The following is a 230,686-nucleotide window of genomic DNA, read 5'->3' on the forward strand; positions in this document are numbered from 1 at the left end:
ACTGTCTCGCCTCCGCCATGAAGGCCTACACTGGCCCCGGCAAGGATATTCACTCCGTTGTTGGAGCCGAAAATGTAGGCTTGAGAATTGGTATCCACCAGAATGCCGGTCGCTTCCCCGTCTGCGGCCTTGGCGCCATACTGATCACCGTTCGCATAAACCGCATCAAAGACGCCATTCGTGCCAGTCAGATACGCCAGCGCTCCCGCAGCCGAGTTGACTGTCTCGCCTCCGCCATGAAGGCCTACACTGGCCCCGGCAAGGATATTCACTCCGTTGTTGGAGCCGAAAATGTAGGCTTGAGAATTGGTATCTACGAGGATGCCGGTTGCTTCCCCGTCTGCGGCCTTAGCGCCGTACTGGTCGCCGGTCGCATAAACCGCATCGAAGACGCCATTCGTACCAGTCAGATAAGCTAGCGCGCCGGCGGTTGCATTGACTGTATTGCCACCGCCGTGCACGCCTACGCTGGCACCCGCGGCAACATTCACGCCGTCGTTAGAGCCAAAGATGCTGGCCTGCGCGTTGGTTTGCACATCGATACCGGTCCCTTCGCCATCAGCAGCCTTGCCTCCGAACTGCGCACCGGTTGCGTAGACCGTGTCGAAAATCCCACCTGTACCGTACAGCGCAGTCAGCGAACCGGCAGCTGCATTGACTGAGTTGCCACCGCCGTGGATACCAACGCTGTCGCCCGACGTGACGTTCACACCATCGGCAGTGCCGTAAATCTGAGCTTGTGTGTTTGCACCGAAGCTGATTTGGCCTTCCGCTGCATTCACAACGTCGCTACCAGTCAAACTGTATTGTCCACCAGTCGCGTTGAGCGTGACGTTGGTACCCAGAATGTTCAGATTGTCGCCAGTCGCTCCGTTTATGGTGCCGCCACCGCTAAGGCTTTTAATTGTAGCCGTCGTAGATACAAATGCAGCCTCGGTCGTAGCATCACCAAGGAGTACGGTTATATCCGTTGCGCCCGCAAGATTCGCTGTATCAGCATTCGCGCCCGTGCCTTCGAGCGTGAACGTACTACCGGACGCATTGCCATTAGCCGTAATGCTATTTCCGCCGCCATTCAGCGATGCGGCAACGGCACCTGTTTGAAGCGTTACCGCATTATTGTTCCCTGCAATGTTCGCTTGATCGGCTGCTCCGGAATCACCCGCGCCAATAACGACATTTGCGCTAGACGTACTAACAACTCCGTTAGCCGAAACCGTCGTGTTTGCGCTAGCGCTGGCGTTGACTAAAAGGCCATCTTTGAGCGCTGTAACAGTTACCGTAGGCGATGTAACAGGTAATGCCCAAATATCCTCCGTGACTGTATATTGTGGTACACCGTAAATATCTGAAAATGTATTGATATATTGGGTTAATGTTGTTCCGCTCGAATCTGTGTATTGGATGCCACCATCAATGGGCTGCCCAATTTGATTCTGTGGAGTAGCGCCCTTAACAAAAGATGCGATATCCGCCCCAACATTAAAAACATTTTGATTTACCCAGCTTTGGGCCTGTTGCGCAAGCTGAGGGTCGGGGTTGTGTATAGCCGCCCATTCCATAGCCGCCGTTAATTGAGCTTCACTAGCTACCGGCCCCGTTACCGGCGTGCTCAATTGTCCGAGCATTGATTGCCAGCTTGACTCCATATCGCTCGCACTAAGAACTTTTCCCGGAGTTGATAATGTCCACGTCTGCGGCCCCAAGTTAAAATCAGCGAAGACCTGAGTGTGAAATGCCAGTGTCTGAGAATAGGTTAGGTCCGCATCTACTGTTCCTGTCGAACTAGCGGCTGCCGCCGATTCCAAGGCTGAAACCCACTGAGTAGCCATGTCTTTTTCAATGGCCGAAAGTGTAGTCGGAGTAATCGTCACTCCTTGGGACTTAGCGCTGGCAATGAGGTAATTGACAGCAGCCGCGCCTGAAAAACTACTTCCAGAGACAAGGTCACCCGCCAAAATAGCGTAGTTATAACCTTGGTCAGCCATAAAACCATAAAAACCGGAAAGATTGCCGGCGGCAATCATAGCGCCAGCTTGCTGAAGCTCTGAAACGGTCATTGATGCAGCCATGCGACCCCCTCTATAAAAATTTGATTAGTTATTTATTGATAAATGAATGCACGGTTTTCTTTATTTGCGACTCGATTTCATTCCATCGTGGCAGATCTGCTTTCGTATAGAACGCTTCCGCCATTACATTGAGATCTGGAACAAAAAAATAATGTTGGCATTCGTCATAAGTATCGAACGGAGCAACATGGACGCGATGCGTCTTGCACAATATTGTTGTTCGCGATGACTTCTGATAGAAGTATTCAACATGTCCAACTGGGTTGTCATCGACAGATTGAACCGACTCATAGTGTATCAAGCCGTTTTCGAGATTTTTGTCGCGAACGAAAGGGCCCCAGTGTGCATCATCCTCATGAAGTTTCTCTGGCATATCCAATTGTGCCAGATCGACACGGTGTCGATTATCAAAGTCGGCCATCATCCAAGATTTCATAAAGGAGGGGTGAGCCTTGGTGCTTGCAGCACTCCAATCCTTCCAGTCTTGAGGGGACACTCTCGGCGAAAAATTAGAAAGTCGGACGAGAATTCCAAAATCAGAAATATTTTTATATTGAGAATTTCCAGAAGACTTCTGTTTTTTTCTTAACGGTATTTCGTTTTCATATGTAACATCAGATACAAGATAGTTCTTTAATATTGAAAGATGGACGCCGTTCATCATTCCAGTCACGTAAGACTTCGACGCGTTACTTTCATTGTCTTGAAAGCCAGTCTCACCTATGTTGCTCGCAATAGCCTGATCTGGAAATCGCTCGCTGGCCTTGGATGTATCCCCCATAAAAATAAGAAACATCACAGCGAGAAAATTTAAGTTTCGAATTAATCCGCGCATTTTTATTTTCACTCTGTTCTTAGGCTGCAGAAAACTAAACAAAAAATCTACGCCAAACGATTATTTATTTGACGAAATGTTAAAACAGTGGAATACCGCGATAGCTCATAGTCCACGCTCTGCCTGCCGTTGACGTGATTAGCAGCGCGCTGATGCCGCTGTTATCGGTCTACCGCTTAATCCTTGATGGTCTAGGGCTGTACAGAAATCAATTTCATTTTGCCTTCAAAATTATTTCATTACAATTTCTTACTTGACTTTTCATGGCTATCTGATCACGTGGCTTACCTGTATGTCAAGTTTCCTCGGACAAATCTTTCGAGAAGGCTTTTAGGAGTCGATACGGGACGAACAGATGGCTCGTCTCAGCTACGCTTAACACTTTTGTTGTGCATAAAACTTTGTCGCTTTCAGTGCGTGGTGAATAGCAACTCATCCGTTGCCGCGCGCAGGGGCAATTTCATAAGTCGCTCTCTGGCGCACATATGCCTATTCGCCCCTAGCCAGCCAATCCGCTGCCTGAGCCTTAAGTTGGGTTAGTTGTATCTGGATCTTCTTGTCGCCAACCTTCAGTGACTGGGTCAGCTGCGTGAGATAAGCTCGCTGCTCCTTTTGGTACGCACTAGGGTGGTCTGGATCTGCTTCAACCATTATGCGTACCGTATCGCTTAGCTTATGCAGAACGCGGAACGCATGTAAAAGACTCTCAGCCTGTGCATAAACGTCCACGATCAGCCGTCGCAGGTTCGCATCGTCGACTTTCCCCAGCCGTGCGCTGTTGTTCGGGTAGATTACGAATACACGTTTGCGAGGTGGAGCGGGCAGCGAAAGTATTTCGTCATCGCCGGTTTCTCTGAGTCTCTTACCTAGCGTCGGAGCGTAGTCGTCCCAAACTACCGTAAGCTCGTCGATTACGGCTTGCACGAACGCCCGGGTCTCTCCAGCGTCGTCGGCACGTGCTTAACGGATCTGGCCTTGTGCTACCCACGCTGCTCCGCCTATGGCGGCGATCGCACCGATTGCTTGCGCCCAAGCCGCGGTCGTCTGTCCATATTGACCATTTAAAATAAGTGCAAGCAGCATCGCAACAAAGAGCACGTACGCTCCTCTTTTTAACCACGGCCACCAATCCATTCGATGCACTGCGTTCTCCTTCTTTTATTTACTTTAGAGCACACATTACAGCACACGAAAATGGGACAGGCCCATTGTCGATCTGCGGGCGTGACCTCGCTTACGAAAACGTCTTCTCGATTGGAACAAGGGCGTTGATCGTAGGCATTGCCGCCCCGCATCGATACAATTGCCGTGCCTTTCCTTCCACGCCAAGGTCATTCGCAAGAATCGGACGCGATTGATCTTGCATTGGAAGGCGTGGTTTGCATGCCGAGCCAGCGCGAAAGTTTTTATGTTCGGGCGCGCCAAGCCAGATAGCCTCGGCGCCAATGATGACGGTCAGAAGTGTTGCGCCAGGATAGACGCGGGCTACAAAACGTTCGCACTCCGGACGACTGCTACGAAGGCCGATGCTCAACTTCTGGCGCTTGCCGTTAAGAAGGATCGTGACAGTCGCTGGCTTCATGGTTGCCCACTTTACCGGCTTGTCTCCCTTGCTGTTCAAACCATGCTCAACCTCCTTGCCGCGGTTGAAGCAGGAAACACAAACGGAATGGTTTTGGACCAGACGAAAGCGGCCGATCAACGCTGCGACTTCGAGCGACGACATGACGTGATCGGCAGGGCTCGGCTCTACGGGGAGACGACGCTCGCACTCGATGAAGTATTTGCGCGCTTCGCGGCCCTTGTCGTTGCGCTCTACCATAGCGAGCTCTTTCGTCATGTCCAGAGACAGGTGATAGTGCGTCCTGCCGTCGCCACCCTCCTCGAGCCTGAGAAAAAGGGTAGTAAAATCAACGTTGTACGTGAACCCGAAATCAACGATGCGCTTCTTGATCCAGTCGGTGAAGTCCGTTCCAACAAGCAGGAACTTATGAAGGTCGCGCCCACTAACCGTTTTGATGCGGTCCAGGCCGACTTGATGCTCGGATAGCGGAATCAGTTGGTTCATGGTTCGCCGAAGGGGAAGGCCCTCCAGGACGTAGTCAAGCGGCGCGCGGTGCGGGCGGCTGGCAACTCGCGAACCATGCGTGCCGGCATTGCTTCGGCCGCGTACTTCAGCGCGCGGTTGGTGGGGTGGTAGTCGAAGTGCAGTGCGCCGAGTGTGGCGCGCACGAGCATGGTCCCGTCGACACGATCTGCGCATGCGGCACCGAGTGCGGCGATATCGGATACGCCCTCAAGTGCGTTCGCAACGCGCACGTGACCCGCGAGAATCCGCACGAATTCTGATTAAAGAAGTGCCGCGCGTCACGCGAGAGCGCGAGCGCAGCGCGCAAAAGACAGTGCGCTTAGGCGACTTCTAAAATTGTTTTTAAGGGAAGAACAGTTGCGCTAGATTCTGCGCAAATCGCAACTTTTGAAGTGAAAATGGAAAAAGTACCGAGCTTGAGCGGGGTTCAGAAGATGAGCAGCCGCGAGATTGCCGAATTGACCGGCAAGCGCCACGACCACGTGATGCGCGACATCCGCATCATGTTGGTCGATTTGTACGGGCCCGGGCGTGTCCCCAGTTTTGGGGATACCCACCGCAACGAACAGAACGGCCAGGCGTACACGATTTTCTTGCTGCCGAAGCGCGAGAGCCTGATCCTCGTTTCGGGCTATAGCATCGTTATGCGTGCGCGCATTATCGACCGCTGGCAGGAACTCGAAGCTTCCTTCTGCCGAGCGGTTCGAAGAGTGGGTTGTTGGCGAGGTTCTCCCAGCGATTCGCAAAACGGGCTCTTACAGCACTGCGCCCGTGCTTCCGAACTTCGCTGACCCGATTGCCGCCGCCCGCGCATAGGCCGATGCGAAAGAGGCTGAGCAGCACGCCGTCGCGCAACTTGAGGCAGCGAAGCCCGCTGTCGCGTTCGTCGAGCGCTACGTCGCTGCCGACGGAGATAAGGGGTTTCGCCAAGTGTGGCGGCTTCTCAACGTGCCGAACGAGCGCGGCTTTGCTCAGTTCCTCGTCGACGAGGGAATCATGTACCGGCTCGATGGGAAACTCGTGCCGCTGGCAAACCAGCGCCACACCGGCCGCTTCGTTATCAAGGCGGGCGTGACGCGCGGCGAGAACGAGCACGCATTCAATCAGACGAAATTCACGCCGCAGCTTCGTTGGTGACGCCGTGCTCGCGCGCGTAGTCGGTGACAAGGACCGTGCGTCCGTCCATGGTGGTGCAGCAGCCAGCCCACTCAGATTCGTCCTGCTCGTCTTCGGCGATGGGCCTAGGCGAACTGAGTTCATCGGCGACCGGGTCAACGGGCTCGCTGACGAACTCGGCGACCGCTGCCGGTGCGGCGGTGACGGGAATGGGCGCGGACGGCTCTGCGGGGCCGCTCCCCGGAATCGGGGTAGTGGGCTTAGCCGCCATTTCTGCGGGGTAGGTCTCGCTAGAGATCTGCTCAAGCTTGCGCGCCCCGGTCTTGCGTTGCTTCGCTTCATACGCCAGCACGTCGTCTATCCAAATCTTGACGAGTTCGAACTTGCGGCGCTCAGCGTGTCGGCGCGCTTCCGATACCCCGGTAGTGAGGCCGATGTCGATTCTTTTGAGCTTGGCATTCTTGCGAATCAGGATGGTTGTCGGCTTCAGGCCACCCCACTTCTTCGGCGTCGAGCCCTTAGAGTTTTCGCCCTTGATAACCTCGCGCTCTCTGTTAAAGCACGATACGCAAATGGTTGCGTGCTTTACTAGGCGCATCGCACCCTGTAGGCGCGTGTTCGTATGGCTGGTCTTTTCGCATCGCGTGCATGACAGCGAATTTTTCGCCATGGCGCGTTCGTGGCGATTCAGGGTTTCGTCGTTCAGAGCGTCGATTGCCGTGCGCGATTTCACAGCCGCGTGCATCATGCCGACGGCGCAACCACGGCACGACACGCCTTTGTGAGCCAGAAAGTTTGTCTTGCACGTCGCCGCGCTGATGTCTGCGAGCAACGGTCGGCAGTGGAACGCGGGAGGGAGATCGGTGTACGCGTCGTTCGGGTGCATGACCACGTCCTCAACGCGCATCGGTGCAGCCAGTTGAATCGTGCGCCCGATTGGTTCGTGTCGCGCTGCTGCCCCGTATCTCATGCTTCGCCCCAGTGTCTGTACAGGGCTCAGAGTTTCATCACGACCGGGTATCTGAGAAGGGGGCTGCGAGATGAAAAAACAGCGGCTCGATAAGGCTTTTTGCGCAACGAGCGGCAATGAAAAAGCCCGACGAATCGGGTTCGAAACACCGTGAAATCTGCAAAGTTATTTTCCTGCGGTCGCTCTCTGCAATCGCATGAGACTGCCCGCGTCGGATAGCGCCAAACGCTCGCCGTTAGTGTTCAGGCTGGCCTCAACCGCGGCAACATCGCGCATGTCGGCGCGGCCGGATGCGATAGCGCGCTGCGTGACCTCGCGGACTTGTTCGCGCGGAGGAGCGGCAACGCGGCAGATCATTACGCTCTTGCGTGTCATGGCTGGGCCCCGCGATGGGTGTCGGCGATTTTCTTCATCAACTCGTCCGGGATGCGGCGGTCCATACTGAGCGCAGTGCTGACGTAGGCCGCTTCCGCCCCGGTGATCGCGCCTGAGTTCAAGCCCTTCATGCAGGCCGCCTCGACCTGCGATTTCGTGAGGAGCTTCGGCTTCGCGGGAACCGGATCGCCGCCGACGGTAATGCTCGCAACGCGCTTCGAAAGAGACTGCCTGCGCAGCGCTGATCCGCCCGCGAGCGTCGTGCTATCCGAGTTATAGCCCGCTTCCAGTGACTTCAGCAGGTTCGGTGCCTTCATTCCAAGATTCTTTGCGGCCTTGTCCAGGCCCGGCTGTAGTGACTTCGCCAGCGCGCCTTTCGCAGGTGCCTTCGGAACTGCTTTGAGTTCGCGGATGAGTGCCGCTTGGTCCAGACCGTCGTCCGTCGGCACTGCCTTCGCCAAGTGCTCTGCGCCGCCGTTCTCGCGAACATATTCGCGAAGGCCAGTCCTGAGTTTGGCGAACGCCCCGTGATTCTTGCCGCGCTTGCCCTCTGTGCGGTGCAAATGGTCGATCAGGTCGGCTGCCGAGCGGTGGGGCTTGCCGTCTTCGCGAAGTGACGTGCGGCGGACGGGTTCAAGCGTTTCGTCGCGCGTGCTACGGCGGATATTCACGGCGACATTCTGGCCGGGACTCTTCACGTCCGCGCTGCCGTCGAGGTTCCGCGTGAGCGCGGAATGATGCTGATTACCCTTGAAAAACGTGTCCACGTCATTGCTCCTGCGGCCGAGCCGCGTCTGTGTGATCAATGGATAGATGGTTGCGTCACTACCGTGTTGGGAGGGCCAGTGATTGCAAGTGATAACAAGTGCGCCGCCAGCATCACAAGTAATCGCAAGGCACCACACAAAAAGATTCGTGACGACAAAGTAGAGCCATCGAAGCAACTGACATCAACTCGGAGGTATGCAGTGTGAGCGATACCGTAGCCGGGCAGGGTGCCGACCTGATCAGCATTGCAGATGTGGCCGTGATTCTGTCCGTATCAAAGCAAGCCGCCGCGCGCATTGCGGAGGGTTACGATTTTCCGAAGCCATTCCGCCTGAACGCGAGGACGATGAAGTACAGCAAGACAGCCGTGCTCGCATGGCTCCAATCGAAACAGAGCTGAAGTTATGACAAACAAACCGAACACCAAACGCGCCGCGGAGGCCGATATGTCAAAGGAAGATCTTTCCAAGCGCATCGCCACGGCGAAGCTTGACCTGAACACGGCACTGTTGACCGGCGACCCGACCGCAGCCCCGCGTGCAGCATTGCGTGCACTCGAAGCACAGCACGCCGCTATCGAGCAGCAGGAAGCCGCTCAGGTCGCGGCACAGCAGGCCGCGAAGCAGCGCGCCGAGCAGGCGCACGCCCAAAGCATTGACGATGCCGCAGCGGAGATTCTGGCAGCCCGCAATGCGCGCTTGGCCGCCATGAACAAGCGCTTTTCCGTGCGCCCGATTTTTGATGCGCGCGGTTCGTCCCACGCGTAAGACAACCGACCGAACCCATACAGGAGTATTGACCATGTCCGCTGTCCATAAACTCGCCACCGCACGCGCTGCACTCGTAAGCGCATCCGAAAGGGCAGAAGCCGCGCATGACGCTCACTCGAAGCTGCTCGTTCGTAAGTCGGAATGCGACTCGAAGGCCTCCGAAGCAATCCGCGATGCGCACGACGGAAAGATCGACGAAGCAACTGCCGCGCTGCGCATGTCGATTGCCAGCCATGATTCGAAGGACATTCAAGCCTTGCTGGATCAGTCGGCCCCAGTGCTCTCCGGTCTGAATCAAGAAGTGGCCCACGCGCAGGCCGTCTGCGCAGAGGCAGAAAAGGCCATGAAACGCGAGGAATGGCAGATGGCCGCGAACGACCTAGACCGCAGCCTCAAGGAAATTGAAGAGACCTTCCTTGCCGCTCTTGCCGAGCGCGCACATCTGGCGTACCTGCTGACGGGCAAGGTGAGCGCGGCCTCCTCAATGTTCTCGTACTGGCAGCCGACCGCTGAATTGTCCCAATCCGTGACCCGTTTCATTGCGCCTGCTCAACGTAAAGTTTAACCATTCACGCGGGCCGCTTCGCGCGGCTCAACCTATACCCAATCTTTGGAGTTTTGCTATGAACCAGTCATTTTCGGAGAGCGCTTTCGCTTCCCTCGAAGCCCGTGACGCAGCCCTCGAAGCGACGCGCCGGTACGTTGAACGCCATCATGACGAGCGCTATGTAGGCTTGGTATAGACCACGCTTACGGAATCGCAGATACACGAACTGATTGGCTACCGCATGCAGCATCGCGACCTCGAAAAAGCGCTAGACTTTCCGAATGTCGGTCTGCGCTGTAGCGCCGATGTTCTTCGTGGACGCTCATGCGATCGAAGAGCATTTCAAGCAACAGGACGCTCTTCTCGCATCGCCGAAAGCGTAACACTTTGCGCGGGCCGCCGCGCGCGGATCTACCGATGAAGCGGCCCATCTTTTTAGGATTTTTTCGTTGATCTGCGCCCCGTGTAGTGACGACACGATAGAGCCATATAAAAGCATACGGAGCGGCAAAAATGGCTGACGTGAAGATTGGAGTTGGAGCAAACGTAGGTGGCGTGGACGCCGCCATTCAAAAGATCACTGCGTCCATGAACAAGCTGGGTGCAGCGGTCGCGGCGAATCAGAAACAACGCTTCGAACCTGTCGATATGAAGCTGATGTCGCGCGATCTCGCGCTCATCAATAAGCAGTTTCAGCAGACCCTTGCGCTCTCCTCGCAGCTTCGCAACGCGCTGAAGGCGACCGGCCAGTCTAACGCGCATATCTCTCAGATCGACTTTTCCACGCTATCCACGGACCCGCGTATTGCGCAACGCATGCGCGATCGCGCTTTCCTGCATGCGGTGCGCGGCACAGCGCTCGATCCGACGCTATCGAATGACGTCGACGACAAGGGCAACGTCGTCCCGCCTGCGCCACCGCCAAAGTCTCCCGGCGGCTTTGGAGGGGGTGGCGGTGGAGGCGGCCGTGGCCCCGGTGGAGGCAATGGCGGCTCGGGTGGTGGCGGTGGTAACGGCGGGAACGGTGGCTCGTGGTGGCGCCGTCGTCCGCGCAGCCTAGGCACCGCGACCGCGCTCGCTGTAGGAAATGGGATCGGTGGGCCGATCGGGAACGTGATCACGGCGGGGATGGAGGGTGGCCCGCTGGGTGCAGGGCTTGCCGCGCTTACTTCTGGCATCGGCGCGGCTATCTCGTTCGCATCGCAGGGCGTTGACAAAGCCAAAGAGCGCAATCTTGGGCTCGATACGTTGAAACGTTCAATGGGCGATGTCGGTGTCGCGTTTGAAGACCTGAGCGAAGCGTCGTGGAAGGCCGCTCAGGGCCTCACCATGGCGAACACTGATTTCGTCAAGATGGAGCAGGTCGCGAATGATGCGAGTGGTGGCAGTTATCGCACGCCTTCAGAGGTCGCTGCCGTGACACGCTCGGGCGTGGAGCTGTCTCGCGCTTACGGCCTCGACCCTAGCCAAGGCGTTGGCTTCGTGGGCGGGATGCAACGAATCAACCCGCGCCAGAGCAATAAGGAGCTCGCGACGGCGATCGCCGAAGCGATTGAGAGTAGTCGCGGCAATGCGACACCGAGCCAGGTCATGCTGGCAATGCAGTCATTTGCTGCTCAGCAGAATCGTTTCAACGCCGGCGCGACTGACCTGAATCGTTTCGGCAATGCATTCGCGTCTTTGCTCAGCGGCGATGGCATGACCGCTGATCACTCCTCTTCGATTATTGGGCAAGCCAACTCCGCGATGCAGCAGCAAGGCGGAACTGAGGAATCGAAGAACTTCACCTTGCAAGCGTTCGGCGCTCTTGATCCTATCCGCGCAGCAATGCGCGCAGAGGGCGGCCTCTTCGGTAATGGACTCGACAACAAGGAAATCGGCGCCTACATGCGTTCGCATGGCGTGGGCGGCTGGGATGACCTCAACCGTGGGCCGAGTGGGACCAACTTTAGCGTAATCCGTGACTCGTTCGACAGGGCTTATAGCGGGCGCGGCCAGTACGGCGCGGAAATGGAGCTCGACGCCGAGAAGAACTATTTTGGTCTGAAGTCTTATGCCGATACCGCGTCGTTCATGAAGATGAGCGACTCGGATCACAACGGCATTACGAGCACTCTGAAGAACGCTGGCGTCGACTTTAAGGACCTCCGAGAGGGATCGCTCCAATCCATCGCGGGAATCTCGCGCGCGGGCGACTTCAGCGATCTCAAGACCCTGATCGACCGCGAAATTCTGAGCCGCACCGACCTGAGCGATTCCGACCGGGACACGATCTCGCGCGCGTCAAAGACGGGAGATTTCCAAACCCTCGCCAACGCCGCGACGCGCGTGGCGGCAGGGAAGGGCCAAGCCGACGACGAGGCGACGGTTCAGCGCAGCATTGATTCGAACATCGAAGATATCAAGACGAATATCGGTTCGAAGCTGATTCCGCTGACGCAGATCGCGGCACAGGGGCTAGTGGCCATGGCGAACAAGGTCGGCGCGGGCTTACAGGACCCGATGCGCGACGGCGGCTCGATGTTCACGGGGCCTGTGCGGCCGAACGCCTCTGATGCCGCCGTAGCTTCTGGCCCTGCAGGGCCGGGCGGCAGTGTCTCTGAGTCGCCAGCGTTCGGCCCCGACGAAACCGGGAAAGAGTGGATCAATAAGAGCTACGGCGCAGTCATCGGAAAGGGTTTCAGCTACAACGGCGCAGTGCGTAACGCAATGAAGGAGCTGGCCGATCTTGGCGTCGACGGAGACCACGCGACGGCCATCCTCGCGAGCGCGGTGCGTGAAAGCTCGATGAGCCCGTCGACCTCTGCTCAGGGTGGCCACATGTACGGCCTTTTCCAGTTTGACCCTACGCGTCAAGCCGACTTCAAAAAGGTCATGGGCAAGGATATCCACGGCTCGACCGCAGAGGAGCAAATCCGTTACATGGTTCAGTCCATGCAGCCGGGCGGTGAGGAGGCTGGGCCAGGCAAAGAATTTTGGGGAGCGAAAAAGGACCTCGCCGGACTCTTCACGAGGAAGATCGAACGCCCCGCCGAGCCCGGTAAGGAAAGCGACATTCGCACTGGCATTGCAAGTCAGCTTCAGGGCGACATTGTGATCCACCTGAATCAGAGCGTCACCACGCCGAGCGGCCAGACGAAGCAAAAGACCCTGTCTACGAAAGTTCAGAAGCCATCTCCTTATGGCAGCTTGAGCACCCCGACAATCATTGAGCTTCCGAAGGGCAACTAAGTCATGGACGTAAATCTCCAGAAGCCCGACATGTTGGTGCTGCAGGACGACGTTAGTGCTCTGACCTTGCAGGCTGGCATGGGCAGGCAGGCCGGAACTTGCGAAGGCCCGACGATTTAGATGGCGGGCGACGCCGGCTTTCTTGGTACGGTGGCCTCTGCAACTGCCTTTATCGCGATTGCTATCGTGGACCAAGAACGCGCTCGCAGCATTATCTCGTCGTTGAACTGCTAACGCACCAAAGACCGGCATCTGATCTGGCGGCATCAATGCGCTCGGAGATATCTTGGCACCTGCTGCGCGATCGGTCCTACTTAATCAGCGCGGAACTTCCTGCCCGGCTCGATAATTGGGTCGGCCTCCGCAGGCATCGCCGAGTCACATGGGACGCCGGGGCGCGTCCTGTCACGGATTTTAGCGTTGAGTTTGGAGCGGATTCTCGCCATTGCTTCGTCATGCGGAATCGACGGTCGCGGATCTGCGAGCGACCGCGCGATCTTGGCGCGAAACCAGCGGTCATAAGCCTCGGCTTCTTCAGCCGTGGCGAATTCCGAAACGATGGGATTAATAGGGATAGCCATTCGATTAGTATAGTCTTGGTCCGTTTCGCTGTGTTCGTCAGAAAACACCTCAAAGCAGACGCGAAACTGAGAGGTCTAGTACTTCTGCCCGGTGAGTCGGTCCACGACATCGGTGAGCATAGCCTCAATCTTTGACTTGATCGCGTCCTCCGACTCACCGCCCTCAATTGCCTGCATCATTTGCACGGTCTGCGAGGCGATCCACATAAATAATCCCACGCCTGGGTCGCCGAATGCTTTGACCTCGTCAGGCAGCAGATACATACACAGCGCCCGGCCATGCGGCGTAAGTGCGGCGGCTGCGCTCGCGGCCCGCGCTTCACGCTCAAACGCCTGCAGTGGATCCTGAGCGCCCTCGTCGCCACAGTGCCACGCGGCACGCAGAGACAGGACGTGCGCAGCGAAATGTCTAACGAGGCGTTCGATTTCGGCATGGGGTATGAGCGACGGAGTGCGCTTCGCTATTGTCATACTCTCATTCATTCGGAATTTTCCAAACAATGCGTCGCGCCCGCGCCCGGCACCCAGCTTCGATGGGCGGATGAGGTCTGTCCGACGCGGGTCGACGACGATCCAACTGCAATTGGATTGTAAGCGTCGAGAATCTGCTCTTGTGACCAAATTGGTTTTTCGTGTATCCGATCGACTCGCATGTCCTAATCAACCAGTGCCGCCTATGCTTCGTGCATCCCGGCTGGTCATTTTTTTAGCGTCGATGACCCTTGGCGTCCAAGTCTCTTCCTGAATATCACCAATTGCTGTATTTTACCGCCCAAACTCGAACAGATATGAGAGGGCGCTAAGGAATGAATGCGAGAGACCAAAAGGCGACAGAACAAGAACTGAAGCAAGATATTTTGGACGTCTTGGCAGCACTGCGGGCGAGGCAGGAATGCTATCCGTTTAGCATGGTGCGAAACCAGTTAAAGGCGGCTAAGATGCCGACCTCCAATGGATGGCCCCCATTAATTGAGAAATTCGTTGAGATGGTTGCCTCTCGTGAGCGCTTGTTGGAATGTCGAGAGGAACTGCGCCGAATCTATTTGCAGTCCCTCGTGGTAGGCACTCGGGCCATTTCGATCTTCGAAGTTGACAAGCGAGAGGCTAATGTCGCAGCCGCCAATATCGACGCGCTCCTCGATGTCACGAGTGATTTTGCGCAGGCTTTCCCGCTACCAGTTTCCGATGAGAAATTGCGAAAAGCAGGTTTCAACGGTGTTTTCTGCGCAATTCGAAAGTATGAGGACGGCGCAGTACGACTGATCGCGTGCTGCCGGCGAGCATTCAGGACCCGAGAAGCGATCGACGTTGCAGGTCTGGACGGCGATGCCAAAAACGCGCTTGAGGGCTTTGACGAGGTAATTGGAGTAAAAAACGGTTGGGTACAGGCGTTTGATTCAATCGTTGTGCGTCCCGTCGAAGGTACGATCGAGATCCAGATTGATATCCCGTGCCGTCTCACTCGCGAAGACTTCGGCAAGGCACGAAACTTTTATACCGACCGCCTTAATGGGTTGTTTGGCGAACGGTTCAGGAACGAAAAGTGGTTGATGCTACCGAGGAATCTTTACCCGTTGATCTCTAAGCTTTATGCACGTAACGACGGGTACGTGAATAGCTTGGGACATGCCACCACAACAAAATCGATCAAAGAAGAGCGCATGCGTGGAAGGCAGTCCGATCTGCGTAAAGAGACTTTCCATGAGGAAGGTATGGCGGCTATTAATGGTGCCACTGACGAGTATTCCATCCGCAAAGGCTGGGACACTGCCGACGGGCAACGTACACCGACAGTGCTCATATCGGGCCATTTTGGCGCAGCGGGCGGCGCGAATCCGCAAGTCGGGTACGCTTTCATCGATGGTTGCGCGGACGAGGATGACTTTGCAATGGTTATGAGCAAGCTGGTCCTGTAGGAGGAGAGGGTGGAAAAGGCAACGATGGTGGCGCGTATCGACGAGGACCTTGGGCGGATTCCCGAGGTTCGACGCGCGTGCCTTGCAATCGTTGAATACCTGTCGGTCAACCAAGAGGTGCTCGACAGGGTTACGTTTGGCATGTTGAGCAAAATTGCGGGTACACCTGAGGTGACCGGCGTTCTCCCTGCTGTTCAATATCTGTCAGGTTCTCGGCTCCACCTGTTCGATCCTAGATTCGAATTTATTGATGTGGACAGAGGCTCGGCAGATGAGGTGCCACTTGATGCGGTGGCGCGCGCACGTTCCGAACAAAAGTTCTATCACCCTCGAACCGGAGAGCCAGTCGAGAATTTCGAAGAATGGCTGATGATGTTCTTCGTGCTCAGTGAGGAAGCTCGTTCCCTTAGGGAGCATCGGCGATGAACGAGTCGATGTCGTTAGCGGACTTGAAAAAGGCAGCGGTTTTTCGGCCTGAGCTCGGCCTTTTTGTAGATCGATTGCTTGTACGAGACTATGCCGATTTCGTCCGAGTGCTATATCTCGATCTGGATCAGTGCATTGCGAAGCTCGAAGAAGATCCGGGCGTTCGTCAAGGCGACGGAGAGGACCGGCTGACGGCTGAATTGATCAGCATGCTGCATTCGCGTACCTATGATGCTTCGCATGACGAGAAGATTGGCGGACACTCGGACATTGTGGTGAGGCACCACAATGGTTATTTATGGGTCGGCGAAGCCAAAATTCACAGCGACTACGATTATCTTCAGAAAGGATTCAATCAGCTGACGACTCGCTATAGTCCGGGCACACCCAACGCAGACCAAGGCGCTTTTATCGTCTACGTTCGAAACAAAGACTGCGCGACCGTCGTAACGAGGTGGAAGGAAAGGTTGCGAAGCGTCAAACTCGCGGAGTATGCGGAGGCAGAATGTGCCGTGAGACAGGAACTTGGGTTTTATTCCACGCATAAGCACGAAGGATCCGGCCGCCCGATGCGCGTCCGACACATCGCCATAAAGCAGCACTTTGATCCGCAAGATCGTTAGCTGCATGCGGATAAAGTCCTGAGAAATGTTGGTAAGTGCGTTTTCGTGTTGGTATAGGTTCCGGTATGACTGAGGCTAAAAATCAATACCCAGTAACGTTGTGGTACTGCTGCATCATCGGCGTATGTTGTGCGACGTCGCTGGCCGCTGCGGTTTGAATGCCCATCCTCGGTGTCTTCTTGCGTTAGCTGTTCAGGGCGAGAGTTTAACCCGTCAACGTGGCGCGCGGACCCTGACCGAACGGCCAGGCGAACAGACCCGCTTTTCCGCGCCGCGCAACACGTATTTGGGCCGGTCCGGCGAGGCGACGTCCTGCTTATTCCTCGACCAGTTCGCGCATGTTGACCGTGCGTTCGTTGACGGCGCTGCGCCGTTTGGCGAGCCACATCATGAACGTGATGAAGCTGCCGAACACCACGATGATCCATTGCGCCGGCATCTTCGCGGTCAGCAGCAAGGCGTAGACGCCGAGCATGAGCAGCACGGCCAGGTTCTGGTTGAAATTCTGCACGGCGATGGAGTGTCCGGCCGAGAGCAGCGTTGCGCCGCGATGTTGCAGTATCGCGTTCATCGGCACGATGAAAAACCCAGACAGCGCGCCGAGCAGGATCATCAGCGGATAGGCGAGCAGGATGTAGAGAGGCAGCACGTAGCTGCCGATGCGAATGCCCGCGCCCGCCGGGAACAGATCTTTGTTGTAGAACGCCATGGCGATCGCCACGAGGCCGGTGAGAATGCCGATCGGCAGCACGCGCAGCGATTTTCGCAGGGGAATCAGTGCGGCTGCGGCGGAAGCGCCGACTGCGATACCGAGGCCGGTCACACCCTGCATCACGGCGGCTTTCGAAAGCGTGAGCCCGAGGTTCACGTTGGCCCATTTGAGCACCAGCAGTTGCAGCGTGACGGCGCCGCCCCACATCAGCGTGGTGACCCACAGCGCGATCTGCGCGAGCTTGTCGGCCCACAGCACGTTGAAGCAGTGGTAGAAGTCGCCGACCAGTTTCTTCGGTTCGGTCAGGCGATTCGGATAGCGTGCGCCGGTATCGGGAATGAAGATGTTGATTGCCGCGGCGATCGCGTAGGTGATCATCACGGCGAACATCGCGAGATCGGCCGACGAGCGGATCAGCGGCCATTGCGCATGGGCGACGAAGCGGTCGGCCACCGTGCTGATCAATGCGCCGCCCATCATCGTGCCGACGATCGTCGACAGCACCGTGGCCGATTCCAGCCATGCGTTCGCCTTGACCAGTTTTTCCGGCGGCAGCAACTCGGTGAGAATGCCGTACTTCGCGGGCGAATACGCGGCCGCGCCGAAGCCGACCACACCGTACGCAATCATCGGATGAACGCCCGCGATCATCATCAGGCAGCCGCTCGCCTTGAGCGCGTTGGAGACGAACATGACGTGGCGCTTTTGCATCGCGTCTGCGAAAGCGCCGACGAACGGCGCGAGCAGCACGTACGAAACGGTGAAGAAGATCTGCAGGAGCGGCGTGACCCAGGCGGCCGAGCGGATGACCGAGAGCAGCGCGATGGCGGCGATCAACAGGGCGTTGTCTGCCAGCGACGAAATGAACTGCGCCGCGATGATTGTGTAGAAGCCTTTTTTCATGAAGCGGATCGGAAGCTGCGCGAACGGCTGGCGCGAAGGGGCGCGATCAGGAACGCGCAAAACACCCGGCGAGACGATGCGTGAGCCGGCGCGGCATCTCGCTTTGTAGCACGAACGCCGCACGCATGCAGACGCTGCGGCAACGAAAAAGCGGCCGAAGCCGCCTGTTTTCGATTCCGCGGAGCAGCCCCGGCGGCGCGCTGTGCAGCGCCGCTTCGACCGCTCATGCTGCAACCGCCGTTACGTGACTCGTGCCGGCGTTGCAGCGTGACCGCCTTACGCCGATTGCTGACGCGTGCGGCTATAGCGCGACAGGATGGGGATCATCTGCGCGTAGATCTTCGGGTTGCCCGCGACGATTTCGCCGATGTGCAGGAAGTCCGAATCACCCGTGTAGTTGCCCACCAGGCCGCCGGCTTCCGTGATCAGCAGGCTGCCCGCGGCGACGTCCCACGGATTCAGGCCTTGCTCGAAGAAGCCGTCCATGCGGCCGGCGGCGACGTTCGCCAGATCCAGCGCGGCGGCGCCCGGGCGGCGCAGGCCGGCGCAGGCTTCGGTCATTTCGGCGAACTGGCGGCCGTAGGCTTCGAGGCCGTCGGTTTCGCGGAACGGGAAGCCGGTGCCGATCAGGCCGTCGGCCAGACGGTCGCGCTTGGCCACGCGGATACGGCGGTCGTTGAGGAACGCACCGCGGCCGCGCGAAGCCGTGAACAGGTCATTGCGAGTCGGATCGTAGACGACTGCCTGCGTCACGATGCCCTTGTGGGCAAGCGCGATGGAGATGCAGTAGTACGGGAAGCCGTGGATGAAGTTGGTGGTGCCGTCGAGCGGATCGATGATCCACTGATATTCGGACTCGTTGTCCGACTTGCCCGATTCCTCGGCGAGAATCGCGTGATCGGGATAGGCGGTCTTCAGCGTGTCGATAATGGCCGCTTCAGATGCTTTGTCGACCTCCGTGACGAAATCGTTGTGCTGTTTCTTGCTGACCTGGATGAGATCGAGGTCGAGCGATGCGCGGGTGATGATCTGTGATGCGCGGCGTGCGGCCTTCACAGCGATATTGAGCATGGGATGCATGAGACTGGATCCTTGTGCCGGGGCAGCACGGCTGCTTGCCGGAAAATGAGCTGAACGCCATCGGACAGCAGGCGCGAAAACAGCACGGAACGCACGCCCGCTGAAAAACACGGTGGGCATTCCGTCGACGGAGACGAATTGAATAAGAACGGGGCGACCATGCAAAGCCGGACGCGAATATTGGTATTTTACCTGAGTCCGGGCGCGGCGGCAGTAAAGTGCTGACGCTGCCACGACGGCGCCGTGCGTGTGCCGTGTATGGTCTGACCGGGCGCGAGTTGGTCCGCTGTGCGCCTGACGTGGCGCGATTTTTCAGGCCGACGCGCGCGAGGCGCTACCATACGCGTTCTTTCAACGCCTCATCGAGCCTGCCGAATTTCATCGTGGACCATACCCACCATTCATCCGATCCGACCGTAGCCGACCTGCGCGGCGGTTTCACGTCGACGCGTTTCGTGCTCGTCGAACCGAGTCATCCGGGCAATGTCGGCGCTGCCGCGCGTGCGTTGAAAACCATGGGCTTCTCGCGCCTCGTGCTGGTGTCGCCGCGTGTGCCGCACGTGCAGAGCGACCCCGAGGCGATCGCGATGGCGAGCGGCGCCGATGACGTGCTGGCGTCCGCGCATGTCGTGCCGACGCTCGCCGACGCCCTGAATGGCGTGCATTGGTCGATCGCGTTGACCGCGCGTCTGCGCGAATACGGTCCGCCGCAATGGACGCCGCGTGCCGCGGGAAGTCTTGCGCGCGACGAGGCCTTGCACGGCGAAATCGCGCTGGTGTTCGGCAACGAGCGCACCGGTTTGTCGAACGAAGATGTCGAGCGTTGCAGCGCAATCGCCCATATTCCGGCCAATCCGGCCTACAGTTCGCTCAATCTCGCGCAGGCGGTGCAGGTGCTTGCCTACGAATTGCGCACGGCCTATCTGTACGGCCCCGAAGCGGCCGCCACGGCCGCCACGGCCGCCGCCCGTACGCCGGCGCCGGCGGAGCAGGGCGAGCCCGTGGCGGCGCGTGCCGCGAGCGACGAGATCGAAAGCATGTACGCGCATCTGGAAAGCGCGCTGATCGCGCTCGAATTTCTCGATCCCGCCAATCCGAAGAAACTGATGTCGCGCCTGCGCCGTCTGTTCGCGCGCTCCGGCCTGGAGCGCGAAGAGGTCAACATCGTGCGCGGCATTGCCAAACACATTCTGCTGAAGACCCGGCGCCCGGACGGCGACGCCTCCTGAGCCGCGCGGCGCGGCCACCGCCGCCGCGCCGACGACCTTGCCGCCAGAGTGGGCTTGCGGCAGGTTTGCCGCGTTCGCCCTACAATCGCTCGAAACGTTCTAAGCAAAGCTGTCGATCTGCTATGCGGATGCGCCGGCTGTGCGCCGCGTGCCGCCTTGTCGCGCCGGCGGCTTTCATCCCACTACTACGTCCCGTCCCTGCCATGTTCACGAGACTTCGCGAAGACATCGCCACGATCCGCGAGCGCGACCCCGCCGCCCGCAGCGCCTGGGAAGTGCTCACGTGCTATCCAGGCCTTCACGCGCTCGTGCTGCACCGCTTCGCGCACGCGTGCTGGCGGATGAAACGCCGCTGGCTCGCGCGTTTCGTTTCGCAGATGGCGCGCTTCATGACGGGCATCGAAATCCATCCGGGCGCGACCGTCGGCCGGCGCGTGTTCATCGATCACGGCATGGGCGTCGTGATCGGCGAAACGGCGCAGATCGGCGACGACTGCACGATCTATCAGGGCGTGACGCTCGGCGGCACGTCGCTCACGCGCGGCGCCAAGCGCCATCCGACACTCGAACGCGGCGTCATCGTCGGCGCGGGGGCGAAGGTGCTGGGCGGCTTTACGGTCGGCGCCGACGCGAAGATCGGCTCGAACGCGGTCGTCACGAAACCCGTGCCGGCGCGTGGCACGGCGGTGGGTAATCCGGCGCGGATTATTGTGCCGGCTGCGGCTGCGGCTGCGGCTGCGGCTGCTCCGGTATCTGTTTCTGCCGGTGCGTCGGCGGCGGTCGAGGCGGCTTCCGGACAGGCGCGCGTGACGCAAGAACCTGCGTTGAACGGCGTGTCGGGCCGCGCGGCAAACGGTGCGGCCAGGCGCGCCGGAGAGGCCGCTGCATGTAACGAAAAACCCGCTTCGGAGCGCAGCGCGTTTTGCGCTTACGGCATCACACCGAATGCCGACGATCCCGTGTCGCTCGCCATCCACGGACTGATCGACCACGCGGCCGCGCAATCGCAACGCATCGACGAAATCGTGGTGGCGCTCGAAAGGCTGGGTACGAGTCTCGAAGGACTCCAGGGCGCGGACCGGGCGTTGCTCGATTTGCGGCGTCTGTCGGCGGCAATCGCCGGCAAGGTGGATGGCCTGCCGGCCGAGCGTTGATTGGTCGGGTGCGGTTTTGAGCCGGCGCTAATGCGACTGGCGCGTCTGTTCGATTTGACGGTGTGAGAGTGGCGTTCGTTGCGCTGATCAAAGGGCAATGAGCAACGAGTCACACAGCAAGGCGCTGGTTTGTGCGGCCATTGCGCCGCGGCGTGCTTTGCAGCACAAAGATGAGCGCCGGGTTCGCGCATGCCGCGTGCAAGCGTTGCATCGTGCATCGCGTCGTAGAGCACGGCGCCGACGTCCTGCCTCATGCGCGGTCGCTCGAACTCAATCGAGCGGTAGCGCGCGGATGCCTTCGGCGTCGATTCGCAAATAACCGCCACGGCGCTCGCCGTGGTCGAGATCCCAGTCCGGCAGCACCCAGCGCGTGCCGTCCGGTTCACGATGCCGCGCCGGACGATGCGTGTGTCCGTGAATCATCGTCGCGGTTTTCGACGACCTGAACAACGACGCCACGCCTTTTCCCGTCACATCGTATTTCGGCGACACCGGCCGCGAGCGGCCATGCTCGCTCTTGGAGCGCATGCGCTCGGCCAGCGCCTGACGCCAGCGAAACGGCCAGGCGAGAAACAGCATCTGCGCGAAACGGCTACGGGCGAAGCGGCGAAACCGCTGGTAGCCGCGATCTTCGGTGCACAGGCCGTCACCGTGTGCGAGCACCACGCGGGTGCCGAAGGCCGTGATCACGAACGGATCGGGCAGCCAGATCGCGCCGGCCGCTTTCATGAAGCGTTTGCCCAGCAGAAAATCGCGGTTGCCATGCATGATGTACAGCGCGATGCCGCGCTCGCTCAGCGTGTGCAGCAAAGCCGCCATGCGCGCGACAAAGGGCTCGACGAGCATGTCGTCGCCGATCCAGTACTCGAACAGGTCGCCGAGAATGAAAACGGAATCCGCCTGCTCGGCGGTGATGCGGATGAAGTGTTCGAACGCGGCGACCGTGTGCGGAATCGCCTCGCTCAAATGAATGTCGGAGAGGAAAAAAAACGGGCGTGCGGCGTGCGGGCGTTTGCCCTCGCCAGGCACGCCCGCAGCGACGCTTCGCAGCGGCGTTTCTTGCAGCATTGAAGGTGCCTGATTCTCGGTTCGAGCGGATCGACGCTTAGTCGACGATCACGGCTTTTTCGATCACGACGTCGTCGACCGGCACGTCCTGATGGAAGCCCTTCGAGCCCGTCTTGACCTTCTTGATCTTTTCGACGATGTCGAGACCTTCGACCACCTTGCCGAACACGGCGTAGCCCCAGCCCTGCGGCGTCGGCGACGAGTGGTTCAGGAAGTCGTTGTCGTTCACGTTGATGAAGAATTGCGCCGTGGCCGAGTGCGGGTCGTTCGTGCGAGCCATCGCGACCGAGCCGTTGACGTTCTTCAGGCCGTTGTTCGCTTCGTTGGTGATGGCTTCCGCCGTCGGCTTCTGCTTCATGCCCGGTTCGAAGCCGCCGCCCTGAATCATGAAGCCGTCGATCACGCGGTGGAACACCGTGTTGTCGTAGTGGCCGGCCTTCACGTAGTTGAGGAAGTTCTCAACCGACTTCGGCGCTTTTTCGGCGTTGAGTTCGAGTTTGATGACGCCGTGGTTCGTATGCAGTTCAACCATGATGGAATCCTTTGATGAACGGGGTGGGTAAATGGCGCGGCGAGTCGTCCAGTTGCATGACGACGGGCTGCGCCGGGGCGTTGATTCGAGGCCTGCGGTTGCGCGGCAGCGAGCCTTCGCTGCCGTCTTTTTCCAGCGTTACTTGCCGACTACCGTGGCCGACTCGATCACGACGGCCTTCTGCGGCACGTCGCTCATCGGGCCGCGCGTGGTGGTGGGCGTGCCTTCGATCTTCTTCACGACGTCCATGCCGCTCGTGACCTTGCCGAACACCGCATAGCCGTTGCCGTCCGGGTTCGGATAGTCGAGGCCGGCGTTGTCGACCGTGTTGATGAAGAACTGCGCGGTGGCCGAATTCGGGTCGCTGGTGCGCGCCATGGCGAGCGTGCCGACGCTGTTCTTCAGACCGTTGCGGCTCTCGAGCGGAATCGGCGCGCGCGTGGGCTTCTCGGCGAAGCTCTGCGTGTAGCCGCCGCCCTGAATCATGAAGCCACGAATCACGCGATGGAAAATCGTGCCACTGTACTGGCCGGACTTCACGTAGTCGAGGAAATTGGCGACCGTTTTCGGCGCCTTCTCCGGGTACAACTCGACGCGGATGTCACCTTCCGTAGTCTTGAAGAGGACGGACGGATGCGCGGCTTGCGAACCGTTCTGGGCAAATGCGGGTGCGTTTGCGATCAGGGCGGCGCTGCCGAGCGCCAACATCAACCATTTCATGAAGATCCTCAGGGTTGGAGAAAACGTATTGGCAAAATTCGTGACGGCTTACTTCGACGGCGCCATGTAGGGCGGCATGGCGAGCGAGCCGTTCGGGCCGCCGTACTGGAAGCCCGGCGTTTCGACCATGGGCATGGTGGTGCGCGACGTGGAATCTTCGGTGGCCGCGGCCTTCCTGACGGGCGCCGGCGTTTTCGACGGCGTGACGATCTTCTGGATGTCGGCGAGGCGCTGTGCGGCGGTGGGGCTCGCCTTGCCGAGGCTCTGCGCGCGGCGATACGACTCGGCCGCGAGACGCAGGTAGAGGTCGCCGAGGTTTTCGTAAGCGAGACCGTAGCCGGGGTTCACCTTGGTGGCGGTTTCCAGCGCGGCGCGCGCTTCCGCGTACTGACCGTGCTTGGCGTAGAGCGCCGCGAGGTTGTTGTACGGCTCGGGCAACTCGGGATACAGCTGCGTGAGTTCGGTGAAGGCGGCGATCGCTTCGTCGTCGCGGTTCAGGTGGGCGAGAACCGTGGCGCGCTTGAATTTGGCTTGCGCGTCGTGCGGATTGGTGGCGATGCGCGCGTCGAGCTGGGTGAGCGAAGCCTGCCAGTTTTTCTGCGAAATCGACGCGTCGATTTCTGGCGTGTTGTCGCGCACGGCCGGTCCGGTCGGCATGGTGGCGGATTTCTGCGCGTACGCGGAAGCGCCCGGCAAGACCGTGAGGGCAACGGCGCAGAATGCCGTCGCGGCGAGGGTCGCAGCGCTGCGCGCGCGGCCGCTGGAAGGTTTCATAGGCTCAGGTCTGGATGTTATACTCCGACCCATTCTAACAAAAGGTCTGCGCGTTCCGTCGAACCGCAAACTGTCTTTTCGCCACTCGTGGTCGTCTCCGCCATGATCGCAGTCTGACCGCCGTACCAGGTGCGCCGGTTTGCTGCTGTGCATGTTGCAGTAAAGGTCGTGCCGCGGTCAGTTCGCGGGGCGCCTCGCGCACGAAACACATTGCGGATTTCTTTCGACCCACGCACCGTTCTCTATGGAATCACTGCGCATCTACAACACGCTCGCGCGTGACAAGCAAACTTTCGTGCCGCTGCAAGCAGGCGTCGTGCGGATGTACGTCTGCGGGATGACCGTGTACGACTATTGTCACGTCGGTCACGCGCGTGTGATGGTCGTGTTCGACATCGTGCAGCGCTGGTTGCGCACGCTCGGCTACGACGTGACCTACGTGCGCAACATCACGGACATCGACGACAAGATCATCCGGCGCGCGGTGGAGAACGGCGAGACCATCAAGTCGCTCACGGACCGTTTCATCGACGCGCTGCACGAAGACGCGGACGCGCTCGGCATCGAGCGTCCGAACCTCGAGCCGCGCGCCACGGATTTCATTCCGCAGATGCTCGGCATGATCGAGAAGCTCGAAGCGAACGGCTACGCGTATCAGGCGGCCGACGGCGACGTGAACTACGCGGTGCGCAAATTCCAGGGCTACGGCAAGCTCTCCGGCAAGTCGCTGGAAGATCTGCGCGCGGGCGAACGCGTCGCGGCGAACGACGCGAAGCAGGACCCGCTCGACTTCGTCCTGTGGAAGCAGGCGAAGCCGGACGAACCGGCGGACACCGGCTGGGATTCGAAGTACGGCCGCGGTCGTCCGGGCTGGCACATCGAGTGCTCGGCCATGGGCTGCACTTTGCTCGGCGAACATTTCGACATTCACGGCGGCGGTCAGGACCTGCAGTTCCCGCACCACGAAAACGAAATTGCGCAAAGTGAAGCTGCTACCGGTCAAACGTTCGTCAATTACTGGATGCACAACGGCTACGTACAGATCGACAATGAGAAGATGTCGAAGTCGTTGAATAATTTCTTTACGATCCGCGAAGTATTGGCGCAGTACGATGCCGAAGTCGTGCGCTTTTTCATTGCGCGCGCGCATTACCGTTCGCCGCTGAACTATAGCGACGTACATATCGACGACGCCCGCAGCGCGCTGACCCGTCTTTACACGTCGTTGAAAGACGTCACGCCCGACAGCGAGGCGCTCGACTGGAACGAAGCGCATGCGCAGCGTTTCCAGGCGGCAATGAACGACGACTTCAACACGCCGGTCGCGGTGTCGGTGTTGTTCGAATTGGCAACCGTAGTGAACCGCACGCGCGACCCCGCGCTCGCCCGTCAGTTGCGCCAGCTCGCGCAAGTGATCGGCCTGCTCGGACGTGAGCCGCGTGCGTACCTGCAGCAGGCTGCGGGCGCATCTGTGGAAGGCGCGCTCGACACCGCCGCGATCGAAGCAAAGATCGCCGCGCGCGTGGCCGCCAAGCAGGCGAAGGACTATGCGGCAGCAGACCGGATCCGGGCCGAATTGCTCGAGGCCGGCGTTGCACTCGAAGACAAACCCGGCGGGGCGACAGAGTGGCGGCGCGTGTGAGCGCACCTCGTACTTCCCTTTGATCGACTCGTCAGGCAGGAGGCAGGATGGCAACGGCCACGAAGACGCCGGCTAAACGAGCCACGTCTCAAACAAACGCAGCAGCCACGGGAAAGACCTCGCGCACGTCGGCGCGCGGCGGCAGCGGTGCGGTGAAGAAAGCGTCGTCGAAGGTCGCCGGGGTGGCGGCCAAGACGGGCGGCTCGGCCGCAGCGGGTGCGGCGGCAGCGGCGAAAAAGGCCGCCGCCAAACGCGCGCTGAACGGCGCGTCGGCTTATGCGCCTGCCGTCAAGCGCGCGAAGGCTTCGCGTGCGAAGAGCAACGGCAGCGGGACTGCGTCCGCCGCGGAACTTGCCGGCGACGTGCAGGAAATCGCGCGCGTCACCACGCAAGGCCACGAAGGCGAAGTCGTGCGCAAAACGCGCGCGTCCGCGACGGCGGGCGGCGAAGCGGCGGTCGACAGCGAAGTCGCGGTGCCCGTGCAGATCGGCGGCCTCACGCCTGAAGTCACGCGCCCGGCTTACTGGGACAAAGCGTGCGCCGACCTCGTCAAGCGCGACCGCATTCTGAAGAAGCTGATTCCGAAATTCGGCCCCGTGCATCTGTTGAGTCGTGGCGATCCCTTCGTCACGCTCGCGCGTTCGGTGGTGGGGCAGCAGATTTCGGTGGCGTCCGCGCAGGCGGTCTGGGCAAAAGTCGAGGCAGCCTGTCCGAAGCTCGTGCCGCAGCAGTTCATCAAGCTCGGCCTGGAAAAGCTGACCGCATGCGGACTGTCCAAGCGCAAAGCGGAATACGTGCTCGATCTCGCGCAGCATTTCGTGTCGGGCGCGCTGCACGTCGGCAAGTGGACGTCGATGGAAGACGAGGCGGTGATCGCCGAACTCACGCAGATTCGCGGCATCGGCCGCTGGACCGCGGAGATGTTCCTGATCTTCAATCTGTCGCGTCCGGACGTCCTGCCGCTCGACGACCTCGGTCTGATCCGCGCGATCAGCGTCAATTACTTTAGCGGCGAGCCGGTCACACGCAGCGAAGCGCGTGAAGTCGCGGCAAACTGGGAACCATGGCGCACCGTCGCCACCTGGTATATGTGGCGTAGTCTCGACCCGTTGCCGGTCGACTACTGAAGAACAAGAACGACGCCATCTCAAAAACTATCGAAAATAACAAATCGATAGTTGCGAGAGGGTTTTGACAGCGGCGCGCGCGGTTAGAATACGCGCTGCCGGTAAGTCCAAGGATTACAACCAATGAAGACCACCTTTCTGGATTTCGAACAGCCGATCGCTGAACTCGAAGCAAAGATCGAAGAATTGCGCTTCGTGCAGGACGATTCGGCCGTCGATATTTCGGAAGAGATCGAGCGGCTGTCCAAGAAGAGTCAACAGCTCACCAAAGATCTGTACGCGAACCTGACTCCGTGGCAGGTTTCGCAAATTGCCCGACATCCCCAACGCCCGTACACGTTCGATTACGTGAGCGAGCTGTTCACCGATTTCCACGAACTGCACGGCGATCGCAACTACGCGGACGACCTGTCGATCGTCGGCGGCCTCGCGCGCTTCAACGGCCAGGCTTGCATGGTGATCGGCCATCAGAAGGGACGCGACACGAAAGAGCGCGCGCTGCGCAATTTCGGCATGCCGCGTCCGGAAGGCTATCGCAAGGCCGAGCGCCTGATGCGTCTGGCCGAGAAGTTCGGCTTGCCCATTTTCACGTTTATCGACACGCCGGGCGCCTACCCCGGCATCGGCGCGGAAGAGCGCGGACAGTCGGAAGCGATCGGCCGCAATCTGTATGTCATGGCCGAACTGAAGACGCCACTGATCGCCACGATCATCGGCGAAGGCGGTTCGGGCGGCGCGCTGGCTATCGCCGTCGGCGACAGCGTATTGATGCTGCAATTCTCGACCTATTCTGTGATTTCGCCGGAAGGTTGCGCGTCGATCCTGTGGAAGAGCGCCGCGAAGGCGCCGGAAGCAGCGGAAGCGCTCGGCCTCACCGCGCATCGCCTGAAGGCGCTCGGCCTGATCGACAAGATCGTGAACGAGCCGCTCGGCGGCGCGCATCGCGATCCGAAGGGCATGGCTGCCATGCTGCGCCGCGCGCTCGCCGATTCGCTGCGCCAGTTCCAGGGCATGAGCATCAACGACCTGCGTCAGCGCCGCTTCGAGCGGTTGATGTCGTACGGCAAGTTCAAGGAAACGACGCCGGGCGCCTGAGCCCGCGCGCGTTCTCTTTCGTCCATCAGCGCCCCGCGCGCGAGCGACGTGACCTCCGCGACCGATTCGCCCGCTGACCGCCTCGTTCTCGAGGCGGTCAGCGTGGCGCTGTGCGCGTTGCCATCGGACGCGCGCTTTGCCGTTGCTTTTAGCGGCGGCGTCGACTCGAGCGTGTTGCTCGACGCGGCCGTGCGTGTCGCGGGGGCGTCGCGTTGCATCGCGCTGCACGTGCATCACGGTCTGAGCCGCCACGCCGACGCCTGGCTCGCCCACTGCGAAGCGTTCGCGCAAGCGCGCGGCGTGGTTTTCGCGGCACAGCGCGTCGAGGTGCCGCGCGCACCGGGCGTGAGCGTTGAAGCCGCGGCGCGCGAGGCGCGCTATCGGGCGCTGGAAGCACTTTGCGGGACCCACGGCGCGCACGCGCTCTGGCTGGCGCAACATGCCGACGACCAGGCCGAAACGGTGCTTCTGCAACTGCTGCGCGGCGCGGGCCTCGCCGGGCTTGCGGCCATGGCGGCGGAGCATCTGCCGGCAGGGGCGTCCGTCGTGCGGATGCGGCCGTTGCTGCATCTGTTGCGCGCGCAACTTGAGCAGTACGCCAACGCGCGCCAATTGCAGTGGGTCGACGACGAATCGAACGCGGATACGCGCTATGCGCGCAACGCGTTGCGTCACGAGGTTACGCCGGCGCTCGCCGTGCATTTTCCCGGCTTTCGCGACGCGCTGGCCCGCACGGCCGCGCATGCCGCTTCGGCGCAGCGTCTGCTCGACGAGCTCGCGCGGATCGACCTCGACCTGGCGGCGCGCGACGAAGGCCGCGCGCTATCGCACGATGCGCTGCTCTCGCTCGACGACGACCGCGCGCTGAATCTGTTGCGCTACTGGATGCGCGCGCAGGGTCTCGCGGCGGCGTCGACGGCGCGCCTGACCGATGCGTTGCGGCAACTGCGCGCGGTACGCGAGACAGGCGACGGCCACGGCTTGCGCGTCGATCATGCAGGGCAGGCCTTGCGCAGTTATCGCGGCCTCGTCTATTGGGAAGCGGGCGACAGCGGCGATCCCGCCGACGAAACCGCGCTGACACCGCGCGCCGTCAGCGAACTGGCGTGGCGCGGCGAGTCGGTCTGGCGTGTACCGCAATGGCGCGGCAGCTTCGTATTCGCCGAGGTCGATCCGGCGGAGACATGCGAAGCGGAAGTGTCCTCGGCAGCGGACGATTGCGTGCCTCTGGCCGTACTCGGCCGCGCGCTGTTGAGCGCGCGTTCGCGCAGTGGCGGCGAGCGCATGCGCGTGGGTCTCGCGGCGAACGCGCCGAGTCGTACGCTGAAAAACCTTTTCCAGGAGCGCGGCATTCCGGCATGGAAACGCGACGTGCCGTTGCTTTATGTCGGCGACACGTTGCTGTTCGTGCCGCAGCTCGGCGTCAATCGCGCGGCGCTGCCGGAGCAAGCGGAGCAGGCGGGCAGGGTGAACGAGCCGCGTGTCCGCATCGCCTGGCGTGAGGATTTGCTGATTGCCTGAGCGCCGGTTCACAGGCGGTCAAAGGCCGCGTCAGGCGCATCACAAGGCTGTAACAAAGCCGCAATACAGCGCTCGCAAAACCGCACGCAAAGCCGCAAAATAGGGCGCAAAAGCCGAGCCCATAAGCCTTTGCGATTGGCCAGCCGACTCGCGCGACGGGCATTTTGGCTTGTCTTTTTACGTCCAATCGGGTAATTTAACTTGTTTGCCCGACCCGATTTCGCCCTCGCTGTCGTCGCCGCTGCCGGTTCCCGAGCGTGATCCGTCGTTTCCGGTAAGCCACTAGCGATCATTCCCGGGCAAATCCGCGCGTGTTACACGCGCGCTGCTTTTACGCCGCCACACACTTTGCCGTCGTTCACAAGACGTTGCGCTCCTGTGCTTTTGTGCGGTCGTCTCCAGCGCGCCAGCGCGGCTTATCCTCCAGTTCAGAACGACAATGGCACTCATCGTACATAAATACGGCGGCACCTCGATGGGCTCGGTCGAGCGCATCAAGAACGTCGCCAAGCGCGTCGCGAAATGGCACAAGGCTGGCCACAAGATGGTCGTCGTGCCGTCGGCGATGTCCGGCGAAACCAACCGCCTGCTCGGTCTCGCGAAAGAGATCACGGCCCAGCCGAGCCCGCGTGAACTCGACATGATCGCCGCCACCGGCGAACAGGCCAGTTCGGGCCTGCTGGCCATCGCGCTGCAGGACGCAGGCGTCGACGCGGTCAGCTATGCCGGCTGGCAAGTGCCGATCAAAACGGATAGCGCGTTCACGAAAGCGCGTATCAGCGAAATCGACGGCGAGCGCGTGCTGCGCGATCTCGAGGCCGGTAAAGTGGTCGTGATCACGGGCTTCCAGGGCATCGACCCGGAAGGCAACATCACCACACTCGGCCGCGGCGGTTCGGATACGTCCGCCGTTGCTGTTGCGGCCGCGCTGAAAGCCGACGAGTGCCTGATCTACACCGATGTCGACGGCGTCTACACGACCGACCCGCGCGTGGTGGAAGAAGCGCGCCGGCTCGACCGCGTGACGTTCGAAGAAATGCTGGAAATGGCAAGCCTGGGTTCCAAGGTGCTGCAGATCCGCTCGGTGGAATTCGCCGGCAAATATCAGGTCAAGACGCGCGTGCTGTCGAGCCTGACCGATCCGCTCATCCCGCTCGACGCCGAAATGAAGTCGGGCACCCTGATTACTTTTGAAGAAGACGAGACCATGGAAAAAGCAGTCATCTCGGGCATCGCGTTCCAGCGCGACGAGGCTCGTATCGCCGTGATGGGTGTGCCCGACAAGCCGGGCATCGCGTATCAGATTCTCGGCCCGGTGGCGGACGCGAATATCGACGTCGACATGATCATCCAGAATCAGAGCGTCGAAGGCAAAACTGCGTTCACGTTCACGGTCGGTCGCGGCGACTATCAGCGCGCCATGGACATCCTCACGGGCCAGGTGAAGGGTCACGTGCAGGCCGAGCAGGTGCTGGGCGATCCGAAGGTGTCGAAGGTGTCCGTGGTCGGCGTCGGCATGCGTTCGCACGTCGGTATCGCGAGCACGATGTTCCGCACCTTGTCGGAAGAGGGCATCAACATCCAGATGATCTCCACGTCCGAAATCAAGATTTCGGTGCTGATCGACGAAAAGTACATGGAGCTCGCGGTACGCGCGCTGCATAAAGCGTTCGAACTGGATCAGGCTTAATAGCTGGCGGCAGGGTCGTAGCAGCCCGTCGCGGCGGGCAAGAGCGGGGCGCACGTGTGCGCCCCGTTTGTTTTTTCGCGGCGGTTTGCGGCATTGCGCGCGTAGAAAGTTCGGGTCACAAAACTGGCACAAAAAATGTGTCGAAGAGATTGACCTGCGCGGTTCGGCCCGCTATTATCTTGGCTTCGTTGCGCTGACTCCCTGCGCAACCGAAAGTTTGGGAGACGTGGCCGAGAGGTCGAAGGCACTCCCCTGCTAAGGGAGCATCTGGGCCAAAACCTGGATCGAGGGTTCGAATCCCTCCGTCTCCGCCAGAAATGGTAGAGAGAACCCCGCAGAGTCTAGGCTCTGCGGGGTTTTTGTTTTTTAGCGCTCGCAAATTGTCTGCATTTGGACTGGGGCTCGCGTTTGCACGCAACAAGCGAGTTGCAAGATTTTGCGTAAAACCGTCCACGCAGTAGCAAACGTGAAACACCTGGGGCTTTCGCAAAGCGCATCAACGTCTCAGCTAAAAGCCAAGTCGAATAATCAGGATGGCTATATAAAATTTGCAGATCCGTTCTGCTATTCCAGAAGCCTTTTGCGATTCGTTCCTGAGCGGTCCGGCGTACGCCAGCAGATTCATTTATGTAGGCATGCGAAATATATGATTCGCTGAATCCCATGGCGAGGGCGGTGTCGGACATTCAGCAGAAGCGGCAACGCTCCGCGTACCATGTGGGCGCTTCTAGCAAGCGCGATGCAGTTGGGGCGAGCGAGCAAGGACGCGCGGCAACATTTGCCATGCCTGCAGACTTAAGGCGGCCGCAATTACGCGCCGCACACGCACCAACCAAAGCCGCGCGAGTCAGGAACCAATTACAAGCCGGTGATCTTTTCACCGAGTCTCTATCCAATGTAACGAGACGTAACCCAGAGGCTGATTGCGCGATCTTATGCATCAGTTATTACAAAGTTGAAATACGCGAGACGCTTCCTTGCGCTATATTTCGGCCACAACACATTCTTCAAAAGGGTGATCAATGAAGTCCGCTCGTCTTGTTCCACTTCTGATCGGGGTTCTCGCGTTGGGTGCGTCAGGTGCTGCGATGGCTGGCGGACTCAATGTCGGCGTCAACATCGGCATTCCCGCGCCGGTCTACGTTGCGCCGGCACCGGTTTATGCACCGCCGCCGCCGCCTCCGCCGCCGGTCGTTTATCAGCCGGCTCCGGTCTATTACGGCGGCCCGGCTATCGTGGTCGGCTGGCATGGCGACCGCTACTGGGATGGCCGTCGCTACTGGGCGCGTGACGACTGGTATCGTCGTCATCCCCCGGGCCGTTACGACTACGGTCGCGACCACTACGACAATCATCGCGGCTGGCACTGAGTTCCTCGCGCCAGTTCTGACTTTGTCGTCGAACAAAAAACCGCCTCTTGAAGGCGGTTTTTTTATTGGCGCTACGTCGAGACAGTGCGCATATGCGGTTCAATGAACTCCCGCGTCCTGTCGAAGCCCGTCGCGTCGCTTATTGGGTAGAATTCCGTGACACCGATTCCGCCCTCTGACCGACAAGGCCCCTATGACAACTGGCTCGCGACGGGTTCCAACGCCACATGTACTTCGATGCAGCGTGCTTCAAAGACTCTCGCGTGTCGGTCTGTCGTTTATGCGGTTATCGCGGCGCGCGTCGCGCGTCGGCGTAATGTGCGGGGCAGGCGGGATCGCTGCACTGCTGGCTGCACCGCAAGCGCAAGCGGTCTATGCGATCGCGCAATACGGCGAGCCGAAATATCCCGCCGATTTCAAGCATTTCGATTACGTCAATCCCGACGCTCCGAAGGGCGGCACGCTGGTGCTGGCCAATCCGAGCCGGCTCACGAGCTTCGATAAATTCAATCCGTTCACGCTGCGCGGTAATGCCGCGCCGGGTGTGGGCGAACTGTTCGAGAGCCTGACCACCGGCAGCAGCGACGAAGTGGCCTCGGCCTACGGTCTGCTCGCCGACGACATCGCCATCGCGCCCGACGGTCTGTCGACGACCTTCCACATCAATCCGCGCGCGCGTTTTTCGAACGGCGACGCTGTCACGGCCGAGGACGTCAAATACTCGCTCGACACCCTCAAGAGCCCGCAGGCGGCGCCGCAGTACGCGTCGATCTTCGGCGAGATCAAAGGCGCGGTCGTCGTCGATCCGCACACGATCCGCTTCGAGTTTCGTCAGCGTAACCGCGAGTTGCCGCTGCTGGCCGGCAGCATGCCGGTGTTCTCGCACAAGTGGGGCGTGAAACCGGATGGCAGCCGCATCCCGTTCGACCAGCTCGCCTTCGAAAAACCGATCGGCAGCGGGCCGTATCTCATCGAGCAGTACGACAACGGCCGCACGATCAGCTACCGGCGCGACCCGAATTATTGGGGCGCCGCCTTGCCGGTACGCGTGGGCACGAACAACTTCGACCGTATCGTCTACAAGCTGTATTCCGATAGCGTGGCGCGTCTCGAAGCCTTCAAGGCGGGCGAGTACGACGCGATGGTCGAATACGTGGCGCGCAACTGGGTGCGCCGCGACGTCGGCAAAAAGTTCGATAGCGGCGAGTTGATCAAGCGCGAGTTTCCGCAGCACAACGGCACCGGCATGCAGGGCTTCATGCTCAATCTGCGCCGTCCGGTGTTTCAGGACGTGCGGGTGCGCAAGGCGCTCGATCTTGCGCTGGATTTCCAGTGGCTCAACCGGCAACTGTTCTTCAATCAATACACGCGCATCGACAGTTTCTTCGCCAACACGGAATTGCAGGCGAAGGGATTGCCGTCGGCGGGCGAACTTGCGTTGCTCGATCCGTGGCGCGCGCAACTCGACCCAGCGGTGTTCGGGCCGCCGCCGAAACAGCCCGACACCGATCCGCCCGGCTCGTTGCGCGCCAATCTGTTGCAGGCGCGCGCATTGTTGCAAGAGGCCGGCTGGACTTATCGCGACGGCGCGTTGCGCAATGCCAAAGGCGAGCCGTTCCAGTTCGAGATACTCGACGACTCCGGTTCGGAAGCCACGATGGCGCCGATCGTCGCAACGCTCACGCGTAATCTGCAGAAGCTCGGCATCACGGCGAACTTTCGCGTGGCCGATTTCGCGGTGTATCAGAAGCGCCTCGACAGCTTCGATTTCGATACCACCACGATCCGCATGGCCGACGTGCAGGTGCCCGGCACGGAGCAGATCGACCGCTTCGGCAGCAAGGCCGCGGACACGCCGGGCTCGGACAACGTGATCGGGCTGAAGTCGGCCGCCGTCGATGCGGTGCTGCGTGCGCTCGTCCAGGCGCAGACGCGCGAGCAACTGGTGGACGCCACCCACGCGCTCGACCGTCTGCTGATGCATGGCTACTATGTGATTCCGCACTGGTACAGCGCGTCCCACCGCATCGCGTTCAAGCGCGGGCTCGCATGGCCGGCAAAGCTGCCCCTGTACTATTCGGCGGAAGGCTGGATCACGTCGACCTGGTGGTTCGGGCAGACGCCGGCAGCGTCGCCCAGTCAGCCGCAGCCGTGATGCGCTGAAGCATCCGTTCATTCACTGCCTTCGCACCGGAACGCCGCACATGTGGAGCTACATCCTCAAACGTCTGCTGTTGATGATTCCGACCTTGCTCGGCGTCCTGACGCTGACCTTCGTCGTGATCCAGTTCGTGCCGGGTGGTCCGGTCGAACAGATGCAGCACGAACTGCGCAAGGGCGCGGAGAATGGCGCGCCTTTCGGTCTGCGCGCGCATAGCGGTGTCGACGCACAGCAGATCGCGCAGTTGAAAGCGCTCTACGGCTTCGACAAGCCGCCGCTCGAACGCTACGTGCTCATGCTCAAGCGCTTCGCCACCTTCGATCTCGGTCAGAGCTATTTTCGCCATCAAAGCGTGTGGGCGCTGATCGTTTCCAAGCTGCCGGTGTCGATCAGCATCGGCCTGTGGACCTTCTTTCTCACGTATCTGATATCGGTACCGCTCGGCATCGCGAAAGCCGTGCGTAACGGCTCGCGTTTCGACGTGGCGACGAGTCTCGTCGTGCTGGTGGGTTACGCGATTCCCGGCTTCGTGCTGGGTGTGTTGTTGCTGGTGCTGTTCGGCGGCGGCACGTTCCTTCAGCTTTTCCCGCTGCGCAATCTCACCTCGGACAATTGGGCGCAGTTGAGCATTGCCGGCAAGATTCTGGATTACCTGTGGCACATCGCATTGCCGATCACGGCCTCGGTGGTGGGTAGTTTCGCGGTGGTCACCATGCTCACCAAAAACGCTTTCCTCGACGAGATCCGCAAGCAGTACGTCCTGACCGCGCGCGCCAAGGGTCTGTCGGAAAAACGCGTGCTGTGGAAGCACGTGTTTCGCAATGCGCTCCTGCCGCTGATCGTCGGTTTTCCGGCCGCGTTCATCGGCGCGTTTTTTACCGGCAGTCTGCTGATCGAGACGCTGTTTTCGCTCGACGGACTTGGCTTGCTGTCGTACGAGTCGGTGGTGCGGCGCGACTATCCGGTGGTGCTCGGCACGCTGTATCTGTTCACGCTGATCGGTCTGGCCACCAAGCTGATTTCCGACCTCTGCTATGTGTGGGTCGATCCCCGCATCCAATTCGAACAACTGGACCGTTGATGAATCGAGCCCGCCTTCCCGCCGATGCGACACCGCGCACCGAAACGGTCCGCGCGTTCGTCTCGCCTTCGCCCGCGCGCCGCGTATGGCAGCGTTTTCGCCAGCAGCGTCTGGGCTACTGGAGTCTGATTATTTTCGTGGTGGCGTTCGCGGCGAGTCTCGCGGGTCCGCTCTGGTCGAACGACAAACCGCTGGTGGTGCGCTACGAAGGGCATACCTATTTTCCGCTCTTCAAGACCTACGCCGAGACCACCTTCGGCGGCGACTTTCCCACGCCGGCCGATTACCTCGATCCGTACATCAAGCAGCGTTTCAGCGCACCCGGCAATTTCGCGGTGTATCCGCCGAACCGCTACTACTACGACACGCTGAACTACTTTTCGAAGGCGCCGAATCCGGCGCCGCCGTCGCGCGAAAACTGGCTCGGCACCGACGACCGCGGCCGCGATCTGCTCGCGCGATTGCTCTACGGATTCCGCGTGTCGGTGGAGTTCTCGCTCGTGCTGACGCTGATTGGCACCGTGCTCGGCATCGCTGCTGGCGCGGTGCAAGGCTTCTTCGGCGGACGTATCGACATCGTCGGGCAACGTCTGATCGAAATCTGGAGCGCGCTGCCCGAGCTTTACCTGCTGATCATTTTTTCGTCGATCTTCGAGCCCGGATTCATTCTGCTGATCGTGCTGTTGTCGCTATTCGGATGGATCGGTCTGTCCGATTACGTGCGCGCCGAGTTCCTGCGCAATCGCAATCAGGATTACGTGCGGGCGGCGCGGGCAATGGGTTTGTCGAACTGGCAGATCATGTGGCGGCACGTGTTGCCGAACAGCCTGACGCCGGTCATCACGTTTCTGCCGTTTCGCATGAGCGGGGCGATCCTCGCGTTGACGAGCCTCGATTTTCTCGGGCTGGGCGTGCCGCCGCCGACGCCGAGTCTCGGCGAACTGCTTGCGCAGGGCAAAGCGAATCTCGACGCGTGGTGGATCTCGCTGTCGACGTTCGGTGTGCTCGTCGCCATGCTGCTGCTGTTGACCTTCATGGGCGACGCGCTGCGGAACGCGCTCGACACCCGCATCTCGGATGCCATGCGTGCCGGGGGCAATCAGTGAGCGGCGGCCTGAGGAACAACGAACGCGCGGACACGACGCAGCCGCTCCTGGAACTGGACCGCTTGCACGTGACCTTCGGCGACACGATCGCGGTGAACGACGTCACGCTCGCGATTCAACGCGGCGAGCGGGTGGCGCTGGTCGGCGAATCGGGATCGGGCAAGAGCGTGACCGCGCTGTCCGTCCTGCGTCTTCTGAGCGATGCACGCGTGAGCGGCGCAATCCGTTTCGACGGCCAAGATCTGCTGGCCAAAAGCGAGCGCGAGATGCGCGGCATGCGCGGCTCGGATATCGCGATGATCTTCCAGGAGCCGATGACGGCGCTCAACCCGCTCTATACGATCGGCGACCAGATCGCGGAGACCATCGTCGTGCACGACGGCGTGCCGGCGAGTGAAGCGCGCAAGCGGGCCGTGGCGCTGCTCGGGCGCACCGGCATTCCGGAGCCCGGCAAGCGCGTCAACAGCTATCCGCATCAACTCTCGGGCGGCCAGCGGCAGCGCGCCATGATTGCCATGGCGCTGGCATGCCGTCCGCGTCTGCTTCTCGCCGACGAACCCACCACGGCGCTCGACGTCACGATCCGCGCACAGATCGTCGATCTGTTGCTGGAATTGCAGCGAGACGAGGCGCAGAAGCGCGGCATGGCGGTGCTGCTGATCACGCACGACCTCAACCTCGTGCGACGCTTCGCGCAACGCATTGCGGTGATGGAGAAGGGCGTGCTGGTGGAGAGCGGCACGGTCGAGCAGGTTTTCGATTCGCCGCAGCATCCGTACACGCAACGACTGCTGGCGAGCCGGCCGCAGCGCACAGTGGTGCCTGTGCTGCCGATTTCGCCGGTGCTGCTCGAGGCGCGCGATGTGTCCGTCGACTTCAAGACGCGCTTGCCGGGTTTCAGCGGCTGGTTTCGCGCTGGACAGTTTCGCGCGGTCAACGACGCGAACGTGTCGGTGCGGCAGGGCGAGACGCTTGGGATCGTCGGCGAGTCGGGTTCGGGCAAATCGACGCTGGCGATGGCGCTACTTGGCCTGCAACGCACGGCGCACGGTGAAATCGACTTTCAGGGCAGGGCGCTCGGCAGCTATCGCGGCGCCGAACAGACTGCCTTACGGTCGAATATGCAAGTTGTCTTTCAGGACCCGTTCAGTTCGCTTTCGCCTCGCCAGACCATCGAGCAGATTGTCGGCGAAGGGCTCGCGCTGCATCGGCCACAAATGACGCCGCAGGCACGGCGCGACAAGGTGGTGTCGGTGTTGCGCGAAGTCGGACTCGACCGCACGGTGCTGCACCGTTATCCGCACGAGTTTTCCGGCGGGCAGCGTCAGCGGATCGCCATTGCCCGCGCGCTCGTGCTGGAGCCGCGCATCCTGATCCTCGACGAACCGACCAGCGCGCTCGACGTGTCGATCCAGCAGCAAGTGCTGAAACTGCTCGCCGGGTTGCAACAGAAGTACAACCTCGGCTTCGTTTTCATCAGTCACGATCTGGCCGTGATCGGGGCAATGGCACACCGTGTCGCGGTGATGCAAAACGGTTCTATTGTCGAAAGCGGCGACGTCGAGCAGATTTTTGCGACGCCGTCCCACCCTTACACTCGAAAGCTGCTGAAAGCGGCTCTGGACCGTTGATTTTTCACCCTTTCACCAATTGGGTGCGTGTCTCGATTGTATTTTTCTATTTACTTTGACACGTGAATACTTACTGGCTAGTATCGACCAAACTTTTTTCCGTATCCCACTGATTTTTAGGCAAAAACTACCGACCAATGCAGCACAGAAACCTAACCCAGGCTTGTACGCGCGTCGTCGCCGGGATGTTCATTGGCGTCTTGATGGCAGCAGCTCCCGGCGCTTTCGCCGACGAAGTAAGCAGTTTTAATCAGAATGCCTCATATTCGACCTCTAGCGGGTCGAATTCGTTGTCCTCCCTGAATACGCAAAACGCAACGCCCGATAGCGACGGCAGCGCCAAATCGTTCCTGTCCGGCATGGCCGGCAAAGCGGGCGACGTGGTGGTTGGTGCGTTGAACATGATCGGCGTTCGTTACCGTTGGGGCGGCAACACGCCGGACTCCGGACTCGACTGTAGCGGCTTTGTCCGCTACGTTTTCCAGGACACGCTCGGTATGGCGCTGCCGCGTCGTGCTGAAGAAATGAGCCGTGTCGGCGAGAAAGTTCGCGTGAGCGACCTCAAGCCGGGCGATCTGGTGTTCTTCAACACCATGCGCCGCACTTTCTCGCACGTCGGCATCTATATCGGCGACAACAAGTTCGTGCATTCGCCGTCCACCGGCAGTACGATCCGTGTCGACGACATGGATAGCGGCTACTGGGAAAAGCGCTTCACCGGCGCGCGACGGATCGAAACTTCGTATCAGGAAGGCGAAGATCTGCGCAAACGCGTGAATGCAACGATCGGCGGCAACCAATAACCGGCTGAGCCTGACGCGCTGCAAGACTGACGCACAACAAAAAGCCTGCTTCGTTCGAAGCAGGCTTTTTGCTTTTCACCACCTACATTGGGACGCTCAGGTCGCGACGCGGCTCGCTGCCAGCTTGCGCTGCAACTCCGGCATCATCTTCGCCACCGCTTCCTCGCCCGCCAGAATCGCCGCGTTGCGCTGCGAAAAATCGCTGCCGCTCATCGCAGCCAGATTCGGTCGAATCACGATGTCGGCGTATTTGTCGAGTTCGTAAGCCTTGATGGTTTGACCCATGATCGTGAACGTCTGCATGAGCACGTCGAAGGAACTCGCCGTGAGGCCACTCTCCGGCCGCTGGGAGATGTCGACGGCGATCACGAAATCCGCGCCCATCTTGCGTGCAAACGAAGCGGGCACGGGGCTCACCAGTCCACCGTCGACGTACTCGTGACCGCCGATCTTCACCGGTTCGAAGATCGACGGCACGCTGCACGACGCGCGCACCGCCACGCCGGTATTGCCGCGCTGGAACAGGATCGGCTGGCCGGTCTTGAGATCGGTCGCGACCACGCCGAGCGGCTTGACCATCTTTTCGATCGGCCGGTTGTTGAGCGTCGTGTTCAGGTAGTTCTGCAGCGCGATGCCTTGCAGGAAGCCGCGCGTACGGAACGGCATCGCCCAGTCGCTGATCGAGGCTTCGTCCATGGTCAGGGCGAGTTTGTTCAGCGCAAAGCCATTCATGCCCGACGCGTACAGCGCACCGACGACCGAGCCGGCGCTGGTGCCCGCCACCAGATCGATCTGGATGTTGCGAGCCTCCAGCGCCTTGATCACGCCGATGTGCGCGAAGCCGCGCGCCGCGCCGCCGCCCAGCGCAAGCGCCACGCGGATCGGCCGCTGGGTTCGGTCGACCGGCGGCGCAACGGGCGTGGCCGGCGAGTTGGGTGTCGTGACGACGGAAGCGCTATCGGTTCTGCCGCCCGTCGTGGTGCAGGCGGCCAGCATCGCGGAAGCTGCGGCCAGTGAGAAGTTGCGGCGGGCGAGGCGAGGGGGTGACGATTTCAACGGGTTCTCCAGCAACGGCACGCAAGCCACACGGGGCGCGGTGCCGAAATCGGGCGGATAGTCAAACAGGTGGAACGGCCTTCTATCAGGCGCGCTGCGGTTCTATCCGAGCCGCAGCGCGCACATCATAAATCAAAGATTCGCGCGTTCGGCGGCCCGGTAATGAAACGTTGCAGTGCTCGCATCCGAATGCCGTTCGGGATCGCGCGCCGGTCGATCAGCCATTCGGACGAGGCGGGCGGAAGGCCGCTGGAAGGTATAATTCGGGTCTCGTATCCATTTCCTTCGCGTCCGTGCACGCGCAACGTTTTGCCGCACGGGCGCGTTCCGCTGCCGCGCCGAATTGGCATGAAACGCCACGGCGCCGGCGCCTGTCTTCCGAGTAATCGCTAATGACCACCTCCGTTCGTACCCGTTTCGCACCGAGTCCCACCGGCTTCATCCACCTCGGCAACATTCGCTCCGCGCTTTATCCGTGGGCGTTCGCGCGCAAGATGAAAGGGACCTTCGTGCTGCGGATCGAGGACACCGATCTCGAGCGCTCCACGTCCGAGTCCGTGGATGCGATCCTGGAAGGCATGAACTGGCTCGGTCTGGACTTCGACGAAGGCCCGTTCTATCAGATGCAGCGCATGGACCGGTACCGTGAAGTTCTCAAGCAGATGCAGGACGCCGGCCTCGTGTACCCGTGCTACATGTCGACCGAAGAACTGGACGCGTTGCGCGAGCGTCAGCGCGAAGCGGGCGAAAAGCCGCGCTACGACGGCACGTGGCGCCCGGAGCCTGGCAAGGTTCTGCCGGAGCCGCCGGCCGGCGTGCAGCCCGTGCTGCGCTTTCGCAACCCGCTGACGGGCGTGGTGGCATGGGACGACGCAGTGAAAGGCCGCATCGAAATCTCAAATGAAGAACTCGACGACCTCGTTATCGCGCGACCGGACGGCACGCCGACCTATAACTTCTGCGTCGTAGTCGATGATCTCGATATGCGCATCACGCACGTGATTCGCGGCGACGACCACGTGAACAATACGCCTCGCCAGATCAACATTCTGCGGGCGCTCGGCGGCGAGCCGCCGGTCTATGCGCACTTGCCGACCGTGCTGAACGAGCAGGGCGAGAAGATGAGCAAGCGTCACGGCGCAATGAGCGTGATGGGTTATCGCGACGCGGGCTACCTGCCGGAAGCCGTGGTCAACTATCTCGCGCGGCTGGGTTGGTCGCACGGCGACGCCGAAGTCTTCACGCGCGAGCAGTTCGTGGACTGGTTCGATCTGGAGCACCTGGGCAAGTCCCCGGCTCAGTACGACCACGACAAGCTGAACTGGCTCAACGCGCACTACATCAAGGAAGCTGACAACGCGCGCCTTGCGGAACTTGCCAAGCCGTTTTTCGCAGACCTCGGCATCGACGAAGCTGCGATCGCGCAAGGCGCCGATTTGACGGCGGTGGTCGGGCTGCTCAAGGACCGTGCGTCCACGGTCAAGGAAATCGCCGAAAACGCGGCCATGTTCTACCGTACGCCCGCGCCTGAAGCGGAGGCGCTCACGCAGCACGTCACAGATGCAGTCCGTCCGGCGCTGGGCGATCTCGCTGCAGCGCTCAAGACGGCCGAGTGGACCAAGGAAGCCATCGCGGCTACGCTCAAAGCCACACTCGGCGCTCATAAGCTGAAGATGCCCCAGCTCGCCATGCCGGTGCGTCTGCTGGTGGCGGGCACTACGCATACGCCGTCCATCGACAGCGTGTTGATGCTGTTTGGTCGCGAAGTCGTGGTCGGCCGTATCGAAAAAGCTTTAGGCTGAGCGCGTTAGCGCAAGCCTTGAGAGGGTTTGCATGCGACTAGCAAAAAAAGTCGCATGCAATTGCTCAAAGGGTATTTACAAAGCGCAATTTGGCCTCTAGAATCTCGTTTCTGTTCTGCAAGGGGGGGTATAGCTCAGCTGGGAGAGCGCTTGCATGGCATGCAAGAGGTCAGCGGTTCGATCCCGCTTACCTCCACCATCAGAGCAGAGTGAAGTAGTTCCGAAGTCTGGAACTTGTAGCAAAAAAAACTTCACAAATTGATATAACGTAGTTAGAATATCGGTCTTTGCTGCTGACGAAACAAAAGTTAGCGTCAGTTAGCAGCAAGATAAAGACAGATCTGAAAAGATTATGTCCCCTTCGTCTAGAGGCCTAGGACATCACCCTTTCACGGTGAGTACAGGGGTTCGAATCCCCTAGGGGACGCCAAACATCAGCGTCACTTTAGTGTTCCGAGCAAAGCTTGGGTGGCAGTAAAGAAGCGCAGTTTGCAGAGAAAAAACCAACGCTCGCAAGCTAGGGTGTTAAGACTGGAGTGGTAGTTCAGTTGGTTAGAATACCGGCCTGTCACGCCGGGGGTCGCGGGTTCGAGTCCCGTCCACTCCGCCAGACAAAGCCCGTTCATCAGAACTTGAACGGGCTTTTTCATTAAAGGTGTAAGCAGTACGTTGTCCCCTTCGTCTAGAGGCCTAGGACATCACCCTTTCACGGTGAGTACAGGGGTTCGAATCCCCTAGGGGACGCCAAGACATCGGCGTCGTTCGGTAAGCGGTTGAATGATGCAGTTGGCAAATGAGCGAAGCTCGTTTGTCGCGGTGCGAAAATCTGGAGCGGTAGTTCAGTTGGTTAGAATACCGGCCTGTCACGCCGGGGGTCGCGGGTTCGAGTCCCGTCCGCTCCGCCAGATTGGGAAAAGCCCACTTCGAAAGAAGTGGGCTTTTTTTATTTCCGCGCCGTACTTCACCTGGGTATGCTCGGGACAAACAGCCATTGCCAGTTGCCGCGGCCTGTTTTACCGTAGTTCCGACTCATCTTCGCCGTCCTGCCATGTTCGATCCAACCGAAGCTCCGTCGCCGTTTCATTTGCGCAAAGCCAGCATGGACGATTTCGAGTTCGCCGAGGAGCTGACTCGCAACAACATGGGCGGCTACTATCGGCGGCATCATCTTGTATGGCGCGGCGATCTGTTTCTCGGTAGCTGGCGCGAGTCGGAGAATTTCATCCTCGAAGTGGACGGCGCACCGATCGGCGTACTGCGCATCACGCAAGAGGGCGATTCGCTGCATATTCGCGACGTGCAGATCGCCGAGGGACATCGGCGGCTCGGCGCGGGCACTTATCTGCTCGACATTTCGCACCAATGGGCGCGCGAGCGCGGACTGCACGAACTGCAGTTGCGCGTCTTCGTCGATAACCCCGCCGCGCGTCTCTATCAGCGCAAAGGCTACAAGCTGGCTGGTCCGCGTCTCGCGCAGCTTGGCGCGATCAGGCATCTCGCGCGGCGCGTCTGAATTTTGCGGCGCCGATTCATGCGCACGTTGCGACGCATGCTCATCTGAGCAGCTTCAGTCACAAGCTCGCACTCTTCGAACGTCAGCAGCAGCTAGCGGCGCTGCGCGGTCTCGTCGTCCGCGTCGGCGTGATCCTGGCCGTTGGTCACGGCGCCATGCTCCGGGCCACGCTCCATGAACGCACGCGGGCTTTCGCCGAACGCACGCCGGAACATCGCGGAAAACGCACTCTGGCTTTGATAGCCCAATTCCTGCGCAACATGCGACAGCGGTCGTCCCTGGCTCAGCAGCGGAATCGCGCGAGCCAGAATGGCCTGCTGACGCCATTGCGAAAAACTCACGCCCAACTCCTGACGAAACAGCCGGGCGATGGTCCGCGTGCTGGCGCCGACGCTCGACGCCCATTGTTCGAGCGACTCGCCATGCGTCGGATCGGCGATGACGGCTTCGCACAGCGCGCGCAGACGCTTTTCGCTGGGCATCGGCACCGAAAGCGGCAGTGGTTCCGAGCGCGTCAATTCGTCGAGTGCGAGTTCGCCTAGCAGGCGTTCGCGCGTCGCCGAGAGGCCGGGTGTATCGAGTGCGGCGATGACCTCGCGCAGCAGATTCGAAACCTCCACCACTCGCGGCGTGTCGAGCCCGGACGGCACCGTGCTTTCCGTGATGTAGAGCGTGCGCAGGAAGGCATCTTCGACGGCCACCACTTCGTGCGTCACGTGCGGCGGGACCCAGATGGCGCGCGAGGGCGGCACCATCCACGTCGTGCCGGTCGTGGCGACGCGCAGCACGCCGCGCGACGCATACGCCACCTGCGCCCACGCATGCGTGTGGCGCGCGATGCGCCAGCCGGACGGCATCGGCCGCGAGCGTACGCGAATCGGATGGGTGAGCGTAGGCTGGAATTCCGGCGGGATGTCGGCAAAGCGAACGAGGCTCGCCGGGTCGGCGTCGGCGGACGAATTCATGGCGATGATCGATTCTCCCGAAGCAGTCCGAAAGTCCAATGAGCTTGTCATTGTAGGTGTTGTGCGCGCAGCCTCGTTGCATAATGGCCCATTGCGGCGAACCCGAGGAGACTTCCATGAGCTTTGCCACCGCGGACCTGTGCGACGCGCACGAGGATCAACTGACGCTCGGCACGCTGCGCGTGCTGGAGCCGGTCTTTCATCTGTTCAGCCGTACGGAATGTTTCAGCGGCGCGGCAGTCACGCTGCAAGTGTTCGAAGACAATGGCCTGGTGCGTTCCACGCTGGAGGAGTCGGGCGCAGGCCGCGTGCTGGTGGTCGACGGCGGCGGCAGTCTGCGTTACGCGCTGGTGGGCGGAAATCTCGCCGAGATCGCCGAGCAGAACGGCTGGGCCGGCATCGTCATCAACGGCTGCGTGCGCGATGCGCTCGAACTCAACGAAGCGAACGTCGGCGTGGCGGCGCTCACGACGTGCCCGCGCCGCTGCCGCAAACTCGGCGTCGGCCAGCGCGACGTACCGGTGCAATTGCCGGGCGCGCTGGTGCGTCCAGGCGAATGGATCTACGCCGATATCGACGGCGTACTCGTCGCCGCTGCGCCGCTCGACTGAGCCATCCTGAATCGATCTTCGAACCCGCTTCGCACTGAAGCTGAAACGAAGCTCAACTGCAAGGAGAGCAAACCACAATGCAAACTGTTTTTGTGTACGGCACGTTGCGCGCCGGCGAAGTGAACGACATCAGCGAGGCGGCGGCGCGTAATGAGATTGCGGCACCGAGCCTGCTCGGCACGGCGACCGTGCGCGGCCATCTTTTTGATTTTGGCTCCTATCCGGGCCTCGTCGTCGACGAAGGCGGTGTCGACGTGATCGGCGATGTCTACGAAATCGAAGACGAACTGGTTGCGGTGCTCGACGAGATCGAAGCTGTGTATCCCGGTGTCGAAGACCGCTTTCTGGCCCGCGACGTCATGGTGAAAGTGGACGGCAATGTCGTGAATTGCCGCTTCTATCCCGTCACGCCGAATGCCGTCAAAGGTCTGCCGGAAATCCGCTCGGGCGACTGGGTGTCGCACCGCAGTACACGTTAGTCGGCGTATAAAAAAACGGCCCGGCAGGCATACGCCTGTCGGGCCGCCGGTCGGTCAGCCTGGCGACACTCAAACCGCTTTCGCTCCCTTCCGGGTGCGGAGGGTTTGCCGCGAAAGCGGGCTTGCTACTGCGTCATTCGTGATCGACGGTCCGGCTCGAACACGTCGAGTCGAAACGCCCTTGCGGGTCAGCGGTTTCAGATTTCCTCGTAAAGCGGCAAGGTCAGGAAGTCCGTGAACTGCTCCGAGGTCGACATTTCCTCGAAGATTTGTGCGGCGCGATCGTAGGGCGCGGTATCGCCGCCTACGGCCGTTTTCACTTTGTCGAGTTCCTGCGTGGACAATTCGCGCACCAGTTCGGCAGTGACCTTACGGCCGTCTTCGAGCTTGCCCTTCGGCGAACGAATCCATTGCCAGACTTGCGAGCGTGAGATTTCCGCGGTCGCGGCGTCTTCCATCAGGTTGTGGATGGGCACGCAGCCATTGCCCGCGAGCCACGAACCCAGGTAGTGAATCCCCACGTTGATGTTGTTACGCAAACCGGCTTCGGTGATCGGCGCTTCGGGGCGGAAGTCCGTCAGATCGGTAGCGGTGACCAGCACGTCGTCGCGTTGCTTGCCGATCTGGTTCGGCTTGTCGCCGAGTACCTTGACGAACTCTTCCATCGCGATCGGCACGAGTCCCGGATGCGCGACCCAGCCGCCGTCATAACCGTCGCCTGCATCGCGCGCCTTGTCCGAGCGCACGCCGCCCATGGCCTTGTCGTTTGCAGCCGGATCGTTCTTGATCGGGATCAACGCGCTCATGCCGCCGATCGCCGGCGCATGGCGACGATGGCACGTCTTCAGCAACAGCAGGGCGTACGCGCGCATGAACGGCGACGTCATGGTGATCTGCGAGCGGTCCGCCAGGCAGAAATCGCGGTCGGCCTTGAACTTCTTGATGGCCGAGAAGATGTAGTCCCAACGTCCTGCATTCAGCCCCGAGCTATGTTCGCGCAGCTCGTACAGAATCTCGTCCATCTCGAAAGCGGCGACGATCGTTTCGATCAGCACGGTGGCGCGGATCGTGCCGCGCGGCACGCCGACGGCCTCCTGTGCGGCGACGAAGATGTCGTTCCAAAGACGCGCTTCCAGATGACTTTCCATCTTCGGCAGATAGAAGTACGGGCCCGAACCGCGCGCGACCAGTTCCTTCGCGTTATGGACCATGAACAGCGCGAAATCGAAGATACCGCCGGACACGCGCTTGCCGTCCACCTTCACGTGCTTTTCGTCCAGATGCCAGCCACGCGGACGCACGATCAACGTCGCGACCTTGTCGTTCAGCCGATACGATTTGCCGTTCTGTTCGAGCGAAATCGTGCGGCGCACCGCGTCTTTCAGATTGATGTGCCCGGTGATCTGGTTGTCCCAGCTCGGCGCATTCGAATCCTCGAAATCGGTCATGTACGAATCCGCGCCCGAGTTCAGCGCGTTGATGATCATCTTGCGCTCGACCGGTCCGGTGATTTCCACGCGGCGGCATTGCAGGTCTTGCGGCAGCGGCGCAATGGTCCAGTCGGCTTCGCGCACGCTTTTCGTTTCGGCGAGAAAGTCGGGGCGTTCGCCGGCGTCGAGCCGCTTCGTGCGTTCCACGCGCGCCTGCAACAACTGCTGACGGCGCGGCTCGAAGGTGCGATGCAGCGCGGCGACGAGTTCGAGTGCTTCACGCGTAAGGATCGCTTCGTAACCGGCTTTGATCCCGGCGGTGATTTCCATGCCTTGCGGCAACTGCAACGATGACTGCGGGTGCGCCATGTTTTCTCCTTGGTCGGTCAGATTGCAAAGATGCAAATGTTCAGATGCACTTCGTTATGCGTCGTACCGTCGTGCGGCGGGTTGCAGCGGTCATGCGCCAGGGCTGTGGCGCGTTCGGCTGCCGCCCGAGCCGCCGGAGCGGCCCGACGACGCGAGGGTCTTCAAAAATGCGAGCAGATCGTGCATGCCTCCGCCCGCGCCATGCGGCGTCACGCCCAGTTCTTCGACGGGTGCGTTTTGCCGGTTGAGCCAGAAAGTGGTGAAGCCGAACCAGCTTGCGCCGGCGATATCCCAGCCGTTCGACGACACGAACACGATCTCGCGCGGCTCGGCGCCGAAGGCTCGTGTGCCGAGCGCGTAGGCGGCGGGCGAGGGTTTGTAGGCGCGTACCGTGTCGACGGACAGAACGTGATCGAACAGCCCCGTCATGCCGGCGCTCTTGATGGCGATGTCGAGCATCTGCGGATTGCCGTTCGAAAGGATGGCGAGGCCGGGTTCCGTGCGCGCTGTCTGAAGTGGTGCGCGCGATGACGTGGTGGCGCCGGGCGTAGTCGCCGTTCGCGGCGCGTGCAACTCGCGCAGGGCGGGAATGGCGTCGGGGAAGGCGGACAGGCACGCGTATTCGTCCATCAGACGTTTCTCGCCGGCGGCGTTCAGCGTGAGCTGGAGTTTTTTTGCGGCGAAACGCAGGGCGTCGAGCGTGATATCCCAGAACGGCCGGTACTGCGCGCCGGGTGCATCCGGCGGCGCGGCGAGCGTGCGCAACTGGGTGTATTCGATCTGCTTGAGGCGCCACAACTGCGAGAGCGAGTCGCCGTGGCCCGGGAACATCTGCTCTGCGGCAGCGATCACCGAATGGACGTCGAAGAGCGTGCCGTACGCGTCGAATATCACTGCTTTGGGGATAAGTGTCGTTGTGGCCGACATTGCCGTGCACTCCTGTCAGAGGTCAGGACGGATTGTATTAGTGCTGCTGTACGCTAAAAAAGAGGCTAAAGATCACTTGATCTTTTACTTTCATGCACCTAATCTGACGCGCACCGACCACTTTCCGCGCCTGCGGCCACGCTCTCCATGGACCGTTTCAAGCAGATCGAAACTTTCGTCACTGTCGCGGCGAAGGGCAGCCTGTCCGCGGCGGCGCTCGCCGAGGGCGTCGCGCCCGCGATCATCGGCCGCCGCATCGACGCACTCGAAGAGCGCCTCGGCGTCAAACTGCTGGTCCGAACCACGCGCCGGATCACGCTGACCTTCGAAGGCTCGGCGTTTCTCGAAGACTGTCAGCGGGTCATTCACGACATGCAGAACGCCGAGGCGAGCGTCTCGGCGGGCGGCGTCAAGGCAAGCGGCCATCTGCGGCTTTCCGCGCCGGCGGGTTTCGGGCGTCGCCATGTCGCGCCGCTGGTGCCGGCGTTCACCGTCGCGCATCCGGACGTTTCGATCACGCTCGATCTGTCGGACCGGCTCGTCGATCTGGTCAACGAGGGTTTCGATTGCGCCGTGCGTCTGGGTGAATTGCCGGACTCGTCGTTGGTGTCGTTGAAACTCGGGGAAAACCGGCGTGTGTGCGTGGCGTCGCCGGACTATCTGAGCCGGCGCGGCGCGCCGCATACGCTCGCCGATCTCGCGCATCACAACTGCCTTGCGCTCGGCGCGAGCGCCAACCAGCAGCGTGGCTGGGTGTTCCAGCAGGGCGACAAGGTCGTGTCGATCAAGGTCTCCGGCACGATGGAATGCTCGGACGGCGCGGTGCTCCACGAATGGTGTCTCGAAGGCCATGGCCTCGCGTGGCGCTCGTGGTGGGAGGTCGGCTCGGACATCGCCGCCGGCCGACTGGTCAGCGTGCTGGACGATTTCGCCGCGCCGCCGATCGGCATCCATGCCGTGTTCCCGCAGCGCCGCCATCTGCCGCTGCGGGTTCGGCTGTTCCTCGATTTCCTCAAACATACCTACGGTCATCCCGGTTACTGGGGTTGATGTTCCCCGGCCGCTCGGACCTGGCGGCAAGTCCGCGCCTTCGCTGCCTCGCACGCTTCTCTTGCGCGACGCTTTCGCGCACTACAATCAGAAGCAGTGGCTTGCACGCCGAGTCTCGTTGGACGCTGACGCCGCATCGCGCAGGCGGCGACGGAGGGCATCATGTTCAGGCACATTCTGGTTCCGACCGACGGTTCCGATCTTTCACGCAAGGCCATGGACGGCGCCATCGATCTGGCGCAGGCCGTCGGCGCGCGTGTCACCGCTTACGCGTGTCTGCCGCAATATCCGTACTCGCCGTTCTCGGACGTGGTGGTCGAGCCGCCCTCCGAGTTCCTGCAGCGCAGCGAGCGCGAGGCGCGCGTGCATCTGCGTGAAGTGGAGCGGGCGGCGCGTCGTTTCGGTGTCGCGTTCGACAGCCGCACCAGCGTGCATCCGGCGCCTTACCTCGGCATCATCGAAGCGGCGGAGCAGGGCGGCTGCGACGTCATCTTCATGGCGTCGCACGGTCGACGCGGTCTCGGCAGCCTTCTGATCGGCAGCGAAACGCAGCGCGTGCTCACCCACACCAAGATTCCGGTCATCGTTTATCGCTGAACGTGCGGGGTATTCCGTTCAACCACTTTGCGAGTAAAAAACGCGCCGGCGATGAAGCCGGCGCGTCCGATGTTCGCCGCACAATGCGTTGTGCTGGCTTTCTCACTGCTGCGATCCCGCTCCCAGATTCCCGCCCTCGAAGCCAGCCTTCGGCTCCGGCGCGGCTTCTCCTCCCTGTGACGGCGGCCTTCTGACGAGGCCGCTTGGTCGTCTGCTTTGTCGTTGTTTGTCCTACGACTCGTCTGGCGGCGAACCGGCCCTGAGGCCGGTTCCGCTCAGGCGACCTTCTTGTCGAAGAACTGTTCGTCTTCCGTCGAACCGTGCAGCGCGGTCGTCGATGCTTCGCGTTCGACCGTTTGCGTCACGGCGTCGAAGTAGCCCGTGCCGACTTCGCGCTGATGCTTGACCGCGGTGAAGCCCTTCTCGGCCGCGGCGAATTCGGCCTGCTGCATCTCGACGAACGCCGTCATCTGGTTGCGGGCGTAGCCGTGCGCCAGGTTGAACATCGAGTAGTTCAGCGCATGGAAACCGGCCAGCGTGATGAACTGGAACTTGTAGCCCATCGCGCCGAGTTCGCGCTGGAACTTGGCGATCGTGGCGTCGTCCAGATTCTTCTTCCAGTTGAACGACGGCGAGCAGTTGTACGACAGCAGTTGATCCGGAAATTCCTTGTGGATCGCGTCGGCGAATTTCTTCGCGAACTCGAGGTCCGGCTTGCCGGTTTCGCACCAGATCATGTCGGCGTAGGGCGCATAAGCGAGACCACGCGAGATGGCTTGCTCGAGACCCGGCTTCGTGCGGTAGAAACCTTCCACCGTGCGCTCGCCCGTCAGGAACGGCTTGTCGTTGTCGTCGACGTCCGAAGTGATCAGGTCGGCGGCTTCGGCGTCGGTACGTGCCAGCAGCACGGTCGGCGTGCCGCAGACGTCGGCGGCGAGACGCGCGGCCGTCAGCTTGGCGACGTTTTCGCGTGTCGGCACCAGCACCTTGCCGCCCATGTGGCCGCACTTCTTCACCGAAGCGAGCTGGTCTTCGAAGTGCACGCCTGCCGCGCCGGCTTCGATCATGGCCTTCATCAGTTCGAACGCGTTCAGCACGCCGCCGAAACCGGCTTCCGCGTCGGCCACGATCGGCTGGAAGTAGTCGATATAGCCCTCGTCGCCCGGATTCTTGCCTTCCGACCACTGGATCTGGTCAGCGCGCGTCAGCGTGTTGTTGATGCGCTTCACGACGAGCGGCACCGAGTTCGCCGGATACAGCGACTGGTCCGGGTACATTTCGCCGGCAACGTTCGCGTCGCCCGCAACCTGCCAGCCCGACAGATAGATTGCCTTGAGGCCGGCCTTGACCTGTTGCATGGCCTGATTGCCGGTCAGCGCGCCGAGCGAGTTCACGAACGGCTCGTTGTTGACGCTTTCCCAGAGTTTTTCCGCGCCACGCTTGGCAAGGGTGTGCTCGACCTGAACCGAACCGCGCAGACGGACCACGTCTTCCGCCGTGTAGCTGCGCTTCACGCCTTTCCAGCGCGGATCGGTTTCCCATTGCTGTTGGAGTTGCTTCGCTTGTTCTTGACGGGACATGGTGTGCTCCTTGATTGCCTGTAATGGATGGGGTGACTCTCTGTCTTCATCGTCGCGATCGGCCTGAAGGCGTTTCGTTTCGTGAAGTCTTGTATAAGAGTCTAGGCAAATCGATGGCGCCGCAATAGTCGCCCGTCGTTCTTTTTGATGTATTTATTTTTGTTAAAAATCATTGGCTTATAGACGTCGTTTCATATTGAGAAACGTTTTTTTCCATCTTGCAATGGCCGTCGTTGTGCCGTGCAGCACGATTTTTTACGACGCAAAAAAATTTTCCACATCGTGAAATTTCGGATATCACTGATCTGACGCCCACGTCTTGCAAAAAATGCAGACGAAAAAAAACCGGCGCCTGAGCACCGGTTTTTCGATTGAAGCTGTTGTCCGACAGGGTTTGCCGAAGAAAAGCCTCTTATGAAGCCTGTCTGACTGGCTTAGCTGCCGCGACGCGCCGTACGCGGACCGTCGCTGCGGCGTGCGCCGTAGCCGCCGTCACGCGAGCCGCCGAAGCCTTCGCGCGAACCGCCGCCCGACGACTTGCCGGCCCAACCGCCGCCATTGCCGCTGCCGCTGCGCGCGCCGCCGCTGCCGTTACCGGCCGGCTTGCCTGCGCCGCTACCGAATCGACGGCCACCGCCGTTGCCGCCACCCGGACGACCACGGCCGCCGAAGCCCGGACGACCATTGCCCGACGGTGCCGACTTGCGCGGCTCGAAGCCTTCGACGACGTTGACCGGCAGCGGAGTGCGCACGAAACGTTCGATGCGCTTGAGTGCGCCTTGTTCTGCGTGATGCACGAGGCTCACAGCGATGCCCGAGCGGCCAGCACGACCGGTACGGCCGATGCGGTGCACGTAGTCTTCGGCGAACTTCGGCAGATCGTAGTTGAACACGTGCGTGATGCCCGGGATGTCGATACCGCGAGCCGCGACGTCCGTTGCGACCAGCACGCGAACGCGACGCTCGCGCAGTGCGCGGATCGTGCGGTTACGCGCGCCTTGCGGCAGATCGCCGTGCAGGGCAGCCGATTCGAAACCAGCGTCGGCAAGACGGCCGGCCAGTTGGTCCGCGTCCATCTTGGTTGCCGTGAAGACGATTGCCTGGTCGAGGCCTTCGTCACGCAGCAGATGGTCGAGCAGACGATCCTTGTGATCGCGGTCGTCGACGTAATGGACGGTTTGCGCGATGTTGGTGCGTTGTTCGAGGCGTTGAACGATCTCGATACGTTCCGGATCCTTCAGCAGACGGCCGGTCAGCGAGCCGATCTTGCCGTCGAGCGTAGCCGAGAACAGCATGGTTTGACGCGTAGCCGGCGTAGCCGCAACGATCGTTTCGATGTCTTCGATGAAGCCCATGTCCAGCATGCGGTCGGCTTCGTCGAGCACGAGGATCTGCAGTTGCGACAGATCGATACGGCCGCGTTCCAGGTGGTCGATCAGACGGCCCGGCGTAGCAACCAGGATTTCCGGGTTCTTCGCGAGCAGCATCAATTGCTGGCCGTAAGCGACGCCGCCCAGAATGCTGACGGTGCGCAGGCGCTTGAGGTGCTTGCCGTACGTGGCGGCGGCGGTGGTGACCTGCATTGCGAGTTCGCGCGTCGGCGTCAGAACCAGCATGGTCGGACGGGCCACCGGTTGCGGGCGGCGCGTACGTGCGCCGTCGGCCGGACGCGGCTCACGCGGCTGGCTGGCTTGCGCCTTCTGCAATTGCGAGAAACGTTCGATGGCGGGCAGCATGAACGCGGCGGTCTTGCCCGAACCGGTCGGGCTCGAGACCAGCAGATCGCGACCGGCGATGCCGGCGGGGATCGCGCGTTGCTGAACCGGCGTGGGGTTCTGGTAGCCGGCGGCCGTCAACGCGGAGACGACATCCGCGGACAGGCCGAGCGACGCGAACGTCGGGCCGGTCGGCGCTGCGGCAGCAGCTGCGACGGCTTCCGGCGCGGCAGCAACGGCTGCGGCTTGCACGGATGCGTCTGCGTCTGCGAGACCGAGGGCTTGATCGGCGATGGCGTTCAGCGGGCTATTGGTATTGCTCGAAGTCATGAGAATCCTTGAAACACAGGGAATTAAAACGTCGGCGCCAATCGGCATACCCAAGTCGTCGGATTCAGCGAGCAAAGAAGCAGCGAGCAAATCGAAAAACGGGGGCAGCTCGCAACAATGAAGGCGAGCTTTTCGTTAGAAGCTGTATCGGATGCGACATGCCAACACGGCGTGCCGCCAGCCTGGGACATGATCGCCCGTAGGGGGCTAGGCAGGAGGGGACAGGTTCTAAACTGGATTGGAGCTAAACGCTACGAGGCGCTGCGCCGCAAAGGCCGCTAGGGAAGAGCCGGGCAAAGCAGTGAAGCGCAGGCAGCATTGTATAGGCTTTTGTTGCACTGCGCCACTTTTAGGACCTTTCCTGGCGAAATATCCTGGTTACGGCTTCGACCGATTTTTCGCCCGAAACCGTTTTGCCGTCGGTAGGGTGGACGGCCGGTCAGCCCGACCTCAGGCCGACGCGCCGCTCTTGAGCGACTCGACGAGTTCCACGTATTGCTGCTTCGCCGCGTCCTGGTCCGTGCCCTTGAGCGCGGCCCACGCGTCGTATTTGTATTTGCCGACGATGTCGGTGAAACCCGGCTTGTCGCCGTTCACGTCGCCTTCGCTTGCCTGCTTGAACAGGGCGTAGAGACGCAGCAGCGTCAGATTGCCCGGACGCTCGGGCAGTTGCTTCACGTCTTCCTGAGCCTGGGTGAATTGCGCGTTGATGTCGGTCATGCTGTTTGCCCTCCAGGCAAGTCGGGGATTGCGATTCGTCTCGGGCGTTGATCATAACAATGCCGGGCGGACGTGTGGCCGAGGGCTTATTCCAAACATGCCGGGCGGCAGCAGCGGTCGCGCACGTTTGACGGATCACGGCGACGGCGCCGATCGCGGGTTCAGGCGGCGGGGGCGCGCCAAAACCACATCCGCACGAGCCGTGCCGATTACAATACGGTCCATGACTCAAACAGTGCTACTCGCCCTCGATACCTCGACCGAATTCTGTTCGGTGGCGCTTCTGTCCGCCGCCGGCACATCGCCGCACGCCGCAGAGCAGCCGCGCATCTGGCTACGCCACGAAGCCACCGGCGCGGTCTCCAGCACGCGTCTTCTGCCCGCCATTCGCGAACTTTTCGAAGAAGCCGGTTTGCCGATGTCGGCGTGCCACGCAATCGCCTTCGGTTCCGGCCCAGGCTCGTTCACCGGCTTGCGCACTGCCACGGGCGTCGCGCAGGGCCTCGCGTTCGGGCTGAATCTGCCGGTCGTGCCGGTCAGCACCTTGCTCACGTGCGCGGAAAGCGCCCGTCTGCGAGATCCGTCCGCGACGCGCGTGCTTGCCGCGCTCGACGCGCGCATGGACGAGGTCTACTGGGCCGATTACGCGTGGGACGACGCCGAAGGCGAATGGCGCACGCTGCAGAGCGCGTCGCTTGACGCGCCCGCGAACATCGCGCTGCCGGACGCGCCGTTCACGCTGGCGGGTAATGCGGCCGCCGCGTTCGGCGAACGTCTGCCCGCGCTGGCCGCCGCGCGTACGGTGGACGGCGAAGCGTTGCCGCATGCGGTGCCGCTCGCGCATGCCGCGTTGCGGGCGTTTCGCGCCGGCCGTACCGTGCCCGCCGACCAGGCTGCGCCGGAGTACATTCGTGACAAGGTGGCGCAGACAACGGCGGAGCGCATCGCGGAAAAAGCCGCCAAAGCCGCTGCAAGCATGGACCCGGCTGACGCCGCTCCGGCGCCCGGCTTGGCCGGTACGAACGCCACGAACGCCACGAACGGCGCGCATCACCGCGAGGGCCGGCAATGAGCGGCGTGTTGCTGGCAGACCGCTACATGTCGCCCATGACCGAAGGCGATCTGGATGAAGTCGCCGCCGTCGAGAAAATCGCTTACGAATTTCCCTGGAGCCGCGGCAATTTTGGCGACTCGCTGCGCAACGGCTATTTCGGCGTGTGTCTGCGGCACGTCACGGGCACCTTGATCGGCTATTGCGTGTTGATGCCGGTGGTGGACGAAATGCATCTGCTCAATCTTTGCGTGACGCCCGCCGCGCAGGGCGCCGGTGCCGGACTGGCGCTGCTGCGCGAAGCCGTGCGCATCACGCGCGCCGAAAAACTCGACGGATTGCTGCTCGAAGTGCGGCCGTCGAATCATCGTGCTATCCGGCTCTATGAGCGCTTCGGGTTCGCGTCGATCGGTCGACGCAAAAATTATTATCCGGCGCGGCATCGCAGCCGGGAGGACGCCATCGTGATGCGTTTCTCGTTTGCCTCGGAGGGCGTAGATGGCGCTGCATGATTCGGTACTGGAAGAATTCGGACTCGCGCCGATGTGGGTACGCCGCGGCCTGGCGGCCGTGCCGGAAACCACGCCCGCAGTTGACGCCGTGCAGGCGCAAACGAGCACGCAGACGAGCGCGAAGTCGGGCGAAGCGTCGGTAACGAATCAGGCCCCCGTCCGGCAGGATCGGCCACCTGTTTCGCCGGCGAACGATGCGCTGCCGAATTCGACGCGAACGTCGGAACAGCCGCATGCGCCGCTTCAAAGTCGCGAGCAGGCGGTTGGTGTCGAACGCCAGATTGCGCCGCGCGCCAGCGACGCATCGCGTGACGCGCCGACTGACGATCCGGCCACACAACGCACTCCGCCGATGCGCGGGCAGACGCAGCCATCCGCGCAATCGCCGCGCGCGGCTGACCCTTCGATGTCCGAGGCGCCGTCCGACGACTTCGCGTGGTTCGACGACCTGCCGTCTACACCGCCGACGCAGTCGCGCACCGACGCGCCGCAACCGCCGTCGATCCAGACGCTCGATTGGGACGCGTTGAGCGAGCGCGTAGCCGGCTGCCAGCTTTGCCGGCTGTGCGAGAAGCGCACCAACACGGTGTTCGGCGTCGGCGATCGCCATGCCGACTGGATGCTGATCGGCGAAGCGCCGGGCGAGAACGAAGATCGTCAGGGCGAGCCCTTCGTCGGCCAGGCGGGCAAGCTGCTCGACAACATGCTGCGTTCGCTCACGCTGGCGCGCGACGCGAATGTCTACATCGCCAACGTCATCAAATGCCGGCCGCCGGGCAATCGCAATCCGGAGCCGGAAGAAGTCGCGCGCTGCGAACCTTATTTGCAGCGCCAGGTGGCGCTGGTCAAGCCGAAGCTGATCGTCGCGCTCGGCCGCTTTGCCGCGCAAAGTCTGCTGAAGACCGAAGCCAGCATTTCCTCGCTGCGAGGCCGCGTGCACGAATACGAAGGCGTGCCGGTCATCGTCACGTATCACCCCGCGTATCTGCTGCGCAGCCTGCCCGACAAGGCGAAGGCGTGGGCCGATTTGTGCCTTGCGCGCGATACGTGGCGCAAGCTCGAAGGCGGCGACGGTGCGGCGGCCAACGTGGCAAAGCAGTGAGCGGGGCGGTTGGAGCAACTGACGACTCGGGCAGCGCGTCCGGTCGAACCGACCCGTCGAGCCCATTGCATTCCGCATTCCTCGACAGCTTGCGCGATCCGTCCGTGCGGGACCTCGCGTGGCTGCTGCTCAGCGCCGATCTGTTGCGGCCGCAACCACCGGCGGGCACGCTTGCGCGTCCTTTCGACACGCCCGCCGAAGCCCGCGCGACGCTCGACTGGCTGCGTCAACTCGACGCCGTCCCCGCAGACCTGCACCACGATCTCGCGGCAACGCGCATCACGCGTCTCGGGCGTTACGCCGAGCGCCTGCTCGGCTACTTCCTGCAACACGGTCCGGCGGCGCAACTCGTCGCGGCCGGCGTGCAGGTGCGGCGTGAAGGCGTGACGCTGGGCGAGTGCGATTTTCTCCTGCGCACGCAGTCGGGAACGCCGCTGCATTGGGAACTCGCGGTGAAGTGCTATCTGCACGCAGGCGAGAGCCGCGGCCAGCTGGCCGATTACGTCGGTCCGAATCTCAAGGACCGTTTCGATCTGAAGCTTGCCCATCTGCTCGATCATCAACTGCCGCTGAGCACGCGCGACGAGTTTGCCGCGATGGGTTATGCCGGCTCGTGGGCGGCGCAGATGTTCGTCAAAGGCTGGCTGTTTTATCGGCAGGGCGAAGCGACGCTCGCGCCGGCCACTCTCGACGCTTCGCACAATCGCGGCTGGTGGGTGGCGCGCGGCGACTGGCCGGCTTTTTCGGCGTCACGGGCGCAGTCCTGGCGCGTGCTGGCGAGGCTGGAGTGGCTCGCGCCGAGGCGTCACGAGCAAGGGCAGGTGCAAAGCGGGGAATTCGTGTTAAGCGACGCGCAAACGCTCGCAGCGCAACTCGAGCCCTTGCGTGGTCCGACGATGGTTGCGGCTTTCGCGCAAGCGGCCGACGGCGCCTGGCTAGAACAGTCGCGTGGCTTCATCGTGCCGGACGACTGGCCGCAGCAGGCCGAGGCCTACGCGCGCCAGTAACGCGAAAGCGCCGGGCGCCCTACATCGCCGCCCAGCCGGGTCCGCGCTGAGCCGCTATCACCACCAGCGGTAGAAATGATGCACCGGTCCGACGCCGCTGCCGACGTCGAGCAGATCGCTCGCCTGCAACGCGCCGGTCAGATAGGTCTTCGCATCCGCCACCGCACCGGCGACGTCGTCGCGCTGCGGAATCAACGCCGCAATCGCGGACGACAGCGTACAACCCGTGCCGTGTGTGTTCTTGACCGGCACGCGCGGGCCGCCCAGACGCAGCGTGCCGCTTTCCTGCACGAGCCAGTCGGGACTGTCGGCGGCGCTCAGATGGCCGCCTTTCATCAGCACGGCTTTCGCGCCCAGCGCGCGCAGCGCTTCGCCTTGCGCGATCATGCCGGCTTCGTCGGTTGCGGGCGCAACGTCGAGCAGGGCGGCGGCTTCGGGGAGATTCGGCGTGAGCAGATCGGCGAGCGGCAGCAGTTCCTCGCGGACCGCCGCGACCGCATCGGGCAACAGCAGCGCGTGGTTGCTCTTCGAGATCATCACCGTGTCGAGCACGACGTATTTCGGCCGATAACGGCGCAAGGCCTCGGCGACCGCGCGCGCAATGGGCGCGTTAGCCAGCATGCCGATCTTCACGGCGTCGATGCGGATATCGTCGAACACGGCGTCGAGTTGCGCCGTGATGAAGCCGGCGTCCGGCGCGTGGATGGCGGTGACGCCGCGCGTGTTCTGCGCGGTCAACGCGGTGATGACGCTCGCGCCGTAGGCGCCGAGCGCCGAGAACGCCTTGAGATCGGCCTGAATGCCGGCGCCGCCGCCGGAATCGGAACCGGCGATCGTCAGCACGTTGGGAATCGGTTGGGTCATGGCAAAGCAGAAGTGAGAGAGGAGGCAGGCGGCGCGATGCGACGCCCGCGCCGTCGCGGATCAGTGCTTGACTTCGCCGATCAGCGCGACCGAGTCGAACGCGCGCTGGTTCGCCTGATGGCGGCGCATCACGAACCACATCATCACGCAGACGAAGGTGCCGAACAGCACGATCACCGCGGTGACCGGCACGTCGAGCCAGACCAGCACGGCGTACAGGCACAGCATCACGAGCACGGAGAGATTTTCGTTGAAGTTCTGCACGGCGATGGAATGGCCGGCCGACAGCAGGACGTGGCCGCGGTGCTGGAGCAGCGCGTTCATCGGCACGACGAAGAAGCCCGACAGGCCGCCGACGATCATCAGGAAGATGTACGCGACGATCAGGTAACCCGGCACATGCAGACGCCCGAAGTACAGGCCCCAATGCGCGGGGAACAGATCGCGGGTGTAGAAGGCCATCAACATGACGGCGATCCCCATCATGATGCCGACCGGCAGCACCGACAGCGACTTCTTCAGAGGCACGCGCGAGGCCGCGAAGATCGCGCCCGCGGCCACGCCCACGGCAACCACCGCCTGCAGGATCGCGGCCTCCGAGAGCGACATGTTCAGCGACACTTCGGCCCACTTCAGCACGATGAACTGCAGCGTTGCGCCCGCGCCCCAGAACAGCGTGGTGACGGCGAGCGAGATCTGGCCGAGCTTGTCGCGCCACAGCACGAGGAAGCAGTCGGCGAAATCGGTGACGAGCTTGATCGGGCCGCGTTCCTGTTTCGGATAGCGCGCGCCGGTGTCGGGAATGCGAAGATTGAAGAGCGCCGCCACCACGTAGATCGCCATGATGACGAGCATGGCTGCTTCGGCCGGCGTGTTGACCGTGGGAATGTGGTGCCGCAGGATCGGCGCGGCGATGTGCGGGCTGATGAGCGCGCCGCCGAGCACCGTACCGAGAATGATGGAGCCGACCGTGGTGCCTTCGATCCAGCCGTTCGCCGCAACGAGCCGGTCAGGCGGCAGGAGTTCCGTGAGAATGCCGTACTTGGCGGGCGAATAGGCCGCCGCGCCGAAACCCACGATGCCATAGGCGATCAGCGGATGCGCGCCCACCAGCATCGTGATGCAACCCACTACCTTGATGGTGTTCGTGACGAACATGACGCGTCCTTTCGGACGGGAGTCGGCGAAGGCGCCGACGAAAGCAGCCAGAACCACGTAGGACAGGACGAAGAACAGCTTGAGCAGCGGCGTCATCCAGTTCGGGGCGTGAAGATCTTTGAGCAGTGCGATAGCAGCGATCAGGAGCGCATTGTCGGCCAGCGACGAAAAAAACTGCGCGGCCATGATGGTGTAAAAACCTTTTTTCATCTGATGCGATGCTGTCCTCGCTGCGGTCTATCCGCCCCGGCCGCTCTGGTCGAGCATCCGGGCTTATGCCGTTCGAAATGGGTTGTGCGCACGGCTTTATATCACGAAAATAGCTGGATTCGGACTAGCAGAATCCTTGATCGCACCGCCCAGCGGACTGCACAGCGCTGAAAACGCTCTGTAAGCCGCTGATTCGCAAGCGTCTTTACGAAAATCTCCCATGCCGCGCCCCCTTTCCGCCACGATCCATACCTCCGCTCTTGCCAATAATCTCGCCGTCGCCCGGCGCTACGCGCCAAAATCCAAAATCTGGGCCGTGGTCAAGGCAAACGCTTACGGCCACGGGCTTGCGCGCGCTTTTCCCGGCCTGCGGGCAACCGACGGCTTCGGTCTGCTTGACCTCGAAGAAGCGGTGAAGTTGCGTGAATTGGGCTGGGCCGGCCCGATCCTGTTGCTCGAAGGCTTTTTCCGCCCGACCGATATCGACGTGATCGACCGCTACAGTCTGACCACCGCGCTGCATTCCGACGAGCAGTTGCGCATGCTGGAAATGGCGCGCCTGTCCAAGCCGGTCAATATTCAGCTCAAAATGAACACGGGCATGAACCGGCTGGGTTACACGCCGGAAAAATTCCGCGCGGCCTGGGAGCGTGCGCGGGCCTGTCAGGGTGTCGGCCAGATCACCCTCATGACTCACTTTTCCGACGCCGACGGCGAGCGCGGCATCGCTCATCAGATCGAGGCTTTCGAGCGCGGCGCGCAAGGCATTGCCGGCGCGCGCAGCCTGTCGAACTCGGCGGCCACGCTCTGGCATCCATCGGCCCACTTCGACTGGGTGCGTCCCGGCATCATCATGTACGGCGCGTCGCCGTCGGGCGTGCATGCGGCAATCGAAGGCACCGGACTGCAACCGGCCATGACGCTCGCCTCCGAACTGATCGCCGTGCAGATGCTCGCCGAGGGCCACACGGTCGGCTACGGCTCGTCGTTCAAGGCGCGCGGCGCGATGCGCATCGGCGTGGTGGCGTGCGGCTACGCGGACGGTTACCCGCGCGTCGCGCCCGAGGGCACGCCGGTCATCGTCGACGGCGTGCGCACGCGGATCGTCGGGCGCGTGTCGATGGACATGCTCACGGTCGATCTCACGCCGGTGCCGACCGCCAACGTCGGTTCGCGCGTCGAGTTGTGGGGCGCGGCGCTGCCCATCGACGACGTCGCTCAGTCGTGCGGCACCATCGGCTACGAGCTGATGTGCGCGGTGGCGCCGCGCGTGCCGGTGCGCGCCGAATAACGCCGCCGGGGGCGGCACGGCCTCACCGAAGCACCGAAGCACCGAAGCATCGATCCATCGAACAGCAACAACAGCAACACAGGCAAGGTCGCGTGGCTAAACAGAAGACGTTGTACATCTGCAGTGAATGCGGCGGGCAATCGCCGAAATGGGCCGGGCAATGCCCGTCGTGCAACGCGTGGAACACGCTGGTGGAGTCGGTGGCGGAAGCGCCGTCCACGCACCGCTTCCAGTCGCTCGCGAAGAGCGCGCCGGTACGCCGTCTCGCCGACATCGAAGCGTCCGACGTGCCGCGTTTTTCCACCGGTGTCAGCGAGTTCGACCGCGTGCTGGGCGGCGGCCTGGTGCCGGGCGGCGTGGTGCTGATCGGCGGTGATCCGGGCATCGGCAAATCGACGCTGCTGCTGCAATCGCTCGCGGAAATCGCGGCGCACAAAACCGCGCTCTATATCAGCGGCGAGGAATCCGCCGCGCAGATCGCCTTGCGGGCGCAGCGTCTTTCGCTGCTCGAACCCGGCTCGAAAGCGAGCGAGCTGCAATTGCTCGCGGAAATCCAGCTCGAAAAAATCCAGGCGACGATCGCCGATCAACGGCCTGACGTCGCCGTCATCGACTCCATCCAGACGGTCTATTCCGACGCCCTGACTTCCGCGCCGGGTTCGGTCGCGCAGGTGCGCGAGTGCGCGGCGCAACTCACGCGCATCGCCAAGCAGTCCGGCACCACCATCATCATGGTCGGTCACGTGACGAAAGAGGGCGCGCTCGCCGGGCCGCGCGTGCTGGAACACATCGTGGATACCGTGCTGTATTTCGAGGGTGACACGCATTCGTCGTACCGGCTGGTGCGCGCGATCAAGAACCGCTTCGGCGCGGTCAACGAACTCGGCGTGTTCGCGATGACGGAGCGCGGTTTGCGAGGCGTCGCCAATCCCTCGGCGCTGTTTCTGTCGCAGCACGAGCAGTCGGTGCCGGGTTCGTGCGTGCTGGTCACGCAGGAAGGCACGCGTCCGTTGCTGGTCGAAGTGCAGGCGCTGGTGGATGCGGCGAACGCGCCGAATCCGCGGCGTCTTGCGGTGGGCCTGGAGCAGAACCGGCTGGCCATGCTGCTGGCCGTGCTGCACCGGCACGCCGGCATCGCCTGCTTCGATCAGGACGTGTTCCTGAACGCGGTGGGCGGCGTGAAGATTACCGAACCCGCCGCCGACCTCGCCGTGCTGCTCGCCATCCATTCGTCGATGCGCAACAAGCCGCTGCCCAAGGGGCTGGTGGTATTCGGGGAAGTGGGGCTGGCGGGCGAGATCCGGCCGTCGCCGCGTGGTCAGGAGCGTCTGAAGGAAGCCGCCAAGCTGGGCTTCTCGGTGGCCGTGATTCCGAAGGCCAACGCCCCGAAACAGCCGATCGAAGGCTTACAGGTCGTTGCGGTCGAGCGGATCGAACAGGCCATCGACCGGGTCCGCACGCTCGAATAGACGGGGCTCTCGCGCGAGCGGCCGGTGCGTCGGCCGTAATGCGCGGTAAATATCTCCATATTGGCTGTAACCTGGCCGCCATTCCTTTTTTCTAAGCTGCAAGGGTATTGCATCCCTTCTGATGCCGAAAAAAGGATCGCGCCTTGAAACAGTCATACGAAACCGTTGCCGAGCGACCCATGCAGGTGCGCGGCTGCCGCGTGTCCGCACCGATTCGCCAGCCTTGGGGCGGTGCCTGCCGGATTGTCGAATGGATCGACACGACCGGCCAGATTTCGCGCCGCGTGGTTGCCGAAGACGCTACCGCCGCGGACGTGCGCGCCACTATCAATCGCCACGTGGAAGGCCGCAAACACGTTCTCTACGACGACGAAAAAACCCCGCGCCAGGTCTTGCCGCGGCAAACCGCGCCGCGTCGCTGAGGTCAGTCGCTAAGGTCGGCTTCTGGCCTGAATTTTTGACAGATCGACACCGCTGACCGGCTCGTCTTCGTCCGCGGAAGCCGGCAATTCCCACATCTGCGGGTTGAAAAGCGGATGCCGGGCAGCTTCCGCCGGCGTCAGCACCGGCGAGACGCAACAGTCGAGCGGCTCCAGTGCCATCACCCAGTCTTCCAGCGGACGCTTGCCGATCACGTCAGCCAGTTCCTGCGTGAGCGCGACGGCGTCCGGGCCGCCGATCGCCTGGCCGAGACTCCAGTGGCGCGTTGCCCATTCGGGCCGGTCCAGCGCCATGCAAAGCGTTTCCCAGAACTTCAGTTCGAGCGCGCCGACCGCGAGCCAGCGTTCATCTAGCGTGCGATACAGGTTGTAGCAGGGCACGCCGCCGTTCAGCAGCCCTTCGCCCGGACGCGGCGCCTCGCCGCCGTTGGCCAGCGCAACTTGCGCGACGACGTTATGCGCCTGCGTGGCGTGGGTCATGGAGACGTCGACGAAGCGGCCCTCGCCGCCGCGCGAGACCTGCCAGAGCGCCGCGAGAATCTGCGTGACCGCGCTCAGGGCGCCGCCGAGCAGATCGGCGATCTGGAAGTTCGGCAGGATCGGCGCGCCGTTGCGGTCGGCCAGTTGATCGAGCACACCCGCGTAGCCGATGTAGTTCAGGTCGTGACCGGCATGATCGACGAACGGGCCGCTCGCGCCATATCCGCTGATCGCGCAATACACCAGCCGCGGATTGACCGCGCGCAGCGCTTCGTAGCCCACGCCGAGGCGATCCATCACGCCGGGGCGAAAACTTTCGATCAGCACGTCTGCTTCGGCCGCGAGCGCGCGCAGAACATTGCATCCCGCCGCGGACTTCAGATCGAGCCGCGTTTCGCGCTTGCCGCGATTGACCAGCCGATAAAACGCACCGGGCCGGCCCGCCACGCGATCGCTCGACGATTGCATCATCACGCGGGTGGGATCGCCCGCGCCGGGCGCTTCGATCTTCAGCACGTCGGCGCCGAGTTCGGCGAGTCGCAACGCGGCGACGGGACCCGGCAGCAGGCGCGTCAGGTCGAGCACGCGCAATCCTTGCAGCGCGGGCGGCGCCGAAGCGGACAATGACACGGATGATGTCGAAGTTGACAAAGCGCTACCCCTTGCCGATCCGGCGCGGCCCCGATGCCGGGCGCCGTTAGCCGATTTGTTCGAGTTCCTCGTGAGTCTCGAGCCATTCGGCTTCGAGCGTTTCGAGGCGCGCGTTCACATCTGCCTGACGGCGGATCGCCTCCGTCAGTCTGCTTTTCTGCTCCGGCTCGTAACTCGCCGGATCGACGACGAACGCGTCGAGCGTCGCCTTTTCCGCGTTGAGCGCTTCCATTTCCTTTTCGATCTTCGTGATGCGGCTTTGCAGCGGCTTCTTCAGATGCGCGAGCTTCTGGCGCGTCTCGGCTTCGAGGCGGCGTTGCTCCTTGCGGTTGACGCCGCTGTCGGCGCCGCTATCGGTCGTGCCTGCCGCCGTGCCGGCCTTGAGCGCGGCGCGCTGTTCGGCGGCGTGCTGCAGCAGCCAGTCGCGGTAGTCGTCGAGGTCGCCGTCGAATTCCTGCAGCCGGTGTTTCGCCACCAGCATGAACTGGTCGGTCGTGGCGCGCAGCAGATGGCGGTCGTGCGAAACGAGAATCAGCGTGCCTTCGAACTGCGCGAGCGCCATGGTCAGCGCGTGACGGGTTTCGAGGTCGAGGTGATTGGTCGGTTCGTCGAGCAGCAGAAGATTCGGCTTCTGCCAGATGATCAACGCCAGCGCGAGGCGGGCTTTTTCGCCGCCGGAGAAAGGCGCAATTTTCGACGTGGCCATCTCGCCGGAAAAATTGAAGCTGCCGAGGAAGTCGCGCAATTCCTGTTCGCGCGTGTCCGGTGCGAGGCGCGCGAGATGCTGCAAAGGCGTGTCGTCGGCGCGCAGGGTTTCGAGTTGATGCTGCGCGAAATAGCCGATCCGCAGGCCCTTGCCTTCGCGCACGTGGCCGCCGAGCGCCTCGAGCGTGCCGGCTAGGGTTTTGATGAGCGTGGACTTGCCCTGGCCGTTCGCGCCGAGCAGGCCGATGCGCTGACCATTCTGGATCGACAGCATGACGTGCTCGACGATCGGAATCTCGGCGCCGTCGCTTTCGCTGTGATAACCGCAGCGCACATTTTCCATCACCATCATCGGATTCGGCGCGGAATCGGGTGTGCGGAACTCGAACGTGAACGGCGACGCCGCATGTGCCGGCGCGATCAGTTCCATCTTTTCGAGCGCCTTCACGCGGCTTTGCGCCTGGCGAGCCTTGGTGGCCTGCGCCTTGAACCGGTTGATGTAGCTCTGCAAATGCTCGACGGTGCGCTGCTGCTTCTCGTACGCGCTCTGCTGCAATGCGATCTGCTGCGCGCGCAGTACTTCGAATTGCGAGTAGTTGCCGCCGTAGCGCTTGATCTGCTGATGCTCCAGATGCAGCGTGACGTTGCACACGGAGTCGAGAAACTCGCGATCGTGCGAGATCACGATCAGGGTGCCGGGATAGCGATGCAGCCAGTCTTCGAGCCAGACGATCGCGTCGAGGTCCAGGTGGTTGGTCGGTTCGTCGAGCAGCAGCAGGTCGGAGCGGCACATCAGCGCCTGCGCCAGATTCAGACGCATGCGCCAGCCGCCGGAAAAACTGCTGACCGGCTCGCGGGTTTGCTCCAGCGTGAAGCCGAGGCCGAGCAGCAGGGCTTCGGCACGGGCGGGCGCGGTGTAGCCGTCGGCGTCCGCGAAGGCGGCGTGCGCTTCGCCTTCGGCGGCGCCGTCGTGCGCGGCCGAGGCTGCGGCAATGCGCGCTTCGATCGAGCGCAGGGCGGCGTCGCCGTCTAGCGTATAGGCGAGGGCGGTTTTGTCGGCCGCGGGGGTTTCCTGGGCGACGTGCGCGACCTGCCACGTGGGCGGCATCGAGAAATCGCCGCCGTCCGCGTGCAGTTCGCCGAGCAGCACGGCGAACAAAGTCGACTTGCCCGCGCCGTTCGCCCCCACGAGACCGGCCTTTTCGCCAGGATTGAGGGTGAACGTGGTGTTGTCGAAGAGCGGCTTGGTGCCGCGCGCGAGGCTGAACTGGTTAAAGCGGATCACGAAGAGGCCAGCTGAAGAAAAACGCTATTTTAGACTGCCGGGCATGACACCGTGCGCTCAAGCGGGGTCGGCCATTCGGCCGACTGTTTTGGGCAGGCTTTTGGCATAGACTGACGGCTTTCCCGGGGGAGCACCTATGACATCGATTTATTCGTTCTCGGCACGTACGCTGGGTGGCGAGGAAGTGAGTCTCGAACACTATCGCGGCAAGGTTCTGCTGATCGTCAACACGGCGAGCGAATGCGGTTTCACGCCGCAATACGCGGGCTTGCAGAAGGTCTACGACGCCTATGCGGCGCGTGGCCTGACCGTGCTCGGCTTTCCGTGCAACCAGTTCGGCAAGCAGGAGCCGGGCGACGCCGCGCAGATCGGCAGCTTCTGCGAAAAAAACTACGGCGTGACTTTCCCGATGTTCGACAAGATCGACGTGAACGGCGCCAACGCGCATCCGCTGTTCCGTTATCTGACGGGCGAAGCGCCGGGGCTGCTCGGGCTCGAAGCGATCAAGTGGAATTTCACCAAATTCCTGATCGGCCGCGATGGCGAAGTGGTGAAGCGCTACGCGCCGCTCACCAAGCCGGAATCGATTACCGAGGACATCGAAAAATTGCTGTGACGTTGCAGCAGACCCGGACGCAGACCCTGGCGCCGCTCGCGCGATTGCGCGCGGCGCCATGCCGGATGCGCGGCCGCTAGAGAATCGGCGCGAACAGCCGCGCCACGTGCATCGCCACGCGCCGTAACGCGCTGGCCTGCCGGTATTCGTTGCGGTCGATTTCGAGCGCCTGCGCGAAGTCGTCGAGCAGCATCGACTCGACTTCGAGCGCGAAGCCGCGATCCACGGTCAGCACCATGATCTCGAAGTTCAGGCGGAACGAGCGGTTGTCGAGATTGGCGCTGCCGATAGCAGCCGCCACGCTGTCGATCAGCACGACCTTCTGATGCAGAAAGCCCGGTTGATAGCGAAAAATCCGGATGCCCGCGCGCAGCGAATCGTACGCGTACAGCTTCGACGCCTGAAACACCACGACGTGATCGCGCCGGCTCGGGATCAGGATACGCACGTCCACGCCGCGCAACACGGCGAGCCGTAATGCGGAAAACACGGCTTCGTCGGGAACGAGGTAGGGCGTGGTGATCCAGATGCGCTCGCGCGCCGCATTGATCGCTTCGACGAAAAAGAGCGAGCAGGTTTCCTGTTTGTCGGCCGGGCCGCTCGGCACCACGAGGCAATGCATGCCTTGCGCGTCGGGCTGGAACGGCGGCATGTCGAACTCGGGCAATTGCTGGGTCGCCCAGTGCCAGTCTTCGGTGAAGACGAACTGGATGCTCGCGACCGCCGGCCCGCGCACTTCGATATGCGTGTCGCGCCACGGCGAAAGCGGCGGCTTGCTGCCGAGATATTCCACGCCGACGTTGTGCCCGCCCACGAACGCGCGTTCGCCGTCCACGCAAACGATCTTGCGGTGATTGCGGAAGTTCAGTTGCAGACGGTTGACGAAGCGGCGGTTGGTCGCGAACGGATGCGTCTCCACACCCGCCGCGCGCAGTGCCGCGACATAGCGGTGCGGCAGATCGAAACTGCCGATGCTGTCATACAGGAAGTAGACGCGCACGCCTTGCTGGGCTTTCGCGATCAGCGCGTTTTTGAGCATTTCGCCGAGCGCGTCGTCGCGCACGATGAAGAACTGCACGATCACGTAACGGCGCGCGCTCTCGATCGCTTCGAAAATCGCCTTGAAGGTCGCTTCGCCGTTCACCAGCGTGCGCACCGAGTTGCCCGGCAGAAACGGCATGCCGCCCAGGCGTGTGAGCGAGTGGACGAGTCGCGGTCCGAGTTGCTGGGTCGGCACACCAGCGGATGACGCCTGCGTGTCCCATTCATGCGGATGCGCGCGCGTGCGCAGCAATTCGTTTTCGACGCGGCGAGCGTCCGCGTAACCGGCGAACTTGCTGCGGCCGAGAAACAGGTACGGCACCAGCGTCAGATACGGCATGGCGACCAGCGACACGGCCCATGCAATCGCGCCTTGCGATGTGCGCGTGTTCAGGATCGCATGGCACGCCGCGACCACGCCGAGAATGTGCGCGAGGCCGACCAGCGTGCCGATGTGAAGCAGGTCGAATTGCATAGGCAGAGGGTGGGTGAGCGAGGCGTGTTCGCGATGACCGGACAATCAGTCATGCGAACGGCGCCTCGCCGTGCGCGCTCAGTTCGGCAGGTCGCGCGCCTGAATGAGGAACACGTTGTCGTCGCCGGCGCTGGTCGAAAGCCATACCAGGTCCAGGCCGCCGAACGCCGCTTCGACGTTCGCACGTTCGTTGCCGATCTCGACCACCAGCACGCCTTCGTCGGTCAGCCAGTTGCGTGCGTCGGCGATGATGCGGCGCACGATATCCATGCCGTCCGCACCGCCCGCGAGCGCCATGTCGGGCTCGTGCTTGTACTCGGCGGGCAGTTCCTGCATCGAGGTCGCGTTCACGTACGGCGGGTTCGTGATGATGACGTCGTAACGTCGCTCGGCGAGCGGCGCGTACAGATCGCCTTCGAACAGCGCGATGCGGTCGTCTAGCTTGTAGTCCATCACGTTGCGCGTGGCGACTTCGAGCGCGGGCGCCGAGAGATCGACGGCGTCGATATCCGCGTTCGGGAATGCGTGCGCCGCGAGAATCGCAAGGCAGCCGGAGCCGGTGCACAACTCCAGCACGGCGCCGACCTGTTCCGGATCTTCCACGTACGGCTGCAGACCGTCCTGCAGCAATTCGCCGATGAACGAGCGCGGCACGATCACGCGTTCGTCGACATAGAAATGGAAGCCGTGCATCCAGGCTTCCTGAGTGATGTACGCGGCCGGCACGCGTTCGGTGGCGCGGCGCTCGATCACGTTCAGCACGGCGTCGATTTCGGCCGTGGTCAGTTTGGCGTCGAGGAACGGGTCGAGCAGGTCGAGCGGCAGATGCAGCGTATGCAGGACCAGGTAGGCCGCTTCGTCATAGGCGTTGGCCGAGCCGTGGCCGAACGAGAGTTCGGCCTGGTTGAAGCGCGACACCGCGAAACGCAGCAGGTCGCGGACAGTGGAAAACGGGAGCGTCATCGCGATTAGTCCTTGGTCAGGCGATCAGTTGTTCGAGCACGCGGCGATACACGTTTTTCAGCGGCTCGATGTGTGCGACTTCGATATGTTCGTCGATCTTGTGGATGCTGGCATTCAGCGGGCCGAATTCGACTACCTGCGGGCAGATGCGCGCGATGAAGCGTCCGTCCGAGGTGCCGCCCGTGGTGGACAGTTCGGTGCTGACGCCGGTTTCGTCCTTGATGGCCTTCGCCAGCGCGTTCGACAGTTCGCCATGCGGCGTGAGGAACGGCAGGCCGCTCACGGTCCATTGCAGATCGTATTCGAGACCGTGTTTGTCGAGAAGCGCGTGGACGCGCGCCTGCAGTCCTTCCACCGTGCTCGCCGTGGAGAAGCGGAAGTTGAACAGCACGTCGGCGTGGCCCGGAATCACGTTGCTCGCGCCGGTGCCGCTGTGAATGTTCGACACTTGCCACGTGGTGGGCGGGAAATACTCGTTGCCTTCGTCCCAGCGTTCGGCCACCAGTTCGGCCAGCGCGGGTGCAAGCAGATGCACCGGATTCTTGGCCAGATGCGGATAGGCGATATGGCCTTGCACACCCTTGACGATCAGCTTGCCCGACATCGAACCGCGTCGGCCGTTTTTCACCATGTCGCCGAACTGCACGCTCGAGGTCGGCTCGCCCACCACGCAGTAGTCCATGCGCTCGCCGCGCGCCTGCAGCGCTTCGACCACCTTCACGGTGCCGTCGGTGGCGGGGCCTTCTTCGTCGCTGGTGATGAGAAACGCGATCGAGCCGCGGTGCGCCGGATGCGCCGCGACGAACTCTTCGCTCGCCACCACGAAGCCGGCGATCGACGACTTCATGTCGGCGGCGCCGCGGCCGTACAGTTTGCCGTCGCGATGAGTCGGCTCGAACGGCGCCGAGTTCCATTGTTCGAGCGGGCCGGTCGGCACCACGTCGGTGTGGCCCGCGAAGGCCAGCAGTTTGCCTTGTGTGCCTTCGGTGCCGCGTTTGACGGCCCACAGGTTGGTCACGCCGTTCGATTCGATGGTCTCGTGCTCGAAACCGAGCGCGGACAGACGTTCGATCAGAAGGCGCTGGCAATGCTGGTCGTCGGGCGTGACGGACGCGCGCGCGATCAGTTGTTCGGTAAGGGCGAGGGTGCCGGACATGGATTCAGTACAAGCCACTTTGAAATGAAAAAATGCCGGCTGACGGTTGGACACCGCCGCCGGCAACAGCTTCGAGCAACGCGGCGAGCCGCGCGCGTCGCTTCTTTACAGCACGATCTACAGCAGTTCAGGCGAACAGCGTTTCGTATTCGTCCGCGGAGAAACCGAGCGATTTGACGCGCCCGTTGACCACCAGCACCGGCCGCTTGATGACCGACGGCTTGTGGATCATCAGCGCGATCGCGCCGGGTTGCGTTTCCGCGGCCGCTTTCATGTCGTCGGACAGGCCGCGCCACGTCGTGCCGCGCCGGTTCAGCAAGGCGTCGAGCTTGACGTCTTTCAGCCAGTCCTGCACGAGCGGCTCGGTCACGCCGTGTTTCTTGAAGTCGTGGAATTCGAACTCGACGCCGTGTTCTTCCAGCCACACGCGGGCTTTCTTCACGGTGTCGCAGTTCGGAATGCCGTAGACGACGGTTTTGGTGCCGCGCGCCATCAATCGCCTCGCAGCAGCTCGTTCAGACCGACCTTGGCGCGCGTCTTCGCGTCGACCTTCTTGACGATCACGGCGCAGTACAGGCTGTGCGAGCCGTCTTTCGACGGCAGGTTGCCCGCCACCACCACCGAGCCCGCCGGAATGCGGCCGTACGAGACTTCGCCGGTTTCGCGGTCGTAAATCTTAGTGCTCTGACCAAGGTACACGCCCATCGAGATCACCGAGTTTTCCTCGACGATCACGCCTTCCACGACTTCCGAGCGCGCGCCGATGAAGCAGTTGTCTTCGATGATGACCGGGTTCGCCTGCAGCGGCTCCAGCACGCCGCCGATGCCCACGCCACCCGACAGGTGGACGTTCTTGCCGATCTGCGCGCACGAGCCGACAGTGGCCCACGTGTCGACCATCGTGCCTTCGTCGACGTAGGCGCCGATGTTGGTGTACGACGGCATCAGCACGACGTTCTTCGCGATGAACGAGCCGCGGCGCGCGATGGCGGGCGGCACCACGCGGAAGCCGCCGGCGGCGAAGTCTTCAGCCGTGTAGTTGGCGAACTTCGACGGCACCTTGTCGTAAAACTGGGAGTAACCGCCGGCCGGCATCGGCGCGTTGTCTTCGAGACGGAACGACAGCAGCACGGCTTTCTTCAGCCACTGATTGACGACCCAGTCGCCGTCTTTCTTTTCGGCCACGCGCAGCGCGCCTTTGTCCAGTTGCTCGATGGCATGTGCGACGGCTTCGCGCACGTCGGCCGGTGCGGCTTTCGGCGACAGCTCGGCGCGGTTTTCCCAGGCGGTGTCGATGATCTGCTGAAGTTGTTGCGACATATGCGTGCTTTTCTGAAGAGTTGAAGTCTGAAGAAGGGAGTGCGGTGCGCGGTGCGGCCGGCTGTGAAATCCAGCCGGCTCAGCCCGCCAGCGCGCGGCAAAAATCGACGATGCGTTGCGCGCCTTGCGTGCATTCGTCGACGTCGGCAACGAGCGCGAGGCGCACGAAATTGCGGCCGGGGTTCACGCCGTGCGCAGTGCGCGCGAGAAACGAGCCCGGCAGAACCGTCACATTATAGTCGGCGTAGAGGCGCTGGGCGAACTCGGTATCCGACAGGCCGGTGCGCGAGACGTCCGCCCACAGGTAGAACGCGGCGTCGGGCAGGCGCACGTCGAGCACCTCGGCGAGCATCGGCGTGACGGTGGAGAACTTCTGCACGTATTTCGCGCGGTTTTCGCGCACGTGCGTTTCGTCGTTCCAGGCCGCGATGCTGGCACTCTGGAAAACCGTCGACAAGGCCGCGCCGTGATATGTCCGGTATAGCAGGAAATCCTTCAGGATCGCGGCGTCGCCCGCCACGAAGCCCGAACGCATGCCCGGCACGTTCGAGCGCTTGGACAGACTCGACAGCATGACGAGCCGCTCGAAGCCGCGGCCGAGTTTGTGCGCGGCTTCGAGGCCGCCGAGCGGCGGGTTGGCTTCGTCGAAATAGATTTCGGAGTAGCACTCGTCCGAGGCGATCACGAAACCGTAACGGTCCGACAGGGCGAATAGCTCGCGCCAGTCGTCGAGCGTGAGCACGGCGCCGGTCGGATTGCCCGGCGAACAGACGTACAGCAGTTGCGTGCGCGCCCAGATGTCGGCGGGCACGGCGGAGTAGTCGCATGCGAAGTTGCGCGCCGGGTCGCTGTTGACGAAGTACGGCTCGGTGCCGGCGAGAATCGCGGCGCCTTCGTAGATTTGGTAGAACGGGTTCGGACAGAGTACGATCGCAGGCTCGTCTGCGCCGTTGCTGGTGCCGTTGCCTGAGCCGCGCTTCGGGTCGAGCACGGTTTGCGCCAGCGCGAACAGCGCTTCACGCGAACCGGAAACCGGCAGAACCTGCGTAGCCGGATCGACGGGCGGCAGGTTGTAGCGTTGCGTGACCCATTTCGCGATCGACTCGCGCAGCGCGGGCGTGCCGATGGTGGCCGGATAGCTGGCGAGGCCGCCGAGCGAAGCCACTACGGCGTCGCGAATCAGCGCAGGCGTGGGATGTTTGGGCTCACCGATGCCGAAGCTGATGTGCGCGAGACCGGCGGGCGGCGTGACGTCCTTGAAAAGCGCACGCAGCTTTTCGAAGGGATAGGGCTGAAGGGAGTCGAGTAGCGGGTTCACTGGCGGATCGAGCCTGATCGAAGATGGGTGCGGCGGGACGCTGGAGGCAGCTGGGCACGCGCGCCGACGGCAAAGGGCAGAATCTGCGCAAAGACATGCGCGGCAACGGCGCCGAGCCCGAGCGGGCGGCAAGCGAATGATTATAGCGTGGCACGCGGGGCGTCGCGGCTGCTTCGGCGGCGCGGCATGGATGGGCGGCGCGACGGAGTCGGGGTCCAGCAGAACGCACCGACGGCGCGCACAGGCAACAGACTGACAGCACATGCAGGCAGGCAAGGACCACGGTTCGCCGGTCGTCCGCCGGTCATTCGCCGTGTCCCGCCTGCAACCCGCCAGGCCGAGCAGTCGATGCGACGCAGCGGGAACGACGCGAACCGCCGACGGTCCGCGCAAAAAAGAAGCAGGAGCAGCAATGTACGTTGTATCGACACAGATGTCCGCGCCACGCGCGCGCCGCGACGGCGCGCTGGAACGGCCGGCGTGCGCCGTTGCGGGCCATGAAGCCCGTCGCAATGCCGGCCGCCATGCCCGCCGCCACGCCGGCTGCGCTCGCTGCGGGAGCCCGGCACCATGACCAACTGGATTCGCCATGGCTGGCCGACGCTCGCGATCATGCTGGGCGCGTCGGTGTGGGGCATGATCTGGTATCCGCTGCGCATGCTCGCGGCGCTCGGTGTCACCGGTACGGCGGCCAGCGCGCTGACCAGTGCCGCCGGCTGTCTGTTCGTGCTGCTGGTGCGCCGCAGCGCGCTTCGCACCGTGCGCTGGCACTGGCTGCTGCCGGCGCTCGCGCTGGCGGCCGGCATCACCAATCTCGGTTTCGTGTGGGGTTCGATCCACGGCCAGGTGATGCGCGTGCTGCTGCTGTTCTATCTCACCCCGGCGTGGACCGCGCTGTTCGCGCACTTCATCCTGCACGAGCGGCTCACGTGGTCGGGCGCGGCGCTCGCGGCGCTGTCGCTGGCCGGCGCGATGACCATGCTGTGGTCGCCGCAGCTCGGCCTTCCGGTGCCCGGCAATCTGGCCGAATGGGCGGGCCTCGCGGGCGGCATGGGCTTCGCGATGAGCAACGTGCTGATTCTCAAGACGAGCCGCGTGTTGCCCGACATGAAACCGGAAATGCGCACGGCGACCATCTTCGGCGGCGCGGCCATGTTCAGCGCGGTGGCGTCGCTCTTCGAAGCCATGCCGGCGCCGCCCACCGGCGCGCATCTCGGCACGGCCGTCTGGCTGGTGCTCGGCCTCGGTTTTCTGCTGGCGTCGAACAATATGCTGGTGCAGTACGGCCTCGCGCGCGTGCCGGCCAACCGGGCCTCGATCATCATGCTGTTCGAGATCGTCGTGACCGCTTTGTCCGCGTGGATTTTTGCCGGCGAAACGCCGGGTCCGCGCGAATGGGCGGGCGGCGTGTGCATCGTGCTGGCCTCCGCGCTGTCCAGCTGGGTGCATCGCACGAAGGCGCTGCCGCCCGATGCCACCAATCTGGATGCACCCGTGGAGACACCCGACGCGGCAAGCGGTGAGACAGACCGTAAGGACGGTAAGAACCGCTCGCGCGCGATGGTATGATTGCCCCTCATCAGCCGACGCGTGCCTGAGAGCGCGCGGATGGCGCCCGTGTCGTGAAGTGTTGCGGGCCGTTTCGCTGCTTTGTCGCAAACGGCTGGCGCGGCCTTCGCGAGCCACCTTTATTTTCCCTTTTCAAACAGCGAAATCGCCGTGCGTCTGACCTCGATCAAACTCGCTGGCTTCAAGTCATTCGTCGATCCCACGCATTTCCAGGTTCCGGGCCAGTTAGTCGGCGTGGTGGGACCGAACGGGTGCGGCAAGTCCAACATCATCGACGCCGTTCGCTGGGTGCTCGGCGAATCGCGCGCTTCCGAGCTGCGCGGCGAGTCGATGCAGGACGTGATCTTCAATGGCTCGACCGCGCGCAAGCCGGGCAGCCGCGCCAGCGTCGAACTCGTCTTCGACAACGCCGACGGCCGTGCCGCCGGCCAGTGGGGCCAGTATGCCGAAATCGCCGTGAAGCGCGTGCTCACGCGCGACGGCACTTCGAGCTACTACATCAACAATCTGCCGGCGCGTCGCCGCGACATCCAGGACATCTTCCTCGGCACGGGCCTCGGGCCGCGCGCCTACGCGATCATCGGGCAGGGCATGATCGCGCGCCTGATCGAGGCGAAGCCGGAAGAACTGCGCGTGTTCCTCGAAGAAGCCGCGGGCGTCTCGAAGTACAAGGAACGCCGTCGCGAGACGGAAAACCGTCTGCACGACACGCGCGAGAATCTGACGCGCGTCGAAGACATCGTGCGCGAACTCAGCACGAATCTGGAAAAGCTCGAAGCGCAGGCGGTGGTCGCCACGCGCTACAAGGAACTGCAAACGGACGGCGAAGAAAAGCAGCGTCTGTTGTGGCTGTTGCGCAAGAACGAGGCGGGTGGCGAGCAGGAACGCCAGAAGCGCGCCATCGAACAGGCGCAGATCGACCTCGAAGCGCAAACCGCGCGGCTGCGTGAAGTCGAAGCGCAGCTCGAAACGCTGCGCGTCGCGCATTACTCCGCGAGCGACGCCATGCAGGGCGCGCAAGGCGCGCTGTACGAGGCGAATGCCGAAGTGAGCCGGCTTGAAGCCGAGATCCGCTTCATCGTCGAATCGCGCAATCGCGTGCAGGCGCAGATCGCCGCGCTGAGCGCGCAGCGCGAACAGTGGCAGTCGCAGGCGCACAAGGCGCAGGACGATCTCGCGGACGCGGAAGAACAACTGGCCGTCGCCGAAGAAAAGGCGGCGCTTGCCGAAGACGAAGCCGCCGCGAAGCACGACGCGATGCCCGCGCTCGAAGCCCGCTGGCGCGACGCGCAAACCGAACTGAACGCCGAGCGCGGCGGTATCGCGCAGACCGAACAGGCCTTGAAGCTCGAAGCCGCGCATCAGCGCAACGCCGACCAGCAGTTGCAGCAGCTGCAGCAGCGTCACGAGCGTCTGAAGCTCGAAGCGGGCGGCCTCGATGCGCCGGACGAAGCGCAGCTCGAAGAGCTGCGCATGCAACTCGCCGAGCACGAAGAAATCCTGAACGACGCGCAAGCCCGTCTCGCCGACGCGCAGGAAACCCTGCCGCGCCTGGACGGCGAGCGTCGTGCGGCCCAGGAACGCGTGCAGTCGGAAAGCGCGCAGATTCACCAGCTCGACGCGCGCCTCGCTGCGCTCAAGCAGCTTCAGGAAAACGTCCAGACCGAAGGCAAGATCCAGCCGTGGCTCGAAAAGCACGAGTTGAGCGGTCTGCCGCGTCTGTGGAAGAAGCTGCATGTCGAAGCGGGCTGGGAAGCCGCGCTCGAAGCGGTTTTGCGAGAGCGGCTCGCCGCGCTGGAAGTGTCGAATCTCGACTGGGTCAAGGCCTTCGCCACCGACGCGCCGCCGGCCAAGCTGGCGTTCTACGCGCCGCCCGCCGCGGGACAACCGGTGGCCGCGCCGCCGTCGCTTCGTCCGTTGCTTTCGCTCGTGCGTATCGACGACGCCGGCATTCGCGCGGTGCTCAACGACTGGCTCGGTCTCGCCTTCGTGGCCGACGATCTGCAGCAGGCGCTGGCCATGCGCTCGCAGCTGCCCGAGGGCGGCTCGTTCGTCGTGAAGGCCGGGCATGTGGTCACGCGTGTCGGCGTGCAGTTGTACGCAGCCGACTCCGAACAGGCCGGCATGCTGGCGCGTCAGCAGGAAATCGAAAATCTCGGCCGTCAGGTACGCGCTCAGGCGCTCCTCGCCGACGAAGCCAAGGCCACGGCAATTCGCGCCGAAGCCGCGCACTCCCAGGCCGCACAGGCGCTGGGCGACGTGCGTCAGCAGTCGGAGCGCGCCACGCAACGCGTGCACGCCTTGCAGATGGACGTGCTCAAGCTGACGCAGGCGCACGAGCGCTACATGCAGCGCAGCACGCAGATTCGCGAAGAACTCGAAGAAATCACCGCGCAGATCGAAGAGCAGCGCGCGCTGCGCGCCGAGTCGGAAGCGAATTTCGAACGTCACGACAGCGAACTCGCCGAATTGCAGGCGCGTTTCGAAGACAACCAGCTGGCGTTCGAAGCGCTGGACGAAGAGCTCACCGGTGCGCGCGGCCAGTCGCGCGATCTCGATCGTGCCGCTACAGATGCGCGCTTCGCCGCGCGCAACATGGCGAACCGTATCGACGAGCTCAAGCGCAGCATCCAGGTTGCGCACGAACAGAGCGAACGCGTCGCCGCGTCGCTCGAAGACGCGCGTGCCGAACTCGAGACGATCAACGAGCAAACCGCGCACACGGGTCTGCAGGACGCGCTGGATATTCGCGCCGTCAAGGAAGAAGCGCTGCACGCCACGCGCCTCGAACTCGACGACCTGACCGCCAAGCTGCGTGCCGCCGACGAAAGCCGTCTGACCGCCGAGCGCGCTTTGCAGCCGCTGCGCGACCGGATCAACGAATTGCAGTTGAAGGAGCAGGCCGCGCGCCTGAACGCCGAGCAGTTCATCGAACAACTGGCCGCCGCCGGTGTGGACGAAGCCGAACTGCAGGCCAAGCTGACGCCGGACATGAAGCCCTCGTATCTGCAGGGCGAAGTCACGCGCATCAACAACGCGATCACGGCGCTCGGTCCGGTGAACATGGCTGCGCTGGACGAACTCAAGGCGGCCAGCGAGCGCAAGACGTTCCTCGATTCGCAGTCGGCCGACCTGACCAACGCGATCGAAACGCTCGAAGACGCGATCCGCAAGATCGACGGCGAAACGCGCACGCTGCTGCAAGGCACGTTCGATCAGGTGAACCATCACTTCGGCGAGCTGTTCCCGCGTCTGTTCGGCGGCGGTCAGGCCAAGCTGATCATGACCGGCGACGAGATTCTCGACGCCGGCGTGCAGGTGATGGCGCAACCGCCAGGCAAAAAGAATTCGACCATTCACCTGCTGTCGGGCGGCGAGAAAGCGCTCACCGCCACGGCGCTGGTGTTCGCGATGTTCCAGCTGAATCCCGCGCCGTTCTGTCTGCTCGACGAAGTGGACGCGCCGCTCGACGACGCCAACACGGAGCGCTTCGCGAACCTCGTGCGCGCGATGTCGGACAAGACACAGTTCCTGTTCATTTCGCACAACAAGATCGCAATGGAAATGGCGCAGCAACTGATCGGCGTGACCATGCAGGAGCAGGGCGTGTCGCGTATCGTCGCGGTCGACATGGAAACGGCGGCGGGTTTCGCCCAGAATATCGTTTAAGTTAAAAAGACTCGCGGGCGTGCTCACCGCGGCGGCCATCGGCCGCGCGAGACGTGAGCGGCGCATCACCGCGCAGACAGAAGAATTGCTGATGGAGCATGCATGGACGAGTTGACACTCGGTTTGATCGGCGCGGGTGCCGTGGTGGTCGGAGGCGTGGTTGTGTACAACGCATGGCAGGGCGCCAAGGTGCGCCGCAAGATGCCGCGCCCGATGCCGGCCGAAACCGCCGAAAGCTTCACGCGTGACGATCACGAAGAACAGAGCCCGTTCATCGAACCGGCCCGGCCCACCACGCGCCGCGAACCGGTAGTGGGCGCGGACGCGGGCAGCGAACCGGCCTCGGCGCGCGTCGAACCGACCTTCGGCGCCAGCGCCGCGCCGCTCGACACACCTGCCGACATTCAGGCCGAAACCACCACGCCAAACGGTTATCCGGAAGCGGAAGGCATCGAGCACGCGGAGTCCGCGGCCACGGGTAGTGCGGCTGAAGGCGAGACCCAGTCGGCGGACGAACCGCACGAGCCGATCGTGCCGGCCGCCACCACGATTTCGTCGGCGCCGCCGGCTATCGTCGATCGCCGTATCGATTGCATCGTGCCGATCCGTCTTGGCGGCCCGGTCGCGGGCGACAAGGTGATTCCGCTGGCGCAGCGCCTGCGCCGCGCCGGCAGCAAGCCGGTGCATATCGAAGGCAAGCTCGAAGACGGCACGTGGGAGCTGTTGCAGAACGGCGCGCGCTACGAAGAACTGCGTGCGGCGGCGCAACTCGCCAACCGTAGCGGCGCACTCAACGAACTGGAATTTTCGGAGTTCGTGACCGGCGTGCAGCAGTTCGCGGATGCGCTCGACGCGTCGCCGGAATTCCCCGACATGCTCGAAACGGTCGCCATGGCGCGCGAGCTCGACGGTTTCGCCGCCCAGTGCGACGCGCAACTGTCGATCAACGTGCTCTCGGACGGCGCGCCGTGGTCGGCCAACTACGTGCAGGCCGTGGCGTCGCAAGACGGCCTGCTGCTCTCGCGCGACGGCACGCGCTTCGTCAAGCTGGATGCGCGGCAGAGCCCGGTGTTCATGCTGCAGTTCGGCGACACCAATTTCCTGCGCGACGACCTGACCTACAAGGGCGGCCAGATGATTACGCTGGTGCTCGACGTGCCCGTTGCCGACGAAGACATTCTGCCGTTCCGTCTGATGTGCGATTACGCGAAATCGCTGGCCGAGCGGATCGGCGGCCGGGTGGTGGACGACGGGCGTCGTCCGTTGCCGGAAACGGCCTTGCTCGCCATCGAGAAACAGTTGATGACGCTTTACGCCAAGCTGGAGCAGGCCGGTATTCCGGCTGGCTCGCCGGCCACGCGGCGTCTGTTCAGCCAGTAAGTCCCACGCTGATTCGTAGTACACGACGGCCGCACGATGTGCGGCCGTCGGCGTTTACGGGTGCCGAGACCGCTGAGGCGACGGGTTTCGAGCGTCGAACCCGCGTACGCGTCGGGCCGTCCGGTGGCATTCTTTTCTGCGGCATTATCGACCCGCGTTATCCACTTCGAAACTGGCCATTCGGCCGATGTAAAGGGGCACGCTTCCTGCGATAATCCAATGTCCGAATTTCATTAAAGAAGCTTCCGACAGCATGGCCCGAACCCCCGTCTCCCATCCTTCAAACAACGCGCCGGCCGAGCGGGCCGCGTGGCTGCGCGCGGAACTCGAACGCGCCAACTACGCGTACTACGTGCTCGACCAGCCGGACCTGCCGGATGCGGAATACGACAAGCTGTTCAAGGAACTGGAGCAGATCGAGACGGAGCATCCGGACCTGATCGTGCCGGATTCGCCCACGCAGCGCGTGGGTGGCGAGGCGGCCAGCGGTTTCGAACCAGTGGTTCACGATCAGCCGATGCTGTCGCTGAACAATGGTTTCGCCGACGAAGACATCGTCGCGTTCGACAAACGCGTGGGCGACGCGCTCGGCAAGAACGCCGCCGAGCCGCCGGTGCCGGTCGACTATGCGGCGGAACTGAAGTTCGACGGCCTCGCCATTTCCTTGCGATACGTCGACGGCGTGTTCGTCCAGGCGGCCACGCGCGGCGACGGCACGACGGGCGAGAACGTCACGGAAAACGTTCGCACGATCCGCTCCATTCCGCTCAAGCTCAAAGGCAAGCGCGTGCCGCACATTCTGGACGTGCGTGGCGAAGTGCTGATGTTCAAGCGCGACTTCGAGCGCCTGAACGAGCGCCAGCGGGCCGCCGAACACAAGGAGTTCGCCAATCCGCGCAATGCGGCGGCGGGCAGTCTGCGGCAGCTCGATTCGAAGATCACCGCGCAGCGGCCGCTGTCGTTTTTCGCTTATGGCATCGGCGTGCTCGACGGCATGGACATGCCCGCCACGCATAGCGAACTGCTCGACTGGTACAAGGAACTGGGCTTGCCGGTCAACGGCGAGCGGGCGGTGGTGCAGGGTGCGGAAGGCTTGCTGAAGTTTTTCGGCTCGGTGGGCGAAAAGCGCGACACGCTGCCTTACGACATCGACGGCGTGGTCTACAAGGTCAATCGTCGCGATGAGCAGGACGCGCTCGGCTTTGTCTCGCGCGCGCCGCGTTTCGCGCTGGCGCACAAATTTCCCGCGCAGGAAGCGCTCACCAGGCTGGTCGCCATCGACGTGCAGGTGGGGCGTACCGGCGCGATCACGCCGGTGGCGCGCCTCGAACCGGTGTTCGTCGGCGGCGCCACGGTCACCAATGCCACGCTGCACAACGAAGACGAAGTGCGTCGCAAAGACATTCGTATCGGCGACACCGTGATCGTGCGGCGTGCCGGCGACGTGATTCCCGAAGTGGTGAGCGCGCTGCTCGATCGTCGCCCGGACGACGCCGCCGAATTCGTCATGCCGACGCACTGCCCGGTATGCGGTTCGGCCATCGAACGCTTGCCCGACGAAGCGATTGCGCGCTGCACGGGCGGCCTGTTCTGTCCGGCGCAGCGCAAGCAGGCGCTGTGGCATTTCGCACAACGGCGCGCGCTCGACATCGACGGTCTGGGCGAAAAGATCATCGACCAGCTGGTCGAGCAGAATCTGGTCCGCACGCCTGCCGATCTGTTCAATCTCGGTTTCGCCACGCTCGCCGAACTCGATCGCTTCGCGGAGAAGTCCGCGCAGAATCTGCTCGATTCGCTCGAAAAAGCCAAGCACACCACGTTGGCGCGCTTTATTTATGCGCTTGGCATTCGGCACGTGGGCGAATCGACGGCGAAAGATCTGGCCAAACATTTCGGTTCGCTCGACCCGATCATGGACGCGTCGGTCGAGGCCTTGCTCGAAGTGAACGACGTCGGGCCGGTGGTGGCCGAATCGCTGCACCAGTTTTTCGCGGAAGAGCACAACCGCACGGTGATCGAGCAATTGCGGGCGCCCGGCAAGGTTACGTGGCAGGAAGGTCCGCCCGCGCCCAAGGCACCGCAAGGCGTGCTGGCCGGCAAGACCGTCGTGCTGACCGGCACCTTGCCGTCGCTCGCTCGCGAAGAAGCGAAAGAAATGCTCGAAGCGGCCGGCGCCAAGGTTGCCGGTTCGGTGTCGAAGAAAACCGATTATGTGGTGGCGGGAGCCGACGCCGGCAGCAAGCTGGCGAAAGCTGAGGAACTCGGCGTCCCCGTACTCGACGAAGATGGTATGCGTAAGCTCCTGGAGGGGCAGTTATGATCCGCGAAATTCTTAAGATGGGCGATCCTCGCCTTTTGCGCATTGCCGATCCGGTCGATCACTTCGACACGCCCGAATTGCATGAACTCGTCAAAGACATGTTCGAGACCATGCACGACGCGAACGGCGCGGGGCTCGCCGCGCCGCAGATCGGCGTCAATCTGCAGGTGGTGATTTTCGGCTTCGGCCAGAACGAGCGTTATCCGGACGCGCCGCCCGTGCCGGAAACGGTGCTGATCAATCCCACCATTACGCCGGTGTCGCTCGACATGGAAGAGGGCTGGGAAGGCTGTCTCTCGGTGCCTGGTCTGCGTGGCGCAGTGAGCCGTTTTTCGATGATCAAGTATCACGGCTTCGATCAATACGGCAAACCGATCGATCGCGTCGCCGAGGGCTTTCACGCGCGGGTCGTGCAGCACGAGTGCGATCACCTGATCGGCAAGCTGTATCCGATGCGGATCAACGATTTCGCCAAGTTCGGATTCACCGAAATCCTGTTTCCGGACATGGACCCGAATAGCGACGACTGACGCTGGCCGGTTTCACGCCGGCTGGAAAGCTCGGGCGAGACCAGAATGCGAAAACCCCACGCCATGGCGTGGGGTTTTTCTTTTTGCGGCGTCGCCTGCGACTAACAACCTGGCAGACGAAGGAACGGCATCGTCAGAACGATTCGTCCGCCGACAGATAGCGCCATTGTCCCGGCGGCAGTGCGCCGAGCATCACGCGACCCATCCGGACGCGCTTCAGTCCGATCACTTCGAGACCGACCAGTTCGCACATCCGGCGAATCTGGCGTTTCTTGCCTTCGCGGAGCACGAAACGCAATTGCTCGCCGTTTTGCCAGCTGACTTGCGCGGGCTTGAGCGGCACGTCGTCGAGCGACAGGCCGTGACGCAGCAGCGCAAGGCTTTCCGGCGGGAAGTGACTTTCGACATCCGTGGTGTGCTCGCCGTAAGCAACGCGCACCAGGTATTCCTTGTCGATTTCCGAATGACCGCCGATCAGTTGCTTGGCGATGCGGCCGTCCTGCGTGAGCACGAGCAGACCCGTCGAGTCGATGTCCAGACGGCCGGCCGGTGCGAGCTGGCGCAGGTGCGCCACCGAGAAACGGATGTCGGAACGGTCGCCTTCCCAGCGGTTCTCCGGCGTCACGAGCGTGATGGCCGGCTGATAGCCGTCTTCCGCCTGACCCGAGACGAAACCAACCGTCTTGTGAATCAGCACGGTGACCTGGCTCGCCTGCGCGGCTTCGGCGGCGGGGTCGATCTCGATGCGCTGATCGGGGCGAACCTTGGTGCCGAGCGTGTCGATACGTTCGCCGTCCACCAGCACCCAGCCTTTCTCGATCCACTCGTCGGCTTCGCGGCGCGAGCACAGACCGAGTTCCGACATCAGCTTCGACAGACGCAACGTGCCGGGCGCGTCTTCGTAGTCGCGGCGCGGCGTGCGCGGCATGGCGTCGGCGTCGTGATCGGCGCGAGCGGCAGGCGCCGGGCCGCGTGCCGGCTTGTCGGCGCGGGCAGGGCGGTCGTTGTCGGCGAAACGGCGCGGTGCGCCGGGCAGTGTTTTGTCGAAGCTGCGTGCCGGACGTTCGCTACGGTCCGTTGCGCGCGCGGGACGGTCGCCGAACTCGCGTTTCGCGGGCGCACGGCTGTCGCGATCGTCGCGCGGCGCACGCGCCGGGCGATCTGAACGCTCGCCATAAGTACTTTTGACGGGTCTGGCGAAGCTGCGCTCGCCGCCGCTGCGCTCGGACGCGCCGCGTTCGCCTTCAAAACGACGCGGTGCGCCGTCGCTGCGCGGACCACGTTCGCCGCCACGGCGATCCGGCGGGGCGCCACGGTCGCCGCCGAAACGCGGACGGTCGGACGCTGCGCGCTCGCCGCGTGCGCCGCCTTCCGACGGACGGCCCGCGCCCGGACGCGCGCCGGTGAACGGACGGCGTTCGCCGTCTTCGCGCCGCGCGGGACGATCGCCGAAACTCCGTGCGGGACGTTCGCTGCTGCCTTCGAACTTGCGCGGTGCTCGCTCGCCGTCGTCACGACGCGGCGCGCGATCACCGCTGCCTTCGAACCGGCGCGGCGCGCGATCACCACGCTCGCCGCCTTCGAATTTGCGCGGCGGACGCTCGCTGTCACTACGACGCGGACCACGTTCGCTGCTGCCTTCGAACTTGCGCGGTGCTCGCTCGCCATCGTCACGACGCAGCGCGCGCTCACTGCTGCCTTCGAACCGGCGCGGCGCGCGATCACCACGCTCACCGCCTTCGAATTTGCGCGGCGGACGCTCGCTGTCACTGCGACGCGGACCACGTTCGCTGCTGCCTTCAAACTTGCGCGGTGTTCGCTCGCCATCGTCACGACGCGGCGCGCGGTCACCGCTGCCTTCGAACCGGCGCGGCGCGCGATCACCACGCTCTCCACTACCTTCGAACTTGCGCGGCGGACGCTCGCTGTCACTACGACGCGGACCACGTTCGCTGCTGCCTTCAGACCGGCGCGGCGCCCCGGCGGCGCCTTCGCGACGCGGCGGACGCTCCGATGGCGCCCGGCGCGCACCCGCACCACCGGCATCGCGGTCGCGTGAAAACGATCCTTCAGCCCGAGGCGCACGCGCACCGGTGCTGGGGCGCGTGCCACCGCCCGCAGCGCCTGCGCGTTCCCCACGGGGCCCACCGGAATCCGCCGGCGACGCAGACGGCTTCGGTCCGGCCGGACGCGTCGGCTTACGCGCCGAACTGCTTCCGGTACGGACAGGGGCGCGTTCGGACGAAGCCGGCCGCGGGTGCTTGGCTGTTAATTTAACTCGCATGAAATCTCACACTGCAATCGCGCGCAGCAGTTCGGTCTCGACCTGAATTTGCAGGCGGTTGTCCGACAGACCGTGTCCGTCCAGCAGGAACACGTCTTCAACGCGTTCGCCGAGCGTATTGATCCGCGCCGACGCGACGCCGACCCGGTGCTCGGCCAGCACGCGCGCGATCGAATAAAGAAGGCCCGGCCGGTCGTTGGCCGACACGGACAGGATGTAATACTGGCCGCGCTCGTCGGCCCGAAGATCGACGCGCGGCGTAACAGGGAAGGTCCGCGACAGCCGCGACAGGCGGCCCTTCGACGGTCCCGGAAGCAGGGTGCCGTCACCGGTGAGGCGGGCGGTCAGTTCCTGTTCGACCAGATTGGCTATATCGCGATAATGCACGTCTTCTTCGGTATGCGCGACGAGGAAATTATCGAGCGCGTAACCGTGACGGGTCGTGCTGACCCGTGCATCCAGCACCGACAGGCCGTTGCGGTCGAAATAGGCGCAAATGCCGGCGAACAGATCGGGCTGGTCTTTCACGTAGACCAGCACCTGCAGCGCCTCGCCGATCGGCGACGGACGCGCCCGCACGATCGGCGTAGGCGTTTCGACGTGGCGCGACAGCACGCGTGTTTGCCAGGCGATGTCGGCGGCGTCGTGGCGCAGGAAATAGCCGATGTCGAGCTTGTCCCACAGCGCCTTTTGCGCGCCGTCCGGCACGGTTTCGAGTCGCAGCAGGGCGAGTGCTTCTTCCTGGCGCGACTTCAGTTCCGAATGCGCGTCGGGCCGGGCGCCGCCGAGCACCGCGAGGGTGGCGCGGTACAGGTCTTCCAGCAGCTTGCCTTTCCAGGTGTTCCAGACTTTCGGGCTGGTGCCGCGAATGTCGGCCACCGTCAGCAGATACAGCGCGGTGAGGCGCCGCTCGTTGCCGACCAGTTCCGCGAAACGCTTGATGACCTCGGGGTCGCTCGTGTCCTGCTTTTGCGCGACCTGGCTCATGGTCAGATGCTGCTGCACCAGCCACACCACCAGTTCGCCGTCCTCGCCCTCGATGCCGTGATTGCGGCAAAAGCGCCGCGCGTCGGCCATGCCGAGTTGCGAGTGGTCGCCGCCGCGGCCCTTGGCGATGTCGTGAAACAGCGCCGCCACGTACAGCACCCACGGACGGTCGAAGTTGACGATCAGCTGGCTGCAGAACGGATATTCGTGCGCGTGCTCGGCCACGGCGAAGCGGCGCAGATTGCGCAGCACCATCAGGATGTGCTGATCCACCGTGTAGACGTGATACAGGTCGTGCTGCATCTGCCCGACGATGCGCCGGAAGTTCAGCAGATAACGCCCGAGCACGCTGGTCTGGTTCATCAGCCGCAGCGCGTGCGTGATGCCGGCCGGCTGCTTGAGGATTTCCATGAAGAGGCGCCGGTTTTCCGGATCGCGCCGCCAGTGCTGATCCATCACGTCGCGGGCGTTGTAGATGGCCCGCAGCGTGCGCGCCGAGAGTCCCTTGACGCCCGGCGTCTGCTCGTAAAGCAGGAAGGCTTCGAGAATCGCGTTCGGCTCGCGTTCGAAAACGTCGTCGTCGGCGATTTCGAGCATGCCCTGTTTTTCGACGAAGCGATCCGACAGGACGCGCGTGATGCCGCTCGTGTTTGGGAAAAGCTGCGCTTCGATGTTCTGGATCAGGATGGTCGCGAGCTGCGTGACCGCCTTGGCGGCCCAGTAGTAGCGGCGCATCAGCTGCTCGCTGGCGCGCTTGGTGGCCGTGGGTTTGTAGCCGAAGCTCTCCGCCACCGGCGTTTGCAGGTCGAACACCAGAATGTCCTGCCGACGTCCCGCAATGACGTGCAGCCGGGCGCGCAGCGCCTTCAGGAAACTCTCGTTGCGCCGCAATTCGCGCGCTTCGCGTTCCGTAATCAGGCCGCGCGCTTCGAGTTCGCGCCAGCTGCTGCCGAATCCCGCCGCCTGGGTGATCCACAGGATCAGTTGCAGATCGCGCAGACCGCCGGGGCTTTCCTTGACGTTCGGCTCGAGCGAATACGGCGTATCCTGAAACTTGGCGTGCCGCTGACGCATTTCCAGCACTTTGGCCTGGAAGAATGCGCGCGGGTCGAGCGCCTCGCGGTAACGGCGGGAGAAGTCGTCGAAAAGCGATTCGCTGCCGGTGATGCGGCGCGCTTCGAGAAGCGAGGTGCGCACGGTGACGTCGTTCGCCGCCTCTTCGAGGCACTGCGACACGCTGCGAACGCTGCTGCCGAGTTCGAGCCCGAGGTCCCAGGCGAGACTGATGAAGCGCTCGATGCGCGCTTCGAGGTGTTCGATCGGCGCATCCGGCAGCAGGACGAGAATGTCGATGTCCGAGTGCGGCGCCAGTTCGCCGCGCCCGTAGCCGCCCACCGCGAGTAGCGCCAGATCGTGCGGCAGCTCGCAGGTGTTCCAGGCGGCGCGCAGGGAATCGTCGGTGGCGCGCGCCAGCGCCGCCATCAATGCATCGACGTTGGTCGCAGTCTTGAAGCGTTCCAGCAACTGGGCTTTGGCCACTTTATAGTCCGCCTTGAGCGACGTGGCATGGGAATGGGCGACGGCTGGAACACTACTCATTGGCAGGCGGACGGTGAGGGCGAAAGTCGATCAGGCCGTGGCGGCCACGAGCGGCGGGCGCGCGGGCGTGCCGGCCGACACGGTCAGCACGTCGTAGCCGGATTCGGTGACGAGCACCGTATGTTCCCACTGCGCCGACAGGCTGCGGTCTTTGGTCTTGACCGTCCACTGATCGGGCATGGTGCGAATGTCACGGCGGCCGGCGTTGATCATGGGCTCGATCGTGAAGATCATGCCCGCCTGCAGTTCCAGACCCGTACCGGGGCGGCCGTAATGCAGAATTTGCGGATCTTCGTGGAATACCGTGCCGATGCCGTGGCCGCAGTATTCGCGCACCACGCTGTAACCCTGGCCTTCGGCGTGTTTCTGGATGGCGTGGCCGATGTCGCCGAGATGCGCGCCCGGGCGCACCTGGTCGATGCCGAGCCACATGCATTCGAAGGTGGTCTGCACCAGACGTTTGGCCATGATCGACCCTTCGCCGACGATGAACATACGGCTCGTGTCGCCGAAATAGCCTTCCTTGATGACCGTGACGTCGATGTTCAGCGCGTCGCCGTTTTTCAGGGTTTTGTCGCCCGGAATGCCGTGACAGATCACGTCGTTCACGGAAATGCAGGTGGCTTTCGGGTAGGGCGGATAGCCGGGCGGCTGATAATTCAGCGGTGCCGGAACCGTGCCCTGTTCCTTCAGCATGTATTCGTGACAGAGCCGGTCGAGTTCGCCGGTGGTGACGCCGGCCGTGACGAACGGCGTGATGTAGTCGAGCACTTCGCTCGCGAGTCGGCAAGCGACGCGCATTTGAGCGATATCGTGTTCGTTTTTGAGCGTAATAGCCATGAGTCGGGCCTGAATTGCGATTTATTTCGGGATTATCGCACCATATTCCCCCTGCCGCAGTCTTTTGAGCCAGGCGCAGCGCCCGGCGAGCATCCCGTGGCGGCCGGTTGCCGGGTTTTTGGGCGGATTATCGAAATGGGCTATTGGCGGTGAATCAGGAGACCCCGTGCGGCGTGTCGGCAGGGCGGATCGTCTATCTTCTCGCCAGGCGACTCGCGCCACGGGTGCAACCGTCTGCGGTAACCGGTAGCTACCGGGCGGGTTGAGTCGTGCAATAGTCGCGTGCTATAATCTTTGGCTAAGTCGGTCCCTGTCTTATTTTGTTGCAGCGCACTTTGGTGTATGAAAGTCGCGTTAATGCAAATTAGCGGCTGGATCGGCTCCTCGTGGCGATAGTTGCCTGCGTCACGAGCGAAAGTAGTAGAAGGCAGCAGACTCGCAAGCCGGCGCACCCAGGGTGTCGGTCGCGTCAGTCAGGAACCAGTGGTTCTGGCGGCGCGGCAGATACGGCAGCCGGCTTAAGACCCAACCCTCGCGGAGATTTTCATGGCAGTTACCATGCGTCAAATGCTGGAAGCCGGTGTCCACTTCGGTCACCAAACGCGCTTCTGGAACCCGAAGATGGCCCCCTTCATTTTCGGTCATCGCAACAAGATTCACATTATCAACCTCGAAAAGACGCTGCCGATGTACAACGACGCGCTGAAGTATGCGCGTCAACTGGCAGCGAATCGCGGCACGATCCTGTTCGTCGGCACGAAGCGTCAATCGCGCGACACGATCGCTGAAGAAGCACAGCGCGCTGGCATGCCTTTCGTCAACGCACGCTGGCTCGGCGGCATGCTGACCAACTTCAAGACGCTGAAGGTATCGATCAAGCGCCTGAAGGACATGGAAGCAGCGCTGGAAGCAGGCGAAACGGAACGCATGAGCAAGAAAGAAGCGCTCCTGTTCGAACGTGAAATGGCCAAGCTGCAAAAGTCGATCGGCGGCGTGAAGGATATGGGCGGCATTCCGGACGCGATCTTCGTGGTCGACGTCGGCTACCACAAGATTGCCGTGACCGAAGCGAACAAGCTCGGTATTCCGGTCATCGCCGTGGTCGATACGAACCACTCGCCGGAAGGCATCGACTACGTCATCCCGGGTAACGACGACGCCTCGAAGGCTGTCGCTCTGTACACGGCTGGCGTGGCTGACGCAATCGTCGAAGGCCGTGCAAACGCAGTCAACGAAGTGGCGCAAGCTGCTCGTGGCGGCGACGGCGACGAGTTCGTCGAGGTCAACGCGGAAGCGTAAAGCTGCCCCGTGTCCGGCAAAAAAGGGGGCTTTCTACAGGCCCCCTTTTTTTAAGTCGCGACGTTGTGGTGGGGTGCTGCAGCAGGTGTGAATAGTGGTGCCCGAAGCGTTGTCTGCGAAAATGTGCGCAACGCTGAAACGAATTCTTGCCGCCGGCATCGAAGTGCGGGCGGTGTGTGACAGACGGAACTCAAGGAGCAAATGATGGCGGCAATTACCGCAAGCATGGTTGCAGAACTGCGCGCAAAGACTGATGCGCCGATGATGGAATGCAAGAAGGCGCTGACCGAAGCCGACGGCGACATGGCGCGCGCTGAAGAGCTGCTGCGCGTGAAGCTGGGCAACAAGGCCAGCAAGGCAGCGTCGCGCGTGACGGCTGAAGGCGTGGTCGCTTCGTTCATCGGCGGCAATGCAGGTTCGCTGGTCGAGCTGAACTGCGAAACCGACTTCGTTTCGAAGAACGACGACTTCCTGGCTTTCTCGAAGACGATCGCCGAGCTGGTCGCTGCACAAAACCCGGCTGACGTCGCTGCCCTGTCGGCGCTGCCGCTGGACGGCTCGACCGTCGACGCGGTTCGCCTCGCACTGGTCGGCAAGATCGGTGAAAACCTGTCGATCCGCCGTTTCGTGCGTTTCGAAACCTCGAACAAGCTGGCAGCGTACCTGCACGGCACGCGTATCGGCGTGCTGGTCGAGTACACCGGCGCGGACGAGCAGGTCGGCAAGGACGTCGCCATGCACATCGCTGCAATGAAGCCGGTGTCGCTGTCGTCGGACGACGTGCCGGCAGACCTGATCGCCAAGGAACGCAGCATTGCTGAACAGAAGGCCGCCGAATCGGGCAAGCCGGCTGAAATCGTCGCCAAGATGGTCGACGGCAGCGTGCAGAAGTACCTGAAGGAAGTCTCGCTGCTGAACCAGACGTTCGTTAAGAACGACAAGCAGACGATCGAACAGATGCTGAAGGCAGGCAACGCGAGCGTGCAGAAGTTCGCGCTGTTCGTGGTCGGCGAAGGCATCGAGAAGAAGCAGGACGACTTCGCAGCTGAAGTGGCCGCTCAAGTCGCTGCTGCAAAGCAACAATAAGTCTCGCTTAAGCTTCAGTTAGTACCGTTGGACCCGCGGCAGGGCAAGACTCTGCCGCGGTCGGCAGCGCCGCAAGGCTGCGCGCGGGTTGACCCTCGCTGCGAAGCCGCCTCTGGTGGACCCCAGGGTTCGTCAATTTGGCGACGCTTGCCCGAATCAGCATTTCACCCCTACATTAGTCCCTTGTTGTTGCCCTGTTCTGCGCGATCTGGATACCTCTATGCCCACTGCCTACAAACGCGTCCTGCTCAAACTCTCCGGTGAAGCTCTGATGGGCGACGATGCCTTTGGCATCAATCGCGCAACCATCGAACGAATGGTGGCGGACGTGGCCGAAGTGGTTCGGCTCGGCACGCAACTGGCGGTGGTCATCGGCGGCGGCAATATTTTCCGCGGTGTCGCGGGCGGCGCGGCGGGTATGGATCGCGCCACGGCCGACTACATGGGCATGCTGGCCACCATGATGAACGCGCTGGCCCTGCAGGACGCCATGCGCCATGCCGGTATCGAGGCGCGCGTGCAATCCGCGCTGCGTATGGATCAGGTGGTCGAGCCGTACATCCGGCCCCGCGCGATCCGTCAACTCGAAGAAGGCAAGGTCGTGATTTTCGCGGCCGGCACCGGCAACCCGTTCTTCACGACCGACACCGCTGCGGCTTTGCGCGGTTCGGAAATCGGCGCGGAAGTCGTACTGAAGGCAACCAAGGTGGACGGCGTCTATTCGGCCGATCCCAAGAAAGACCCGAGCGCGACGCGTTACACCACGATCAGCTTCGACGAAGCCATCGGCCGCAATCTGCAGGTGATGGACGCCACGGCGTTCGCGCTGTGCCGCGACCAGAAGCTGCCGATCCGCGTGTTTTCGATCGTCAAGCCGGGCGCGCTCAAGCGCATCGTACAAGGCGAGGACGAAGGTACGCTCGTCCACGTGTAAACTCTCGTTCACATAACGTGGGCTTTGACGCGAGCCCGGGCCGCCGCATTTTGCGCGCGCTGGCCGGTTCGCACCGTTTTAAGGTTCGGAGGTTTAAAAATGTCTGTGGCTGATATCAGGAAGGGCGCTGAGCAGAAGATGCAGCGTTCCATCGACGCGTTCAAGAACGATCTGTCGAAGATCCGCACGGGCCGTGCGCACACTGGCTTGCTCGATCACATTCAGTGCGACTACTACGGTTCGCCGGTGCCGATTTCGCAGGTCGCGAACCTGACGCTGATCGACGCACGCACGATCGGCGTGCAGCCGTGGGAAAAGAAGATGGTTCAGGTCGTCGAAAAGGCGATCCGTGAATCCGACCTCGGCCTGAACCCGGCCACGCAAGGCGACGTGATCCGCGTGCCGATGCCCGCGCTGACCGAAGAGCGCCGCCGCGAACTGACCAAAGTGGTCAAGAGCGAAGCGGAAACCGCCAAGGTTGCCGTGCGCAATTTGCGCCGTGACGCCAACGAACAGCTCAAGAAGCTCGTTAAAGACAAGGAAATTTCGGAAGACGACGAGCGTCGTGCAGGTGACGACGTTCAGAAGCTGACGGACAAGTTCGTCGCCGAGATCGACAAGCTGGTCGTGACGAAAGAAGCCGAGATCATGACAGTCTGAGGCCTGTCGGGCACTCAGCACTTTCAGGATTTCCACTTCTTTACTTGCAGTCACTGTTCCAACGGCCATGACCTATACCAGCTCAACCGTGCGCGTGCCTGATGTCGCCGCGGTGCCGCGACATATCGCGATCATCATGGATGGCAACGGCCGTTGGGCGACCCAGCGCCGCCTGCCGCGCGTTGCCGGCCACACGCGCGGCGTCGATGCCGTGCGCGCGGCCGTCGAAGCGTGCGCCCGGCAGGGCGTCGAATATCTGACGCTGTTCGCTTTCAGTTCCGAAAACTGGCGCCGTCCAAACGACGAAGTGTCGTTCCTGATGCGCCTGTTCGTCACCGCGCTGGAGCGCGAGATCGGCAAACTGCACGCCAACGGCATCCGCCTGCGCGTAGTCGGCGATCTGTCGAAGTTCGATACGCGCATCCGCGACCTGATTCGCCGCGCGGAAACCAAAACCGCGCGCAATACCCGTCTCACGTTGACCATCGCCGCCAATTACGGCGGTCGCTGGGACATCATGCAGGCTACCCGCAAGCTCGCCGAGCAATCGGCGCTGGCGGGACAAGCCGTCGAGGTGACCGAGGAATCGTTCGCCGAGCACCTCTCGATGGCTTATGCGCCGGAGCCGGACCTGTTCATCCGCACCGGCGGCGAGCGCCGCGTCAGCAACTTCCTGCTGTGGCAACTCGCCTACACCGAGTTTTACTTCACCGACACCTATTGGCCGGATTTCGACGCAGACGCGCTCGGCCATGCCATCGCGTCGTATGCGGAGCGTGAGCGCCGCTTCGGCCGCACCAGTGCTCAACTCGAGCCGCAATCGCAGAACGTCGATTCGCTTCCATGCTAAAAACCCGTGTCATCACGGCGATCATCCTGCTGGCAGTGTTCCTGCCCGTCACGTTGTTCGCGCCGGTGGGCGCGTTCGGCGCGCTGATCGCTTTCGTCGTCGTGTTCGCTGCGTGGGAATGGGCGCGCCTGCTCAAGCTTGGCGGCGCCGGCCCGGTCATTTACGCGCTCGTCGCGGCCGCGGCGCTCGTCGTGAGTACGCGTCTGGGCACCGGCATCGAAGAGCCCCGGCCGCTGTTTCAGGCGGCCGCTGTTTTCTGGGTCATCGCCGGCCCTTACGTGTTGCTGCGCAAGCCCACGCTGGCTCAGGGCGCCTGGCGCACCTTTCTGTTTCTTGCGGGCATTGTGGTATTCGTCGCGTGCTGGCATGCTCTCGTCGCCGCGCGCATGAAGGGCGTGCCGTTCGTGTTGTCGCTGCTGCTGTTGGTCTGGCTGGCCGATATCGGCGCATACTTCTCCGGAAAAGCTTTCGGAAAGCACAAACTGGCGCCGGCCATCAGTCCGGGCAAAACCTGGGAAGGCGCGATCGGCGGTTGGGTGGCGGTCATGATCGTCGCCGCTGCCGCGGTCTTTTTGCATGCGTTCGAGCCGACCCTGTATTCTGCGCTTCTGGCGCAATTGGGCGCCGTCCGTGCGCTACTCGCGTTGACTCTGCTGGTGGCCTTCAGCGTGGTCGGCGACCTGTTCGAATCAATGATGAAACGCCAGGCCGGAGTGAAAGATTCAAGCGGCCTGTTGCCGGGGCACGGCGGCGTGCTCGACCGCATCGACGCCTTATTGCCGGTGCTGCCGCTTGCCATGCTGCTGCTCGGCTAGAGAAAGAGATATGCAAAAACGTCTGACATTGCTCGGTTCCACGGGCTCGATTGGAGACAGCACGCTCGACGTCGTCGCGCGTCATCCCGAGCGCTTCGCGGTTTACGCGCTCACCGCACATCGCAACGGCGACAAGCTCGTCGAACAATGCCTGCGCTTCCAGCCGGAAGTCGCGGTCGTGGGCGACGCGGACACGGCGGCTAACGTCGCTGCAAAGCTGCGCGAAGCGGGCAGCAAGACCGAAGTCACCTACGGGCCGCAGGCGCTCGTCGACGTGTCGAAAAGCGAAGGCTGCGACACCGTGGTGGCGGCGATCGTCGGCGCGGCGGGGCTTGCGCCCAGTCTGGCCGCGGCGCGCGCCGGCAAGCGCATCCTGCTGGCCAACAAGGAAGCGCTGGTGATGTCCGGCTCGATCTTTATGGACGCGGTGCGCGACAACGGCGCCATCCTGCTGCCGGTCGACAGCGAACACAACGCCATTTTCCAATGCCTGCCGCGCGAAGCCGCGCTGCACGGCGGTGTCTCCAAGATCATTCTGACTGCGTCCGGCGGCCCGTTCCGTACCCGCGAGCCGTCCAGCCTGGTCGACGTCACGCCCGACGAAGCCTGTAAGCATCCGAACTGGGTCATGGGTCGCAAGATTTCCGTCGACTCGGCCACGATGATGAACAAGGGCCTCGAAGTGATCGAGGCGCACTGGCTGTTCGACCTGCCGGGCGAGCGCATCGAAGTGCTCATCCATCCGCAAAGCGTGATTCACTCGATGGTCTCGTACGCAGACGGTTCGGTGCTCGCGCAACTCGGCAATCCCGACATGCGCACGCCGATCGCGCATGCGCTGGCATTTCCTGATCGCGTCGACTCCGGCGTCGCGCAACTCGATCTGCTGCAGGTCGCGTCGTTGTCGTTCGAAAAGCCGGATTACGCGCGTTTCCCGTGCCTCGCGCTCGCTGTCAAGGCGCTGGCCGAAGGCGGCCTCGCGAGCGCGGCGCTGAATGCCGCCAACGAAATCGCGGTCGAAGCGTTCCTGTCACGGCAGATCGGCTTCATGGCGATCGCTCAGGTGGTCGAGTCGGTGCTCAACGCGCTGCCGAACCAGAGCGCGCACGCCCTCGAAGACGTAATCGAGGCGGATGCCGCCGCGCGTCGCGCGGCCGCTGAGTTCATTGCGCGTCTGCCTGACAGCGCTCGCCGCACGGAACGCGCCGTCCAGTGAGGCGCTCATGAACCTGCTGATCGAACTGCTCGCCTTCGCCGTCGCGATTGGCGTACTCGTGGTCGTCCACGAATACGGCCATTACAGCGTCGCGCGCTGGTGCGGCGTCAAGGTGTTGCGCTTTTCGATCGGCTTCGGCAAACCGCTGTTCCAGTGGGTGAGCCCCAAAACCGGCACTGAATGGACCATCGCCGCGTTGCCGCTCGGCGGCTACGTGAAGATGCTCGACGAACGGGAAACCGGCGGCGCGCCGATTCCGGCCGAATCCTTGCCGCAGGCCTTCAACCGGAAGTCGGTGTGGCGTCGCTTCGCGATCGTCGCAGCAGGGCCCGTCGCGAATTTCCTGCTGGCCATCGTGCTGTTCGCGCTCGTGTTCGCTACCGGCGTGACCGAGCCCGCAGCCATCGTCGCCGCGCCGGCTTCGAATACGCTGGCGGCGAAAGCAGGGTTCGAAGGCGGCGAGACGGTCGTCGGCGTGCGCGCCGAGAACGAGGCCGAATCGGAATCCGTGCGCTCCTGGTCCGACTTGCGCTGGAAGCTGCTCGGTGCGGCGTTCGATCACAAACGCGTGGTGTTGAGCGCCAAAGACGCGCACGGCACTTCCGATTTCCAGTTCGATCTGCGCGGTCTCACCGAGAAAGACGTCGACGACGACTTCATGTCGCACCTCGGTCTGGAGCCGGGCGGCGGCAAGCTGATGGTTGCCGGCGTGCAGCCGGGCAGCGCGGCTCAGCAGGCTGGGCTCGTCGCGGGCGATCGTCTGCGTGCTGTCGACGGTATTCCCACCGAGAACGCTACGGCGTTCATCGCGTACGTGAAGTCGCATGCCGGTCAGCCGGTCACGTTGAAGGTGGAGCGTGGCGGGCAGTCGGCCGGCAAGCTCGAAGACGTGCGCATCGTGCCGCAATCGCAGCGCGACGAGGTCACCGGTCAGCAGATCGGGCGCATCGGCGCGGAACTGGCTACGCAGGTGCCGTCAATCGACGTGCGCTACGGGCCGCTCGAAAGTCTGCAATTGGGTGCGCGCCGCACGTGGGATCTTGCCGTTTATTCGGTGCGAATGTTCGGAAGGATGGTAATCGGCGAAGCTTCGCTGAAAAATCTTTCGGGCCCCGTAACGATCGCCGATTACGCAGGAAAGAGCGCACGTCTAGGTCCTTCTGCATTTCTGTCGTTCCTCGCCCTTGTCAGTATTAGCCTCGGCGTACTGAACCTGTTACCAATTCCGGTATTGGACGGGGGGCATCTGTTATATTATTTGGTTGAAGCTGTAACCGGCAAAGTTGTCTCCGATCGCTGGCAACTCGTTTTTCAGAGGGCGGGTCTCGCCTGCATCGTCGCCTTGTCGGCGATCGCGCTGTTCAACGATCTGGCTCGTTTAATCCATTTTTAAAGTGTCCGGCGGCGTTCACGATGGCGACCGCCCGACCTGATGCAGCTATACACACTGGGGAAGCACGTTGTTTAAACCTCATCGCTTTGTTCCAAAGACGGTTATAGCCGCGGCGTTTGCCGCGCATGGGCTGGTTGCTCACGCAACGACGCCCTTCGTGGTGCAAGACATCCGGATCGAGGGATTGCAACGCGTCGAACCCGGCACCGTGTTCGCGTATCTCCCCATCAAGCAAGGTGACACGTTCAGCGACGACAAGGCTTCTGAAGCCATTCGCGCGCTGTATGCCACCGGCTTCTTCAACGACGTCAAGATCGCAACCGAAGGCAACGTCGTCATCGTGCAGGTGCTCGAGCGTCCGGCCATCGGCACGATCGATTTCGCGGGCATTCACGAATTCGACAAGGAAAACCTGACCAAGGCGCTGCGCGCGGTCGGTTTGTCGCAAGGTCGTTACTACGACAAGGCGCTGGTCGACAAGGCCGAGCAGGAATTGAAGCGTCAGTACCTGACGCGCGGTTACTACGCCGCCGAAGTCACCACCACGATCACGCCGATCGACCGCAATCGCGTCTCGGTGCTGTTCTCGGTGGCCGAAGGTCCGAGCGCGAAGATCCGCCAGATCAACTTCATCGGCAACAAGGCATTCAGCACCGGCACGCTGCGTGACGAAATGCAGCTGTCCACGCCGAACTGGTTCTCGTGGTACACGAAGAACGACCTGTACGCGAAAGACAAGCTCACCGGTGACCTCGAAAACGTCCGCTCGTATTACCTGAATCGCGGCTATCTCGAGTTCAATATCGAGTCGACCCAGGTGTCGATCACGCCGGACAAGAAGGACATGTATCTCACGGTCACGCTGCATGAAGGCGAGCCGTACACGATCAACAGCATCAAGCTCGCCGGCAATCTGCTCGATCGCGAAGGCGAGCTGTCCAAGCTCATCAAGATCAAACCGGGCGACCGTTTCTCGGCCGAGAAACTGCAAGCCACTACCAAGGCTATCGTCGACAAGCTGGGTGAATACGGCTACGCGTTCGCCACGGTGAATGCCCAACCGCAGATCGACCAGGAACACCACAAGGTCGACCTGACGCTGCAGGTCGATCCGAGCCGCCGCGTGTACGTGCGCCGTATCAACGTGGTCGGCAACACGCGTACTCGCGACGAAGTCGTGCGCCGCGAAATGCGCCAGCTCGAAAGCTCATGGTTCGATTCGAACCGCCTCGCGCTGTCGAAAGACCGGATCAACCGTCTCGGCTACTTCACCGACGTGGACGTGACCACGGTTCCGGTGGAAGGCACGCCCGACCAGGTCGACGTCGACGTCAAGGTGGCCGAAAAGCCGACCGGCGCCATTACGCTGGGCGCGGGCTTCTCGTCGACCGACAAGGTGGTGCTGTCGGCCGGCGTTTCGCAGGACAACGTGTTCGGTTCGGGCACGAGTCTCTCCGTGAACGTGAATACCGCCAAGACGTATCGCACGTTGACGGTGACGCAGGTCGACCCGTACTTCACGGTCGACGGCATCAAGCGGATTACGGACGTCTACTACCGTACCTATCAGCCGTTGTACTACTCGACCGATTCGAGCTTCAAGATCGTTACCGTGGGTGGCGACCTGAAGTTCGGCATTCCGTTCTCGGAAGTCGACACGGTGTACTTCGGCGCGGGTCTCGAGCAGAACCAGCTCGATATCGACAGCAACACGCCGCAAAGCTATATCGACTACGTGAACGAATTCGGTCGCGTGTCGAACAACGTGCCGATCACGGTGGGCTGGTCGCGCGACGCGCGTGACAGCGCGCTGGTCCCGAGCCGCGGCTACTTCACGCAGGCGAACGCCGAATACGGCACGCCGATCGGCGGCACGCAGTACTACAAGGCCGACATCAACGCGCAGTACTATTATTCGTTCTCGCGCGGCTTCGTGCTGGGCTTCAACTTCCAGGGCGGCTACGGTAACGGCCTCGGCGGCAAGCCTTACCCGATTTTCAAGAACTACTACGCCGGCGGTATCGGTTCGGTCCGCGGCTACGAGCCGAGCTCGCTGGGTCCGCGCGACGCCAAGACGAACGACCCGATCGGCGGCTCGAAGCTGCTGGTGGGTAACATCGAGTTGACGTTCCCGCTGCCGGGTACGGGTTACGACCGCACGCTGCGCGTCTTCACGTTCCTCGACGGCGGTAACGTGTGGGGCACGGAAGGTAACAGCGTCGGCGCGAACGGTTTGCGTTACGGCTATGGTGTGGGTCTGGCGTGGATCTCGCCGATCGGCCCGCTCAAGCTCAGCCTGGGTTTCCCGCTCGTGAAGCATACGGGCGACCAGTATCAGAAATTCCAGTTCCAGATCGGGACGGCATTCTGATCCCGGCAACGGGCGGCTGGCCAAATTACAGTATCGAGAGGATGACTTTGCTAACCGGTATGTTTTCGAAACGTGTGGCATGCGCATTCGCGCTGGCAATGACGCTGGGTGTCGGCATGGCGGGGGCGGCGCACGCCCAGGAAGCCAGGATCGCGGCCGTGAATTCGGACCGTATCCTGCGCGAGTCGGCCGCTGCCAAAGCTGCCCAGGTCAAGCTCGAGGCCGAATTCGCCAAGCGCGACAAGGATCTCGCCGACATGGCGGCAAAGCTCAAGTCGATGTCGGACTCGCTCGACAAGAGCGGCGCGTCGATGTCGGCTGCGGATCGCGCGCAGAAGCAGCGCGATCTGTCGCAACTCGACACGGATTTCCAGCGCAAGCAACGCGAATTTCGCGAAGACCTGAACCAGCGCCGTAACGAAGAGCTGGCGGCGGTGCTCGACCGGGCCAACAAGGTGATCAAGCAGATCGCCGAGCAACAGCATTACGACCTGATCGTTCAGGAAGCGGTGTATGTCAGCCCGCGCATCGACATTACCGATCAGGTATTGAAGGCGCTGGCGGCGTCGGGCAACTGAGCCCGCGCCGGGCGCCGCGCGGTTCGCCGCGTCGGGCCGTAGCATTGCAGTACCGCAAGTCGAACACGCTGGATTGAATTGCAGGAGACAGGATAGGCATGGCATTTACGCTTGAGGACATCGTCCAACGGTTCGGCGGTGAAGTTGTCGGAGACCGTTCGCAGCGTGTCGGCAGTCTGGCGCCGCTCGACCAGGCAGGCCCGGACCAGTTGGCGTTCCTCGCCAATCCGAAGTATCTGTCGCAGGTCGAGACGACCCGCGCGGGCGCGGTGTTGATCAACGCCGCCGATCTCGCCAAACTGAGCGCCAGCGAAGGCCGTAACTTCATCGTCACGCCGAATCCGTACGCTTACTTCGCGCGCGTCGCGCAGACTTTCATCGACATGGCCGCGCCTAAACCGGTGCCGGGCGTGCATCCCAGTGCAACCATCGACCCGTCGGCGCAAATCGCCGCGAGCGCGGTGATCGGGCCGCACGTCACGGTGGAAGCGGGCGCGGTAATCGGCGAAAACGTGCGGCTCGACGCGAACGTCGTGATCGGTCGCGGTACGCGAATCGGCGCGGGTTCGCATCTTTATCCCAATGTCGCGGTGTATTACGGCTGCAAGATCGGCGAGCGCGTGATCGTGCATGCCGGCGCGGTGATCGGCTCGGACGGTTTCGGCTTCGCGCCGGATTTCGTGGGCGAGGGCGAGGCGCGTACCGGTAGCTGGGTGAAGATTCCGCAGGTCGGCGGCGTGTCGATCGCGGCGGATGTCGAAATCGGCGCGAACACGACGATCGATCGCGGCGCGATGGCCGACACGATCATCGAAGAGTGCGTGAAGATCGACAACCTCGTGCAGATCGGCCACAACTGCAAGGTCGGTGCGTACACGGTCATCGCCGGTTGCGCGGGCATCGCCGGCAGCACCACCATCGGCCGCCATTGCATGATCGGCGGCGCGGTCGGCATCGCCGGCCACGTCACGCTGGCCGATTACGTCATCGTCACGGCAAAATCGGGCGTGTCGAAGTCGTTGCTCAAGCCCGGCATGTACACCAGCGCGTTCCCGGCCGTAAATCACGCCGATTGGAACAGGAGCGCCGCCTTGCTGCGCAACATCGACAAACTTCGCGACCGAATCAGGGCGCTCGAAAGTGCCGCGGCAGACAAGCAGCCCGGCACCGCGAGCGACAAAGACTGAGATTTCAGGGCGAGCCGTCCGCGCCGCGTAAAATAGCGGGTAAGCATCACGAAGCACCACAGGAAGCAACGTCGGTTGCCGTGACCGGGTGGCACGGCCGCCGGGCTGCGGCGAGCGCCGGCAGCATGCGTCACCAACCCACCTGCGCCAGCATCCGCAGTCATCACCGCGCAGTCAATGCGTGAGCAGAAACACCATGAGCACCGAAAAAATCAATCTCGACATTCATAAGATTCTCACGCTGCTGCCGCATCGTTACCCGATCCTGCTGGTCGATCGGGTGCTCGAACTCGAGCCGCACAAGAGCATCAAAGCGTTGAAGAACGTGTCGATCAACGAACCGTATTTTCAAGGCCACTTCCCGACCCGTCCGGTGATGCCCGGCGTGCTGATTCTCGAAGCACTCGCGCAAACAGCGGCGTTGCTGACGTTTTCGGAAGAGCCGAGCGATCCGTCGAACACGCTGTATCTGTTCGTCGGCATCGACAATGCGCGCTTCAAGCGCGTGGTGGAACCGGGCGATCAGTTGATCCTGAACTGCACGTTCGAGCGTCACATGCGCGGAATCTGGAAGTTCAAGGCGCGTGCCGAAGTGGATGGCGTCGTGGCGGCGGAAGCCGATCTGATGTGCGCAGTGCGCCATACGGACAAAGACGCGTAAGCGGCAACGGGACCGCGCGTGGCGCGCAGCCTGTGCGCGAGCGCTGCCGGCCCGGCGAAGTCCATCCACACAACGCAACAGAATGAGAAGCGAGGACGCATGAGCAGGATTCATCCCACTGCGATCATCGAACCGGGCGCACAACTCGACGAAACCGTCGAGATCGGTCCGTATGCCGTGATCGGTGCACATGTGACCATCGGCGCGCGAACCACCGTCGGTTCGCACAGCGTGATCGAAGGTCACACCACGATCGGCGAAGACAACCGCATCGGCCACTACGCGTCGGTCGGCGGCCGTCCGCAGGACATGAAGTACAAGGACGAGCCCACGCGGCTCGTTATCGGCGATCGCAACACGATTCGCGAATTCACCACGATCCACACGGGTACGACGCAGGACGCAGGCGTCACCACGCTCGGCGACGACAACTGGATCATGGCCTACGTGCACATCGGGCACGACTGCCACGTCGGCAATAACGTCATCCTGTCGAGCAACGCGCAGATGGCCGGCCACGTCACCATCGGCGACCACGCGATCGTCGGCGGCATGTCGGGCGTGCATCAGTTCGTGCGCATCGGCGCGCACTCGATGCTTGGCGGCGCTTCCGCACTCGTCCAGGACATTCCGCCGTTCGTGATCGCCGCCGGCAACAAGGCCGAGCCGCACGGCATCAACGTGGAAGGTTTGCGCCGTCGCGGCTTTTCGCCCGACGCCATCTCCGCGCTGCGCGCCGCGTATCGTCTGCTGTACAAGAATGGCCTGTCGCTCGAAGAGGCGAAGGTGCAGTTGCGCGAGCTCGCTTCGGCGGGCGGCGACGGCGACGCGCCCGTGCAGACGCTGCTGGCGTTTGTCGAAGCGTCGCAACGCGGCATCATCCGTTAAGCGATGGTCCTGCAACCCAGTCCGCTGCGCGTCGCGATGGTCGCGGGCGAGCCGTCCGGCGATCTGCTGGCGGCCTCGCTGCTCGACGGCCTCGCAAGCCGCCTGCCGGCCGCCACCCAGTATTACGGGATCGGCGGTCCGCGCATGATCGCCGCGGGTTTCGACGCCCATTGGCCGATGGAAAAACTGACGGTGCGCGGCTATGTCGAAGCACTGCGGCACATTCCTGAAATCCTCGGTATCCGCAACGAGCTCAAGCGGCAGTTGCTGGCAGAGCCGCCGTCGGTGTTCGTCGGCGTCGATGCGCCCGATTTCAACTTCGGTCTCGAGCATCCGCTGCGCGAAGCCGGCATTCCCACGGTGCATTTCGTCTGCCCGTCGATCTGGGCGTGGCGCGGCGGCCGTATCAAGAAGATCGCCAAAGCGGTCGATCACATGCTGTGCGTGTTCCCGTTCGAAACGGCGCTGCTGGAAAAGGCTGGCGTCGCGGCGTCCTACGTGGGCCATCCGCTTGCCGACGAAATCCCGTTCGAACCCGACACGCTCGGCGCGCGTCGCGCGCTCGGTCTGGCGGAGAGCGGCCCGATCATCGCCGTGTTGCCGGGTAGCCGGCGCTCGGAAATCGATCTGATCGGCCCGACGTTCTTCGCCGCGATGGAAATGATGCAGCACCAGGAGCCCGGTCTGCGTTTCGTCATGCCGGCCGCCACGCCGGCGCTGCGCGAGATGCTGCGTCCGCTGGTCGACTCGCACCCAGGTCTTGCGCTCACAATCACCGACGGCCAGTCGCAACTCGCCATGACCGCGGCCGACGCGATTCTGGTGAAGAGCGGCACCGTGACGCTCGAAGCGGCGCTGCTGAAAAAGCCGATGGTGATTTCCTACAAGGTGCCCTGGCTGACCGGTCAGATCATGCGCCGTCAGGGCTATCTGCCTTACGTCGGTCTGCCGAATATTCTGGCGGGACGCTTCGTCGTGCCGGAGATCCTGCAGCACTTCGCCACGCCCCAAGCGCTCGCCGAGGCCACGCTGAAACAGTTGCGCGACGAAGCCAACCGGCGCACGCTGACGGAAATCTTCACGGAGATGCATCACGTGCTGAAGCAGAACACCGCCCAGCGTGCGGCGGAAGTCGTGGCGAACGTCGTCGAAACGCGTAGGGCGCGCTCGTGACCAGCGCGCGGGCACCACGTGGAAAGGCCGCGCGCGTGGCGGGCGCGGCAGCGCAGGTCGGCCTCGAGTTCGAGACGCCGGACGATATCGTCTGCGGCGTCGATGAAGCCGGGCGCGGTCCGCTCGCCGGCCCGGTCGTCGCCGCGGCGGTGATTTTCGATCCGTCGAAGCCGATGATTCGCGGACTCGACGATTCCAAGGCACTCACGGCGAAAAAGCGCGACGAGCTGTACGACAAGATCGTCGACCGTGCGCTGGCTTACTGCATTGCCTCGGCGAGTGTCGAAGAAATCGACTCGCTGAATATTCTGCATGCCACCATGCTGGCCATGAAGCGCGCCGTGGAAGGGCTGAAAGTCGTGCCCACGCTGGTCAAGGTCGACGGCAACCGTTGTCCCACCTTGAGCATTCGCAGCGAGGCGGTAATCGGCGGCGACGCGTTGGTCAAAAGCATTTCGGCCGCTTCGATTCTCGCCAAAGTCACGCGCGATCGCATGCTGCTCGAACTGCACCAAACGTTTCCGGTTTACGGCTTCAATGCGCATGCCGGTTATGGCACGCCGCAGCACCTCGCGGCGCTGCGTGAACATGGCCCGTGCGAACACCATCGGCGCTCGTTCGCCCCGGTGCGTGAGGCGCATCTGCGCTTCGGCACGGGCGTTTCGTTGCCGGCAGGCAAGGTGGTTGTCGTGCCGGGCGCGCTCGTCGACGTCATGACCGACGCAACGTCCGGCATCATGCCCGACGACGACGCTTTCGGCGAACGCGCCGGCGCCTGAGCGCCGTGCCGCACCGCGCGCGTCGCTTACTTCCCATTCATTCTCACTGTCTGCGCTGCCTGTGAAAGCCATCACCTCGCGGGACAATCCGCTCTATAAGCGCCTCAAGGCACTGGCCGGCTCGACGCATCAGCAGCGGCGCAGCGGCCACGCGCTGCTCGAAGGCTTCCATCTGGCGAGCGCTTATCTCGACGTCGCCGGGCAGCCGGAGATGTGCATCGTGACCGACGGTGCGCTTCAGCACGACGAAGCGCAGGCGATCGTCTCGCGTATCGAAGACCATCGTCTGGTGACGTTGCCGGATGCGCTTTTCGGACAGTTGTCCAATGTCGTGCATGGCGTCGGTATTCTTCTGCTGGTCGAAAAGCTCGACACGCCGTTGCCCGACAAAATCGACGAAACCTGTCTCGTTCTCGACGGTGTGCAGGATGCGGGCAACGTCGGCTCGATTCTGCGCAGCGCGGCCGCCGCTGGCATTCAGCGTGTGTTCTGCGCGCCGGGCACGGCGTACGCATGGTCGTCGAAAGTGCTGCGCTCGGGTATGGGCGCACATTTCCTGCTGCAAATCCACGAAGACGTCGACGCGCACGCCTTGATCGAGCGGCTGGCGGTGCCGGTGGTCATCACGGATTCGCACGGCGCCGAGGCGCTCTACGATTGCGATCTGAGCGGGCAGTTGGCGTGGGTGTTCGGCAACGAAGGGGCGGGGGTGTCGCAAACGTGGCGCGACGCGGTGTCGTTGCGGGTCACGATCCCGCAGCCGGGCGGCATGGAGTCGTTGAACGTGGCGGCGGCTGCGGCGGTGTGCGTATTCGAGCAGTGCCGCCAGCAGCGCGGCTAGTGCGGCGAGTCCGATCTCGCGTTGTTTTTTCGACCGGGCCGCAGGCAAGGCAGCCCGGTCGCCTTCAGGCCGTTGCTCAGTAAGCCGGCCGGTCCAGTTTGATTTCCTGCAGGATCGTCGTCGCGATCTCCTCGATCGACTTGTGCGTCGACGACAACCACTTGATCCCTTCGCGCCGCATCATCGCTTCCGCTTCGTTGATCTCGTAACGGCAATTTTCCGGTGCCGCATATTTGCTGCCCGGACGACGCTCGTTGCGGATTTCCGAAAGCCGTTGCGGATCGATCGACAAACCGAACATTTTCTGGCGATGCGCGAGCAGGGGCGTCGGCAGCTTGCCGCGCTCGAAGTCTTCGGGAATCAGCGGATAGTTCGCCGCCTTCACACCATACTGCATGGCCAGATAGAGGCTCGTCGGGGTTTTGCCGCTGCGCGACACGCCGACCAGAATCACGTCCGCGTCGGCGAGATTGCGGTTCGATTGACCGTCGTCATGAGCGAGCGAAAAATTGATCGCCTCGATGCGGTTCTTGTATTCCTCGGTATCCGCGTTCTGGTGACCACGACCCATGGCGTGGCTCGACTTCAGTTCCAGTTCCTGCTCGAGCGGTTCGACGAAAGTCTGGAACATATCCAGCACGAGCGCGTTCGAACCTTTGACGATCTGATTCGACGCACTGTCCACCAGTGTGGTGAACACGATCGGGCGGCGCCCGTCCTGCACGATGGCTTCGTTGATTTTTTCGAGCGTGGCGTAGGCCTTCTCGGTGGAATCGACGAAGGGCACGCGAACCAGGCGGAATTTCTGGTCGAACTGGGAAAGGATCGAATGCGCGAAGGTTTCGGCAGTGATCCCGGTACCGTCGGAGACGATGAATACGGTGGGCGGCATCAGAGGGGCTGGGAACGTGAGCGCAAAAAAACGCTCGAAGAAAACATCGCTGTTTCGACGTGCGCTGCACGGTGGCTAACCGGAGATTGCAGCGGTGTCTCGACAGCGCACCGTGTACGCCACGAAGGTGCCACGTCGGGCGGCGAGCCTCGCAAAAGCCCGCCTGCCGGTCCGGGGCGCGATTCGAGGCGCAATTCTCGTCCGACAGTCACATTTTGAGAGTCGGCACGGTAGAATAGCGGCAACCTGTTGGATAAGCAATTGCAGGCGATTGGCGTCTAACTCACCGCGAACGGTCGTTCAACGCCTTTCTTTCGGTCGGTAACTTGTGTGTAAAGGATAGGATTGACCGGTAATTTCGGCCATTCGCATTCTTCAGCACGCTTCCGCCCGGTGCGTCGCTTCGCACGGTTTTCGTGCTCATGGCGATTGCTTCTCCAACAGGTTGTGCAAGACGCGAGGTCACGCTCCCAATGGGCGTCTCGCGTTCGAGCCCACTTGCACAGCCGTGAATTTCTTTCACACTTAGGGGCTTGTATGACTAACGCAGTTACCGTCGCAAAGGATAAGGCGTATGTAGTTCCGTTCGAGCAGTTGCGTATGACCGACGTGGAAATCGTCGGCGGCAAGAACGCGTCGCTTGGCGAGATGATCAGTCAACTCGCACAGGCCGGCGTGCGCGTGCCGACCGGTTTCGCCACCACGGCGCTGGCATTTCGCGACTTCTTGCATCACAACGATCTGACTGAGCGCATTGCCAAACGTCTCGAAACGCTGGATGTCGACGACGTGAAGGCGCTCGCCGAAGCGGGCAAGGAAATCCGTCAATGGATCGTCGAGGCCCCGCTGCAGCCGCAACTCGAAGCCGACATTCGTGCGGGCTTCGACACGCTTCAAAACAGCTCGCCTGAAGAGCTGTCGTTTGCCGTGCGTTCCTCGGCAACGGCGGAAGATCTGCCGGACGCTTCGTTCGCCGGTCAGCAGGAAAGCTACCTCAACGTAGTCGGCATCGACGACGTGCTCGATCGCATGAAGCACGTGTTCGCGTCGCTGTATAACGACCGCGCGATCTCCTATCGTGTCCACAAAGGTTTCACCCACGCCGAAGTCGCCTTGTCGGCGGGTGTGCAGCGCATGGTGCGTTCGGACGTCGGCGCGGCCGGCGTGATGTTCACGCTCGACACCGAGTCGGGCTTCAAGGACGCGGTGTTCGTCACGTCGAGCTACGGTCTGGGCGAAACCGTCGTGCAGGGCGCGGTGAATCCGGACGAGTTCTACGTCTACAAGACCACGCTCGCGCAGGGCAAATACCCGATCATCCGCCGCTCGATCGGCTCCAAGCTGATCAAGATGGAATTCACGAAGGCCGGCGAGCAGGGCCGCGTGAAGACGGTCGACGTGCCGCACGAGCAGCGCAACCGCTTCTCGATCACCGACGAAGACGTGATCGAACTCGCGAAATACGCGGTCATCATCGAAAAGCACTACGAACGTCCGATGGACATCGAGTGGGGCAAGGACGGCCGCGACGGCAAGATCTTCATTCTGCAGGCGCGTCCGGAAACGGTGAAGAGCCAGGCCGCGGGCAAGGCCGAGCAGCGCTTCAAGCTGAAGGGTCAGTCGAACGTGCTGGCGACCGGCCGCGCGATCGGCCAGAAGATCGGCGCGGGCCCGGTGCGTGTGATTCACGATCCGTCGGAAATGGACCGTGTGCAACCCGGCGACGTGCTGGTGGCCGACATGACCGACCCGAACTGGGAGCCGGTCATGAAGCGTGCGTCCGCGATCGTCACGAATCGCGGCGGCCGTACCTGCCACGCGGCAATCATCGCGCGTGAGCTGGGTGTGCCGGCCGTGGTCGGCTGCGGCGACGCCACCGACGTGCTGAAGGAAGGCGCGCTGGTCACGGTTTCGTGCGCGGAAGGCGACGAAGGCAAGATCTACGACGGTCTGCTCGAAACCGAAGTGACCGAAGTGCAGCGCGGCGAGCTGCCGGACATCCCGGTCAAGATCATGATGAACGTGGGCAATCCGCAACTCGCCTTCGACTTCTCGCAACTGCCGAACGCAGGCGTGGGTCTGGCGCGTCTCGAGTTCATCATCAACAACAACATCGGCGTTCACCCGAAGGCGATTCTCGAGTATCCGAACATCGATCAGGACCTGAAGAAGGCGGTCGAAAGCGTGGCGCGCGGGCATGCGTCGCCGCGTGCGTTCTACGTCGACAAGCTGACCGAAGGCATCGCCACGATCGCGGCGGCGTTCTATCCGAAGCCCGTGATCGTGCGTCTGTCCGACTTCAAGTCGAACGAGTACAAGAAGCTGATCGGCGGTTCGCGCTACGAGCCGGACGAAGAAAACCCGATGCTGGGTTTCCGTGGCGCGTCGCGCTACATCGCCGACGACTTCGCCGAAGCGTTCCAGATGGAATGCATCGCGCTGAAGAAGGTGCGTGAAGAAATGGGCCTCGACAACGTCGAGATCATGGTGCCGTTCGTGCGTACGCTGAAGCAGGCGGAGCGCGTGGTCGGGCTGCTGGCCAAGTACGGCCTGAAGCGCGGCGAAAACGGTCTGCGCCTGATCATGATGTGCGAAGTGCCGTCAAACGCGATTCTCGCCGAAGAGTTCCTGCAGTACTTCGACGGTTTCTCGATCGGTTCGAACGACCTGACGCAGCTCACGCTCGGCCTCGACCGCGATTCCGGTATGGAATTGCTGGCAGTCGACTTCGACGAACGCGACCCGGCGGTGAAGTTCATGCTCAAGCGCGCGATCGAAACCTGTCTGCGTCTGGACAAGTACGTCGGTATCTGCGGTCAGGGTCCGTCGGACCATCCGGACTTCGCTCAGTGGCTGACCGACGAAGGCATCAAGTCGATCTCGCTGAACCCGGACTCGATCGTCGAGACGTGGCAGCAACTGGCGAAATCGCTGGCGAAGTAAGGCATCAGGCGGGCCGCGTTACTCGGCTCGCATAACGGGCGGTGCACAGTGTCACAAGCATGTAAAACGTGCAGCACCGCCCGAATTTCTGCACCAGCTTCGTGCTATAAACACCCCGGAGATCCGGGGTGTTTTGCTTTGTGGAGGTCGAACGTGGCGCCTGGTGGATTGTTCTGGTGGATCGGGGCGGGGGTGCTGGTCGTGCTGGAGTTGATCAGCGGAACCTTCTATCTGTTAATGATCGCGATCGGCTGTGTCGCGGCTGCCGTGGCGCACATCGCGGGTGCGGCTGCCGACGTGCAGTTCACGGTCGCGGCGGTCGTCGCGCTGGCCGCTGTGCTGTTGCTGAGACGGTCGCGCTTCGGCCGTCGGCTGCGCAAGGAGGCGTCGAAGAATCCGGACGTCAATCTGGATATCGGCCAGACTTTGACCGTGCCGGCGTGGCGCGAGCGTCGCGCGCGTGTGAATTATCGCGGCGCGGCGTGGGACGTCGAACTGGCCAGTGGCGAGCCCGAAGACGCGCAGGTCTACGAAATCACCGAAATGCGCGGCAGCTGCCTCGTGGTCGTGGCGAACCGGCATGCAAAGGCCGGCGCGACCGCGGCCTGACAGTTGGCGCAAAAATACAGCAACAACTATTCGAACTACGGACCGGAGGGCAGTAATGGATTCGACTATCGTCGGGGCGGTGCTTCTTCTCATCGTGATCGTGCTGGCGGCGCAGACGCTGAAGATCGTGCCGCAGCAACACGCCTGGGTGCTCGAGCGGCTCGGTCGCTATCACCGGACACTGACGCCCGGACTGAGCTTCGCGTTTCCGTTCGTCGACCGGATTGCGTACAAGCACATCCTCAAGGAAATTCCGCTCGAAGTGCCGAGCCAGGTGTGCATCACGCGCGACAACACGCAATTGCAGGTAGACGGCGTGCTGTATTTCCAGGTGACCGATCCGATGAAGGCTTCGTATGGGTCGAGCAATTTCGTCTTCGCCATCACCCAACTCTCGCAGACCACGCTGCGCTCCGTCATCGGCAAACTCGAACTCGACAAGACCTTCGAAGAGCGTGATTTCATCAATCACAGCATCGTTTCGTCGCTCGACGAAGCCGCGTCGAACTGGGGCGTAAAAGTACTGCGCTACGAGATCAAGGATCTGACGCCGCCGAAGGAAATCCTGCACGCCATGCAGGCGCAAATCACCGCCGAGCGTGAGAAGCGCGCGTTGATCGCCGCTTCTGAAGGGCGTAAGCAGGAGCAGATCAATATCGCTTCGGGCGGGCGTGAGGCGGCCATCCAGAAGTCGGAAGGCGAGCGTCAGGCGGCCATCAACCAGGCGCAGGGTCAGGCGGCGGCCATCCTCGCCGTGGCCGAAGCCAACTCGCAGGCAATCCAGAAGATCGCCGCGGCCATTCAGTCGAACGGCGGCATGGAGGCAGTCAATCTGAAGGTGGCCGAACAGTATGTGAATGCGTTCGGCAACGTGGCCAAGCAGGGCACCACGCTGATCGTGCCGGGCAATCTGGCCGATATGAGTTCGATGATCGCCTCGGCGCTGACGATCGTGAACAAAGGGAAGGGCGCGACGGACGCGCGTTGAACTCGCGCGCCGCAGTCCGGGCGCGCGGCGAACTCAGGTGGGCGAGCGCATCAGGCGCGCCTTTTCGCGCTCCCAGTCACGCTTCTTCTCGGTTTCGCGTTTGTCGTGCTGCTTCTTGCCCTTGGCAAGGCCGATCTCACATTTGACGCGACCGCCCTTGTAATGGAAGTTCAGCGGCACGAGCGTGTAGCCGCGTTGCTCGACCTTGCCGATCAGCTTGCTGATTTCTTCGCTGTGCAAAAGCAGTTTGCGCGTGCGTACCGGGTCGGGATTGATGTGGGTCGAGGCTTCGGGCAGCGGGCTGATGTGCGTACCGATCAGGAACAGTTCGTTATTCTTGATAACGACGTAACCTTCCTTGATCTGGCCGCGCCCGGCGCGCAGCGCCTTGACCTCCCATCCTTCGAGCACGAGCCCTGCTTCATAGCGTTCTTCGACCGAGTAGTCGTAGAAGGCTTTTCTGTTGTCGATGATGCTCATGAATGGAAAGTGCCCAACTCGTTTAAAATCACGATTTTAGCAAAGCGGGGCAAGGAAAGCCCGCCGCGCTCGTCCACCCTTGCCACGCGCTGTTCAATTTATGGCAGATGTCCAGAAAACCGTGTTGATCCGCCATTCGGCGGAACAGATGTTCGACCTCGTTACCGACGTCGCCGACTACCCCAACTTCCTGCCCTGGTGCGGTGGCGTCGAGATTCGCCGCCAGGACGAAACCGGCATGGAGGCGAAGATCGATATCAACTTCAAGGGCATCAAGCAGCATTTCGCCACGCGTAACAGCATGGAGCGGCCCACGCGCATCGACATGGAATTCGCAGACGGCCCGTTTCGCAAGTTCACGGGTTTCTGGCGCTTCACGCCGTTGCGCGCGGATGCCTGCAAGATCGAATTCGCGCTGCACTACGAATTCACCAACATCATTCTCGAGAAAATCATCGGGCCGGTGTTCAGTCACATTGCCAACACCTTCGTCGAGTCGTTCGTGAAGCGCGCCGATCAACGGTACGGTAAGGCATGAGCGCGCGCTTGTCGATTGAAGTCTGCTACGCCTTGCCCGGCGAGCAGGCACTCGTCACGGTAGACCTGCCCGTGGGCGCCACGGTGCAGCAGGCGCTCGACGCAAGCGGCCTGCTGAAGCGCTTTCCGCAAATCGATCCCGGCACGCAGAAGGTGGGTGTGTTCGGCAAGCTGAAGCCGCTCGACGCCGTGCTCGCCGATCACGACCGCGTCGAAATTTACCGGCCGCTACTGGTCGATCCTAAGTTGTCGCGGCAACGCCGCGTGGAGAAAACCCGCAAGGCGGGTTCGATCGAAGGGCGTCGCTGGCAGAACCGGGATTCGCGCTAGGCGGATTCCGCTGGAGGCGGTCGCGCCACCTTTTCGTCAGGGCGCAGACGCCTGCGCCTTGTCGTCGATCAGCGTCGCGCCGGACGAATCGTCGTCGGCATGCTGGCGAACCGACCAGCAGACGCCCGCCACCAGCAGCAGAATGGCGGCCGTTTCCAGTGGCCGCGGCAGCCGCTGGTCGTAGATGAAGGCGTAAAGCAGCGCAAAAAGCGTCTCGAACACGATCATCTGACCGGACAGCGTGAGCGGCAGCCGCTTGGACGCGGCGTTCCACAGACCATTGCCGAGCCACGACGCGCCGATCGCGAGGCCGAGATTCAGCATCCAGAAGCTGTGCCAGCGGTCGGCGGTGAGCTGGTTGGCTGCGTCCGGCAACCCGCCCACGGGCAGCACGGCGATCAGCAGCCACAGCGCGGCGCCCAGCGCGCCGGTCACCACACCCCACAACACCGACCATTCGTTGCCGCTGAAGCGCGTCTGCCGCTGCAGGTAGCGGGCGTTTTCGACCGCAAACCAGGTCCAGCAGGCGAGCGCGCCGACGGCGCAGGCGAGGCCCAGCAGCTTGGTCGTGACGCCGACGGGCGCGCTGTCGGCCGCGGTGAACACGTCGACGTTGATGCAGGCGATGCCGGCCATCACCATTGCGAGCGGCCAGGCGAGGCGGGCGAGCGGCACGGCGCCGTGATCGCGCCGGCCGAGCAGCGTGACGGTGACAGGCAGCACGCCGACGATCAGCGAGGCCGGCGCGATGCCGATCAGATGGACGGCGGCGGTCAGCAGCAGGTAGTAGAGCAGGTTGCCGGCCAGCGCGAGTTTGACGAGCGCGCTTAAATCTTCGCGGGTCAGCCGTTTGACGAGCGAGCGGGCGACCGGCAACGCGGCCGCGAGCGAAACGATGCCGTACATCGTGTAGCGGCCCGCGCTCAGCAGGAGCGGCGAGAAATCGGGCAGCACGCGCGGCACCAGAAACACCATGCCCCAAAGGGCTCCGGCCATTACTCCATAAGCCACACCGCGCTGCATCGACTGCCCCTGCAAGAAAAACTGGAATGGTCGGCAGAATAGCCGGTCGGCCGGGCGGCGTCTTGTTCGATCCTGCATTCCGGCGTCCTGGAGCCGAACGCGCAAACGAAACCCGATCGAACCCGAGGTGAACGGATAAGCGAAATTCAAGGGCCCGAAGTGACGAAAAAAATCCGCCGAAATTCGCTAAGCTGCTGTTCGTGCAGTGAAAAGCGGGGAGGTATCGCGTATAATTCGCTTTTGCGCCTATAGGATTTGCCATGCGTCTGATCCAAACAGCACTCACGTTCGATGACGTGCTCCTCGTCCCGGCCTTCTCCGATGTTCTGCCGCGCGACACCAGCCTCAAGACCCGGCTGACCCGCAACATTTCCCTGAATATGCCGCTCGTGTCCGCCGCCATGGACACCGTCACCGAAGCCCGTCTCGCCATTGCGATGGCGCAAATGGGTGGCGTGGGCATCATCCACAAGAACCTCACGCCGGCCGAGCAGGCGCGTGAAGTCGCCAAGGTCAAGCGTTTCGAATCGGGCGTCGTGCGCGATCCGATCACCGTGCCGCCGCAAATGAAGGTGCGCGACGTGATCGCGCTGTCGCGCCAGCATGGCATTTCGGGCTTCCCGGTCGTCGAAGGCGCGCAGCTGATCGGCATCGTCACGAACCGCGACCTGCGTTTCGAAGAGCGTCTGGACGAACCGGTGCGCAACATCATGACGCCGCGCGAGCGTCTGGTTACCGTCAAGGAAGGCACGCCGCTCGCCGAAGCCAAGGCGCTAATGCACAGCCACCGCCTCGAACGCGTGCTGGTCATCAACGACGCATTCGAACTGCGCGGCCTGATGACGGTGAAAGACATCACCAAGCAGACCGAACACCCGGACGCCTGTAAAGACGAGCACGGCAAGCTGCGCGCGGGCGCGGCGGTGGGCGTGGGCGAAGACAACGAAGAGCGCGTGTCGCTGCTGGTCGCGGCGGGTGTCGACGTGATCGTGGTCGATACGGCGCACGGCCACAGCAAGGGCGTGCTCGAACGCGTCAAGTGGGTCAAGCAGAACTTCCCGCACGTGGAAGTGATCGGCGGCAACATCGCCACGGCCGCGGCAGCGAAGGCGCTGGTCGAATACGGCGCAGACGGCGTGAAGGTCGGCATCGGTCCGGGCTCGATCTGCACCACGCGAATCGTCGCCGGCGTCGGCGTGCCGCAGGTCACCGCCATTTCGAACGTCTCGGAAGCGCTCAAGGGCACGGGCGTGCCGGTCATCGCCGACGGCGGCGTGCGCTTCTCGGGCGACGTCAGCAAGGCGCTGGCTGCCGGCGCGAACGCCGTGATGATGGGCAGCATGTTCGCCGGCACGGAAGAAGCTCCGGGCGACGTGTTCCTGTTCCAGGGCCGTCAGTACAAGTCGTACCGCGGCATGGGTTCGGTTGGCGCCATGAAAGACGGCGCGGCAGACCGCTACTTCCAGGACAACTCCGCGAATATCGACAAGCTGGTGCCGGAAGGTATCGAAGGCCGCGTCGCGTACAAGGGCTCGGTCAACGCAATCCTGTTCCAGCTGATCGGCGGCGTGCGCGCCAGCATGGGTTACTGCGGCTGCCGCACCATTGCCGAAATGAACGACAAGGCCGAGTTCGTGCAGATCACGGGCGCGGGCCTGCGCGAGTCGCATGTGCATGATGTCCAGATCACCAAGGAAGCGCCCAACTACCACGTGGACTAAACGCCAATGAAGCCATTGCTGCGCGCTGTACTCATCCTCGATGCCCTGTTGCTGCTTGCGTTCGGCCTGCTGTTTCTGCTGACGCCGTGGACTTCGTTGTACAACGCGCTGCTTCTGGTGCAAACCCAGCCGGCTCTGGTCGGCCAGGGGTTTGGCGTGGCGCTGATCGGGCTGGCCTGGCTGGCCCTGCATGCGTCGATCGACGGGGCGCTCACCTCGACGGTCGCCAAGGTGGTCGGGCATGTGAACTGGCTAACCGGCGTGTTGATGCTGGTCTGGCTGCTCGGGCTGCATACGCCGGCGCTCACCGGTTTCGGGCAGATCGTCGCCGTGTTGACGGGCGTCGTGTTGCTCGTGATCGGCCTGGGCGGCGTGCGTTTGTCCGGTGCAGTGCGAAAGCGTGAGCGGTTGCGGGTGGCCGAGGCCGCTGCTGCCGGGCGCGCCGAACGGCAAGCTGAAAAAGACGCCGCGAAAAATGCGGCTAACCGGCGCGAGCCGGGCCATGTCACGGCAGGTTTTCCGGTGTATCGCGCCGAGCCGGTCGTGGAGCCTGTGATTCCCGTTACGCATCCTGGCGCGGCATTCGTGGTGCCGGAACGTCCGGTCGTCGTCGACGACCCGTCGCTGACTGCGGCGGAACGGGCCGAGCGCGCTGAACACAGCGCGCGCGTCGCCAGCGCCGAGGCCGCCGCAGCACGCGACGAAGCTCGTGACGAAGCCCGCAATTCCGCTGCCGACGCACCCCGGCCACCGCTTCATGGCTGACGCGCCGAGCGTCGCTCCGATCGTCAAGCCAGGCGAATTCCGTTCGCGTTCGCCGCAAGACCGGGCGCGCAACGTAGCGGAATCCGGCTCGCTTCACCGCTACACACCATGCTCGATCGTCCCCACGTGGACCGCTTTGAATTCAACGCCGCGCTTCGTGCGCGGCATTCCGTATCCGCTCACTTTTGACTCCGTCCGCTGCCATGCATGACAAGATCCTGATTCTCGACTTCGGTTCACAAGTCACCCAACTGATTGCACGTCGCGTCCGCGAAGCCAACGTGTACTCGGAAATCCATCCCTACGACGTCGACGCGTCGTTCATTCGCGACTTCGCGCCCAAGGGCGTGATCCTGTCCGGCGGACCGAGTTCGGTCACCGAAACGGATACGCCGCGCGTGCCGCAAGCGGTATTCGAACTCGGCGTGCCGGTGCTGGGCATCTGCTACGGCATGCAAGCCATGGCCGAGCAACTCGGCGGCAAGGTCGACAACGGCCATCTGCGTGAATTCGGTTACGCCGAAGTGCGCGCGCGCAACCATACGAGCCTGCTCGAAGGCATCAGCGACTTCACCACGCCGGAAGGTCACGGCATGTTGAAGGTGTGGATGAGCCACGGCGACAAGGTTCTGGAAATGCCGGAAGGCTTCCAGCTGATGGCGTCGACGGAATCCTGCCCGATCGCCGCGATGGCCGACGAAAAGCGCCACTTCTACGGCCTGCAATGGCATCCGGAAGTCACGCACACGGTCCAAGGCCGCGCCATGCTCGAGCGTTTCGTGCTCAAGATTTGCGGCGCACGTCCCGATTGGGAAATGGGCAATTACATCGACGAAGCCGTCGCCAAGATTCGCGAGCAGGTCGGCAAGGAACACGTGATCCTCGGCCTGTCGGGCGGCGTGGATTCGTCCGTGGCCGCGGCGCTGCTGCACCGCGCGATCGGCGATCAACTCACCTGCGTGTTCGTCGACCACGGCCTGCTGCGTCTGAACGAAGCCGAGCAGGTCATGGCTACGTTTGCCGATCACCTCGGCGTCAAGGTGATCCACGTCGACGCGAGCGAAGTGTTCCTGTCGAAGCTGGCTGGCGTGACCGACCCGGAAGCGAAGCGCAAGATCATCGGCGCCGAATTCGTCGAAGTGTTCCAGACGGAAGCCGGCAAGCTGACCGATGCGAAGTGGCTGGCGCAAGGCACCATCTATCCGGACGTGATCGAATCGGCCGGTAAGGGCAAGAAAGCAGCCCAGACGATCAAGAGCCACCACAACGTGGGTGGCCTGCCGGAAACGCTGAATCTGAAGCTGCTCGAACCGCTGCGCGAACTGTTCAAGGACGAAGTGCGCGAACTCGGCGTCAAACTCGGTTTGCCGGCGGCCATGGTGTATCGCCATCCGTTCCCCGGCCCGGGCCTCGGCGTGCGGATTCTCGGCGAAGTGAAGCGTGATTTCGCCGACCTGCTGCGCCGCGCGGACGCGATTTTCATCGAAACCTTGCGCACGTTTATCGACAAGGAAACCGGCAAGTCGTGGTACGACCTGACGAGCCAGGCGTTCGCGGTGTTTCTGCCGGTGAAGAGCGTGGGCGTGATGGGCGATGGCCGCACCTACGAATACGTGGTGGCGCTGCGTGCCGTGCAAACGCTGGACTTCATGACCGCACATTGGGCGCATCTGCCGCACGATCTGCTGGGCCATGTGTCGAACCGCATCATCAACGAAGTTCGCGGCATCAACCGGGTGGTGTACGACATCTCGGGCAAGCCGCCGGCAACGATCGAGTGGGAATGATCCCGTTACGGTAGTGGAAGCATAAAAACAGGGGCGCTGCGGCGCCCTTGTTTATTTCTGCGGCCTTCGCTTCGCCGGCGCCCCGGCTTCGGTCGATTTCGCAGCAATGGCTCGCGCGAGTTCTCGCGCACGCTCCAGCGCCGCGCTAATTTCGCCGAGTATCTGGTCGCGGCTGGCATCGTTCTGCTGCCTCAGCGCGAACGACGGATGATACGTGGCGACCGCCCGGCCATCGACCACGTCGAACGGCTCGTCAAGATAGTCCCGCAGGCTCGCTTGTTTGCCCAATAAAGCGTGAAGCGCGGTTGCTCCCAACGTAACGATGACATCCGGCCTGACTCGCCGCAGTTCTTCTTCGAGCCAGTAAGAGCACGCTTCCACTTCACGTTGACCCGGCGTTTTATGAAGCCTGCGCTTGCCGCGCGGCTCCCATTTGAAATGCTTCACGGCATTGGTCAGATAAAGCTCCGCGCGTTTCAGGCCGGCGCGCGTGATGGCGACATCCAGCAATTGCCCAGCGGGTCCGACGAACGGCTCACCGCTCAAGTCTTCCTGGTCGCCCGGCTGTTCGCCGATCAGCATGATGCGCGCGTTCTGCGGGCCGAAACCGCCTACTGCCTGCGTCGCGTTGCGCCACAGGTCGCAACGCCGGCAAGCGTCGAGCGAAGTGGGCAACTCCCGCGCGGGCTGCGCGGCCTCGGCTTCGACCGCAACCAGCTTGCCATTCAGTGCGCCGACGCTGCTTGCCTGCGCCAGCCGGCGCGCGCCGCTTCTGGCCTGGCTGATCATGTCCGGAATCAGGCGGCCTTCCGGCAAGCCTTTCCAGAAGCGCACGGGCATGTGCTGCTCCAGCGCGGTTTCGTTCAGCCGCGCCGGATTGAACGTGCTGCGATAGTACGCAAGCCAAAGTGCCTCGGCGGCGTCGGGCGTGTCGCACGCGTGGTCGGCGGGTAAAGCGCGGCGTTCGTCCAGATGGAGGTGCTGTCCGTCCCAGAAAGCCGCGCCATGCGGCGTGGCGATGAGCCAGGACGAGCGGCCCATGCGCTCGGCGAAGTGCTCTGCCGCCCACGGCAAGACGTCGTGGGCCGGTTCATACCATGCGATGTATTCGGGCACCGCGTCGGCCTGAGATTGCTGACGGAAGCGGACGTACGCAATCATGTCGTGTTGCGCGCGGCGCACGCTCTTCGCCATTCGATAGAGCCGGGCGCCGTCGGCGTCGGCCGGCGACGCCACCGAGCGGTCGCCGTTGTGCCAACGCCAAAGCACCTTGTACAGAAACGCCCAGCGCTGCGGATCGCGAAACGACGCGGCGTCTTTCAATAACGCGGCCAGCTCTTTCGAAACATGGACGGCGGGAGTGGGGCGCACGGTTCCTGTTGTTGTGTCTGCTTCGCCCGCTGTAGCCGCTTTGCCCGTCACGCCCATTTCGACGCCGAAGCCGCACGCCAATTGCCCTTGAAACGCATCGGAGCTTTCGGCTACGCGCCACTCGATTGCTTCAGGCGGCAGACATTCGGATATCGCGCCGAGCGCCGCAGCGCGCCACGCTGCGAAATTGTTGTCGACGATGATCGCGCGCATACGGATGCTTCCGGCGACGCCTCAAAGCAGCGCAAGCTGGACGGGCGGCGCCAGCACGCGGCGTAGCTGATCCGACGACGCGTCGTGCATGGCTGCGCGGTAGTCTTGCGTGACCACGAACGGCTTGATCTTTTCCATCGGACAACGCAGCCGCACCAGATCGTCGTAACGTATGCGCCGCGAACGACGCAATTCGACCAGCCGTTTTGCATTGCGCATGCCGATTCCCGGCACTCGAGAAATCATCCGCAGCGGAGCGCGATTCAGGTCGACCGGAAAATCGGCGCGGTGCGAGAGTGCCCATGCCAGTTTCGGGTCGATATCGAGCGAAAGATTGCCGGGTTGGCCCAGCAATTCGTCCACATTGAAGCCGTAGCCGCGCAACAGAAAATCTGCCTGATACAGCCGGTGCTCGCGCAATAACGGCGGTGCCTGAGCCGGTAACGCAGACGGGCTGTCCGGGATCGGACTGAACGCGGAGTAATACACGCGCTTCAGTTTGTACGACCCGTAAAGCGTTTCGGCGGTTTGCAGAATGGTGCGGTCATCGGTTTGATCAGCGCCGACGATCATTTGCGTACTTTGACCCGCCGGCGTGAACTTCGGCGCTTTCGCGTCGCTCTGCGCCTCTTCCTGCGCAAGCCGGATCGATCCCATAGCCAGCTTGATGGTGCGAACGTCTTTTTCCGGCGCAAGGCGCGCCAGGCTGCCATGCGTGGGCAACTCGATATTGACGCTGAGGCGATCGGCGTAGCGCCCGGCTTGCGCGATCAGTTGCGGGTCGGCATCCGGGATGGTTTTCAGATGCAGATAGCCGCGAAACTGATGATCTTCTCGCAGCGACTGCGCGACACGCACCAGTTGCTCCATGGTGTAGTTCGACGACTGAATGATGCCGGAGCTCAGGAACAGCCCGTCGATATAGTTGCGGCGATAGAAGTCCAGCGTGAGATCGACGACTTCCTCAGGCGTGAAGCGTGCTCGCGGCACGTTGCTGGAACGCCGGTTCACACAGTATTGGCAGTCGTAAAGACAAAAATTGGTGAGCAGGATTTTCAGCAACGACACGCAACGCCCGTCGGGCGTGAAGCTATGACAGATTCCGGCGCCCGTGCTGGCGCCCAGCCCGGCAATGCCACGAGAGCCGCGTTTGGGTGCGCCGCTGCTGGCGCAGGACGCGTCGTATTTCGCCGCGTCGGCCAGAACTTCCAGCTTTTTGAGCAATTCCACGTTGCCGCCGATACTGTATGGATGTACAGTATTGTACGTAGGCAGTTGGCAAGCGCAAGGCTTTTTTGGCAAACCAGGTCGAGCCTGCCGAAGTCTCGCGGCAAGCGGGCGGTCCCGCATCAGTGAACTGAGATTCATCACGCATGTGTGCATTATTGAGTCAGGGGCGTCATGCCTGAGCAACTTTGGCTGCCGGGACTCGAGGCGCCCCCCGTGCCTACCGATGGCCTTTTTTTCGCCGTTTTCCCGGACAGCAAAACCGCTGCGGGTATCGCGAAACTGGCCCAAGGCTTATGCGCGGAGACCCGCTCGCGGAGCAAGCCGCTCGCGGCCAACCGGCTGCACGTCACGTTGCATCATCTGGGCAATTTCGTGGGTGGTCTGCCGCAAGACCAGGTGGAGGCCGCAATGCGGTCGGCGGCGTCGATTCGCATGGCGCCGTTTAGCGTCGAATTCGACCGCACGACGAGTTTTGCGTCGAAACCGCGGCCGGGCCCGCTGGTGCTGGCGGGCGGCGAGGGTGTCGGCGGCCTTCATGCGCTGCACGAAGCGTTGGCGTCGGCGTTGCAAACCGAAGGTTTTGCGGCGCGGGCAGAGCGATTCGACACGCCGTACACACCGCACGTGACGCTGGCATACGGCATTCCGTGGATGGAAGCGCGGCCTGTCGAGGCGGTGTGCTGGAACGTGCGGGAATTGGTGCTCGTGCACAGTCTGCTCGGCCGCACGCGTCACGTTGCGCTGGCGCGTTGGCCGTTGACAGAGGAGTGAAGGCGCGAGTGGCGGGGTGGTGACGGTTCGCGGGTCGATGGTCCAGATGGCGGCGCGGCTGGCTCAGAACCGCATGCCGGTCGCGCAACCACCGGCAAAACCGCTGCCGCTGCCGCTGCCTCCGGCGCCGCCGCACACTACGCCACAGCCTGTCAGCAACAGTGCGATTGCTGCGGCGGCGAATGCCGTGCGTGGCGACGGGAAGCGCATGCGGTTCTGGAAAGGGGCGGTGAGGCTGCGCGCCGGGTTGCGGCGGAGCGCTGCGCTTTCAGCGCGGTGGTCGACTAATCGGAAGGGCATGAGCACAAAATCCACAAAAAATTGGTTGATCTGCGGCAGCCGTGGTTCGTCGTCAATCTGTCTGACGTGAGCGGCCGCTCGTGGTCTAGCAAGCTAGTTCGCGCTATGCGGTTTCCGAATAGGCTATATCTGGAAACCTAGGGGGATTCGTCGGTCTGGGGCGCGGAACTGTCTGGCGCTCCCTGATAGAATGCTTGGGCCGCAACGTTGTGGATTGCAGATGAAATTGCTTGATGCGTTAGTCGAACAACGTATTGCCGCCGCGGCCGCGCGCGGCGAGTTCGACGATTTGCCCGGCGCCGGTGCGCCCCTGCCTATCGAGGACGACGCACTCGTCCCCCAGGAAGTGCGGGTTGCAAACCGAATTTTGAAAAATGCGGGTTTCGTGCCGCCGGCTATCGAGCAGTTGCACGCCTTGCGTGACCTGCAGGCCGAACTGAATGCCGTGAGCGACAAAGCCACTCGCTGCCGCCTTCAGGCGCGCATGCTGGCGCTCGACATGGCGCTCGAATCGCTGCGTGGAGGTCCACTGGTCCTGCCGCGAGAATATTGCCGGAGAATTGCCGAGCGCCTGAACGAGCGCACCGGCAAGCTCGATCCGGCCAGCTCGGGCTCGCAGTGAGCGAGCCGCTTGTCCACGGCAACGGGCCGGATCGGGAAGAGCATGGATTGTCGGCTGACGTGAACGACGCGTCGCGCGTCCCGATCGAAACTGACGATACGAGCGTCGTTGCGCCGGCTTCGGCGTGCCGCCCTTCCGTCGGCGAACCGGCTGCGCTGTCGCCGCTGCCCGTTTCCGAACGCGACCTCCGTTTCATGCAACTGGCGCAAGCCGCGGCCGAAGAGGCGCGCGCGGCGGGCGAAGTGCCAGTCGGCGCCGTGCTGGTTCGGGGCGACGAAGTCATCGCGAAAGGTTTCAATCATCCGATTGGCGCGCACGACCCGTCGGCGCACGCGGAGATGATTGCGTTGAGAGCGGCGGCGCAGGCGGTCGAGAATTATCGTCTGCCGGGCTGCGAGCTTTACGTCACGCTGGAGCCCTGTCTGATGTGCGCCGGCGCAATCATGCATGCGCGCATTGCTCGCGTGGTGTTTGGCGCGCGCGATCCCAAGACGGGAGCGTGCGGCAGCGTCGTCGATGCATTTGCGAATGGGCAGTTGAATCATCACACCACAGTAACCGGCGGCGTGCTTGAAGACGAATGCGGTGCTGCGCTCAAGTCTTTCTTCGCCGAGCGGCGACGTGCAAGTCGCGAAGCGCGTGCGGCGGCACGCGCCGGGGCGTTGACGGCGTCCGGCGCAGCGGACGAAGATCACGTGTCAGGCGGCGCGCAAGGCGAGCCCGGCGGCGTCTGAGTTACATCAAAACAACAACGTTCAGCGAGGTCCCGCTTATGGCCGTCCACCGCACCATCGAACTGATCGCGCCGTCGGGATATCCGCATGACCCCGTCGTGCTGCATCGTGCGTTGCACCGCTTGCAGGCGCAGGGACATCGCGTCGAAGGCGCGGAGACCGCGCGGCGCCGGTATCAGCGTTTTGCCGGCACCGACGGCGAGCGTGCCGCGGACCTCAACCGGCTCGCCGATCCGTCGCGCGAACTTCCCGACATCGTGCTGGCCGTGCGGGGCGGCTACGGCGCCGTGCGCATTCTGCACGGGCTCGATTACGAAGGGCTGCAAAAGCGGCTGTCGGGTCAGGCGGTCGCGCTGGTCGGTCATAGCGACTTCACGGCGGTGCAGCTTGCGCTACTGGCGCGCGCGGGTGTCAAGACGTTCGGCGGCCCGATGCTGATGAGCGACTTCGGCGCCGAGCAGCTAAGCGAATTCACCATGCAGCATTTCTGGTCGGCGCTGACCAGCCCGAGCATGACGGTGAGCAGCAATGTGCCGCAAGCGCAAAGCGTCGACGTGTCCGGCATGTTGTGGGGCGGCAATCTGGCCGTGTTGTCATCCCTGATCGGCACGCCTTATATGCCGCCGGTGCAGGGCGGCATTCTCTTTCTCGAAGACGTCAACGAGCAGCCGTTCCGGCTTGAACGGATGATGTACCAGTTGCATCTGTCGGGCATTCTCGCGCAGCAGCAGGCCGTCGTGCTCGGCGACTTTTCGGGCGGCAAATCCTACGATTACGACAACGGTTACGACCTGCACGCGATGATCGAACAGATGCGCTCGGTGATCGGCATTCCGATTGTGACTGGCCTGCAGTTCGGCCATGTCGCGAACATGCTGACGCTGCCGGTGGGGGCGGATGCGCATCTGGTCGCCGGCGCGCATGGGTTCAAGCTGTCGTTGTCGGGCTATCCGTATCTGACCTGAACTGACCATGGACATGGAAACGGGCGTCAGCCCGTTTTTTACTCCATTAGAACGCAACTAACGGTCAGGTTGTGCAAGTTTCCACGTGCAGCATCCACAGTGAAGGTCCACCGCATTTTGTTGACAAAAACCGTCTGCAACAAAGCGCCGCGTGCTCGCTTAATTAAACCGCTATTGAAGCTGGACAGCGCTCACCCGCCACAGCACAGCCGTCACGCTCACCTCGACACGGACCATCCACGAACGATTGTCAATTTTCAACGGAAAAATTGTTGACAATCTTTATGTCCGTCCTATGATGACCAACATACCGAGACGACAATCATGTCCGACACAGAAACCGCTGCCGCCAATAGTTCGAAACCCGAAGCGATCGCCGAGCGCATCCGCGCAGCGATCCTCGAGCATCGGCTGGCGCCGGGTGCAAAGCTGACAGAAGCACAGTTGTGCGAAGTATTTGGTGTGAAGCGTGGGCCGATCCGGCAAGCGTTGGCGCAACTCGCCACGGACCATCTGGTCGATCTCGAACCGAATCGTGGTGCGTTCGTCGCAAGTCCGTCGCTGCAGGAAGTGCATGAGGTGTTCGAAATGCGCCGCATTATCGAGCTTGCCGTGGTCGAAAAGATTTGCAGTGGTCACGGCATGCGGCGTTTGAAGAGTATCGGCAGCATGATCGGGCGCGAACGCAAGGCGTTCGAGACTCGCGATTTCCCGGCGTGGATTCGTCTGTCCGGCGAATTTCACACCGAGCTCGCCGGGCTCACCGGTAATGCCGTGCTATGCGACTGCCTGAACGGACTGGTGGCGCGTTCCACGCTGATTTCCGCGCTGTACGAGTCACTCGGACGCAGCCCATGCTCGTTCGAAGACCACGAAGCCATTCTCGCCGCGCTCGACGCCGGCGATGCGAAAGAGGCCGCGGCACTCATGTCGCGCCATCTGCAAAGCGTCGAGTTGAAGATGCTGGATCGCCCCGCGCGAGGCGCGGCCGATCTGCACGAAGTATTCGGTGCGCAAGGCGGTGCATCGAAGAGCAAGTCCGCGCCCGTCTGAGGCAAGCGGCCGGCGTGCGCGCCTTGCTGGTGCGCGCCGCACAGTATTGAACTGGACTGAACCGAACTGGATAGAGCGTCGAGCGCGACAAGGCAGCCTGGCATAGGCGCTGCCGGCTTGCGCACGCGTGGCCGTCGCTGCACGACAGCCTTCGAGCAGGAATGTATCGCCGGAAGTTCGCGGTTGCCGGCGGTGCAAGTACGACAAGCACGATACCAACTACATCGTTTCCGAGACATCCGCGGCGCGGCTGGCCGGTGGCGTGACGTCTTTCGTCCTGACAAGGCGAAGAGGGCGCTCCTGGCACGGCCGATGCAAGTCCTTCGATCAGCGATCGAGGGTCCCTATCCCAAGGAGGAATCATGGCCCAGTTCAGTGCAGCGCCCGGCAATCCCGCCATTCCAACGTACAGCGAGAGCGATGCGTCGAGCGACAGCGCATTGCCCGCAGGCTATAGCGAACGTCTCTACAACGAAGACCTCGCGCCCCTGCGCCACCAGACCTGGGGCGCCTATAACATCTTCGCGTTCTGGATGTCCGACGTGCACAGCGTCGGCGGCTACGTATTCGCGGGCAGTCTGTTCGCGCTCGGCCTGACGAGCTGGCAGGTGCTGATCGCGCTGCTGGTCGGCATCACGATCGTCAACGTGTTGTGCAATCTGATTGCACGGCCGAGCCAGGCGAACGGCGTGCCTTATCCGGTCGCATGCCGCGCCACGTTCGGCGTGCTCGGCGCCAATATTCCGGCAGTCATTCGCGGCCTGATCGCGGTGGCCTGGTACGGCATTCAGACCTATCTGGCGTCGAGCGCGCTCGTCATCGTGGTGCTGAAATTCGTTCCGCAATTGCTGCCTTATGCCGACGTGCATCATCACGGTTTCATGGGCCTGTCCACACTGGGCTGGTCCGGCTTCATGCTGCTGTGGGTGCTGCAGGCGCTGGTGTTCTGGCACGGCATGGAAACGATCAAGAAATTCATCGACTTCGCCGGTCCCGCTGTGTACGTGGTGATGTTCGCGCTCGCCGGCTACATGGTGTATCGCGCAGGATGGCGAAACATCGGCATCAATCTCGGCGGTGTCAAATATCACGGCACGGAAGTGTTGCCGGTGATGATCACGGCCACCTCGCTCGTGGTGTCGTATTTCTCCGGGCCGATGCTCAATTTCGGCGACTTCTCACGCTACGGCAAAAGCTTTCGCAGCGTGAAGCGCGGCAACTTCTGGGGTCTGCCGGTCAACTTTCTTGCCTTCTCGCTCGTGACTGTCGTCACGACCGCGGCCACGTTGCCCGTGTTCGGCCAACTCATCACCGATCCGGTCGAAACCGTGGGCCGTATCGATTATCCGACCGCGGTGATTCTCGGTGCGCTGACGTTCACGATCGCCACCATCGGGATCAATATCGTCGCCAACTTCGTGTCGCCGGCTTTCGACTTCTCGAACGTCGCGCCGCGTCTCATCAGCTGGCGCGCGGGCGGCATGCTCGCGGCAGTGGCGTCGATCTTCATCACGCCGTGGAACCTGTTCAACAACCCGGCCGTGATCCACTACACGCTCGACGTGCTCGGCAGCTTCATTGGGCCTTTGTACGGCGTCCTGATCATTGACTACTATCTGGTGAAGCGTCAGAAAATCGTGCTGGACGATCTGTACACGGTGTCGCCGAACGGCGCGTACTGGTACAGAAACGGCGTGAATTATCGTGCGGTGGCGGCATTGCTGCCGGCCGCGGTGATCGCCGTGATCTGCGTGATGACACCGGCGCTCGAAAGCCTCGCGAATTTCTCATGGTTCATCGGCGCCGCGCTGGGCGCAGTGTTTTATCGTGTGCTGGCGCGCTGAGCGTTCGGGCCGCAACAGGAGTGGATATGCGCATCAAACTGATCAACCCGAACACGACGCAACGCATGACCGAGGCCATGGGCCGCTGCGCGCGTGAGGTGGCGTCGCCGGGCACGGAAGTGATCGCCACGAATCCGACCATGGGACCGCCGTCGATCGAAGGCTATTACGACGAAGCGCTCGCCACGCCCGGTCTGCTGGCCGAGGTCATGGCGGGCGAGCGCGACGGGTGCGACGGCTACGTGATCGCCTGCTTCGGCGACCCCGGTCTCTACGCGGCGCGCGAGTTGGCGCGCGGCCCTGTGATCGGCATCGCAGAAGCAGCGATGCACGCGGCGAGTGTGCTGGCGCCGGGCTTCTCGGTGGTGACCACGCTGGCGCGTACCTGCGGCATGGCGTGGCATCTCGCCGAGCGTTACGGCATGAAGCGCTTTTGCCGCAACGTGCGGGCAACTGACGTCGCGGTGCTCGACCTCGACAAGCCGGGTTCGGCGGCGCGCCGCATCATTCTGGACGAATGCCGGCGCGCGCTGGCGGAAGACGGGTCCGATGCGATCGTGCTGGGTTGCGCGGGCATGGCCGAGTTGTGCGCGGAAATCGAGGATGCGCTGGGCGCGCCGGTCATCGAAGGGGTGACGGCCGCGCTCAAGTGGACCGAAGCGCTGGTGGCCCTGCGTCTGGCCACCGCCAAGCGCGGTGACTACGCGCGGCCGCTGGCGAAGCGCTACGACGGCGCGCTCGAATCGTTCAGCCCGACTGGAGCGGACCTCAATCCCGCCGCGCCGCGCACGGCGACCGGCAGCGCGGCGGAAGCCGTGGCGGCTAGCGGCCTGCTGCGGGTAAACACGGAAGGTCGCACGCAAACGCTCGCCGAAGGGTCGGCGCAGCAGCACCCGGCCGAACCGGCTTCGCACATACATTCAGTCTGACTCGCACTATCTGCCCCGGTGTATGGGCGCACCGGGGTGTTTTCGCTAAACTGGGTCAACTCGGCGCCAGTGTCCCGCAGGCGTGCAACCGGTGCGTCGGCGGTGCTTCAGCGCTGCATCGGGGCGTTCCGGGGCGTGCCGCAAGTCTCGCGTTGCGTCCGCGTTCCATCGGTTTAGCACGTGGAACCACGACATTCCCGGACTGGTCCCGCGCGAACTTTCGTATCGTTACAACGCTCGTTATCACGTATCTATCCGTCAAAACATGCCACTCGACTCGAACTATCCGCGCGATCTGATCGGCTACGGCCGCCACCCAGTGCAGGCGAACTGGCCGGGGCGCGCGCGCGTCGCGGTGCAATTCGTGCTGAACTACGAGGAAGGCGGCGAGAACTGCGTCCTGCACGGCGATCCGGGCTCGGAGCAGTTCCTGTCGGAAATCGTGGGCGCGGCCGCTTATCCGGCTCGCCACATGAGCATGGAATCGATTTACGAATACGGCTCGCGCGCGGGCGTCTGGCGCATCCTGCGCGAGTTCGAAAAGCGCGGCTTGCCGCTCACGGTTTTCGGCGTCGGCATGGCGATCGAACGCAATCCCGAAGTGGCGCGCGCTTTTGTCGAACTCGGTCATGAGATCGCGTGTCACGGTTATCGCTGGATTCACTATCAGGACGTGTCGCCGGAAAAAGAAGCCGAGCATATGCGCCTCGGCATGGAAGCGATCCAGCGAGTTACCGGCGAGCGTCCGCTCGGCTGGTACACCGGCCGCGACAGCCCGAATACTCACCGGCTGGTCGCCGAATACGGCGGCTTCCTGTACGACTCGGATTACTACGGCGACGACCTGCCGTTCTGGATGGACGTCGAAGTGACGGGCGGCGCGACGAGCCCGCAGCTGATCCTGCCGTACACGCTCGACACCAACGACATGCGTTTCGCCAGCCCGCAGGGCTTCAACACCGCGGACCATTTCTTCACGTATCTGCGCGACGCCTTCGATGTCCTCTACGAAGAAGGCGACGAAGCGCCGAAGATGCTGTCGATCGGCATGCACTGCCGTTTGCTCGGCCGGCCTGGACGCTTCCGCGCACTGCAACGTTTTCTCGATCACATCGAACAGCACGATCGCGTGTGGGTGACGCGGCGCGTCGATATCGCGCGCCATTGGCGCGAACATCACCCTTACCAGCAAAACAACCGCGGGGCTGCGGCATGAAGGCGATGCAATACACTCTGAACCACCTCAACAGCACCTCCACCGACGCGTTCGTCGCGGCGCTGTCGGGCATTTTCGAGCACTCGCCGTGGGTGGCGGAAATCGCGGCGGGCCAGCGCCCGTTCGCGAGCATCGACGAACTGCATCGGAAGATGTCGAACATCGTCGAGACAGCCGGCGAAGACAGGCAGCTCGCGTTGATCAACGCTCACCCGGAACTGGCGGGTAAGGCGGCGGTGCGCGGCGAACTGACGGCCGAATCGACGCGTGAGCAAAGCGGCGCCGGCCTCGCGCAATGTACCCAGGAAGAATTCGACAAACTGCTCGCGCTGAACAGTGCGTATCGCGAGAAGTTCGGATTCCCGTTCATCCTCGCGGTGCGTGGCTACGATCGCCACGGCATCATCGCCAACTTCGAAGCGCGCGTGAACAATAGCCGCGCCGACGAATTGCGCGCGAGTCTCGATCAGATCTACCGTATCGCACGTTTCCGGCTCGACGACCTGATCGACGCATGAAGCACAGGCATGGCGTCGACGCGGCAGGAATGCGCGTCTCGCCCGTCGCACCGGAACGTTTTTTCTGCACTAACAAAGACTAAGGAAGACAAAGATGGCACTCCCGATTCTCGACCCCAATGCCCCGGAATTCACGCGTCGCTACGTGAACCTCGCGGACCCGCGTCTGGGCGCGCAGGCGCTCGAGTCCAGCGACGATTTCTTCGCACCGAAGGAACGCATGCTGAATCCGGAGCCGGCCGTCTTCATTCCGGGCAAGTACGACGACAACGGCAAGTGGATGGACGGCTGGGAAACGCGCCGCAAGCGCGCCACCGGCTACGACTGGTGCGTCGTCAAGCTCGCGCGTCCCGGCGTGATCAAGGGTCTCGATCTCGATACGAGCCACTTCACGGGCAATTTTCCGCCGGCAGCTTCGGTGGAAGCCGCACGTGTAGTCGACGGTGCGCCGAACCAGTCCACGCAATGGACCGAGATCGTTCCGTCGACCACGCTGCAGGGCAATAGCCATCACTACCACGAAGTCAGCGACGCCAACGCGTACACGCATCTGCGCGTGAACATCTATCCGGACGGCGGTATTGCGCGTCTGCGCGTGTACGGTCAGCCGCAAGTCGACTGGGCCGGCGCGAGCCGCACCGAGCAGTTCGATCTCGCCGCGATGGAAAACGGCGCGTATCTGGTCGCGGCGAACAACCAGCACTTCGGCGCAGCGTCCACCATTCTGATGCCGGGCCGCGGCGTGAACATGGGCGACGGCTGGGAAACGCGTCGCCGTCGCGAACCGGGCAACGACTGGGCGATCGTCGCGCTGGCACAACCGGGCGTCATCAAGAAGATCGAAGTGGACACGGCTCACTTCAAGGGCAATTTCCCGGATCGCTGCTCGATCCAGGCGGCCTACGTCACGGGTGGCACCGATAGCTCGCTCGTCACGCAAGCCATGTTCTGGCCGGTGCTGCTGGGCGAACAGAAGCTGAAGATGGACAACCAGCATTATTTCGAAAGCGAAATCGCCGCGCTGGGTCCGGTCACGCACGTGCGCTTTAACATCATTCCCGATGGCGGCGTGTCGCGTCTGCGTCTGTGGGGCACGCTCGCATCATGAAAGCGCTCGCCATCGAACCGCTGACCAAGGCAGCGTTCGCTCCGTTCGGCGACGTGATCGAACTCGACGGCGCGAAGCAGATTCCGATCAACCTCGGCACGACGATCCGTTATCACGATCTCGCGAAAGTGGACGTGACCGACGAAAGCGGCCGCACGCTGGTCAATCTGTTCCGCGGACAGCCGCGTACGCTGCCGTTCGAGGTGAAGATGCTCGAACGTCATCCGCTCGGCAGTCAGGCGTTCGTGCCGCTGAACGACAAGCCGTATCTGGTGGTCGTCGCGCCGGCCGGCGAGTTGGATCCGCAGGCGATTCGCGCGTTCGTGACGAGCGGCTGGCAGGGCGTGAATTACGCCAAGGGTGTCTGGCACCATCCGCTGATCGCGTTGGGCGAAGTGAGCGACTTTATCGTCGTGGATCGCGGCGGTGAGGGCCTGAATCTCAACGAGCAGGATCTGCTGGAATCGCTCTGGCTCACCGAAGACGTGTTGAACGCCCTGGCCGTTTGAAGCCGGCCGCGGCGGCCACGCTGGTCGCATTCGAGCCGGGTGGTTCGTCAGGAAAAGCCCGCAGTGTCATGCTGCGGGCTTTTTGTTTTTGGTCGGTTGCGTGGGGCGTGGGTGTGGCGAGGTGAGGTGAGGTGAGGGCGTCGCGAAGGTGACACGCGGTAGTCGTTAATCGTTCGGCTAATGTGCCGCAACGTGGTGGGCAAACGCGTGATTGCTGTCCTGCGCTCGAGCCGCCGGCGCTGCTGTGTCCACAAGCGCCGACAGCAGCGGCAGTCTTGCGTAGCAGACGGTGAACGTGCGCCGCTTTATTCGCGCCAACAAAAAAACACAGCCTGCGACGCTGCGTAAGAACACGTATCCCAACGTACATCTGTTGCTTCGAGAAGACCATCGCGCCGTCGCTCAATCGAGAGTCCGACAAGCCGCGAGCGCTTTTCTCGCAAGAAACCCGCACAGCATTAGCACATAAGCAACGGCACCATCACGAGCATGAACAAGAACACGAACACCACCAACAAAAAAGCGGGCTTCCCGCTCACGCGAAAAGCCCGCTTTTCCAGTCCAGCTAATCTTCCAGCTTACTTCACAGCGCCGCCCTCGAACCACGCGGCGATCTTCGTGCGTTCTTCGTCGGTCATGTGCGTGACGTTGCCGAGCGGCATGGCCTTCAACGTGACAGCCTGCTGATAGATGCGCTGTGCGTTCTGCGAGATCTCGTCCGGCGTATCCAGCAGCACGCCGGCGGGCGCGCTGCCCATCATCGTCGGATGCGCGGAGTGACAGGCCACGCAGCGCTGTTGCAGCACCGGCGCGATGTCGGCCACCTTGACCGACGGCATGTTCGCTGCCTGCGCTTGCGGCATGACCGGCTTCGGCATCGTCCAGAAGAGTGCGCCGAACATCAGTGCGATGCCGACCAGCGGCAGATACCACAGCACCTGGCCACGGTGACGCATCACGAAGAACTGACGGATCAGCGCGCCGGCCAGCATGATGACGAGCAGCACGGCCCAGTTGTACGGATGCGTGTACGTCATCGCGTAGTGGTTCGACAGCATCGCGAACACCACGGGCAGCGTGAAATACGTGTTGTGCACCGAGCGCTGCTTGCCGCGCTTGCCGTAGATCGGATTCGGCACGTCGCCCTTGAGCATCGCGTCGACCATCTTGCGCTGGCCCGGAATGATCACGAAGAACACGTTCGCCGACATGATCGTGGCCAGCATCGCGCCCATGATCAGGTAGGCAGCGCGGCCCGCGAAGATGTGGCACGCGAGCCACGCGGCGATGAACACATACACGCCGACGCAGATGCCGAGCGCCTTGTCTTTGGTGCCGAGCAGACGGCACAGCGAGTCATAGACGATCCAGCCCGCGGCAAGAAAGCCGATTGCCGAAGCCACGGCCACGACCGGACCCATGTCGAGCACGTTCTTGTCGATCAGATACGTGGACGGCGAGAACAGATACAGCACGGTAAAGAGACCGAAGCCCGACAGCCACGTGGTGTACGACGGCCACTTCGACCAGTGCAGATCGTCCGGCATTTCCGGCGGCGCCACGGTGTACTTCTGCATGTTGTAGAAGCCGCCGCCGTGCACGTGCCACAGTTCGCCGAACACGCCGCGTTTGCGCTGGTTCGGATCGGTCGGCGGTTTGAGACTGTTGTCGAGCGCGACGAAATAGAACGACTCGCCGATCCATGCGATCGCGGCGATGACGTGGAACCAGCGAATCGCCAGATTCAGCCAGTCGGTGATAAAGCCTTCCATGAAACTCCTCCACTTCTGATTCGTTGTACGTGCAGCGGCGCCGGTTGTTCACTGCGCCGTGGTCGAGCCCGTTTGAGAAGGCCGCCGGCAAGTGAAGCGTCACTGCACAGACTGCGGGGTAAAAGGCGCGGTGCGCTCAGTTCGCACGACGCTGTTTTTCGCTTTTGTGTTGTTCGGACTTCAAGGCGAGTCGTACGCATTCGATTGCGCTTTGCGGAGGTCTCCACGAATCCGCACAGAGCAACCGGCTACGCCTAACTCCCGCGATACGTGCTGTACGACCACGGCGACACCAGCAGCGGCACGTGATAGTGCGCGCGGGCATCGGCCACGCCGAAGCGCAGCACGACGCGGTCGACGAAACGCGGCTCGGGTACCTTGGTGCCGATCGACGCGAAATAGTCGCCCGCGCCGAACACGAGTTCGTATTCGCCCGTGACTAGCGCGTCGCCCTCGAGCAGCGGCTGGTCGCAGCGTCCGTCGTCATTGGTGGTGGTGGTTTTGAGCGCGCGGCGGGTGTCGCCCGAGAGCGCGAAGAGTTCGACCTTGATGCCCGCGCCGGGACGGCCGTTCGCGGTGTCGAGCACATGGGTAGTGAGCTTTCCCATTCGCAATTTTCCTTATGTGAATGCGAGGTTTCGGCGGCGGCCCGATCCAGATACGTTTGCGGCGGATCGAGGCTCCACGTCAGTGGCTACATACCCGTCGGCGAATTGAAGCGAGCGCCGTGGCAGCCATTGTAAAAAGGTTGTTCCGTTCAGCGCGCCCGCGATAGGAAAGATAATAGCTGGCGCATGACAGACAGCCTGCTGAAAGCCGCGGCAGGTCGCTTTGGCCGGCCACGACCGTTCATTCGATACCTCGGCGGATCGTACCGGCGCCAAAAAAGGCCCACTATATCGGCAGGCTGAAGTTGGGTATCGGGCTGGCGCGAGTTGTCAGCATTATTTTGGCCGTCGAAGGTTATGCCTGTGCGGCGCGGCGAAGAAAGGTTCGGCGGCGGCGCACCCCGAAGACGGCGTCATGACGCTGGGTAACCGGGCCAACGGCGTTCGACGGGACGCGGCGGCACGGTTTGGCGTGCCGTCACATCGCGTTCGAACGGCTTTGCATGGAAGAACGAAGCGGAGAAGCGAATGACGATGGAACAAGCGGCCCAACGGTCCAACAAGCCCGGCAAGACGATGCTGGTGAAGCACGCGGACGTGCTGGTCACGATGGACGGCGCCCGGCGCGAGTTGCGCGACGGCGGCCTGTATATCGAAGACAACCGGATCGTCGCGGTCGGACCGACGGCGGAACTGCCGCAAACGGCCGACGAAGTGCTGGACATGCGCGGGCATCTGGTGATTCCGGGGCTGGTCAACACCCACCACCACATGTATCAGAGCCTGACGCGCGCGATTCCCGCCGCGCAGGACGCCGAGCTGTTCGGCTGGCTGACGAACCTGTACAAGGTGTGGGCGAACCTCACGCCGGAAATGATCGAAGTCTCGACCCTGACGGCGATGGCCGAGTTGCTGCTGTCGGGCTGCACGACGTCGAGCGACCATCTGTATATCTATCCGAACGGCAGCCGCCTCGACGACAGCATCACGGCGGCGCGCCGGATCGGTATGCGCTTTCATGCGGCTCGCGGCAGCATGAGCGTCGGGCAGAAAGACGGCGGTCTGCCGCCGGATTCGGTGGTCGAACGCGAAGCCGACATTCTCAAGGACACACAGCGTCTGATCGAGACGTATCACGACGAAGGGCGTTACGCGATGCTGCGCGTGGTGGTCGCGCCGTGCTCGCCGTTCTCGGTGAGCCGCGATCTGATGCGCGAGTCGGCGACGATGGCGCGGCACTACGGCGTCTCGCTGCACACGCACCTCGCCGAGAACGTCAACGATATTGCCTACAGCCGGGAGAAGTTCGGCATGACGCCGGCCGAGTACGCGGAAGACCTCGGCTGGGTCGGCCACGACGTCTGGCACGCGCACTGTGTGCAACTCGACGAAGCGGGCATCGAACTGTTCGCGCGCACCGGCACCGGCGTCGCGCACTGTCCGTGTTCGAACATGCGGCTCGCGTCCGGCATCGCGCCGGTCAAGCGCATGCGCCTCGCGGGCGTGCCGGTCGGCCTCGGCGTGGACGGCTCGGCGTCGAACGACGGCGCGCAGATGGTGGCGGAAGTGCGTCAGGCCTTGCTGCTGCAGCGCGTCGGCTTCGGTCCCGATGCAATGACGGCGCGCGAGGCGCTGGAGATCGCCACGTTAGGCGGCGCCAAGGTGTTGAATCGCGACGATATCGGCGCGCTGGCGCCGGGCATGGCGGCGGATTTCGTGTCGTTCGATCTGCGTCAGCCGCTGTTCGCGGGCGCGTTGCACGATCCGGTGGCGGCGCTGGTGTTCTGCGCGCCGTCGCAGGTGAGTCATAGCGTGATCGGCGGCAAGGTGGTGGTGAAAGACGGACAGTTGACGACGCTGGAACTCGGGCCCGTCATTGAGCAGCACAACCGCCTGGCGAAGGTGCTTTACGAAGCGGCGGCCTGAGCGTCGGGTGAGAGGAAGGCTGCATGAACACGCAGCCTTCCGATGCAAGGCACAAGCTTAAGGCTTGTCGATCAGCGTTCTGGTCGCTTCGGCGACGAGGCTGCGCAGCCAGCGCACTTCGTCGGAGTAATGCACGCGCTCGTGCCACAGCTGGTAGTACTGCATGGGCGGGAAATCGAGCGGCGCGGGCACCACGGTAAGCGGCAGGAACTTGGCGTAGTAATCGGCAAACAGGCGCGTCGTGGTGAAGATCAGATCGGACTTGATCAGCACGTACGGCGCCAGATTGAAGTACGGCAAGGTGACGACCACATGACGCTTCAACCGTTCGCGCGCCAGATGCACGTCGATCGCGCCGCGCTGGCCGACCGAGTAGGGCGTCGGCGCGAGGTGCGGGGCGTTCAGGTACTGGTCGAGCGTCAGACCGCCGCGTTTGGCGAACGGATGCGTGTTGCTCATCAGGCAGACGATCTGGTCGACGAACAGATTGGACAGATGCAGCTGCTCGGGCGGCTCCGGCCAGTTGCCGACCACGATGTCGAGCTTGCCGTCTTCGAGCGCGAGTTCGTAGTCGAAGGCCGGCCCGAGCGAGTGAAATTCGAGCGTCGCGTTCGGTGCGGCCTGGCGAAACCGTTCGACCACGGTCGGCACGAACAGCACGTTCAGGTAGTCCGGACAACCGATCCGGTAGCAGCGGATCGAGGTGGCGGGGTCGAAGTTGTGCTGCTGGAACTTGATGCGCTCGATTTCGCGCAGCGCGTTCTGCACCGGTTCGAGCAGACGCAGACCGTATTCGGTCGGCACCATGCCGGACTTGCCGCGCACCAGCAGCGGGTCGCCGGTGATGTCGCGCAGGCGGCGCAGCGCCGCGCTGATGGCGGGCTGGGACTGATTGAGCTTGACGGCCGCGCGCGTGACGCTGCGCTCCATCAGAAGGGTATGCAAGACGCGTAAAAGATACGTATCGATCGCCTCGCGTTGCTGACTCATGACTTCTCCGAAATATATGTTCTGGCTGATCGAACGGGCGTGGGTGTATATGACTTTTAATATGAACACAAAGCCGCGTCAAGGGTGGCATACCCGCAGAGCACGCTGCGGCGCGGGTTTGCGGGGAATTTTGGCGGCTCGACTGTCTGGGTCGAATTAGGTATTGTCATCCGGTTGTGGTGACGGATCGCTTACCGCCGAGGTAGGCGGACGCCCCATCACCGGTAGTCTTCGACGTACTACGGAATCACATGAGCGACTCTTCTTATAGCGACGGCGCCGCCGCGCAGCCGGCAAAAAGGCCGGAACAGGCGGCGCCCCGGTTGGTGCTCGAAGGCATCACCAAACAGTATCCGGCCGTCCGCGCCAATGACGACGTAACATTGATCGTCGCGCCGGGTGAAATCCATGCCGTGCTCGGCGAGAATGGCGCCGGCAAGAGCACGCTGATGAAGATCATCTACGGCGCGGTGCGGCCCGACGCGGGCGAGATCCGCTGGGAAGGTCAGCCGGTCGAGATCGCGAGTCCGGCAGCCGCGCGCAAGCTCGGCGTCGGCATGGTGTTCCAGCATTTCTCGCTGTTCGAGACGCTCACGGTCGGCGAGAACATTGCGCTCGCGCTGGACGAACCCTTCGACCTCAAAACGCTTTCCAAACGCATTCGCGAAGTGTCGGCCGATTACGGCCTCGACATCGATCCGCAGCGTCACGTGCACAGCCTCACCGTGGGCGAGCGCCAGCGCGTCGAGATCGTGCGCTGCCTGTTGCAGAACCCGCGTCTGCTGATCATGGACGAACCGACTTCCGTGCTCACGCCGCAGGCGGTGCGCAAGCTCTTCGCCACGCTGCGCCGGCTCGCCGCCGAAGGCTGCAGCATCCTGTACATCAGCCACAAGCTCGACGAAATCCAGGAACTGTGCGACACCGCCACGGTGATGCGCGGCGGCCGCGTGACCGGTCACGTGAAGCCGAAGGAAGAAACGCATGCGTCGCTCGCGCAGTTGATGGTCGGTCATTCGCTGCCCGATTACACGCGGCGCGAACACAAACCCGGCGCGGTGCTGCTCGACGTCAAGGCGCTCTCGGTGGAAAGCGACGACCCGTTCGGCACTTCGCTCGACAACGTGTCGTTCGGCGTGCACGCGGGCGAAATTTTCGGCATCGCGGGCGTGTCGGGCAACGGTCAGGCGGAATTGCTGTCGGCCTTGTCCGGTGAAAAACGCGGCGCGCGCGCCGACGCCGTGACGATCTGCGGCAAAGCGGCAGGGCGACTTGGCGCGGGCGGCCGGCGCGCGCTCGGTTTCGGTTTCGTGCCGGAAGAGCGTCTGGGACGCGGCGCGGTGCCGGCCATGAGTCTTTCCGAAAACGCGCTGCTCACCGCGCACCGTCAGCAGATGGTGAACTCGGGCTGGATCAGGGCGGGCGCGATGCGCGCGTTCGCGAAGCGCTGCATCGAAGCCTTCGACGTGCGTTGCGGCGGCGCCGACGCGCTCGCGCAGAGTCTGTCGGGCGGCAATCTGCAGAAATACATCATGGGACGCGAGATCCTGCAGGCGCCCAAGGTGCTGGTGGTGGCGCAGCCCACGTGGGGCGTGGACGTCGGCGCCGCGGCGTTCATCCGTCAGCAGTTGCTCGATCTGTCCGCGCGTGGCGTGGCGATTCTGGTGATTTCCGAGGAACTGGAGGAACTGTTCGACATCTGCGATCGCATCGCGGTGCTCGCGCGCGGCAGACTATCGCCCGTGCGTGCGACCGGCGCGACCAACGCCGAGGAAATCGGCCGCTGGATGGCGGGCCTGTTCGGCGACCGCGAAGGCGCGGCGCCGTCGGCGGAACAGCCGGCTCACGCCTGAGCGCCAGAACGCCAGAACGTCCAAGCCTCGAAGCCGGCCAGAACTCAACATAACGACACGCTACCCATGATTCTTCCGTATCGACTCGAAGCGCGCACCACGCCCTCGCGCACCATGCAACTCGCGGTGCCGGCGATCGCCGCGCTGCTCACGCTCGCGATCGGCTTCCTGATCTTCAGCCTGGTGGGCCGCGATCCGTTGCAGGCCATGCACGCCTTTTTCATCGAACCGCTGTCGAGCGTGAACGGCTGGTCCGAACTGCTGCTCAAGGCCTCGCCGTTGTGCCTGATCGGCCTCGGGCTCGCGATCGGCTATCGCGCCAACGTCTGGAACATCGGCGCCGAAGGACAGATGCTGCTCGGCGGCATCGCCGCGAGCGGCGTGGCGATCTACTTCGACCAGGCCAGCGGCTGGTGGATCCTGCCGACCATGATGATTGCCGGCGTGCTCGGCGGCATGGTGTGGGCTGCGATTCCCGCGCTGCTCAAGAGCCGCTTCAATACCAATGAGATTCTCGTCAGCCTGATGCTCACCTACGTGGCGACGCAACTGCTGATCTATCTCGTGAGCGGCCCGTGGCGCGACCCGCAGGGCATGAATTTCCCGCTCTCGGAGATGTTCAGCGGCGACGCGCTGTATCCCACTTTCTCCGGCGACTGGCACTGGAAATGGCTGCGCGGCACGCGTCTGAACGCGTCGGTGTTCGTCACGCTGATCGCGATTCCGCTCGTGTGGCTGTTCATGCGCAAGAGCTTCGCGGGCTACCGGATGAACGTCGGCGGTCTCGCGCCGCTCGCCGCGCGCTACGCCGGTTTCTCCGACAAGAAAACCATCTGGACGTCGCTGCTGATCAGCGGCGGTCTCGCGGGCCTCGCCGGGATGGGTGAAATCGCCGGTCCGATCGGCCAGTTGCAGGCCACGTGGTCGCCGGGCTATGGCTTCACCGCGATCATCGTGGTGTTCGTCGGCCGCTTGCATCCGTTCGGCATCGTGCTGGCGAGTCTGCTGATGGCGCTGCTGTACCTCGGCGGCGAAGCGGTGCAGACCTCGATGCAATTGCCGCAGGCGCTCTCGGGCGTGTTCCAGGGGCTGTTGCTGTTCTGCCTGCTGGGCGCCGACCTGTTCGTGAATTACCGCGTGCGCCGGCGCTCCGTCGCCGTGCAAGCCCACTGATTTTCCCGCCGGACACCCATGGATATCCAACAAGCCAGCGCGCTCACGTCGAGCGCCGTCACCGCCGCGATCCCGCTGATGTTCGCGGGCGCGGGCGAACTCGTCACCGAAAAATCGGGTGTGCTCAATCTGGGCGTGGAAGGCATGATGCTGATGGGCGCCGTGACCGGCTACGCCGTCACCGCCGTCACGGGCAGCCCGTGGCTCGGCGTGCTCGCCGCGATCGGCGCCGGACTCGCGATGTCGCTGCTGTTCGCGTTCCTCACGCTGACCATGCTCGCCAACCAGGTCGCCACCGGCCTGTCGCTCACCATCTTCGGCATCGGTCTGTCGGCGTACGTCGGCAAGCCGTACACGTCGGCTGCCGTGCGCGCCACCATCGACACGTGGACGATTCCCGGTCTCTCGAAGATTCCGGTGCTCGGACCCGCGCTCTTCAGCCTCACGCCGCTCGACTATCTCGCGTTCCTGATGTTCGCCGTGATCAGCTGGTTCCTGTATCGCACGCGAGCGGGTCTGGTGCTGCGCTCGGTCGGCGAATCGCCGCAGGTGGCGCATTCGGTCGGCTTTCCGGTAGTCGGCGTGCGGTACGGCGCGGTGGCCTTCGGCGGCGGTATGGCGGGCCTGGCGGGCGGCTATTACTCGATCGTCAACCTGCACCTGTGGCAGGAGCAGCTCACCTCGGGACGCGGCTGGATCGCGCTCGCGCTGGTGGTGTTCGCGACGTGGCGACCGGGGCGTCTCTTGATCGGCGCCTTGCTGTTCGGCGCCGTGACCGGTCTGCAGTTTTACGCGCAGGCGATCGGCGTGCCGGTGCCGACGCAATTTCTCGCCATGCTGCCTTACGTGGCGACGGTGGTCGTGCTGGTGCTGATCTCGCGCAATCCGAACACGATCCGCCTGAATGCGCCGGCGTCGCTCGGCAAGCCGTTTTTCTCGGCGGGCTGACGGCCTGGCAACGTCCTTGGCTGCAAGAACACAAACAGAAAATCTCGAATCAACTGATAAACACGACAGGAGAAAACATGAAGAGAAGAAATCTGCTGACCGCCTTCGCATGGGGCGCGGCCTCGCTGGCGCTCGCCGCACCGCTCGCGCAAAACGCGCAAGCCGCCGACGCGCCGGGCGTGGCCTTCGTCTACCTCGGCAATCCGGGCGACGCGGGCTGGACCTTCGCGCACGACCAGGGCTCGAAGGAAGCGGAAGCGAAGTTCGGCAGCAAGATCAAGATCACGCGCATCGAGAACGTGCCCGAGTCGGCAGACTCCGAACGGGTGTTCCGCGATCTGGCGAACAAGGGCAACAAGATCATCATCGGTTCGAGCTTCGGCTATCAGGATTTCGAACTGAAGGTTGCGAAGGATTTCCCGGACACGGTTTTCCTGCACGCCACCGGCTACAAGAAGGCGCCGAATTTCGGCACCTATGACGTGCGCATGTATCAGGGCGCCTATCTGGCAGGCGTCGCCGCCGGTTACGTGACGAAGACCAACACGCTCGGCTTCGTGGCGTCGGTGCCGATTCCGGAAGTGATCCGCAACATCAACGCCTACACGCTCGGCGCGCGTTCGGTGAATCCGAAGATCCACACCAAGGTGATCTGGATCAACAGCTGGTTCGATCCGGGCAAGGAAAAGCAGGCCGCTGAAACGCTGATCGGTCAGGGCGCCGACGTGCTGCTGCAGAACACCGATTCGAGCGCGACGCTCGCGACCGCATCCGAGAAACACGTGCATGCGTTCGGCTGGGATTCGGACATGAAGAAGTTCGGTCCCGAGGCTCACCTGGGTTCGGTGGTGGCGCACTGGGGCGTGTATTACAACGCGGCGATCCAGCAGGTGCTGGACGGCAAGTGGAAGAACGATCCGGTGTGGTGGGGCATTCCGCAAAAGGCCGTCAATCTGGAAGACCTGAACACCTCGGCGATTCCGGCTGACGCGCAGGCCAAGGTGGCCGCGAAGCGCGACGAACTGGCCGGCGGCAAGTGGGACGTGTTCACGGGCCCGATCAAGGATCAGGGTGGCGCAGTGAAGGTGCCGGCCGGCAAGACGCTGACCGACCCGGAATTGCAACGTCTGAACTGGTACGTGGAAGGCGTGGACGGGACGCTGCCGAAATAAGGCGCGTCGGATAGTCCGTCGCTTCGCCTGTTTCCGGCAAAGCTGCGTCCGTGAAGGACGCAGCTTTTTTTACGCCTGCGTGACTCGTCACTCGATCCGCAATCCGACCTTGATGGTCACCTGCCAGTAGACGACCTTATCGTCCTCGATATGGCCCCGCGTTTCCGTAACCTCGAACCAGTGCAGATTGCGCAAGGTCTTCGACGCTTTCTCGATCGCGGTGCGCACGGCGTCGTCGCTCGATTTCGTCGACGAACCCGTCAGTTCGATCTGCTTGTAGACGTGGTCTGACATGAACTTCCTCCTTTGATCTTCGTTGGTGTGCAAAAAGTATAGGCAATGGAAGGTCGCCGACATGGGCCGGCGCGTTCCGCGCACGAACCTGTCATGTCGCACATGGCATGCCCGATATGCCGGCGCGCGACGCGGCCGTTATCATGGGCGCGCCATTCAATCCGACACGTGACGAGGTTCGAAAGTGGAAATTGGTTTTTGCGGTCCCGGCCTGATGGGCGCGCCGATGATCCGGCATCTGCTGCGCGCGGGGCATGCCGTGCATGTCTGGAACCGCACGCGCGCCAAGGCCGACGCTCTGGTGAGCGACGGCGCGCAGGTGGTGGATTCGCCGCGCGATCTGGCCGGACGTTGCGAAGCGGTGCTGCTGTGCGTGGCGGACGCGGCGGCGGTCGAGCAGACCGTGTTCGGCTCGACGGGGCTGCTGGGCGGCGGCGCGCCAGAGCGTGTGCGCTGGATCGTCGATCACTCCAGCATCGCGCCGGCCGCGACGCGCGCGCTCGCGCAGCGCGCGGCGGCCGCGGGCATCGGCTGGATCGACGCGCCGGTGTCGGGCGGCGTGGCGGGCGCCACGGCGGGCACGCTGGCGATCATGGCGGGCGGCGCCGCGGCGGATGTCGAGGCCGTCAGGCCGGTGCTCGGCGCTTACGCGTCGCGTGTCACGCATATGGGCGACGCGGGCGCGGGGCAAACCACCAAGCTGTGCAATCAGGCGATCGTGACGGCGACGCTGGCGGCCATCGCCGAGTCGGTCAGCCTCGCGCAGCGCAGCGGCATCGACGCGTCGAAATTGACCGAAGCGCTCGCCGGCGGCTGGGCCGATTCCGTGCTGCTGCAGATTTTCGTGCCGCGCATGACGCAGGACGGACTGGCGCCGATCGGCGCTTTCCGCACCTTCCAGAAAGACGTCGACACGGTGGCCGCGACCGCCTACGAAACCGGCACGCCGATGCCGGTGGTGTCGACCGTGCAGCAGTTGCTGCGGCTCGGCGCGGCAATGGGGCTGGCGGATGCGGATCTGTCGGCGTTCATCGACGTGCTGCAAACGCCGCGCGGCGGCGCCTGACGTGCGAGGTGGGGTGGCGGGGCGGCCCGCCACCGGCGGCAAAATACCGGAGAGCGTCTCGCGCGTGGGTTGAAATCGGGATAACCTGCTAAAATATTGGGTTTTTCGCCGATATCACATTCAAAGGGACGCGCCGTGCTGTCTACCGCCAATATCACCATGCAATTCGGGCCCAAGCCCCTCTTCGAGAACATCTCGGTCAAATTCGGGGGAGGGAATCGCTATGGCCTGATCGGTGCGAACGGCTGTGGCAAGTCCACCTTCATGAAGATTCTGGGTTCCGACCTGGAACCGAGCTCCGGCAACGTGATGCTCGAACCGAACATCCGCCTCGGTAAATTGCGCCAGGATCAGTTCGCGTACGAAGACGTGCGCGTGCTCGACGTCGTGATGATGGGCCACGCCGAAATGTGGGCCGCCATGACCGAGCGCGACGCCATCTACGCGAACCCGGACGCCACCGACGACGACTACATGCACGCCGCCGAGCTCGAAGCGAAGTTCGCCGAGTACGACGGCTACACGGCCGAAGCGCGCGCGGGCGAACTGCTGCTCGGCATCGGCATCGCGATCGAAGACCACAATGGTCCGATGAGCAACGTGGCGCCGGGCTGGAAGCTGCGCGTGCTGCTCGCGCAGGCGCTGTTCTCCAAGCCGGACGTGCTGCTGCTGGACGAGCCGACCAACAACCTGGACATCAACTCGATCCGCTGGCTGGAAGACGTACTGAACCAGTACAACTCCACGATGATCATCATCTCCCACGATCGACACTTCCTGAATCAGGTCTGCACGCACATGGCCGACATGGACTTCGGCACGCTGAAGGTCTATCCGGGCAATTACGACGACTACATGCTGGCCAGCACGCAGGCGCGCGAGCGTCAGCAGAACGCCAATGCCAAGGCGAAGGAACGCGTCGCCGACCTGCAGGACTTCGTGCGCCGCTTCTCGGCGAACAAGTCGAAGGCACGTCAGGCAACCAGCCGTCTGAAGATGATCGACAAGATCAAGATCGAGGAATTCAAGCCGTCGTCGCGTCAGAATCCGTTCATCCGCTTCGAATACGAAAAGAAGCTGCATAACATCGCGGTAGTGGCCGAGAAGATCTCCAAGAAGTACGAACGCCAGATCTTCAACGACTTCAGCATCAGCGTGCAGCCGGGCGAGCGTATCGCGATCATCGGCGAAAACGGCGCGGGCAAGACCACGCTGCTGCGTTCGCTGCTGGGCAAGCTGGCACTCGATCACGGTGACGTGAAGTGGGCTGAAAACGCGAACGTCGGCTACATGCCGCAAGACACGTACGAAGAGTTTCCGGACGACGTCACGCTGATGGACTGGATCGACGGCTACCGCAAGGAAGGCGACGACGAGCAGATGGTGCGCGGCACGCTCGGCCGTTTGCTGTTCAACGCCGACGACATCCGCAAGTCCGTCAAGGTGCTGTCGGGTGGCGAAAAAGGCCGCATGATCTGGGGCAAGCTGATGCTCGGCCGCCACAACGTGCTGCTGATGGACGAGCCGACCAACCACATGGACATGGAGTCGATCGAATCGCTGCAGATCGCGCTGGACAAGTACGACGGCACGCTGATTTTCGTCTCGCACGACCGTGAATTCGTGAGCGGCCTCGCGAATCGCATCATCGAAGTGAAGACGGACGGCACGCTGAACGACTTCGGCGGGAACTACGAAGACTTCCTCGCGAGCCAGGGCGTGCAGTAAGCACTCTTTTGCCGCAATGCATGGCATGACGTGCCATGAACCAGTCGAAGCCCGCTTCCTTGAAGCGGGCTTTTTTCATGGCGCGCTGCGGCGATTCGCTGCAGCGCTGAAACCGCTGCGAATGACCCGCATCAACGAATTGTCGCGCGTGCGTGAGCGACGCGTCGATCCGTTGATCCAGAACAAGGAATGCGCTTGGCGACCGTCGATGATCGACGCTTCGTCAGCTCAATCATCGGGTCGTTCATGCTCAACTCTCATCCTTTTGCTCCGCTCGTCGTGCGGGGCCGTGCGCTGTTGCCGGTCGTGCAGGGCGGCATGGGCGTCGGTGTCTCGGCGCATCGTCTGGCCGGCAGCGTCGCGCGGGAAGGCGCGCTCGGCACGATCGCCAGTATCGACCTGCGGCATCATCATCCCGACCTGCTCGAGCGCTGCCGCAAAGCGCCCGATCGGGCCACGCTCGAAGCAGCCAATCTGAGCGCGCTGACGCGCGAAATTCACGCGGCGAAAGCACTCGCCGAAGGTCGCGGCATGATCGCCGTCAACGTGATGAAGGCGGTCAACGCGCAGGCCGATTACGTGCGCGTGGCCTGCGAAAGCGGCGCGGATGCCATCGTGATGGGCGCGGGTTTGCCGCTCGATTTGCCGGACATGACCCGCGAGCACGATGTTGCGCTGATACCGATTCTCTCGGACAGCCGGGGCGTCACGCTGGTGCTGAAAAAGTGGATGAAGAAAAACCGTTTGCCCGACGCGATCGTGATCGAACATCCGGCGCACGCCGGCGGTCATCTCGGCGTGAGCAGTCTCGCCGACATGCACGACGCGCGTTTCGATTTCGCGCGCGTGTTCGACGAACTCGACACGGTATTCACCACACTCGGCTTGCGTCGCGAGGATGTGCCGCTGATCGTCGCGGGCGGCATCAATAGTCATGCGCGGGTGCGCGAGTGGCTGGATGCCGGCGCGAGCGGCGTGCAACTCGGCACACCGTTCGCCGTCACCGAGGAAGGGGATGCGCATCCGAATTTCAAGCGCGTGCTGGCCGAGGCCACGCCCGACGACATCGTGGAATTCGTCAGCGTGACGGGGCTGCCCGCGCGCGCGGTGAAAACGCCGTGGCTGATGCGTTATCTGCGCCACGAAAGCCGTATCCGCGACCGGATCGGCGCACTGAAACACGCTTGCCCCACGGCGCTCGACTGTCTGAGCGCGTGCGGCCTGCGGGACGGCATCGAAAAGTTCGGTCACTTCTGCATCGACACACGGCTCGCGGCGGCGCTGCGCGGCGACGTGACCAACGGTCTGTTTTTCCGGGGCCGTGAAGCCTTGCCGTTCGGCACGGCGATTCGTAGCGTGCGCGATCTGCTGGAATTGCTGCTGACCGGCGAGGCGCGACCCGCTGTCGCAGGGCGTTGGGCGTTCTCATTGGGTTGATGCGGGTCAACCTCGCGACGCGCGAGAGCTTCGACAATTTCCTCAAGCCAACAAACACACGGGGAAATCATGAAGCACTCGTCTACCAGCACGATCGACCATCGCGTAAGCGGCGCAGTTTGCGGCAAAGTCAGCCACGGAATCAGCCGCAAAATCCGCCGCAAATTCAGGGCCGCCGCGCTCGCGGCCGGCCTGCTATGCGCCGGCGCCTTCGCGCCGTCCGCCCATGCCGCCGGTGACGACGATCTGAACGGGATTCACGCCGGCGACGTGCTGGTGCGTCTGCGCGCCATCAGCATCATGCCGGACGTGGGCACGAACCATACGCTGTCGGCGTTGAACGTGGACGTCAACAATGCCATCGTGCCGGAACTGGATCTGACCTACATGATCCGCGATTACCTCGGCGTCGAACTGATTCTGGGCACGTCGCGTCATCAGGTCACGTCGAGCCTCGGCAATCTCGGCGGCGTGAACGTGCTGCCGCCCACGCTGCTGCTGCAATACCACTTCAATCACGCGGGACGCATCCGTCCGTATGTCGGCGCGGGGATCAACTACACGTTGTTCTACAACGACGGATTGAGCGCGGGCGGCCAGTCGATTGCGGTCACCAATCACAGCTTCGGCCCGGTGTTGCAGGCCGGTGTGGACGTGCAGGTCACGAAGACGCTGTTCGTCAATGCGGATATCAAGAAAATCTGGATGCACACCGACGCCTCGCTGGGCGGCCAGGCGCTCGGGCGTCTGAATATCGATCCCGTCGTGGTGGGACTGGGCGTCGGGATGCGGTTCTGAGTGCGCTGCCAGGCGCGGCGCTTACAGCTTGTCGTACTTGAAGCGCATGGCGGTACCTTCCTGCTCGATCCGAACCCACACGGCGCGCTTTTCCTCGTCGCTCAGGAAGACCCAGTTGGAGACTTCCATGGCAGTGCGCCCGCAGCCTTTGCAGACGTCGTCGAACAGCGTGGAGCAGACGCCGATGCACGGGCTGTCGGGAAGATCGTGAAGATTCGAAGACATCGGAAACCTTGAGAGGCGGAAAGCGGAGTTCCGCTATGTTAACCGATGCGGCCGGCGCGCCTCGCCGCATCGCGCGACAAGGCCGCGACGCACGCACGTTTGGCAGCATTCGCCGTGCGCGCCTCGCTCGCTGCCGCCTGTTCGCCGCCTGCCGTCCGCCGTCTTCCGCCGGCTGCCACCCGCGCGTCATTCGCGGGCCGCCGTACGCTTCGTTTCGACCTAGCGCGAGATGCTGTAGCCGATACGCGCGATCCAGTGCTGCCGGTTGTTGTAGTCGAGCAGATCCTCGCCGTAGCCGTTGAAATAGCCGACCCAGATATAGCCGCCCCACGCGCTGCCGAGCACCTTGGCGAGGGGATAGGTGAATTGCGTATCCACGCTGCCGTACCAGTGCTTGGTGCCTTTGCGCACGGTGGTCGCCAGTTGCCAGCCGTCCGGGCTGCCGTACTTGACGAGCAGGTCCACGTAGCCGCGATAGTCCGCGATATCCGGATTGTTGCTGGTGCCGAGGTAGTAATAGATTTTCGGCGAGACCGTGAGGTGGTTGGCGGTAAGGTCGCCGAATTCCCACGTGGGACGGATGAACGGCATGTTGATGCTGCGCGAGTCGGTGCCGGCTTTGCCGTTCGATTCGTGCGCGATACCGGCGCTGAATCCCATGCGCGTGAAAAACGGGCTGCGCCAGCCAGTGTCCGGCACGTAGTAGAACAGTTGCGGGCTATAGGTCGTGTCGCGGAACGGCCGCGAATCGGCGGAGAGATCCCAGATCGAGGTCTGCGTGTAGGCGAAGTAGAGATTGTCCACGAGACTTTTCGAGCGCAGATCGTCCGGTATGCGGATGCGATATTTGAAGCTCAGTTGCAGCCGCGCATTGGTGTCGCCGTTGCGGCCGGCGGCGATGTACATCGGCTCGTAATACGACAGATGCGAGAACAGGCCGCGTCCGGTGCTGGAGAGCGAGTCGCCGGGCGGCGAAATCGCATCGCCCGTGGGGCCGGCCACCACGGCGGCTGCCGTGGCGACCTGCGCGGGCGTGGTCGCCTGGGTTTCGGCGTGCTCGGCCTGCGCGACGGCGTCCTGCTCCTTGCCGCGATTGATGACGACGAGCGCCGGCGAAGCGTCGAAGCCGACGGGATCGAGACGCACCTGGCCGCGCGCCGACGCCGGCCACGGCGCCGAGAAGCGCACCTTGAGAAACTGTCCCGGCCGCAGATGCAGCGTGTCCGGCACGCCCGGTTCGCGGACGAGGTCGAGCGGCTGCGGCGCCTGCTCGCCGCTCGTCAGACTCATCTTCAGCGTGGGCGGCACGGTGATGGTGAGCGGTTTGGCGTCGTCGGCGGAATAGAGAATGGTGATCTGCAGCGGCTGATTGGCGGCGGCTTCACGCGCCGGCTGGAGCATTGCAATCGTCGCGTGGGCTTCGCCGTAAAGCGCCGGAAAGGCCAGCAGGGCGGATAACCGGATGGCGCGTGCCGTGCGCGAGGTCTGGGCGAACGGTGCGAACGGCGTGGGCAGCGATGGCCGAGGTGCGGAGCAAAAAGCAAGGCGGGCGAATGCAGCGTGAAAACGCATGGGCGAAGGTCCATCCAGATGATAGTGAAGTAGCAATGCCGCGAGCGGAGCGGGGCGGTCGGCGACGCTCGCAGACGTGCGCCGATGTACCGGATCGATCGCGGAAATCGCTAAAAAAATGGCACGACAACAGGGTGAGACAGAGCAAAACAGAACCGCAATGAGGCGATAACCGCCGGACGCCACGTTCACGCGTCACGCCGTCATGCGCCTGCGCATCAGCCGAGCGCCAGTTGCCACAGCAGCGCAGCGTTGAGCGCGATGATGAACGCGGCCGACAGCCACGCCAGCACGAGCGGTAAGCCGCGCACCTGCCAGCCGCGCATCAATGCGGCGTTCGAGGTGTAGCGGATCAACGGCACCACCGCGAGCGGCAATTGCAGGCTCAACACCACCTGGCTTGCCACCAGCAACTGGTTCGAGCCGTGCTGACCGAACATCGCGACCGCCAGCAGCGCCGGGCCGATCGCCAGCGCGCGCGTCAGCAGGGCGCGTTGCCAGCGCGGCAGCGTCAGGCGTAAAAAACCTTCCATGACCGCCTGCCCGGCCAGCGTGCCCGTCACGGTGGCGCTCAGCCCGCAGGCCAGCAGCGCCGCCGCGAACAGGATGCCGGCCCAATGCGTGCCGACCAGCGGCGCAATCAGCCGGTGCGCGTCGGCGAGGTCGGTGACGTCGCGGTGGCCGCTCGTGTAGAACACGGCGGCCGCCACGATCAGCAGCGCCGCGTTGATCACGAAGGCGAACGACAGCGAGCCGAAGGTATCGAGATTCACGACCTGCAGCGCGGCCCTGATCTCGGCGTCGCTGCCCTGCGGCGCGTGCTGCTTGACGAGCGCGGAGTGCAGATACAGGTTGTGCGGCATGACAGTCGCGCCGACGATGCCCGCCGCCAGCCACACCATGCCCGCGTTGCGCAGCATCTCGACGCTCGGCGCGGTGCCGGCCAGCGCGGCGTGCCAGTCCGGCCGCGCGAGCGCCAGTTGCACCACGAAACACAGTCCGACAAAGCCGATCAGCGCCGCGATCACGGCTTCGAGCTTGCGGCTGCCCGTCTGCTGAAGCGCCAGCAACGCGAAGGTGCAGACCGCCGACATCAGCACGCCCACCGTCAGCGACACGCCGAGTAGTAATTGCAAAGCCACGGCACTGCCGACCACCTCGGCGACATCGCACGCGATGATCGCGACCTCGCTGGTGAGCCACAGAAAGAGGGTGGTCCGCCGGCCGGTGCGCTCGCGGCAGATCTGTGCAAGATCGCGTCCGGTGACGACGCCGAGCCGCGACGACATCCACTGCAGCAGCATCGCCATCAGGCTCGACAGCAGGACCATGCCGAGCAACTGATAGCCATAGCCCGCGCCGGCGCCGAGGGCGGTCGCCCAGTTGCCCGGATCGATATAGCCGACGGCGATCAGCGCGCCCGCGCCGACGAACGAAAACCAGTGCGCGGGACGTGGTGCACCGCCGCCTTTCGGCAGACGCCGACGGCGGTTCGGGCGCAACGCGGACGGGTTCGTATTCATCGATGCCTGGAGAGTAAGCTGCAGCGGCTCGCAAACCGCGTGCCTGACGTGTCATACCGGTACGTCATGCCGGCGCGGACACTCACTGCCGCACGCGATTCGAAAGCTTTCGACGAGCTTATTGTGAACCGAAGTGAAGCGGTGCGCGCCGACCCTCTTGACCCGCGCCGACAAGACGTTTCATCGAAGATCGGCAGCGGCAGCGTCGCCTGCCTGCGGGCAGCAGATCAGCGGTTTGAAAGCCGGCGAAAGCCAGTGAAAGCCGCAGAAAGCGCATGAAAGGACACCGAATTCCACCTCCGGTCAGCCGCCCCAGTCCGCCAAACCCCGCTTCGCTGCGCATCCCCCGCCACGTACGCCGCGCGCCGCTTGCCACCGATGTTTTTTTCGGGTGGACACGGGCCGATAACCCGCTAAAATTGCGCCCAATTTTTGTCACGGTGAGCCTTGGGCTGTACCGTTCGCGCGACATCCGGGCATTTTTTTTGGATCGCGCAATAATTAGTGGTAGTTTTCGGGTTTTTCAGGGGAGCCGCGCGACGGTTGGCGCGGCGTAGGTGACGATAGCCGGCACGGCCGGACTGGATCGGAGAACGGGATGAAAAGACGAGTAGTAGGGCAAGTTGCGGCGCTTATCGTGTGTGCTGCGCCCTGGTTGACGGCCGTTGCGAAAGACACGCAACTGAACGTGTATAACTGGTCCGATTACATCGCCAAGGACACCATCCCCAACTTCAGCAAGCAGACCGGCGTCCAGGTCAAGTACGACAACTACGACAGCGACGACACGCTGCAAGCCAAGCTGCTCACCGGCAATTCGGGCTACGACATCGTCGTGCCGACCAGCAACTACGCCGGCAAGCAGATCGCCGCCGGCATCTTCGCGCCGCTCGACAAATCGAAGCTGCCGAACCTCAAGTATCTCGATCCGTCGCTGATGGCGCTGGTCGCGGGCGCAGATCCGGGCAACAAGTTCACCGTACCCTGGGCCTACGGCACCACGGGCCTCGGCTACAACGTCACCAAGGCGCAGCAGATCCTCGGCAAGAACGTGCCGCTCGATAGCTGGGACGTGCTCTTCAAGCCGGAAAACATTTCGAAGCTGAAGGCGTGCGGCGTCTCCGTGCTCGACGCGCCGGACCAGATGTTCGCCGCCGCGCTGCACTACATCGGTAAGGATCCGATGAGCACGAACCCGGCCGACTACCGCGCCGCGCTCGACATGATGAAAAAGATCCGTCCGTACATCACGCAGTTCAACTCGTCGGGCTACATCAACGACCTGGTGGGTGGCGACGTGTGCTTCGCGTACGGCTGGTCGGGCGACGTCGTGATCGCCAAGCATCGCGCGCTCGAAGCGAAGAAGCCGTACAAGGTCGAGTACTACATTCCGAAGGGCGGCGCCCCGGTGTGGTTCGACGTGATGGCGATTCCGAAAGACGCGAAGAACAAGGAAGCGGCGCTGGAGTGGATCAACTACATCGAGACGCCGCAGGTTCACGCCGCAATCACCAACGCGGTCTACTACCCGAGCGCCAACCTCGAAGCGCGCAAGTACGTGGACAAGGACGTGGCGAACGATCCGGCCGTGTATCCGTCGCCGGAAGTCATCAAGACCCTGTTCCTGCTGAAACCGCTGCCGCCGGAAATCCAGCGGCTGCAAACGCGACTGTGGACTGAGTTCAAGTCCGGCCGCTGATCCGCGTTCAGGTTAAACCAGGCATCATCATGAAGCCCTCGGTGTCCACCGGGGGCTTTGTTCGTCAAAAGCCGGAGTAAAGCATTGTGATGAGTAGTGACCAGTCGGGCGCGCTGGCAGGCGCCGCGCCGTCAGCGGGCCAGAACGCCGTTGCGGCGGACGCAGCGGACAATTTCGTGCAGATCGTCGATGTCGTGAAGAAGTTCGGCGAGACCGAGGCGGTCAAAGGTGTGAACCTGTCCGTGAAAAAGGGCGAGTTGTTCGCGCTGCTGGGCAGTTCCGGCTGCGGCAAATCGACCTTGCTGCGCATGCTGGCCGGACTCGAAACCGTCACCTCGGGCAAGATCCTGATCGACGGAGAAGACCTCGCGCATCTGCCGCCGTATCGTCGCCCGACCAACATGATGTTCCAGTCGTACGCGCTGTTTCCGCACATGACCGTCGAGGCCAATGTCGCCTTCGGCCTGAAGCAGGAAGGCGTCGCCAAAGACGAAATGAAGGAGCGCGTGCAGCACACGCTCGAACTCGTGCAGATGGCGCGCTTCGCCAAACGCAAGCCGAACCAGCTTTCCGGCGGTCAGCAACAGCGCGTGGCGCTGGCGCGCTCGCTGGTGAAGCGGCCCAAGCTGCTGCTCCTCGACGAACCGATGTCCGCGCTCGACAAGCAGATCCGTCAGCGTACGCAGATCGAACTGGTCAACATTCTCGACAAGGTCGGCGTGACCTGCATCATGGTGACGCACGATCAGGAAGAGGCGATGACGATGGCGGGGCGCCTCGCCGTGATGAGCGAAGGCGAGATCGTCCAGCTCGGCACGCCGCACGAAGTCTACGAATATCCGAACAGCCGCTTTTCGGCGGAGTTCATCGGCTCGACCAATCTGTTCGAAGGCCATACGGTCGAAGACGAGCCCGATCACGTGTTCATCGAAACGCCCGATCTGCCGGTGCGTCTCTACGTGAGTCACGGCATTACCGGCCCGCTCGGCATGCCGGTCACGATCTCGGTACGGCCCGAGCGCATCGCCCTCACGCGCAAGCCGCCCGAGGGCACGTATAACTGGGGCAAGGGCGTCGTCACGAATATCGCGTACATGGGCGGCTATTCGCTGTATCACGTGAAGCTGGACGCCGGCAAGACCGTGATCGCGAACGTCACCAGCCTGGCGCTGACCGAGATCGACACGCCCACGTGGGGCGACGAAGTGTACGTGCGCTGGAGCGCCTCGGCCGGTGTGGTGCTGACGTCATGAGGCGCTCGATCAACTCGCTGGCAACATGGCCGGCACGCCGCTTCAATCTGACCGGACGCACGGCCGTGGTGGCCGGTCCGTTCATCTGGCTGCTGCTGTTTTTCCTGGTGCCGTTCCTGCTGGTGGTGAAGATCAGTTTCGCCGACCTGCAACTCGGCATTCCGCCCTACACGGAACTGACCAGTTTCACGGACGGCGCGATCCACATCACGCTCGATCTGTCGCACTACGCTTTCCTGCTGACCGACAGCCTGTATTTCGCCACCTACGTGAATTCGGTCGTGGTGGCCGCGATCTCCACGCTGCTGTGTCTGCTGATCGGTTATCCGATGGCGTATTACATCGCGCGCTCGAATCCGGCCAGCCGCAATCTGCTGATGATGGCCGTGATGCTGCCGTTCTGGACGTCGTTCCTGATCCGCGTGTATGCGTGGATCGGCATCCTGAAGAACAACGGCTTGCTGAACAACTTTCTGATGTCGATCGGTCTGATCCATTCGCCGATCGAGCTTTATCACACCAACACCGCGGTTTATATCGGCATGGTGTATTCGTATTTGCCGTTTCTCGTCATGCCGCTGTACGCGCATCTGGTCAAGATGGACATGACCTTGCTGGAAGCCGCCTACGACCTCGGCGCGAAGCCCTGGAAGGCCTTCTGGCAGATCACCTTGCCGCTCTCGAAGAACGGCATCATCGCCGGCTGTCTGCTGGTGTTCATTCCGGCGGTGGGCGAGTACGTGATTCCCGAACTGCTCGGCGGCGCGAATACGCTGATGATCGGCCGCGTGATGTGGAATGAGTTCTTCGACAACGCCGACTGGCCGATGGCGTCCGCCGTCACGTGCGCGATGGTGTTGCTGTTGCTGGTGCCGATGGCGTACTTCCAGTACGCGCAGGCCAAGGCGATGGAGGAGCGCCGCTGATGAAGCCGAATCGCATCTTGCAGATCATCGCGCTCGGAATAGGCTTTCTGTTCCTGTACATCCCGATCGTGAGTCTGATTGTCTATTCGTTCAACGAATCGCAACTCGTCACGGTCTGGACGCGCTTTTCCACGCGCTGGTATGCCGCGCTATTGCAGGACGACGAACTGATCGCCGCGGCGTGGCTCTCGTTGCGGGTGGCGCTGCTCACCGCGTTCGCCTCGGTGATCATCGGCACGTGGGCCGGCTTCGTGCTCGCGCGCATGGGGCGTTTTCGCGGCTTCACGCTTTACACCGGCATGATCAACGCGCCGCTCGTGATTCCCGAAGTCATTCAGGGCATCTCGCTGCTGCTGCTGTTCATCGAAATGGCGAAGTGGCTCGGCTGGCCCGCGGGCCGCGGCGTTTTCACGATCTGGATCGGTCACGTGATGCTGTGCATTTCCTACGTGGCGATCATCGTGCAATCGCGCGTGAAGGAACTGAATCCGTCGATGGAAGAGGCCGCGCTCGATCTCGGCGCCACACCCTTGCGCGTGTTCTTCTTCATCACGCTGCCGCTGATCTCGCAGGCGCTGGTGTCGGGCTGGCTGCTGTCGTTCACGCTTTCCATCGACGATCTGGTGCTCTCGGCATTTCTGTCCGGACCGGGCTCGACCACGCTGCCGCTCGTGGTGTTTTCGCGGGTGCGTCTCGGCCTGAATCCCGAGATGAACGCGCTTGCCACGCTGTTCATCGCCGTCGTGACAGTCGGTGTGGTCGTGGCGAATTACTTCATGCAGCGCGCGGAGCGCAAGCGGTCGGCGATGGCGGTGTAGTGTCTGTCGTGCGTCGGGCATGCGTCGGGCGGCGTGCATGAATTGCCGCTGCCCCGGCGCTGTTCGCCGCGATATTTGAACCGTGTAAGCGTCCGACCTTGTAAGCCTCAGACCTTATAAGCGAGCCGGACCGCGCCCCAGTGCCGGCCGCGCACGAAGACCGGTGCCGAGGCATCCTTCATCAAGGCGAACTCGCCGCCGCCCATGTCGCGGCGGTATGTCTGCAGCAGGAATTTCCTGGTATGCGTGGCGGCGGCGATGCCCGTGCGGTCGTCGAAGATGCGGCGGTTACGGCAATTGGCCATGTTCCAGACCGGGTCGTCGCGCTGCGGCAATGAAAACTTCAGATTGTGGGTCGGCAGATAGCCGCGGGCATCGACGGCCGCGCAGAACGCCACGCGCGGATCGAGTGCGAGCAGCGGTTCCTGGATCGCGGGGAGAACGCGGTCGGTGAAAGCGGTGAAGCGCGTGACGAACTGCGCGGGATGGCTTCCGGCCACGCTCACGTAGTGCTCGTCGAACAGATCGTCGAGCGATATGTCGCCGTGCGCCAGAGCGCTTTCGAAGGCCTGGCTCACGGCGGCGGCCGTCCGCTGCACGGCGTCGATAAAACGCGTGTCCGCCGTTTCCACGCCGGTTGCCGCGGTCAACTCGATCAAGGTCTCGGACACGCCGAGCAGATTGCCGAGACGGTCCTTCGCCTGCACGAAATTCTTGCTCGAATCTTCGACGCCGCTCGCCATGTCGAGCACCTGCGCTTCCAGTCCGTCGCATTGCGTCTCGATCTCGCCCGTCAGAACGGCAATCTCGCTGGCTTCGTTGTTCAGTTGCGCGATGGCGTCGCCGGTGGCATGCACCACCTCGCCGATCTTGCGCGTGCCTTCGCGCACCCGATGCGCGCGTTCGGTATTCACGGCGCCTTCGCTGATCAACTGTTCGGTCTGCCGCGTGAGCTGCGCGAGCGTGGTTTCGATCTGACCGGTTGCCTGAGCGGTTTTCGCCGACAGATTCTTCACCTCGGCGGCCACCACCGCGAAGCTCTTGCCCGAGTCGCCCGCGCGCGCGGCTTCGATCGCGGCATTCAGCGCAAGCAGATGCGTCTGACGGGCGATCAGCGAAATCTCCTCGGACACGCGGCTGACGTGCGCCAGTGCGCTGCGCAGTGCGCCGATCTGGCTTTCGATCACCGTCACGCCTTCCACGAGACCGTGGATGTCGGCCAGCGACGCCTCCAGCGTCTGCTGCGATTGCTGCACGCCGGTCGCGGCGTCGGCCGAGACGCTGCGCATTTCGCGGGCCGCCGCGGCAATCCGGTGATTGCCGGCGAGCGTCTGCGCCGCCGATTCGCGCAGCGCCCGGCACACCTGCGCCTGATGCTGCACGCGCGCGGCGACTTCTTCGACGTGCCCCGAGACGTCGCAGATTTCGATACCCAGTTTGCCCGCTTGCGCGGCGATGTCGCCGACGACCGTTTGCGAACGGCCGTTGCGACGAAAGCTGAAGCGCGTCATGGACTGTCTCCTCGAAGGCGCGGTTGGCGCAGTCAATCGGGTCAATCGACGCGGCCATCCAGCGGAGATGCCGCGCCTTGTTCGTGTCCTTATCGACATGTTGACGGCCGGCTTGCAGTGGACTTGATACGGGGTATCCCGAGGTCGCTCATGCGCTCGCGCGGCGGGAATCGTTATGATGGGCGGCTTGTTCATGCCTTTTTGCGGAATCTGCAGCGATGGCTTTTCTCACCGGTACTCCATGATCGACTCTTTTGCGCGCGTTTCGGGCTGGCAACAGCTCTATCACCTGTGGGAGCTGGTCGTGATGCTCTGCAAATTTCTATGGGGACTGCTGCGGCTGCTGGGAGGCGGGTGAGGCGGCCGCTTGCCACGGTGCCTCACCGCTCAAGACTGCTTGAGACTTCTTGACTGACAGGGACGGGTCACACGGCCGCGTCTCGCGTCGCCTCGCCCGACGCTGTCGCGGCTGCCGCCGGCGTGCCGAGAAACGCGCGCAGATCGACCAGCACGCGCTCGGGCGCCTCTTCCATCGGAATATGGCCGAGCCCCGGATACATGACCGACGTCGCGCCCGGAATGCGGCTCGCGAATTCAGCCGCGTGCGCGGTCGGAATCCAGCGGTCTTTCGCGCCCCACAGCACCATCGACGGCACGCTCAGCGTCTTTAGCACGTTGGTGTCGACTTCCGTGAAATCGAGCGTCGGCACCATCTTGCCGATCGCCTCGCGCGTGCCTTCACCGTGGAAAAATTCGACGTAGCGTCGTAGCGTCACCGCGTCGATCTTGCGCGGATCGCCATACACGTTACGCACTGCGCTCTTGATGATCGCCTCGGGCAGCCACCACGGTGAACTCATGCGCACCAGCGCGCTGTTGAAGAGGCCGATATAGATCGGCAGCTTCATCGGAAAACCGGCCGAGTCGATCAGCACCAGTCGTTCGACCGCGTCGCGATGGCGCACCGCGTAGTCCCATGAAATCAGACCGCCGAGCGAATTGCCGATCAGCGTCGCGCGCGTCACGCCGAGCGCCTGCATGAAGGTATCGATGAAACGGCGATAGGTCGGCAGATTCATCGTTTCGATTTCGCCGCTCGACGAGCGCAACGGTCCCGTCACGCCGAACGGCGGCAGATCGAGACGGATCACGCGATAGCTGCGCTTCAGTTCGTCCGCGACACGATTCCACGTGTGCAAGGACGACGCGAAACCGTGGATCATCACGATCGTGTCGCCGTGGCCTTCGTCCACGTAATGCACTTCGGTGCCCATGATCTTGACGAACTTCGAGCCGCTTTGCATGTAGCGACGGCGCAGATCGGCGCGCGCCACGCTGGTGATGCCGAGGCGCGCGGCGAGCGAGCGCGGCGGCAGCGGCGCGTTGCGGGTGGCCGGGTTGGATTGGATGCTTGCCATGTTTGTCTCCCTTGATTTGTTCTTGTGCGACACGTCCACCGGGGACGCGCGTTGCGCTCAGGGCGCGAAGCGATATTCCGCCGGCCGCACGCGCCGCGTGCGCTTGCGGAAGCTGAACGTGAAGCCCGGCCAGAGCGCCGTGACCTTGCCGCTTTTCGTCTGATACCAGCTATGGCAGCCGCTCACCCAGACCGAGTGCTGCATTTCCTTTTGCAGACGCGCGTTGAATTCGCGTTGCACGTCGGGGCGCAGATTCATGGTGCGCGCGCGACGACGGCGCAATTCGCGCAAGCAGGTGCTGATGTACTGCACCTGCGACTCGATCATGTAGATCATCGAGTTATGGCCGAGGCCGGTGTTCGGGCCGACGATCATGAAGAAGTTCGGGAAGTCCGCGACGCTGGTGCCGAGATAGGCTTCCGGTCCGTCGCGCAGCCACATCGCGCCGAGATCGGCGCCGCCGATGCCGGTCACGTCGAACGGCGCGCCCACGTCGTTGACCTGAAAACCGGTGCCGCAAATGATCGCGTCTGCCTGACGATGCACGCCGTCTTCCGTGACGATGCCGTCGGCGACGATTTCGCGGATACCGGCAGTCACGAGGTCCACGTTGGGCTGGGTGAGGGCGGGGTAGTAGTCGCTCGACAGCAGCACGCGCTTGCAACCGAGCCGGTAATTCGGCGTCAGGCGGGCGCGTAGTTCGGGGTCCTTGACGCGGCGTTCGAGATAGCTCAGGCCGAACTTCATCGGCAGCTTCATCAGTTTCGGATTGACCACGAACGCGATGGCGCGCGATTCGAGTTGCCAGTAGATCGCCTGGCGCACGAGGCGCTGCGTGAACGGCAGATGGCGGAACAGCCAGTGCGCGCGCGGTCCGACCGGTTTGTCGGGCTTCGGCATGATCCACGGCGCGGTGCGCTGGAACAGGTCGAGATGCGCCACGCGCGGCTGGATGCGCGGCACGAACTGGATCGCGCTGGCGCCGGTGCCGATCACCGCAACACGTTTGCCTTCGAGCGGATACGCGTGGTCCCAGCGCGCGGAGTGAAAGAGCTTGCCTTCGAAGCGTTCGAGACCGGCGATTCGCGGCATGGCCGGCCGCGAGAGCGGGCCGCTCGCGGCAATCACCACGTCGGCTTCGATGTGTTCGAGCTCGCCGTTCGTGTCGATGTCGAGCGCCCAGGTCTGGCGCGTTTCATCGAAGCGCGCGGCAGCCACGGCGGCATTGCAGCGAATGAAGGGCTCGACGCCGTATTTGCGCGCGCAGTGTTTCAGGTACGCAAAAATCTCCGCCTGCCCGCCGAACGCACGCGACCACGCCGGGTTCGGCTCGAACGAAAAAGAATACAGGTGGGAAGGCACGTCGCAGGCGGCGCCGGGATACGTGTTGTCGCGCCAGGTGCCGCCGATGTCGGCTGCCGCCTCGTAGATCGTGAACGAGGTGATGCCCGAGCGCAGCAGCCGGATGGCCATGCCGATTCCCGCAAAGCCGCTCCCCACGATGGCAATGCGCGGCGTGGCGGGGAAGGCGGAAGAGGCTGGCGTCACTACGGTCTCCGGGCACGCGCATAGGCGCGGGAAGGTCGGTTGATGTTTGGGTGTCTACAGCTGTCTACTGTGTCTATGCGCAGGGTAGACAACTGTGCACTTTGCGTCAAGATCGTTTAGAGTGCTGCTATTAAACGCATGCACCGCTCCACGATTAAAAAAACGCCGCGCACTCCATGAATGCACCTGAACCGGCATCCGCTGTCGCCGACCTGCCGCCCGGCAAGCGCAAGCTGATCGAAGCCGCGCTGCGCCTGACGGCGGGCGGCCGGAGTTTCGCGAGCCTCGGTTTGCGCGAGCTGGCGCGCGAGGCCGGGCTCAATCCGAACACGTTTTACCGTCACTTCGACGCGCTCGACGATCTCGCCCGCGAGGCCGTCGAATCGGTGAGCCGCCGTTTGCGGCCGATGCTGCGGCGCGAGCGCTGGCTGGCGGCGCACGACGAGCCGCTCAGCGTGCCGCGTCGCGCGTGCGTGGCGTTTTTCGCGTTTGCGCTGGAAAACCGCGAAGCCTTCATGAGCGCGCTGGCCGAATATCACGGCACGTCGCCGGCGTTGCGCGAGGCGGTGCGCGCGAATCTGCACGAGGTGTCGGCGGAAATGGCGGACGACGTGGTGCAACTGGCCTTGATGCCGGCGCTCGCGCGCGAAACCGTCGATGAAGTCTGCACGCAGATCGTGCTGCAACTGTTTCACCTGTCGGCGGAGTACATCGACGCCGACACGGCGCGCAAAGACGCGCTGATCGGTTACGCGGAGCGTTTTATCGTCCGGCTGTTTTCGGGCGCACTGGCGCTCGCGCAGCACGAGTCGGCGAGGGCGCCGCTTCCGGCCGCGCCATAAAAAAGGCTCCCCGGTTTCGAGGAGCCTTTGTCGTGTCAGCCGACGGTCTGCAAAATGAAAACCGTTCGCTGCGTTGCGCTGGGTCAGGTGTCGCTCCAGCCGCCGGAGTCGTCGTTGCTGCCCAGGTCGACGCCGCCGCCGTTGTCGTTCCAGTCGTTCGAACCCTGACCGAAATCGAGGCCGCCGCCGTTGTCGCCACCGCGGCGGCGCGATTCGTCGTCGACGATCACGTCGCGTTCCACCACGCGGTCGCGTCCCGAATTCAGCGCTTCGCCCAGCAGCACACCGGTCAGCAGGCCACCCATGCCGCCGCCGAAACCGCCACCTTGCTGCACCACGACAGGCGGCTGCTGATACGGACCTTGCTGCGGATACGGCTGCGGCGGATTGCCGAAGCGTTCGGCTTCCTGAGCGTAAGCCGACTGCTGCGAACTCGCCGCAGGCGCCGCGTACGGATCGGGCTTGCCGTCGGCGCGCGCGCGCAGGCTGCCGATGCGCTGCTCCAGTTCGTCGAGCGAATAGGGCGGCACGGGATTCTTGCTGTTGCTAAGCGTTTCCATCAGGCTGCGCACCTGATCTTCGGTGGCTTCCACTTCCTTTTCGAGCGCTTCGTGACCCGCCGCCGTCGAGAGCTTGACGTCGAGCTTGAGCGAACGCACGGTGTTGAGCATGTCGGTGGCGCGCTTGAGTTGCGTGCGACGCTCGTCGTCGGCGCGCGTGTCGTCCTGCGAGCGGGCGCGTCGCAAGGTCCAGCGCAACACCAGCGCCACCACACCGATCACGAGGATGATGCCGATCCACAAACCCATACCCGGACCATGCCGTTGCGGTGCCTGCGAGACCATCGCGGCCTGCTGCTGCGCGGCCGGCGCGGTCTGCTGCACGAACGGATTGGGCGCGCGGCTGCTGACGTTGCCGCCCGCGCCGGTGCCGGCGGCACGTTCCGCGTTCTTGCGGATACGCGCTTCGGTCTGCGCGAAACGGGTCGGGTCGGTGAAGCGGATCTGCGGGTCGAGCGTCTTGGCCTGCTGCACCTGGGCGAGTGCGTCGGCGGAACGGCCTTCGCGATCGAGCACCTGGCTGTACAGATAATGCGCGCGTGCGTTGTTCGGATGGGCCTGCAGGACTTCGCTCAAACCGGCGTCGGCCTGTTGCCAGTTACCCTGTGACATGGCGGATTCGATCTGTTGCACCGTCGGCAAGGCGAAAGCCGCGGCCGATACGAACAGTAAGGATGCGAATGCGCTAGCGAGAAATTTTTTCATATGCGGACCGGGCGCATGCGCCCGTCTCCCTGCAATCGATTCCGGTGCGCGGGCGACGAAACCGCCCGCACGCCGGTGAAGCTCGCAGCGCCGCGCACTGTGCCGGCGCTGCCTGATCGTTCGCGCGACACGTGGCCCAGGATAGCTGGGCGACGTGCCGGCGGCCGATGCGAACTGCTTTGCTGCATGACTGCTGCCGGACTTACGACGCCGGCGTGTTGATCTGCTTCTTCAGTGCTTCGAGACGGTCGTCGACGGACGGGCCGCGGTTCAGGTCGGCGAGTTTGTCGTCGAGCGCCTTGCCGCTTTTCACGTCCGCGGAGTTCAGGCGAGCATCGGAGCGCGCGTTCGACAGCGCGACCTTGTCTTCCAGCTTCTGGAAGTCTTCCGACAGGTTCTTGCCGCCGATGCCGCCGAGCGCCGTAGCCGCGACGTCTTTCGCCTGCGCGATCTGCTGCTTGGCCTGCAGGATGTTGGAGCGCGCGTTCAGGTCGTTGCGACGCGTACGCATGTCGTCGATCTGGCTCTTCAGTTGCGCCACCGACGGCTCGAGGGTGGTCAGTTCCTTCGCCAGCGCGTCGCGTTCCGCTTCGGCCGTCGCCTGTGCGCCGAGTGCTTCACGGGCCAAGGATTCGTCACCCGATTGCAAGGCGCGGCGAGCGCCGTCTTCGTACTTCTTGGCTTTGTCGGCCGCGACATCGCGCTTGCTTTGCTGCGTGGCGACCTGCGCCTGAATCTCGATCAGCGAGTTTTCCGCTTTGGCAATGCTCTCGTCGAGTTCGCGCACGATCTGCCGCGAGTCGCGCGACGGGTCTTGTACCGAATCGGCTGCGTCGTTCAGAAGACCTTTGAGCGTCCGCGAAATGCTGTCAAAAAGCGACATGAAAACCTCCAGAGAATGTAATCGGCGCTGAATACTTCCGCGCACTCAAGCCTTCAACTTGCTACTCTACGCCGCTGCGCGCAAAGCTGTGCAATGGGCGCCCCGGAGTTCGGGGCGCATGGAGCGATTGCAATACCGCCGTTGCAAATTGTTCCAATTTCAACTGGCACGACGTCTTGCCCGATCGCATCACGCCTGCTTTGCAGTGAGCAACGCCGCATGAAAACGAACAGCAGGGTTCAGCGGCTCGCGGATATTACACCACGGGATCTCTTAAAAACGCCTTAAAGGGCACGATGACGTGACGTGCCAACTGTGCGCGGCGCGCGTGTCGCGGATGTGAAGGGAGGAGAGCGCGGCGCGTGCGGAACTGCGCCGCCGCGCGTCAGGCGAAGCGGCCGCCTTCGGTGCTCGGGTCGCTGCGCGGATCGTCGTCTTCGTCGCGGGCCTTGTCGATGCGTGGCCGTTTGAAGACGCCGCCGAGCGACGCTGCGGGAGATGTCGACGGCGATGCCGACGACGCTTCCTGCGGTGCTTGCGCGACCGCCGCGGCCTTCGCCGCAGCCACGCGCGCGACGGCTTCGGTGGCGGCGCTCGCTTCCTCGTCGACGGCGGCGCTCAGGGCGGCGAGCACGCCGGCCGGCAGCAATGGCGCGGCGCCGGCCGCCGTAGTCGGCAAGCCGCCCGATGCAGTGGCGTTAGCCTGAGCGGCTTTTTCGGCCGCCTTCCCAACGGCACCCTGAGCGGCGGTACCGCTTTTCGTCTGCAATTCGGGAGGCAGCGCCGCGCGCGCGTGCCGTGTGCCGCGTGCTACCTTTTGCAGCGCGGCGTTCAGCGCATCGGGCGCGCGTGGCGCGCGCAAGCGATCGACGATGCTCGCCGCCTTCACCTGTTCGCTGGTCGCGCCGAAGCTCAGCACCGCGCGCCGCATCAGTTCGCTGACGCTAATGCCCAGGCTCTCGGCGGTGGCGGCGATCGCGCGTTTCTGCGCGGTCGTGACGAATACGACGATGCGTTCGCTGGGCTTGTTCATAATCGGCTCGCATACTTTCAGGCATTGGCGATATCAGACGCGCATCTGGCGTGCGGCGTTGCGCGCATCGGGTGGCGAATGGCGCGCCGGAACCATCATAAGGCGAGTTGCGTCGATGCGGAACGGGCGCGACGTGAAAATCCCGTGACATCAACGAGTTGTCGCGTTTCCGGCGCGCTTGTCCACAGGGCTGTGAACAATTTCTGTTGATAACTCCGGCGGCCGGGCCCGCCGGCCTGGCAGGGCCGTCGCTGCGCTTACCCTGATCTACCGTAGCCGGGCGTCGCGAAGGGAATTCTTACAAAAAAACTAGCTTGGACCACGCTTGATTTCTTTAAAATGCGCTGTTACGTTGCGCCGGACAGTGTCCGGGCGCGCTGTGCAGCCAGCCGGGGGCTCAAGGCTGCGCAGTGTTGTGCGCCTTATGCAGTCCGTGATCCATGCGCGCCATCGCGCGCAGAAAGGCGTTCAGTTATGCGCCCACTATTCCAGTCATGCCAATCATCAAACGACCGCATTCGTCAAACTCCCCGTCCGGTGAAGACCGCGACTCCTACCACCGCACTCCAGGACGCAACGCCGCTTCGCGCGAGGCGGAGGAAAAGCGTCGCTCGATCGGTGCCACGCTCGTCATCTGGTTCGCCGGACTGGTCGCGACGCTCGCGGTGGTGGGCGCGCTGATCGTCGGTTATGCGCTGGTGGTGATGGGCCCGCAGTTGCCGTCGCTCGACGCGCTGACCGACTATCGCCCGAAGGTGCCGCTGCGCGTCTACACGGCGGATCACGTGCTGATCGGCGAGTTCGGCGAAGAGCGGCGCAGCATCGTGCGCTTCCAGGACATTCCCGACCAGATGAAGAAGGCCGTGCTCGCGATCGAAGACTATCGCTTCTACGAGCACGGCGGCGTCGATTTCGTGGGCATTCTGCGCGCGGGCGTGTCGGACCTGACGCACGGCGGCGCCTCGCAGGGCGCGAGCACGATCACCATGCAGGTGGCGCGCAACTTCTTCCTGTCGAGCGAGAAGACCTACACGCGCAAGATCTACGAAATGATGCTGGCGTACAAGATCGAACGCGCGCTCACCAAAGACCAGATTCTCGAGGTCTACATGAACCAGATTTATCTGGGCGAGCGCTCGTACGGTTTTGCGGCGGCCGCGCGCGTGTACTTCGGCAAGGATCTGAAAGACATCACGCTGGCCGAGGCCGCGATGCTGGCGGGCCTGCCGAAGGCGCCGTCCGCCTACAACCCGGTGGTGAATCCGAAGCGCGCCAAGATCCGTCAGGAATACATCCTGAAGCGCATGTTCGAACTCAAGTACATCACGCAGGATCAGTACGATCAGGCCGTGAAGGAAGAGATTCACACCAAGAATCCGGGTAACGAATACAGCGTGCATGCGGAGTACATCGCCGAAATGGTCCGGCAGATGATGTACGCGCAATACAAGGACGAAACCTATACGCGCGGCCTGAACGTCACCACCACGATCGATTCCGCCGACCAGGACGCCGCTTACCGCGCCGTGCGTAAAGGCGTGATGGATTACGAACGGCGTCACGGTTATCGCGGTCCGGAAGGCTTCGTGCAATTGCCCGCGCCGGGCGACGACCGCGACCAGACGATCGACGACGCGCTCACCGATCACCCCGACAACGGCGAGATCATCGCGGCCGTGGTCACGGACGTGAATCCGAAGCAGGTGAAGGCGCAACTGGTCGACGGCACGGAGGCGACCATTACGGGCGAGGGCCTGCGTTTCGTCGCGGCTGCGTTGAGTCCGCGCGCCACGGCCGCCACCAAGATCAAGGTCGGTTCGATCGTGCGCGTGCTCGCGGACGACAAGGGCGCCTGGCAGATTACCCAGCTTCCGCAGGTGGAAGGCGCGCTGGTGTCGCTCACGCCGCAGGACGGCGCGATCCGCGCGCTGGTGGGCGGCTTCGACTTCAACAAGAACAAGTTCAACCACGTCACGCAGGCGTGGCGTCAGCCGGGTTCCAGCTTCAAGCCTTTCATCTATTCTGCGGCGCTCGACAAGGGGCTCGGACCGGCAACCATCATCAACGACGCACCGTTGTACTTCCCGTCGAGCACGCCGGGCGGCGACGCGTGGGAGCCGAAAGACGACGACCAGCCGGACGGTCCGATGCCGATGCGTCTCGCGTTGCAGAAGTCGAAGAACCTGGTGTCGATCCGCATCCTGTCGTTCATCGGCACGAAGTACGCGCAGGATTTCGTCACGCAGCGTTTCGGTTTCGACGCCGACAAGACCCCGCCGTATCTGCCGATGGCGCTCGGTGCCGGTCTCGTCACGCCGTTGCAGTCGGCGGGCGCGTATTCGGTGTTTGCGAACGGCGGCTACCGCATCAACCCGTATCTGATCAACGAAGTGACCGACGCGCGCGGCCAGCCGCTGTCGAAAGCGCAGCCGCTGACTGCCGGCCGTGATGCGCCGCGCACGCTCGAACCGCGTAACGCCTACATCATGAACAGCCTGCTGCATTCGGTGGCCACGGCCGGCACGGGCGCGGGCACCAACGCGCTGCATCGTTCGGACCTGCAAGGCAAGACGGGTACGACCAACGACGCGAAAGACGGCTGGTTCGCCGGTTATCAGCAGTCGCTGGTGGCGGTGGCGTGGATGGGTTACGACCAGCCGAAGACGCTCGGTAGCCGCGAATTCGGCGCGCAACTCGCGTTGCCGATCTGGGTCGAATACATGCAGCGCGCATTGCGCGGCGTGCCGCAGGCCGAGCCTGCGCAACCCGACGGCGTGACGGCGGTCGACGGCGAGTTGTTCTACACCGACATGACGCCGGGCAACGGCTTCGTGGCCAGCATCGGTCTGGATTCGGCGAATCCGACGGCGGGCGCCAGCGACGCGGTTGGTGGCGTCGGACCGGCCGGCATGACGCCGCCGGCGGTGCCGCCGCCGAGCGTCTCGTCGAACGAGAAGAAGCAGATCATGGATCTGTTCGAATCGAACAAGCCTTGATCTCGTCGGCGCGTGCGGTCCGGGTGCAAGAGCGAACTTGCATCCACGACCGCACGCGCAAGTTTCTGAAAGGGTGGCAAAGCCATGCTGGGCAACCTTTTCAGCGGAATGTCGAAGGCGCGCAACCAATCGTTTGTGTGTTCGCCATCCGCGATGTGTTTTAATCCTCCGGGCGTTGCCCTGAATCTGAATTCTTAAGGCGTACGAAATCTGACCGGTTTCGGCCTCCTGCCACGCATGCTTCGCCATGAGCGAGGCTTCCATCTCCATTCATCGCGCCGCGCGAGACCCGGTTTGACGCGCGCGCACGCCACTTCGTCCGTCGGCAACCAGGTTTGCCGTCGAGAGCGTTGTGTTTGCCATCCAGCATCCACCGGGATTCCCCTGCTTGTGAAAAGTCGAATCATCATCTGTCTGATGACAGGTCTGCTGCGCGCGTTCGCGTTGCTGCCGTACGGTGTCGTCGCGCGTATCGGTACTGGAATCGGCGCGTTGCTCTATCGCATTCCGAGCGCCCGTCGACGCGTCGTGCATACCAATCTCAAGCTGTGTTTTCCGGACATGAGCGACGAGGAGCGCGAGCGTCTTGCGCGAGCGCATTTCTGTCATGTGATTCGAAGTTACGTCGAGCGCGGTCCGCAATGGTTCGGCAATGCGCGCGCGTTGGCGCGGCTCGTCGAAGTGGAAAGCGCGATCGACCTGAGCGATATGGAGTCGCAGCCGACGATCTTCGTGGGCTTCCATTTCGTCGGCATCGAAGCGGGCTGCATGATGTACTCGACGCGTCATCCGGTGGCCTCGCTGTACACGCCGATGTCGAATCTGATGCTGGATGCCATGGCCAAACGTCAGCGTGGCCGCTTCGGCACGGAGATGATTCCGCGCAGCGACAGCGTGCGGCGCGCGCTGCGTGTGCTGCGCGACGGCAAGCCGGTCATGCTGGCCGCCGACATGGACTTCGGTTTGCGCGATTCCGTGTTCGTGCCGTTCTTCGGCGTGCCGGCCTGCACGCTGACCTCGGTTTCGCGGATGGCGCGCGCGGGCAACGCGCGCGTCGTGCCGTTCGTGACCGAAGTGCTGCCGGACTATCGCGGCTACAAGCTGACTATCTTCGACGCCTTGAGCGACTTTCCGTCAGACGACGTCGCGGTGGATGCACGACGCATCACGGCGTTTCTGGAGACGCAGGTGAGGCGGATTCCCGATCAATATTATTGGGTGCACAAGCGCTTCAAGAATCGGCCGGTCGGCGAGGCGGGGGTTTATTGAGCGTGGGTTCTGTTTATTGCGGGGCGCGGCGTGGACTCGTTGTGACGCGTCTTTGCATCCACTTGCGCCGCGGCTTGTAAGGCCCGCAAATTCAATGAGTTAGGCCGGTAGCCCCAAACTTGTCAACAGGGCTATGAACAAATTCGGTGGATAACATCGAGGCCGGCCAAGGCACGCCCAGGCACCTCTGTCGCATTCCACACCGCAGGCAAAAACCGTCGCGCGTTCAAGGTCTTAGCTGGCTTGTCAGAAAGTTTTCAACAGGCTACTCAACATAAAGTGGGGATAACTCCGCGGCTTTCGCTACGGAATCCCAGGTTCTTGCGACTCACTCGGCGACGCCGCCAGCCTGACGAGTACCACTCGCGCCGGCCGCCGCATTCTCAGCCGACGCCGAACTTGCCGCTGCCACCGGCGGATTGCCCATTGCCTGAAACAAGGCCGCCGTATCCGTGAGGCGCGCGCTCGTGTAGCGGATCTCGTCGAGTTGCGCGTTGCGGAACTGCTGCTCGCTCGAACGCGTCGAGGCGATCGGCAGCGCGCCGAGCCGGTAGCGTCCCGTCGTTTCTTCGAAGATGCCTTGCGCCGAGCGCGCAGCGACGTTCGCGGCGTCGAGCGCCTGGCTGTCGTGTTCGAGTGCCGCGAGGGTGTCGGCGACGTTCTGGAACGCGGCGAGCACGGTCTGCTTGTACTGCGACACGCTGGCCTCGTAGGTGTCCATCGCCGCGCGACGTTGCGCGAGCAAAGCGCCGCCGTGGAACAACGGCTGCGACAGCGAAGCGCCGATGCTCCAGATCGCGCCCGCCCCGGACAGCGCCACCGGCCAGCTAAAGCCGCCTTGTCCCATCGACGCACTCAGCGACAGGCTCGGGAACATCTGCGCCGTGGCCACGCCGACGTCGGCGGAGGCCGCCTTCAACGCGGCGTCCGCGGCCTGGATGTCGGGGCGCGTGCGCAGTAGCTCGGACGGCACCACCACGGGCACCTGTTCCGGCACGTGCAGGGCGGCGAGGTCGAGGTCGTCGGGTGCGGCGTCGGGCGTGCGGCCGAGCAGCACGGCGAGCGCGTGACGCGTCGTGGACCACTGTTGCCGCAAACCGGGCAGACTCGCCGACAGACTCGCGGCGCTTTGTTGCGCGTTCAGCTGATCGGCGTGAGAGACGGCGCCGAGAGCATAGCGGCGCTGCGTGTCGCGCGCCTGGTCGTTGGCGATGGCGACGAGCCGCTCGGTGGTGTCGATCTGCGCGTGCAAGGCCGCGCTCGTGATCGCCGCCGACACGATATTGGCGGCCAGCGCACGGCGTGCGGCGTCGAACTGGTAGGCCTGCACGTCGACGCGCGCGGCGAGGGCGGCGTCGGCGAGACGCGCGGCGCCGAACAGGTCGAAGGTGTAATGGGCCTGCAACTGGCCGACGAAGATGTTGTAGAGGAAGGTGTTCGGACCGATCTCGGGAATCGCCAGCGCGCGATTGCGAGTCACCTGGCCGCCGAGGTCGACGGTCGGCAACAACGAACTGCCGATCTGCGCGCGCAGTTGTTCGCGCGCGGCGGCGAGACTTTTGTCGGTGGCGGCGAGCGTGGGGCTGTTGCGCAGACCTTCGTCCACTAACGCGTCGAGCGCGTCGGACCGGTACAGCGTCCACCATTCGGGCACGGGCTTCGCGCCCACCACGAACTGCTGCGCGACACCCTGAGCCGCGACGGTTTGCGAGGGCTGGGGCGCGGCGCCGTAGTGCGATGGCTGCGGCATGGCCGGCGGCTCGCCGCCGGGGCCGAAAGAACAGGCGGCGAGGGTGAGCGCCACGCCGCTTGCAAGCACGCCGCGCGCAGGTCGCCGCGCAGTGGAAATCGGCGCACGAAGCAGAGTAGAAAAAAACATCATGTCAGTTCCCCGAATGCTTCAGGCCGGCCGGACCCGGCGGCTCGCGTTCGTCGCCACGCACGCGGAACCATGCGGCGTACAGCGCGGGCAGATAGAACAGGGTGAGAACGGTCGCGCTCGTGATGCCGCCCATCAACGCGGTCGCCATCGGCCCGAAGAAGTTCGAGCGCAGCAGCGGAATCAGCGCCAGCACGGCGGCGGCGGCCGTCAGCGTGATGGGCCGGAAGCGCCGCACGGTCGCGCCGATAATGGCGTCGATACGGCGATGCCCCGAGGCGATGTCCTGCTCGATCTGATCGACCAGGATCACCGAATTGCGCATGATGATGCCGAACATCGCGATCACGCCGAGCATCGCCACGAAGCCGAAGGGCTGGCCGAACAGCAGCAAGGTCAGCACGACGCCGATCAGTCCGAGCGGCGCGGTCAGCACGACCATCAGCACGCGCGCGAAACTCTGCAACTGGATCATCAGCAGCGTGAGAACCGCGATGATCAGGATGGGTATTTGCGCATTGATCGACGCCTGTCCCTTGCCGCTTTCCTCGACCGCACCGCCGATCTCGATGCGATAGCCGACCGGCAGCGTCGCGCGGATCGGGGCGAGCGCGCGGTCCACGCCATGCGTGACGTCGATGCCTTGCGCGCCCGGCGCCACGTCGGATTGCACGGTGATGGTGGGCTGGCGGTCGCGCTCCCAGATCACGCCGTATTCGAGGTCGTTGCGCAGATGGCCGAGCGTGCCGAGCGGCACGGGACCGTTCGGCGTGGGCATGGCCAAGGTGACGAGTTTCGCGGGATCGACGCGTTCGCTTTTCGGCGCGCGCAGGTCGACGCTGATCAGCTTGTCGCGCTCGCGATACTGCGTGACGGTGTAGCCGGAGAGCGTCATGGCGAGAAAGCTGGAGACGTCTTCCGAGGTGACGCCGAGTTCGCGGGCCTTCTTCTGATCGACCTCGAAGCGCACCGAGCGCTCGGCGGGTTCGTCCCAGTCGAACTGGACGTTGCGCGTGCCGCGATCGGCGCGCAGTGTTGCGGCCACGCGTTCGGCGATCGAACGCACGGTGGCGATGTCGTCGCCGCTCACGCGGAACTGCACCGGATAGCCGACCGGCGGACCGTTTTCGAGGCGCGACAGACGCGTGCGGATCGCCGTGAAGTTGTCGCGCAATTGCGGCTCGAGCCACTGCGCGAGCTTCTCGCGGTCTTTCACCGATTTGGCGGTGATCACGAACTGCGCGAAATTCGGCTGCGGCAATTGCTGGTCGAGCGGCAGATAGAAACGCGGCGCACCGGTGCCGACGAAGTCGACCGTATGATCGATTTCGGGCCGGCCCTCCAGCACTTTTTCCAGGCGCTGCGCCTGCCGCAAGGTGGCCTCGAACGACGCGCCTTCGGGCAGGCGCACGTCCACCAGCAACTCGGGCCGGTCCGAACTCGGGAAGAACTGCTGCGGCACCAGCGTGAAGCCGGCCATGGCAATCGCAAACAGCACGACGGTAACGATCAGCACGACGAAGCGCCGCTCGATGCACCAACCGATCCAGCCGCGCAGCCGCTTGTAGAAGCGCGTGTCGTAGATGTCGTGTTCGTGATCTTCGGCTTCGTGCGCTTCGCGTTTCCGCTCCGGCAGCATGTGATAGCCGAGCAGGGGAATCAGCACCACGGCGGCGAGCCACGATGCGATCAGCGCGATGGCCGAGACTTCGAAGATCGAGCGCGTGTATTCGCCCGTGCTCGACTTGGCGAGCGCGATCGGTAGAAAGCCCGATACGGTCACGAGTGTGCCGGTCAGCATCGGAAACGCCGTGCTGGTGTACGCATAGGCTGCCGCGCGTGTGCGGTTCCAGCCCTGTTCGAGTTTCACCGACATCATTTCGACGGCGATGATCGCGTCGTCCACCAGCAAACCGAGCGCGAGCACCAGCGTGCCGAGCGATACCTTGTGCAGGCCGATGTCGAACAGATACATGCACAAGGCGGTGACGGCGAGCACGACCGGAATCGAAATCACCACCACCATGCCGGTTCGCACACCGAGCGAGATGAGGCTCACCACCAGCACGATGGCAACCGCCTCGGCCACGGCTTCGAGAAAGTCGTCGACAGAACCGGCGACCGCGTGCGGCATGCTCGACACTTCGGTGAGTTGCAAACCGGCGGGCAATGCCGCGCGCAGCTTCGCGGTCTGCTGGTCGAGCGCCTTGCCGAGACGGATCACGTCGCCGCCCGGCTGCATCGTGATGCCGATGCCGAGCACGGCCTTGCCGCGCGAACGCATCTGCGTGACGACCGGATCGTCGTAGCCGCGTTTGATGGTGGCGATGTCGCCGAGACGGAACGAGCGGTTGTTGATGCGGATCAGCGTGTCGGCGAGTGCGGCGACGTCCTTGTACTGGCCGGTGGGACGCACGAAGACGCGGTCGTCGGTGGTGGTCAGGGTGCCGGCCGGCGCCACGCTGTTCTGCGAGTTGATGGCCTGCCCGAGCTGTTGCGGCGAAATGCCGAGCCGCGTGAGCTGCGTGTTGGCGATCTCGATGTAGATGTGCTGATCGGGGTCGCCGAAATAGTCCACCTTGCCGACACCCGGCACGCGCAGCAGGACGGTGCGCAACTGGTCGGCGTAGTCGTGCAGTTGCGCAGGAGAAAAACCGTCGCCTTCGAGCGTGTAGATGTTGGTGTAGACGTCACCGAATTCGTCGTTGAAAAACGGGCCCTGAATGCCTTGCGGCAAGGTCGCGGAAATGTCGCCGACCTTCTTGCGCACCTGATACCAGGTTTGCGGCACGTCCTTCACGGGCGCCGAGTCTTTCATCGAGAAAAACATCAGCGATTCGCCGGGGCGCGAGTAACTGCGCATGAAATCGACGTCGGGCGTTTCCTGCAGTTTGCGGCCGATGCGGTCCGTCACCTGCTCCTGCACCTGGCGCGCGGTGGCGCCGGGCCAGAACGTACGGATCACCATCACGCGAAACGTGAAGGGCGGGTCTTCCGACTGGGCAAGGCGTGTGTAGGAAAGAATGCCGAAGGCCGTCGCGAGCGCGATCAGAAACACCACCAGCGCCTGATGGCGCAGCGCCCACGCGGACAGGTTGAAGCGTCCCTCTTCATGTGGCGAACTCATGAAGCGAAGTCCTCGGGATGCAGCGGCGCGACCACGCGGACTTTCTCCCCGGCGCTGACCGTATGCACGCCTTGCCACACGACGCGCTCGCCGTCCTTCAGGCCGCCGCCGATCACAATGGTGCGTTCGTTATAACGGCTGATGCTGACGCGGCGCAGTTCGAGCGCGTCGTCGCCCGCGCGCACGACCCACACGGCCGGCTGCGTGCCGTCGTGGAACAGCGCGGTGGCGGGCACCACGAACGACGCATTGCTCTGGCTCGCAGCGGACGCCGGCGACGGCGCGAGGGCGATGTCCGCGGTCATGCCGAGTCGCACGTCCGGGCCGGGATTCTCCAGCGTGAGTTTGGCGCGATAGGTGCGGCTCTGCTGATCGGCGGCGGGCGAGAGTTCCCGCACTTTTGCGTTGAAGCTGCGCCCGGGCAGTGCGGCGAGCGTCACCTTCGCGTTCTGGCCGACCGCCAGCGCGACCAGCGCGTTCTCCGGCACGTCGCACACCACGTCGACTTCGCCGCTCCACGCGAGGTTGTAGACGGCCTGGCCGGCGGACACGTTCTGGCCGGTGTCGGCCTGCTCGGCGGTAATCACGCCGGCGTGATCGGCGACGAGCGTGGTGTATTGCAACTGGTCTTTCGACAACGCCGCCTGCTGGGCGGCCTGATCGCGCTGCGCGAGGGCCGACGCGTAGGCGTTGGTGGTCTGTTCGAGCTGCGCCGGCGCGATCAGGTTTTCTTTCGCCTGCGCCTGGTCGCGGTCGAGTTGCTGTTTTGCGTAGACCAGATTGTGCTGCGCCGAGGCGAGCTGCGCCTGGTTGCCGGCTGCGTTCTTCTGCGCGTCGGCGGGGTCGAGGCGGGCGACGATCTGTCCGTTTTTCACGGTGTCGCCGAGACGAACCCGCCGTTCGATGATCTTGCCGCTCACCCTGAATGACAGCGGCGTCGAATAGCGCGCCTGCACTTCACCCGGCAGGGACGTGGCCGTCATGGCGCCGCCATCGGCGTGCACGGCAGCGGCGACGACGGGACGCGGCGCGGGCGCGGCGGCTTCTTTCTTCGAACACGCAGCGAAGGTGACGAGGCCGGCGAGCGCTACAGCAAGCGCGGCACGGCGCAGGTAGACAGACTGAACTTCGGGACGGGACGGCGGGCGCATCGCCTTCGACGCGGGTAGACCGGGACGCTTCACAATTACCCCAACAGGAGACAGCGAACGAACACGGCAAGCCCAACGGCCCGCCAGCGAGGGCGCGCAGCCGGATCATGCAATCCGCATACGCACCTGACTTCGGATGTAAAAATGCATTCTAATACACACCTGTATTTGAATGTCGTGGTGAATCGGAATTCTTTTCGGTGCTAGACTGGCGCCCATGAAAAGGCAACGACTCACCCGCGAGCAGAGCAAAGACCAGACGCGCGCGCGTCTGCTCGACGCTGCGCAGACAATTTTTATGAAGAAAGGTTTCGTGGCCGCGAGTGTCGAAGACATCGCGGGCGCGGCGGGATATACGCGCGGGGCGTTCTATTCAAACTTCCGCAGCAAGAGCGAGCTGTTTCTGGAACTGCTGAGACGCGATCACGAAATCATGCAGGCGGGCCTGCAGTCGATCTTCGAAAGCGCGGCGTCGCGCGAGGAGATGGAACAGCGCGTATTGAGCTACTACAGCAACCTGCATCGCGAGAACAAATGCTTTCTGCTGTGGGTCGAGGCGAAGTTGCTGGCGGTGCGCGACGGGCGTTTCCGGGTGCGCTTCAACGCGTTCATCCACGAAAAACTGGAGCAGCTGAGCGCGTATATCCGCGAGTTCTCGGGGCGTTTCGGCACGCCGTTACCGCTGACGGCGGAAACGTTGGCAATGGGGCTGATGGGTTTGTGCGATGGCGTGCAGTTTTTCTACACGGTCGATCCGCAGCATGTCACGGCCGAAGTGGCCGAATCGGTGCTGGCGGGATTTTTTGCGCGGGTGGTATTTGGGCGCGACGCCTGAACGGCGATGCGCTGCAGGCTGTGGCCGATGAGCGGCCAGCCGCATTGAGCTGACGGCTCAAGCACGTATATCAAGCACGTGCATTGCGCATGTGCTGCGTGATTTCTCCGGAACGGCGTTCGCCGTTCCAGCATTTTCCTCGACCGACTGATTCGATCCGGCCGTTCAGTTGCCCGGCAACTGGGCGCAGGCGTCCGCCACCGGCGTGGCGCACACGAACGAATACTGGCCGCTATAACGCAGGACTTCCTCGCCGGCGTGCAGCACGACCTTGATGTCCGGGCAGCGCTCGTAGGCGATAAACGCCGAGCAGGCCGCCGCGAACCAGCAAACCAGAGAAAACGCGATTTTTTCGTAAAGCTGAAGACGTTCGGGCATGGCAGTAAGCAGTAATTTCCTTTAGCCGCCATCATACCAGTTTGTTAGGGTTTATACCTACACGTTAACTATTGGTGCATTTTCGCGGAATGCGAAGCCGATTTGCGCCCGAACCTGTCCGGAATGTCATCTTCAGGTCAGGGTTGGGACATGGTGCGCTCGCTACAATCGGATCGTTGGGCAACCTGCGCGCGCTTGGCCGCGCGGGTCGACAGAGGCGGCAGCGTCGCGCCGGCCCGGCTTCACCGAGGCAGGAGTCGTCCCATGAACCAATTGCAGTCGATGCGTGTATTCGTCAAGGTGGCCGACCTCGGCAGTTTCGTCGGCGCGGCCAATGCGCTGGATCTGTCCACGGCGGTCGTCACGCGGCACGTTGCCGATCTGGAAGGCAGGCTCGGCGCGCGTCTCCTGAACCGCACTACGCGCCGTCTTTCGCTGACGGAGTCCGGCACGACCTATCTCGAACGTGTGCGCCATATTCTCGACGACCTCGAAGGCGTCGAGCAGATGGTCGTCGCGCGTAACCATGAACCGGTCGGCACGCTGCGCATCGTCGCGCCGGTCGTGTTCGGGCTGCACAGTCTGGCGCCGGTCGTGCAGTCGTACGCCGCGCGTTATCCGGACGTGGTGCCGGACGTGACGCTGGTGGACCGCCACGTCGATCTGGTCGAAGAGAGTTTCGATGTCGGGATTCTGGTGGCACGGCAGATGCGCAGCGCGAGCATCGTCACGCGCCGTTTAACCACCGGTCACATGACGGTTTGCGCGACGCCCGCGTATCTTCAGGCGCACGGCACGCCGACTCGCCCGGAGCATCTGCTGACGCATCCGTGCCTGAGCAGACCGTCGGAGCAGGGCAGTGACGAGCGCGTGTTCACCGGACCCGAGGGCGAGGTACGCGTGCGGCCGAGCACCGCGATCGCCGCCAACAACACCGAAATGCTGCGGCAGTTCGCGCTGCTCGGCATGGGCGTGGCGATCCTGCCGTCGTATCTGATCGGCCGCGATCTTGCCGCGGGTCGCCTGGTGGCCTTGCTCGACGACTACCATCTGCCGAAAATCGAAATCACGATTGCGTATCCGAGCCGCCTGCATTTGCCGGCCAAAGTACGCACGTTCATAGACCATCTGGTCGAGCATTTTCAGCAGAACGAGGAGGCGGCGCGCCGTTCGCAGCACGTCGCGCCACTGCGTGCAGTCACGAGTTCGCCGGCTTACGACGACGATCTGCCGCCGTCCGCGCTGCCCGACGACACCGTGCGTCCGACGCGCAAAACCGCGTCGTCCACGCGATTCGCGGCGTCTTCGCCGCTGTAGGCGTCGGGGCCGTCTTCACGGCGGCCCTGGCGGATACATCAGAACGGTGGAAAGCGAGTGGGGTGTGGGTTTCACGCGGCTGCGTGGAACCGCGTCGGATTGCGCGCGAAAACTGACGCAATCAGAGAAGAGGTAACGCAGACAGCCCGACGCAATCAGCAACGCGCGCCGGGCGAAAACCTTCAATACCGCTCAGCCGCTGACCCCAGGCCCATAGTTGCCGCCCACCAGACGCGTGACCGACTCGATGTCGGTGTAGTCCTGTTCGGGCATGCCGTCCAGCATGGCGACGAGTTCGTTGCTCGCGCCGGCTTCGCGCGCGGCGTCGACGAGCGCATCCTTGTTGGTCGGAAAATGGACTTCGCGCAAAAGGTCGGCGATCTGCAGATCGATGGATTCGCCGGGAAAAGCCGATGCGGTCATGCGAGCACTCCTGCTGGAGAGGGAAAGGACATGCCGCGCGCCGACCGCCACGATGGCTGCATCACGTTTGCAGATGCTCGTTCTGGCCGGTAAAGCTGTGTCCGGGATGGCGCGATTTGGGCAGCGCGATGTGCTGCCACTGTTGCGGACGATTATCGTCCGTGGCGGCAACATCGGGCGCCGCCGGCGCCACGGGGGCGGCGTTGGCGCGTTCGGCCAGACTATTGGCGGTCGTGCTGTCCGGTGCGGTATGCACCGGCGCGGCAAAACACGACGCGGATAGCGTAACCATGGTCAACAGCGTCGAGGTTTTCATCGCGCGACCTCCAGGGCTCAAGCGGCGCTAACGAGTGAGCAAACGCTGTGCCGCCTCCGCGTCGAAGAAACGGCCAAGCTGCGCAGGCCCGCGTACGAAGCCATGCGCTCCTACTATCTTAGTTGTGCAAATCCCCCGGCGCACGGACAAATCCGTCAAAACGCTATTGTAGATTCCGCATGATGGCAGGAAAAAGGCAGCAGCGTCGCGAACGGTCGTGCGCTGAAAATGCTGCGATGCGACATGCGTCGAGCGCGGGGTTTTAGGTCTGTTTTCTGGCGCCGCGACTCGAACTGCTTCCGCCGCGTGGACTTCCGGCCGGCGGCGCGTATGGCGGCTCAGCCTGTGCCATTGTCCACACCGCCTCGTCATCCCACGCGAGACGTACGCTCATTGCATTGTAGAAAATCCGCCGCGCTTTGCATGGGCCTTGCACGCGCGCCCGGCAACGCCTAACGCGTCGGATTCATGCGGAAATACGCGTCCAGCAGCGAAGTTTTGTAGACCACGCCGGCGAGTTTCGGATTCGCCGCGCTTTCGATCACCGGCAGGCGCTCGCCCTGGAACGCCATGAAATGCTGGAGCGCGACGCCCAGGGGCATGTCCGGCGTCAGCACGTCGAAGTGGCGCAGATAATCCGCGGCGGTGCGCGCGGCGGTGTCGCGGTTTTCGAGCAGATCCGAGGTGATGTCCTTGAGTGCGACGACGCCGAGAAATGCGCCGGATTCGTTGGCGACGTACAGATACTTGACCGGATATTCGAGAAACACGCGCGTCATGTCCTGCACGCTCGCGCCCGGCGGCACGACGGTTTCGGCGGGGCGGATCAGTTCACGCATCTGCGTGGCGCGCAAACGCGAGCGCTCCTGCTCGTCGCGATTGCGGCGCAGCGTGATCTCGTACATCGACGTCTTGCCGATCGCGCGCGACACGAAATACGCCACCACGCAGGACAGCATCAGCGGCAAGACGACCTGATAGCTGAGCGTCATTTCGAAGATCATCAGGATCGCCATCAGCGGCGCCTGAGTAGCGCCCGCGAGGAAGGCGCCCATGCCGACCATCGCGTAAGCGAACGGCGCCGAGGTGCCGTGCGGCCACAAGGCATGCATGCCCTGGCCGAACAGCGAGCCGACCACCGCGCCGACGAACAGCGTCGGGGTGAAGACCCCGCCGATCGCGCCCGAGCCGGCCGTCGCAGCGGTGGCGACGAGTTTGAACACGAGCACCAGCACGAGCGCGCTCCAGGTCCACGGCGAATGCAGGATCGAATTGACGACGCTATAGCCGTTGCCCCACACCTCCGGCGACCACACCGACAGAATTCCCACCACGAGCCCGCCTAGCGCGAGCCGCAAGGGCAGTGGCACGGGCAGCTTGCGAAAGCCCGCTCGGGACACTTCCAGCAGCCGCAAAAACTGCGGCGCTGTGGCGCCGCACAGCAGGCCGAGCGCGACGAACAGCAACACCTCGACCCCCGCTACTTGCGGAAACACCGGCATCTGGTACGGCGGCTGATAGCCGGCGAACTCGCGCATCGTGATGTTGGCCACCACCGCCGACACCACCACCGGCCCGAAGCTTTCCATCGCGATCGAACCGAGCACGATCTCGGTGACGAAGAACGCGCCCGCGATCGGCGCGCTATACGCCGACGTGATACCGGCCGCCGCGCCGCATGCCACCAGCAGGCGCAGTCGCGGCGGATCGAAATGCACCCAGCGTCCGATCAGCGACGCCGCCAGTGCCGCCAGTTGCACCATCGGACCTTCGCGGCCGATCGAGCCGCCGCTCGAAATGGTGAACAGCGAAGAAACGCTGCGCCACAGACTCAGCTTCACCGGCACCACGCCGTCGCCGATCGCGACGGCTTCCATGTAATCGACGTGATTGCATTTGTCGGCGTGACGCTGGGCGATCAGCAGGAAGAAGCCGGCGATCAGGCCGCCGGCCGCCGGCATCCAGAAACGCACGGTCCACGGCAGACTGCGCGCCATTTCGACGAAGCTACCCGACTTGCCGACCGCGGCGAGTTGCAGCAAGGCGATACCTTGCCGGAAAGCGATCGTGGCGAACGCGCCCGCGACGCCGACCACCACCGACCATACCAGCATGGTATGAGCGTCGGAGAAACGGAACAGTTGTTGGGCGCGGGTGCGCAGCTTCAGCAGAAATGAAAGCACGTCGGTGGTGGGCGTGTTAGGTGGTTGGAAGGCGGGGCACCGTGCGTCAGGCGGCGGCTTTGTCGAGTTCGGGATAGTGCCGGAAGATGCACGCTTCGTTGTGTTCGAGGCGGCGTTCCGACTCCAGATACGCGGCGATGTTCGGCCGCGCGATGACCGCGTCGTGCAGCGCGGCGAGCCGCGGGTAATGCTCGCCGAAACGTTTGAGCGCGCGCGGAAAGGCGTACAGCAGGCCGTCGATCAACTGAAACATCGAGAGATCGACATACGTGAGCGCGTCGCCGACCATGAAAGTGTCGCCGGCCGGATTCTGTTTCAGCACGCGCTCGAAATAGCCCATGAACTTCGGAATGCGGTTGTCGATGAAGTCGTGCGCGCGCACTTTGGCGGCGTCTTTCTGGTCTTCGTAATACAGCGCGCTGGCGAGCGGATGATGCGTGTCGTGCGCTTCCGTCACGACGTCGGCAATCGTGAGTTGCAAACCGTTGGCGACGTAGCGTAGACCTTCGTCTTTCGGCGCGAGTCCGAGCTTCGGGCCGAGATAGAAAAGAATATTGGCGGTCTGCGCGATCACGAGGTCGCCGTCTTTCAGGAATGGCGGCGCGTACGGCGGGTGCGGCTCGGCGCGGTCGTTCATCACGTTCATCATCGCGCCCGTGCCGAGTCCGTCCGACTTCTCGCCGCGCGCCACTTCCACGTAATCGGCGCCGGCTTCTTCCAGCGCCAGCCGTACGAATTCGCCGCGGCCTTGCAGGCCGTCCCAATAGTAAAGTTCCAGGCTCATCGTTCGTTCCTCATTCCGGTTGCACTTCGGGTGGTGTGAACGGGCTACCGCAGCAACCAGTATGCCGCGCGGCGCCGCCGGAATGTATGTCAGATCGTGGACGTGCGCGCAGGTTTGCCGACGCGTGCGCCAATCGGTGCGCAGGTCTCGCGTGCCGTTGCGTGCAACACGCGTCCGGATGCCGGCCTGAACGCACGAAACCCCGCACGCGGCGGGGTTCGTTTGAGGGTGAAGTGCGTCTAGCCGAGCAGGTGCTGGACAGCCCATGTGATTCCCAGTCCGCCTGCAATCAGCCATACGTAGAGAATCAGACCCGTGGTCAAGGCGCGCGGACCGGCCTGGCGAATCTGCGCGATGCGCGTTTCGATGCCGAGCGCCGTCATGGCCATCGTGAGCGCGAAGGTGTCGAGCATGTTCAGCGTGCTGGTCGCGCTTTCCGGCAACACGTGCAGCGAGTTGACGATGACGAAGCCAAGAAAGCCGAGCGCGAACCAGGGAATCGCCAGCTTGCGTGCGCCTTGCGGCTGGCCGTCTTCAGCCGACTTGCCGCGCGCCGAGCGGTTCACCCACACACCCACTACCAGCAGCACCGGCACCAGCAGCATCACGCGCGTCATTTTCACGATGGTGGCGATGTGCGTCGCTTCCGGGCTCACGTTGCTCGCCGCGCCGACCACCTGTGCGACTTCGTGAATCGTGCCGCCGAAGAAGAGGCCCGCGCCGACCGTGTCGAGATGCAGCCAGCCGGCTTTCAGCAGCACCGGATACAGGAACATCGACAACGTGCCGAACAGCACGACGCTGCCCACCGCCATGGCGCTCTTGTGCGGCTTCGATTGCAGTGTCGATTCGAACGCGAGCACGGCTGCCGCGCCGCAGATCGCGCTGCCCGCGGCGGTCAGCAGTGCCGTGTCGCGGTCGAGCTTCATGATCTTCATGCCGGCCCACGTACCGATTGCCAGCGTACTGACGACGATCAGCACCGATTCCGCGAGGCCCGGCAAACCGACCTGGGCGATTTCCTGCAGGCTCACGCGCAAGCCGAAGAAAGCAACCGCGATGCGCAGCAGTTTGCGCGCGGAAAAGTTGACGCCGGCCGCCCAGCTCTCCGGCATGCCGTCGCGCAGCGCGTTGCCGTAGATGGCGCCCGCCACGATACCGACGATCAGCGGACTCAAGCCGAGTCCGGCGATGGCCGGGATGGCCGCGATGCGCGTGACGGCCGCGGCGAACAGGGCCACGAACAGGATGCCGTTCAACTGGCCGCGCGTGGACGACGGTGCGGCAGAGGACGTAGCAGCGGGCGTGGCAGAAGCGGTGATAGGAGCAGTGGACATGGCGGAGCGCCTTTCTGTGACTGACTGATTCGATGGGCTTATCCTAAATTAGATATATCGATATGAAAAATCATGATTTAGGATGTAAAGTATCGGTTGAACTGATACTTCACGTGCCATGACCCCAGACCAACTTATAACGTTCGCCGCCGTCGCCGAGCATCGCAACATCAGCCGGGCGGCGCTGGCGCTGCATCTGTCGCAGCCCGCGGTGTCAGGGCAGTTGCGGCAGTTGCAGGACGAATTCGGCGAACCGCTGTATCAGCGGGACGGCCGTGGCGTGCGGCTCACGCCGGCCGGCGAGCAGCTGGCGAGCTACGCCGCCCGTCTGCGTGACACCTGGCGGCAGGCGCACGCCTACCGCGACGCATTGCGCGGTCTGGAGCAGGGCACCTTGCGGATCGGCGCGAGCACGACGCCGGCGAGCTATCTGCTGCCTTATCTGATCGCCGACTTCCGTCAGCGCTTTCCCGACGTCACCCTGCATACCGCCGACGGCAACACCACGGAAATCGTCGGCGCGCTCGGTTCGGTGGACATTGCGATGATCGAAGGTCCGGTGAGCGCCGATTTGCCGCCCGATACCGCGGTTCACGCGTGGCGTCAGGACGAGATCGTCGCGATCATGCCGGCCGGGCATCCGCTCGCCCAGCGCAATGACCGGACCGCCGGGCCGGCAGACGGCGGTGTCGTGGCGAGCAATGCGAAGGTCGAGCTGGCGGCGCTCGGCGGTCATCCGCTGGTGGTGCGCGAGGCGGGGTCGGCCGTGCGGCAGATCGTCGAGCGCGCCTTTGCGCGGGCCGGCGTGCCGATGCGAGTGGCGCTGGAAATCGCCGGTGTGGAAGGCGTCAAGGAAGCCGTGCGGGCCGGCATGGGCATCGGTTTCGTGTCGGCCATGTCGATGCGGCATGAAGACGGCGCGTTGCGTCTTCTGTCGCTGAGTCCCGAGCCGCTGACGCGCCGGCTGTCGATTCTCGTGCCGCACGCCAGCGCACCGTCGCGCGTGGTCGAGCAGTTTCTGGCGCTGTGTCTCGCGGGCGAAGCAGCAGCGTGAGAATGGGCGCCGAAGGGCGCGCCTGGGGATTTCCACTATGGTGCATCGCTACGCGCCCGGCGCACTATTCGGTATTGAAAGCGCTGCGGCGCATTTTTTTGGCTGGAATCTGGAACCGGTTCCAAGCAGTTCAACGAACAATGTGGCAAGTACCAGGGCTGGTGATTCGACATGGCTGACGCTTTGGATGTAGTGATCGTGGCAAGCGCTTTTGGCATGGACGCGGTGCGCGCGGCCGGCCATGCGCGTTGGGCGCACGCGGCGGCAGCGGCCGGCGCGCGCGGCTTCGAGGTGCGCCGCGAGCTTTTCGCGGACCAGGCCGACGCGTCCTTGCCGGCGCTTCGCGCACTCGGCGAGACGATCGACGGACTCGGCCTCTGGTCGGTGTATTCCACGCCCGATTCGCTATACACCGGCGCAGGCGAACTCGATCTCGCGGCGCTGCGTCTCGCGTGCAGCGAGGCCGACGCGCTCGGCGCGCGTTTTGTCAAATTGCAACTCGGCGGTTTTGGCGGCGCGGGCGGCATGGGCGGTGCGTGTGCTCAAGCGCACGGCAGCGCGATTGCCGAGGCGACGCGCGGCATGCAGGCGCGGCTCGTCGTCGAAAACGGGCAACTGGCCGAAGGCGGATCGCTCGCGCAATTTACCGGGCTCTTCGAGGCGCTCGCGCGCGAAGGTCACGGCGACGTGCTCGGCATGACCTTCGATATCGGCAACTGGGCCTGGCGCGACGTCGCGCCGCTCGACGCAACGAAGCCGCTGGCGGCGCATGTCGAATACATCCACTGCAAGACGGCCGTGGGCGAGGGTGCGCGACGTTTTCCCGCCGCGCCCGCCGCCGACGATCCGCAATTCGCAGCGGTACTGAACAACCTGCCGCGCGACGTCCCGCGCGGCATCGAATTTCCGTTCGATACGAACCGTATCGATTCGGACGCGGCGCATTACGTCGCATGGCTGGCCGCCGCCTGACGGCGGCATGCAGGACCTGAGAGAGCAATCGAAAAATACGCCTGACGGAAGCACGCAGGCACGCAACAAGCTGAAAGCAACACCGAAATAAGCAACACCGAACGCGCAACACGCACGAAACAGGCAGGAGCGAAGCATGAGCAACACAAGCGCAGCACTCGACGTCGTCACCTACGGTGAAGCCATGGCCATGTTCGTGGCGGCCGAAACCGGACCGCTCGCCGCCGTCGGCCAGTTCACGAGGCGCGTGGCGGGCGCCGACCTGAACGTGGCGATCGGCCTGTCGCGCCTCGGCTTCAAGGTGGGCTGGATGAGCCGCGTGGGCAACGATTCGTTCGGCCAGTTCGTGCGCGACACGCTGACCAAGGAAGGCATCGACCAGCGCTGCGTCGTTACCGACGAACGTTATCCGACTGGCTTCCAGCTGAAATCGAAGAACGACGACGGCAGCGATCCGGCCATCGAATACTTCCGCAAGGGCTCGGCGGCGAGTCATCTGTCGCTCGACGACTACGCGGCCGACTACGTGCTCGGCGCGCGTCATCTGCATCTGACCGGCGTGGCGCCCGCGATTTCCGCGAGCTCGCGCGAACTCGCCTTCCATCTGGCGCGCGAAATGCGTGCCGCAGGCAAGACGATTTCCTTCGACCCGAACCTGCGCCCGACGCTGTGGCCCTCGCGCGCGGCGATGGTCGAAGGTCTGAACGCGCTGGCCGGCTTCGCCGACTGGGTGCTGCCGGGCATCGGCGAAGGCGAGATTCTGACCGGCTACACCCAGCCCGACGATATCGCGAAGTTCTACCTCGACCGGGGCGCGCGCGGCGTCATCATCAAGCTCGGCGCGCAAGGCGCGTACTTTCGCACCGCCGATTCCGCCGATTCCTTTGGCACCGTCGCGGGCCAGCCGGTCGCGAAGGTGGTGGACACCGTCGGCGCGGGCGATGGCTTCGCGGTCGGCGTGGTGAGCGCGCTGCTCGAAGGCAAGTCCTTGCCGGACGCGGTGGCGCGCGGCAACCGCATCGGCGCGCTGGCGATCCAGGTGATCGGCGATTCGGAAGGCCTGCCGGGCCGCGCGGAACTCGATGCGCTGGAAGCCGCCCGCGCCGAGCCGGCCGCCGCTGCCGCAGCCTGAGCAGCGTCGTCGGCTCGTCGGTCGACGCCGGACCCATAACAGCAAGAGCGCTCGCATAGCGCCCCATGACCTCTTTCACGTTTCGGGACGCTGTCACAGGAGACACCATGACCTCATCGCTTGCGATTCGCCGTTGGTGGACGATCATGCCGATCGTTTTCATCACGTACAGCCTCGCTTATCTCGATCGCGCGAACTTCGGTTTCGCCTCGGCCGCCGGCATCAATCAGGATCTCGGCATCAGCAAGGGCTTGTCTTCGCTGATCGGCGCGCTGTTCTTCCTCGGCTACTTCTTCTTCCAGATTCCGGGCGCGATCTACGCGGAACGCCGCAGCGTGAAGAAGCTGGTGTTCTGGAGCCTCGTGCTGTGGGGCGGCTGCGCGTCGCTCACCGGCATGGTCAGCAATATTCCTTCGCTGATGGTGATCCGCTTCGTGCTCGGCGTGGTCGAAGCCGCGGTCATGCCCGCCATGCTGATTTTCATCAGCAACTGGTTCACCAAAAGCGAGCGCTCGCGTGCCAACACCTTCCTGATTCTCGGCAATCCGGTGACCGTGCTGTGGATGTCGGTGGTGTCGGGCTATCTGGTGCATTCGTTCGGCTGGCGTCACATGTTCATCGCCGAAGGCGCGCCCGCGATTCTGTGGGCCATCTGCTGGTGGTTCATCGTGCGCGACAAGCCGGAGCAGGTCTCGTGGCTCACGCAACAGGAAAAGCGCGATCTCGCGGAGACCCTGCGCGCCGAGCAGGCCGCCATCAAACCGGTGCGCAATTACAGCGAGGCCTTCCGCACGCCCGCGGTGATCAAGCTGTGCGCGCAGTATTTCTGCTGGAGCATCGGTGTGTACGGTTTCGTGCTGTGGCTGCCGTCGATCCTGAAGAACGGTTCGACGCTCGGCATGGTCGAAACCGGCTGGCTCTCGGCGCTGCCGTATCTCGCCGCAACGATTGCGATGCTGGCGGCTTCGTGGGCATCGGATAAACTCAACCGCCGCAAGGTGTTCGTGTGGCCGTTCCTGCTGGTCGGTGCGGTGGCTTTCGCCGCGTCTTACGCGCTCGGCTCGACGCACTTCTGGCTGTCGTACAGTCTGCTGGTGATCGCGGGCGCCGCGATGTATGCGCCGTACGGCCCGTTCTTCGCGATCGTGCCGGAACTGCTGCCGAAAAACGTCGCGGGCGGCGCGATGGCGCTGATCAACAGCATGGGCGCGCTGGGTTCGTTCGTCGGCTCGTACGTGGTCGGCTATCTGAACGGCGCGACCGGCTCGCCGGCGGCGTCGTATGCTTTCATGAGCGTGGCGCTGGTCGCCGCCGTGATCCTGACGCTGATCGTCAAACCGCAGGCTCAGTCCCAACCGGCAGCGGCGAATGCTTCGCCGCTCGCCACACCGTTGCAAGGAAAATAAGCTGATGAAGAAGATCGTCGCCTGGAAGTCGTTGCCCGAAGACGTGCTCGCGTATCTGCAGCAACACGCTGAAGTCGTGCAGGTCGATCCCACGCAGCACGACACGTTCGTCGCCGCGTTGCGCGACGCGGACGGCGGCATCGGTTCGAGCGTGAAGATCACGTCGGAGATGCTCGAAGGCGCGTCGCGGCTGAAGGCGCTCTCGACCATCTCGGTAGGCTTCGACCAGTTCGACGTGGCGGACCTCACGCGTCGCGGCATCGTGCTCGCGCACACGCCGGACGTGCTGACCGAATCCACCGCCGACACGGTGTTCTCGCTGATCCTCGCCTCCGCGCGGCGAGTGGTCGAACTCGCCGACTGGGTGAAGGCGGGGCAGTGGAAGCACAGCATCGGCCCCGCGCATTTCGGCGTGGACGTGCAGGGCAAGACGCTCGGCATCGTCGGACTGGGTCGCATCGGCGGTGCGGTCGCCCGGCGTGCCGCGCTCGGCTTCAACATGAAGGTGCTTTACACGAATCGCAGCCCGAACGCGCAGGCCGAGCAACAGTACGGCGCGCGCCGCGTCGAACTGGCCGAACTGCTGGCGAGTGCTGACTTCGTCTGTCTGCAGGTGCCGCTCACGCCGGAAACGAAGCATATGATCGGCGCGGCCGAACTCCGGTCGATGAAAAAAAGCGCGATCCTGATCAACGCGTCGCGCGGCGCGACGGTCGACGAAGCGGCCCTGATCGACGCCTTGCGCAACGGCACGATTCACGCCGCGGGGCTCGACGTCTTCGAAACCGAACCGTTGCCGGCCGACTCGCCGCTGCTGACCATGCCGAACGTGGTGGCGCTGCCGCATATCGGTTCCGCCACGCACGAGACGCGTCACGCCATGGCGCTCAACGCGGCGGAGAATCTGGTGGCCGCGCTCGACGGCACGCTGGCCGTGAACATCGTCAACCGCGACGTGCTGGGGCAGCACAAGCAATGAGCGCCGCGCCTCTGGCCACTGCCCGCCGCGCGACCATCACCGATGTCGCGCGCGAAGCCGGCACCGGCAAGACCAGCATTTCGCGCTACCTGAACGGCGAGATGAGCGTGCTGTCGCCCGAACTGCGCGCGCGCATCGAGGCGGCCATCCAGCGGCTCGACTATCAGCCGAATCAGATGGCGCGCGGACTCAAACGCGGACGCAACCGGCTGATCGGCATGCTGCTCGCCGATCTGACGAACCCGTACACGGTCGAGGTGCTGCAAGGCGTGGAAGCGGCGTGTCACGCGCTGGGTCTGATGCCGCTGATCTGCCACGCCGCCAACGAAGTGGAAATGGAGCGGCGCTATCTGCAACTGCTCACCACGTACCGCGTGGAAGGCGTGATCGTGAATGCGCTCGGCGTGCGGGAAGAAACCTTGCGGCCGGTGGGCGCCGGCGGGATTCCGGTGGTGCTGGTCGACCGTTCCGTCGACGGACTCGTGACCGACATGGTCGGGCTCGACAACCGCGGCGCCGCGGAACTCGGCACGCGGCATCTGCTGGAAAAGGGCTTCGACGACATCTGGTTCGTCGTACAGCCGTTCGAACAGGTCAGTTCGCGCAATCTGCGCGAAGCGGCGTTCCGCGAGGTGCTGGGCAACAACGGTAACGGCAACGGTAAGGCTCACGCGCGCGGCCGTACGCTGGTGTTGAATCTGGGCGATCCCGAAGCGGTTCAGGCGAGCCTCGCCGAACTGGATCGGGCGATCGAGGCGGCGGCGGGTGTGGCGGGTGGCGTAGATCGTCAAGCCAGGCGCACCGTCGCTCCCGGCAGACGCATCGCGCTGTTCGCCGCCAACGCGCCGGTCGCGCTATGCCTCGCTTTGCATCTGAAAGCGCGCTACGGCGCCGACTGGCAGACGCGCGCCGCGCTGCTCTCCATCGACGACCCCGAATGGGCCGAACTGACCGGCGTCACCACGATCCGTCAGCCGACCTACGAGATCGGCTATCGCGCGGTCGAGTTCCTGCACGAGCGCATCGAAGGCGTGCAGACCACTGCGCGAGACTGTCTGCTGCCAGGCGAACTGATCGTTCGCGCATCGACTTCGGGCTGAGTTCGCGCCGATCTGCGATCATTCGGGCTGCGGCGCGCAGCGGGTGCGCGCCGGATATCGCAAGGAAACTCATGGTCGTTGCACCGATTACCCTCACGAGCCTCGCCCTCGCGACGCTCTTCGTCGCCGCCTTACCGTTTCTCATCTATCGACGTTTGCGTCGCACGCTCGCACTGAATCCGCGCGACGCGATCGCCGGCATCGCCGTGTTCGCGCTCTTCGCGATGGTGATCGAGCGCGCCTTGAACGACTACGTCCTGCATCGCAACGAAGCCACCGCAAGCTTCCTGTCCAATCCGCTGGCGTTCGTGGTGTACGGCGCGCTGGCCGCGGGTATCTGCGAGGAAGTGGGGCGCTTCATCGGTATGCGCCTGCTGCTCAAACGGGCGGCCGCGAAGCAGGGCGTCACGCTCGCCGATGCCGCCAAGGCGTCGAGCGGCGACGGCACCGGGCTCACCTACGGTCTCGGTCACGGCGGCGCGGAAGTGTGGCTGGTCGGCGTGCTGGTGCAGGTTCAATGGGTGCTGTTCGCGATCTTCGAAAACCGTGGCGAACTGGACGGCTATCTCGGCAATCTGCCGGCTGAATCCGTGATGCGCATTCACGTGATCCTCGCCAGCCTCACGCCGCAGACGGCCGGCATCTTCGCGCTCGAACGTGTCGCGGCGCTGGTGTTCCAGATCGGTTTGTCGGTGCTGATGTGGCGCGGCGTGCGCGCGGGCTGGCGCGGTATCCTGCCGCTGGCGATTGCGCTGCACGCGCTCGTCGACGTGCCGGCCGCGCTGGTTCAGGCGGGTCTCGTGCCGCTCGCGGCGGTGGACGGCGTCTATGCCGTCGGCGCAGTGATCGTGGCGGGTCTGCTGTTCAAAACTTTCCGGCGCCCGGCGCTGGCCGCGTGACGGAGACGCTCGTGACCGCGGTTCATGACTGCGGTTCATGAGCCAGCCACGCGACAATCCACGACAAATCAACCGACATTCCCGGCATATTCCATGGAAGAAGCTTACCAATACGACTGCGCGAATCCCGAGTTCGAAGAATTGGCGCGCGTCATCAGCGATCTGTTTCCCGAACAGACGCAGTTCATCCAGCGTCCCGCCGAAGACGGCACGCCGACGCTCGCGATCCATTGGGTGGCGATGCGCTTCGGCTCGACGGCGCGCCGGATCGTAATGACGGTAGTGATTGCGCCGGCGGCGCTGGCGCGCTATCGCGCGTTGCCGGCGCGCTTGCGCGGCCGCAGTTTCGCGGTGTTGCGCGCTTTCGTCGAGGCGAGCATCGGCTCGCTCGAAGAACAGTACGCGAATGGGGAGGCGGTGCCGAAAGAAGTCACCGTCGATCTGGGCGAAGAGTTTGCCTGAGGCTGTGCCGCGGGCTGCGGCGGCCTTTAAACGAATCCGGCGGCTTCGCGCTGCCGGATTGGGTCGGCGGTTCGGATGCTAGTCCGCGCGTCGATAAACCTTGGCGAAGCGTGCAGCTTGCACCACGCCGTAATCGCCGGGTGCGTATTGCATGATCCAGTCGCCGGCGGTGCCGTGCAGAACGTCGCCGCCTTGCGCCGAGCGCGCCATGGAAAAGGCTTCGTGCATTTCCTTAGCCAGCAGGACGGCGGGACGATTGCGATAAGGGCCGGGCTCGCCGTGTGTCAAAGCGGCGTTGGCGGGCAGATATTTGGCGTCGAAGCGTTCGCGTGAGACGACCCAACGGTCGCCGGTCGAGCCGGTGATGAGCGCGTCGCCAGCCGCGTAGCGGTTCGGGCCTTCCAGGCTCATCAGTTCGCCTTCGAGCGCCGCGAATTCCACGGTCACGGTTTCGTCTTTAACGACGCGGACCGCGTCTGCGTCATGGCGCAGGTCGATGTTTTTCAGTTCAGTCATGGCGGTATTGTAATCGCCATGTGAGGCAGGTTCGCGCGCGGCAAAAATCCCGCGCCGCGCGCGAATCCTGCAGGGCGATACCCGCAGTCGAAACCGCGGATATCACCTCGTGCCGTATTACGGCTTCACTGCCGCGTCGCTGGCGGGCGCGGCCTTGGCGGCGCCATGCTTGCCGCGATGCGCGCCACGAGGACCGCCCATTGCGCCGCCCGGCTGATGGAAGGTCACGTCAGCCAGCTTCTTCTGTTCCGGCGAGAAGCTGGTGTAAAGCGGATCGAACGCGTCGACCAGCTTCTTCATGCCGTCGGCGTGTGCCTGGGCGATATCGGCGTATTGCTTCATGTCGTCGAGCGCCGACACGTTGGTCGCGGCCTTACGCTGCTGAAACAGCTGACCCATCGTCTGACCGTTGTTGCGCATGACATCGGCGAAGGCGTTCCATTGCGTTTCCTGCGCCGGCGTGATCTTCAGCTGGGTGTGCAGGTAGGCGATGCGGTCTTCGACATTGCGCTCATGGCCAGCCTTGGCCGCGGGCGCCGAGGCGCTCATGGCCGGTGCCGGCGCGGAAGATTGGGCGAACGCGCCGCTCATTGCGATGGCGGAGGCCAGCATTACCAGTGCTTTTTTCATCGAAACTCCTGATGTCTATTCGAATTGGGACAGGGCGAGCATGGCGAGCGGCCCATCTTGCGTGCGTTTTGCATGCAAGGCGGCCGGCTGCCCACTTCGCCGTCGCCGCTATTAGTATCACGATATCCCTACAATGCGAATGCAGTGCGACAAACGCTTACAACCGAAACGAACAGGAAATAGCGGGTGGACAAATTCGTCAGCATGGAAATCTTCGTGGCGGTCGTCGAAGCCGGCAGTCTGACAGCGGCGGCCGAGCGCTTCGATATTTCGTCGGCGATGGTCGGCAAGCATATCCGTTCGCTGGAGACGCGACTGGCTACGCGGCTCCTCACTCGCACCACGCGTCGGCAAAGTCTGACTGAAATCGGGCGGCAATATTACGAGCAGTGTCGGCGCATTCTGGCCGACGTCCGGCAGGCGGAGTCGCTCGCCGAAGCCATGGCCGCCGCACCGCGCGGCGTGCTGAAGGTGACGGTGCCGCTCACTTACGGCGTCGAGGTGTTTGCGCCCGCCATGACCGACTACCTGAACGCGTGGCCCGACGTGAGCCTCGAACTCGATCTGTCGAACCGGGTGGTCGATCTGGTGGAAGAGGGCTTCGACGCCGCCGTGCGGATTGGCCGTCTGGCGGATTCGAGTTTCATCGCGCGACCGTTGCGGCCTTACCGCATGCGCGCGTGCGCGTCGCCGGCGTATCTTGCGCGCGCGGGCATTCCGCGCATACCCGCCGACCTCGCGCAGCACGAATGCCTCGGCTTCCTGCATTGGGGACGCGAGGGACTGTGGCGGCTCGGCGGCGAAACCACCGAAGAAGACCAACTGCGTGCCGGACGATTTCGCGCCAACAACGGTCAGGCGCTGAAGGTGGCCGCCTTGCACGGTTTTGGTCTGGTGCTGCAACCGGAGGCGCTGCTTGCCAAAGAGATCGCCAGCGGCGATCTCGTCGCGGTGCTGGACGGCTATCTTCCGGAAGGCGCACCGGTACACCTCGTCTACCCACCCGACCGTCGCGCGACGCCGAAGCTCACCAGCTTCATCGACTTCGTGATCGAACGCTTCGGCGCCTGAACGCGATAGCTGAATGCAACGGCTGAACACAACGCCGCATCACCCGCCGCGCACGTCACGAGACGCGCGATAATCCGCTTCAATACCGACCAACTTCACGTGCCCTCGATGAGACCACCGCGCCTCGATCAACTCGACGACCTCGACCGCAACCTCGTTGCGCTGCTGCAAGCCAACGCGCGCGAAAGCGTGGCCAATCTCGCGCGCACGCTCGACGTGGCGCGGACCACCGTGATCGCCCGCATTGCGCGGCTCGAACGCAGCAATGTGATCGCCGGTTATAGCGTGCGGCTCGGTCAGGACGTGCTCGATTCGAGCATTCAGGCGTATGTCGGGATCATCATCGCGCCCAAACATGGGCCGGCGGTGCAGAAGCGCCTGGGCAAGATGCCCGAGGTGCAGATGTTGTGTGCCGTGAGCGGCGAGTTCGATTACGTCGCGTGGCTGCGCGCCGATTCGCCCGACCGTCTGAACGATCTGCTCGATCAGATCGGCGGTCTGGAAGGCGTGGAGCGCACCACCACCTCGATCATTCTCGCGCGCAAGATCGACCGCGGCATGACCTGAGCGCGCCACGCCGCTGACCGTATGGCGGCCCGATTGAAACGGCCGCATTGATACGATTTTTATACGTTTTCGACGGATTGCATGTCGGGTTCGTCATAACGTCGAAATTCATGGTCATAACGCAGCATTCTGTGCGTATGAACTGTTTTTGCTTCTCCCTAAACTGTCTATCGAAGGTTCAGCCAACCGGGCGCCACGCATCATGCGTGACGTGTTTCCCGAGCTCGAGACGGTTTATGAAAACAAAGGAGAAGCCCATGAAAGTTGCCATCGTTGGTGCAGGTCTGATCGGTCACACCATCGCCCACATGTTGCGTGAGACCGGCGATTACGAAGTCGTCGCGTTCGACCGCGACCAGCAGGCGCTCGACAAACTCGCGGCCCAGGGCATTCCCACCCACCGTCTCGATTCCGCGGACGCCGCCGTGCTGCGCGCGGCCATCCAGGGCTTCGACGCGCTCATCAACGCGCTGCCGTACTACCTCGCGGTGAACGTCGCGTCGGCGGCCAAGGGCGCGGGCGTGCATTACTTCGATCTGACCGAAGACGTGCGCGCCACGCATGCGATCCGCGCCATCGCCGACGACGCCGACCATGCCTTCATGCCGCAGTGCGGTCTGGCGCCGGGCTTCATCGGCATTGCCGCGCACGAACTCGCGAACCGCTTCAGCGAAATCCGCGACGTGAAGATGCGCGTGGGCGCGCTGCCGGAGTTTCCGACCAATGCGTTGAAGTACAACCTGACGTGGAGTGTCGACGGACTGATCAACGAATACTGCCAGCCGTGCGAAGCGATTCGCGACAGCCGCACGCAGTGGGTGCAGCCGCTCGAAGGCCTCGAACACTTCTCGCTCGACGGCACCGAATACGAGGCGTTCAATACGTCGGGCGGTCTGGGTACGTTGTGCGAAACGCTGTCGGGCCGCGTGGAATCGCTCGATTACAAGTCGGTGCGTTATCCGGGGCATCGCAACCTGATGCAGTTCCTGCTGGAAGATCTGCGCCTGTCGACCGATCGCGACAACCTCAAGAATATTTTGCGCCGCTCGGTGCCCGCCACGGCTCAGGACGTGGTGCTGGTGTTCATCACCGTGAGCGGCATGCGCGACGGGCAACTGGTGCAGGAAGTCTTCACCCGCAAGATTTTTGCGAAAACGGTGTGCGGCGTGCCGATGAGCGCGATCCAGATCACCACGGCCGGCGCGATGTGCGCAGTGCTCGATCTGTTCCGCGAACAGAAGCTGCCGCAGAAAGGTTTCGTGCGTCAGGAGCAGGTGTCGCTGCGCGACTTCCTCGCCAACCGCTTCGGCCAGTTGTACGAAGGACAATCGCTGCACGCGATGGAGACTGTCTGAGTTTCGCCAAGCCCCACTGACGTGGGGCTTTTTTATTTGCGCGGCAGTTCTACACCGGCAATGGCGGCATGATGTTGCCCGAACCCGCGTCCGGTTGCGCGGCGCCGACTATCCGCGCCAGCAGCGCGTCGATATCGGCGGACGTCGGGGCGGTATTGTCGAACATCAGCAGATCGCGGGCGATGTCCAACTCGGGCACGAAACGGCGCTGGCGATACTCGTCCCAGTGAGCGAGCTTGTAGGCGTCGTTCGGATCGTTGCGCGCCAGGATTCGCCGGCGCGCGGTTTCTTCTTCCGTGAAAACCCACACCACCCGCAAGACGACGTCCGCGCCGACGCCGAGCCACGCGCGATCGAACAGACGCCGCTCGCGCACTTCACGCGAAAGCGGCGCGACGACGAGCGCACCGACGCCGAGGTCGAGATTTTCGCGGGCCGTGTCGATCAAGCCGCGGTATTCCGGGTCGCGCAGATGCTGCAGGAAGAGCGGGCTGTCGCGGTCTTGCGCGTCGCCCGTCAGCATGGCCATCGCGGCCGCGCTGTAGCCGCCGTAGAGCGTGTCTTTGTCGAGCAAGCAGAAAGGGGAACCGCTCGCCTGCATCAGCGGACCGAGCAGCCGTTTCGCGAGCGTGGTCTTGCCGGTGCCCGCGTGGCCGCAGATAAACACCAGATGCGTCATGAAGACGTGTGGTCGGATGCGGGTGGTGAAGCGTCTTGCGGATCACGCGCGAATTTGCCGCCGGCCTCCAGCCACATCACGTTGATGATGCCGAAGCCGAGCGCCACGCCGATACCGAGAATCCAGGTGAAGTACCACATTGCGGCCTCCTTGAGGGTGTGCGCGGCAAAGCATGGCTTGCCCGATGAAGGGCGCCGCCGGACCCAGGGGTAAATCCGCAGAGGGCGGCGCGCGCGCACGGCGTCTTTTGCGGCGATCATGACCAGGAACGACACGCCGCGCAAGAGGGGGCAGGCGGGGGGCAGGCGGGCCCGAACTAACGCGAGAAGCTGTACCTCGTGCGCGAGGGCTGGCCGTTCGGCCAGGATGGCGAAGCGGCGCGGCGTTGTTATGATCGGATACGAAGCCTGCGATACCCATGCGCAAACAGGATCACGCACGACATAAGCGCACGACACGAACTCAAACCATAACGAAGCACGGGAGACCGGCATGCCGATGCGTTCACCTCTTCATCGCAGAGCCCTGGCTTATGCCTTTGCGCTCGTGTCTGTCTGGCTGGCGGGCTGCGCGGCGGCCCCGGCCGATCCCGTGCCGTTCAAGGAAGTGCCGGCCGCGCGCATCGTGCGGGCCGGCTATACGCAGGCCGCAACCGGTCTGGTGCCGGTGGACGTGCGGCGCGAACGTTCGCGCGACGTCATCGTGCGCTTTCGCGATGCGCTCGTGTACATCGACGGCGAGCAGGTCACCGATCTCATGAACGGCGAACACGTGGTCTTCTATCTGAGTCCGGGCGTGCATCGCATCGGCGTATCGACGCAGTTCGATCCGGTGATCGAAATGCGCTTCACGGTCACGGCCGACACGCGCTACACCAACCGCGCCTCGATCAGCTTCAACGAAGATCATCGTGTCGGTTTGCGCAGGGTCGCGCAGTAACGTCGCTCAGTCACTTTGCTGCGCTGCATTTGCACGATGCGCTTTAACAATTCGATACATGAGCTTCACGCAGAGCCCTTAACATGACGGCTATCGTGCAACCGTTCATGCGGATCTGACGTCGAGCTTACTCGAGCTTACATGAGGCTCATCGCCGGTCCGCTTCCAGGGTAATCCAACATGCTGATCAATTGCGCCGCCTATCAGGACGGCCGAAAACTGGCCGACATCGAGATCGACAACATCAGCGACTACGTGGCGCGGCCCGAGTGCTTCGTCTGGGTCGCGCTGAAAGACCCCGGTCCGGGCGAACTCGCGGTCATGAAGCACGAGTTCGGGCTGCATGAACTCGCCATCGAAGACGCGCAGAACGGTCATCAACGTCCCAAGATCGAGGAATACGGCGACTCGCTGTTCGCGGTGATGCATACCGTCGAGACAGACGAAAACGGCGATCTGCTGATCGGCGAAGTGGATGTGTTCGTGGGCAGCAACTACGTGCTGTCGGTGCGGCGCGGCACACGTGCCGGTTTCCAGAACGTGCGTGCGCGCTGCGAGCGCGAGCCGCAACTGCTCAAGGAAGGGGCGGCCTTCGTGCTGTACGCGCTGGCCGACGACATCGTGGACCGCTATTTCCCGATCATCGAAAACGTGAACGCGGAGATCGAGGAACTCGAAGACCGCATTTTCGACCGCAACGACTCGGCGGCCTCGCGCGCCATCATTCAGGATCTGTACTCCCTCAAGCGCCGTCTGGTGATCCTGCATCACCACATCGCGCCGTTGCAGGAAGCCATCAGCAAGCTCACGGGCGGCCGGATTCCCAGCGTGTGCGAAGGCATGCAGGCGTACTTCCGCGATGTCTACGATCACCTCGACCGCATCGTGCGCATCATCGACGGCCGCCGCGAAATGGTCGTTACCGCGGTGCAGGTCAATCTCGGCATGATCTCGCTTGCCGAGAGCGAAGTGACCAAACGGCTCGGCTCGTTCGCCGCGCTGTTCGCCGTGCCGACCATGATCGCCGGCATCTACGGCATGAACTTCCAGAGCATTCCGGAGTTGCATTACCAGTACGGCTATCCGATCTGTCTGGCGGTCATGTTCTCCGTCGACCTCGTGCTGTACTGGCGCTTCCGCAAGGCCGGCTGGTTGTAAAGCGTGTAAAGCCATAGGGTGAAAACTCACGGGCGGCAGATCGGCAGCGGGTTGCCAGACCCGCTCGCCGCCGTCTTCAAGGCTTGCGTGCTGCAAGTCTCGCTTTAACCAGCACGGCAACCCGCACCGCGACCTTCCCACGCGACCTTCCCACGCCCGTGTTGTCCCCGCTTGCACCGCGCGCAATAAAAGTCCAGCATAGGCGGCCCGTCGACGGCTGACCTGCCGCCGGCGGTCTATCCGCCAAGCACGGACCAAGCGAGGGACCTTTGCCACAACGCCGTCTGCCGGTGCACGCCGCATCCGCGCCGGACCGAATCGAACGACTGCGGGCAGCGGCGCACTTTGTGCGTCCAGTTGCACTGCAGCACCGCGTATCGTTGACAATTCGAACAGACTGCGCTGAGAATAGGCCACGCAAACGTTTGCGCGCAATTAAAAATACGGCTCCTTGAGCCGAGAAACCTGGAGATATGCATGAACCATCGCATTCGCCGCCGCGTGCTCGCGGCCGCTGTCCTCGCCACCGCGACCACCGCCTTGCCGTTTTCGTCCGCCTTCGCGCAGACCGCGCCTGCTCATAAGCCGAAGGTCGCGCTGGTGATGAAGTCGCTCGCCAACGAGTTCTTCCTGACCATGGAAAACGGCGCCAAGGATTATCAGAAGCACAATCCCGCGCAGTTCGACCTGATCACCAACGGCATCAAGGACGAAACCGACACCGCCAACCAGATCCGCATCGTCGAACAGATGATCGTCTCGAAGGTCGATGCGATCGTGCTGGCGCCGGCCGATTCGAAAGCGCTGGTGCCGGTCGTGAAGAAGGCCGTGGACGCCGGCATCATCGTGGTGAACATCGACAACCGCCTCGACCCGGACGTGCTCAAGTCGAAAGACCTGAACGTGCCGTTCGTCGGTCCGGACAACCGCAAGGGCGCGCAGAAGGTCGGCGACTACCTGGCCCGGAAGCTGAAGTCGGGTGACGAAGTCGGCATCATCGAAGGCGTGTCGACCACCACCAACGCGCAGCAACGCACGGCCGGCTTCAAGGACGCCATGCAGACCGTCGGCGCGAAGGTCGTCTCGGTGCAGTCGGGCGAGTGGGAAATCGACAAGGGCAACGCGGTTGCGTCGGCCATGCTCAACGAGTACCCGAACCTGAAGGCGCTGCTCGCCGGTAACGACAACATGGCGATCGGCGCGGTATCTGCCGTGCGCGCGGCAGGCAAGCAGGGCAAGGTGCTGGTGGTCGGCTACGACAACATCAACGCGATCAAGCCGATGCTGAAAGACGGCCGCGTGCTCGCCACGGCAGACCAGTACGCCGCCAAGCAGGCCGTGTTCGGTATCGACACCGCTTTGAAGGCGCTCAACGAGCACAAGAAGCAGTCGCAGTTGTCCGGCGTGGTCGAAACGCCGTGCGACCTGGTGACGAAGTAAGCCAGTCCAGCTAGCGCCACGCCCCGGCTCGCGGATTCGCCGGGGCGGCGGCCGATGCGGCGCCCGCCGAAGCGGCACATGTGGCGTAACCCCCTGAATTCGCGGCTATTCAATAAACGCTCAAGAAAGCTTTCGCGGCGCCGTTAATTCCAGAGGTAAGCGTCACGACGGCGGCTGCGCAGCGGGAGGGGGCGTGGCTGGAAGCGCCTCGCGCATAGTGCGCAGGGGCCGTCATGACACGTGGCTGTCGGGCGACGCCTCATACGAGCGCTGATCAATCTGCACATTCAGCGGCTCGCATGACGCGGCGCCGTCAGTCCCGGAACCAGGATTGCAATGGATTCAACCGAACAAGACACCTTGCCCGCCGTGCTGTCCGTCAGCGGCATCGGCAAGACCTATGCCGAACCGGTGCTCGCCGACGTGTCGCTGTCGCTGCGCGCCGGCGAGGTATTGGCGTTGACCGGCGAGAACGGCGCGGGCAAGAGTACGTTGTCGAAAATCATCGGTGGACTGGTCGAGCCGACGGCGGGCACGATGCGGCTCGGCGGCGCGCCCTATGCGCCGGGCAGCCGTACCGAGGCCGAAGCGCTCGGCGTGCGCATGGTGATGCAGGAGCTGAATCTGCTGCCCACGTTGTCGGTGGCGGAGAACCTGTTCCTGAACCGTCTGCCGCAGGCGGGCGCTTTCCGTTTCGGCTGGATCGACCGCCGCAAGCTGCGCGAAGACGCGCGTCTCGCGATGGCGCAGGTCGGCCTCGACGCGATCGACCCGGACACGCTTGTCGGCGAACTCGGTATCGGGCATCAGCAGATGGTGGAGATCGCCCGCAACCTGATCGACGACTGCCGCGTGCTGATCCTCGACGAGCCGACCGCGATGCTGACCGCGCGCGAAGTCGATCTGCTGTTCGAGCAGATCGATCGCCTGAAGGCGCGGGGCGTCGCGCTGGTCTACATCTCGCACCGGCTCGAAGAGCTGGCGCGGGTGGCCGAGCAGATCGCCGTGCTGCGCGACGGCAAGCTGGTGCACGTCGACGCCATGGCCAACCTCACGAGCGACCAGATCGTCACGTGGATGGTCGGCCGTGAGATCGGCGAGCGCATCGATCTGGGCGTGCGCAACATCGGCGCGCCGCTGCTGAAGGTGGACCGGCTGACGCGTGGCAAGGCGGTGCGCGAGGTGTCGTTCGAGGTGCGCGCCGGCGAGATTTTCGGCATCAGCGGGCTGATCGGCGCGGGACGTACCGAGCTGATGCGGCTGATCTACGGCGCCGACCAGAAAGACAGCGGCACGGTGATGCTGGCGCCGCAACCGGGCGCCGCGCCGCAGCCGGTGCAGATCGCTTCGCCGTCCGACGCGGTGCGCGCCGGCATTGCGCTCATCACCGAAGACCGCAAGGGCGAAGGTCTGCTGCTGCCGCAGCCGATCGCCGCCAACGTCTCGCTCGGCAACATCGGCAGCGTGGCGCGGCATGGCGTGGTGGATGCGAAGCGCGAAAACGCGCTGGCGCAAAAGCAGATCGACGCGATGCGTATCCGCAGCTCGGGACCCGGGCAGATCGTGGGCGAGCTGTCGGGCGGCAACCAGCAGAAGGTGGTGATCGGCCGCTGGCTGGCGCGCGATTGCGACGTGCTGCTATTCGACGAACCTACGCGCGGCATCGACGTCGGCGCGAAGTTCGATATTTACGGTTTGATGGGTGCGCTGGCCCGGGAAGGGCGCGCGCTCGTCGTGGTGTCGAGCGACCTGCGCGAACTGATGCTGATCTGCGACCGGATCGGCGTGATGTCCGCGGGAAGCATGACGGGGCTTTTCGAGCGCGACAGCTGGTCGCAGGATGCGTTGCTGGCCGCGGCTTTCGCCGGCTACCGCAGCCGCGAAGCGTTGCTGCACGCCCCCGACACCCATGAAGCAGGGAGTTTGTCATGACGGATCAATCGTTGCGCGAAGCATCGGAAGGCAAGCAGGGCGCAGGCAAGGCAGGCAGCGCGGGTAACACGGGCACGATCACGCCGCCCGCCGATCCCTCCGCGCCGCTCGCGAGCGGCAAACCGGCCGGCACGCGGCTGGGCTTTTCGAATTACCTGGGTCTGGCCGGCGCGTTGCTCGCCATGATCGTGCTGTTCTCGCTGCTCAGTTCGCACTTCCTGACGTACGACACGTTCAGCACGATCGCCAACCAGATCCCTGATCTGGTGGTGATGGCAGTCGGCATGACCTTCGTGCTCATCATTGCCGGGATCGATCTGTCGGTCGGCTCGGTGCTGGCGCTGGGCGCTTCGGTGGTGAGCGTGGCTGCGCTCAAGTGGGGCTGGGGGCCGCTGCCGTCCGCGTTGCTCGGCGTCGCCGCCTCGGCCTTGACCGGCACGGTGACCGGCGCGGTGACGGTGGGCTGGCGGATTCCGTCGTTCATCGTCTCGCTCGGCGTGCTGGAAGCGGCGCGCGGCATGGCGTACCAGATGACGAACTCGCGCACGGCCTATATCGGCGACGCGTTCGATTTCCTCTCGAACCCGATCGCGCTCGGCATCTCGCCGGCGTTCCTGATCGCGGTGGCGGTGATGATCATCGCGCAGCTGGTGCTGACGCGCACGGTGTTCGGCCGCTACCTGGTCGGCATCGGCACGAACGAGGAAGCGGTACGGCTCGCGGGTGTCAATCCGCGTCCCTACAAGGTAATCGTGTTCGCGCTGATGGGCGCGCTCGCCGGTCTCGCCGCGCTGTTCCAGATTTCGCGTCTGGAAGCGGCCGACCCGAACGCGGGCCAGGGCGTGGAACTGCAGGTGATCGCGGCGGTGGTGATCGGCGGCACGAGTCTGATGGGCGGGCGCGGCTCGGTCATCAGCACGTTTTTCGGTGTCTTGATCATCTCGGTACTGGCGGCCGGCCTCGCGCAGATCGGCGCGAACGAGCCGACCAAACGGATGATCACCGGCGCGGTGATCGTGGTGGCCGTGGTGCTGGACACGTATCGCAGCCGCCGCAAGCGGGTTTGAGCAGGCAGGACATACCGGGCAACACCGTGACCACACAGTAACGTATCGGACGAAGTCGAAGCGGGAATTGCGGTAAAGCGTAAGTTTTCATGGTTTTGGTCTGTCATTGATGAAGACGTCCGGCGGGTCGCCAGTTGGCGCGGCTGGCGGGAAAACAGGCAGGAGAGCAACAGGTTATGGCGACGATCAAGGATGTAGCGGCTGTGGCGGGTGTGTCGTTCACGACGGTTTCGCACGTGGTGAACAACTCGCGCCCGGTGTCGGCCGACGTGCGCGCAAAAGTCGAGCACGCGATCCGTCAGCTTCACTATGTACCGTCGGCGGTGGCCCGTTCGCTCAAGGCGAAGGCGACCGCGACGATTGGTCTGGTGGTGCCGAACAGCACCAATCCGTACTTCGCCGAACTGGCGCGCGGTATCGAGGACGGTTGCTCGCGCAACGGCTACTGTGTGTTCTTCTGCAATTCCGACGACGATCCCGCCAAGCAGCGTAACTATCTGCGCGTGCTGCAGGAAAAACGCATCGACGGCCTGATCGTGGCTTCCGCGGGCGACGACGCCGTGCTCGCGCAAACGCTCGCCGACGCGCGCGAGCCGCTCGTGATCGTCGACCGCAATATCGAGGGCTTGAGCGCCGATCTCGTGCAGATCGACCACGAGAAGGGCGCGTATATCGCCACGCGTCATCTGCTGGAACTCGGGCACGTGAAGATCGGCTGCATCACCGGGCCGGTTCAGACGGCGGTGAGCGCGATGCGGGTGCACGGTTTCATTCGCGCGATGACCGAGCGCGGCATCGAGATTCCGCCCGACGCGATCGTCGAAAGCGACTTTTCCGGCACGGGCGGCCATCGCGCGGCCGGTCAGCTGTTCGACACGGTTCGCCCGACGGCGATCTTCGCGGGCAACGACATGATGGGCATCGGCGCGCTGCGAGCGGCGGCCGAGCGCAACATCAGCGTGCCGCGCGACTGCTCGATCATCGGCTTCGACGACATCGAACTGGGACGCTTCACGTATCCGGCGCTTTCGACGGTCGGCCAGTCCGTGCGCGCGCTCGGCGACATGGCCGCGCAAACGCTGATCGAACGCATCGCCGGCACGGCAACCGGTAATCCGCGCGCGCCGGGCCGCCGCCGGGTGGTCTCGCCGCGCCTGATCGTGCGCGAATCGACCGCCACCTGGGCGGGCGCGGCGACGCGCAATCTGGCAGCCTGATCCCGGAGCGGCATCGGGCGCCGAAGCATCTGTATTGAAGGAGAAGTCAGTGGCAAGCAATGAAACGCGTGGGCGCGTCGCGGTAGTCGGCAGTCTGAACATGGATCTCGTCGCCCGCGCGCCGCGTCTGCCGCATCCCGGCGAGACCCTGGCCGGCCGTACGTTCGCCCAGGTGGCGGGCGGCAAGGGCGGCAATCAGGCGGTCGCGGCGGCGCGGCTCGGCGCGCAGGTGTCGATGCTCGGCTGCGTCGGCGCGGACGGCAATGGGGCGCAACTGCGCGCCGGACTCGAAGCGGAAGCCATCGATTGCGCGGCCGTCGAAACCGGCAAGGAAGCGACCGGCGTCGCATTGATCATCGTCGACGACGCCAGCCAGAACGCGATCGTGATCGTCGCGGGCAGCAACGGCGAAGTGACGCCGCAGACCATCGCGAGTCACGAGGCCGTGCTGGCCGCCGCCGATGTCGTGATCTGCCAGCTCGAAACGCCGCCGGACACGGTGCGTGCGGCGCTCGCCGCGGCGCACCGTCTCGGCAAGACCGTGATCCTGAATCCGGCGCCGGCGGTTGCTCCGCTGCCCGCCGACTGGCTGCCCCTGATCGACTATCTGATTCCCAACGAACTCGAAGCGGCAACCCTCACCGGTTTGCCGGTCGCCACACCGGAAGACGCGTCGAAGGCCGCCGCCGCGCTGCGTGCCGCGGGTGCGCGCAACGTGCTGGTGACGCTCGGCGCGCGCGGCGTGCACGCCTCGCTCGAGGGCGCGGCCGACACGCTGTACGACGCGCCGAAAGTGAACGCCGTGGATACCACCGCAGCAGGCGATACCTTCATCGGCGGCTTTGCGGCGCAACTCGCGCAGGGCGCGAGCGTGGATGCGGCGATCCGCTTCGCGCAGCGTGCGGCGGCGCTGTCGGTGACCCGCGCGGGCGCGCAGCCGTCGATTCCGACGCGCGCGGAACTGGACGTTTAAGAGGGCGTTGCGCCGGGCCGGCTCTCTTATCTGGCTCGCGCGCCTTTCGCCTGTTAGTACGCACGGTTCGTGCGGCTGGCCTGATCCCAGCTTCGCCGCACGTCAACGCGCGCTGTGCGGTTGCAGCGCAGCAATTCTCCCAGGCGCATTCCTGGCCGCCGCGTTCTTCAGTTGCGCTCCCCTCGACGCATCCCGCTTCGTAGCAGTTCGCGCCGCAACTATCCCATCCTCGAACCCGCTGCTGTCCACCGCAAAAAAATCCCCGGTTTTCCAGCTTTTCATCAAGCCCGTCAGCCGGTTGTAAATCCTTCCTGTTGCTTACAACCGCTTTCTTCATACTTGATAAATCCTTCAAGTCCGTCGTTCCAGTGCCGTAAACAAAATTAGAGCGCCGCATCCAAAGGCGCCACGCACGCAGACGCCACACGTTACCCCCAAGCGCTGCGTACGCAGCCTCTCATTTGTCAAGCACAGGAACAAGCATGTTGAACAAGGGCATCACGATCAAGGCGCGGATTGGCCTCACGATGGCTTTCCTCGCGGCGCTGCTGGTCGCCATCGGCGTATTCGGACTGTTCGGCATGAGCCGATCGAACGACGCGTACCGCGATACATTCACCAATGAAATGCCGAGCGCAGTCGACATCGGCAACGCTGAAATCTATGCGGCGCGCGAGCGTCTCGCGCTCGATCGTGCTGCCTTTCAGATCGGCACGCCCGACGCAGCCGCCACGCTGGACCGCGCGCGCGCGATGCGCACCACGTCGGACATGTGGTGGAAAAAGTATATGGACCTGCCGCGCGACGCCGACGAAGACCGTCTGGCGCAAACCGTGGTCGGCAAGCGCGACGCGCTGCATCAGCAGATGGACGCCTTCTCGGGCACCGTCGCAGCCAACGATCAGACAAAAATTACGGATGGCGCCAAACGTTTGCAGGCGGTCTACAACGACCTGTCCGAAGCCGACGACGCGCTGCGCAAGTATCAGTTCACCTCGGCCAAGGACGGCTACGACTCGGCGCAAAGCAGCTTCTCGACGTTCCGTACGGTCAGCGTCATTGCGCTGGTGCTCGGCGTGATCGCGGCGGTCGTGTCGTACCTGACGCTCAGCCGTGCAATTGCCCGTCCGCTCGACGAAGCACTCGGCCATTTCGATGCGATCTCGGCAGGCGATCTGCGCCGCCCGGTGGTTATCACCTCGCGTGACGAAATGGGGCAACTGCTGGAAGGCATCGCCAAAATGCAGCGCAGCCTCACCGAAACGGTGCGTACGGTGCGCAGCGGCAGCGAATCGATCGCGACCGCCACGCGTCAGATCGCGGCGGGCAACATCGATCTGTCCTCGCGTACGGAAGAACAGGCGTCGGCGCTGCAGGAAACCGCGTCGAGCATGGAAGAACTCACCGGCACGGTCAAGCAGAACGCCGACAACGCTCGTCAGGCGAGTTCGCTGGCGGCCAATGCATCGGAGATTGCCAACAAGGGCAGCGCCGTGGTCGGCCAGGTGGTCGGCACGATGGGCGACATCAACCAGAGTTCGGCAAAAATCGCCGACATCATCTCGATCATCGAAGGCATTGCCTTCCAGACCAACATTCTGGCGCTGAACGCGGCCGTGGAAGCGGCGCGGGCAGGTGAAGAAGGCCGTGGCTTCGCGGTGGTGGCAGGCGAAGTGCGCAGCCTCGCGCAACGTTCGTCGGCGGCGGCCAAGGAAATCAAGGAACTGATCGACACGTCGGTGGAACGCGTGCAGTCGGGTTCGGCGCTGGTGGACGAAGCGGGCCGCACGATGACGGAAATCATCGGCGCGGTGCAACGCGTGACCGACATCATGGGCGAGATCGCAGCGGCGTCGGAAGAGCAGAGCAGCGGCATCGACCAGGTGGCGCGCGCCGTCACGCAGATGGACGAAGTCACGCAGCAGAACGCCGCGCTGGTGGAAGAGGCGGCTGCGGCAGCCTCGTCGCTCGAAGACCAGGCCGGCAAGCTGCGTACCGCCGTGGCGGTGTTCCAGCTCGAAGAAGGCGGCTACAAGGCGGCACCGGCCGCGCCGAAGCGCGTCCCCGCGCCGGTGCGCCACGCCGCGCCGCGCAAGGTGACGCCTGCGGTAACGCATAGCCCGGCGGCCAAGGCGCCTGCCGTCGCGCCGGCTGCTTCACACGCCACTTCGCACGCCGCCGCGCCCATCAAGGCAACGGCGAGCGCGGGCAGCGATCAGGACTGGGAAACCTTCTGATCGGCCATAGGGAGCACGTCGAACGCCGCACGAGCGGGCGTTCGACGATGGCGCGCTGAATTGCGTCAACTCGCCGAGCTCCATATTGCAACATTCGTTCCTGCCGACCGGGTGCATGGCGACTCACGCTGCGTCGAGTTCACCTTTTGCACACATCATTGCCTGACATTCGAAGACCGCGATTGCGCATGCAATCGCGGTCTTTTTTCATGGTTTGCGCATAGGTTTCGCACAGGCTTGCGCGATGCGGCACCGGCCGATGCCCTGGCAAGCGTCCTGATCCGGTACATTGACGCACACGCCTTTGCATGCTCCCCTTAAACCCGCGCCGCAATCCATTGCTCAACGCGCCAGCCACACAGGACCGACATGACGCCAAACGACCTCGCGCACCGCCTCGTCGCCGCACGCCGGGAGCATCGCCCGATCGATACGCTCGCCCCCGACAGCCTGCCGCCCGACGCGGCCACCGCCTACGCGATCCAGCAAGCCGTGATTTCCGGCCTCGGCGAGGCGACCGGCGCGTGGAAGATCGGTGCGAAGGCGCCGGGCGGGGCCGCCTCCGGCGCGCCGATCCCGGCCTCGCTGGTGCAGCCGTCGCCGGCGCGGATCGGACACGACAGCTTCTTTCGCGTGCTGGTGGAACTGGAGATCGCCTTCCGCTTCAGCGAGGCCATCGAGCCGCGTGGGCGTGCCTATGCGCGCGACGAGGTGCTCGCGAAGGTGGGCGTCGTGCTGCCGGCCATCGAGATCGTCGATAGCCGTTTTGCCGAGTGGCCCAACGTCGCGCCGCTCGCGCAACTGGCCGACGCGCAGAACAACGGCGCGCTGATTACCGGCCGTCCGGTGGCGTATGCGGGCATTGCTCGTGGCTTCGATTTCGTTTCGCCCGAACTGGAACTGACGCTCGACGGCCGCTCGCTGGTGCCGGAAGCCACCGGCAACCCGGCCGGCGATCCGCGCGAACTGCTGGTGTGGATCGTCAACCATTGCGCCGCGATGGGCATCACCATCGAACCGGACTGGACGCTCACCACGGGCTCGTACGTCGGCGCCCATAGGGTGGAGAAGGCCGGCATCGTGCGCGGCCATATCGACGGTCTGGGCGAGGTCGAGATTGAACTGACATGAAGCGTCGAGCGCGCTCGCGCGGCCGGGTTGTAACCGCGCATTACACAGCGTGCGGTCCGGTGTCGATGTGAATGTAAAACGGCTGCCATGTGCAGCCGTTTTACATTTGAAGCAGCCGTGGGCGCATCGGTGCTGCATCTGTCATGGGCGACTCGCCGTATACACCTATTGAGTCGCGAGTCGCGGCGGTCGTCATTCAGTCATACACGCGACTGACCCTTCGGACGACGCGGTTAATTCCGATTCATTCGACCCAACCGGTGCGTAGTGACGCGGAACAAAAAGGCGCGCGCGCAGACGAACCGCATGAGTGTGACAACGAACACAGGGATCGACCCAACATGTAACACGCGCGATTTCGTGTAGACCCAATCGATGCACAGCGCGTTATGGAAAAAAGGCGTACGGTGCAAACGCATGACGTCGAGGCTCTTTGCAGCAAAGTGTGCGCATGCAGACGTGTTGCGCCATGCCGCAGTGGGATCGTTCGATGAACGAGACGATTTGCGCAACGGAGCATTGCGCCGCGAGCGCGACGACGATGACGACGATGCGGCCGGCGTAGCGATTTCGTGCGGCGACTCGACGTTGTAACACGCGAGCGCGACCTCGCCGCCACCCGAGGGCGACATGAATGCAGCAGGTGTGTGCGGTAAAGCAGTAAAGCGGTAAAGAAGTAGAGCGGGCGAAGTGAAGCAGACGGGAGAGAGTTGGCGAGTTTTGCGAACGCCGGTGTGAGCGCAAGATTGTAGGTGACCGAATCTGTGTTTCCAAGTGAGGAATGTTGGGAGGCGGGTACGGCGCGATTTTCGCAACGTAGTTCGTGAAAAAAAATTTAAAAGGGTTTAGGATGAATTCGAGCGATGTCGTTTCCGAATAGCGCGCCGCGCACGACATCGGTCTAGACTTCGGCGAGGAGGTAGCATGGATATCTACAGCAGTTTCGCGACCCGCTTCGAGAAAACGCGAGAAGATGAACTCTCGCTCGAGGAGTACCTCGCGCTCTGCAAAGACAATCCCGCCGCGTACGCCACGGCTGGCGAACGCATGTTGACGGCCATCGGGGAGCCGGAACAGATCGACACTCGTAATGATCCGCGCATGTCGCGTATCTTCGCGAACAAGGTCATCAAGGTATACCCCGCATTCCGTGAGTTCTACGGAATGGAAGAGGTGATCGAGCAGGTGGTCGCCTACTTCCGGCACTCGGCCCAGGGGCTCGAAGAAAAGAAGCAGATTCTGTATCTGTTGGGTCCGGTCGGCGGCGGTAAATCGTCGATCGCGGAACGTCTGAAACAGCTCATGGAACGCGTGCCGTTCTATTCGATCAAGGGCTCGCCCGTGAACGAATCGCCTCTCGGTCTGTTCGACTACGAGGAAGACGGTCCGATTCTCGAAGAACAATACGGCATTCCACGCCGCTACCTCAAAAGCATCCTGAGTCCGTGGGCGGTGAAACGCCTGCACGAATACAACGGCGACATCCGCAAATTCCGCGTGGTGCGTCGCTATCCCTCCATTCTTCGCCAGATCGGTATTGCCAAAACCGAGCCGGGCGACGAGAACAATCAGGACATCTCGTCACTGGTCGGCAAGGTCGATATCCGCAAGCTCGAACAGTACGCACAAGACGACGCCGACGCCTATAGCTACTCCGGCGGTTTGTGTCTCGCGAATCAGGGCCTGCTCGAATTCGTCGAAATGTTCAAGGCGCCGATCAAGGTGCTGCACCCGCTGCTCACCGCCACTCAGGAAGGTAACTTCAAGGGTACGGAAGGCTTCGGCGCGATTCCGTTCGACGGCGTGATTCTGGCTCACTCGAACGAATCGGAATGGAAGGCGTTCCGCAACAACCGCAACAACGAAGCACTGCTCGATCGGATCTTCGTGGTGAAGGTGCCGTACTGCCTGCGCTACGGCGAAGAAATCAAGATCTACGAGAAGCTGCTGCGTAATTCCTCGCTGGCCAACGCGGTTTGCGCGCCCGGCACGCTGAAGATGATGGCGCAGATGTCGGTGCTCACGCGCCTGCAGGAGCCGGAAAATTCGAGCCTGTTCTCGAAGATGCAGGTGTACGACGGTGAGAACCTGAAAGACACCGATCCGAAGGCCAAGTCGTATCAGGAGTATCGCGATTTTGCGGGCGTGGACGAAGGGATGACCGGCGTGTCGACCCGTTTCGCCTTCAAGATTCTCTCGCGTGTCTTCAACTTCGACTCGACCGAGGTGGCGGCCAATCCGGTGCATCTGATGTACGTGCTCGAACAGCAGATCGAACGCGAGCAGTTCCCGCCGGAAACCGAACAGAAGTACCTGTCGTTCATCAAAGACGTGCTGGCGTCGCGCTATGCCGAGTTCATCGGCAAGGAGATTCAGACCGCGTATCTGGAGTCGTATTCCGAGTACGGTCAGAACATCTTCGATCGCTACGTGACGTACGCGGACTTCTGGATTCAGGATCAGGAATTCCGCGACCACGACACCGGCGAGAGCTTCGACCGCGCGGCATTGAACGCCGAGCTGGAGAAGATCGAGAAGCCGGCGGGCATCAGCAATCCGAAGGACTTCCGCAACGAGATCGTGAACTTCGTGTTGCGAGCGCGTGCTGCGAATGGCGGCAAGAATCCCGCTTGGGTCAGTTACGAGAAGCTGCGCGTCGTGATCGAAAAGAAAATGTTCTCGAACACGGAAGAGCTGTTGCCGGTGATCTCGTTCAACGCCAAGGGTTCGGCAGAGGAGCAACGCAAGCACGAAGACTTCGTCAATCGCATGGTGACGAAGGGCTACACGCCGAAGCAGGTGCGCTTGCTGTGCGACTGGTATCTGCGCGTGCGCAAGTCCTCATGATCCGCACTGCGTGCCGCTCGCGCGGTCCGACCGCGCGAGCACCTTGCGAGACGCAGGTTGCGTGGACATAGCAGGGCGTTAGCGGGCATGCCTATGCGATGTGCGTCTCGCACACCGGAAGTTAGTGCGGTTGCATGAAAGCGGAACCGGCGTCGACATTTCTGTTCCGCTTCACTTGCACCGCATCAGGGCCGGCGTAAAGCGCTCGGGCGCGAACGCCGACCGACACTGGAGACCGGGCGTGCTTCATCAAATCATCGACCGCAGGTTGGCTGGTAAGAACAAAAGTATTGCGAATCGCGAGCGCTTTTTGCGTCGCGTCAAAAACTACATTCGTCGCGCCGTGTCGGAAGCGGTCCGCGACCGCAGCATCAAAGATATCCAGAACACCCAGAGCATCACCATTCCGCGCAAGGACATTGCCGAACCTTCGTTCAGGCACGGCCCGGGCGGCAAGCGGGAAATGGTGCATCCGGGCAATTCGGACTACATCCGCGGCGACAAGATCCAGCGCCCGCAAGGGGGCGGCGGCGGAGGCGGGGGCAATCAGGCCAGCAACGAAGGCGAGGGTCAGGACGACTTCGTATTCGAACTGAGCCGCGAAGAGTTCATGCAGTACTTCTTCGACGACCTCGAACTGCCGCGTCTCGTCAAAACCCATCTGATGGCCGTGCCCACGTGGAAGAGTATCCGCGCCGGCTGGGCCGCCGAAGGCACGCCGAACAATATCGACGTGGTGCGTTCGCTGCGCAGCGCGCTCGGCCGGCGGATCGCGCTCGGCGCGCCGCTCGTCAACCAGTTGCACGAGATGGAACGGCAACTGGAGGTGATGAAGGCCGACCCCGACGACCGTCGCGAAGAAATCAAACTGCTCGAAGAAGAAATCCACCATTTGCGCGGGCGCATCTGGCGTATTCCGTTCATCGATCCGTTCGATCTGCGCTACGTGAATCGCGTCAAGCAGCCCACGCCGTCGAGCCAGGCGGTGATGTTCTGTCTGATGGATGTGTCCGGTTCCATGGACGAGCAGCGCAAGGATCTCGCCAAGCGTTTCTTCATCCTGCTGTATCTGTTCCTCAAGCGTAACTACGAAAAGATCGAGGTGGTGTTCATTCGCCACCACACGCGCGCCGAGGAAGTCGACGAAGACACCTTCTTCCACTCGACGGAAAGCGGCGGCACGGTGGTCTCGAGCGCGCTCGAACTCATGCAGAAGGTGATGGACGAACGTTACTCGCCGACTGAATGGAATATTTACGGCGCTCAGGCTTCGGACGGCGACAACTGGACGGACGACTCGCCGAAGTGCCGCAAGATACTCTCGGATGACATTCTCGAGAAGGTGCGCTATTTTGCGTATATTCAGGTCACGCCCGAAGAGCAGAACCTGTGGCTCGAATATGCGCAGCTGGCGCTCAGCCAGCCGCACATGGCAATGAAGAAGGTGGAAACCGCGGCAGATATCTACCCGGTGTTTCGCGAATTGTTCGAAAAGCAGGCGGCGAATTCATGACGTCGAAGCCCCTGCACGACGAAGTGCGCGGCGAGCCGGAAAACGGCGCGCCGGCGCGCGGGAAAGGCGTGCCGCAGCAGCAACAGTCGGGGCATGCCGAGGCCGGAGCGGACCACGCTGGTACCGCCACCGCCGGAGCAGTCGACACCGCCGCTGCAGCACGGGGACACACCGGAACGCCTAAAGAAGGGCAAAGGGAAGTCCGTATGAACGTAGCCGATAGACGGCCTCTGCCGTGCCCGTCCGACTGGACCTTCGAATTGATCGAAGAGTACGACTCGCATATTGCCCGTGTTGCAGAGCAATATGAACTCGACGTCTATCCGATCCAGCTCGAACTCATCAGCGCCGAACAGATGATGGACGCTTACGCGTCCGTCGGCATGCCGGTGAACTACCGTCACTGGTCGTTCGGCAAACACTTTCTCTCCACCGAAAAAAGCTACCGTCGCGGGCAGATGGGGCTGGCGTACGAGATCGTCATCAATTCCAATCCCTGCATCGCGTATCTCATGGAAGAGAACACCATGACGATGCAGGCGCTGGTCATCGCGCACGCGGCGTACGGGCACAATTCGTTCTTCAAGGGCAACTATCTGTTCCGGCTCTGGACAGACGCGCACGCCATCATCGACTACCTCGTCTACGCGAAGAATTACATTGCGGAATGCGAGGAGCGATTCGGGCTCGACCGGGTGGAAGAACTGCTCGACTCGTGCCATGCGCTGATGAATTACGGCGTGGACCGCTACAAGCGTCCGCAGAAGTTGTCGCTGGAGAAAGAGTTCGCGGCGCGCCGCGAACGCGAGGCGTATCTGCAGTCGCAGGTCAACGAATTGTGGCGTACCTTGCCGACGCGCCACACGCCCTTGCCGGAAGAAATCGAAGAGCGTTATCCGCCCGAGCCGCAGGAAAACCTGCTGTATTTCGCGGAGAAAAACGCGCCGCTGCTCGAACCGTGGGAGCGGGAAGTGATCCGCATCGTGCGCAAGGTCGGGCAGTATTTCTATCCGCAGCGTCAGACGCAGGTCATGAACGAAGGCTGGGCGACGTTCTGGCACTACACGCTGCTCAACACCATGTACAACCAGGGCAAGCTGGAAGACGGCTTCATGATGGAGTTTCTCCATTCGCACAGCAACGTGGTGTATCAGCCGCCGGTCACGAAGCCGTACTACAGCGGCATCAATCCGTACGCGCTCGGCTTTTCGATGATGAGCGACATTCGCCGCATCTGCGAAACGCCTACCGACGAAGATCGCAAATGGTTTCCGGAACTCGCGGGTAGTCCGTGGCTGCCGGCCATGCACTACGCCATGCGCAACTTCAAGGACGAGAGTTTCGTCGCGCAGTATCTGTCGCCGCATCTGATCCGCGAAATGCGCCTGTTCTCCGTGCTGGACGACGACATGCGCGATTCGCTCGAAGTCTCGGCCATTCACGACGACAGCGGCTATCAGTACGTGCGTCAGGCTTTGTCGCGGCAGTACGACATGCATCACCGCGAGCCGAATATCCAGGTGTGGGCGGTCAACACGCGCGGCGACCGGAGCCTGACCCTGCGGCATTTCATGAGCGACAACCGCCATCTCTCCGGCGACAGCGACGAAGTGCTCAAGCACATGGCGCGCTTGTGGCAATTCGACGTGTATCTGGAAAGCGTCGACGAAAACGGCACGGTGCGCAAACGCTACGACTGCCGTTACGTGCCGCCGGCCGTCAAGCTCTAGCACTCAATCCATTTCATTCGGCCGTACCCGGAAAGCCAGCTCTCGAGCTGGCTTTCTGCTTTTGCGCGGGCTGGTGCGTTGCAGCATCGATCTGTCTGTTGTCTCATCGTTTTCCTGACAAAATCCCATCCTGGCCTTGCGATTCTGTAAAATTCGCGCCGCGCGCGGATTCGTCCGGCGCGCGCCCAGAAGGCGGCACATCGACCGCTATCTCCAGTCAATGACAAGGAAAGACACAGCATGACCGACCTGACCGACCAAACCGTGGCTTCCGCCCACGACACGCGGCGCCGCATCTTTGCGATCGTCGGCGCCTCATCGGGTAACCTGGTGGAATGGTTTGATTTCTACGTATATTCGTTCTGTGCGCTGTATTTCGCGCCGGCATTCTTCCCGAGCGGCAACACCACCACGCAGTTGCTCAACACGGCCGGCGTGTTTGCCGCGGGCTTCCTGATGCGCCCGATCGGCGGCTGGTTCTTCGGCCGTCTCGCCGACAAGCACGGCCGGCGCACCGCGATGATGGTGTCGGTGTTCATGATGTGCGGCGGCTCGCTGGTGATCGCCGTGTTGCCCACGTATGCGCAGATCGGCGCGCTGGCGCCCGCGCTGCTTCTGCTCGCGCGCCTGTTCCAGGGCTTGTCGGTGGGCGGCGAGTACGGCACTAGCGCCACTTACATGAGTGAAGTCGCGCTCAAGGGCCGGCGCGGTTTCTTCGCGTCGTTCCAGTACGTGACGCTGATCGGCGGACAACTGTGCGCGCTGCTGGTGCTCGTGATCCTGCAGCAGACGCTCTCCACCGAGGAACTGAAGGCGTGGGGCTGGCGCGTGCCGTTCGTGATCGGCGCGATCGCCGCGCTGATCGCGCTCTACCTGCGTAAATCGCTCGACGAAACCACCACCGCCGAGACGCGTCAGCGCAAGGAAGCGGGCACGCTGCGCGGTCTGTGGGCGCACAAGGGCGCGTTCATGACGGTGCTCGGCTTCACCGCCGGCGGCTCGCTGATCTTCTATACGTTCACCACGTACATGCAGAAGTATCTGGTGAACACGGCCGGCATGCACGCCAAGACTGCCAGCAACGTGATGACTGCCGCGCTGTTCGTCTACATGGTGATGCAACCGGCGTTCGGCGCCTTGTCCGACCGCATCGGCCGTCGTCGTTCCATGCTGTTCTTTGGCTTCTTCGCGACCGTCGGCACCGTGCCCTTGCTGCACGCGCTGAAAGACGTGACGAGCCCGTATGCGGCATTCGCGCTGGTCGTCGTCGCGCTCGCGATCGTCAGCTTCTATACGTCGATCAGCGGTCTCATCAAGGCCGAGATGTTTCCGCCCGAAGTGCGTGCGCTCGGCGTGGGCCTGTCGTACGCGGTGGCCAATGCGATCTTCGGCGGCTCGGCTGAATATGTCGCGCTGTGGCTGAAGTCGGTGGGCAGCGAGTCGACGTTCTACTGGTACGTCACGGCGCTGTGCGCGATTGCCGGCCTCGTGTCGCTGCGCATGCGCGATCCGTCGAAAGAGGGCTATCTGCGCCACGAGCCCTGAACCGCCGTTCCGGTTCAGGACGGCTTGAGTGCGAGCGCCGGACGCTCGCGCTCAAGCGACCACGATTTCCGTTCCCAGTGCATGCAGCAGGTCGCGCAAGGCCTCTGCCTGCGACATTTTCGCGCCGCTGCGCAGATGAATCTGCAGCGCGCGCCCCCGCAATGCCGTCCACCGGCTGCGCAAGCCACAACTCCACCGCCAGCCCCAGTCCCTCGGGCTGATTGACCACCACCGGCTCGATCACACGCGGCTTGAAACAGGCACTGTCGGACATGGCGAAAACCCTCCGGGCGATTGACGCGACAAGTCCATCCTAATCAGCCCCGGCCGCCCGACCAAACGACAAATTCACGTTTGCTAAGCAGCGTTTGCGGGACCGTTGGTGCGAGTTCGCCACGCGCGTACCGCTCAGATCAGTTCGGAGCGGTCGCCCACCAGATCGTTGACGAGTTCCGTCACGGCTGCGGCCGGCTCGGCGACCACGGCGGGCGCGGCGGCCACCACCGCCGCCACGGCCGCGCGATGCCGCGTCGAAATGCTCGCGCGCGCCAGCATCAGCAGGTGATAGTAAAAGCGCTTGCTGAAACCGTAGTCGTATGCGAACAGATGGCCGAGCGCGATTTTCAGACCGGCGAGCGGCTGATGATTTCTCGCGTGCACGGAGACGACGATCGGCGCGAGCCGGCGCAGGGCGAGCTTGCGCGACGGTTCCAGTTGCGCCGGCAAGGCGAGCGCCTTGACGAACGCGTACGCCGTGACGGTCGCGGCGACCGTCGTGCCGCGCGTGCTGTGCGAGATCGACGTGGCCGTCTTGCGATACACCGACACGTATTCGTGCAGATAGAAAACGCTGCGCGCCGCGAGGCACAACTCGGTGCCGAACACGAAGTCGCAGCACATGCCGTAGGTTTCCTTGTAGCCGATCCGCTTCACCAGCGCAGCCTTCGCCATCCAGCCGTTGTTGGGGAACATCTGCACGAGGCCGGTTCGACCGGGCAGGGGCTGCAGACCTTCCGCGTCGCGCGTGCGGCGGAAGGCGGCGTTCAGGCGTGCGCTCGCGTCGGCGTCGATGGCGCCGGCGTGATCGGCCTCGTACTGGTCGGCAAAAGCCGCGTCGAGGTCGGGGTGCAGCGTCCAGAGCGACACCAGTTTTTCGACGCCGTCGGTGGTCAGCAGGTCGTCGTCGTGAATCAGCAGGATCTTGTCGCCGCACGCGCGTTCGAACAGGCTTGCCACGTTGCGCGCCTGGCCGAGCGGCGGCTCGTTGCGCTGGTAGCGGATGCGTGGCTCGCCGGCGTAACGCGCGGCGATCAGCTGCTCGGTGCGCGCATCTTTCGAATCGTCACCGATGACGATCTCCAGATCGCCAAAGCTTTGCGCCAGGCACGAGTCGATACATTCGACCAGCAACTCGGGACGGTTGCACGTGGGCAGGCAGATCGAAACGGAGACGGGAGCGGAGGAAGCCGGTTGAGTCGCGCCGGGAGCCGACGCGTTGGCGGAAGGACGGGAAGAATTCGCAGAGATGGACATGGGCTACGCCTTTTTTATCTGTTGAGGGGCGGCAACCGGTTCGCTTGGCGCACACGACGCTGCAAGCGGCAAATTAGTCCATTGCTACAAAAAATAAATCGGTAATAAATCGGAAAAAATTCCTCCTCTCTGAAAGGCGCCCGAAGGGGAAAAATTACGCGGCTTTACCCCGAAAACGCTGTAAAGCCGCTTCTAGACTGGCGCTTAATTGTCTAGCTCACTGACGGTTCGCCTTCACCGGGCTTTTTACCCGGACGGTCCGCCGGCGACTGATTGCGCCCTGCATCCTCACGTTCGGGCAGCTTGCTTTTCTCGTTGTCGCTGTGTGTAACGGGCTGCGGATGTTCCATATCGTTCGGCTTCGTGGCCGTGCTTTCCTTGGTCGCGCTCATTGCTGACTCCTGGGTTTGGGACATCGTCAATGCAGCAAGGCGCGGGCCCGGCGTGTCGTGCTTGCGTCGGATGGGCGTTCCCTCTGTGTCGAAACGGGGCAGCGCATGCACCCGCGCGGTGCCGCCGGGCTTCGCCGAAGTGCGGCGGCCCGAGGTGGGTCGGCAGGCGCGGGTTGGCAGCTTGCAGGCAAGGCCCCATGCACCGAGCCGTCGCACTTTTTCAACTCGACTGGCACAACATTCGCTTAAAGCTCTCGCAGAGTAGAAGCGGCTAGCGAGCCGGCATGTTTGTGCCGGTCACCGTGGGGCATTGCTCTTGGGGCGCATCGTGCGCCCACGTCGAAGCAATTCGGCGTTTGAACGGAACCGTCCGGTTCCGCCGACAAGGAGCGTGCGATGCAGTTGCCCCGACTTTTCACCCGATGGATCGACATCACCGCCACGGCGCGCCGTGCGCGGCAATGTTTTGTCGCGCGCGTTGGCGGCGATCGCGAGTCGGGCACTGCGCGTCGCGCTCCCACTATCCCAACTATCCCAACTATCCCTACGTTCACACGGAGTCCAGTCATGCGTGTTCCGTCTCTCGTCACGAGCCTTGCCGGTTCTGCCGTTCACATCCGTTCGTGCGTTGCGCGTGCTACACGTGCCGTACGCGTTGCGGCGCTGACCGGCGCAATGCTCGCCACAACACTTGCCACCTCGCTCGCCGCACCGCTCGCGCACGCCGACGATCATGTCACGCTGCTGACCAGCTGGTACGCGCAGGCCGAGCACGGCGGCTTCTACCAGGCGGTTGCCACCGGCATCTACAAGAAGTACGGGCTCGACGTCACCATCAAGATGGGCGGTCCGCAAGTCAACGGTATGCAACTGCTGGCCGGCGGACAGGCGGACTTCCTGCTCGGCTACGACTTCCAGGTGCTCTCGAGCGTCGAAGCCGGCATTCCCGTCACCACGGTGGCCGCCGCATTCCAGTTCGATCCGCAAGGCATGATGACCCACGCGGACGTGACCAGTCTCGCGGGTCTGAAAAACAAGACGATTCTGGTGGCCGGCTCGGGCCGCACCACATGGTGGCCGTGGCTGAAGGCCAAATACGGCTACACCGAGGCGCAGGCGCGTCCGTACACCTTCAATCTGCAACCGTTCTTCGCCGACGCCAACGTCGCGATGCAGGCGTATCCGTCTTCGGAAACGTATCAGGCCGAACAGGCGCACGCCAACGCGCACTTCTTCCTGTTCGCCGACGACGGCTATCCGCCGTACAACACGACCATCGTGACGATGCGGGACACGTTGAAGAACCGGCCCGATGTCGTCGCGCGTTTCGTGAAGGCTTCGATGGAAGGCTGGAAGAGTTATCTGAACGATCCCGCTGCCGGCAATGCGCTGATCAAGAAAGACAATCCGCAGATGAGCGACGGCCAACTCGCCTACGGCGTCGCGCAACTGAAAAAGCTCAAGCTCGTGACGGGCGGCGACGCCGCGACGCAAGGCATCGGCACGATGACCGACGCGCGCTGGAAAAAGACCTTCGATTACATGGTCGATTCGAAGCTGCTCAAGCCGTCCACCGACTACCACGCGGCCTACACGCTGCAATACATCCAGAGCGCGAAAGTGATGCCGTGAGTCCGCACCGGTTCATGGTCGGCTCTCTCGCGAGCGAGTCTCGCGGCGAAGAATAACGCTTGAAAGAAGGAGTTTTCAGATGCTGGTCACCCGTCAAAAAATCCTGCGTCGTTTCTGGTACGCCATCATGCCGATGACGCAGCTCGACGCCGGCCCTCAGCCGTTCACGCTGCTCGGCGAGCCGATCGTGTTGTGGAAGGGTGCGGGCGGAAAGCCGCACGCGTTGCGCGATCGTTGCTGTCATCGCACGGCAAAACTGTCGAAGGGTTTCGTGGACAGCGACGGCAATATCGCGTGCGGCTATCACGGCTGGACCTACGACTGCAGCGGTCAATGCGTGAAGATTCCGCAGAACGCGGGCGGCGCGATTCCCTCGCGTGCGGTGGTGCCGTCGTATCACTGCGCGGAGCGCTACGGCTATGCGTGGGTCGCGCTCGACGAGCCGCTGCGCCCGATTCCCGAGTTTCCGGAAGAAGACGCGCCCGGTTATCGGCGCATCCTGCAGTTCTACGAACGCTGGGAAACGAGCCCGCTGCGCATGATGGAAAACTCGTTCGACAACTCGCATTTCAGCTTCGTGCACAAGGGCAACTTCGGTCTGTTCGACAACCCGAAACCGTCGAAGTATGAATTCCGTCCGAACGAATGGGGCTTCGAAGCGGAGACGCACGTGCCGGTTCGCAATCCGCCCGCCAGCCATCGCATCACCGGCACGAGCGAGGAAGTCACGGAACGTCATCTGATCAACCGCTGGTTCATGCCGTTCGCGCGGCGCTTCGGTTGCGTGTATCCGGCCAGCGGCATCCATCACATCATCTACAACTGCGCCACGCCGATCGACGACCGCACGTTGATGTTGTCGCAATGGCTGTATCGCAACGATACCGAGGACGCCTGCTCGACGCAGGAACTGATCGACTGGGACCGTCCGATCACCGACGAAGACCGCGACATTCTCGAAGCCACCGATTACGACGCCTGCATCGACGTGCGCCGTCAGCAGGAATGCCACATGGAATCGGATCAACCCGGTTTGCTGATGCGCCGCATGCTGCTGAAACTGTTGAGCGATCATGGGGAATCCGAAGTATTCCGCGAAGTATTTCCTATCCACACGGAGAGCGGATCATGACGGCAAACAGAACTCATGCGCCGGCACCGGGCGCGCCGCTGCTGTCGGTGCAACGTGTCGACAAGCGTTATCCGAACGGCACGGTGGCGCTGGAAGACGTGCGGCTCGTCATCGAGCCCGGCGAGTTCATCTCGCTGCTGGGGCCGTCCGGTTGCGGCAAGAGCACGCTGCTGAAAATGTTCGCGGGTATCGAGACGCCCACGCACGGCCATATGCGCTGGTGGGGACAAACCTTCGACACCGTCGGCAGCGCAGGCCGGCGCATGTCGATGGTGTTCCAGGAAGCCACGCTGATGCCGTGGGCAACGGTGGCCGAGAACGTGCGTCTGCCCCTCGATCTCGCCCGCGTGCCGCGTCGCGAGGCCGATGAACGTGTCGCCGAGGCGCTGGCGGGCGTCGGTCTCGGCAAATTCGGCGCGGTGTTGCCGCGCGAGTTGTCGGGCGGCATGCAGATGCGCGCGTCGCTGGCACGCGCGCTCGTCACCGAGCCGGATCTGCTGCTGCTCGACGAACCGTTCGGTGCCCTCGACGAATTCACGCGCAACCGGCTCGACAGCGATCTGCGCGCGTTGTGGCAGCGACGCGGCATGACGGTCGTGTTCGTCACGCACAGCATTTACGAGGCGGTGTATCTGTCGAGCCGCGTCGTGGTGATGCAGGCGCGGCCCGGACGCGTCATCGCCGAGGTGCCGATCGACGGCCCGCTCGAACGCGACGACGCGTACCGCGTGAGCGAGCCCTTCATGCGGCATTGCAAGGCGCTTTCCGAACTGATTACGGATGCGCACCACGCGTTGGTAGCGAGTGAAGCAGCGAACGACATGGCAGACCAGCAGACAGGAGTGACATCATGAGCGGCGAAGTGCTTGCAAGTCATCCGGCGCGGACGCAGCGCAATAACGCGCCAACCCGGCGCGCGCGAGAACCGTGGTTGCAGCGGCCGGGCAGGGCGAAGGCGCTCGCGCCGTGGGTGGTCGGCGTGCTGATGCTGGCGCTGTGGCAAAGCTGGTGCGTGCTGTTCAAGGTGCCGGCGTATCTCGTGCCGTCGCCGTCGGCCATCGCCATCGAACTGGTGCAGGACGCGCCGCTGCTGTTCGGCAGCCTGCTCGCCACGCTCAAGATCACCTTGCTCGCGTTCGCGCTTGCCACGGTTCTGGGCGTCGCGATCGCGCTGCTGTTCGTGCAGAGTCCGTTGATCGAGGCGAGCCTGTTTCCTTACGCGATTCTCCTGCAGGTGACGCCGGTGGTCGCCATCGCGCCGCTCATCATCATCTGGGTCAAGGACATGAACGTGGCGCTGGTGCTGTGCGCCACGCTGGTGGCGCTGTTCCCGATCATCTCGAATACGGCGCTCGGTTTGCGCAGCGTGAATCCCGGTCTGATCAATCTGTTCAGGATCAATCGCGCCACACGCTGGCAGACCTTGCTACGTCTGCGGATTCCGAGCGCGCTGCCGTATTTCTTCGGCGGACTGCGTATTTCCAGCGGTCTTTCGCTGATCGGCGCGGTGGTGGCGGAGTTCGTCGCGGGGACCGGCGGCAGCGGCGCGGGGCTCGCGTATCAGATTCTGCAGGCGGGCTTCCAGCTCAACATTCCGCGTCTCTTCGCAGCCTTGCTGCTGATTACCGTCACGGGTGTCGTGATGTTCGGTATCACGGCGTGGGTATCGCGCATCGGCCTGCGTGGCTGGCACGATAGCCAGCTCTGACATGTCCCGCCCGCAACGATCCAAAGCCATCACATGACGAATGCCTTCATGCAACCCTCCACGCTGATCCGCAACGCGGCCGCGATCATGACCGGCGGCCGCGGCACCGCGGACGACCCCGCGCGCGTGCACGGTCCCGATATCCGCATCGTCGGCAACACCATCGAGGCCATCGGTGCGCTCACGCCGCGCCCCGGCGAAAAGATGGTGGACGCCACCGACTGCGTGGTCTATCCCGCGTGGGTCAATACGCACCACCATCTTTTTCAGTCGCTGCTCAAAGGCGACACCGCCGGTCTCGACGCCACGCTCACGCCGTGGCTGGCCGCCACGCCTTACCGGTTCCGCGCGCTGTTCGACGAGCGGCGCTTCCGGCTCGCGGCACGCATCGGCCTGATCGAACTGGCGCGTTCGGGCTGCGCCACGGTCGCCGATCACAACTACGTGTACTACCCGAACATGCCGTTCGACAGTTCGGCGATTCTGTTCGAAGAGGCGGACAAGCTCGGTTTGCGCTTCGTGCTGCTGCGCGGCGGCGCCACGCAAACGCGGCAACTCGAAGCGGATTTGCCGACGGCGCTGCGGCCCGAAACACTCGACGCCTACGCCGCCGATATCGAACGGCTCGCGTCCACGTATCACGACGCGTCGCCGCGCGCCATGCGACGCGTCGTGGTCGCGCCCACCACCGTGCTGTATTCGATTTCGCCCACGCAGATGCGCGAGACGGCGGCGCTCGCGCGGCGGCTGGGCTTGCGGCTGCATAGCCATCTGTCGGAGACGGTCGGCTATCAGGACAGCGCTCATGCGATGTACCAGCAGTCGCCGGTGGCATTTTGCGGCGAGCACGACTGGCTCGGCAGCGACGTCTGGTACGCGCATCTGGTGAAGGTCGATCCCGACGAGATCGCGATGCTCGCGCAGACCGGTACGGGTGTCGCGCATTGTCCGCAGAGCAACGGGCGGTTGGGCAGCGGCATCTGTCCGGTACGTGAAATGGCGGACGCGGGCGTGCCGGTGTCGATCGGCGTCGACGGCGCGGCGTCGAACGAAGCCGCCGACATGATTTCCGAAGTTCACATGACGTGGCTCGCGCAGCGCGCGCGCGGCGGCATGCTGGCGCAGCCGAAGTTTCGCGGCGGCAGCGTGGAAGGCGGCGCGGCGGCGGCGAGCGTGGCCGACGTGATTCATTGGGGGACGGCCGGCGGCGCGGACATCATGGGCCTCGGCGAAGTCGGCCGGATCGGTGCAGGTTTTGCGGCGGACATCGCCGTGTACCGGCTCGACGATCCGCGTTATTTCGGCCTGCACGATCCCGCGATCGGACCGGTTGCGTCAGGTGGACGGCCCACGCTCGCCGCGCTTTTCTGCGCCGGCCGGCGAGTGGTCGCCGACGACAGTGTCGCGGGCGTGGACCTCGCCGAGCTCGGCCGCGAGGCGAGGGCGGCGGTGCGCGAGTTGCTCGCGGAGGTGGGTTAAAGCGCGCCCGCTGACCGGGTGCGGTCCGGCGTGTTATCCCGCTCCGGCCGTCTCGCGCGGCGCACCGCCCGTGAGCGACACGATGAACTCGAAGAACGCGCGCACCTTGGCCGGCGGATGATGCCGCGAAGGATACAGCGCGTAGAGCGGATAACGTTCGTCGGCCCAGTCGGGAAACAGTTCGACGAGCCGTCCGTTGGCGAGCAGCGTTTCGGCGCCGAGTCCGAGAATCTGCGCGACGCCCTGGCCGGCCGCGCAGACGCTGTGCAAGGTGCCGACATCGTTCACGGTGAGGCGCCCTTGCGGCGCAATCACGATCTTCTTGCGGCCGCGATGGAATTCCCAGCTGAACGGATAGCCGGTCAGCGGATCGCGAAACTTGATACACACATGCTTGCCGGATTCGAGGTCGGTGGGCGTGACCGGGTGGCCGTGCTTCTTCAGATACGAGGGCGCGGCGACGGTGAGAATGCGCGTGTCCAGCAGCTTGCGTGCGATCAGCGTCGACACCGGCGGCTCGCCGAAACGGATCGCCAGATCGAAGCCGTCGGCCACCATATCGCCCAGCTGGTCGCGCGTGATGAGTTCGAGTTGCAGGTCGGGATGTTTGTCGACGAAACCGCCCAGACGCGGGCCGAGCACGAGGCGCGAGAAGAACGGGTCCATGTTCACGCGCAGACGACCGCGCACGGCGGTCGCGCCTTGCGCCGCCGACGCCGCCGCTTCCTCCAGACCGCCGAGCAGCGGCACGATCTGCTCGTAGAAGCGCCGGCCTTCGTCGGTCAGCGTGACCGAGCGCGTGGTGCGATCGAACAGGCGGATGCCCAGGCGTGCTTCGAGCCGGGCCACCGAGCGGCTCACGCCGGACTGCGACATGTCGAGTGCTTCGCCCGCGGCCGCGAAACTGCCGCAATCGACGATGGCCGTCAGCACGCCCATGCCGTTCAGCATCCGCTCGTCAAATGGCATGATGGTGGGCCCTTGTGGTTGGTTTCATGCATCGCATGCTAACGCGAAAATGCGTTTGAACGCAGGCGCGTCGATCCGCAAAGGCCATCTGCAAGGCGTGATTCATGCCGCTTCGTCATGAGCGCAATGACAGCCACGTCATGGCGTCAGGCTCGCCCTTGCGGCTAATCTGCGGGAGTTGGCTCGGGATGTATCACGACGTGAGGCGCAATGCGGCTGTCGCGATGCACGGGGCATAGTCAGTCGCAATCGAGGAGGGGCATTGTCATGGCGCGTATTTTTATTACCGGATCTTCCGATGGCCTCGGCCAGATGGCCGCACGTTTGCTGGTCGACGCCGGGCATCAGGTGGTGTTGCATGGACGCAGCGAAGAACGCGCGGCGCAGGCGCGCAAGGCCGTGCCGGGCGCGCAGGACTCGGTGGCGGGCGATCTGTCTAGCCTCGCGCAAATGGTGGCGGTGGCGGAGCAGGTGAACCGGCTCGGCCGCTTCGACGCGGTGATTCACAACGCGGCGGTCGGCTATCAGGAGCCGCGCCGTATCGCGACGGCGGAGGGTCTCGCGCACGTGTTCGCCATCAATACGCTGGCGCCTTACGTGTTGACTGCGCTGATCGACAAACCGGCGCGGCTCGTTTATCTCAGTTCCGGCCTGCATCGCAGCGGCGATGCGAGCCTCGACGACCTCGCGTGGGAGCGTCGTCCGTGGCGCGGCACGGTGGCGTATTCGGACTCGAAACTGCACGACGCCTTGCTCGCCTTCGCGATGGCGCGCCGCTGGCCGCAGGTGTTGTCCAATGCGCTGGAGCCCGGCTGGGTGGCGACGAAGATGGGCGGTCCCGGTGCGCCCGACGATCTGCAGGCGGCGCCGAAGACGCAGGTCTGGCTCGCCGTCAGCGACGATCCGGCGGCCACGGTCAGCGGCGAATACTTCTATCACCAGAAACCGTGCGAGACGCATCCGGCCGTGCGAGACGTAGACGTACAGGAGCGTTTGATCGACGCTTGCGAGCGTTTTTCCGGCATCCGTTTGCCGGATTGACGGCGGCGCATGTGGGTGCGCGTGGGCGTGTGTGGACGATCTTGCTGCGCCGGCCCGTCGACGCGTGCCGCTGAAGTCGAGCGTGCGCTTCAGCGTCCCGCGCCGTGCGCCGTCGGACCCGCGGTCGCCCGCACGGGCGGCGCTTCGTCGAGATGGCGGAAGATCCAGGCCGAGATCAGCGTGATCACGCCGACGCACACGAAACTCAGGCGGAAGCCGAGCGCGGGCGAGCCCCATTGCGCGGAGAACACATTCACCAGACCGCCGCCGATCGACACACCCAGGCCGATCGCGAGCATCTGCACCATCGAAAAGAGGCTGTTGCCGCTGCCGGCGTCTTCGTGCGAAAGACCTTTGAGCGTGACGCTGTTCATCGCCGCGAACTGCATCGAGTTGGCCGCACCGAATACCGCCAGAACCGCGATTTCGATCACGAGCGGCGTGCCGCGCGTGATGAGGGCGAACGCCACGATCGCCGAACCGACGATCACCGTGTTGACCAGCAGAAACGTGTCGTAGCCGTAGCGACGGATCAACGGCGCGATCCAGCGTTTCGCGACGGTGCCGGCGAGCGCGGCAGGCAGCATCATCAGGCCGGAATGCAGCGGCGAGTAGCCGAGCTGCAATTGCAGCAGCAGGGGCACGAGAAAGGGCACGGCGCTCGACCCGATGCGGCACACCAGATTGCCGATCAGACCGACGCTGAAATTCGGCTCGCCGAACAGCGAGAGCTTGAAAAGTGGATTACGGCGGCGTTTCGCGTGTGGAATGTAAGCGAGCGCGCTCACCACGGCCAGTGCGAACAGACCCGCAGACCACGCCGCGCGATGCGTCTCGACCGGCGCGTCCACGGCCAGCGAAAACGCGATCATGCACAGCGACAGCATGGCGCATCCGGCGAAATCGAAGGGCGGCGCCTGCGTCTCGCCGTGCGCCGGCAGGTAGCGCTGCACCGCGTACAGGCCGACCGCGCCGATCGGCACGTTGATGAGAAAGATCCAGTGCCACGTGGCCGCTTCGACGAACCAGCCGCCAAGCGTCGGCCCTGCGATCGGCCCGAGTTGACCGGCCACGGAAATGAACGCCAGCGCCGCCACGTATTGTTCGCCCGTGACGCTGCGCAGCACGGCGAGCCGGCCGATCGGCAGCAGCATCGAGCCGCCGAGCCCCTGCAGCACCCGCGCCATCACCAGCTGGCCGAGCGTATGCGCGCTCGCGCAGCAGATCGAGCCGAGCACGAACACCAGAATGGCCACGAAATAGACGCGCCGTGTGCCGAAGCGGTCGGCGAGCCAGCCCGAGGCGGGCGTGAGCATCGCCATGGTGAGCGTGTAGGCGACCACGATCGGCTGCATGGCGAGCGGCGCGACGTGCAGGCTGTTCGCGATCGACGGCAGCGCCGTGTTGACAATGGTCGTGTCGAGCGACTGCATGAAGAAGCCGGCGGCGACGATCCATAGCAGCGCGGTCTGGGCGGAATCCTTGGTCATATTCAGCGAGGGGGCGATGGCGCGCGTGGGTAAGCGGCGGCCCGGGGCAATCGTTGGGGGATTCCGTCATGATATTGTCATCCCGGTCAATCGGGAACCCCACTAGGCTTGCTGACTGTTATCGACTTTGCCGATAACCGGGGCGACAATGGGCCATGCTCAATCCCATCTGGCTCAAGACTTTCGCGACCGTCGCGTCCTGCCATAGTTTTACCGAGGCGGGGCGTCAGCTCGACCTCACGCAGTCGAGCGTCAGCGAACATATCCGCCGTCTCGAAGAGAGCGTCGGCCGGCGACTGTTCGTGCGCGACACGCATTCGCTCGCCATGACCGCCGACGGCGAGGCGATGCTCGCGCACGCCAGCGTCATCCTGCAGGCGCTGGCGCGGGCCGAATCGCAGTTTCGCGCGCCGCGCCTGAAAGGCCGCGTGCGGCTCGGCTCGTCCGACGACATCGCGCTCGGGCCACTGCCCACCGTACTGGCGGCGTTCCGCGACGCGCATCCCGACGTCGAACTGGAAATCACCATCGGCATGACCGGCAAGCTGTACGAGTTGCTCGACGCCGGGTCGATCGATCTGCTGGTGGGCAAGCGCCGGCTCGGCGACCGCCGCGGTGTGCCGCTCTTTACGGGCCGGCTGGAATGGCTGGCGCGCGCCGGCACGCGCGTCGATCTCACCCAGCCGCTGCCGCTGATTCTGGTGGCCGAACCGAGCGTGACGCGCGCCGTCGTGCTGGACGCGCTTGCCGAAGCGGGCATCGGCTGGCAGGTGGTGTGCACGAGCAGCAGCCATTCCGGCTGCATCGCGGCGGCGCGCGGCGGGCTCGGCATCACGGTGCGTCCGCAGTATCTGGCCGCGCGCGGTCTCACGCCGCCGCTGAATGCCGCGAGTTTGCCGACGCTGCCTTCGGTGGAATTCATCGCGCTCGCGGCGCGGCGCCTCAGCCGGCCCGCCGGTACCTTGCTGCAACTGCTGCACGACAGCGATCTGCGCGGCTCGTGGATCGGCGAATAGCAGTGGGCGGCATCGGCCGTGTTTTGGTAACTTTAAAAGTGGTGATTCATGGGTTACTATGAGTTGTAAGGCGGATCGTTGCGATCCGCAAGGAGTCTCTCCATGAGCACAACTCATCCTGCCGGCAAAAGCGGCAACGGCAACGGCGCCACGGTTGCCGTCGACGCCGATTCAGCTAACCCGCGCGCTCCGGCCGCCGCGCCCGTCGATCCGGAGTTCTACGGCGACCACCCGGCGCTCGATCTGCTCAACACCGTCGTCCAGCAGGACGGCGCGCCCGTCGATCTCTGGCAGAGCGACGCCGACGTATTACGTTGGCTCGCCCGTCAGCATTTTTACGAGCCGGGAGAGGCCGCGCCGCGCATCAAGGCCGGCGCATTGCTCGCCGCGGCCCGCCGGTTGCGCGATACGGTGCGCAGCGCGGTCAACCGGCGCAAGGCGCGCGAAAGCGTGGATATCGGCGCGCTGAACGGCTTTCTCATGGAAGGCCGTCGCCATCTCGAACTGGTCGCGGACGGGCAGAACGGTTTGCAGACGCGCGAGCGCTACGAAGCGAACACGCCCGCGCAACTGCTCGCGCCGCTCGCCGAAAGCGCCGCGCAACTACTCGTCGACGGCGACTTCAACCTCGTGCGCGAGTGCGAGCATCCCGACTGTACGCTCTGTTTCTACGACCGCACCAAGTCGCATCGGCGCCGCTGGTGCAGCATGGCGCTGTGCGGCAATCGTCACAAGGTGGCGAGTTTCCGGCGGCGTCAGCAGCAGGAGGCATAAGGCTCGGCGGACGAACTCAGGCGGGCAACGCGGCCGCGAGTTCGTCGAACTCCACGGCCCATCCGGCGCGCCAGGATGCGCGGGTGGCGTCGTCCACCCAGGCGCCGTCGATGCCGTTCATCATGAACGTCCGCAAATCGGCCACGCTGAAGCCGAAGTGGCTGTACATCAACTGCCATGCTTCGCTCGGCGTGACTTTGTGCAGGGTGGGGTCGTCGGTATTCGGATGGATTTTCAGGCCGAGTCCGGGCATCTGCCGCAATGGATGCTGCGCGGCCCACACGTCCGGCGCGAGCGTGCGCAGGTAGTACGAATTGGTCGGCACCACGGTGAAGACGATGCCGCGTTCGGCGTAGCGCGCCGCGAGTTCCGGGTTGTCGACGATCGTATAGCCGTGGTCGATGCGGTCGCACTGCAGAAGATCGACGGCGGTTTCCACGTTGCGCCACGGCATGCCGAATTCGCCCGCGTGCGCGGTGGTTTTGAAGCCCGCGTTGCGCGCATTGCGATAGGCCTTCCAGAACAGTTCCGGCGGCCGGTCGTTTTCGCGGTAGTCGATACCGAGGCCCGCCACTTCTTCCGCGCGATGCGCGCTCATCCAGTCGACCAGCGCGACCGCTTCATCGGGATCGGCTTCGCGGTCGATGCTGGGAATCAGACGCGCGCTGATGTCGAAATCGCGCGCGGCGTCGCGAATCGCGGCGACGATGGCGGCTTGCGCATCCGCATAGGGAATCTTCGACACGCGCACCGTACCGGTAGGATTCCAGAAGAATTCGCTGTGAAGCACCTGATGCGCCGACGCATCCGCGAGATATTCGTAGGTGATGCGGTGAAGATCGTCCGCCTGCGTCAGCAGATGTTCGTCGAGCGCACGCAACACGCGCAATACGCCGACGGGTTTTTCGCCCCGCGTATAGAACGCGTCGATTTCTTCGCGGGCAATCGGCGCGCGGCTTTTTTCGGCCAGCGCGATAAACGTCTCGTGACGCACCGCGCCGAGCAGGTGGCAATGCAGCTCCACCTTCGGCAGGGCGGTGAAGAAGGCGCGATGTGCGTCGCTCAGTGTGATGCCGAGGCGCGAAGCGGGCACGTTGCCGGATGTCTCTTTCATATCAGTATCGTTGTGGTGTTGCCTGAAAAACGTACGGCCGACAGCTCAGTGCGGTTTGACGACGGTGTAGAAGTAATAGCCCAGCGGCACGGCGAGCACGACCAGGCCCCACGGCAGTTCGCGCCAGCGTCCGGCGAGCAGTTTGACCAGCACGTAGCAGAGCAGGCCGCCCGCGATGCCGGTGCCGAAGCTGTTCGACATCAGCGTGAGCAGCACCATGGACAGCACCGGCAGCGAGTCGGTGAAGTCGTCGAAATGCGCGTGGCGGATCGTGCTGAACATCGACAGGCCGATCAGGATCAGCGCGGGAGCGGTCGCTTCCTTGGGAATGGCCAGCGCGACCGGCACGAACAGCAACATCAGCGCGAACATGGCAGCCGCCGCCAGCGACGACAAACCGGTGCGTCCGCCTGCTTCGACACCCGCCGCCGATTCCACCAGCGCCGTGAGCGCGGGAATGCCGAACACCGGACCGAGCGTCGCGGCAATCGAGTCCACCAGGAAGGGACGATTGATGTTCGGCAGGTTGGCGTTTTCGTCGAGCAGATCGGCTTTGGCGCCGACCGCGAGGGTGGTGCCGAGCGTCGAGAAAAATTCGGCCGCGAAAAACACGAACAGATACGGGATCGACGCGATGCTGAGCGCGCTGGCGATGTCGAGCTTGAACGCGACCGGCGCGATGCTATGCGGCCACGCGAGGAACGACGCGGGCAGATGCGTGACGCCGAGCGGCACACCCGCGGCGGCCGCGATCAGGATTGCCCAGAGGATCGCGCCGGGCACGCGGCGCCCTTGCAGGACGACGGCCGCGCCGAGTCCGACCAGCGCCACCACGGTACCGGGCCGCGAAAAGTCGCCGAGCGCGAGCGCATTGGTTTTCGCGTTCGCGATCACCATGCCCGCATTGCGAAAGCCGAGTACCGCGATGAACAGGCCGATCGACGCGCCGAGTCCGAGCTTGATCTGCGCGGGAATCAGCCGCACCACCAGACTACGCGCGCCGACCAGCGTCAGGATCAGGAACAGCACACCGGACACGCACGCGATGCCGAGTCCCGTTTGCCACGCGACGTGTTCGCCCGCGAGCGTGACGCCGAGTATCACCGAGCCGCCGATGCCGGGTCCCACCAGAAACGGCAGATTGGCGTAAAACGCCATCAATACCGTGCTCAATACGAAGACGAGAATCGTGGCCGTGGTGGCCGCGCCGCGATCCATGCCGCCGCTCGCGAGCAGCGACGGAATCACCACCAGCAGATAGGCCGCGGCCAGAAACGACGTGATACCCGCGATGGTTTCCGTGCGCACGCCGGTCTTGCGCTCGCTGAGTGCGAAGCGCCGTTCGAGCCAGCCGCCGCGTGCAGCAGCGGTTGAAGATTGCTTGTCGATCAATTGATTCATCCTGTCATCCTGCCATTTATACTGCTGCGCATTGCGTCGATGCATTGCTCTCCATGACCGACCGTTCGTCCCTGCTGCCCGCGCTCACGCTGCGGCAAATCCAGTACTTCGTGACGCTCGCGCATGCACGCAGCTTCACGCAGGCCGCGCAATCGCTCGCGCTCACCCAGCCTGCGCTCACCGCGGCGATCCGTCAGATCGAATTTCTGCTCGGCGGTCCGCTGTTCGCGCGTTCCGCGCACCGTCTGACGCTCACGCATGCGGGCGCCAGCGTTTTGCCGCTCGCCGAGCGTCTGCTCAATCAGGCGCGCGGCACGTTCGACGACATGGCGAGCACCTTTGCCGAGCGCGTGCAAACGGTGCGCATCGGACTGATTCCCTCGGCCGCCGCACGTCTTTTGCCGGCACTCGCTTCGCTGCGCGCGCAACGACCGTCGCTGCGCTTCACCCTGAACGATATGCCCAATACGGCGCTGATCGATGCGGTGCGCGAGAGCGCGGTCGACTTCGGCGTCGGCGTACACGAAACCGATACCGCTAACAGCAGCGCCGACAGCGACACCGCCTTGCGTTACGAAACGCTCTTCGAAGACGAGATCGCCGTGGTGCTGCGGCGCGACGATCCGCTCGCGCAGAAGAAGAGCCTCGCCTGGGCAAAACTCGTCGGTCGCGATCTCGCGGCTTTCGTGCGCGGCAGCGTGAGCGACGCCTTGCAGCGCACGGGCGGCGCGGAGGGGCTGCCGTTGACGGTCGCGTATCGCGTGGAATACACCGAGCCGTTGTACGAACTCGTGCGCAACCGTCTGGCTATCGCCGTGTTGCCGAGTCTCTACAC

The 230,686-nt window shown here is 63.3% G+C and carries 198 protein-coding genes, 6 tRNA genes and 2 pseudogenes (1 of these 206 cut by a window edge); 134 read left to right on the forward strand and 72 right to left on the reverse strand.

The genetic code is table 11. The features are described 5' to 3' along the window. The 4 genes from P3T18_RS22020 to P3T18_RS22035 all read right to left on the reverse strand — a co-directional run. A partial coding sequence (locus P3T18_RS22020) for a beta strand repeat-containing protein (RefSeq protein WP_429302095.1) occupies positions 1-2,072 on the reverse strand: 2,072 nt, incomplete at its 3' end. Positions 2,073-2,100: 28 nt separating this feature from the next. Beyond that, complete coding sequence (locus P3T18_RS22025) at positions 2,101-2,907, reverse strand: hypothetical protein (protein ID WP_429302096.1); 807 nt, start codon at positions 2,905-2,907, stop codon at positions 2,101-2,103. Positions 2,908-3,867: 960 nt separating this feature from the next. Continuing rightward, entirely contained in the window at positions 3,868-4,050 is a 183-nt protein-coding gene (locus P3T18_RS22030; RefSeq protein WP_429302097.1) for a hypothetical protein, read from the reverse strand. A 91-nt stretch (positions 4,051-4,141) separates the two neighbouring features. Next, positions 4,142-4,975 carry an antA/AntB antirepressor family protein gene (locus P3T18_RS22035; protein WP_429302098.1) on the reverse strand — a complete coding sequence of 278 codons (834 nt, stop codon included), beginning with the start codon at positions 4,973-4,975 and terminating at the stop codon, positions 4,142-4,144. 419 nt (positions 4,976-5,394) lie between these two features. On the opposite strand from P3T18_RS22035, the gene P3T18_RS22040 reads away from it, so the two are divergent. Both P3T18_RS22040 and P3T18_RS22045 read left to right on the forward strand, forming a co-directional pair. Continuing rightward, positions 5,395-5,787 (forward strand): Rha family transcriptional regulator, encoded by a 393-nt coding sequence (locus tag P3T18_RS22040; RefSeq protein ID WP_429302099.1) that lies wholly within the window; start codon positions 5,395-5,397, stop codon positions 5,785-5,787. Between the two features lie 118 nt (positions 5,788-5,905). Beyond that, positions 5,906-6,133 (forward strand): annotated as a pseudogene (locus P3T18_RS22045) (phage antirepressor KilAC domain-containing protein); the annotation flags it as partial. Here P3T18_RS22045 and P3T18_RS22050 read toward each other — a convergent pair. Together P3T18_RS22050 and P3T18_RS22055 are read right to left on the reverse strand one after the other, a co-directional pair. Next, positions 6,111-6,998, reverse strand: a complete 888-nt coding sequence (locus P3T18_RS22050) for a hypothetical protein (protein WP_429302100.1) — start codon at positions 6,996-6,998, stop codon at positions 6,111-6,113. The pseudogene P3T18_RS22045 and the gene P3T18_RS22050 overlap by 23 nt on opposite strands. A gap of 455 nt (positions 6,999-7,453) precedes the next feature. Beyond that, entirely contained in the window at positions 7,454-8,224 is a 771-nt protein-coding gene (locus P3T18_RS22055) for a hypothetical protein (protein WP_429302101.1), read from the reverse strand. A gap of 203 nt (positions 8,225-8,427) precedes the next feature. Here P3T18_RS22055 and P3T18_RS22060 point away from each other — a divergent pair, with 203 nt between their 5' ends. From P3T18_RS22060 to P3T18_RS22075, 4 genes are all read left to right on the forward strand, one after another. Continuing rightward, a complete protein-coding gene (locus tag P3T18_RS22060; RefSeq protein WP_429302102.1) occupies positions 8,428-8,625 on the forward strand; it encodes a helix-turn-helix transcriptional regulator in 198 nt (65 codons plus the stop codon). Positions 8,626-8,671: 46 nt separating this feature from the next. Then, a complete protein-coding gene (locus P3T18_RS22065) occupies positions 8,672-8,992 on the forward strand; it encodes a hypothetical protein (protein WP_429302103.1) in 321 nt (106 codons plus the stop codon). A gap of 34 nt (positions 8,993-9,026) precedes the next feature. Continuing rightward, on the forward strand, positions 9,027-9,560 hold the full coding sequence (locus tag P3T18_RS22070; protein ID WP_429302104.1) for a hypothetical protein: 534 nt from the start codon (positions 9,027-9,029) through the stop codon (positions 9,558-9,560). A 495-nt stretch (positions 9,561-10,055) separates the two neighbouring features. Further along, positions 10,056-12,773: a phage tail tip lysozyme gene (locus P3T18_RS22075; protein ID WP_429302105.1), complete on the forward strand. Its 2,718-nt coding sequence runs from the start codon at positions 10,056-10,058 to the stop codon at positions 12,771-12,773. Positions 12,774-13,087: 314 nt separating this feature from the next. Here the strand turns inward: P3T18_RS22075 and relB are convergent, their stop codons facing one another. Next, positions 13,088-13,354: a type II toxin-antitoxin system RelB family antitoxin gene (relB, locus tag P3T18_RS22080; RefSeq protein ID WP_429302106.1), complete on the reverse strand. Its 267-nt coding sequence runs from the start codon at positions 13,352-13,354 to the stop codon at positions 13,088-13,090. Positions 13,355-13,429: 75 nt separating this feature from the next. Next, positions 13,430-13,837 carry a hypothetical protein gene (locus tag P3T18_RS22085; RefSeq protein ID WP_429302107.1) on the reverse strand — a complete coding sequence of 136 codons (408 nt, stop codon included), beginning with the start codon at positions 13,835-13,837 and terminating at the stop codon, positions 13,430-13,432. Between the two features lie 323 nt (positions 13,838-14,160). Here P3T18_RS22085 and P3T18_RS22090 point away from each other — a divergent pair, with 323 nt between their 5' ends. Genes P3T18_RS22090 through P3T18_RS22100 form a run of 3 tightly spaced genes read left to right on the forward strand, consistent with a single transcriptional unit; the run spans position 14,161 to position 16,319 of the window. Beyond that, the gene (locus P3T18_RS22090) at positions 14,161-15,270 is read left to right on the forward strand and encodes a hypothetical protein (protein ID WP_429302108.1); all 1,110 of its coding nucleotides are present in this window, start codon (positions 14,161-14,163) and stop codon (positions 15,268-15,270) included. 9 nt (positions 15,271-15,279) lie between these two features. Then, the gene (locus P3T18_RS22095) at positions 15,280-15,696 is read left to right on the forward strand and encodes a hypothetical protein (RefSeq protein WP_429302109.1); all 417 of its coding nucleotides are present in this window, start codon (positions 15,280-15,282) and stop codon (positions 15,694-15,696) included. After that, a complete protein-coding gene (locus P3T18_RS22100) occupies positions 15,693-16,319 on the forward strand; it encodes a hypothetical protein (RefSeq protein WP_429302110.1) in 627 nt (208 codons plus the stop codon). Before P3T18_RS22095 ends, P3T18_RS22100 begins: the two co-directional genes overlap by 4 nt. A gap of 316 nt (positions 16,320-16,635) precedes the next feature. Here the strand turns inward: P3T18_RS22100 and lplT (P3T18_RS22105) are convergent, their stop codons facing one another. After that, positions 16,636-17,934: a lysophospholipid transporter LplT gene (gene lplT / locus P3T18_RS22105; protein WP_429302111.1), complete on the reverse strand. Its 1,299-nt coding sequence runs from the start codon at positions 17,932-17,934 to the stop codon at positions 16,636-16,638. Between the two features lie 276 nt (positions 17,935-18,210). Next, a complete protein-coding gene (locus P3T18_RS22110; protein WP_429302112.1) occupies positions 18,211-19,014 on the reverse strand; it encodes an inositol monophosphatase family protein in 804 nt (267 codons plus the stop codon). 383 nt (positions 19,015-19,397) lie between these two features. Between P3T18_RS22110 and P3T18_RS22115 the strand changes: the two genes are divergently transcribed. Further along, positions 19,398-20,243 carry an RNA methyltransferase gene (locus tag P3T18_RS22115; RefSeq protein ID WP_429302113.1) on the forward strand — a complete coding sequence of 282 codons (846 nt, stop codon included), beginning with the start codon at positions 19,398-19,400 and terminating at the stop codon, positions 20,241-20,243. Between the two features lie 203 nt (positions 20,244-20,446). Continuing rightward, on the forward strand, positions 20,447-21,397 hold the full coding sequence (cysE, locus tag P3T18_RS22120; RefSeq protein WP_429302114.1) for a serine O-acetyltransferase: 951 nt from the start codon (positions 20,447-20,449) through the stop codon (positions 21,395-21,397). 270 nt (positions 21,398-21,667) lie between these two features. Here the strand turns inward: cysE and P3T18_RS22125 are convergent, their stop codons facing one another. The 4 genes from P3T18_RS22125 to P3T18_RS22140 form a co-directional block, all read right to left on the reverse strand. Continuing rightward, positions 21,668-22,465 carry a UDP-2,3-diacylglucosamine diphosphatase gene (locus P3T18_RS22125; protein ID WP_429302115.1) on the reverse strand — a complete coding sequence of 266 codons (798 nt, stop codon included), beginning with the start codon at positions 22,463-22,465 and terminating at the stop codon, positions 21,668-21,670. A gap of 37 nt (positions 22,466-22,502) precedes the next feature. Next, positions 22,503-22,997 carry a peptidylprolyl isomerase gene (locus P3T18_RS22130; RefSeq protein ID WP_429302116.1) on the reverse strand — a complete coding sequence of 165 codons (495 nt, stop codon included), beginning with the start codon at positions 22,995-22,997 and terminating at the stop codon, positions 22,503-22,505. 138 nt (positions 22,998-23,135) lie between these two features. Then, positions 23,136-23,717, reverse strand: coding sequence for a peptidylprolyl isomerase (locus P3T18_RS22135; RefSeq protein ID WP_429302117.1), 582 nt, complete (start codon positions 23,715-23,717; stop codon positions 23,136-23,138). A 48-nt stretch (positions 23,718-23,765) separates the two neighbouring features. Then, complete coding sequence (locus P3T18_RS22140; RefSeq protein WP_429302118.1) at positions 23,766-24,491, reverse strand: tetratricopeptide repeat protein; 726 nt, start codon at positions 24,489-24,491, stop codon at positions 23,766-23,768. Positions 24,492-24,735: 244 nt separating this feature from the next. Here P3T18_RS22140 and cysS point away from each other — a divergent pair, with 244 nt between their 5' ends. The 12 genes from cysS to P3T18_RS22200 all read left to right on the forward strand — a co-directional run bounded on the left by cysS (position 24,736) and on the right by P3T18_RS22200 (position 39,718). Then, positions 24,736-26,133 carry a cysteine--tRNA ligase gene (gene cysS, locus P3T18_RS22145; protein WP_429302119.1) on the forward strand — a complete coding sequence of 466 codons (1,398 nt, stop codon included), beginning with the start codon at positions 24,736-24,738 and terminating at the stop codon, positions 26,131-26,133. A gap of 47 nt (positions 26,134-26,180) precedes the next feature. Then, complete coding sequence (locus P3T18_RS22150) at positions 26,181-27,260, forward strand: DNA-3-methyladenine glycosylase family protein (RefSeq protein ID WP_429302120.1); 1,080 nt, start codon at positions 26,181-26,183, stop codon at positions 27,258-27,260. A gap of 123 nt (positions 27,261-27,383) precedes the next feature. Continuing rightward, positions 27,384-28,355 (forward strand): acetyl-CoA carboxylase carboxyltransferase subunit alpha, encoded by a 972-nt coding sequence (locus tag P3T18_RS22155; RefSeq protein WP_074283028.1) that lies wholly within the window; start codon positions 27,384-27,386, stop codon positions 28,353-28,355. Between the two features lie 48 nt (positions 28,356-28,403). Then, positions 28,404-29,876, forward strand: a complete 1,473-nt coding sequence (tilS, locus tag P3T18_RS22160) for a tRNA lysidine(34) synthetase TilS (RefSeq protein ID WP_429302121.1) — start codon at positions 28,404-28,406, stop codon at positions 29,874-29,876. Positions 29,877-30,315: 439 nt separating this feature from the next. After that, entirely contained in the window at positions 30,316-31,566 is a 1,251-nt protein-coding gene (locus P3T18_RS22165; protein ID WP_429302122.1) for an aspartate kinase, read from the forward strand. Between the two features lie 220 nt (positions 31,567-31,786). Beyond that, a tRNA-Ser gene (locus P3T18_RS22170) sits at positions 31,787-31,880 on the forward strand. A 708-nt stretch (positions 31,881-32,588) separates the two neighbouring features. Beyond that, positions 32,589-32,936, forward strand: a complete 348-nt coding sequence (locus P3T18_RS22175; protein ID WP_429302123.1) for a hypothetical protein — start codon at positions 32,589-32,591, stop codon at positions 32,934-32,936. Between the two features lie 316 nt (positions 32,937-33,252). Beyond that, entirely contained in the window at positions 33,253-35,091 is a 1,839-nt protein-coding gene (locus P3T18_RS22180) for an extracellular solute-binding protein (protein WP_429302532.1), read from the forward strand. Positions 35,092-35,140: 49 nt separating this feature from the next. After that, complete coding sequence (locus P3T18_RS22185; RefSeq protein WP_429302124.1) at positions 35,141-36,178, forward strand: microcin C ABC transporter permease YejB; 1,038 nt, start codon at positions 35,141-35,143, stop codon at positions 36,176-36,178. Further along, positions 36,178-37,284 carry an ABC transporter permease gene (locus P3T18_RS22190; protein WP_429302125.1) on the forward strand — a complete coding sequence of 369 codons (1,107 nt, stop codon included), beginning with the start codon at positions 36,178-36,180 and terminating at the stop codon, positions 37,282-37,284. The genes P3T18_RS22185 and P3T18_RS22190 overlap by 1 nt, the downstream gene beginning before the upstream one ends. Then, positions 37,281-38,915 (forward strand): ABC transporter ATP-binding protein, encoded by a 1,635-nt coding sequence (locus P3T18_RS22195; RefSeq protein WP_429302126.1) that lies wholly within the window; start codon positions 37,281-37,283, stop codon positions 38,913-38,915. Before P3T18_RS22190 ends, P3T18_RS22195 begins: the two co-directional genes overlap by 4 nt. A gap of 137 nt (positions 38,916-39,052) precedes the next feature. Further along, complete coding sequence (locus P3T18_RS22200; protein ID WP_429302127.1) at positions 39,053-39,718, forward strand: C40 family peptidase; 666 nt, start codon at positions 39,053-39,055, stop codon at positions 39,716-39,718. 96 nt (positions 39,719-39,814) lie between these two features. On the opposite strand, the gene P3T18_RS22205 is transcribed toward P3T18_RS22200, so the two are convergent. Continuing rightward, positions 39,815-40,774, reverse strand: coding sequence for a patatin-like phospholipase family protein (locus tag P3T18_RS22205; protein ID WP_429302128.1), 960 nt, complete (start codon positions 40,772-40,774; stop codon positions 39,815-39,817). A 392-nt stretch (positions 40,775-41,166) separates the two neighbouring features. On the opposite strand from P3T18_RS22205, the gene gltX reads away from it, so the two are divergent. The 7 genes from gltX to P3T18_RS22240 all read left to right on the forward strand — a co-directional run bounded on the left by gltX (position 41,167) and on the right by P3T18_RS22240 (position 44,089). After that, positions 41,167-42,576: a glutamate--tRNA ligase gene (gene gltX / locus P3T18_RS22210; RefSeq protein WP_429302129.1), complete on the forward strand. Its 1,410-nt coding sequence runs from the start codon at positions 41,167-41,169 to the stop codon at positions 42,574-42,576. Positions 42,577-42,699: 123 nt separating this feature from the next. After that, positions 42,700-42,775: transfer RNA gene (locus tag P3T18_RS22215), tRNA-Ala, on the forward strand. Between the two features lie 155 nt (positions 42,776-42,930). After that, positions 42,931-43,006, forward strand: a tRNA-Glu gene (locus P3T18_RS22220). 103 nt (positions 43,007-43,109) lie between these two features. Then, positions 43,110-43,186, forward strand: a tRNA-Asp gene (locus tag P3T18_RS22225). A gap of 61 nt (positions 43,187-43,247) precedes the next feature. Continuing rightward, positions 43,248-43,323: transfer RNA gene (locus P3T18_RS22230), tRNA-Glu, on the forward strand. An 81-nt stretch (positions 43,324-43,404) separates the two neighbouring features. Next, a tRNA-Asp gene (locus tag P3T18_RS22235) sits at positions 43,405-43,481 on the forward strand. Positions 43,482-43,624: 143 nt separating this feature from the next. After that, the gene (locus tag P3T18_RS22240) at positions 43,625-44,089 is read left to right on the forward strand and encodes a GNAT family N-acetyltransferase (RefSeq protein WP_429302130.1); all 465 of its coding nucleotides are present in this window, start codon (positions 43,625-43,627) and stop codon (positions 44,087-44,089) included. 92 nt (positions 44,090-44,181) lie between these two features. On the opposite strand, the gene P3T18_RS22245 is transcribed toward P3T18_RS22240, so the two are convergent. Then, positions 44,182-45,054 carry an AraC family transcriptional regulator gene (locus tag P3T18_RS22245; protein WP_429302131.1) on the reverse strand — a complete coding sequence of 291 codons (873 nt, stop codon included), beginning with the start codon at positions 45,052-45,054 and terminating at the stop codon, positions 44,182-44,184. Between the two features lie 116 nt (positions 45,055-45,170). Here P3T18_RS22245 and rraA point away from each other — a divergent pair, with 116 nt between their 5' ends. Both rraA and P3T18_RS22255 read left to right on the forward strand, forming a co-directional pair. Next, positions 45,171-45,665 carry a ribonuclease E activity regulator RraA gene (rraA, locus tag P3T18_RS22250; protein WP_429302132.1) on the forward strand — a complete coding sequence of 165 codons (495 nt, stop codon included), beginning with the start codon at positions 45,171-45,173 and terminating at the stop codon, positions 45,663-45,665. A gap of 77 nt (positions 45,666-45,742) precedes the next feature. Then, complete coding sequence (locus P3T18_RS22255; protein ID WP_429302133.1) at positions 45,743-46,144, forward strand: gamma-glutamylcyclotransferase family protein; 402 nt, start codon at positions 45,743-45,745, stop codon at positions 46,142-46,144. 197 nt (positions 46,145-46,341) lie between these two features. Here P3T18_RS22255 and aceB read toward each other — a convergent pair whose 3' ends face one another. Both aceB and P3T18_RS22265 read right to left on the reverse strand, forming a co-directional pair. Further along, positions 46,342-47,943, reverse strand: a complete 1,602-nt coding sequence (gene aceB, locus P3T18_RS22260) for a malate synthase A (RefSeq protein ID WP_429302134.1) — start codon at positions 47,941-47,943, stop codon at positions 46,342-46,344. A gap of 90 nt (positions 47,944-48,033) precedes the next feature. Next, a complete protein-coding gene (locus P3T18_RS22265) occupies positions 48,034-48,870 on the reverse strand; it encodes a (S)-2-haloacid dehalogenase (RefSeq protein ID WP_429302135.1) in 837 nt (278 codons plus the stop codon). A gap of 147 nt (positions 48,871-49,017) precedes the next feature. On the opposite strand from P3T18_RS22265, the gene P3T18_RS22270 reads away from it, so the two are divergent. Further along, positions 49,018-49,920, forward strand: a complete 903-nt coding sequence (locus P3T18_RS22270) for a LysR family transcriptional regulator (RefSeq protein ID WP_429302136.1) — start codon at positions 49,018-49,020, stop codon at positions 49,918-49,920. A gap of 162 nt (positions 49,921-50,082) precedes the next feature. Next, positions 50,083-50,517, forward strand: a complete 435-nt coding sequence (locus tag P3T18_RS22275; protein ID WP_429302137.1) for a universal stress protein — start codon at positions 50,083-50,085, stop codon at positions 50,515-50,517. 275 nt (positions 50,518-50,792) lie between these two features. Here the strand turns inward: P3T18_RS22275 and aceA are convergent, their stop codons facing one another. From aceA to P3T18_RS22290, 3 genes are all read right to left on the reverse strand, one after another. Further along, positions 50,793-52,097: an isocitrate lyase gene (gene aceA, locus P3T18_RS22280; protein WP_429302138.1), complete on the reverse strand. Its 1,305-nt coding sequence runs from the start codon at positions 52,095-52,097 to the stop codon at positions 50,793-50,795. Between the two features lie 434 nt (positions 52,098-52,531). Then, the gene (locus P3T18_RS22285; protein WP_429302139.1) at positions 52,532-54,142 is read right to left on the reverse strand and encodes a DEAD/DEAH box helicase; all 1,611 of its coding nucleotides are present in this window, start codon (positions 54,140-54,142) and stop codon (positions 52,532-52,534) included. A 450-nt stretch (positions 54,143-54,592) separates the two neighbouring features. Next, on the reverse strand, positions 54,593-54,862 hold the full coding sequence (locus P3T18_RS22290) for an acyl-CoA-binding protein (protein ID WP_429302140.1): 270 nt from the start codon (positions 54,860-54,862) through the stop codon (positions 54,593-54,595). Between the two features lie 223 nt (positions 54,863-55,085). On the opposite strand from P3T18_RS22290, the gene tsaB reads away from it, so the two are divergent. The 4 genes from tsaB (at position 55,086) to P3T18_RS22310 (ending at position 58,534) form a co-directional block, all read left to right on the forward strand. Further along, entirely contained in the window at positions 55,086-55,934 is an 849-nt protein-coding gene (tsaB, locus tag P3T18_RS22295; RefSeq protein WP_429302141.1) for a tRNA (adenosine(37)-N6)-threonylcarbamoyltransferase complex dimerization subunit type 1 TsaB, read from the forward strand. After that, positions 55,931-56,425, forward strand: a complete 495-nt coding sequence (gene rimI, locus P3T18_RS22300; RefSeq protein WP_429302142.1) for a ribosomal protein S18-alanine N-acetyltransferase — start codon at positions 55,931-55,933, stop codon at positions 56,423-56,425. Before tsaB ends, rimI begins: the two co-directional genes overlap by 4 nt. Beyond that, complete coding sequence (locus P3T18_RS22305) at positions 56,412-57,527, forward strand: uracil-DNA glycosylase family protein (protein ID WP_429302143.1); 1,116 nt, start codon at positions 56,412-56,414, stop codon at positions 57,525-57,527. Before rimI ends, P3T18_RS22305 begins: the two co-directional genes overlap by 14 nt. A gap of 65 nt (positions 57,528-57,592) precedes the next feature. After that, positions 57,593-58,534, forward strand: coding sequence for a DUF1853 family protein (locus P3T18_RS22310; protein WP_429302144.1), 942 nt, complete (start codon positions 57,593-57,595; stop codon positions 58,532-58,534). Between the two features lie 57 nt (positions 58,535-58,591). Here the strand turns inward: P3T18_RS22310 and thiD are convergent, their stop codons facing one another. Further along, positions 58,592-59,398, reverse strand: a complete 807-nt coding sequence (thiD, locus tag P3T18_RS22315) for a bifunctional hydroxymethylpyrimidine kinase/phosphomethylpyrimidine kinase (protein WP_429302145.1) — start codon at positions 59,396-59,398, stop codon at positions 58,592-58,594. Positions 59,399-59,458: 60 nt separating this feature from the next. Further along, positions 59,459-60,766, reverse strand: coding sequence for a lysophospholipid transporter LplT (lplT, locus tag P3T18_RS22320; protein ID WP_429302146.1), 1,308 nt, complete (start codon positions 60,764-60,766; stop codon positions 59,459-59,461). 220 nt (positions 60,767-60,986) lie between these two features. Between lplT (P3T18_RS22320) and alr the strand changes: the two genes are divergently transcribed. From alr to P3T18_RS22335, 3 genes are all read left to right on the forward strand, one after another. Beyond that, entirely contained in the window at positions 60,987-62,057 is a 1,071-nt protein-coding gene (alr, locus tag P3T18_RS22325) for an alanine racemase (protein ID WP_429302147.1), read from the forward strand. A gap of 92 nt (positions 62,058-62,149) precedes the next feature. Further along, positions 62,150-63,526: a DNA repair protein RadA gene (gene radA / locus P3T18_RS22330; protein ID WP_429302148.1), complete on the forward strand. Its 1,377-nt coding sequence runs from the start codon at positions 62,150-62,152 to the stop codon at positions 63,524-63,526. Between the two features lie 143 nt (positions 63,527-63,669). Further along, positions 63,670-63,948 (forward strand): DUF2866 domain-containing protein, encoded by a 279-nt coding sequence (locus P3T18_RS22335; RefSeq protein ID WP_429302149.1) that lies wholly within the window; start codon positions 63,670-63,672, stop codon positions 63,946-63,948. 9 nt (positions 63,949-63,957) lie between these two features. Here P3T18_RS22335 and P3T18_RS22340 read toward each other — a convergent pair whose 3' ends face one another. After that, a complete protein-coding gene (locus tag P3T18_RS22340; protein WP_429302533.1) occupies positions 63,958-65,046 on the reverse strand; it encodes a CaiB/BaiF CoA transferase family protein in 1,089 nt (362 codons plus the stop codon). Between the two features lie 97 nt (positions 65,047-65,143). Continuing rightward, the gene (locus P3T18_RS22345; protein ID WP_429302150.1) at positions 65,144-67,087 is read right to left on the reverse strand and encodes an ATP-binding cassette domain-containing protein; all 1,944 of its coding nucleotides are present in this window, start codon (positions 67,085-67,087) and stop codon (positions 65,144-65,146) included. A gap of 136 nt (positions 67,088-67,223) precedes the next feature. Here P3T18_RS22345 and P3T18_RS22350 point away from each other — a divergent pair, with 136 nt between their 5' ends. Further along, entirely contained in the window at positions 67,224-67,703 is a 480-nt protein-coding gene (locus tag P3T18_RS22350) for a glutathione peroxidase (RefSeq protein WP_429302151.1), read from the forward strand. A gap of 76 nt (positions 67,704-67,779) precedes the next feature. Here the strand turns inward: P3T18_RS22350 and cls are convergent, their stop codons facing one another. The 6 genes from cls to dapC all read right to left on the reverse strand — a co-directional run bounded on the left by cls (position 67,780) and on the right by dapC (position 73,976). After that, positions 67,780-69,219: a cardiolipin synthase gene (gene cls / locus P3T18_RS22355; RefSeq protein WP_429302152.1), complete on the reverse strand. Its 1,440-nt coding sequence runs from the start codon at positions 69,217-69,219 to the stop codon at positions 67,780-67,782. Positions 69,220-69,297: 78 nt separating this feature from the next. Beyond that, on the reverse strand, positions 69,298-70,182 hold the full coding sequence (gene prmB / locus P3T18_RS22360) for a 50S ribosomal protein L3 N(5)-glutamine methyltransferase (protein WP_429302153.1): 885 nt from the start codon (positions 70,180-70,182) through the stop codon (positions 69,298-69,300). A 16-nt stretch (positions 70,183-70,198) separates the two neighbouring features. Further along, the gene (dapE, locus tag P3T18_RS22365) at positions 70,199-71,338 is read right to left on the reverse strand and encodes a succinyl-diaminopimelate desuccinylase (RefSeq protein WP_429302154.1); all 1,140 of its coding nucleotides are present in this window, start codon (positions 71,336-71,338) and stop codon (positions 70,199-70,201) included. Positions 71,339-71,465: 127 nt separating this feature from the next. After that, positions 71,466-71,831, reverse strand: coding sequence for an ArsC family reductase (locus P3T18_RS22370; RefSeq protein ID WP_429302155.1), 366 nt, complete (start codon positions 71,829-71,831; stop codon positions 71,466-71,468). Further along, the gene (gene dapD / locus P3T18_RS22375) at positions 71,831-72,658 is read right to left on the reverse strand and encodes a 2,3,4,5-tetrahydropyridine-2,6-dicarboxylate N-succinyltransferase (RefSeq protein ID WP_429302156.1); all 828 of its coding nucleotides are present in this window, start codon (positions 72,656-72,658) and stop codon (positions 71,831-71,833) included. Before dapD ends, P3T18_RS22370 begins: the two co-directional genes overlap by 1 nt. Positions 72,659-72,737: 79 nt before the next feature. After that, the gene (gene dapC / locus P3T18_RS22380) at positions 72,738-73,976 is read right to left on the reverse strand and encodes a succinyldiaminopimelate transaminase (RefSeq protein WP_429302157.1); all 1,239 of its coding nucleotides are present in this window, start codon (positions 73,974-73,976) and stop codon (positions 72,738-72,740) included. A 570-nt stretch (positions 73,977-74,546) separates the two neighbouring features. Between dapC and P3T18_RS22385 the strand changes: the two genes are divergently transcribed. The 5 genes from P3T18_RS22385 to def all read left to right on the forward strand — a co-directional run bounded on the left by P3T18_RS22385 (position 74,547) and on the right by def (position 83,444). Further along, entirely contained in the window at positions 74,547-75,545 is a 999-nt protein-coding gene (locus P3T18_RS22385; protein ID WP_429302158.1) for a DMT family transporter, read from the forward strand. A 150-nt stretch (positions 75,546-75,695) separates the two neighbouring features. Then, positions 75,696-79,214 carry a chromosome segregation protein SMC gene (smc, locus tag P3T18_RS22390; RefSeq protein ID WP_429302159.1) on the forward strand — a complete coding sequence of 1,173 codons (3,519 nt, stop codon included), beginning with the start codon at positions 75,696-75,698 and terminating at the stop codon, positions 79,212-79,214. A 102-nt stretch (positions 79,215-79,316) separates the two neighbouring features. Next, complete coding sequence (locus P3T18_RS22395) at positions 79,317-80,594, forward strand: cell division protein ZipA C-terminal FtsZ-binding domain-containing protein (RefSeq protein WP_429302160.1); 1,278 nt, start codon at positions 79,317-79,319, stop codon at positions 80,592-80,594. Positions 80,595-80,847: 253 nt separating this feature from the next. After that, positions 80,848-82,914 (forward strand): NAD-dependent DNA ligase LigA, encoded by a 2,067-nt coding sequence (gene ligA / locus P3T18_RS22400; RefSeq protein ID WP_429302161.1) that lies wholly within the window; start codon positions 80,848-80,850, stop codon positions 82,912-82,914. Further along, complete coding sequence (gene def / locus P3T18_RS22405; protein WP_429302162.1) at positions 82,911-83,444, forward strand: peptide deformylase; 534 nt, start codon at positions 82,911-82,913, stop codon at positions 83,442-83,444. Before ligA ends, def begins: the two co-directional genes overlap by 4 nt. A gap of 133 nt (positions 83,445-83,577) precedes the next feature. On the opposite strand, the gene P3T18_RS22410 is transcribed toward def, so the two are convergent. From P3T18_RS22410 to map, 3 genes are read right to left on the reverse strand one after another with little or no spacing between them, the layout of a single operon-like run. Next, complete coding sequence (locus P3T18_RS22410; protein WP_429302163.1) at positions 83,578-85,728, reverse strand: pseudouridine synthase; 2,151 nt, start codon at positions 85,726-85,728, stop codon at positions 83,578-83,580. 6 nt (positions 85,729-85,734) lie between these two features. Next, positions 85,735-88,314 carry a [protein-PII] uridylyltransferase gene (locus P3T18_RS22415; protein ID WP_429302164.1) on the reverse strand — a complete coding sequence of 860 codons (2,580 nt, stop codon included), beginning with the start codon at positions 88,312-88,314 and terminating at the stop codon, positions 85,735-85,737. A 30-nt stretch (positions 88,315-88,344) separates the two neighbouring features. Next, positions 88,345-89,154 (reverse strand): type I methionyl aminopeptidase, encoded by an 810-nt coding sequence (map, locus tag P3T18_RS22420; protein ID WP_429302165.1) that lies wholly within the window; start codon positions 89,152-89,154, stop codon positions 88,345-88,347. Positions 89,155-89,700: 546 nt separating this feature from the next. On the opposite strand from map, the gene rpsB reads away from it, so the two are divergent. The 16 genes from rpsB (at position 89,701) to P3T18_RS22500 (ending at position 105,885) form a co-directional block, all read left to right on the forward strand. Continuing rightward, positions 89,701-90,453, forward strand: coding sequence for a 30S ribosomal protein S2 (gene rpsB / locus P3T18_RS22425; protein WP_429302166.1), 753 nt, complete (start codon positions 89,701-89,703; stop codon positions 90,451-90,453). 204 nt (positions 90,454-90,657) lie between these two features. Next, a complete protein-coding gene (gene tsf, locus P3T18_RS22430; RefSeq protein WP_429302534.1) occupies positions 90,658-91,539 on the forward strand; it encodes a translation elongation factor Ts in 882 nt (293 codons plus the stop codon). 220 nt (positions 91,540-91,759) lie between these two features. Beyond that, on the forward strand, positions 91,760-92,473 hold the full coding sequence (gene pyrH / locus P3T18_RS22435; protein WP_011488865.1) for a UMP kinase: 714 nt from the start codon (positions 91,760-91,762) through the stop codon (positions 92,471-92,473). A gap of 99 nt (positions 92,474-92,572) precedes the next feature. After that, the gene (frr, locus tag P3T18_RS22440; RefSeq protein WP_012433445.1) at positions 92,573-93,133 is read left to right on the forward strand and encodes a ribosome recycling factor; all 561 of its coding nucleotides are present in this window, start codon (positions 92,573-92,575) and stop codon (positions 93,131-93,133) included. Positions 93,134-93,200: 67 nt separating this feature from the next. Continuing rightward, positions 93,201-93,983 (forward strand): polyprenyl diphosphate synthase, encoded by a 783-nt coding sequence (gene uppS, locus P3T18_RS22445; RefSeq protein ID WP_429302167.1) that lies wholly within the window; start codon positions 93,201-93,203, stop codon positions 93,981-93,983. Next, complete coding sequence (locus P3T18_RS22450; protein ID WP_429302168.1) at positions 93,977-94,798, forward strand: phosphatidate cytidylyltransferase; 822 nt, start codon at positions 93,977-93,979, stop codon at positions 94,796-94,798. Before uppS ends, P3T18_RS22450 begins: the two co-directional genes overlap by 7 nt. A 10-nt stretch (positions 94,799-94,808) precedes the next feature. After that, a complete protein-coding gene (locus tag P3T18_RS22455; protein ID WP_429302169.1) occupies positions 94,809-96,014 on the forward strand; it encodes a 1-deoxy-D-xylulose-5-phosphate reductoisomerase in 1,206 nt (401 codons plus the stop codon). Positions 96,015-96,021: 7 nt separating this feature from the next. Continuing rightward, positions 96,022-97,407 (forward strand): RIP metalloprotease RseP, encoded by a 1,386-nt coding sequence (gene rseP, locus P3T18_RS22460; protein WP_429302170.1) that lies wholly within the window; start codon positions 96,022-96,024, stop codon positions 97,405-97,407. 67 nt (positions 97,408-97,474) lie between these two features. Further along, positions 97,475-99,778, forward strand: coding sequence for an outer membrane protein assembly factor BamA (bamA, locus tag P3T18_RS22465; RefSeq protein ID WP_429302171.1), 2,304 nt, complete (start codon positions 97,475-97,477; stop codon positions 99,776-99,778). Positions 99,779-99,825: 47 nt separating this feature from the next. Further along, positions 99,826-100,356 carry an OmpH family outer membrane protein gene (locus P3T18_RS22470; protein WP_429302535.1) on the forward strand — a complete coding sequence of 177 codons (531 nt, stop codon included), beginning with the start codon at positions 99,826-99,828 and terminating at the stop codon, positions 100,354-100,356. Positions 100,357-100,454: 98 nt separating this feature from the next. Beyond that, positions 100,455-101,543, forward strand: a complete 1,089-nt coding sequence (gene lpxD, locus P3T18_RS22475; RefSeq protein WP_429302172.1) for a UDP-3-O-(3-hydroxymyristoyl)glucosamine N-acyltransferase — start codon at positions 100,455-100,457, stop codon at positions 101,541-101,543. Between the two features lie 196 nt (positions 101,544-101,739). Continuing rightward, positions 101,740-102,204, forward strand: a complete 465-nt coding sequence (gene fabZ, locus P3T18_RS22480) for a 3-hydroxyacyl-ACP dehydratase FabZ (protein WP_006048683.1) — start codon at positions 101,740-101,742, stop codon at positions 102,202-102,204. Between the two features lie 99 nt (positions 102,205-102,303). Then, positions 102,304-103,092, forward strand: coding sequence for an acyl-ACP--UDP-N-acetylglucosamine O-acyltransferase (lpxA, locus tag P3T18_RS22485; RefSeq protein WP_429302173.1), 789 nt, complete (start codon positions 102,304-102,306; stop codon positions 103,090-103,092). 3 nt (positions 103,093-103,095) lie between these two features. Next, entirely contained in the window at positions 103,096-104,265 is a 1,170-nt protein-coding gene (gene lpxB, locus P3T18_RS22490) for a lipid-A-disaccharide synthase (protein ID WP_429302174.1), read from the forward strand. Next, the gene (gene rnhB / locus P3T18_RS22495; RefSeq protein WP_429302175.1) at positions 104,262-105,044 is read left to right on the forward strand and encodes a ribonuclease HII; all 783 of its coding nucleotides are present in this window, start codon (positions 104,262-104,264) and stop codon (positions 105,042-105,044) included. The genes lpxB and rnhB overlap by 4 nt, the downstream gene beginning before the upstream one ends. A 61-nt stretch (positions 105,045-105,105) precedes the next feature. Continuing rightward, positions 105,106-105,885, forward strand: a complete 780-nt coding sequence (locus tag P3T18_RS22500) for a TrmH family RNA methyltransferase (RefSeq protein WP_429302176.1) — start codon at positions 105,106-105,108, stop codon at positions 105,883-105,885. 76 nt (positions 105,886-105,961) lie between these two features. Here the strand turns inward: P3T18_RS22500 and ppsR are convergent, their stop codons facing one another. Then, positions 105,962-106,777 (reverse strand): posphoenolpyruvate synthetase regulatory kinase/phosphorylase PpsR, encoded by an 816-nt coding sequence (gene ppsR, locus P3T18_RS22505; RefSeq protein ID WP_408149129.1) that lies wholly within the window; start codon positions 106,775-106,777, stop codon positions 105,962-105,964. A gap of 537 nt (positions 106,778-107,314) precedes the next feature. Between ppsR and ppsA the strand changes: the two genes are divergently transcribed. From ppsA to P3T18_RS22520, 3 genes are all read left to right on the forward strand, one after another. Beyond that, positions 107,315-109,720 (forward strand): phosphoenolpyruvate synthase, encoded by a 2,406-nt coding sequence (gene ppsA, locus P3T18_RS22510; protein ID WP_429302177.1) that lies wholly within the window; start codon positions 107,315-107,317, stop codon positions 109,718-109,720. A 153-nt stretch (positions 109,721-109,873) separates the two neighbouring features. Further along, positions 109,874-110,329 carry an NfeD family protein gene (locus P3T18_RS22515; RefSeq protein ID WP_429302178.1) on the forward strand — a complete coding sequence of 152 codons (456 nt, stop codon included), beginning with the start codon at positions 109,874-109,876 and terminating at the stop codon, positions 110,327-110,329. Between the two features lie 55 nt (positions 110,330-110,384). Further along, on the forward strand, positions 110,385-111,317 hold the full coding sequence (locus P3T18_RS22520; RefSeq protein ID WP_429302179.1) for an SPFH domain-containing protein: 933 nt from the start codon (positions 110,385-110,387) through the stop codon (positions 111,315-111,317). 33 nt (positions 111,318-111,350) lie between these two features. Here the strand turns inward: P3T18_RS22520 and smpB are convergent, their stop codons facing one another. Beyond that, positions 111,351-111,797 carry an SsrA-binding protein SmpB gene (gene smpB / locus P3T18_RS22525; RefSeq protein ID WP_012433428.1) on the reverse strand — a complete coding sequence of 149 codons (447 nt, stop codon included), beginning with the start codon at positions 111,795-111,797 and terminating at the stop codon, positions 111,351-111,353. Positions 111,798-111,897: 100 nt separating this feature from the next. On the opposite strand from smpB, the gene P3T18_RS22530 reads away from it, so the two are divergent. Both P3T18_RS22530 and P3T18_RS22535 read left to right on the forward strand, forming a co-directional pair. Next, positions 111,898-112,335 carry a type II toxin-antitoxin system RatA family toxin gene (locus tag P3T18_RS22530; RefSeq protein ID WP_028199353.1) on the forward strand — a complete coding sequence of 146 codons (438 nt, stop codon included), beginning with the start codon at positions 111,898-111,900 and terminating at the stop codon, positions 112,333-112,335. Then, a complete protein-coding gene (locus tag P3T18_RS22535; RefSeq protein ID WP_429302180.1) occupies positions 112,332-112,664 on the forward strand; it encodes an RnfH family protein in 333 nt (110 codons plus the stop codon). The genes P3T18_RS22530 and P3T18_RS22535 overlap by 4 nt, the downstream gene beginning before the upstream one ends. 36 nt (positions 112,665-112,700) lie before the next feature. On the opposite strand, the gene P3T18_RS22540 is transcribed toward P3T18_RS22535, so the two are convergent. Then, the gene (locus tag P3T18_RS22540; protein ID WP_429302181.1) at positions 112,701-113,687 is read right to left on the reverse strand and encodes a DMT family transporter; all 987 of its coding nucleotides are present in this window, start codon (positions 113,685-113,687) and stop codon (positions 112,701-112,703) included. Between the two features lie 260 nt (positions 113,688-113,947). On the opposite strand from P3T18_RS22540, the gene guaB reads away from it, so the two are divergent. From guaB to guaA, 3 genes are all read left to right on the forward strand, one after another. Then, complete coding sequence (gene guaB / locus P3T18_RS22545; RefSeq protein ID WP_429302182.1) at positions 113,948-115,408, forward strand: IMP dehydrogenase; 1,461 nt, start codon at positions 113,948-113,950, stop codon at positions 115,406-115,408. A gap of 6 nt (positions 115,409-115,414) precedes the next feature. Continuing rightward, positions 115,415-116,173 carry a hypothetical protein gene (locus P3T18_RS22550; protein ID WP_429302183.1) on the forward strand — a complete coding sequence of 253 codons (759 nt, stop codon included), beginning with the start codon at positions 115,415-115,417 and terminating at the stop codon, positions 116,171-116,173. Between the two features lie 203 nt (positions 116,174-116,376). Next, positions 116,377-117,960 (forward strand): glutamine-hydrolyzing GMP synthase, encoded by a 1,584-nt coding sequence (gene guaA / locus P3T18_RS22555; protein WP_429302184.1) that lies wholly within the window; start codon positions 116,377-116,379, stop codon positions 117,958-117,960. Positions 117,961-118,011: 51 nt separating this feature from the next. Here guaA and P3T18_RS22560 read toward each other — a convergent pair whose 3' ends face one another. Then, on the reverse strand, positions 118,012-119,544 hold the full coding sequence (locus P3T18_RS22560; protein ID WP_429302185.1) for a UdgX family uracil-DNA binding protein: 1,533 nt from the start codon (positions 119,542-119,544) through the stop codon (positions 118,012-118,014). Between the two features lie 21 nt (positions 119,545-119,565). Next, complete coding sequence (locus P3T18_RS22565; RefSeq protein ID WP_429302186.1) at positions 119,566-120,774, reverse strand: putative DNA modification/repair radical SAM protein; 1,209 nt, start codon at positions 120,772-120,774, stop codon at positions 119,566-119,568. Positions 120,775-120,945: 171 nt separating this feature from the next. Here P3T18_RS22565 and P3T18_RS22570 point away from each other — a divergent pair, with 171 nt between their 5' ends. The 11 genes from P3T18_RS22570 to P3T18_RS22620 all read left to right on the forward strand — a co-directional run bounded on the left by P3T18_RS22570 (position 120,946) and on the right by P3T18_RS22620 (position 131,343). Beyond that, positions 120,946-121,545: a 2'-5' RNA ligase family protein gene (locus P3T18_RS22570; protein WP_429302187.1), complete on the forward strand. Its 600-nt coding sequence runs from the start codon at positions 120,946-120,948 to the stop codon at positions 121,543-121,545. Positions 121,546-122,065: 520 nt separating this feature from the next. Continuing rightward, entirely contained in the window at positions 122,066-122,467 is a 402-nt protein-coding gene (locus P3T18_RS22575; RefSeq protein ID WP_429302536.1) for a DnaJ family domain-containing protein, read from the forward strand. A 155-nt stretch (positions 122,468-122,622) separates the two neighbouring features. After that, a complete protein-coding gene (gene tadA / locus P3T18_RS22580; RefSeq protein ID WP_429302537.1) occupies positions 122,623-123,201 on the forward strand; it encodes a tRNA adenosine(34) deaminase TadA in 579 nt (192 codons plus the stop codon). A 38-nt stretch (positions 123,202-123,239) separates the two neighbouring features. Beyond that, positions 123,240-124,166 (forward strand): muramoyltetrapeptide carboxypeptidase, encoded by a 927-nt coding sequence (gene ldcA, locus P3T18_RS22585; protein WP_429302188.1) that lies wholly within the window; start codon positions 123,240-123,242, stop codon positions 124,164-124,166. A gap of 324 nt (positions 124,167-124,490) precedes the next feature. Further along, positions 124,491-125,219 (forward strand): GntR family transcriptional regulator, encoded by a 729-nt coding sequence (locus P3T18_RS22590; RefSeq protein ID WP_429302189.1) that lies wholly within the window; start codon positions 124,491-124,493, stop codon positions 125,217-125,219. Between the two features lie 362 nt (positions 125,220-125,581). After that, positions 125,582-127,063, forward strand: coding sequence for an NCS1 family nucleobase:cation symporter-1 (locus P3T18_RS22595; RefSeq protein WP_429302190.1), 1,482 nt, complete (start codon positions 125,582-125,584; stop codon positions 127,061-127,063). 26 nt (positions 127,064-127,089) lie between these two features. After that, positions 127,090-127,992, forward strand: coding sequence for an aspartate/glutamate racemase family protein (locus P3T18_RS22600; RefSeq protein WP_429302191.1), 903 nt, complete (start codon positions 127,090-127,092; stop codon positions 127,990-127,992). A gap of 265 nt (positions 127,993-128,257) precedes the next feature. Then, positions 128,258-129,208, forward strand: a complete 951-nt coding sequence (puuE, locus tag P3T18_RS22605; protein WP_429302192.1) for an allantoinase PuuE — start codon at positions 128,258-128,260, stop codon at positions 129,206-129,208. Then, the gene (uraD, locus tag P3T18_RS22610) at positions 129,205-129,726 is read left to right on the forward strand and encodes a 2-oxo-4-hydroxy-4-carboxy-5-ureidoimidazoline decarboxylase (RefSeq protein ID WP_429302193.1); all 522 of its coding nucleotides are present in this window, start codon (positions 129,205-129,207) and stop codon (positions 129,724-129,726) included. The genes puuE and uraD overlap by 4 nt, the downstream gene beginning before the upstream one ends. Positions 129,727-129,820: 94 nt before the next feature. Then, positions 129,821-130,834, forward strand: a complete 1,014-nt coding sequence (gene alc / locus P3T18_RS22615) for an allantoicase (protein WP_429302194.1) — start codon at positions 129,821-129,823, stop codon at positions 130,832-130,834. Next, a complete protein-coding gene (locus tag P3T18_RS22620) occupies positions 130,831-131,343 on the forward strand; it encodes an ureidoglycolate lyase (protein WP_429302195.1) in 513 nt (170 codons plus the stop codon). The genes alc and P3T18_RS22620 overlap by 4 nt, the downstream gene beginning before the upstream one ends. Before the next feature lie 578 nt (positions 131,344-131,921). Here the strand turns inward: P3T18_RS22620 and P3T18_RS22625 are convergent. Both P3T18_RS22625 and uraH read right to left on the reverse strand, forming a co-directional pair. After that, complete coding sequence (locus P3T18_RS22625) at positions 131,922-133,115, reverse strand: urate hydroxylase PuuD (protein ID WP_429302196.1); 1,194 nt, start codon at positions 133,113-133,115, stop codon at positions 131,922-131,924. 254 nt (positions 133,116-133,369) lie between these two features. Next, positions 133,370-133,723 (reverse strand): hydroxyisourate hydrolase, encoded by a 354-nt coding sequence (gene uraH / locus P3T18_RS22630; protein WP_429302197.1) that lies wholly within the window; start codon positions 133,721-133,723, stop codon positions 133,370-133,372. A 528-nt stretch (positions 133,724-134,251) separates the two neighbouring features. Here uraH and P3T18_RS22635 point away from each other — a divergent pair. Next, positions 134,252-135,649: an 8-oxoguanine deaminase gene (locus tag P3T18_RS22635; RefSeq protein ID WP_429302198.1), complete on the forward strand. Its 1,398-nt coding sequence runs from the start codon at positions 134,252-134,254 to the stop codon at positions 135,647-135,649. A gap of 57 nt (positions 135,650-135,706) precedes the next feature. Here P3T18_RS22635 and P3T18_RS22640 read toward each other — a convergent pair whose 3' ends face one another. Further along, positions 135,707-136,639 carry a LysR substrate-binding domain-containing protein gene (locus tag P3T18_RS22640; protein WP_006051768.1) on the reverse strand — a complete coding sequence of 311 codons (933 nt, stop codon included), beginning with the start codon at positions 136,637-136,639 and terminating at the stop codon, positions 135,707-135,709. Positions 136,640-136,890: 251 nt separating this feature from the next. Between P3T18_RS22640 and P3T18_RS22645 the strand changes: the two genes are divergently transcribed. The 4 genes from P3T18_RS22645 to P3T18_RS22660 all read left to right on the forward strand — a co-directional run bounded on the left by P3T18_RS22645 (position 136,891) and on the right by P3T18_RS22660 (position 141,785). Next, entirely contained in the window at positions 136,891-138,492 is a 1,602-nt protein-coding gene (locus P3T18_RS22645) for an ABC transporter ATP-binding protein (protein WP_429302199.1), read from the forward strand. 66 nt (positions 138,493-138,558) lie between these two features. Further along, complete coding sequence (locus P3T18_RS22650; protein WP_429302200.1) at positions 138,559-139,665, forward strand: ABC transporter permease; 1,107 nt, start codon at positions 138,559-138,561, stop codon at positions 139,663-139,665. Between the two features lie 18 nt (positions 139,666-139,683). Beyond that, complete coding sequence (locus P3T18_RS22655) at positions 139,684-140,613, forward strand: ABC transporter permease (RefSeq protein WP_429302201.1); 930 nt, start codon at positions 139,684-139,686, stop codon at positions 140,611-140,613. 77 nt (positions 140,614-140,690) lie between these two features. Next, positions 140,691-141,785, forward strand: coding sequence for a BMP family ABC transporter substrate-binding protein (locus P3T18_RS22660; protein WP_429302202.1), 1,095 nt, complete (start codon positions 140,691-140,693; stop codon positions 141,783-141,785). Between the two features lie 87 nt (positions 141,786-141,872). On the opposite strand, the gene P3T18_RS22665 is transcribed toward P3T18_RS22660, so the two are convergent. Then, on the reverse strand, positions 141,873-142,079 hold the full coding sequence (locus tag P3T18_RS22665; RefSeq protein ID WP_429302203.1) for a dodecin: 207 nt from the start codon (positions 142,077-142,079) through the stop codon (positions 141,873-141,875). Positions 142,080-142,263: 184 nt separating this feature from the next. Between P3T18_RS22665 and P3T18_RS22670 the strand changes: the two genes are divergently transcribed. From P3T18_RS22670 to P3T18_RS22685, 4 genes are all read left to right on the forward strand, one after another. Then, positions 142,264-143,145, forward strand: a complete 882-nt coding sequence (locus P3T18_RS22670; protein WP_429302204.1) for an NAD(P)-dependent oxidoreductase — start codon at positions 142,264-142,266, stop codon at positions 143,143-143,145. Between the two features lie 135 nt (positions 143,146-143,280). Next, a complete protein-coding gene (locus P3T18_RS22675) occupies positions 143,281-144,873 on the forward strand; it encodes an ABC-F family ATPase (protein ID WP_429302205.1) in 1,593 nt (530 codons plus the stop codon). A gap of 246 nt (positions 144,874-145,119) precedes the next feature. Further along, a complete protein-coding gene (locus tag P3T18_RS22680) occupies positions 145,120-146,310 on the forward strand; it encodes an NAD(P)H-dependent flavin oxidoreductase (RefSeq protein WP_429302206.1) in 1,191 nt (396 codons plus the stop codon). Between the two features lie 69 nt (positions 146,311-146,379). After that, positions 146,380-147,108 carry an OmpW/AlkL family protein gene (locus P3T18_RS22685; protein ID WP_429302207.1) on the forward strand — a complete coding sequence of 243 codons (729 nt, stop codon included), beginning with the start codon at positions 146,380-146,382 and terminating at the stop codon, positions 147,106-147,108. Positions 147,109-147,129: 21 nt separating this feature from the next. Here the strand turns inward: P3T18_RS22685 and P3T18_RS22690 are convergent, their stop codons facing one another. The 3 genes from P3T18_RS22690 to P3T18_RS22700 all read right to left on the reverse strand — a co-directional run bounded on the left by P3T18_RS22690 (position 147,130) and on the right by P3T18_RS22700 (position 150,428). Then, positions 147,130-147,333 carry a DUF1289 domain-containing protein gene (locus P3T18_RS22690; protein ID WP_429302208.1) on the reverse strand — a complete coding sequence of 68 codons (204 nt, stop codon included), beginning with the start codon at positions 147,331-147,333 and terminating at the stop codon, positions 147,130-147,132. A gap of 219 nt (positions 147,334-147,552) precedes the next feature. Then, positions 147,553-148,905 carry a phospholipase A gene (locus P3T18_RS22695; protein WP_429302209.1) on the reverse strand — a complete coding sequence of 451 codons (1,353 nt, stop codon included), beginning with the start codon at positions 148,903-148,905 and terminating at the stop codon, positions 147,553-147,555. Positions 148,906-149,123: 218 nt separating this feature from the next. Beyond that, a complete protein-coding gene (locus tag P3T18_RS22700) occupies positions 149,124-150,428 on the reverse strand; it encodes an Nramp family divalent metal transporter (protein WP_429302210.1) in 1,305 nt (434 codons plus the stop codon). Between the two features lie 598 nt (positions 150,429-151,026). Here P3T18_RS22700 and P3T18_RS22705 point away from each other — a divergent pair. From P3T18_RS22705 to P3T18_RS22720, 4 genes are all read left to right on the forward strand, one after another. Further along, positions 151,027-152,127, forward strand: a complete 1,101-nt coding sequence (locus P3T18_RS22705; protein WP_429302211.1) for a polyamine ABC transporter substrate-binding protein — start codon at positions 151,027-151,029, stop codon at positions 152,125-152,127. Positions 152,128-152,216: 89 nt separating this feature from the next. Then, entirely contained in the window at positions 152,217-153,380 is a 1,164-nt protein-coding gene (locus P3T18_RS22710) for an ABC transporter ATP-binding protein (RefSeq protein WP_429302212.1), read from the forward strand. After that, positions 153,377-154,306 (forward strand): ABC transporter permease subunit, encoded by a 930-nt coding sequence (locus P3T18_RS22715; RefSeq protein ID WP_429302213.1) that lies wholly within the window; start codon positions 153,377-153,379, stop codon positions 154,304-154,306. Before P3T18_RS22710 ends, P3T18_RS22715 begins: the two co-directional genes overlap by 4 nt. After that, entirely contained in the window at positions 154,306-155,124 is an 819-nt protein-coding gene (locus tag P3T18_RS22720) for an ABC transporter permease subunit (RefSeq protein ID WP_429302214.1), read from the forward strand. Before P3T18_RS22715 ends, P3T18_RS22720 begins: the two co-directional genes overlap by 1 nt. 107 nt (positions 155,125-155,231) lie before the next feature. Here the strand turns inward: P3T18_RS22720 and P3T18_RS22725 are convergent, their stop codons facing one another. Beyond that, positions 155,232-156,635, reverse strand: coding sequence for a methyl-accepting chemotaxis protein (locus P3T18_RS22725; protein ID WP_429302215.1), 1,404 nt, complete (start codon positions 156,633-156,635; stop codon positions 155,232-155,234). Positions 156,636-156,810: 175 nt separating this feature from the next. Here P3T18_RS22725 and P3T18_RS22730 point away from each other — a divergent pair, with 175 nt between their 5' ends. Next, positions 156,811-156,993 carry a hypothetical protein gene (locus P3T18_RS22730; RefSeq protein ID WP_429302557.1) on the forward strand — a complete coding sequence of 61 codons (183 nt, stop codon included), beginning with the start codon at positions 156,811-156,813 and terminating at the stop codon, positions 156,991-156,993. Positions 156,994-157,060: 67 nt separating this feature from the next. Here P3T18_RS22730 and P3T18_RS22735 read toward each other — a convergent pair whose 3' ends face one another. Beyond that, positions 157,061-158,053: an alpha/beta fold hydrolase gene (locus tag P3T18_RS22735; RefSeq protein WP_429302216.1), complete on the reverse strand. Its 993-nt coding sequence runs from the start codon at positions 158,051-158,053 to the stop codon at positions 157,061-157,063. A 57-nt stretch (positions 158,054-158,110) separates the two neighbouring features. Next, positions 158,111-159,601 (reverse strand): flavin-containing monooxygenase, encoded by a 1,491-nt coding sequence (locus P3T18_RS22740; protein ID WP_429302217.1) that lies wholly within the window; start codon positions 159,599-159,601, stop codon positions 158,111-158,113. A 176-nt stretch (positions 159,602-159,777) separates the two neighbouring features. On the opposite strand from P3T18_RS22740, the gene P3T18_RS22745 reads away from it, so the two are divergent. Continuing rightward, positions 159,778-160,443, forward strand: a complete 666-nt coding sequence (locus tag P3T18_RS22745; RefSeq protein ID WP_429302218.1) for a TetR family transcriptional regulator — start codon at positions 159,778-159,780, stop codon at positions 160,441-160,443. A gap of 83 nt (positions 160,444-160,526) precedes the next feature. On the opposite strand, the gene P3T18_RS22750 is transcribed toward P3T18_RS22745, so the two are convergent. The 3 genes from P3T18_RS22750 to P3T18_RS22760 form a co-directional block, all read right to left on the reverse strand. Then, the gene (locus tag P3T18_RS22750; RefSeq protein ID WP_429302219.1) at positions 160,527-161,708 is read right to left on the reverse strand and encodes a tetratricopeptide repeat protein; all 1,182 of its coding nucleotides are present in this window, start codon (positions 161,706-161,708) and stop codon (positions 160,527-160,529) included. Between the two features lie 202 nt (positions 161,709-161,910). Next, a complete protein-coding gene (locus P3T18_RS22755) occupies positions 161,911-162,591 on the reverse strand; it encodes a PspA/IM30 family protein (RefSeq protein ID WP_429302220.1) in 681 nt (226 codons plus the stop codon). Between the two features lie 385 nt (positions 162,592-162,976). Beyond that, on the reverse strand, positions 162,977-163,624 hold the full coding sequence (locus P3T18_RS22760) for a hypothetical protein (RefSeq protein ID WP_429302221.1): 648 nt from the start codon (positions 163,622-163,624) through the stop codon (positions 162,977-162,979). 494 nt (positions 163,625-164,118) lie between these two features. Here P3T18_RS22760 and P3T18_RS22765 point away from each other — a divergent pair, with 494 nt between their 5' ends. Beyond that, positions 164,119-166,620: a penicillin-binding protein 1A gene (locus P3T18_RS22765; RefSeq protein WP_429302222.1), complete on the forward strand. Its 2,502-nt coding sequence runs from the start codon at positions 164,119-164,121 to the stop codon at positions 166,618-166,620. 390 nt (positions 166,621-167,010) lie between these two features. Further along, entirely contained in the window at positions 167,011-167,889 is an 879-nt protein-coding gene (locus P3T18_RS22770) for a lipid A biosynthesis lauroyl acyltransferase (RefSeq protein ID WP_429302223.1), read from the forward strand. A gap of 328 nt (positions 167,890-168,217) precedes the next feature. On the opposite strand, the gene P3T18_RS22775 is transcribed toward P3T18_RS22770, so the two are convergent. The 3 genes from P3T18_RS22775 to P3T18_RS22785 are packed head-to-tail and all read right to left on the reverse strand — an operon-like array spanning position 168,218 to position 174,046. Continuing rightward, positions 168,218-169,771, reverse strand: a complete 1,554-nt coding sequence (locus tag P3T18_RS22775) for an efflux transporter outer membrane subunit (RefSeq protein WP_429302224.1) — start codon at positions 169,769-169,771, stop codon at positions 168,218-168,220. Position 169,772: 1 nt separating this feature from the next. After that, positions 169,773-172,895: an efflux RND transporter permease subunit gene (locus P3T18_RS22780; protein WP_429302225.1), complete on the reverse strand. Its 3,123-nt coding sequence runs from the start codon at positions 172,893-172,895 to the stop codon at positions 169,773-169,775. After that, positions 172,892-174,046: an efflux RND transporter periplasmic adaptor subunit gene (locus P3T18_RS22785; RefSeq protein WP_429302226.1), complete on the reverse strand. Its 1,155-nt coding sequence runs from the start codon at positions 174,044-174,046 to the stop codon at positions 172,892-172,894. The genes P3T18_RS22780 and P3T18_RS22785 overlap by 4 nt, the downstream gene beginning before the upstream one ends. 217 nt (positions 174,047-174,263) lie before the next feature. Here P3T18_RS22785 and P3T18_RS22790 point away from each other — a divergent pair, with 217 nt between their 5' ends. Next, a complete protein-coding gene (locus tag P3T18_RS22790) occupies positions 174,264-174,881 on the forward strand; it encodes a TetR/AcrR family transcriptional regulator (RefSeq protein ID WP_429302227.1) in 618 nt (205 codons plus the stop codon). Positions 174,882-175,046: 165 nt separating this feature from the next. Here the strand turns inward: P3T18_RS22790 and P3T18_RS22795 are convergent, their stop codons facing one another. Further along, positions 175,047-175,259, reverse strand: coding sequence for a hypothetical protein (locus P3T18_RS22795; RefSeq protein ID WP_429302228.1), 213 nt, complete (start codon positions 175,257-175,259; stop codon positions 175,047-175,049). Between the two features lie 264 nt (positions 175,260-175,523). Between P3T18_RS22795 and P3T18_RS22800 the strand changes: the two genes are divergently transcribed. Then, complete coding sequence (locus P3T18_RS22800) at positions 175,524-176,576, forward strand: LysR family transcriptional regulator (protein ID WP_429302229.1); 1,053 nt, start codon at positions 175,524-175,526, stop codon at positions 176,574-176,576. 192 nt (positions 176,577-176,768) lie between these two features. On the opposite strand, the gene P3T18_RS22805 is transcribed toward P3T18_RS22800, so the two are convergent. The 5 genes from P3T18_RS22805 to P3T18_RS22825 all read right to left on the reverse strand — a co-directional run bounded on the left by P3T18_RS22805 (position 176,769) and on the right by P3T18_RS22825 (position 181,619). After that, complete coding sequence (locus P3T18_RS22805; RefSeq protein ID WP_429302230.1) at positions 176,769-176,999, reverse strand: DUF2795 domain-containing protein; 231 nt, start codon at positions 176,997-176,999, stop codon at positions 176,769-176,771. Between the two features lie 61 nt (positions 177,000-177,060). After that, positions 177,061-177,315 (reverse strand): hypothetical protein, encoded by a 255-nt coding sequence (locus P3T18_RS22810; protein ID WP_429302231.1) that lies wholly within the window; start codon positions 177,313-177,315, stop codon positions 177,061-177,063. 452 nt (positions 177,316-177,767) lie between these two features. Further along, entirely contained in the window at positions 177,768-179,498 is a 1,731-nt protein-coding gene (locus tag P3T18_RS22815) for a ClcB-like voltage-gated chloride channel protein (protein WP_429302232.1), read from the reverse strand. Between the two features lie 46 nt (positions 179,499-179,544). Further along, positions 179,545-180,282, reverse strand: a complete 738-nt coding sequence (locus P3T18_RS22820) for a glutathione S-transferase (RefSeq protein WP_429302233.1) — start codon at positions 180,280-180,282, stop codon at positions 179,545-179,547. A 239-nt stretch (positions 180,283-180,521) separates the two neighbouring features. Next, complete coding sequence (locus P3T18_RS22825) at positions 180,522-181,619, reverse strand: YeiH family protein (protein ID WP_429302234.1); 1,098 nt, start codon at positions 181,617-181,619, stop codon at positions 180,522-180,524. Between the two features lie 118 nt (positions 181,620-181,737). Between P3T18_RS22825 and P3T18_RS22830 the strand changes: the two genes are divergently transcribed. The 8 genes from P3T18_RS22830 to P3T18_RS22865 all read left to right on the forward strand — a co-directional run bounded on the left by P3T18_RS22830 (position 181,738) and on the right by P3T18_RS22865 (position 189,623). Further along, the gene (locus P3T18_RS22830; RefSeq protein WP_429302235.1) at positions 181,738-182,673 is read left to right on the forward strand and encodes a LysR family transcriptional regulator; all 936 of its coding nucleotides are present in this window, start codon (positions 181,738-181,740) and stop codon (positions 182,671-182,673) included. 171 nt (positions 182,674-182,844) lie between these two features. Then, positions 182,845-183,645: a sugar phosphate isomerase/epimerase gene (locus P3T18_RS22835; protein ID WP_429302236.1), complete on the forward strand. Its 801-nt coding sequence runs from the start codon at positions 182,845-182,847 to the stop codon at positions 183,643-183,645. 136 nt (positions 183,646-183,781) lie between these two features. Further along, entirely contained in the window at positions 183,782-184,777 is a 996-nt protein-coding gene (locus P3T18_RS22840; RefSeq protein WP_429302237.1) for a sugar kinase, read from the forward strand. A 107-nt stretch (positions 184,778-184,884) separates the two neighbouring features. After that, on the forward strand, positions 184,885-186,183 hold the full coding sequence (locus P3T18_RS22845) for an MFS transporter (protein ID WP_429302238.1): 1,299 nt from the start codon (positions 184,885-184,887) through the stop codon (positions 186,181-186,183). A 4-nt stretch (positions 186,184-186,187) separates the two neighbouring features. After that, a complete protein-coding gene (locus P3T18_RS22850; protein ID WP_429302239.1) occupies positions 186,188-187,162 on the forward strand; it encodes a 2-hydroxyacid dehydrogenase in 975 nt (324 codons plus the stop codon). Further along, positions 187,159-188,262 (forward strand): LacI family DNA-binding transcriptional regulator, encoded by a 1,104-nt coding sequence (locus P3T18_RS22855; protein ID WP_429302240.1) that lies wholly within the window; start codon positions 187,159-187,161, stop codon positions 188,260-188,262. The genes P3T18_RS22850 and P3T18_RS22855 overlap by 4 nt, the downstream gene beginning before the upstream one ends. A gap of 71 nt (positions 188,263-188,333) precedes the next feature. Then, positions 188,334-189,161, forward strand: coding sequence for a YhfC family intramembrane metalloprotease (locus P3T18_RS22860; RefSeq protein WP_429302241.1), 828 nt, complete (start codon positions 188,334-188,336; stop codon positions 189,159-189,161). Between the two features lie 93 nt (positions 189,162-189,254). Continuing rightward, positions 189,255-189,623, forward strand: coding sequence for a DUF3022 domain-containing protein (locus tag P3T18_RS22865; RefSeq protein ID WP_429302242.1), 369 nt, complete (start codon positions 189,255-189,257; stop codon positions 189,621-189,623). Positions 189,624-189,701: 78 nt separating this feature from the next. Here the strand turns inward: P3T18_RS22865 and P3T18_RS22870 are convergent, their stop codons facing one another. Together P3T18_RS22870 and P3T18_RS22875 are read right to left on the reverse strand one after the other, a co-directional pair. Further along, complete coding sequence (locus P3T18_RS22870; RefSeq protein WP_429302243.1) at positions 189,702-190,139, reverse strand: PGDYG domain-containing protein; 438 nt, start codon at positions 190,137-190,139, stop codon at positions 189,702-189,704. A gap of 117 nt (positions 190,140-190,256) precedes the next feature. Continuing rightward, entirely contained in the window at positions 190,257-190,769 is a 513-nt protein-coding gene (locus P3T18_RS22875; RefSeq protein WP_429302244.1) for a Spy/CpxP family protein refolding chaperone, read from the reverse strand. A 186-nt stretch (positions 190,770-190,955) separates the two neighbouring features. On the opposite strand from P3T18_RS22875, the gene P3T18_RS22880 reads away from it, so the two are divergent. The 3 genes from P3T18_RS22880 to P3T18_RS22890 all read left to right on the forward strand — a co-directional run bounded on the left by P3T18_RS22880 (position 190,956) and on the right by P3T18_RS22890 (position 193,762). Next, complete coding sequence (locus P3T18_RS22880; protein WP_429302245.1) at positions 190,956-191,840, forward strand: LysR family transcriptional regulator; 885 nt, start codon at positions 190,956-190,958, stop codon at positions 191,838-191,840. Between the two features lie 108 nt (positions 191,841-191,948). After that, positions 191,949-192,407, forward strand: coding sequence for an Lrp/AsnC family transcriptional regulator (locus P3T18_RS22885; protein WP_429302246.1), 459 nt, complete (start codon positions 191,949-191,951; stop codon positions 192,405-192,407). Positions 192,408-192,664: 257 nt separating this feature from the next. Further along, on the forward strand, positions 192,665-193,762 hold the full coding sequence (locus P3T18_RS22890; RefSeq protein ID WP_429302247.1) for a saccharopine dehydrogenase C-terminal domain-containing protein: 1,098 nt from the start codon (positions 192,665-192,667) through the stop codon (positions 193,760-193,762). Positions 193,763-193,811: 49 nt separating this feature from the next. On the opposite strand, the gene P3T18_RS22895 is transcribed toward P3T18_RS22890, so the two are convergent. Both P3T18_RS22895 and cydX read right to left on the reverse strand, forming a co-directional pair. Beyond that, positions 193,812-194,441: an AAA family ATPase gene (locus P3T18_RS22895; RefSeq protein WP_429302248.1), complete on the reverse strand. Its 630-nt coding sequence runs from the start codon at positions 194,439-194,441 to the stop codon at positions 193,812-193,814. Beyond that, positions 194,438-194,581 (reverse strand): cytochrome bd-I oxidase subunit CydX, encoded by a 144-nt coding sequence (cydX, locus tag P3T18_RS22900; RefSeq protein ID WP_429302538.1) that lies wholly within the window; start codon positions 194,579-194,581, stop codon positions 194,438-194,440. Before cydX ends, P3T18_RS22895 begins: the two co-directional genes overlap by 4 nt. Positions 194,582-194,939: 358 nt before the next feature. Between cydX and P3T18_RS22905 the strand changes: the two genes are divergently transcribed. The 13 genes from P3T18_RS22905 (at position 194,940) to P3T18_RS22965 (ending at position 214,170) form a co-directional block, all read left to right on the forward strand. Then, positions 194,940-195,380 (forward strand): hypothetical protein, encoded by a 441-nt coding sequence (locus tag P3T18_RS22905; RefSeq protein WP_429302249.1) that lies wholly within the window; start codon positions 194,940-194,942, stop codon positions 195,378-195,380. A gap of 180 nt (positions 195,381-195,560) precedes the next feature. Then, entirely contained in the window at positions 195,561-196,538 is a 978-nt protein-coding gene (gene corA, locus P3T18_RS22910; protein WP_429302250.1) for a magnesium/cobalt transporter CorA, read from the forward strand. 477 nt (positions 196,539-197,015) lie between these two features. After that, entirely contained in the window at positions 197,016-197,978 is a 963-nt protein-coding gene (locus tag P3T18_RS22915) for a sugar ABC transporter substrate-binding protein (RefSeq protein ID WP_429302251.1), read from the forward strand. Positions 197,979-198,314: 336 nt separating this feature from the next. After that, positions 198,315-199,910 (forward strand): sugar ABC transporter ATP-binding protein, encoded by a 1,596-nt coding sequence (locus P3T18_RS22920; RefSeq protein ID WP_429302252.1) that lies wholly within the window; start codon positions 198,315-198,317, stop codon positions 199,908-199,910. Then, complete coding sequence (locus tag P3T18_RS22925) at positions 199,907-200,977, forward strand: ABC transporter permease (RefSeq protein ID WP_429302253.1); 1,071 nt, start codon at positions 199,907-199,909, stop codon at positions 200,975-200,977. The genes P3T18_RS22920 and P3T18_RS22925 overlap by 4 nt, the downstream gene beginning before the upstream one ends. A 176-nt stretch (positions 200,978-201,153) precedes the next feature. Further along, positions 201,154-202,194 (forward strand): LacI family DNA-binding transcriptional regulator, encoded by a 1,041-nt coding sequence (locus tag P3T18_RS22930; RefSeq protein WP_429302254.1) that lies wholly within the window; start codon positions 201,154-201,156, stop codon positions 202,192-202,194. A 49-nt stretch (positions 202,195-202,243) separates the two neighbouring features. Continuing rightward, complete coding sequence (gene rbsK / locus P3T18_RS22935; protein WP_429302255.1) at positions 202,244-203,167, forward strand: ribokinase; 924 nt, start codon at positions 202,244-202,246, stop codon at positions 203,165-203,167. Between the two features lie 482 nt (positions 203,168-203,649). Then, on the forward strand, positions 203,650-205,404 hold the full coding sequence (locus P3T18_RS22940; RefSeq protein ID WP_429302256.1) for a methyl-accepting chemotaxis protein: 1,755 nt from the start codon (positions 203,650-203,652) through the stop codon (positions 205,402-205,404). Between the two features lie 369 nt (positions 205,405-205,773). Beyond that, the gene (locus P3T18_RS22945; protein WP_429302257.1) at positions 205,774-206,535 is read left to right on the forward strand and encodes a 2-keto-4-pentenoate hydratase; all 762 of its coding nucleotides are present in this window, start codon (positions 205,774-205,776) and stop codon (positions 206,533-206,535) included. A gap of 924 nt (positions 206,536-207,459) precedes the next feature. Next, complete coding sequence (locus P3T18_RS22950) at positions 207,460-209,382, forward strand: PrkA family serine protein kinase (protein ID WP_429302258.1); 1,923 nt, start codon at positions 207,460-207,462, stop codon at positions 209,380-209,382. A 241-nt stretch (positions 209,383-209,623) separates the two neighbouring features. After that, positions 209,624-210,895, forward strand: coding sequence for a YeaH/YhbH family protein (locus P3T18_RS22955; protein WP_429302259.1), 1,272 nt, complete (start codon positions 209,624-209,626; stop codon positions 210,893-210,895). Continuing rightward, positions 210,892-212,625 carry a SpoVR family protein gene (locus P3T18_RS22960; RefSeq protein WP_429302260.1) on the forward strand — a complete coding sequence of 578 codons (1,734 nt, stop codon included), beginning with the start codon at positions 210,892-210,894 and terminating at the stop codon, positions 212,623-212,625. The genes P3T18_RS22955 and P3T18_RS22960 overlap by 4 nt, the downstream gene beginning before the upstream one ends. Positions 212,626-212,865: 240 nt before the next feature. After that, positions 212,866-214,170 carry an MFS family transporter gene (locus P3T18_RS22965; RefSeq protein WP_429302261.1) on the forward strand — a complete coding sequence of 435 codons (1,305 nt, stop codon included), beginning with the start codon at positions 212,866-212,868 and terminating at the stop codon, positions 214,168-214,170. A 51-nt stretch (positions 214,171-214,221) separates the two neighbouring features. On the opposite strand, the pseudogene P3T18_RS22970 reads toward P3T18_RS22965, so the two are convergent. The 3 genes and pseudogenes from P3T18_RS22970 to P3T18_RS22980 form a co-directional block, all read right to left on the reverse strand. Beyond that, positions 214,222-214,444 (reverse strand): annotated as a pseudogene (locus P3T18_RS22970) (hypothetical protein). Between the two features lie 134 nt (positions 214,445-214,578). Then, entirely contained in the window at positions 214,579-215,703 is a 1,125-nt protein-coding gene (locus tag P3T18_RS22975; protein WP_429302262.1) for a glycosyltransferase family 2 protein, read from the reverse strand. A gap of 212 nt (positions 215,704-215,915) precedes the next feature. Further along, the gene (locus P3T18_RS22980) at positions 215,916-216,095 is read right to left on the reverse strand and encodes a hypothetical protein (RefSeq protein WP_429302263.1); all 180 of its coding nucleotides are present in this window, start codon (positions 216,093-216,095) and stop codon (positions 215,916-215,918) included. A 675-nt stretch (positions 216,096-216,770) separates the two neighbouring features. On the opposite strand from P3T18_RS22980, the gene P3T18_RS22985 reads away from it, so the two are divergent. The 5 genes from P3T18_RS22985 to P3T18_RS23005 all read left to right on the forward strand — a co-directional run bounded on the left by P3T18_RS22985 (position 216,771) and on the right by P3T18_RS23005 (position 222,046). Beyond that, the gene (locus tag P3T18_RS22985) at positions 216,771-217,727 is read left to right on the forward strand and encodes an ABC transporter substrate-binding protein (RefSeq protein ID WP_429302539.1); all 957 of its coding nucleotides are present in this window, start codon (positions 216,771-216,773) and stop codon (positions 217,725-217,727) included. A 79-nt stretch (positions 217,728-217,806) separates the two neighbouring features. Further along, on the forward strand, positions 217,807-218,859 hold the full coding sequence (locus tag P3T18_RS22990) for a Rieske 2Fe-2S domain-containing protein (protein ID WP_429302264.1): 1,053 nt from the start codon (positions 217,807-217,809) through the stop codon (positions 218,857-218,859). After that, positions 218,856-219,713: an ABC transporter ATP-binding protein gene (locus tag P3T18_RS22995; RefSeq protein WP_429302265.1), complete on the forward strand. Its 858-nt coding sequence runs from the start codon at positions 218,856-218,858 to the stop codon at positions 219,711-219,713. The genes P3T18_RS22990 and P3T18_RS22995 overlap by 4 nt, the downstream gene beginning before the upstream one ends. Further along, on the forward strand, positions 219,710-220,567 hold the full coding sequence (locus P3T18_RS23000; RefSeq protein WP_429302266.1) for an ABC transporter permease: 858 nt from the start codon (positions 219,710-219,712) through the stop codon (positions 220,565-220,567). Before P3T18_RS22995 ends, P3T18_RS23000 begins: the two co-directional genes overlap by 4 nt. 48 nt (positions 220,568-220,615) lie before the next feature. Beyond that, complete coding sequence (locus tag P3T18_RS23005; RefSeq protein WP_429302267.1) at positions 220,616-222,046, forward strand: amidohydrolase family protein; 1,431 nt, start codon at positions 220,616-220,618, stop codon at positions 222,044-222,046. 33 nt (positions 222,047-222,079) lie between these two features. Here P3T18_RS23005 and P3T18_RS23010 read toward each other — a convergent pair whose 3' ends face one another. Beyond that, positions 222,080-223,015 (reverse strand): LysR family transcriptional regulator, encoded by a 936-nt coding sequence (locus tag P3T18_RS23010; protein WP_429302268.1) that lies wholly within the window; start codon positions 223,013-223,015, stop codon positions 222,080-222,082. Positions 223,016-223,282: 267 nt separating this feature from the next. On the opposite strand from P3T18_RS23010, the gene P3T18_RS23015 reads away from it, so the two are divergent. Then, positions 223,283-224,056 (forward strand): SDR family NAD(P)-dependent oxidoreductase, encoded by a 774-nt coding sequence (locus tag P3T18_RS23015; RefSeq protein ID WP_429302269.1) that lies wholly within the window; start codon positions 223,283-223,285, stop codon positions 224,054-224,056. Between the two features lie 89 nt (positions 224,057-224,145). Here the strand turns inward: P3T18_RS23015 and P3T18_RS23020 are convergent, their stop codons facing one another. Then, entirely contained in the window at positions 224,146-225,546 is a 1,401-nt protein-coding gene (locus tag P3T18_RS23020) for a DHA2 family efflux MFS transporter permease subunit (protein WP_429302270.1), read from the reverse strand. 155 nt (positions 225,547-225,701) lie between these two features. On the opposite strand from P3T18_RS23020, the gene P3T18_RS23025 reads away from it, so the two are divergent. Beyond that, on the forward strand, positions 225,702-226,562 hold the full coding sequence (locus P3T18_RS23025; protein ID WP_429302271.1) for a LysR family transcriptional regulator: 861 nt from the start codon (positions 225,702-225,704) through the stop codon (positions 226,560-226,562). 102 nt (positions 226,563-226,664) lie between these two features. Further along, positions 226,665-227,336: a CGNR zinc finger domain-containing protein gene (locus tag P3T18_RS23030; protein ID WP_429302272.1), complete on the forward strand. Its 672-nt coding sequence runs from the start codon at positions 226,665-226,667 to the stop codon at positions 227,334-227,336. A gap of 16 nt (positions 227,337-227,352) precedes the next feature. On the opposite strand, the gene P3T18_RS23035 is transcribed toward P3T18_RS23030, so the two are convergent. Together P3T18_RS23035 and P3T18_RS23040 are read right to left on the reverse strand one after the other, a co-directional pair. Next, entirely contained in the window at positions 227,353-228,450 is a 1,098-nt protein-coding gene (locus tag P3T18_RS23035) for an adenosine deaminase family protein (protein WP_429302273.1), read from the reverse strand. 45 nt (positions 228,451-228,495) lie between these two features. Then, a complete protein-coding gene (locus P3T18_RS23040; protein WP_429302274.1) occupies positions 228,496-229,851 on the reverse strand; it encodes an NCS2 family permease in 1,356 nt (451 codons plus the stop codon). A gap of 53 nt (positions 229,852-229,904) precedes the next feature. Here P3T18_RS23040 and P3T18_RS23045 point away from each other — a divergent pair, with 53 nt between their 5' ends. Continuing rightward, positions 229,905-230,686: the 5' portion of a LysR family transcriptional regulator gene (locus tag P3T18_RS23045; protein ID WP_429302275.1), read on the forward strand. The gene runs 145 nt beyond the window's last position; the window shows 782 of its 927 coding nt (coding positions 1-782); the start codon lies at positions 229,905-229,907; its stop codon lies beyond the right edge, outside the window.

Origin of the sequence: Paraburkholderia sp. GAS199 (genome assembly GCF_050436585.1) — a bacterium.
GTDB lineage: Bacteria > Pseudomonadota > Gammaproteobacteria > Burkholderiales > Burkholderiaceae > Paraburkholderia.

Coding starts and splice junctions, on each gene's coding strand:
- P3T18_RS22025 (WP_429302096.1), bottom strand. CDS start 2,907: ATGCGCGGATTAATTCGAAACTTAAATTTTCTCGCTGTGATGTTTCTT.
- P3T18_RS22035 (WP_429302098.1), bottom strand. CDS start 4,975: ATGAACCAACTGATTCCGCTATCCGAGCATCAAGTCGGCCTGGACCGC.
- P3T18_RS22040 (WP_429302099.1), top strand. CDS start 5,395: ATGGAAAAAGTACCGAGCTTGAGCGGGGTTCAGAAGATGAGCAGCCGC.
- P3T18_RS22050 (WP_429302100.1), bottom strand. CDS start 6,998: ATGCACCCGAACGACGCGTACACCGATCTCCCTCCCGCGTTCCACTGC.
- P3T18_RS22065 (WP_429302103.1), top strand. CDS start 8,672: ATGTCAAAGGAAGATCTTTCCAAGCGCATCGCCACGGCGAAGCTTGAC.
- P3T18_RS22070 (WP_429302104.1), top strand. CDS start 9,027: ATGTCCGCTGTCCATAAACTCGCCACCGCACGCGCTGCACTCGTAAGC.
- P3T18_RS22075 (WP_429302105.1), top strand. CDS start 10,056: ATGGCTGACGTGAAGATTGGAGTTGGAGCAAACGTAGGTGGCGTGGAC.
- relB (WP_429302106.1), bottom strand. CDS start 13,354: ATGGCTATCCCTATTAATCCCATCGTTTCGGAATTCGCCACGGCTGAA.
- P3T18_RS22085 (WP_429302107.1), bottom strand. CDS start 13,837: ATGAATGAGAGTATGACAATAGCGAAGCGCACTCCGTCGCTCATACCC.
- P3T18_RS22090 (WP_429302108.1), top strand. CDS start 14,161: ATGAATGCGAGAGACCAAAAGGCGACAGAACAAGAACTGAAGCAAGAT.
- P3T18_RS22100 (WP_429302110.1), top strand. CDS start 15,693: ATGAACGAGTCGATGTCGTTAGCGGACTTGAAAAAGGCAGCGGTTTTT.
- lplT (WP_429302111.1), bottom strand. CDS start 17,934: ATGAAAAAAGGCTTCTACACAATCATCGCGGCGCAGTTCATTTCGTCG.
- P3T18_RS22110 (WP_429302112.1), bottom strand. CDS start 19,014: ATGCATCCCATGCTCAATATCGCTGTGAAGGCCGCACGCCGCGCATCA.
- cysE (WP_429302114.1), top strand. CDS start 20,447: ATGTTCACGAGACTTCGCGAAGACATCGCCACGATCCGCGAGCGCGAC.
- P3T18_RS22125 (WP_429302115.1), bottom strand. CDS start 22,465: ATGCTGCAAGAAACGCCGCTGCGAAGCGTCGCTGCGGGCGTGCCTGGC.
- P3T18_RS22130 (WP_429302116.1), bottom strand. CDS start 22,997: ATGGTTGAACTGCATACGAACCACGGCGTCATCAAACTCGAACTCAAC.
- P3T18_RS22135 (WP_429302117.1), bottom strand. CDS start 23,717: ATGAAATGGTTGATGTTGGCGCTCGGCAGCGCCGCCCTGATCGCAAAC.
- P3T18_RS22140 (WP_429302118.1), bottom strand. CDS start 24,491: ATGAAACCTTCCAGCGGCCGCGCGCGCAGCGCTGCGACCCTCGCCGCG.
- cysS (WP_429302119.1), top strand. CDS start 24,736: ATGGAATCACTGCGCATCTACAACACGCTCGCGCGTGACAAGCAAACT.
- P3T18_RS22150 (WP_429302120.1), top strand. CDS start 26,181: ATGGCAACGGCCACGAAGACGCCGGCTAAACGAGCCACGTCTCAAACA.
- P3T18_RS22155 (WP_074283028.1), top strand. CDS start 27,384: ATGAAGACCACCTTTCTGGATTTCGAACAGCCGATCGCTGAACTCGAA.
- P3T18_RS22165 (WP_429302122.1), top strand. CDS start 30,316: ATGGCACTCATCGTACATAAATACGGCGGCACCTCGATGGGCTCGGTC.
- P3T18_RS22175 (WP_429302123.1), top strand. CDS start 32,589: ATGAAGTCCGCTCGTCTTGTTCCACTTCTGATCGGGGTTCTCGCGTTG.
- P3T18_RS22180 (WP_429302532.1), top strand. CDS start 33,253: ATGTGCGGGGCAGGCGGGATCGCTGCACTGCTGGCTGCACCGCAAGCG.
- P3T18_RS22185 (WP_429302124.1), top strand. CDS start 35,141: ATGTGGAGCTACATCCTCAAACGTCTGCTGTTGATGATTCCGACCTTG.
- P3T18_RS22190 (WP_429302125.1), top strand. CDS start 36,178: ATGAATCGAGCCCGCCTTCCCGCCGATGCGACACCGCGCACCGAAACG.
- P3T18_RS22200 (WP_429302127.1), top strand. CDS start 39,053: ATGCAGCACAGAAACCTAACCCAGGCTTGTACGCGCGTCGTCGCCGGG.
- gltX (WP_429302129.1), top strand. CDS start 41,167: ATGACCACCTCCGTTCGTACCCGTTTCGCACCGAGTCCCACCGGCTTC.
- P3T18_RS22240 (WP_429302130.1), top strand. CDS start 43,625: ATGTTCGATCCAACCGAAGCTCCGTCGCCGTTTCATTTGCGCAAAGCC.
- P3T18_RS22245 (WP_429302131.1), bottom strand. CDS start 45,054: ATGAATTCGTCCGCCGACGCCGACCCGGCGAGCCTCGTTCGCTTTGCC.
- rraA (WP_429302132.1), top strand. CDS start 45,171: ATGAGCTTTGCCACCGCGGACCTGTGCGACGCGCACGAGGATCAACTG.
- P3T18_RS22255 (WP_429302133.1), top strand. CDS start 45,743: ATGCAAACTGTTTTTGTGTACGGCACGTTGCGCGCCGGCGAAGTGAAC.
- aceB (WP_429302134.1), bottom strand. CDS start 47,943: ATGGCGCACCCGCAGTCATCGTTGCAGTTGCCGCAAGGCATGGAAATC.
- P3T18_RS22265 (WP_429302135.1), bottom strand. CDS start 48,870: ATGTCGGCCACAACGACACTTATCCCCAAAGCAGTGATATTCGACGCG.
- P3T18_RS22270 (WP_429302136.1), top strand. CDS start 49,018: ATGGACCGTTTCAAGCAGATCGAAACTTTCGTCACTGTCGCGGCGAAG.
- P3T18_RS22275 (WP_429302137.1), top strand. CDS start 50,083: ATGTTCAGGCACATTCTGGTTCCGACCGACGGTTCCGATCTTTCACGC.
- aceA (WP_429302138.1), bottom strand. CDS start 52,097: ATGTCCCGTCAAGAACAAGCGAAGCAACTCCAACAGCAATGGGAAACC.
- P3T18_RS22285 (WP_429302139.1), bottom strand. CDS start 54,142: ATGACTTCGAGCAATACCAATAGCCCGCTGAACGCCATCGCCGATCAA.
- P3T18_RS22290 (WP_429302140.1), bottom strand. CDS start 54,862: ATGACCGACATCAACGCGCAATTCACCCAGGCTCAGGAAGACGTGAAG.
- tsaB (WP_429302141.1), top strand. CDS start 55,086: ATGACTCAAACAGTGCTACTCGCCCTCGATACCTCGACCGAATTCTGT.
- rimI (WP_429302142.1), top strand. CDS start 55,931: ATGAGCGGCGTGTTGCTGGCAGACCGCTACATGTCGCCCATGACCGAA.
- P3T18_RS22305 (WP_429302143.1), top strand. CDS start 56,412: ATGGCGCTGCATGATTCGGTACTGGAAGAATTCGGACTCGCGCCGATG.
- thiD (WP_429302145.1), bottom strand. CDS start 59,398: ATGACCCAACCGATTCCCAACGTGCTGACGATCGCCGGTTCCGATTCC.
- lplT (WP_429302146.1), bottom strand. CDS start 60,766: ATGAAAAAAGGTTTTTACACCATCATGGCCGCGCAGTTTTTTTCGTCG.
- alr (WP_429302147.1), top strand. CDS start 60,987: ATGCCGCGCCCCCTTTCCGCCACGATCCATACCTCCGCTCTTGCCAAT.
- P3T18_RS22350 (WP_429302151.1), top strand. CDS start 67,224: ATGACATCGATTTATTCGTTCTCGGCACGTACGCTGGGTGGCGAGGAA.
- cls (WP_429302152.1), bottom strand. CDS start 69,219: ATGCAATTCGACCTGCTTCACATCGGCACGCTGGTCGGCCTCGCGCAC.
- prmB (WP_429302153.1), bottom strand. CDS start 70,182: ATGACGCTCCCGTTTTCCACTGTCCGCGACCTGCTGCGTTTCGCGGTG.
- dapE (WP_429302154.1), bottom strand. CDS start 71,338: ATGTCCGGCACCCTCGCCCTTACCGAACAACTGATCGCGCGCGCGTCC.
- P3T18_RS22370 (WP_429302155.1), bottom strand. CDS start 71,831: ATGGCGCGCGGCACCAAAACCGTCGTCTACGGCATTCCGAACTGCGAC.
- dapD (WP_429302156.1), bottom strand. CDS start 72,658: ATGTCGCAACAACTTCAGCAGATCATCGACACCGCCTGGGAAAACCGC.
- P3T18_RS22385 (WP_429302158.1), top strand. CDS start 74,547: ATGACCAACTGGATTCGCCATGGCTGGCCGACGCTCGCGATCATGCTG.
- P3T18_RS22395 (WP_429302160.1), top strand. CDS start 79,317: ATGGACGAGTTGACACTCGGTTTGATCGGCGCGGGTGCCGTGGTGGTC.
- ligA (WP_429302161.1), top strand. CDS start 80,848: ATGGCCCGAACCCCCGTCTCCCATCCTTCAAACAACGCGCCGGCCGAG.
- def (WP_429302162.1), top strand. CDS start 82,911: ATGATCCGCGAAATTCTTAAGATGGGCGATCCTCGCCTTTTGCGCATT.
- P3T18_RS22410 (WP_429302163.1), bottom strand. CDS start 85,728: ATGCGAGTTAAATTAACAGCCAAGCACCCGCGGCCGGCTTCGTCCGAA.
- P3T18_RS22415 (WP_429302164.1), bottom strand. CDS start 88,314: ATGAGTAGTGTTCCAGCCGTCGCCCATTCCCATGCCACGTCGCTCAAG.
- map (WP_429302165.1), bottom strand. CDS start 89,154: ATGGCTATTACGCTCAAAAACGAACACGATATCGCTCAAATGCGCGTC.
- rpsB (WP_429302166.1), top strand. CDS start 89,701: ATGGCAGTTACCATGCGTCAAATGCTGGAAGCCGGTGTCCACTTCGGT.
- tsf (WP_429302534.1), top strand. CDS start 90,658: ATGGCGGCAATTACCGCAAGCATGGTTGCAGAACTGCGCGCAAAGACT.
- pyrH (WP_011488865.1), top strand. CDS start 91,760: ATGCCCACTGCCTACAAACGCGTCCTGCTCAAACTCTCCGGTGAAGCT.
- frr (WP_012433445.1), top strand. CDS start 92,573: ATGTCTGTGGCTGATATCAGGAAGGGCGCTGAGCAGAAGATGCAGCGT.
- uppS (WP_429302167.1), top strand. CDS start 93,201: ATGACCTATACCAGCTCAACCGTGCGCGTGCCTGATGTCGCCGCGGTG.
- P3T18_RS22450 (WP_429302168.1), top strand. CDS start 93,977: ATGCTAAAAACCCGTGTCATCACGGCGATCATCCTGCTGGCAGTGTTC.
- P3T18_RS22455 (WP_429302169.1), top strand. CDS start 94,809: ATGCAAAAACGTCTGACATTGCTCGGTTCCACGGGCTCGATTGGAGAC.
- rseP (WP_429302170.1), top strand. CDS start 96,022: ATGAACCTGCTGATCGAACTGCTCGCCTTCGCCGTCGCGATTGGCGTA.
- lpxD (WP_429302172.1), top strand. CDS start 100,455: ATGGCATTTACGCTTGAGGACATCGTCCAACGGTTCGGCGGTGAAGTT.
- fabZ (WP_006048683.1), top strand. CDS start 101,740: ATGAGCACCGAAAAAATCAATCTCGACATTCATAAGATTCTCACGCTG.
- lpxA (WP_429302173.1), top strand. CDS start 102,304: ATGAGCAGGATTCATCCCACTGCGATCATCGAACCGGGCGCACAACTC.
- lpxB (WP_429302174.1), top strand. CDS start 103,096: ATGGTCCTGCAACCCAGTCCGCTGCGCGTCGCGATGGTCGCGGGCGAG.
- ppsR (WP_408149129.1), bottom strand. CDS start 106,777: ATGCCGCCCACCGTATTCATCGTCTCCGACGGTACCGGGATCACTGCC.
- ppsA (WP_429302177.1), top strand. CDS start 107,315: ATGACTAACGCAGTTACCGTCGCAAAGGATAAGGCGTATGTAGTTCCG.
- P3T18_RS22520 (WP_429302179.1), top strand. CDS start 110,385: ATGGATTCGACTATCGTCGGGGCGGTGCTTCTTCTCATCGTGATCGTG.
- smpB (WP_012433428.1), bottom strand. CDS start 111,797: ATGAGCATCATCGACAACAGAAAAGCCTTCTACGACTACTCGGTCGAA.
- P3T18_RS22530 (WP_028199353.1), top strand. CDS start 111,898: ATGGCAGATGTCCAGAAAACCGTGTTGATCCGCCATTCGGCGGAACAG.
- P3T18_RS22535 (WP_429302180.1), top strand. CDS start 112,332: ATGAGCGCGCGCTTGTCGATTGAAGTCTGCTACGCCTTGCCCGGCGAG.
- P3T18_RS22540 (WP_429302181.1), bottom strand. CDS start 113,687: ATGCAGCGCGGTGTGGCTTATGGAGTAATGGCCGGAGCCCTTTGGGGC.
- guaB (WP_429302182.1), top strand. CDS start 113,948: ATGCGTCTGATCCAAACAGCACTCACGTTCGATGACGTGCTCCTCGTC.
- P3T18_RS22550 (WP_429302183.1), top strand. CDS start 115,415: ATGAAGCCATTGCTGCGCGCTGTACTCATCCTCGATGCCCTGTTGCTG.
- guaA (WP_429302184.1), top strand. CDS start 116,377: ATGCATGACAAGATCCTGATTCTCGACTTCGGTTCACAAGTCACCCAA.
- P3T18_RS22560 (WP_429302185.1), bottom strand. CDS start 119,544: ATGCGCGCGATCATCGTCGACAACAATTTCGCAGCGTGGCGCGCTGCG.
- P3T18_RS22570 (WP_429302187.1), top strand. CDS start 120,946: ATGCCTGAGCAACTTTGGCTGCCGGGACTCGAGGCGCCCCCCGTGCCT.
- P3T18_RS22575 (WP_429302536.1), top strand. CDS start 122,066: ATGAAATTGCTTGATGCGTTAGTCGAACAACGTATTGCCGCCGCGGCC.
- ldcA (WP_429302188.1), top strand. CDS start 123,240: ATGGCCGTCCACCGCACCATCGAACTGATCGCGCCGTCGGGATATCCG.
- P3T18_RS22590 (WP_429302189.1), top strand. CDS start 124,491: ATGTCCGACACAGAAACCGCTGCCGCCAATAGTTCGAAACCCGAAGCG.
- P3T18_RS22595 (WP_429302190.1), top strand. CDS start 125,582: ATGGCCCAGTTCAGTGCAGCGCCCGGCAATCCCGCCATTCCAACGTAC.
- P3T18_RS22600 (WP_429302191.1), top strand. CDS start 127,090: ATGCGCATCAAACTGATCAACCCGAACACGACGCAACGCATGACCGAG.
- puuE (WP_429302192.1), top strand. CDS start 128,258: ATGCCACTCGACTCGAACTATCCGCGCGATCTGATCGGCTACGGCCGC.
- uraD (WP_429302193.1), top strand. CDS start 129,205: ATGAAGGCGATGCAATACACTCTGAACCACCTCAACAGCACCTCCACC.
- alc (WP_429302194.1), top strand. CDS start 129,821: ATGGCACTCCCGATTCTCGACCCCAATGCCCCGGAATTCACGCGTCGC.
- P3T18_RS22620 (WP_429302195.1), top strand. CDS start 130,831: ATGAAAGCGCTCGCCATCGAACCGCTGACCAAGGCAGCGTTCGCTCCG.
- P3T18_RS22625 (WP_429302196.1), bottom strand. CDS start 133,115: ATGGAAGGCTTTATCACCGACTGGCTGAATCTGGCGATTCGCTGGTTC.
- uraH (WP_429302197.1), bottom strand. CDS start 133,723: ATGGGAAAGCTCACTACCCATGTGCTCGACACCGCGAACGGCCGTCCC.
- P3T18_RS22635 (WP_429302198.1), top strand. CDS start 134,252: ATGACGATGGAACAAGCGGCCCAACGGTCCAACAAGCCCGGCAAGACG.
- P3T18_RS22640 (WP_006051768.1), bottom strand. CDS start 136,639: ATGAGTCAGCAACGCGAGGCGATCGATACGTATCTTTTACGCGTCTTG.
- P3T18_RS22645 (WP_429302199.1), top strand. CDS start 136,891: ATGAGCGACTCTTCTTATAGCGACGGCGCCGCCGCGCAGCCGGCAAAA.
- P3T18_RS22650 (WP_429302200.1), top strand. CDS start 138,559: ATGATTCTTCCGTATCGACTCGAAGCGCGCACCACGCCCTCGCGCACC.
- P3T18_RS22655 (WP_429302201.1), top strand. CDS start 139,684: ATGGATATCCAACAAGCCAGCGCGCTCACGTCGAGCGCCGTCACCGCC.
- P3T18_RS22660 (WP_429302202.1), top strand. CDS start 140,691: ATGAAGAGAAGAAATCTGCTGACCGCCTTCGCATGGGGCGCGGCCTCG.
- P3T18_RS22665 (WP_429302203.1), bottom strand. CDS start 142,079: ATGTCAGACCACGTCTACAAGCAGATCGAACTGACGGGTTCGTCGACG.
- P3T18_RS22680 (WP_429302206.1), top strand. CDS start 145,120: ATGCTCAACTCTCATCCTTTTGCTCCGCTCGTCGTGCGGGGCCGTGCG.
- P3T18_RS22685 (WP_429302207.1), top strand. CDS start 146,380: ATGAAGCACTCGTCTACCAGCACGATCGACCATCGCGTAAGCGGCGCA.
- P3T18_RS22690 (WP_429302208.1), bottom strand. CDS start 147,333: ATGTCTTCGAATCTTCACGATCTTCCCGACAGCCCGTGCATCGGCGTC.
- P3T18_RS22695 (WP_429302209.1), bottom strand. CDS start 148,905: ATGCGTTTTCACGCTGCATTCGCCCGCCTTGCTTTTTGCTCCGCACCT.
- P3T18_RS22700 (WP_429302210.1), bottom strand. CDS start 150,428: ATGAATACGAACCCGTCCGCGTTGCGCCCGAACCGCCGTCGGCGTCTG.
- P3T18_RS22705 (WP_429302211.1), top strand. CDS start 151,027: ATGAAAAGACGAGTAGTAGGGCAAGTTGCGGCGCTTATCGTGTGTGCT.
- P3T18_RS22710 (WP_429302212.1), top strand. CDS start 152,217: ATGAGTAGTGACCAGTCGGGCGCGCTGGCAGGCGCCGCGCCGTCAGCG.
- P3T18_RS22715 (WP_429302213.1), top strand. CDS start 153,377: ATGAGGCGCTCGATCAACTCGCTGGCAACATGGCCGGCACGCCGCTTC.
- P3T18_RS22720 (WP_429302214.1), top strand. CDS start 154,306: ATGAAGCCGAATCGCATCTTGCAGATCATCGCGCTCGGAATAGGCTTT.
- P3T18_RS22725 (WP_429302215.1), bottom strand. CDS start 156,635: ATGACGCGCTTCAGCTTTCGTCGCAACGGCCGTTCGCAAACGGTCGTC.
- P3T18_RS22730 (WP_429302557.1), top strand. CDS start 156,811: ATGATGGGCGGCTTGTTCATGCCTTTTTGCGGAATCTGCAGCGATGGC.
- P3T18_RS22735 (WP_429302216.1), bottom strand. CDS start 158,053: ATGGCAAGCATCCAATCCAACCCGGCCACCCGCAACGCGCCGCTGCCG.
- P3T18_RS22745 (WP_429302218.1), top strand. CDS start 159,778: ATGAATGCACCTGAACCGGCATCCGCTGTCGCCGACCTGCCGCCCGGC.
- P3T18_RS22750 (WP_429302219.1), bottom strand. CDS start 161,708: ATGAAAAAATTTCTCGCTAGCGCATTCGCATCCTTACTGTTCGTATCG.
- P3T18_RS22755 (WP_429302220.1), bottom strand. CDS start 162,591: ATGTCGCTTTTTGACAGCATTTCGCGGACGCTCAAAGGTCTTCTGAAC.
- P3T18_RS22760 (WP_429302221.1), bottom strand. CDS start 163,624: ATGAACAAGCCCAGCGAACGCATCGTCGTATTCGTCACGACCGCGCAG.
- P3T18_RS22765 (WP_429302222.1), top strand. CDS start 164,119: ATGCCAATCATCAAACGACCGCATTCGTCAAACTCCCCGTCCGGTGAA.
- P3T18_RS22775 (WP_429302224.1), bottom strand. CDS start 169,771: ATGATGTTTTTTTCTACTCTGCTTCGTGCGCCGATTTCCACTGCGCGG.
- P3T18_RS22780 (WP_429302225.1), bottom strand. CDS start 172,895: ATGAGTTCGCCACATGAAGAGGGACGCTTCAACCTGTCCGCGTGGGCG.
- P3T18_RS22785 (WP_429302226.1), bottom strand. CDS start 174,046: ATGCGCCCGCCGTCCCGTCCCGAAGTTCAGTCTGTCTACCTGCGCCGT.
- P3T18_RS22790 (WP_429302227.1), top strand. CDS start 174,264: ATGAAAAGGCAACGACTCACCCGCGAGCAGAGCAAAGACCAGACGCGC.
- P3T18_RS22795 (WP_429302228.1), bottom strand. CDS start 175,259: ATGCCCGAACGTCTTCAGCTTTACGAAAAAATCGCGTTTTCTCTGGTT.
- P3T18_RS22800 (WP_429302229.1), top strand. CDS start 175,524: ATGAACCAATTGCAGTCGATGCGTGTATTCGTCAAGGTGGCCGACCTC.
- P3T18_RS22805 (WP_429302230.1), bottom strand. CDS start 176,999: ATGACCGCATCGGCTTTTCCCGGCGAATCCATCGATCTGCAGATCGCC.
- P3T18_RS22810 (WP_429302231.1), bottom strand. CDS start 177,315: ATGAAAACCTCGACGCTGTTGACCATGGTTACGCTATCCGCGTCGTGT.
- P3T18_RS22820 (WP_429302233.1), bottom strand. CDS start 180,282: ATGAGCCTGGAACTTTACTATTGGGACGGCCTGCAAGGCCGCGGCGAA.
- P3T18_RS22825 (WP_429302234.1), bottom strand. CDS start 181,619: ATGTCCACTGCTCCTATCACCGCTTCTGCCACGCCCGCTGCTACGTCC.
- P3T18_RS22830 (WP_429302235.1), top strand. CDS start 181,738: ATGACCCCAGACCAACTTATAACGTTCGCCGCCGTCGCCGAGCATCGC.
- P3T18_RS22835 (WP_429302236.1), top strand. CDS start 182,845: ATGGCTGACGCTTTGGATGTAGTGATCGTGGCAAGCGCTTTTGGCATG.
- P3T18_RS22840 (WP_429302237.1), top strand. CDS start 183,782: ATGAGCAACACAAGCGCAGCACTCGACGTCGTCACCTACGGTGAAGCC.
- P3T18_RS22845 (WP_429302238.1), top strand. CDS start 184,885: ATGACCTCATCGCTTGCGATTCGCCGTTGGTGGACGATCATGCCGATC.
- P3T18_RS22850 (WP_429302239.1), top strand. CDS start 186,188: ATGAAGAAGATCGTCGCCTGGAAGTCGTTGCCCGAAGACGTGCTCGCG.
- P3T18_RS22855 (WP_429302240.1), top strand. CDS start 187,159: ATGAGCGCCGCGCCTCTGGCCACTGCCCGCCGCGCGACCATCACCGAT.
- P3T18_RS22860 (WP_429302241.1), top strand. CDS start 188,334: ATGGTCGTTGCACCGATTACCCTCACGAGCCTCGCCCTCGCGACGCTC.
- P3T18_RS22865 (WP_429302242.1), top strand. CDS start 189,255: ATGGAAGAAGCTTACCAATACGACTGCGCGAATCCCGAGTTCGAAGAA.
- P3T18_RS22870 (WP_429302243.1), bottom strand. CDS start 190,139: ATGACTGAACTGAAAAACATCGACCTGCGCCATGACGCAGACGCGGTC.
- P3T18_RS22875 (WP_429302244.1), bottom strand. CDS start 190,769: ATGAAAAAAGCACTGGTAATGCTGGCCTCCGCCATCGCAATGAGCGGC.
- P3T18_RS22885 (WP_429302246.1), top strand. CDS start 191,949: ATGAGACCACCGCGCCTCGATCAACTCGACGACCTCGACCGCAACCTC.
- P3T18_RS22890 (WP_429302247.1), top strand. CDS start 192,665: ATGAAAGTTGCCATCGTTGGTGCAGGTCTGATCGGTCACACCATCGCC.
- P3T18_RS22895 (WP_429302248.1), bottom strand. CDS start 194,441: ATGACGCATCTGGTGTTTATCTGCGGCCACGCGGGCACCGGCAAGACC.
- cydX (WP_429302538.1), bottom strand. CDS start 194,581: ATGTGGTACTTCACCTGGATTCTCGGTATCGGCGTGGCGCTCGGCTTC.
- P3T18_RS22905 (WP_429302249.1), top strand. CDS start 194,940: ATGCGTTCACCTCTTCATCGCAGAGCCCTGGCTTATGCCTTTGCGCTC.
- corA (WP_429302250.1), top strand. CDS start 195,561: ATGCTGATCAATTGCGCCGCCTATCAGGACGGCCGAAAACTGGCCGAC.
- P3T18_RS22915 (WP_429302251.1), top strand. CDS start 197,016: ATGAACCATCGCATTCGCCGCCGCGTGCTCGCGGCCGCTGTCCTCGCC.
- P3T18_RS22920 (WP_429302252.1), top strand. CDS start 198,315: ATGGATTCAACCGAACAAGACACCTTGCCCGCCGTGCTGTCCGTCAGC.
- P3T18_RS22925 (WP_429302253.1), top strand. CDS start 199,907: ATGACGGATCAATCGTTGCGCGAAGCATCGGAAGGCAAGCAGGGCGCA.
- P3T18_RS22930 (WP_429302254.1), top strand. CDS start 201,154: ATGGCGACGATCAAGGATGTAGCGGCTGTGGCGGGTGTGTCGTTCACG.
- P3T18_RS22940 (WP_429302256.1), top strand. CDS start 203,650: ATGTTGAACAAGGGCATCACGATCAAGGCGCGGATTGGCCTCACGATG.
- P3T18_RS22945 (WP_429302257.1), top strand. CDS start 205,774: ATGACGCCAAACGACCTCGCGCACCGCCTCGTCGCCGCACGCCGGGAG.
- P3T18_RS22950 (WP_429302258.1), top strand. CDS start 207,460: ATGGATATCTACAGCAGTTTCGCGACCCGCTTCGAGAAAACGCGAGAA.
- P3T18_RS22960 (WP_429302260.1), top strand. CDS start 210,892: ATGACGTCGAAGCCCCTGCACGACGAAGTGCGCGGCGAGCCGGAAAAC.
- P3T18_RS22965 (WP_429302261.1), top strand. CDS start 212,866: ATGACCGACCTGACCGACCAAACCGTGGCTTCCGCCCACGACACGCGG.
- P3T18_RS22975 (WP_429302262.1), bottom strand. CDS start 215,703: ATGTCCATCTCTGCGAATTCTTCCCGTCCTTCCGCCAACGCGTCGGCT.
- P3T18_RS22980 (WP_429302263.1), bottom strand. CDS start 216,095: ATGAGCGCGACCAAGGAAAGCACGGCCACGAAGCCGAACGATATGGAA.
- P3T18_RS22985 (WP_429302539.1), top strand. CDS start 216,771: ATGCTCGCCACAACACTTGCCACCTCGCTCGCCGCACCGCTCGCGCAC.
- P3T18_RS22990 (WP_429302264.1), top strand. CDS start 217,807: ATGCTGGTCACCCGTCAAAAAATCCTGCGTCGTTTCTGGTACGCCATC.
- P3T18_RS22995 (WP_429302265.1), top strand. CDS start 218,856: ATGACGGCAAACAGAACTCATGCGCCGGCACCGGGCGCGCCGCTGCTG.
- P3T18_RS23000 (WP_429302266.1), top strand. CDS start 219,710: ATGAGCGGCGAAGTGCTTGCAAGTCATCCGGCGCGGACGCAGCGCAAT.
- P3T18_RS23005 (WP_429302267.1), top strand. CDS start 220,616: ATGCAACCCTCCACGCTGATCCGCAACGCGGCCGCGATCATGACCGGC.
- P3T18_RS23010 (WP_429302268.1), bottom strand. CDS start 223,015: ATGCCATTTGACGAGCGGATGCTGAACGGCATGGGCGTGCTGACGGCC.
- P3T18_RS23015 (WP_429302269.1), top strand. CDS start 223,283: ATGGCGCGTATTTTTATTACCGGATCTTCCGATGGCCTCGGCCAGATG.
- P3T18_RS23020 (WP_429302270.1), bottom strand. CDS start 225,546: ATGACCAAGGATTCCGCCCAGACCGCGCTGCTATGGATCGTCGCCGCC.
- P3T18_RS23025 (WP_429302271.1), top strand. CDS start 225,702: ATGCTCAATCCCATCTGGCTCAAGACTTTCGCGACCGTCGCGTCCTGC.
- P3T18_RS23030 (WP_429302272.1), top strand. CDS start 226,665: ATGAGCACAACTCATCCTGCCGGCAAAAGCGGCAACGGCAACGGCGCC.
- P3T18_RS23035 (WP_429302273.1), bottom strand. CDS start 228,450: ATGAAAGAGACATCCGGCAACGTGCCCGCTTCGCGCCTCGGCATCACA.
- P3T18_RS23040 (WP_429302274.1), bottom strand. CDS start 229,851: ATGAATCAATTGATCGACAAGCAATCTTCAACCGCTGCTGCACGCGGC.